The sequence below is a fragment of the Streptomyces sp. B93 genome (assembly GCF_018070565.1).
In the GTDB taxonomy this organism is placed as follows: domain Bacteria; phylum Actinomycetota; class Actinomycetes; order Streptomycetales; family Streptomycetaceae; genus Streptomyces.
In genome coordinates this window covers 1-227,049 of record NZ_JAGPXL010000002.1, presented here as the reverse complement: position 1 = coordinate 227,049, position 227,049 = coordinate 1, and the positions used below count along the sequence as shown (strand labels likewise).

Here is a 227,049-nt window from a genome sequence, read left to right as displayed (position 1 = left end):
CATGTGCTGGTGCTGCCCGACCGTGATGCCGCGGAGGAGGTGGCGGAGGCGCTCGGGGAGCGGTTCGGGGTGCGGGAGGAGCCGCGGCTGGTGCGGGACGCGCTGGCCGGTGAGGACGACGCGGAGGACGCGCAGTGGCTGGTGCTGCTGCGGGATGCGGAGGGGCGGCTGGACCCGGGGGAGCTGGACGCGTTCGCGGGGGAGTGGGAGGGGTGGCGGGAGGAGCCGTAGTCCGCCCGGTGACCGGGGACTGGCGGGGCGCTGTCAGTGGGGCGTGGGATGCTGGGCGCGATGGCCAGGAAGAGTGTGAATGACGAGCCTCTCGCCGCGGTGACCCTTGCCGTGGGGCAGGAGGAGCTGCTGCTGGACCGCGCCGTGCAGGAGGTGGTGGCCGCGGCGAAGGCCGCCGACGCGGACACGGATGTGCGGGACCTGGGGCCGGAGCAGTTGCAGCCGGGGACACTCGCCGAGCTGACCAGTCCGTCGCTCTTCGCGGAGCGCAAGGTCGTGGTGGTGCGCAACGCGCAGGACCTGTCGGCGGACACGGTGAAGGACGTGAAGGCGTATCTCACGGCGCCCGCCGAGGAGATCACGCTGGTGCTGCTGCACGCGGGCGGGGCCAAGGGCAAGGGGCTGCTGGACGCGGCGCGCAAGGCGGGGGCGCGGGAGGTGGCCTGCCCGAAGATGACCAAGCCCGCGGACCGGCTGGCGTTCGTGCGGCAGGAGTTCCGGACGCTCGGCCGGTCGGCGACGCCGGAGGCCTGCCAGGCGCTCGTCGACGCCATCGGCAGCGATCTGCGGGAGCTGGCGTCGGCGGTGTCGCAGCTGGTCGCCGATGTCGAGGGCACGATCGACGAGGCGGTCGTCGGGCGGTACTACACCGGACGGGCCGAGGCGTCGAGCTTCACCGTCGCCGACCGGGCGGTGGAGGGGCGGACGGCCGAGGCGCTGGAGGCGCTGCGGTGGTCGCTGGCGACGGGAGTGGCCCCCGTGCTGATCACCAGCGCGCTCGCCCAGGGCGTCCGGGCGATCGGCAAGCTGTCCTCCGCGCGCGGCGGACGCCCCGCCGATCTGGCCCGTGAGCTGGGCATGCCGCCCTGGAAGATCGACCGGGTCCGGCAGCAGATGCGTGGCTGGACCCCGGACGGCGTCGCCGCGGCCCTGCGAGCCGTCGCCGAGGCGGACGCCGGGGTGAAGGGCGGCGGTGACGACCCCGAGTACGCGCTGGAGAAGGCGGTCGTCGCCATCGCCCGCGCGGCGCGTTCCCGGGGCCGGGCGTAGGCGCACGGGGCGCGTTCCCGGGCCCGTAGGTAGAAACGGGGTGCCCTCGGCCGGGCGCGCTGGCATTGGCGCCCGCCTTCTGCTGCACGCCCCCGGCCTGCCCGGGCGCCTCGCCCTGCCGGATGCGTCGTGCTGGCCCCCGGCCGTTTTGGACGCCCTCGCCCTACCGTGTGTGCCGCCCCCTCGACGGATGCGTCGCCCTTCCGCCACCCGGTGGGGCGCCCCTTCCCCGCGCGCACCCGCCGGGCACCCCACCCTCGCCGCCCACCCCTCCCCTCCACCAGCTCGCTCCCCCTTCCCCCCAGCGGCGCCATCCCCCCAACCGGAGGACAATCGGACGCATCAGCCGTAATCGCCGAGATGACGGAGAGGTGGCGGTTCAGATGGCTGAGCACGCGCACGCGCAACTTGTTCGCAAGGGGTACGAGGCGTTTGTCCGTGGGGACATGGACACCCTGCGTGGGCTGATCGCGGCGGACTGTACGCACCATGTGCCCGGCAGTCACCCGCTGTCCGGGGACTTCAAGGGGCAGGACGCGATCATCGACATGTACGGCAGGCTCGCCCAGGAGACCGGCGGGACGATGCGTGTCGAGCTGATGAACGTCATGGTCGACGGACGCGGGCACGCGGTCGCCGTGCATCACTTCCAGGCCGAGCGGGGCGGCAAGAAGTACGACGACACCGGGTGCCTGATCTTCCGGATCGTCGGGGACAAGGTCACCGACCTCGACGAATGCGTCGGTGACATCGACAAGGCCGACGAGTTCTGGGCCTGACGGCCGGTGACGGTCACGCCGGAGGCCCCGGCGCCTGCCCTGGGGAAGGGCGTGGCACCGGGGCCTCCGGTTGAAGCGGGATGAGCCGCCCCCGCGTGGCGAACGCAGGCCGCGGGCGGCTCGTAGGTGCCGGTGGGGAGCGGATGAGAGAGGGCCCGCTCTACGTCCCGCCGACGGTCAGATCAGAAGAAGGTGTCAGCCCTTGAGGGACGCGACCTTCGAAGCCAGCGCCGACTTCTTGTTGGCGGCCTGGTTCTTGTGGATGACGCCCTTGGAGACGGCCTTGTCGAGCTGACGCGCGGCAGCGCGCTGGTACTCGGTGGCCTTCTCGACGTCACCCGCGGCAGCGGCCTCACGGGCCTTGCGGATCGCGGTCTTCAGAGAGGACTTGACGGCCTTGTTGCGCAGCCGGGCCTTCTCGTTGGTCTTGTTCCGCTTGATCTGGGACTTGATGTTCGCCACGAATGAGCCTTTTCAGGTTCAGGAACGGACCCGCCGGAGAGACCCCGCGCGACCCGTGCCGGATGATTTGCCAGGTGATTTCTTGAGACGTGCCTCGCGCTGAGAGGGCATGAGACACAGCCCCCCACACTACCAGCGGCCCATTGAGTGGCCCAAACCCGCTCCCGGTCGCCGCCCGTGGGACCATGGAAGCTACGTATCGATCCGACCCGAGGCATAAGGCGCCTCAAGAGACAGGACCCTGCGTGCCCGCGACCCCTAACAATGTGCCCGAGCCGAGCCGTACCGACCCGGCTCTGATCCGCAACTTCTGCATCATCGCGCACATCGACCACGGCAAGTCCACGCTCGCCGACCGGATGCTCCAGCTGACCGGGGTGGTCGAGCAGCGGCAGATGCGCGCTCAGTACCTCGACCGCATGGACATCGAGCGCGAGCGCGGCATCACGATCAAGTCCCAGGCGGTGCGGTTGCCGTGGGCTCCCACCCACGACCAGGGCAACACGCACATCCTCAACATGATCGACACCCCGGGGCACGTCGACTTCACCTACGAGGTCTCGCGGTCGCTCGCCGCCTGCGAGGGGACCATCCTCCTCGTCGACGCCGCCCAGGGCATCGAGGCCCAGACCCTCGCCAACCTCTACCTGGCGATGGAGAACGACCTCACGATCATCCCCGTACTCAACAAGATCGACCTTCCGGCCGCGCAGCCGGAGAAGTTCGCCGAGGAGCTGGCGAACCTGGTCGGGTGCGAGCCGAGCGACGTGCTCAAGGTCTCCGCCAAGACCGGGCTCGGTGTCGAGGCCTTGCTCGACAAGGTCGTCCAGGAGATCCCCGCGCCGGTCGGCGTCAAGGACGCCCCCGCGCGGGCCATGATCTTCGACTCGGTCTACGACTCCTACCGCGGTGTCGTGACGTACGTCCGTGTCATCGACGGCCAGCTCAACAAGCGCGAGCGCATCCGGATGATGTCGACGAACGCCACCCACGAGCTGCTGGAGATCGGCACCAACTCGCCGGAGATGCTCCCGGCCGACGGTCTCGGCGTCGGTGAGGTGGGCTATCTGATCACCGGTGTGAAGGACGTCCGCCAGTCGAAGGTCGGTGACACCGTCACCAGCCAGCACAAGGGCGCCACCGAGGCGCTCGGCGGTTACAAGGACCCGAAGCCGATGGTCTTCTCCGGTCTGTATCCGCTGGACGGCTCCGACTACCCCGAGCTGCGCGAGGCCCTCGACAAGCTCCAGCTCAACGACGCCGCCCTTGTCTACGAGCCGGAGACCTCCGCGGCCCTCGGCTTCGGCTTCCGCGTCGGCTTCCTGGGCCTGCTGCACCTCGACGTGATCCGCGAGCGGCTGGAGCGCGAGTTCGGCCTCGACCTGATCGCCACCGCGCCGAACGTGGTGTACCAGGTGACCATGGAGGACGGCGAGGAGCACACGGTCACCAACCCGAGCGAGTTCCCCGAGGGGAAGATCGCGGAGGTGCACGAGCCGGTGGTCCGGGCGACGATCCTGGCGCCCACCGAGTTCATCGGCGCGATCATGGAGCTGTGCCAGACCCGGCGCGGCACCCTGCTCGGCATGGACTACCTCTCCGAGGACCGTGTGGAGATCCGCTACACGCTCCCGCTCGCGGAGATCGTCTTCGACTTCTTCGACCAGCTGAAGTCCAAGACCCGCGGCTACGCCTCCCTCGACTACGAGCCCACCGGCGAGCAGTCCAGCTCGCTGGTCAAGGTCGACATCCTGCTGCACGGCGACAAGGTGGACGCCTTCTCGGCGATCACCCACAAGGACCAGGCGTACGCGTACGGCGTACGGCTGGTCGCCAAGCTGAAGGAGCTGATCCCGCGGCAGAACTTCGAGGTGCCGGTGCAGGCCGCCATCGGCTCCCGGGTGATCGCCCGCGAGACCATCCGCGCCATCCGCAAGGACGTCCTCGCCAAGTGCTACGGCGGTGACATCTCCCGTAAGCGGAAGCTGCTGGAGAAGCAGAAGGAAGGCAAGAAGCGGATGAAGATGGTGGGTTCCGTGGAGGTTCCGCAGGAGGCCTTCATCGCGGTGCTGTCCAGCGATGACAGCGCGGGGTCGGGCAAGGCCAAGAAGTAACCGGACCGCGGTCCGTCAAATCGGGCACAACGGGGCCCGTCGTACGAAAGTGCGGCGGGCCCCTCGTCGTGCGTACGGTCGCTGTCTGTAGGAAGTTACAGGGCGCGAGCCCTTACGTAGTGGCCGGTCGGGCTCTACCCTGATCTCCACTCGAATAGTTACTCGCGAGTTAAACAAGTGCTCGCGAGTGAAACGAGCCCACTGAGCGAGCCGCATCGTCGCGGGCCCCGGAGGATGTCGTGAGCGACACACAGACCTTGATCGAGAACCGTCCGCCGTCCGTAGCGGGGCTTTTCCTGGAGCGGGTTTCGGCCACACCGGATGCCGAGGCCTACCGTTACCCGGTGCCCGCGGCGTCCGGTGAGGGCCCCGACGACTGGAAGTCACTGAGCTGGGGGCAGGCCGCCGAGCGGGTCTTCCGGATCGCCGCCGGGCTGATCGAGCTGGGTGTCGAGCCGGAGCAGCGGGTGGCGCTGGCCTCCTCGACGCGGCTGGAGTGGATCCTCGCCGACCTCGGCATCATGTGCGCGGGCGCCGCCACGACGACCGTGTACCCGCAGACCAACGCTGAGGAATCGGCGTACATCCTCTCCGACTCCGGGAGCCGGGTGCTGATCGCGGAGGACGCCGAGCAGCTGGCGAAGGCCGTCGAGAAGCGGGCCGAGCTGCCGGAGCTGACCCATGTCGTCGTCATCGACGGGGACGGCGTGGAGAGCGGTGACTGGATCCTGACCCTCGCCGAGCTGGAGAGCCGGGGCGCGGCCCGGCTGGAGAAGGACGCCGAGCTGATCAAGGAGCGGGTCGGCGCGATCACCAAGGACCAGCTGGCCACCCTCATCTACACCTCCGGCACCACCGGCCGCCCCAAGGGTGTCCGGCTGCCGCACGACAACTGGTCGTACATGGCCAAGGCGATCGCCGCGACCGGGCTGGTCGGGCGGGACGACGTGCAGTACCTGTGGCTGCCGCTCGCGCACGTGTTCGGCAAGGTGCTCACCTCCGGCCAGATCGAGGTCGGGCACGTCACCGCCGTCGACGGCCGCGTCGACAAGATCATCGAGAACCTTCCGGTGGTGCAGCCGACGTACATGGCGGCCGTGCCGCGCATCTTCGAGAAGGTCTACAACGGCGTCGCCGCGAAGGCGCGGGCCGGTGGCGGCGCCAAGTACAAGATCTTCCAGTGGGCCGCCGAGGTCGCCCGCGAGTATGCCAAGGTCACCCAGGACAACTTCCGGCGCACCGGCACCGCGAGCGCGCCGTTCGCCCTGCGGACCAAGCACGGGGTCGCCGACAAGCTCGTCTACGCCAAGATCCGCGAGGCGTTCGGCGGCAACCTGCGCGCCTGCATCTCCGGCTCCGCCGCCCTCGCCCCCGACATCGGCTACTTCTTCTCCGGTGCTGGCATCCACATCCTGGAGGGCTACGGGCTCACCGAGTCCTCCGCCGCGTCCTTCGTCAACCCGGGCGAGGCGTACCGCACGGGGACGGTGGGCAAGCCGCTGCCCGGCACGGAGGTCCGGATCGCCGACGACGGCGAGATCCTGCTGCGCGGCCCCGGCATCATGGAGGGCTACCACAAGCTGCCCGAGAAGACCGCCGAGGTGCTGGAGCCGGACGGCTGGTTCCACACCGGCGACATCGGCGAGCTGTCGCCCGACGGCTACCTGCGCATCACCGACCGCAAGAAGGACCTCATCAAGACCTCCGGCGGCAAGTACATCGCGCCCGCCGAGGTCGAGGGACAGTTCAAGGCGGTGTGCCCCTACGTCTCCAACATCCTCGTGCACGGCGCCGACCGGAACTTCTGCACCGCCCTGATCGCGCTCGACGAACCGTCGATCCTCCAGTGGGCGGGCGAGAACGGTCTGGAGGGCAAGTCGTACGAGGAGGTCGTCGCCGCGCCCGCCACGGTCGAGCTGATCGACGGGTACGTGCGGCAGCTCAACGCCGGGTTGCAGCGCTGGCAGACCATCAAGAAGTTCCGGCTGCTGCCACGGGACCTGGACGTGGAGCACGGGGAACTGACGCCCAGCCTGAAGCTCAAGCGGCCGGTGGTCGAGCGGGAGTACAAGCACCTGATCGAGGAGATGTACGAGGGGGCGCGGGAGGCGTAGGCACGGGGGTGGCGGGGGACTGACGGCGGCTGCGGGTGGTCTGTGGCTGGTCGCTCGGTTCCCCGCGCCCCTGAGGTCCGTTCGCACCCCGCCCCCTGCCGTCAGAGGTCGGCCAACGCCCCCTTCCCGGTCGGAATCGGCCATCTTCTGGCACGCGTGCAACAGCTCTCCCCCTCCCGACAGCCCACTTCGGTAACTCGGTGCGTATGGCCGCGGTCTTTCTGTCACCCTGTCGGCATTGACCGAGGCCTGTACGTCCGAGCTGTCCGGGAGTCGTCCATGGGCGCCATTCCGACGCAACGGGAGACCGCTCCCCTTGCCTCCGACGGGCCTGCGCACGCCACCGCCGCACACCTGCACACCACCCTCTCCGGAAGCCCCCTCGCCCCCGGAACCGCCCGAGGGCTGGTCCGCGCGGCGTTACAGGAGTGGGCCGACCGGGGCCTGCCCGGCACCGCGCGGATCACCGGCCGCCTCACCCAGGACGCGATGGTCGCCGTCAGCGAACTCGTCACCAACGCCGTCGTGCACGCCGGGACCGAGGTCGCCCTGGCCTGCCGCCTCGAACCCGACACCGGCGCCCTGGTCGTCGAGGTCACCGACCGGCACCCCTCCCGCCCCCTCCGCGAAGGGTCCGCGGAACCGTCGTACGAGGCACCGGAGCAGGGCCGCGGACTGCGCCTGGTCGCCGCCCTCGCGGACGCCTGGGGCGTCAGCTACCGGCGCGGCACCAAGACCGTATGGGCGCGGCTGCCCGCCGAGGAGGCCGACGACCCCGCCGACCCCCCGGATCTCGGCCTCCATGTCGCCGAACTGCTCGCCCCCGAGCCCCGGCCGCACGGCGCCGACCGGGACTGGCTGGGCCGCGGCGCCCTGTCCTTCCTCGCCGAGGCCTCCGACCTGCTCGCCGGACAGCTCGACGAGAACCTGGTCGCCGCCCTCACCGGCCAGCTGATCGTGCCCCGGCTGGCCGACTGGTGCGCGGTCTGGCTGGAGGACGAGGCAATAGGGCGCGGCGGCGGCTGGGGTGGCGACGGCGGCGGACTGCCCGGCGCCCGGCTCGCCCGCGTCTGGCACCGCGGCGAGGACCACCTGGAGGAACTCCACCGCGTCCTGGAGAAGGACCCGCCCCGCCCGCCCGCCGACGCGGTGCGCTCCGGCCCCGTCCCCTACCCCTGGCCCGGCGCCGCGCTCGGCCCGCGCGGCACGCACGGAGCCGCCCTCGCCTACCGCCTCGTAGCGGGCGGCCGCCCCCTGGGCACCCTCGTCATCGGCCGGGCCGGGCTGCCCCGCTTCCCCGACGAGATCACCGGCCTCGTCGAGGACCTCGGCCGCCGGGTGGCGCTCGCCATCGGCGCCGCCCGCCAGTACGCCCGCCAGGCCACCATCAGCGCCGTGCTCCAGCGCGGTCTGCTGCCCGGCGCGGTCGCCGAGATCCCCGGTGTGCGCAGCGCCCTCGTCCACGAACCCTGCGACCAGGGCGGACCCAGCGGCGACTTCTACGACCTGTTCCCCGCCGGCGACGGCCGCTGGTGCTTCGCCGTCGGTGACGTCCAGGGCAAGGGGCCCGAGGCCGCCGTCGTCATCGGGCTCGCCCGGCCCTGGCTGCGGCTGCTGGCCCGCGAGGGCTACCGCGTCGCCGACGTCCTCGACCGGCTCAACCAGCTCCTCCTCGACGACGCCACCGAGGCAGCCGACGCCGCCGCCCGCGCCCTGGCCGGCCCCGTCCTGCCCGGCGACGGCCCGCAGACCCGCTTCCTCTCCCTCCTCTACGGCGACCTGGTGCCCCTGGACGGCGGCGGCGTCCGCGTCACCCTCGCCTCCGCGGGCCACCCGCTGCCGCTGGTACTGCGCCCCGACGGCAGCGTGCGCACCGCGGCCCGGCCGCAGACGCTCCTCGGGGTCGTCGAGGACGAGACGTACACCAGCGAGACCATCGAGCTGGCCCCCGGCGACAGCCTGCTGTGCGTGACCGACGGGGTCACCGAGCGGCGCAGCGGCTCCCGCCAGTTCGACGACGAGGACGGGCTCGCCGCCGCGCTGTCCGGCTGCGCCGGGCTCGGCGCCGATCTGATCGCGGAACGCATCCGGCGTCTGGTGCACGACTTCGGCGGGCATCCGCCGGAGGACGACCTCGCGCTGCTGGTACTGCAGGCCGAGTGAGCGCCCCCGATGCCGGACAAGTGAGCGCCCCCGATGCCGGACAATGGAGTACATGCCTTCCGCACTCCCCGACGGCGAGCCCGTCCCCGCCGACGGCGCGCTGCCCGCGTCCGCGCTCGCCGGGGCGGCGACCCGCCCCCTCGGGTTCTACCTGCACGTCCCGTACTGCGCGACCCGCTGCGGCTACTGCGACTTCAACACCTACACCGCCACCGAGCTGCGAGGCACCGGCGGCGTCCTCGCCTCCCGCGACAACTACGCCGACACCCTGACCGACGAGGTCCGCCTCGCCCGCAAGGTCCTCGGCGACGACCCGCGAGAGGTCCGCACGGTCTTCGTCGGCGGCGGTACGCCCACCCTGCTGGCCGCCGACGACCTCGTACGGATGCTGGGGGCGATCCGCGACGAGTTCGGGCTCGCGGCGGACGCGGAGGTCACGACGGAGGCGAACCCGGAGTCGGTGGACCCCGCCTACCTGGCCACCCTGCGCGAGGGCGGCTTCAACCGGATCTCCTTCGGCATGCAGAGCGCCCGCCAGCACGTCCTGAAGGTCCTGGACCGCACCCACACCCCCGGCCGCCCCGAGGCGTGCGTCGCCGAGGCCCGCGCGGCGGGCTTCGACCACGTCAACCTGGACCTGATCTACGGCACACCGGGCGAGTCCGACGACGACTGGCGGGCGTCCCTGGACGCGGCGCTGGGCGCGGGCCCCGACCACGTCTCGGCCTACGCCCTCATCGTCGAGGAGGGCACCCAGCTGGCCCGCCGCATCCGCCGCGGCGAGGTCCCGATGACCGACGACGACGTGCACGCGGACCGGTACCTGATCGCGGACGAGGTGCTCTGCGGGGCGGGCTTCGACTGGTACGAGGTCTCGAACTGGGCGACCTCCGAGGCCGCCCGCTGCCTCCACAACGAGCTGTACTGGCGCGGCGCCGACTGGTGGGGCGCGGGCCCCGGCGCCCACTCCCACGTCGGCGGCGTGCGCTGGTGGAACGTCAAGCACCCGGGCGCGTACGCGGCGGCCCTGGCCGCGGGACGCTCACCGGGCGCGGGACGCGAACTGCTGTCGGACGAGGACCGCCGCGTGGAGCGCGTCCTGCTGGAGCTGCGGCTCCGGGAAGGGGTGCCGCTGTCGCTGCTGCGGCAGGACGGCCTTGCGGCCGCGCGTCGGGCGCTGGCGGACGGGCTCCTCCAGGAGGGCCCCTACGCCGAGGGGCGGGCCGCGCTGACACTGCGCGGTCGGCTCCTGGCGGACGCGGTGGTGCGGGACCTGGTGGACTGAGGGGTCATCCCCGCTTCGGCGGGGAGCAGGAACCGCTCGGCCGTGTGGACGAGCTGATCGACGGACCACCTCCGCAGCGGCGGAGAGCAGCCCACCAGGCCCGGTCTGTCAACAGCCGGACGGCGTTCAGGACACGGTCACGTGGTCGATGAGTCGTTCCACACTGCCCAGTAGCTCCGGCTCCAGGTCCTTGTAGGACCGGACCCGGGCCAGGATCCCCCGCCAGGCCTCGCCGGTGTTTTCCGGCCATCCCAGGGCCCGGCACACCCCCGTCTTCCAGTCCTGGCCGCGCGGCACCCTCGGCCAGCCCGCGATGCCCAGGGAGGACGGCTTCACCGCCTCCCAGACGTCGATGTACGGATGGCCCACGACCAGGGCGTGTGCGCTGGTCACCGACTCCGCGATCCGCCACTCCTTCGAGCCCGGTACGAGGTGGTCGACCAGGACGCCCAGCCGGGCGTCCGGGCCGGGGGCGAAGTCCTCGACGATCCCCGGGAGGTCGTCGACGCCCTCCAGGTACTCCACGACCACTCCCTCCACGCGCAGGTCGTCGCCCCAGACCTTCTCGACGAGTTCGGCGTCGTGGCGGCCCTCGACATAGATCCGTCCGGCGCGGGCGACGCGGGCGCGGGCGCCGGGGACGGCCACGGAACCGGAGGCGGTACGGGTGGGTCGTACCGGACCGGTGGCCGGTTTCACCAGGGTCACCGGCCTGCCCTCCAGGAGGAATCCGCGCGGCTCCAGCGGGAACACGCGGTGCTTGCCGAAGCGGTCCTCCAGGGTGACCGTGCCCGCCTCGCAGCGGATCACCGCGCCGCAGAAACCGGTGTGCGGCTCCTCCACCACCAGGCCCGGGTCCGCCGGGACCTCCGGGACGGGCCGGGGCTTCTTCCAGGGCGGGGTCAGGTCGGCGGAGTACTGGCGCATTCGGATGACGATATGGACACGCCCGGGCCGCTTCAGCCCGACACGCCGAAGCGCGCCGCCAGCGCGTCGCGCTGCGCCCGCACGAACGCCGCGTCCACCACCGCTCCGTGACCGGGGACGTACAGCGCGTCCTCGCCGCCCAGGGACAGCAGCCGGTCCAGGGCGTCCGGCCAGTGCGACGGTACGGCGTCGGGGCCCGCCTGCGGTTCGCCGGACTCCTCGACCAGGTCGCCGCAGAACACCACCTCCGGGTCGCCCGGGACCAGCACGGCGAGGTCATGGGCCGTGTGGCCGGGGCCCACGTTGGCCAGCAGCACCTGGCAGCCGCTGCCCAGGTCCAGCGTCCACTCGCCGGAGACGTGGTGGCGGGGCGGCACCAGGGTCTCGGCGGCCTCCGTGGCCGAGGGCTCGGGCAGCCCGTGCCGGACGGCGTCCGCGCGGATCTCCTCCCGCCCGTGCCGGGACCCGAGCAGCGCGTCCACGCCGACCGCGCCGTACACCTCCGTGCCCGCGAACGCCGCGGCGCCGAGGACATGGTCGAAGTGCGGATGGGTGAGCGCGAGATGGGTCACACGGTCACCGGTGAGCGCCTGCGCCCGCGTACGCAGCCGGGCGCCCTCCGCGAGGCTGGATCCCGAGTCGACCACCAGCGCCGCGCCCGCCCCGACGACCAGTCCCACCGTGCAGTCCCACACCGGCAGACGGCACCGTCCGACCCCCGGCGCCAGCCGCTCCCACCCCAGCTCTTCCCAAGTCACCGTCATACCCGCGACGCTAGCCGTAACGCCCGCGCGTGCGTGACGTCGCAGGACCGGCCTTGCCGGGGGCGTACCCGACCGCCGTACACTGGGCCGGGTAAGGCTGGCACTCGCGGGCGCCGAGTGCCAGGGGGAGCGCCAAGGGGACGACCGCTGGAGGTGTGCGCGATGCTCAGTGAACGAAGGCTCCAGGTGCTGCGCGCCATCGTCCAGGACTACGTCGGCACCGAGGAACCCGTCGGTTCCAAGGCGCTCACCGAACGGCACGGCCTCGGTGTCTCACCGGCCACCGTGCGCAACGACATGGCCGCCCTGGAGGACGAGGGGTACATCGCCCAGCCGCACACCAGCGCCGGGCGCATCCCCACCGACAAGGGCTACCGGCTCTTCGTCGACAAGCTCGCCGAGGTGAAGCCGCTGACCGCGCCCGAGCGGCGCGCGATCCAGAACTTCCTCGACGGCGCCGTCGACCTCGACGACGTCGTGGCGCGCACGGTACGGCTGCTGGCGCAGCTCACCCGGCAGGTCGCCGTCGTGCAGTACCCGTCGCTGACCCGGTCCACGGTGCGGCACGTGGAGCTGCTGGCGCTGGCCCCGGCCCGGCTGATGCTGGTGCTGATCACCGACACCGGGCGGGTCGAGCAGCGGATGGTCGACTGCCCGGCGCCGTTCGGCGAGACCTCGCTGGCGGACCTGCGGGCGCGGCTGAACAGCCGGGTCGCGGGCCGCCGCTTCACCGACGTGCCCACCCTCGTCGAGGACCTGCCCGAGGCCTTCGACGTCGAGGACCGGGGCACGGTCTCGACGGTGCTCTCCACCCTGCTGGAGACCCTCGTCGAGGAGAACGAGGAGCGGCTGATGATCGGCGGCACCGCCAATCTCACCCGCTTCGGACATGACTTCCCCCTCGTGATCCGGCCCGTCCTGGAAGCCCTTGAGGAGCAGGTGGTGCTCCTCAAGCTCCTGGGCGAGGCGAAGGATCCGGGCATGACCGTGCGTATCGGTCACGAGAACGCCCATGAGGGACTCAACTCCACGTCGGTGGTGTCGGTCGGCTACGGTTCGGGCGGCAGGGCAGTAGCCAAGCTCGGCGTGGTCGGACCGACCCGCATGGATTACCCGGGAACGATGGGAGCGGTACGAGCGGTGGCACGGTACGTCGGACAGATCCTGGCGGAGTCGTAGGTGGCCACGGACTATTACGCCGTTCTCGGCGTGCGTCGCGACGCGTCGCAGGAAGAGATCAAGAAGGCCTTCCGGCGGCTCGCGCGCGAGCTGCACCCGGACGTCAATCCGGATCCGAAGACCCAGGAGCGGTTCAAGGAGATCAACGCCGCCTACGAGGTGCTGTCGGACCCGCAGAAGAAGCAGGTCTACGACCTCGGCGGCGACCCGCTGTCCCAGGCGGGCGGCGGTGGCGCGGGCGGCTTCGGCGCCGGTGGCTTCGGCAACTTCTCGGACATCATGGACGCGTTCTTCGGCACGGCGTCGCAGCGCGGGCCGCGCTCGCGCACCCGCCGCGGCCAGGACGCGATGATCCGGATCGAGGTCGAGCTGGACGAGGCGGCCTTCGGCACGACCAAGGACATCCAGGTCGACACGGCCATCGTCTGCTCCACCTGCAACGGTGAGGGCGCCGCGCCGGGCACCACCGCGCAGACGTGTGACATGTGCCGGGGCCGCGGTGAGGTCTCCCAGGTCACCCGGTCCTTCCTGGGCCAGGTCATGACTTCGCGGCCGTGCCCGCAGTGCCAGGGCTTCGGCACCGTCGTCCCCACGCCGTGCCCGGAGTGTGCCGGGGACGGCCGGGTGCGCTCGCGGCGGACGCTGACCGTGAAGATCCCCGCCGGTGTCGACAACGGCACCCGCATCCAGCTCGCCGGTGAGGGCGAGGTCGGGCCCGGTGGCGGTCCGGCCGGTGATCTGTACGTCGAGATCCACGAGCTGCCGCACCCGACCTTCCAGCGGCGCGGCGACGACCTGCACTGCACGGTGACCATCCCCATGACGGCGGCGGCCCTCGGCACGAAGGTGCCGCTGGAGACGCTCGACGGCATGGAGGAGGTCGACATCAGGCCGGGCACCCAGTCCGGGCAGTCGATCCCGCTGCACGGGCGCGGTGTGACGCATCTGCGCGGCGGCGGGCGCGGTGACCTCATCGTGCACGTCGAGGTGCAGACGCCGTCCAAGCTCGACCCCGAACAGGAGCGGCTCCTGCGTGAGCTGGCCAAACTGCGCGGCGAGGAGCGCCCGCAAGGGCAGTTCCAGCCCGGCCAGCAGGGGCTGTTCTCCCGGCTGAAGGACGCCTTCAACGGCCGCTGAGGGGCCCCTTCGACGGCCGCTGACATGCGGAGCATTCCGTAGGCATATACCTACGGAAGCCCCGATTCGGACTGCCGCGGAGGACGTGACAACATGCCGTCATGTCCTCCGCACTGACCGATCTCCTCCAGCTCCCGATCGTGCAGGCCCCCATGGCGGGCGGCGTCTCCGTGCCGCGGCTCGCCGCGGCCGTGTCCGACGCGGGCGGGCTGGGTTTCCTCGCCGCCGGGTACAAGACCGCCGACGGGATGTACCAGGAGATCAAGCAGCTGAGGAGCCTCACCCAGCGCCCCTTCGGCGTCAACCTCTTCCTGCCGCAACCCGAATATCCCGGTGCGAGCACCGGCTCCACTGGAGCGGCTGGCGCCGCGCCCTCCAATGCCGCCGCCGTCGACGTCTACGCCCACCAGCTGGCCGGCGAGGCCTCCTGGTACGAGACCGAGCTGGGCGACCCGGACAGCGGCCGTGACGACGGCTACGAGGCCAAGCTCGCCGTGCTGCTGGACAACCCCGTCCCGGCGGTGTCGTTCCACTTCGGCGTGCCCGGACCGGAGGTACTGGACTCGCTGCGCCGCGCCGGGACCTTCACCCTGGTCACCGCCACCACCGTCGACGAGGCCGTCGCCGTCGAGCAGGCCGGGGCGGACGCGGTGATCGTGCAGGGCGTCGAGGCGGGCGGCCACCAGGGCACCCATCGCGATCTGGCCGAGCGGGACTGTGCCGGACTCGGGCTGCTGGCGCTCCTCGCCCAGGTGCGCGAGGCGGTGAACGTCCCGCTCGTCGCCGCCGGGGGCGTGATGCGCGGCAGCCAGATCGCCGCCGTGCTCGCGGCGGGGGCCAGCGCCGCCCAGCTCGGCACCGCCTTCCTCGCCACCCCGGAGTCCGGTGCCGCCGACGTCCACAAGCAGGCGCTGACCAACCCGCTGTTCGTGCGGACGGAGCTGACTCGGGCGTTCACCGGGCGCCCCGCGCGGGGGCTCGTCAACCGGTTCATGCGGGAGCACGGGCCGTACGCGCCCGCCGCCTACCCGGAGGTCCACCATCTGACCTCGCCGCTGCGGAAGGCGGCCGCGAAGGCCGGGGACGCCCAGGGCATGGCACTGTGGGCGGGGCAGGGCCACCGGATGGCCCGGGAGCTGCCCGCCGGGCAGCTGGTGCAGGTGCTGATGGGTGAACTCGACGCGGCCTGGACAGCGTTGTCGACGGGAGGGCGGGAGCGATGACCGCGCCGGTGTTCGTGGTCGACCGGCTCGACCCGGTCGGGGCCGAGTTCGTGCTGGAGGGTGCCGAGGGGCGGCACGCGGTGTCCGTGAAGCGGCTGCGGCCCGGCGAGGACGTCGTCCTCACCGACGGGCGCGGACGCTGGACCGAGGGTGTCGTCAAGGCCGCCGAGGGCAGGGACCGGCTGGTGGTGGGCGAGTTGGCGGCGGTGCGGGAGGAGCCCGAGGAGGGACCCCGGATCACCGTCGTACAGGCGCTGCCCAAGGGCGACCGGGGTGAACTCGCCGTCGAGACCATGACGGAGGTCGGCGTCGACGCGATCGTGCCGTGGGCGGCGGCCCGCTGCATCACCCAGTGGAAGGGCGAGCGCGGTCTGAAGGCGCTCGGCAAGTGGCGGGCCACCGCCCGGGAGGCGGGCAAGCAGTCCCGGCGGGTGCGCTTCCCGGAGGTCGCGGACGCGGCGACGAGCAGACAGGTTGCCTCACTTCTGGCCGACGCCGACTTCGCCGCCGTGCTCCACGAGAGCGGCGACGCGCCGCTGGCCACCGCCGAACTGCCCACCGACGGCCACATCGTGCTGGTGGTCGGCCCCGAAGGGGGCGTCTCACCGGAGGAGTTGGCGCTGTTCACGCAGGCCGGGGCGCGGCCCTACCGGCTGGGGCGGAGCGTGCTGCGCACCTCCACGGCCGGTACTGCGGCCACCGCGCTGCTGCTGGGCCGCACCGGGCGCTGGGACTGACGCCGGGCGGGTCCGGGCGCTTGGGCTGACGCCCGGCGGGCCCGGGCGCTTGGGCTGACCTGACGCCGGGCGGGTCCGGGCGTCTGGGCTGACGCCCCGGCGGGCTGATGTCCTCAGGCCAGTGCCGCCCGGCCCCTCACCACCGCCCGGAACAGCTCCCAGCCGTCCACCTCCACGGTCCCCGCGCCCGGCTCCGCCAGCAGCCCGCGCCGGTCCGCCTCGTCCACGAACGCGCGGACCACGCCCGGCTCGTGCAGGTTGAGCAGGTTGCCGTGGCCGTCGGTGACGGAGCCCGAGTACCAGTAGCCCTCGGCGACATAGCGGCCCTCGCCGGAGCGGAAGACGATCCGGGTGGCAGTGTGCCGGTCCCGGTACAGCGTCAGCGTCTCCCGGCAGGCGCCGTCCTCCCCGTGCGAGTGCCGTAACGTCCAGTCGTAGGCGGTGCGCTCGTCGACGACGAGCCTGCGCAGTCCGCGGTCGTTCCCCATGACCGTCACGCTATGGCGTCGAACGTCCGTTCCGCGCGGGATTTTCCGGTGGCCGTATGCGCTCTACCGCGACCGGCGCGGCGGTGGCAGGCTGCCTTTCATGGGGGTGTCGCGACGGATGGCAGGCGTGGTGGGGCTGATGGCCGTCACCGTGGGCGGGCTCGTGGCCTGTGAGCCGGGCGGGCTCAGCTCGGCGACGGTGGCGTACACCACCGACGAACTGGTGACCCGGGAGATGGAGCGGCGGGACGCCGAGGTGCAGTGGCTGACCTGCACCGCCAACTTCGGCTCCCAGGGCGGCTCCACGCCGACCGCCGGCGAGGACACCGTCGCCGACGTCGACTGCCAGGGCCGCACCGGCACCGGCAAGGAGATCACCGTCGACGGGAAGGTGACCCGCGCGGTCAACGGCGCCTGCGTACGCGGCCGGCTCACCGTCGAGATCGACGGCAAGGAGTGGTTCCGCGTCAACGGGCTCGGCGACTGCGACGCCGCGCCCAGCACCCCGCCCGCCGGTCAGCCGGGCGGACAGCAGCCCGGGCCGACGGTCACCGTGACCGTCACCAAGACCGTGTACTGCCAGCGGGCCCCGCAGTGCTGGCCGGACGGCAAGTGACACAAGCGCAAGTGACGGACAGTAAGTGATCCAAACCGCTGTTCGCGGGCACCTCACCTGCATAGGGTTGCTCAGGTGACTCAGTCCGCAACGTCCGCCGCATCGGCGTATCTCCGCTTCCCGCATCCGCACGGCGAGTTGATCGCGTTCACCGCCGAGGACGACGTCTGGCTGGCCCCCCTCGACGGCGGCCGGGCCTGGCGCGTGAGCGCCGACAACGTGCCGGTGAACCATCCGCGCGTCTCGCCCGACGGCACCACCGTCGCCTGGACCTCCACCCGCGACGGCGCGCCCGAGGTGCACATCGCGCCCGTCGACGGGGGCCCCGCCCGCCGCCTCACCCACTGGGGCAGCTGGAAGACCCAGGTGCGCGGCTGGACCCCGGACGGCGAGGTCCTCGCCCTGACCACCCACGGCCAGGCCAGCCTGCGCCGCTCCTGGGCGCACGCCGTCCCCCTCGACGGCGGACCGGCGACCCGGCTGCCGTACGGGCCGGTCGGCGAGGTGGCGTACGGCCCGTCCACCGTGCTGCTGTCGGCGCCGATGGGCCGCGAGGCCGCCTGGTGGAAGCGGTACCGGGGCGGCACGGCGGGCAAGCTGTGGATCGACGGCGCCGGCGACGGCGAGTTCGTACGGCTGCACGAGGACCTCGACGGGAACCTCGAGTACCCGCTCTGGGTCGGCGACCGGATCGCCTTCCTCTCCGACCACGAGGGCACCGGCGCCCTCTACTCCTCCCTCGCCGACGGCTCCGACCTGCGGCGGCACACCCCCCTCGGGGGCTTCTACGCCCGCCACGCGGCGACCGACGGCACCCGGGTGACGTACTCCAGCGCCGGTGAGCTGTGGATCCTGGACGACCTCGACGGTGCCGAGCCGCGCAGGCTCGACGTCCGGCTCGGCGGGCAGCGCGTCGACCAGCAGCCCTACCCGGTGAGCACCGCCCGCTGGTTCGGCTCCGCCTCCCCCGACCACACCGCGCGGGGCAGCGCGGTCGCCGTCCGCGGTGGCGTGCACTGGGTCACCCACCGCTCGGGTCCGGCCCGCGCGCTCGCCGCCGAACCGGGGGTGCGGGCCCGGCTGCCGCGCACGTTCCGCGCGGACGGCGAGGAGTGGGTGGTGTGGGTGACGGACGCCGAGGGCGACGACGCCCTGGAGTTCGCGCCCGCCACCGGCGTCGCACCCGGCGCCACCCCGCGCCGTCTGGCCGCCGGGCAGCTCGGCCGGGTCCTGGACCTGACGATGGCACCGGACGGCAGCCGCGCCGCCGTCGCCTCCCACGACGGGCGGGTGCTGTTCGTCGAGCGGCAGACCGGCGAGGTCCGCGAGATCGACCGCAGCGAGGACGGCGACGTCTCCGGCCTCGTCTTCTCCCCGGACTCCGCCTGGCTCGCCTGGTCGCACCCCGGCCCGCGCCCTCTGTGCCAGCTCAAGCTCGCCAACACCACCGACCTGTCGGTCACCGAGGCGACCCCGCTGCGCTTCCAGGACTACAGCCCCGCGTTCACCCCCGACGGCAAGCACCTCGCCTTCCTCTCCAACCGCTCCTTCGACCCGGTCTACGACGAGCACGTGTTCGACCTGGCGTTCGTCGTCGGCGACCGGCCGCACCTGATCACCCTCGCCGCGACCACGCCGTCCCCGTTCGGTCCGCAGCGCCACGGCCGCCCCTTCGAGACCTCCGACAAGGACGAGACCCCCGAGGGCGAGGGCACCCCCGCCACCCGCATCGACCTCGAAGGGCTCGCCGACCGGATCGTGCCGTTCCCGGTGGAGGCGGGCCGCTACTCCAACCTGCGCACCGCCAAGGACGGCGTGCTGTGGCTGCGCCACCCGGTGCGCGGCGTCCTCGGCGTCTCCCGGGCCACCCCGGACGACCCCGACCCCAAGAGCGAACTGGAGCGCTACGACCTCGCCCAGCACCGCCTCGAACACCTCGCCGCCGACGCCGACCACTTCGAGGTCAGCGGTGACGGCAAACGCGTCCTGCTGTGGAGCGACGGCCGCCTCAAGGTCGTCCCCAGCGACCGGCGCGCCGCCCACGACGACGACGGCGACACCAACATCACCGTCGACCTCGCCCGGGTACGGCAGTTCGTCGACCCGGCCGCCGAGTGGCGGCAGATGTTCGAGGAGACCGGCCGCATCATGCGGGACCACTTCTGGCGGCCCGACATGAACGGCGTCGACTGGGACGGCGTACTCGACCGCTACCGCCCCGTCCTCGACCGCCTCGCCACCCACGACGACCTCGTCGACCTGCTGTGGGAGGTGCAGGGCGAGCTGGGCACCTCGCACGCCTACGTCATGCCGCGCGGCGCCTTCGGCGACGGCCCCCGGCAGGGCCTCCTCGGCGCCGACCTCTCCCGCGACCCGGACGGCACCTGGCGCATCGACCGCGTCCTGCCCTCCGAGACCTCCGACCCCGACGGCCGTTCCCCGCTCGCCGCGCCAGGCGTCGCGGTGCGCCCCGGGGACGCGGTCGTCGCGGTCGCCGGACGCCCCGTCGACCCGGTGACCGGCCCAGGACCGCTGCTCGTCGGCACGGCGGGCAAGCCCGTCGAGCTGACCATCTCGCCGTCCGGCGGCGGCGAGGTGCGGCACGCCGTCGTCGTCCCGCTCGCCGACGAGGAGCCGCTGCGCTACCACGCCTGGGTCGCCGACCGGCGCGCCTACGTCCACGAGAAGTCCGGCGGCCGCCTCGGCTACCTCCACGTCCCCGACATGCAGGCCCCCGGCTGGGCGCAGATCCACCGCGACCTGCGCGTGGAGGTCGCCCGCGAGGGCCTGGTCGTCGACGTCCGCGAGAACCGCGGCGGACACACCTCCCAGCTCGTCGTGGAGAAGCTGGCCCGGCGGATCGTCGGCTGGGCGGTGCCGCGCGGCATGCGGCCGTACAGCTACCCGGAGGACGCGCCGCGCGGGCCGGTCGTCGCCGTCGCCAACGAGTTCTCCGGCTCGGACGGCGACATCGTCAACGCCGCGGTCAAGGCGCTCGGCCTCGGCCCCGTCGTCGGCACCCGCACCTGGGGCGGCGTCATCGGCATCGACAGCCGCTACCGCCTGGTCGACGGCACCCTGATCACCCAGCCCAAGTACGCGTTCTGGCTGGAGAACTACGCGTGGGGCGTGGAGAACCACGGGGTCGACCCGGACGTCGAGGTCGTCCAGCGCCCGCAGGACCACGCGGCGGACCGCGACACCCAGCTCGACGAGGCGATCCGGATCGCGCTGGCCGCCCTGGAGGGCAACCCGGCGAAGACCCCGCCCGCCCTGCCCGACCTGGACCTCGGATAGCGCACGGCACCGCTCGCTACGATGCCCGGGTCAACGGACCACCGGCGTGAGGAGGCACACGCATGACAGGCGAAGCCCAGGAAGACTGCTTGTTCTGCAAGATCGTCGCGGGGCACATCCCGGCGACGATCGTCCGCGAGACCGACACGACCGTCGCGTTCCGCGACATCAACCCGCAGGCGCCCACCCACGTCCTGGTGATCCCCAAGGCGCACTACGCCGACGCCGCGTCGCTCGCCACCGGTGCCCCGGACCTCGCCGCCGACGTGCTGCGCGAGACGAAGGCCGTCGCCGACGAGGACAAGCTCGACAGCTACCGCGTCGTCTTCAACACCGGCGGCGGCGCCGGTCAGACCGTCTTCCACGCCCACGCCCACGTCCTGGGCGGCCGGGGCCTGGAATGGCCCCCCGGGTGAGCCGACGTGTCCGTACGTGAACTCGTCGTCCTCGGCACCGCCAGCCAGGTCCCGACCCGGCACCGCAACCACAACGGCTACCTGCTGCGCTGGGACGGCGAGGGCATCCTGTTCGACCCCGGCGAGGGCACCCAGCGGCAGATGCTGCGCGCCGGGGTCGCCGCCCACGACATCGACCGCATCTGCGTCACCCACTTCCACGGCGACCACTCCCTCGGCCTCGCCGGGGTCATCCAGCGCATCAACCTCGACAGGGTGCCGCACCCCGTCACCGCCCACTACCCGCGCTCCGGCCAGCGCTTCTTCGACCGGCTGCGGTACGCCACCGCCTACCGCGAGACCGTCGAACTGACCGAGGCCCCCGTCGACACCGACGGCGAACTGGCCGCCACGCGCGCGTACCGCCTCGACGCCCGCAAGCTGTCCCACCCGGTCGAGTCCTACGGCTACCGGCTGACCGAACCCGACGGCCGCCGTATGCTGCCCGACCGGCTTGCCGCGCACGGCGTCAAGGGGCCCGACATCGGCCGTATCCAGCGCGAGGGCGAGCTGAACGGCGTACGCCTGGAGGACGTCAGCGAGGTGCGGCGCGGGCAGCGGTTCGCGTTCGTCATGGACACCCGCCTCTGCGACGGCGTGTACACCCTCGCCGAGGGCTGCGACATGCTCGTCATCGAGTCCACGTTCCTCGACGAGGACGAGGCCCTGGCCGTCGAGTACGGCCACCTCACCGCCGGACAGGCCGCACGCGTGGCCCGGGACGCGGGCGTACGGCACCTGGTGCTCACCCACTTCAGCCAGCGCTACTCGGCGCCGGACGACTTCGAACGCCAGGCGAGGGCGGCCGGATACGACGGCGAGCTGACCGTCGCCCACGACCTGCTGACGGTGCCGGTTCCGAAGCGCAGGTGAAACGGTCGTACCATTCCCTGATGCCCCTGCCCAAAGCTGAGCTGCACCTGCACATCGAAGGCACCCTGGAGCCCGAGCTGGCCTTCGAGCTGGCCGCCCGCAACGGCGTCACCCTGCCGTACGCGGACACCGGGGCCCTGCGCGAGGCCTACCGCTTCGACGGCCTCCAGTCCTTCCTCGACCTCTACTACGGGCTGATGGCGGTGCTGCGCACCGAACGGGACTTCGCCGACCTCGCCGACGCCTATCTCGCCCGCGCCGCCGCCCAGGGCGTCCGGCACGCGGAGATCTTCTTCGACCCACAGGCCCACCTGGCGCGCGGCGTCTCCATGGAGACGGTCGTCGAGGGGCTGTGGCGCGCCCTCGGCGACAGCGAGACCCGGCACGGCGTCTCCACCCGGCTGATCATGTGCTTCCTGCGGGACGAGTCCGCCGAGTCGGCCATGGACACCCTGATGGCCGCCAAGCCCCACCTCGACCGGATCACCGGCGTCGGCCTGGACTCCGCCGAGGTCGGGCACCCGCCGGTGAAGTTCCGCGAGGTGTACGAGGTCGCCGCCGCCCTCGGTCTGCGGCGGGTGGCGCACGCGGGCGAGGAGGGGCCGCCGGAGTACATCACCGAGGCCCTCGACCTCCTCGGCGTGGAGCGCGTCGACCACGGCCTGCGCTGCATGGAGGACCCCGAGCTGGTCGCCCGCCTGGTCCGCGACCGCATCCCCCTCACCCTGTGCCCCCTGTCCAACGTCCGCCTGCGCGCCGTCGACACCCTGGCCGACCACCCGCTCCCGGCCATGCTCGAGGCGGGCCTGCGCTGCACGGTCAACTCCGACGACCCGGCGTACTTCGGCGGCTACATAGGCGACAACTTCGACGCCCTGCCCCTCACCCCCGAGCAGCAGCGCGAACTGGCCCGCAACTCGTTCCTGGCGGCGTTCCTGGAGGACGACGAGGAGCGGCGGGCCGCATATCTGGCCGAACTGGACGCCTACGAGTCCTGAGAGGCCGCGGGGCAGCGCACCTCAGGGGCGCGGGGCTGCCTCGATATGCGGCTCCGCCGCGTGGGCGCGACCAGCCACGACGCACCCGCACCCGCGATTCACGCAGCCGTGGCGGCTTCGTAGGCGCGCTGCTCCGCCACCACCTCCACCGAGACAACCGGCACCCGCGCCCGCCCCGCCCTCAGCGCGACCACGGTCATCGGAACGGCGGCCACGAGCAGGCCGCCCGCGAGCACGACCCCCATGCCGGCGAAGCCGACCTGCGCCGCCAGCACGCTGCCGACCACGGGCCCCGCCGCGGTCCCCAGCGAAGAGGCGGAGCCCACCAGCACCGCCCACCGCCCCCGCCCGTCAAGCGAGGCCGCGAGCCCGATGACGTACGACAGCACGATCGGGTAGAGGGCGTTCCACGCGATCTCACCGGCCGCGAAACTGGTCAGATCGGTCGCGGCGGCACTGACCGCGATGCACACCGCGATCACCGCCGTACCCCCGCCGATCGGCAGCGCGACCCCGAGCCGCGGCCCCAGCGCGCTCGCCAGCACGACCCCGACGAGCCCCGCGCCGAGCGCCACGGCGAACACCGCGCCGACCGTGACCTCGCTCAGGTGTGCCTGGGTGAGGCCGATGCGCCCGCTGACGCCCCACAGGGAGTTCTGGGCGAGCGACCAGCACAGCAGGGTGGCGGCGAGGACGACCCCGGCGCGGCGGTGGGGCAGACGGGCGGCGGCCGTGTCGGTGGTGTGCTCCGCGTCAGGGACGGCGGCGCGCAGCCGACCGGTCAGCGGCCAGACGGCGACCGCGGTGAGGGCGATCGCGGCCAGCGGCACACCGTGGCCGGGACCGAGGTGCGGGACCGTCAGATAGACCGCGCCCGCCAGCGCGGAGACGCTCAGCAGCCCGAGCGTGGTGGTCCGGTGCGGGTCCAGGCGGCCCGCGATCAGCGTGGCGGCGACCGCCGTGGCCGTACCGGAGCCGAAGCCGCCGACGACCGCGCCGCCGACGACCGCCGGGAGCGAGCCGGTCAGCGCGGCCGTCCCGTAGCCGAGTACGGCGAGCGTCAGGCCGAGGCGGGCGAGGACGCGCGGGCCGACGCGGTGGACGCGTGAGGCGGACAGGAACCCCGCCGACGCCGAACTCAGCAGCAGTGCGCTGCCGATGGCGCCGGAGCGGGTGGCGGTGAGGTTGAGCCCCGAGTCGAGTCGGCCGACGACGGTCGGCAGGAGGTACGGGGCGAGGTACCCGGCCGTGAAGAGGGCGACGAGGGGCCAGGGGGTGGTGGTGCGGGCGGACACGGGCGTTCCCAGGGCATGCGGAATGAACGGCACAAAAGGGGGGATTGGGCGACGACCGTCGACAGACAGGAACGCGCGGGCAATTTGTATCAAGCCGGGGGACCGCAACGGGAGCGCTGATTGTGTGATCTGAGTTACATATGTGTTTGACGAATCGGCGGCCGGGTAGCAGTGCGGCGCCATGCTCCATCCGCATACATGGACAACGTCTACGTGGGGAGATGGCCTCGCCGCTCCTCAGAGGAGCCGCCCCGTGAACCTCGCCATCGCCGACGTCCGGCTGACTCCGATCCTGGTCGCCGACCCGCCGCTGCTGAACACCCAGGGCGTGCACCAGCCGTACACCCCCCGGCTGATCGTGGAGGTGGTCACCGCCGACGGGGTGACCGGTGTCGGCGAGACGTACGGCGATACGAAGTACCTGGAGCTGGCGCGCCCCTTCGCACAGCGTCTGACAGGCCGTCAGGTGAACGACCTCAACGGCCTGTTCACCGTCGCGGACGAGGTGTCCGTCGACTCCGCCCACGTCACGGACCAGGTCGACGTCGGCGGGCTGCGCGGCGTCCAGACCGCCGACAAGCTGCGGCTGTCCGTCGTCTCCGGCTTCGAGGTGGCCTGCCTGGACGCCTGGGGCAAGACGCTCGGGCTGCCCGTGCACGCGCTGCTCGGCGGCAAGGTGCGCGACACCGTCGAGTACAGCGCCTACCTGTTCTACAAGTGGGCCGCGCACCCGGCCCGGGTCGCGGCCGAGGACGACGACTGGGGCGCCGCCCTCGACCCGGCCGGGATCGTCGCACAGGCCCGCAGGTTCACCGAGCGGTACGGCTTCACCTCCTTCAAGCTCAAGGGCGGCGTGTTCCCGCCGGAGGAGGAGATCGCCGCCGTACGCGCGCTCGCCGAGGCGTTCCCCGGGCGTCCGCTGCGGCTCGACCCCAACGGGGCGTGGAGCGTGCCGACCTCGCTGCGGGTCGCCGAGGAACTCGGTGACGTCCTCGAGTACCTGGAGGACCCCGCGCTCGGCACCCCGGCCATGGCGGAGGTCGCCGCGCGGACCGGCGTACCGCTCGCCACCAACATGTGCGTGACGACGTTCGCCGAGATCAGGGAGGCGTTCACGCGCGACGCCGTGCAGGTCGTGCTCTCCGACCACCACTACTGGGGCGGCCTGCGCAACACCCAGCAGCTCGCCGCCGTGTGCCGGACCTTCGGCGTCGGCGTGTCCATGCACTCCAACACCCACCTGGGGATCTCCCTGGCCGCCATGACCCATGTCGCCGCCACCGTCCCCGGACTCCACCACGCGTGCGACTCCCACTACCCGTGGCAGTCGGAGGACGTGCTCACCGAACGCCTGGTCTTCGAGGACGGCAGGGTCACCGTCCCGGACGCCCCCGGCCTCGGCGTCGCACTCGACCGCGACCGGCTGGCCCTGCTGCACCGGCGGTGGCTCGAAGACGACGGTGCGCTGCGCGACCGCGACGACGCGGCGGCCATGCGGGTGGCCGACCCCGACTGGGTCACCCCGTCCGTGCCGCGCTGGTGAACCCCCGTGCGGGGCCGGGACCGGTACCGGGACCCGGGGCCGCCGGGGCCCGTGGTGACGCCGTTCCCGGCGCGTTGTCAGTGGGGTGGTGCAGACTGGCCTGATCCGCACCATCTCAGGGAGCGCACCGTGACTGCGACCAACGCCCCCGCCGTCACCGGAAAGGGGCCCGCCTCGTCCGCCCGAGGGCGGGCCGACGTCGACCCGCTGGGCGGCCTGCGCACACCGCAGGACCCGCCCTGGGACGTCTACCTCACCGGCACCGTCTTCCTCGACATCATCTTCACCGGACTCGACTCCGCCCCGGTGCGCGGCACCGAGTCCTGGGCGCGCGGCATGGGATCCAGCCCGGGCGGGGTCGCCAACATGGCGGCAGCCCTGTCCCGCCTCGGCCTGAAGACCTGCCTCGCCGCCGCCTTCGGCGACGACCACTACGGCGACTACTGCTGGGACGCCCTGGAGCAGGGCGAGGGCATCGACCTCACCCCGTCCCGCACGGTCCCCGGCTGGCACTCGCCGGTCACGGTCTCGATGGCGTACGAGGGCGAGCGCACCATGGTCTCGCACGGCCACGAACCCCCGCCCGAGGAACCCGCCCCCGACTGCCCGCCGTACGCGCGAGCGGCCGTCGCCGCGCTGACCCCGGGCAAACCGGCCCCGTGGATCGCGCAGGCCGCCGCCAAGGGCACCCGGATCTTCGCCGACGTCGGCTGGGACGACACCGGCGCCTGGGACCTGGCGGGCCTGGCCGACCTGGAGCACTGCGAGGCGTTCCTGCCCAACGCCGAGGAGGCGATGCGCTACACCGGCACCACCTGCCCGCGCGCCGCGGCGCACGCCCTGACCGCCCGGGTGCCGCTCGCCGTGGTCACCCTCGGCGCGGAGGGCGCGTACGCCGTGGACCGGCGCACCGGGGAGACCGCGGAGGTCCCGGCCATCGAGGTGGAGGCCCTGGACCCGACCGGCGCGGGGGACGTCTTCGTCGCCGGGTTCGTCACCGGCACCCTGGCGGGCTGGCCGCTCGCCGACCGGCTCGCCTTCGCCGGGCTCACCGCGGCCCTTTCCGTGCAGGAGTTCGGCGGCTCGCTGTCGGCGCCCGGCTGGTCCGAGGTCGCCGCCTGGTGGCGCCGGGTGCAGTCGGTCGACGACCAGGACCCGGCCGCGCTGCGCCGGTACGCCTTCCTGGCGGACCTGATCCCGGCCACCACCCGCCCCTGGCCGCTGCGCCGCGCGGTCCCCACCATCGGCTTCCGCCGCTCGGCCTGAGCGCGCCCCCGGCACCGGTGGTGGTCCGCCACGCTCCGCAGCCGTCCGCATACAGGACGATCGTCCGACGAAAAGGCCTACGGCGATGTCAGTCCCCCGGCGTACCCTGGAAATCGCCAGGCCGCCCTTGTGGCGGGCGAGTCGTATCGAGGAGGACGTGCAGGCCTGCTGGCCGGCCCATGACTCAGACACCCACAGCTCACACCCCCGCGCAGGGGCAGGCGAAAGTGCAGCTGACCGTCCCCGCGGCGCACCCCATGGTGACCGTGCTGGGTTCCGGCGACGCCCTCCTGCGCGTGATCGAGAAGGCCTTCCCGGGGGTCGACATCCACGTCCGGGGCAATGAGATCAGCGCGGTCGGCGACTCCGCGGAAGTCGCCCTCGTCTCGCGCGTGTTCGACGAGATGATGCTCGTGCTCCGCACCGGGCAGCCGATGACGGAGGACGCAGTGGAACGCTCGATCGCCATGCTCAGGGCGAGCGAGAACGGGGAGAGCGACGGCCCGGAGACCCCGGCGCAGGTCCTGACGCAGAACATCCTGTCCTCGCGTGGCCGTACGATCCGCCCCAAGACGCTCAACCAGAAGCGGTACGTCGACGCCATCGACAAGCACACCATCGTCTTCGGCATCGGCCCCGCGGGCACCGGCAAGACCTACCTGGCCATGGCCAAGGCGGTCCAGGCCCTCCAGTCCAAGCAGGTCAACCGCATCATCCTGACCCGCCCCGCGGTGGAGGCCGGTGAGCGCCTCGGCTTCCTGCCCGGCACGCTCTACGAGAAGATCGACCCCTACCTGCGCCCGCTGTACGACGCGCTGCACGACATGCTCGACCCCGACTCCATCCCGCGCCTGATGGCCGCCGGGACGATCGAGGTCGCGCCGCTGGCGTACATGCGCGGACGCACGCTCAACGACGCCTTCATCATCCTGGACGAGGCCCAGAACACGAGCCCCGAGCAGATGAAGATGTTCCTGACCCGCCTCGGCTTCGACTCGAAGATCGTGATCACGGGCGATGTCACCCAGGTCGACCTGCCCGACGGCACCAAGTCCGGTCTGCGGCAGGTGCAGGACATCCTGGACGGCGTCGAGGACGTGCACTTCTCACGGCTGTCGTCCCATGACGTCGTACGGCACAAGCTCGTGGGCCGTATCGTCGACGCCTACGAGCAGTACGACACCAAGCACGGCACCCAGAACGGCACCCACAAGGGCGGCCGGGGCAAGTCCGGGCACAAGGGGAAGTAGACAAGCACAGCACCATGTCGATCGACGTCAACAACGAGTCCGGCACCGAGGTCGACGAGCAGGCGATCCTCGACATCGCCCGCTACGCGCTCGCACGGATGCGCATCCACCCGCTCTCCGAACTCTCGGTGATCGTCGTGGACGCCGATGCCATGGAGCAGCTCCACATCCAGTGGATGGACCTGCCCGGGCCCACCGATGTCATGTCCTTCCCGATGGACGAGCTGCGGCCGCCGTCGAAGGACGACGAGGAGCCCCCGCAGGGCCTGCTCGGCGACATCGTGCTGTGCCCGGAGGTCGCCGCCAAGCAGGGGGCCGAGGCGCCCACGCAGCACACCATGGACGAGGAGCTGCAACTGCTCACCGTCCACGGCGTGCTGCACCTGCTGGGCTACGACCACGAGGAGCCGGACGAGAAGGCCGAGATGTTCGGCCTCCAGGCCGCCATCGTGGACGGCTGGCGCACCGAGCGGGGCCTGACCGGCCCGTCGCCCGCGCCGACCGTGTCATGAGTGCGCAACTGGTCCTCGGCGCGGTCGCCCTGGTGATCGTCGCCTGGCTGGCGGCCTGCGCGGAGGCCGGCATCGCCCGTGTCTCCAGCTTCCGGGCCGACGAGGCGGTGCGCTCCGGGCGGCGCGGCAGCGCCAAGCTCGCCCAGGTCGCCGCCGACCCGACCCGCTATCTCAACGTGGCGCTGCTGGTCCGGGTGGCCTTCGAGATGGCCGCCGCCGCGATCGTCACCTACGTCTGTCTGCGCGAGGTCGACGGCACCACGCAGGCGCTGCTGGTCGCGATAGCGGTCATGGTGCTGGTGTCGTACGTCGCCGTCGGGGTCTCCCCGCGCACCATCGGCCGCCAGCACCCGATGAACACGGCGACCGCGGCGGCGTACGTGCTGGTGCCGCTGGCCCGGATCATGGGCCCGATCCCGTCGCTGCTGATCCTCATCGGTAACGCCCTCACCCCCGGCAAGGGCTTCAGGCGCGGCCCGTTCGCCTCCGAGGCGGAGCTGCGGGCGCTGGTCGACCTCGCCGAGCAGGAGTCGCTGATCGAGGACGAGGAGCGCCGGATGGTGCACTCCGTCTTCGAACTCGGCGACACCCTGGTGCGCGAGGTGATGGTGCCGCGCACCGACCTCATCGTGATCGAACGCTTCAAGACCATCCGCCAGGCCCTCACCCTCGCCCTGCGCTCCGGTTTCTCCCGCATCCCGGTCACCGGCGAGTCCGAGGACGACATCGTCGGGATCGTGTACCTGAAGGACCTCGCCCGCAAGACGCACATCAGCCGGGACGCGGAGAGCGAGCTGGTGTCCACGGCGATGCGCCCGGCGTTCTTCGTGCCGGACACCAAGAACGCGGGCGACCTGCTGCGCGAGATGCAGAAGGAACGCAACCACGTCGCCGTCGTCATCGACGAGTACGGCGGCACGGCCGGGATCGTCACCATCGAGGACATCCTGGAGGAGATCGTCGGCGAGATCACCGACGAGTACGACCGGGAACTGCCGCCCGTGGAACCCCTCGGTGAGGACCGCTACCGGGTCACCGCCCGCCTGGACATCGGCGACCTGGGCGATCTGTACGGCCTGGAGGCGTTCGACGACGAGGACGTGGAGACCGTCGGCGGGCTGATGGCCAAGGCGCTGGGCCGGGTGCCGATCGCGGGGGCGTCCTCCGTCGTGGAACTCCCCGACGGCCGGGAACTGCGCCTGACCGCGGAGGCCGCCGCGGGCCGCCGCAACAGGATCGCGACGGTGCTGGTGGAGCCGGTCGGCCCGCAGCGGCCGGACGCCGTGGCGGCGGAGACGGAATGACCCCCCAGCAACTGCGCGCCTTCTGCCTGTCGTTCAACGCGGCGGTGGAGGACTTCCCCTTCAACCCCGACACCTCGGTGTTCAAGGTGTGCGGCAAGATCTTCGCCCTCACCGACCTGGGCGCGCGGCCCCTGACCGTCAACCTCAAGTGCGACCCGGAGGACGCGGTCCGGCTGCGCGCCGACCACGAGAGCCTGGTCGTCCCCGGCTACCACATGAACAAGCGGCACTGGAACACGGTCACCGCCGACGGCGCCCTCCCGGACCGCCTGCTGCGGGAGCTGATCGAGGACTCCTACGACCTGGTGGTCGCCGGTCTGCCCAGAGCGGACCGCCTGCGCCTGGACCGCCCCTGACGCTTACGTATGCTCAGGTCATGACCGACAGCAGCGCGCTTGACCCCGAGGACCGCAAGATCGTCACCCTGGCCCGTTCCGCGCGGGCCCGCAACGGCGTCCCCGAGGGCGCCGCCGTACGCGACGAGACCGGGCGCACGTATGTCGCCGGGACCGTCGCCCTGGACTCGCTGAAGCTCAGCGCCCTCCAGACGGCGGTGGCGATGGCGGTGGCGTCCGGCGCGAAGTCGCTGGAGGCGGCGGCGGTGGTGACGGAGGCCGAGGCGGCCTCGGCGGCCGACCTGGCGGCCGTGCGGGACCTGGGCGGGGCCGGGACACCGGTGCTGGTGGCGGGTCCGGACGGGGCGGTACGGGAGACGGTCGCCGCGGGCTGAGGGCGCGCACGGGACCGGGGCCCCGCGGTAGTCCGGATTTCATCCTTGCCGTCGCCCGTCTCCCGCGCATGAATGGAACCGACGGTTCCGAAGGGGACCGTCGGACCCGGCTCGTACGCAGTGTGACCGCACCCACCTGCCGAGCCATTCCCCCCACAGGTGAAGGGAGCCCGAACCCATGACGGGCAAGCGCTTACGAACAGGTGCGGTACTCACGGCGGCGACCCTCGCGGCCTGCGGACTCGCCCTCGCACCCGCCGCCGCGGTCACCCCCGACACGGCGACGATCACCGCCGACTGCGGCGTCTTCGGCGGTGGCGCGGCCACCCTCACGGCCACCCAGGACGGCACCGCCGCCACCCTGACCCTCACCGCCGACGCGATCACCGCGCCGCTCGCGCTCGGCGAGGACTCCATCACGTCCACGCTCACCCTGGTGGGCGGGACCGGCGGCAGCACCGCCTTCACGGGCACCGAGAACCCGGCCATGGCCGCCGGGGACCCGGTCACCGTCGGCCCGCTCTCCGGCACCGTCGCCCCCGGCGACAGCCTGGAGGCGTACGGCGGCACACTGCGGATGACGGTCTTCGGCATCGCGATCACCTGCACGGCGACCGCACCACAGGCCCCGGGCCCGTTCGTCTTCGACTGACCCGCGCGAGGGTGAGCGCGGTCCGGCCCGCTACAGCGCGTCCGGCCCGCGCTCGCCCGTCCGCACCCGTACGACCGTCTCCACGGGCAGCGCCCACACCTTCCCGTCACCGATCTTGCCGGTGTGCGCGGCCTTCACGACCGCGTCGATCACGGCATCGCACTCCGCGTCCTCGACGACGACCTCGATCCGCACCTTCGGCACCAGGTCGACCTGGTACTCGGCGCCCCGGTACACCTCGGTGTGCCCGCGCTGCCGCCCGTACCCGCTGGCCTCCGTCACCGTCAGCCCCCGTACGCCGATCTCCCGCAGCGCGGTCTTCACCTCGTCGAGGCGGTACGGCTTGACGATCGCGGTGATGAGTTTCATGGCGCGATCGTAGGCCCTCCCGTTACCCGCCGTAAGGTACCGGCCGGGGTACGCGCAGGGGACGGGAATCCGCGGCTCCGCCCGCCGGTGCGGCCGGGCCCCGGCGATCAGGGAGAATGGGCGCCATGAGCGTTCGTACTCCGTCATCCCAGCAGCCCGGCGAGGCCGTCCACCGGGCGGGCTTCGCCTGCTTCGTGGGCCGCCCCAACGCGGGCAAGTCCACCCTCACGAACGCCCTGGTCGGCCAGAAGGTGGCGATCACCGCCAACCAGCCGCAGACCACCCGGCACACGGTGCGCGGCATCGTGCACCGGCCCGAGGCGCAGCTGATCCTGGTGGACACCCCCGGCCTGCACAAGCCGCGCACCCTGCTCGGCGAGCGCCTCAACGACGTCGTGCGCACCACCTGGGCCGAGGTCGACGTGATCGGCTTCTGTCTGCCCGCCAACGAGAAGATCGGCCCCGGCGACCGCTTCATCGCCAAGGAACTCGCGTCGATCCGGAAGACCCCGAAGATCGCGATCGTCACCAAGACCGACCTCGTCGACAGCAAGACCCTCGCCGAACAGCTCATCGCCATCGACCAGCTCGGCAAGGAGCTGGGCTTCGAGTGGGCGGAGATCGTGCCGGTGTCGGCGGTCGGCGACAAGCAGGTCGACCTGCTCGCGGACCTCCTCGTCCCCCTCCTCCCCGAGGGCCCCGCCCTCTACCCCGAGGGCGACCTCACCGACGAACCCGAGCAGATCATGATCGCGGAGCTGATTCGCGAGGCCGCCCTGGAGGGCGTACGCGACGAGCTGCCGCACTCCATCGCCGTCGTCGTCGAGGAGATGCTGCCGCGCGAGGACCGCCCGGCGGACAAGCCCCTCCTCGACATCCACGCCAACGTCTACATCGAACGCCCCAGCCAGAAGGGCATCATCATCGGCCCCAAGGGCAAGCGCCTGAAGGAGGTCGGCATCAAGTCCCGCCGCCAGATCGAGGCCCTCCTCGGCACCCCCGTCTTCCTCGACCTGCACGTCAAGGTCGCCAAGGACTGGCAGCGCGACCCCAAGCAGCTGCGCAAGCTCGGCTTCTGAGCCGGACGGCTCAGCGCTGCTCCCGCAGCAGCTCCCGGAACCAGCGGTAGGACGCCTTCGGGGTGCGCGTCAGTGTCTCGAAGTCGACGTGCACCAGCCCGAACCGCTGGGTGTAGCCCTCCGCCCACTCGAAGTTGTCCAGCAGCGACCACACGAAGTAGCCGTGCACGGCGACGCCCGCCGCCAGCGCCGCGTGCAGCGCCCGGAGGTGGGCGTCGTGGAAGGCGATCCGGGCCTGGTCGTCGACGCCCTGGTAGGAGCAGCCGTTCTCGGTGATCACGATCGGCGGCAGCCGGTCGCCGTAGCGGTCCCGGAAGGCCGTCAGCAGCTCGGTCAGCGCCTCGGGCACCACCGGCCAGCCGAAGTCCGTCGTCGGCACGCCCTCGATCCGGCGCACCGAGAACGGCAGCTCGGCGGGCATCCGCACACCACCGAAGTCGATCTCCGTGCCCTGCGGGGCGCCCACCAGCGTCGGCGCGTAGTAGTTGATCCCGTACCAGTCGACCGGCTCCGCGATCACCTTCAGGTCCGCGCCCACGTCGCCCGGCATCAGCTCCCCGAGCCCCGCCGGGTACTCGCCCAGCAGCACGGGCTCCGCGAACAGCCGGTTCAGCAGGACGTCGTAGAAGTCCGCCGCCGTCACGTCCGCGTCCTCGGCCGACGCCGCCCACGCCGGACCGTGCGAGTTGGCGATCCCGACGTCCGTCGCGCCCGTCGCCCGCAGCGCCCGTACCGCGAGACCGTGGGCGAGGAGCTGGTGGTGGGCGACCGGCAGGGCGTCGAAGAGGAGCCGCCGGCCGGGCGCGTGGGTGCCCAGGGCGTGGCCCAGCAGAGTGTGCTCGGCGGGCTCGTTCAGGGTGATCCACTTCGCCACCCGGTCACCGAGCCGCTCCGCCACCCGCTCCACGTACTCGGCGAACCGGTGCGCGGTGTCCCGTTCCAGCCAGTCGAACCCTTCGGGCAGGTCCCAGTGGAAGAGGGTGGGCACGGGACGGACGCCCGCCGCGCAGAGTTCGTCCACCAGCGCGTCGTAGAAGTCCAGACCGCCGCGCAGCACCCGCGGCCAGGACACCGAGAAGCGGTACGCGTCCACCCCGAGGCCGGCCAGCAGTGCCACGTCCTCGCCGCGCCGGTGATAGTGGTCGCAGGCCACCGCCGCCGTGGAGCCGTCCCTCACCCGGCCGGGCTCGGCCGTGAAGGTGTCCCACACGGAGGGCTCGCGCAGGTCCGCCGCGCCCTCGATCTGGTGGGCCGAGGTGGACACGCCCCACAGGAAGTCCGGGGGAAAGCGGGGCATCGGGGGGTGCGGTGAGGCGACCATGACCCCGGATCATCCGGCCGCCCGGTCAGCTCCGCAACCCCCGAAGGCGGTTACGCCCCTTCCTTCAGCACCCGGCTGATCAGCTGCCGCTGCTCGTCCGTCAGCCGCGGGTCCGCGCAGTACACCGTCCGGCCGTCCACCGTGATCTGGTAGCTGAACCCGTCCGGCACCCCGACGGGTGGTGTCCCCCGGCCGGAGGCCACCGCCCGCTCGGCCAGGGCCTGCCACTCCGCCGCGTCGGGCCGTCCCGAGGTGTTCACCTCGGCATGGCGCTCGATGCCCGCGAACCCTCCCGTACGCCGTACCTGAATACGCATGGCACCGTGTCTAGTACGGATTCACCGCGTTGGCACCCCGACCTGCTCCCACGCCTTGGTGACCGCGTCCAGCTCGTCCCCGGCGCCGTACCGGTCCCGGGCCGCCCGGACGGTCAGCGCGGCGAACTCCGCGAAGTCGGCGTCCTCCTTCAGTTCCCCGCCGGTCAGCACGTCGTACCAGAGCTGCCCCGCCCGCTCCCAGGCGTTCCCGCCGAGGGACGTGGCCGTGAGGTAGAAGGCGTGGTTGGGGATGCCGGAGTTGATGTGGACGCCGCCGTTGTCGCGGCCGGTGCGCACATAGTCGTCCATCGTCGCGGGCTGCGGGTCCTTGCCGAGGACGTCGTCGTCGTACGCCGTGCCCGGGGCCTTCATCGAGCGCAGCGCCTCCCCGGTGACGCGCGGGGCGAGCAGCCCGGCGCCGATCAGCCAGTCGGCGTCGGCCGCGCTCTGGCCGAGCGTGTACTGCTTGATCAGCGCGCCGAAGACATCCGACATCGACTCGTTGAGCGCGCCCGGCTGCCCGAAGTAGGTGAGGTTGGCCGTGTACTGGGTGAGGCCGTGTGCCAGTTCGTGGCCGATGACGTCGATGGCGATGGTGAAGTCGAGGAAGATCTCCCCGTCCCCGTCGCCGAACACCATCTGCTCGCCGTTCCAGAAGGCGTTGTTGTAGTCCTCGTCGTAGTGCACGGTCGCGTCCAGCGGCAGGCCCGCGCCGTCGATCGAGTCGCGTCCGTACGCCGTCAGCAGCAGCTCGAAGGTGGCGCCGAGGCCCGCGAAGGCGCGGTTGACGGTGGCGTCCTTGCCGGGGGTGTCGCCCTCGCCGCGGACCTTCCTGCCGGGCAGGGCGGTCCGGTGCTGGGCGTCGTAGACCGTGCGCTTCGGCCGTCCGGGTTCCGCCTCCGGGGCGGCGGTGACCGCGCGGGCGCCCAGCACGGTGGTCAGGCGGCGCTGGGTGCGCTCGAAGGCGTCGCGTTGCAGCGTGCGGCGGGCGGGTCCGGCGAGCGCGGGGTCCTCGGCCTGGGCGAGCCTGTCGAGGACGTGGGGCGGGACGATGGTGCAGAAGACGGGCCTGCGGCCCCCGTTTGTCGTCATGTGCGGCACGATGGCACTGCGTGTACGCGCTGTCACTAGGGGTCACCATGATTGGTGAAATATGGGGGTGTGTGCGGCCGGGGTGGTTGCTCTGTGTTATCGCGTGCGGGTTGAGTGTGGTTGATCGCGCGGTTCCCCGCGCCCCTATGAGCCCGTCGTGGTCCCGCATACTGGAACGTGACCCCGTGATTCGGACCGGCTCGGCTAACATGCTACGCATCATGCGTTTCGGGCTGCTTCTCCTTAGCTGCCGCGGCGAGGGCCTGTAGTCGAGGCCGACCCCCTCCCCGCGGAGCTTGGCGTTGCGTCGTCGGCCGTCCATCCGGACATCCTGAGGAGCCCCGCAGAAATGGCCAATCGCCAGCAGCCCAGTTCCATGCCGATCCACAAGTACGGCCGCTACGAGCAGGTCGACATTCCCGACCGCACCTGGCCGCAGGCGCGCGTCACCACCGCCCCCCGCTGGCTCTCCACCGACCTGCGCGACGGCAACCAGGCCCTGATCGACCCGATGTCCCCGGTACGCAAGCGGGCCATGTTCGATCTGCTGGTCAAGATGGGCTACAAGGAGATCGAGGTCGGCTTCCCGGCCTCCGGGCAGACCGACTTCGACTTCGTGCGCTCGATCATCGAGGACCCCGGGGCCATCCCGGAGGATGTGACGATCTCCGTGCTGACGCAGGCCCGTGAGGACCTGATCGAGCGGACCGTGGAGTCCCTGCGCGGCGCCCACCGGGCCACCGTCCATCTGTACAACGCCACCGCGCCGGTGTTCCGCCGGGTCGTCTTCCGCGGCTCGAAGGACGACATCAAGCAGATCGCCGTGGACGGTACGCGGCTGGTGATGGAGTACGCCGAGAAGCTGCTGGGCGACGAGGCTGGTGGTACGACGTTTGGCTACCAGTACAGCCCGGAGATCTTCACCGACACCGAGCTGGACTTCGCGCTGGAGGTCTGCGAGTCGGTGATGGACGTCTGGCAGCCGGGGCCGGACCGGGAGATCATCCTGAACCTGCCCGCCACCGTGGAGCGCTCCACGCCGTCCACGCACGCCGACCGCTTCGAGTGGATGGGCCGCAACCTGTCCCGGCGCGAGTTCGTCTGCCTGTCCGTGCACCCGCACAACGACCGCGGTACGGCGGTGGCCGCGGCCGAGCTGGCGCTGATGGCCGGTGCCGACCGGGTCGAGGGCTGCCTGTTCGGGCAGGGCGAGCGCACCGGCAACGTCGACCTGGTCACGCTGGGCATGAACCTGTTCTCGCAGGGCGTCGACCCGCAGATCGACTTCTCCGACATCGACGAGATCCGTCGTACGTGGGAGTACTGCAACCAGATGGAGGTCCACCCGCGCCACCCGTACGTGGGCGACCTGGTCTACACGTCCTTCTCCGGCTCCCACCAGGACGCCATCAAGAAGGGCTTCGACGCCATGGAGGCCGACGCGAAGGCCAAGGGCGTCACCGTCGACGACATCGAGTGGGCGGTCCCGTACCTGCCGATCGACCCCAAGGACGTGGGCAGGTCCTACGAGGCCGTGATCCGGGTCAACTCGCAGTCCGGCAAGGGCGGCGTGGCGTACGTGCTGAAGAACGAGCACAAGCTGGAGCTGCCGCGCCGGATGCAGATCGAGTTCTCGAAGATCATCCAGGCGAAGACGGACGCCGAGGGCGGCGAGGTCACGCCGAAGGACATCTGGGCGATCTTCCAGGACGAGTACCTGCCCAACCCGCACAACGCCTGGGGCCGCATCCAGCTGAAGAACGGCCAGTCCACCACCGACAAGGATGGCGTGGACACCCTCACCGTCGAGGCCGAGGTCGACGGCGAGGAGGTCACCCTGGTCGGCACCGGCAACGGTCCGATCTCCGCGTTCTTCCACGCGCTCCAGGGCATCGGCGTCGACGCCCGGCTGCTGGACTACCAGGAGCACACGATGAGCGAGGGCGCCTCCGCGCAGGCCGCCTCCTACATCGAATGCGCGATCGACGACAAGGTTCTGTGGGGGATCGGCATCGATGCGAACACGACACGTGCGTCGCTGAAGGCGGTCGTCTCCGCCGTCAACCGATCGGCTCGCTGACCCCTTCTGACCGGGGCGTTCAGGGTCCCGTCCGCCGGTTGACGGCGGGCGGGACACCGTCGTCCGTCGGCCATTCCTCCCTCCAGGTCACGGAGAGGTCTCGTCCGGGGTACTGACTGGGCCTTGCGTATGTGGCTAACATCACGCCAGCGCGGCGATGTTGCCGCGGGGTTACGGAGGTGCTGCGACGTGCTGCCAGAACGGGGACAAAACGGCCATGCCCGTCGTTTCGCGCGCATCCTGGGCACCCGCATCGCCTGGACGCCCGTCGGCGACGGACAGTTCTTCTGCCCCGGCTGCGGGGGCGACCGCAACTACCAGCGGCTGACCGGACACCGCCGCTTCACCCTGCTCGGCGTGCCCGTGCTGCCGCGCGGCGAGGCGGGACCCGTCGTCGAGTGCGCCGCCTGCGCCCGCCACTACGGCACCGACGTCCTCGACCACCCCACCACCAGCCGCTTCTCCGCGATGCTCCGCGACGCCGTGCACACCGTCGCCCTCGCGGTCCTCGCCGCGGGCAGCACCCGCACCCGTACGTCCCTGTCGGCCGCCGCGGGCGCGGTCCGAGCCGCGGGCTTCCAGGACTGCACCGAGGAACAGCTCAACGCCCTCGTCGAGGCGCTCGCCGCCGACACCGGGCGCATCTTCGGGGAACCCTGCGGTCCCGGACTCGCCATAGAGCTGCACGAGGCCCTCGACCCGCTCGCCCCGCACCTCGCCCCCGGCGGACGCGAGGCCATCCTGCTCCAGGGCGCCCGGATCGCCCTCGCCGACGGCCCCTACACCCCCGCCGAACGCGAGGTCCTCGCCACCGTCGGCGCCGCGCTCACCCTGACCGCCGCCGACGTGGAGCGCCTGCTGACGGCGGCCGGTACACCCTCGTAGCAGCGCCCCGGTACTCCCCGGGGAGTACCGCGGCGCTCCTGTCACCCCTCGCCGTACCCGCGAAGTCGCCCCCGCGCCCGACGAATCCGCCCCCGCCCGCCGGGAGTCTGGACACGACCCAGACGCCGAACGGACGGAGCCCATCCCATGGGGGGCAGCAACACGACAAGCACCCGGCGACGACGCGTGGTGCCATGGGCGGTGCTCGGCCTGTGGCTCGCCGCGCTGGTGCTCGCGGGACCGCTCGCCGGGAAGTTCAGCGACGTGCAGCAGAACCGCGCCGTCGACTACCTGCCCGACAGCGCCGACTCCACCCAGGTCGCCCGCGTCCAGGACCGGCTGCCCGGCGGCGAGTCGACCGACCTGGTGCTGGTGTACCACCGCGACGGCGGACTCACCGACGCCGACCGCGACACCGCCGCCGCACAGCTCGCCGAGATCGCCGACACCCACGCACTGACCGGCACACCCCAGGGCATCCCGTCCACCGACGGCACCACCCTCATGTACCCGGTCTCCACCACCGAACCCGGCCAGGACGAAGAGGCCAGGGACGCCTTCGTCGACGACGTCCGCGAGAGAGCCGAGGGCGGCGGCGGACTCGGCGTCGAGGTCGGCGGGCCGGGCGCCCTCCAGACCGACATGGGCAAGGTCTTCGAGACGATCGACGGCACCCTGCTGCTCGCCACCCTCGGCGTCGTCACCGTGCTGCTGATCGTCATCTACCGCAGCCCCTTCCTGTGGCTGGTCCCGCTCGCCGTCGCCGGCGCGGCCGCCTCCCTGTCCATGGCCGCCGCCTACGGCATGCACGAACTCCTCGACGTCACCATCACCGGCCAGAGCGGCGGCATCATGACCGTCCTCGTCCTCGGCGCGGGCACCGACTACGCCCTGCTGCTCATCTCCCGCTACCGCGAGGAACTACGCCGCCACGAACGGCCCTACGACGCCATGCGGGCCGCCCTGCGCGGCTGCGGACCGGCCATCCTCGCCTCCTCCGGCACCGTCGCCGCCGGACTGCTCTGCCTGCTCGCCGCCGACCTCAACAGCAGCAGCGGCATGGGCCCCGTCGGCACGGTCGGCGTCCTCGCGGCACTGGTGGCGATGACGACACTGCTGCCCGCCGTACTCGTACTGCTCGGACGGCGGGTCTTCTGGCCGATGGTCCCCGCCTTCGGCAGCACGCCCAAGGCCCGCCGGTCCCTGTTCGCCGCCATGGGCACCTCCGCCACCCGCCGCCCCGTCGCCGTCCTCACCGGCGGCGCCCTGCTGCTCGGCGCGCTCGCCCTCGGCGTGCTCAACCTGCCCGGCAGCCTCAAGCAGGAGGACTCCTTCACCGACCGGCCCGAGTCCATCAGCGCCGGGAAGACCCTCGCCGAGGCCTACCCCGAACGCGGCAGCCAGCCCATCACCGTGATGGCGCCCACCGGCCGCGCCGACGCCGCCCTGGCCGGGATCCGCTCCACCGACGGGGTCGCCGAAGCGGCCGCCGGACGCAGCGGACAGGGCTGGACGGAGATCACCGTCTACGCCACCGCCGCCCCCGAGACCCCGGCCGAGACCCGCACCATCGACGCCCTGCGCGCCGGACTCGACGACCTCGGCGACACCTACGTCGGCGGGCCCAGCGCCCAGCAGCTCGACCTCGCCGACAGCGAGGCCCGCGACCGCAAGGTCATCGTTCCGCTGGTGCTCGCCGCCGTCTTCGTCATCCTCGTCGGACTGCTGCGCAGCCTCGTCGCCCCGCTGCTGCTGCTCGGCGCCGTCGTCGCCGTGTGGGGCGCCGCCCTCGGCATCGGCGGCCTCGTCTTCGGGCCCCTGTTCGGCTTCGACGGCACCGACCCCGGCCTCGGCCTGCTCTCCTTCGTCTTCCTCGTCGCCCTCGGCGTCGACTACGGCATCTTCCTGATGCACCGCATGCGCGAGGAGTCCCTCGCGGGCACCGAACCCGCCGCCGCCGCGCTCACCGCGCTGCGCACCACCGGCGGCGTCATCGCCTCCGCGGGCGTCGTCCTCGCCGCCACCTTCGCCGTCCTCACCACACTGCCACTGGTGGCGCTCGTCGAACTCGGCTTCGTCATCGCGGTCGGCGTCCTCCTCGACACCTTCCTCGTCCGCACCTACCTGGTGACCACGGCGAGCGTGCTGCTGCGGCGCAAGGTGTGGTGGCCCGGACGACTGTCCAAGGAGACCGAGCCGGTACCACGGCAGCGGCAGCCCGAACCGGTCTGACGTCCCCAGGGTGCCCCTCCCTGCCGGAGGGGCACCCTCCTCCCGGAAGATGAACCCGTGCGGGCAACCACCGGAAGAGACCCCGGCCTTCGGCGGGACGCGGGACTGGCCGTCGTCCTGGCCGCCGTCAGCGCGCTCCTCGCCGCGTTCGTCGGCGACGCCCGCACCCCCGACGCGCTGGGCTGGACACTGCTGCTCGCCTCCACCGTGCCGCTCGTCTGGCGCCGCCGCCGACCGGTCCTGGTGCTGCTGCTGGTCGTGGCCCTCGTGGCGCCGTACCACGCGCTCGACTTCCACCACAGCGCCCCCGTCCCCGCGACCATGGTGGCGCTCTACACCGTCGCCGTGACCGGGACCGTACGCCGCACGGTCCTCGTCGGCGCGCTGGTGCTGGCCGGGACGCTCACCAGCAACGCCCTCACCAACCCGGGCGGATTGACGGAGACCGTGCGGATCTTCGGCTGGGCCGTCGCCGTACTGATCCTCGGCGGGTACGTCCGCGTCCACCGCCAGTACATCGCCTCCATCGTCGAACGCGCCGAACGCGCCGAACGCACCCGCGAGGAGGAGGCCCGCCGCCGCGTCGCCGAGGAGCGCCTGCGCATCGCCCGCGACCTGCACGACCTGCTCGCCCACAGCATCACCCTGATCGGCGTGCAGACCTCCGTCGCCGCACACGTCCTGGCCGCCGACCCCGAACGCCTCGACCGCGCCGCCGTCGCCAAGGCCCTCGACGACATCGCCGGCACCTGCCGCAGTGCCCGCGGCGAACTGCGCACCACCCTGGAGGTGCTGCGCGACCACGACACCCCCGACGTCCGCGGCCCACTGCCCGACCTGCGCGGCCTCGCCGACCTCGCGGACACCGCGCGCGCCGCGGGCGCCGACGTCGACCTCTCCGTGCGCGCCGACGGCGTGCCGCCCGCCGTCGGTGCCGCCGCCTACCGGATCGTGCAGGAGGCGCTCACCAACGCGGTCCGGCACGGCGGCCGCGACGACCTCACCGTCCGGGTGCGGGTCCACCAGGAACAGGACGGCCTGCACGTCTCGGTCACCGACGACGGCGCCGGCCAGGGCAGCGCCACCCCCGGCTTCGGCCTCATCGGCATGCGCGAACGCGTACGCAGCGTCGGCGGGGTGCTGGACGCCGGACCGCGCGCCGCCGAGGGCTTCGAGGTGACCGCCGTACTGCCGCTCCACGGGGAGCGCGAGGGAGAGAGATGATCCGCGTACTGCTCGCCGACGACCAGACCCTGGTCCGGGCGGCGTTCACCATGCTCGTCGAGTCGGCCCGGGACATGCAGGTCGTCGGGCAGGCGGGAACCGGCCGCGAGGCCGTGCGCCTCGCCCGCAGCGAACGCGCCGACCTGGTGGTGATGGACCTGCGCATGCCCGACCTCGACGGCATCGAGGCCACCCGGCGGATCGCCGCCGACGAGGACCTCGCGGGCGTGAAGGTGCTGGTGCTGACGACGTACGACACCGACGACAACATCGTGGAGGCGCTGCGCGCCGGGGCCTCCGGGTTCCTGGTGAAGGACACCCGTCCGGCCGAACTCCTCGACGCCATCCGCACCGTCGCCGCCGGGGAGGCGCTGCTGTCGCCGGGCCCCACGGCACGGCTGATCGAGCGGTTTCTGCGCAGCCCCGAGATACCCGTCACGGGCGGCCCCGGCTGCCTCTCCGAACGGGAGCGCGAGGTGCTCACCCTGGTCGCCCGGGGCCTGAACAACACCGAGATAGCCGAATCCCTGGGCCTCAGCCCGCTCACCGCGAAGACCCACGTCAGCCGGATCATGGGCAAGCTGGGGGCGCGCGACCGGGCACAGCTGGTGATCGTGGCGTACGAGTCGGGGCTGGTCACTCCGGGGAGCATGTGATCAACACCGTCCGACGACCCGTCAGGGACAGGGATGACACTGCTGAGCCGCACCCTCCTCACCACCGCCGTACTCCTCACCCCGCTCACCGCCCACACCCCCGCCGTCGCCGCCCCCGGCTGCGCCTCCTCGGTGCCCTACACCTCCGGGCAGGGCGGCTACGACACCTACCGCATCCCCGCCGCGGTCACGACCCGGCAGGGCACCGTCCTCGCCTTCGCCGAGGGCCGCCGGGACGGGGCCGGGGACACCGGGGACATCGACGTCGTCGTACGCCGCTCCACCGACGGCGGCTGCACCTGGGACCCGCTGACCGTGGTCGCCGCCGGGAACGGCGACACCCGGGGCAACCCGGCACCCGTCGTCGACCCGCGCACCGGCGCGGTCGTGCTGGTCAGCTCCTACAACAGCGGCCGGGTCACCGAGGCGCAGATCATGCGCGGCGAGACCACGCCCGCCGAGAGCCGCCGCGTGTTCGTGCAGCGCTCCACCGACGACGGCCGTGCCTTCACCCCGCCCAAGGAGATCACCGCCACCGTCAAACCCGCCCGCTGGCGCTGGTACGCCACCGGACCCGGCCACGCCCTCGCCCTCACCCACGGCCCGCACGCGGGCCGCCTCGTCGTCCCCGCCAACCACTCCGCCGCCCCGCCCGCCGGATCCCCCGACACCGGCCAGGAGTTCAAGTACTACGGCGCCCACGCCCTCTACAGCGACGACAGCGGCCACACCTGGCGGCTCGGCTTCGTCGACGACTCCTACGACGGCCTGCACAACGCCAACGAGTCCACCGCCGCCGAACTCCCCGACGGCACCCTCTACTTCTCCGCCCGCGACCAGCACGGCACCGAACCCGGCAACCGCCTCGACACCCACTCCAGCGACGGCGCCCGGACCCTCGACCGGCCCTACGCCATGCAGCCCACCCTCGACGCGGTGCCAGTCGTCCAGGCCAGCGCCCTCCAGCTGAGCATGCCGGGCGCGCCCCTGCTCTTCTCCGCGCCGTCGGTGCCCACCGCACGCCGGTCCATGGCGGTGTGGCGCAGCACCGACGGCGGCACCACCTTCGAACGGGCGCTGGTCCTGTCCGACCTGCGGGCCGCCTACTCCGACCTGGTGGAGGTCGATCCGGTGACGGTGGGGGTGCTGTACGAGACGGGCGAGTCGGGGTCGTACGAGACGATCGAGTTCCGCAGGCTGCCGATCGGCGACCTGGCCGGGGTGACGGCCCGTCGGGAGAAGGCGGGCTAGAGCAGCCCCGCCGCCGCCAGGAACTTTCCCACCCCTTCCGTCTCCTCCGGCGACAGCGGCACCTGTGGTTCCGCCGTCGCCGGGCAGGCGATGACGCCGCGCAGGTGCAGCGCCGCCTTGAAGGCGCCGAGCGCGGACGAACTGCCGCCCATCCGGGCCGGGTCACCGACGCCGACCATGCCGAGCAGGGCGCACAGCCGCTCCTGCTCGGCGCGGGCCAGGTCCAGGTCGCCCGCCCGGTGCAGCCGGTACAGGCGGACGTAGCCGTGCGGGTCGACGTTGGCGAGGCCGGGCACCGCCCCGTCGGCGCCCATCGCCAGCGCGGCGTCCACGAGGGCCTCCGAGCCGGTCAGCACGGAGAACCTGGCGAGGGCGGGGTGGGTGCGCGCGCCGGTCACCACCCGGCGGAAGCCCGCCAGGTCGCCGCTGGAGTCCTTCAGACCGGCCAGCACCCCCTCGGCGGCCAGCTCCAGCACCAGTTCCGACGGCAGCTTGGAGTGCACGGCGGCCGGGATGTCGTAGGCGATCACGGGTACCGGGCTGGAGCGGGCGACCAGCCGGAAGTGGCGGGCGATCTCCGTGGGGTGGGTGCGGGTGTAGAACGGCGCGGTGACGACGACCGCGTCCGCGCCCGCCGCCGTGACCCGGGCGACCTGGTCCAGGACGCGCGGCGTGGTCAGGTCGATCGCCCCGGCCAGCACGGGCAGCCGCCCGCCCGCCCGCCGCACGGTCTGGGTCACCACCAGCTCACGCTGCCGGTCCGTCAGATAAGCGGTCTCCGACGTCGAGCCGAGCACGAACAGCCCGTGCACCCCGCCCGCCACCAGATGGTCGACGAGCGCGAGCAGCGACGCCACATCCACCTCACGGTCCGGGGTCAGGGGCGTGCAGACGGGCGGGACGACACCGGTGAGGGGGGCGGGGAAGGTCATACGGGCTCCGTCGGGGGTGTGGCGTGGGCGACCAGGGCGTGGACCGGCCGGTCCGGTGGCGCCGGGCGTGCGCACGGGCGGTCGTCGCGGCGGCACCCTACCGGTCGGGTCACGCCGGTTCCGTGGGCGGCGCGGCCTGCGCGACCAGCTCACGGGTCGGCTGGTCCTCCGGAACCGGATGGTGGCAGCGGTAGCGGTGCCCGAGCGTCGACGCGTCGGTGAACGGCGGCATCGACTCGGCGCACACCTCCGTCGCCCGCCAGCACCGGGTACGGAACGGGCACCCGCTCGGCGGGCGCACCGCCGACGGCACGGGACCGGTCAACGGGATCGGGTCGACCGGGTCGAGCAGCCCCGGTGTCGCGGAGAACAGCGCCCGCGTGTACGGATGACAGGCCCGGTCGCCGACCCGGTCGGCCGGGGCCTCCTCGACGATCCGGCCCAGGTACATCGTGATCACCCGGTCGCTCATCCGGCGCACGGTCTGGATGTCGTGCGAGACGAACACCAGCGCGAGACCCAGCCGCTCCTTCAGATCGAGCAGCAGATTGAGGATCTGCGCCCGCACCGACACGTCCAGCGCACTGGTCGGCTCGTCCGCCACCACCAGATCCGGGTCGAGGGCGAGCGCACGGGCGATGGCGACGCGCTGCCGCTGCCCGCCCGAGAGCTGCCCCGGCAGCCCGTCCGCCAGCGCCCTCGGCAGCCCCACCAGCGCCATCAGCTCCCGCACCCGCTCCTCACGCTGCGCCCCGCTGCCCCGCCGGTGCACATCCAGCGGATCGCGCAGGATCTGCCGTACCGTCAGCCGCCGGTTCAGCGCGGTCGACGGATCCTGGAAGACCATCCCCGTGCCCGCCCCGACCGCCCGGCGCCGCTCGGCGGGCGGCATCGCCCACAGCTCACGTCCCCGGTACGACACCGTCCCCCACGTCGGCCGCTCCACCCCCACCAGCACCTTCGCCAGCGTCGACTTGCCACACCCCGACTCGCCCACCACCCCCACCGTCTCACCGGGTACGACGGTCAGATCGGCGCCCGTCAGCGCGTACACCCGGTCCCGGCCGAACACCCCGCCGCCGCGCGCCCGGTGGACGACATGGGCGTCGGACAGCTCCATCAGCGGGGACATGGAGTTCAGGGTGTGCACCAGATCGGTCATGTCACGACCTCGCTCTCGGCCTCGCCCGCGTCGTCCGGGTCGACGGCGGCCGTCAGATCGACCGCCGGGTGATGGCAGGCGGCCGTGTGGGCGGGCGCGCCCAGCAGCTTGGGTGCCGTGGTCCGGCAGACGCCGGTCGCCCGGGGACAGCGGTCCGCGAAACGGCAGCCGTCGGGGAAGTCGGCCGGGGACGGTACGACGCCCTTGATCTGCGTCATCCGCTCGGCCGCCCCCTCCAGCGACAGCACACTGCCGAGCAGACCGCGCGTGTAGTGGTGCGCCGGGGCCGCCACCAGGTCGGCCGTCACCCCCGTCTCCACGATCTGCCCGCCGTACATCACCACCACCCGGTCGGTGACCTCCGACACCAGCGCCAGATCGTGACTGACCAGGACCAGCGCGAACCCCAACTCCTCGCGCAGCCGCAGCAGCAGCGCCATGATCTGCGCCTGCACGGTCACATCGAGGGCGGTCGTCGGCTCGTCCGCGACGATCAGCCCCGGGTCACGGGAGAGGGCCAGCGCGATCAGGACGCGCTGCCGCTGCCCGCCGGAGAGTTCATGGGGATAGCTGCGCAGGGTGCGGTCCGGGTCGAGGCCGACCAGGGACAGCAGCTCGGCGGGGGAGCGGCGGCCACCGCGCCGTACGACCTGCTTGAGCTGGGCGTGGATCGTCATCGCCGGGTTCAGCGAGGACAGGGCGTCCTGGTAGACCATCGCCATCTCGTGCCCGAGGAGCGCGCGCCGCGCCCGCATCGGCTCGGCCAGCAGATCACGCCCCCGGAACCGGACCCGGCCCCGTACCCGGGCACCCCTGGGCTGGAGCCCCATCACCGTCAGCGCGGTCAGCGACTTGCCGCAGCCGGACTCGCCGACCAGCCCCAGCACCTCACCGGGCCGCACCTCGAAGCCGATGCCGTCGACGATGTCGACGCCGCCGTGCCGGTCGTCGAAGCCGATGGCGAGGTCCTCGACGGCGAGCACCGGCTCCCCGGACGGCAGCGGCCGGGCCCGGGCCCGCAACCGCCGCGCGGTCGCGGCGAGTCCCGGCAGCGCGGTGACGGCCCCGCCGCCGGGCTCCGCCCGCTCCAGCCGGTCCTCCTCCTGGCCCTTGGCGGGCACCTCCCGGGCCGCCGGTGCCGCCCAGGCGTCCGACACCCCCTCGGAGAGGACGTTGAGGGACAGCACGGTGAACAGCATCAGCAGCCCCGGGAAGACGGTCGCCCACCAGCCGCCCGTGAGCACCATGTTCTTCCCGTCGGCGATGACACTGCCCCACGACGGGTCCGGCGGCCGAACCCCCGCCCCGATGAACGACAGCGACGCCTCGAACACCACCGCCTCCGCCACCTGCACCGTGCAGAACACCAGGACCGGCGCCGCGCAGTTGATGGCGACGTGCCGGACCACGATGTGCGGGGTGCGGGCCCCGATGACCCGCTCGGCGGTGACGTAGTCCTCGCCGTACTGGTCGAGGATGTTCGCCCGCACCACCCGCGCCACGGGCGGCGTGAACAGGAACGCGATCGCGCAGATCAGCACCGTGATGCCACCACCGAACACGGCCACCAGCACCGCCGCCAGCGCGATCCCGGGGAACGCCATCACCACGTCCAGACAGCGCATCAGCGTCTCGTCGACCGCCTTCCGCGAGGTCGCCGCCACCGCCCCGATCAGCGCCCCCGCCACCAGCGCCAGCGAGGTCGCCCCCAGCCCGATCGCCAGCGACCACCTGGCCCCGTACATCAGACGGCTGAGGATGTCCCGGCCGAGACTGTCCTGGCCCATCCAGTGCGCGGCCGACGGATGCCCGGTGCCGTCGGCCGGCGGCTGCTGCTCCAGCGGGTCGTACGGCGCGAGCAGCGGCGCGAACACCGCCACCAGCACCACCACGCCCAGGAAGCAGACGGCCACCTTCGACAGCGACGGCAGCCGCCGCCAGCCGCGCAGCCGGACACCGGGCCGGGCGAGCGCCTCCGTGAGCCGCTTGCGGCCGAACGTCACGCCGCCTCCCTCAGTCGGGGGTTGACCAGCAGATACAGGATGTCGATGACGAGGTTGACGACGACGAACCCGACGGCGGTGGTCAGCACCACCCCCTGCACGACGGCCGGGTCCCCGTTCTTCACGGCGTCGATCATCAGCTTCCCCATACCGGGCAACGAGAAGATCGTCTCGATGACGACGGCACCGCCCAGCAGATAGCCGACCCGCAGCCCCAGCACGGTCAGCGGATTGATCAGCGCGTTGCGCAGCACATTGCGCCCGACGACGACGTGCGGCGGCAGCCCGCCGCCGATCGCGGTCCGCACGTAGTCCCTGTCCAGCTCCTCCACCACCGACGTCCGCACGATCCGGGTCAGCTGCGCCGCCACCGGCAGCGACAGCGCCAGCGCGGGCAGCGTCATCGTCCACAGCCAGCCGGTGACGGAGTCGGCGGGGTTGATGTAGCCACCGGTCGGGAACCAGCCCAGGTCGACCGCCAGGTACTGGATCATCAGCAGCGCCAGCCAGAACCCGGGCGCGGCGACCCCGGTCAGCGACACCACCCGGACCAGCTGGTCCGGCAGCCGGTCCCGGTAGATCGCGGCGGTCACCCCGAGCAGCAGTGACAGCACCACCGCGATGCCCAGCCCGAGGAACGTCAGCTGGAGGGTGAGCGGCAGCGCGGTGAGGATCTGGTCGACGACCGGCGCCCGCGTCAGGGCGCTGATCCCGAGGTCGCCGTGGACCAGGTCGCCGACGAAGTGGACGTACCGCACGGGGAACGGATCGAGCAGCCCGTGCTCCTCACGGAAGTCGTGCAGCTGCTGCGGGGTCGGGTTGGCGCCCTGGAAGAACGCGGACGCCGGGTCGGCGTCGGAGAACCGCATCACCACGAAGACGAACAGCACGATGCCGAGCAGCAGCGGCACGAGCAGGGCGATACGGCGCAGCAGGATCCTGGCGACGGCGGCCACGGCGGTGCTTGCTCCCTTCTCCTCAGGCCCAGCGGGCCTGGAGGAGGTTGATCCCCGGATACGGCTGGGCCCGCAGCCCGGTGAGAGCGCCCGCGTCCCAGGCGGTGATCAGCTCGTTGTGGACGACCGGATAGAGCACGGCCTGCTCGGCGACGACGTCGATGTAGTCCTGGATCATCGCCCGCTTCCGCGCGGCGTCCGGCTCGCGCGTGGCCCGCTCCATGTCCCGGAACAGCCGCCGGGCCACGGGGTCGTCGGCCCATCGCGTGTACCCCATCCACAGGTTCTCGGGGCCGTGGTTGTAATGCATGATCAGATCGGCGTCGAGGCCGAACTGGTTGGGGTTGGAGGCGGCGGCGACGACCTGGTAGTCCCGCTTCTGGTCCAGCTTGGTGAAGACGGCCGTGGTCTCCTGCGGGGCGAGCGTGGTGCGCACCCCGATCGCGTCCCAGGAGGACTTGATGGTCGGCAGACAGTCCACGATCCAGCTCACGTTCACCGCGAGGATCTCCACCTCCAGACCGCGCACCCCGGCCGCCTTCAGCAGGGCGCGGGCCCGGTCGGGATCGTGGTCGTACACGGTGCGGGCGCGCCGGTAGGAGGGGTTGGCCTCGTCGAGGAAGGAGGAGGCGGGCTTCCCGTGCCCTTTCAGCGCCACCGCCACCATCTTCTCGGTGTCGACGGCGTACCGCAGCGCCTGCCGCACCCGTACGTCGTCGAACGGCTTGTGCGCGGTGTTGAACATCAGGAACAGGTTGTTCATCCCGGCGCCGCCCGCCACCGTCATCCCGGCCGCCTCCAACTGCCCGATGTTGGCGTACGGGATGTTGTCGGCGACCTGTGCGCCCGCGCTGGAGCCGCCCGAGACGGTGGCGACCCGGGGTGCGGCGTCCACGATGGTCAGCCAGTTCATCTTCCTGAACGCGGGCGGGCGCGGCCCGTTGTAGTCCTCGAACGCCTCGAAGGTGGTGTTGGACTTCGGGTGGTGCGCCGTCATCCGGTACGGCCCCGAGCCCACCGCGAGACCGGTGATCGCCTCGTCCCAGGCACCGGGCCGGGAGAACACGTGCTTGGGCATGACCTTGGCGAGCGTCAGCCGCGCGAGCCCTTCGGGGAACGGGAACTTCAGCATGAGTTCGACGGTCCGGGCGTCGACCTTGCGCACCCCGTCCAGCCAGGGCGCGAAGAAGCTCTTGGCGAGGGTGTGGGTGTCCGGGTCGAGGATCCGGTCGTAGACGAAGACGACGTCGTCGGCGGTGACGGGAGCGCCGTCGTGGAAGGTGGCGCCGTCGCGGATCGTGAACCGCCAGGTGGTGGCGTGGGCGTCGGCCGGGATGCGGGTGGCGAGCGCGGCGTACGGCTCACGGGAGATCGGGTCGGTGTCGAGGAGCCCCTCGTAGATGTGGTTGTTGCCCGCCATGCAGAACGCCGACGCGGTCTGCGTCGGGTCCCAGGTCCCGTCGTTGCCGTAGCCGATGACGGCGGTGAGCGTACGGTCGGCGCCCCCGCGTCCGCCGAAGTCGGTGGTCGACGCGGGACCCACCCGACAGGCCGCCGTCAGCGCCCCGAGGCCGAGCGCCCCGGCGCCCTTGAGGAGCGTGCGGCGGGCGGGGGGCGCGTGGCGCACGGTACCTCCACGGGGCATTCCCGGACAATTCGGGCAGTCAGCGCGACGATAGGAGGACCCGTGGAGGTGGTCAAGGAGGGCGCGCGTGGCACGGGAGGGGCGGTTGGGGGTGTCCCTCCCGTGCGGGTGACTCCCTCCTAGGGGAGATCGGCCGAGTAGGTCGTGTCCCTGTCGGAGTCGTAGACGAGCTTGCCGTCGCCGTCGAAGCCCTTGACGTGCGGCGCCTTGGTGACCTGCTGGTCCAGCTCCCCGGTGGCGACATACCAGCCGTCGTCGAGCACGGCCTCGCTGGTCTCACCGCCGTACTCGACGGTCACACGGGCGACGGAGTCCTCGACGGTGCCGATGCCGGCCCAGCGGAAGGGGAGCTGCCAGTTTCCTTTGTCGAGGAAGGACTGGGAGTAGAGCTTGTGCGCGTTGGCGTCTGGTACGACGGGACCGGCGTCCGGGCCTGCCATGTCAATGCCGGTGAAGCTGCGGCCCGGCCCGTCGTCGCCGTCCTTGACGTTGCAGATCAACCGTTTCATCGGCGTCCCGTCGGCCACCGCGACGACGAAGCGGCCGTCACCGGGGGCGTTGCTGTCGCCGGTGCTGCGCATGGCGAGCAGGACGCGGTAGTCGGCGGGGTCGCCGTAGTCGATGTCCTCCGAGGCGCTGGGCCAGCGGAACCCGACGCAGTACTCGAGGTCCTCGGCCGCCTGCTCGTAGGTGATGCCGTCCAGCAGCACACCCCGCGTGTCTGCCCCCGTGGGCGTCGGGGCGGGAGTCGGCGTCGGCGCGGCGGCCGTGGAGGACGCCGCCGGACTCGCCTTGCCGCCGCCGGAGCCGTCCGCCCCGGTCATCGCGTACGCCCCCACCGGCGCCGCCACCAGCGCCGCCAGGGCCGCCCCCGTCGCCGCGACCCGCCGCCGCCGCCAGGCCACGCCCCGGCGCCGGATGGCCGGGTATGGCGCGGGGGAGGGGCTGATGGTGTAGGCGTCCTCGCTGAGCAGGTCCCGCACCCGCTCCTCGAACCCGTTGTCGGTCATGTCCTGCTTCCCTCTCCACTGCGTGTGCCGCTGTACGCGGGCCCGTCCATGACCCGCGTCAGCCCCGGATACGTACGCAACTTCGCCAGCCCCTTGGACGCCTGGCTCTTCACCGTGCCCGGCGAGCAGCCGAGGGTCTCGGCCACCTCCGCCTCGGACAGGTCCTCCCAGTAGCGCAGGACGACCACGGCCCGCTGTCGCTTCGGCAACTGGGCCAGTGCGGCGAGCAGGGCCCGCCGCTCATCGACCCGGGCCACCGCCTCGTCCCGCCCCGCCCGCTCCGGCGGCGCCGCCGTCAGGGCCTCGGTCACCCGCCTCTTGCGGAAGCGGTCACGGTTGCAGGTGACGAGCATCCGGCGCACATAGGCGTCCGGGTTGTCACTGCGCGAGACCCGCCGCCAGGAGCGGTACGCCTTCGCCAGCGCCGTCTGCGTCAGATCCTCGGCGTGGTGCGCGTCACCGGTCAGCAGATAGGCGGTACGCACCAGATGGGACCATCGGGCTCTGACGAACTCCTGGAACCGGTCCTCTAGTTCGGCTTGCATCAAGCACCCTCCTCGCCCACCAGACCACCTGTTCGGCGGATTCGGTTGCCCGGCCCCCGGCACCTGCTGGAATGCTGGTCGCCGACGCGACCCAGGAGGGGCCGGATGGGCGAGGTGTGGGACGAGCGGGACACGGGCGTACTACGGCTGCCGTCCGGGCGGCTGGTACGGGGCCGGGGCCTGCGGCGCCCCCTGCCCCCCGACGCGCCGGAACCCTCGTACGGCCTCTACCTCCTCGGCGGCCGGCCACCCGCCATGCCCTGGGAGGCGCGCTGGCTGCGCTGGCGGGACTTCTGGCTCCCGGCGGACCGGGAGGCGGCCCGGTCCGCGCTGGCACAGGCGTGGGAGCGGGCGGCGACGGAGCGGGTGGAGGTCGCCTGCGAGGGCGGCAAGGGCCGCACCGGTACGGCACTCGCCTGTCTGGCGGTGCTGGACGGCGTACCGGCGGAGGAGGCGGTGGGGTACGTCCGCGCCCACTACGACCGGCGGGCGGTGGAGACGCCGTGGCAGCGGGGTTATGTCCGGCGGTTCGCTGCCGCGTAGTCGACAGCGGCCACGGCGTCACCAAGATCACGCCCGCGCGGGCGCAGGCGCTGAAGGACGCCGGCTACAAGTACATCGGCCGCTACCTCTTCAACCCATCCGCCACGGACCTGCCGGAGAAGCAGATCCAGCCCGGCGAGCTGGCCACCATCAAGGAGTACGGGCTCAGCTGTTTCCCCATCTTCCAGACCTGGAGCCGGTCGGCCGACTACTTCAGCCCGAGCCAGGGAGCGGCCGACGCGTTCCGTGCGATCGAGTGGGCCAAGTACCACGGCTTCAAGCCCGGCACCATCATCTACTTTGCCGTGGACTACGACGCCATGGACGGTGAGGTCACGGCGTACGTCCTCCCGCACTTCCGCGGAGTCATGCGCACGATCGGGGAGAACTCCAGCTACGGCGTCGGCGTCTACGGTCCCCGCAACGTCTGTCAGCGGGTCGCGGACGCCGGGTACGCCGCGGCGAGTTTCGTGTCCGACATGTCCAGCGGTTTCTCCGGCAACCTCGGCTACCCGCTGCCGACCAACTGGGCGTTCGACCAGATCTCGACCGTCACGGTCGGCTCGGGCGCGGGGCAGATCGAGATCGACAACAACCTCGTCTCCGGCCGGGACTTCGGCCAGAGCGACTTCGACCCCGGCGCCGACCTCGGCGGACTGGACACGCGCCTGGACGAAGCCGCCTACCGCAGCCTGATGCTCCAGGACGTGAAGGCGTACCTGGAGTCGATCGGCGTCCCTGAGACCGGCGGCGACGGCTGGACCGACAAGGACCGGGCCAGCCTCGGGGGCATCTCCAACACGGAGGCGTTCAACGCGGTGGTGGACGCGGACTGGCTCTTCACCTCACTGGCCCGGACGCTGCGGATGCGCAAGGCGCTCATCCAGGCTCCCGTCCTGTGGGAGCTGCGCAAGCTGAACCCGCTCGACTTCGCCTCCGACGCGGCGGTCAAGGCCGGTCAGCTGGACGACTGCAGCACCGGGTGGGGACAGATCTTCGCCGCGACCGCCATCAAGGCCCGCAACTACTGCATCGGCGAAGGGATCATCAACGGCGAGCCGCTGGATTTCGATTCCAAGGCGGACCTGCGGGCCGTCTGGGACAAGCTCCACGACGACGAGGAGCACAACGTCCGCACAGTCGCGTACGTACTGCTCTGGAACTCGGAGCTGCTCGGTATCGACCGGCCGGACCTGAGCGGCAACGTCCATGTCACCGAGGCGGTCCTCGGCCAGTACAACGGCACCGGTCCGGACGCCGAGCAGTATGGACGAGAGCTGATGGGCCTGTATCACGTCCTGGAGCAGTACAACGCGTTGTCGCGCGCCTAGCGACACCAGCAAGCGAAGGAAGGCCGGACCGATGACCAGACGGTGGCAGGTGGCCCTGGGCGCCAATGTGCTCCTCGGTATCCCGGGCGTGATACCGATCTGGGTCCTGTGGTTCCTCGCGGCGAGCTGGGCGAGCGGTCCCGAGCCGACGGACAACGACCCCATGGTGCTGTGGTTGCCCATCGCAGCCATCGTCATCGTCCCTTACGTCCTGCTCTGGATGTCCGTGAACCGTTCCCTCGCCCGCCGCAGCTCGCTTCCGCCCGGCATCTACTGGTGGCTCAGCGCCTTGGCCACGTTCCTGCCGACCACGGCGCTGATCATCTACTCACCCTAGGAAGGGAACCAAGACGTGCACATCGACAGGCGCGGCAGTGGGAACGGGATATCGAGACGCACCCTGGTGACGACCGCCGGCGTGATCACCGCCGCCGCGGCGGTCGGTTCCCTCGCCCCCGGCACCGCGACGGCCGCCCCCGTGAACGCACCGAAGAAGGCGCCCGCCTCGGCCAACGGCTGGACTTTGGAGAAGGAGGCCAACCATGTCTCCACCGTCTGGACGCGCCCTGTCGCGGGCACCGGCCTGGAGGTCGACATCCGGATCGGCGACGTGGAGGCGATCCTGCTCCATGTCGTCCGTCGCTTCCACTACGAGGTCGAGCAGCTGTCCCCCGGTGACCTGGCGGGCTGGCAGCCGATCGACGGCCTGCACAAGGACATGCCGGAGTCCAACCTCGCCTCGGGCACCGGGGTGCGGATCCGGCCGGGCGCGGGCGCGGGCGGAAGCCTCTTCCCGCTCCAGGTGCTGACGGTGCGCGACATCCTCGCCGACTGCGAGGGCGTCGTGCGCTGGGGCGGCGACGACGACCCGGTCGACGAGTCGCTGTTCTACGTCGACCGCGGCCCGGACGACGCGTCCGTCCGGAGGCTCGCCGACCGGCTGCGTCTGGCCGGGGCCATGCCCGGCGAGGGCGCCGGCGTCATGGTGGACGTGCTGGCCCCGCCCCGTCGCGACCGCGCCGAGCGGCTGCTGAAGCAACAGCGGGTGAGTTGAGGCTCGCGGCAGGGGCGTCGGGGGGCGGGCCGGGTCGGTCCGCCCCCCGCGCTATTCCGTTGCCGTGGCCGCTCTCGCGCCGGTAGTCGCGCGTACCGTTTGTCCAAGGGCCGTAACGTCCAGCTGAGACCGTACGGCGGGGGCAAGGAGCGGGACGTCGAGCCCGCCGCCGTGCGGCTCGCCACCCCCGCCGAGCGACTCGGCGCCGTGACCGCGTACGCCAGCGTCCGCAGCCGGGTGAGGTGCCTTGACGCGTTGACGTTAGGGTGCGGGCGCATGGGCTTCTGGAGTTGGAGAGGGACGGGGCGCGGGGCCAAGGTCACCCGGCGCTACCCGGACCGTCTCAGCACGCACCAGCTGTGGATGGTGTCGCTGAGCGCGCCGGTGAGCCGGGACCGTACCGCCTCGCGGACGACGTTGTACCCGTTCACCCGCATCGACGACGACAGCGCGCGGTCCTGGCTGGCCGAGCAGTGGGAGATCAGCACGCGGGACGAGTTGGTCGGTCGCCTGGACGACCTGTCCCGCACGGGTTACCGGGCGCGCGCCTACCAGCTGACCGGCGTCGCACCGCTCGCCTGGGACGCCGCGCTGTACGTCGACATCGCACGGCGCGGCTTCGCGTGCGGGCTGATCGGGGAGGGGGAGGCGTGGACCGCGCTGAAGAACATCGTCCCGGCGGTGGCGGGGGCGTACGGGTCCTGGGGTGAGTACGCCGATCACTACCTGCTGGGGCGGCAGGTGTGGCGGGAGGGGCTGCGGGGGACGGCCGACGCCGGTTTCCCCGCGCCGCAGGCCGCCGCCGACGCGCATCTGCGTGCCCTTCTCGATCCGGGGAACCGCGCCAGCCCGTGGAACCTCGCCCCCTGGAACGTCATACGGCGGCCCGAGCGCGCCCGGTGAAGCCGGGCGGGAGCCCGTTGCCCGGCTGTTACGGAGGCCGTGCCCCCGGGCTCCGGGCGTACGCGAGAATGTCGGCATGAGTCTGTTCCGCGACGACGGCATCGTGCTGCGCACCCAGAAGCTGGGTGAGGCGGACCGGATCATCACGCTGCTCACCCGCGGTCACGGCCGGGTACGCGCCGTGGCGCGCGGCGTGCGGCGCACCAAGTCGAAGTTCGGGGCGCGGCTCGAACCCTTCTCCCACGTCGACGTGCAGTTCTTCGCGCGGGGGAGCGAGCTGGTCGGGCGCGGGCTGCCGCTGTGCACCCAGAGCGAGACCATCGCGCCGTACGGCGGCGGGATCGTCACCGACTACGCGCGGTACACGGCCGGGACGGCCATGCTGGAGACGGCGGAGCGGTTCACCGACCACGAGGGCGAGCCCGCGGTGCAGCAGTACCTGCTGCTGGTCGGGGCGCTGCGCACGCTCGCCCGTGGCGAGCACGCCCCGCATCTCGTCCTCGACGCGTTCCTGCTGCGCTCCCTCGCCGTGAACGGCTACGCGCCGAGCTTCAGCGACTGCGCGAAGTGCGGGATGCCCGGACCGAACCGGTTCTTCTCGGTGGCGTCCGGTGGCACGGTCTGCGTCGACTGCCGGGTACCCGGCAGCGTCGTACCCTCCCCGGGGACCCTGGAACTGCTCGGCGCGCTGCTCACGGGCGACTGGGCGACGGCGGACGCGTGCGAGGCGCGGTACGTGCGGGAGGGGAGCGGGCTGGTGTCCGCGTATCTGCACTGGCACCTGGAGCGCGGGCTGCGCTCGCTGCGCTACGTCGAGAAGTAGAGAAGCACGACACGCTAGAGAGCACGACACGCTAGAGAGAAGGCAAGCACCATGGTCGTACGCGGGTTTCTGGGGCGGCAGCGCCGTGAGTACCGCACGCCCGAGCCGCACCCGTCCGGCGCGCGGCCCCCGAAGCTCCCCGGGGAACTGGTGCCCAACCATGTGGCGATCATCATGGACGGCAACGGGCGGTGGGCGAAGGAGCGGGGGCTGCCGCGCACCGAGGGGCACAAGGTGGGCGCGGAGTGCGTGCTCGACGTGCTCCAGGGGGCGATCGAGATGGATGTGAAGGCCATCTCGCTGTACGCCTTCTCCACCGAGAACTGGAAGCGGTCGCCGGACGAGGTGCGCTTCCTGATGAACTTCAACCGGGACTTCATCCGCAAGACCCGCGACCAGCTGGACGAGCTGGGGGTTCGGGTGCGGTGGGTGGGGCGGATGCCCAAGCTGTGGAAGTCGGTGGCGAAGGAACTCCAGGTCGCCCAGGAGCAGACCAAGGACAACGACCGGCTGACGCTGTACTTCTGCATGAACTACGGCGGGCGCGCGGAGATCGCGGACGCGGCGCAGGCGCTGGCGGAGGACGTCCGGGCGGGGCGGCTGGACCCGGGGAAGGTGAACGAGAAGACGTTCGCGCGGTACCTGTACTACCCGGACATGCCGGACGTCGACCTGTTCCTGCGCCCCAGCGGGGAGCAGCGCGTCTCCAACTACCTGATCTGGCAGAGCGCGTACGCCGAGATGGTGTTCCAGGACGTGCTGTGGCCGGACTTCGACCGCCGGGACCTGTGGCGGGCGTGTCTTGAGTTCGCCTCGCGGGACCGCCGGTTCGGCGGCGCGATCCCGAACGAGGAACTGCTGGCCATGGAGGGCAGGCAGGAGTGAGCCGGGCGGCGCCGGCCGGGCGTCAGTCCTCGGGGTCCGCGACCGCGCAGTCCGCGCAGGTGCCGAAGATCTCCACGGTGTGGGCGACGTTGACGTAGCCGTGCTCGGCGGCGATGGCCTCCGCCCACTTCTCCACCGCGGGGCCCTCGACCTCGACCGCCTTGCCGCAGGTGCGGCAGACGAGGTGGTGGTGGTGTTCGCCGGTGGAGCAGCGGCGGTAGACGGACTCGCCGTCGGAGGTGCGCAGGACGTCGACCTCGCCGGCCTCGGCGAGGGACTGGAGGGTGCGGTAGACGGTGGTGAGTCCGACCGAGTCGCCCTTGTGCTTGAGCATGTCGTGGAGGTCCTGCGCGCTGCGGAACTCCTCGACCTCTTCCAGGGCTGCCGCCACGGCGGCGCGCTGCCTGGTGGCGCGGCCCTTCACGGGCGGTCCAGCGGTGGTCACCTGAGCCTCCTCATGTCTGCGTCTGCCGGGCCATTGTGCCAGCCCGGTCTGTGCGCGGTCAGACGCCGACCTCGTCGGTCGCGCCCCGAGTGGCCGGAATCGCACACTCCGCCGGGTCCTCGGCGGGCCGTGCGGCGGCCAGGGCCCGTGCGCGGCGCCGGGCCAGCGGGGCGGCCAGGAGGGTCAGCAGGATGAACGCGCCGATGGTCAGCAGCACGATCGTCGCGCCGGGCGGCACGTCCTGGTAGTACGACGTCACCGTGCCGCCGATGGTGACGCTCACGCCGATCGCCACCGCGATCGCGAAGGTCGCCGCGAAGCTCCGGGTGAGCTGCTGTGCCGCCGCCACCGGCACCACCATCAGCGCGGACACCAGCAGCAGGCCGACGACGCGCATCGCGACCGTCACCGTCACCGCCGCCGTCACGGCCGTCAGCAGGTTCAGCGCGCGCACCGGCAGCCCGGTGACCCGCGCGAACTCCTCGTCCTGGCTGACCGCGAACAGCTGGCGGCGCAGGCCCAGGGTGACCAGCACCACGAAGGCGGCGAGGATGGTGATGGCGGTGACATCGGATTCGGAGACCGTCGACAGGGAGCCGAAGAGGTACGACGTCAGGTTGGCGTTGGAGCCGGTGGGGGCGAGGTTGATGAACATCACGCCGCCCGCCATGCCGCCGTAGAAGAGCATGGCGAGGGCGATGTCGCCGCGGGTCTTGCCGTACCAGCGGATCAGCTCCATCAGGACCGCGCCGAGGATGGAGACGAGGGTCGCCATCCACACCGGGGACCAGGAGAGCAGGAAGCCGAGGCCGACGCCGGTCATGGCGACGTGGCCGATGCCGTCGCCCATCAGGGCCTGGCGGCGCTGGACGAGGTAGATGCCGACCGCGGGGGCGGTGATGCCGACGAGGACGGCGGCCAGGAGCGCCCGCTGCATGAAGGCGTAGTTCAGGATTTCCATCAGCTGAGCAGTCCCGTGCGGAGGGGTTCGGCGCCCGCGGGGGCGTGCGGGTGGACGTGGTCGTGGCCGGGCAGGGCGTGCTGGCCGACCGCCTTGGGCGGCGGGCCGTCGTGCAGCACACAGCCGTCGCGGAGTACGACCGCGCGGTCGATCAGCGGCTCCAGCGGGCCGAGTTCATGGAGGACCAGGAGGACCGAGACGCCGCGGGTGACCTGTTCGCGCAGGGTCGCGGCCAGGACCTCCTGGCTCGCCAGGTCCACGCCCGCCATCGGCTCGTCCATGATCAGCAGTTCCGGTTCGGCGGCCAGGGCGCGGGCGATCAGCACCCGCTGGTGCTGGCCGCCGGAGAGGGCGCTGACCGAGTCCTTGGCGCGGTCCGCCATGCCGACCAGTTCCAGGGCGTGCCGTACGGCGGTGTGGTCGGCCTTGCGGAGCATCCCGAAGCGGGCCCGGGACAGGCGGCCGGAGGTGACGACCTCGGTCACCGTGGCGGGCACGCCGCCCGCGGCGGTGGTGCGCTGGGGGACGTATCCCACGCGGGCCCAGTCGCGGAAGCGGCGCAGCGGGGTGCCGAACAGCTCGACCTCGCCCGCGCTCACCGGGACCTGTCCGATGACGCCGCGCACGGCGGTGGACTTGCCGGAGCCGTTGGCGCCGAGCAGGGCGACGACCTCACCGCGGCCCACGGTGAGGTCGATGCCGCGCAGGACGGGGCGTGCGCCCAGCTCCGCGCGGACGCCGCGCAGGGATATGACGGGGTCTCCCGTGGCCGGGGTCTCTCCCGTGGCGCCCATGGCGTCCTCCGTAAGAATCACTTGCTGGCTGTCATGCGCTGGATCACTTGCCGCCCAGGGCCGTTTCCAGCGCCTTGAGGTTGGCTTCCATGACCTGGAAGTAGTCCTCGCCCTTGGACTTGTCGGTGATGCCCTCCAGCGGATCGAGGACGTCCGTCTTCAGGCCCGCGTCCTTGGCGAGGGTCTTCGCGGTCTTGTCGGAGACCAGTGTCTCGTAGAAGACGGTGGTGACTCCGTCGGCCTTGGCCTCCTCCTGGAGTTCCTTGATCCGGGCGGGGCTGGGCTCGCTCTCCGGGTCGAGGCCGGAGATGGCCTCCTGGGTGAGGCCGTAGCGCTCGGCGAGGTAGCCGAAGGCGGCGTGGTTGGTGAAGAAGACCTTGGTGTCGGTGTCCTTCAGGCCTTCCTCGAAGGAGGTGTTGAGGGCGCCGAGCTTCTCCACCAGGGCGGCGGTGTTCTTCTTGTAGTCGGCCGCGTGGTCGGGGTCGGCCTTCTCGAAGGCCGCGCCGACGCCCTCGGCGACCTCGGAGTACTTCACCGGGTCGAGCCAGATGTGCGGGTCGAGGGCGTGCTCTTCCTCTTCCGGGGACCCTTCTTCCTCGTCGCCGTGGTCGTGCTCGACGTCGCCGTGGTCCTCGAGGGTGGTGAGCGTGGCGGCGTCGATCTTCGTCTTGACGCCGGACTGGCCGATGGCCTCGTCGACGGCGGGCTGGAGGCTCTTGAGGTAGAGCACCGCGTCGGACTCGCCGAGCTGAGCGGTCTGCCGGGCGCTCAGCTCCAGGTCGTGCGGCTCCTGGCCGGGCTCGGTGAGGGTGGTGACGTTCACGTGCTCGCCGCCGATCTGCTCGGCGAGGAACTGCATGGGGTAGAACGACGCGACGACGTCGAACTTGTCGGTGTTGCCCGCGGCGGCGCTGTCGGAGGAGCACGCGGTGAGGGTGCCGAGGCCGAGCGTGGCGGCCGCCGCGACCGCGATGCCGGATATGTGTCGTCGTACGTTCATGACACTCATTTTCAGCGAATGTGGAAACCGTTGTCAATAAACGTGGTCAGCGCCATATGGCGGCCCACGGCCTCAAGAGCGGACCGATTTGGCTGAGGGGCAGCCCCCGCCGGTAACCTGAAGCATTCGCTGGAAGCATCTCGCTTCGTCGCCCGTCGTCGTAATGAAGAGAGCACCGTGGCCGCCGACAAGATCGACACCATCGTCAGCCTGAGCAAGCGCCGTGGCTTTGTTTTCCCCTGTAGTGAGATCTACGGCGGTCAGCGTGCCGCCTGGGACTACGGGCCCCTCGGTGTCGAGCTGAAGGAGAACCTCAAGCGCCAGTGGTGGCGCTACATGGTGACGTCGCGCGAGGACGTGGTCGGTATCGACTCGTCCGTCATCCTCGCCCCCGAGGTGTGGGTCGCCTCCGGTCACGTCGCCACCTTCACCGACCCCCTCACCGAGTGCACCTCCTGCCACAAGCGGTTCCGCGCGGACCACCTGGAGGAGGCCTACGAGGAGAAGAAGGGCCGCGCGCCCGAGAACGGCCTCGCCGACATCAACTGCCCCAACTGCGGCAACAAGGGCCAGTTCACCGAGCCCAAGCAGTTCTCGGGTCTCCTCTCCACCCATCTCGGCCCGACCCAGGACTCCGGCTCGATCGCCTACCTGCGGCCCGAGACCGCGCAGGGCATCTTCACCAACTTCGCCCAGGTGCAGACCACTTCGCGCCGCAAGCCGCCGTTCGGCATCGCCCAGATGGGCAAGTCCTTCCGCAACGAGATCACGCCGGGCAACTTCATCTTCCGCACCCGCGAGTTCGAGCAGATGGAGATGGAGTTCTTCGTCAAGCCGGGCGAGGACGAGAAGTGGCAGGAGTACTGGATGGAGCAGCGCTGGAACTGGTACACCGGTCTCGGCCTGCGTGAGGAGAACATGCGGTGGTACGAGCACCCGCAGGAGAAGCTCTCCCACTACTCCAAGCGCACCGCCGACATCGAGTACCGCTTCCAGTTCGGCGGCAGCGAGTGGGGCGAGCTTGAAGGCGTCGCCAACCGCACCGACTACGACCTCGGCGCGCACTCCAAGGCCTCCGGCCAGGACCTCTCCTACTACGACCAGGAGGCCCAGGAGCGCTGGACGCCGTACGTCATCGAGCCCGCGGCCGGTGTCGGCCGGGCGATGCTGGCCTTCCTGCTCGACGCGTACGTCGAGGACGAGGCGCCCAACGCCAAGGGCAAGATGGAGAAGCGGGCCGTGCTGCGGCTCGACCACCGCCTCGCGCCGGTGAAGGTGGCCGTGCTTCCGCTGTCCCGCAACCCCGAGCTGTCGCCGAAGGCGAAGGGGCTCGCGCAGGCGCTGCGGCAGAACTGGAACATCGAGTTCGACGACGCGGGCGCGATCGGGCGCCGCTACCGGCGCCAGGACGAGATCGGGACGCCGTACTGCGTGACCGTCGACTTCGACACGCTCGAGGACAACGCGGTGACGGTGCGCGAGCGGGACTCGATGAAGCAGGAGCGGGTGTCCCTCGACCAGATCGAGGGGTACCTTGCCAGCCGTCTGATCGGCAGCTGAACCGGGCGCGGTTCGCCGTTGCCGGGTGCGGGTGCGTCGTGGCTTGTCGCGCGGCTCCCCGCGCCCCTGACGGCGCTGCTCCCTAGGTGGGCAGCCAGCAGCTCTATTGGCCCCCGATACCGGTCCCCGAGTGGACCTGTATCGGGGGCCTTCGTGCTTCCAGGGTGGGGGCATGAGCATTACGTTTCTGCTGACCACGTTGGTCGTCGTCGTCACGCCCGGGACCGGGCTCGTCTACACGCTGGCCGCCGGGCTGGCCCGGGGGCGGGCCGCCTCCGTCTGGGCGGCGGTGGGGTGCACGCTGGCGATCGTGCCGCATGTGCTGGCCACCGTGACCGGGCTGGCCGCGCTGCTGCACGCCAGCGCGACCGCGTTCCAGGTCCTCAAGTACGCCGGTGTGGCCTATCTGCTCTACATGGCCTGGGCGATGGTGCGGGACCGGGAGGCGCTCGGGATCGACGAGGGCGCCGCGCCCGCCTCCGTCCGCCGGGTGGTCGTCCGGGCCGTGCTGATCAATCTCCTCAATCCGAAGGTGACGATCTTCTTCCTCGCCTTCCTGCCACAGTTCGTCAGCCCGGGGGAGCCGCGGGCCGCGGCCCGGATGCTGATGCTGGGCGGTGTCTTCATGCTGGTCACCTTCGTGGTCTTCGCGGTGTTCGGCGTGCTGGCGGCGGCCGTGCGCAGTCATGTGATCTCCCGGCCGCGGGTGCTGACGTGGCTGCGGCGCGGGTTCGCGGCGTCGTTCGTGGTGCTGGGGGCGCGGCTGGCGCTGGAGGGGTGAGACGGCAACCGGGATGACAGCTGACAGATATTGAAATCTGTCAGCTGTCATGCGAGAGTGGAGGCATGACCACAGACACCCGACCCCTCGGCACGACCGGCCCCCACGTCTTCCCGCTCGGCCTCGGCTGCATGGGCATGTCCGGGATGTACGGAGACGCCGACCGGCCCGAGTCCCTCGCCACCATCCACGCCGCCCTGGAAGCGGGCGTCACCCTCCTCGACACCGGCGACTTCTACGGCATGGGCCACAACGAACTGCTCATCCGCGAGGCCCTGCGCACCGCGCCCCCCGCCCGCCGCGAACAGGCGTTGATCAGCGTCAAGTTCGGCGCGCTGCGCGGCCCCGACGGCAGCTGGCTGGGCTACGACGCGCGCCCGGCCGCGGTGAAGAACTTCGCCGCGCACTCCCTCCAGCGCCTGGGCGTCGACCACATCGACGTCCTGCGGCCCTCCCGCCTCGACCCGCAGGTGCCCATCGAGGAGACCGTCGGCGCCATCGCCGAACTGGTCGAGCAGGGCTACGTACGGCACATCGGGCTGAGTGAGGTCGGCGCGGACACCATCCGCCGGGCCGCGGCGACCGCGCCGATCTCCGACCTCCAGATCGAGTACTCCCTGATCAGCCGGGGCATCGAGGAGGAGATCCTGCCGACCGTCCGTGAACTCGGCATCGGGATCACGGCGTACGGCGTGCTCTCGCGCGGGCTGATCTCCGGCCACTTCAGCGCGGACCGGCAGCTCGCCGCCGCCGACTTCCGTGCCTTCTCGCCCCGCTTCCAGGGCGACAACCTCACCCACAACCTCGCCCTCGTCGAGGCGCTGCGGAAGACCGCCGAGCAGAAGGGCGTCTCCGTCGCGCAGATCGCCATCGCCTGGGTGCTCGGCCGTGGCACGGACATCGTGCCGCTGGTCGGCGCCCGCTCCCGGGAGCGGCTGGCCGAGGCGCTGGGCGCGCTGGACGTCACGCTGGACGCGGCGGACCTGCGGGCCGTCGAGGAGGCCGTCCCGGCGGACGCGGCGGCGGGCGACCGCTACCCGGCCCCGCAGATGGCACAGCTCGACAGCGAACGCTGACCATGGCTGCGGGTACGGTCTGACCCATGGCACCGACCGAGACCCTGACCGCCGAGCGCATCCTCGAAGCGACCGAGGAGGTGCTGCGCCGCCACGGCCCGGCCAAGGCCACCGTGGTCGACGTGGCCCGTGCGCTCGGCGTCAGCCACGGCAGCGTCTACCGGCACTTCCGCACCAAGGCGGCGCTGCGCGAGGCGGTGACCAAGCGGTGGCTGGACCGCACCTCCGACGCCCTCACCGGCCTGGTCACCGAGACGGACCGCGATCCCGGTGCCCGGCTGCGGGACTGGCTGCGCACCCTCTTCGAGGCCAAGCGCCGCAAGGCGGGCGACGACCCCGAGCTGTTCGCCACGTACAAGGTGCTCACCGGTGAGAACGGCGCGATGGTCAACGCCCACCTCGACGAGCTGACCGGCCAGCTCACCCGGATCATCGAGGACGGCGTGACGGACGGCACCTTCACCGTCACCGACCCCCCGACCACGGCCCGCGCGATCTTCGACGCCACCCAGCTCTTCCACAACCCCGCCCACGCCCAGCAGTGGACCGAACCGGACATCGAGACGGAGTTCGAGGCACTGGTGGAGCTGCTGATGCGGGGGCTGCGGGCCTGACGTCCCCGGGTGCCGAGCGCTGCCCCCGGCCCGTCCTGCCCCCGGCCCGTCCTACCCCCGCCCCGGGTCCACCGTCGCCTGGTGTTCCGCGGCCAGGTGTTCCTCCGCCTTCAGCCAGGGCAGGAACTGCGCGCCCTGCCGCCAGCCGCAGGTGTCGCACCTGATGGTGCGCTGTATCCCCCGGCGGTGCACCCGCACCACATGCTCACGCCCGTGCTGGTCCCAGCGGCTGACCTTGCTCGTGCTCGTCGTCGGCATGCAGCAGAGTGTGCAGCAATCCCAACATCAACAGGGGCCGCCCGCCGCCGCTCCGGCGGCCCGCGCCCGGCATCCCCTCCCGTACGTGACAATGGAGGAATGTCCACGACCGCCACGCCGCTCCGGATCGGCCCGCACGCCGTCACCCCGCCCGTCGTCCTCGCCCCCATGGCGGGGATCACCAACGCGCCCTTCCGCACCCTGTGCAGGGAGTTCAGTGGCGGCAAGGGGCTGTTCGTCAGCGAGATGATCACGACCCGGGCGCTGGTGGAGCGCAACGAGAAGACCATGCAGCTGGTCCACTTCGACGCCGGCGAGAAGCCCCGCTCCATCCAGCTGTACGGCGTGGACCCGGCGACCGTCGGCAAGGCCGTCCGCATGATCGCGGAGGAGGACCTCGCCGACCACATCGACCTCAACTTCGGCTGCCCGGTCCCGAAGGTGACCCGCAAGGGCGGCGGCTCGGCGCTGCCGTACAAGCGCAACCTGCTGCGGGCCATCCTGCGCGAGGCCGTCAGCGGCGCCGGTGACCTGCCCGTCACCATGAAAATGCGCATCGGCATCGACGACGACCACGTGACGTATCTCGACGCCGGACGGATCGCCGTCGAGGAGGGCGTCACCGCGATCGCCCTGCACGGCCGCACCGCCGCCCAGCACTACGGCGGCACCGCCGACTGGAGCGCCATCGCCCGGCTCAAGGAGCACGTCCCGGAGATCCCGGTGCTCGGCAACGGCGACATCTGGTCCGCCGAGGACGCGGTGCGGATGGTGCGGGAGACCGCGTGCGACGGTGTCGTGGTCGGGCGCGGCTGCCTGGGGCGGCCCTGGCTGTTCGCGGACCTGGTGGCCGCGTTCGAGGGGCGGGAGGCCGACATCGCCCGTCCCACCCTGCGTGAGGTCGCGGACGTCATGGTCCGGCACGCCACCCTGCTCGGGGAGTGGATCGGCGACGAGTCGCGGGGCGTCATCGACTTCCGCAAGCACGTCGCCTGGTACCTGAAGGGCTTCGCGGTCGGCTCCGAGATGCGCAAGCGGCTCGCGATCACCTCCTCGCTGGCGGAGCTGCGCGCCGGGCTCGACGAACTCGACCTCGACCAGCCGTGGCCGGCCGGCGCCGACGGGCCACGCGGCCGTACCTCCGGCAACAACCGCGTCGTCCTGCCCGACGGCTGGCTGAAGGACCCCTACGACTGCGCGGGCGTCGGCGAGGACGCCGAACTGGACACCTCCGGCGGCTGACCGGTCACTTCCCGGACGGGTGCGGCGTGGAGCCGTACGCCGTCAGGAAGCGGTCGCGGAAGGTGTCCATCTTCCACACGGGGGTGTCCGCGACGGGCCTGAGGCCGTCCGCCCAGTTCCAGTCGGCGATCTTCTCCAGCACCTCGGGGTCCTTCGCGACGATCGACACCGGTACGTCACGGCTGGCGTTGTCGCCGCTGACCCGGGGGATGGGCTGGTGGTCGCCGAGGAAGACCAGGACGGTGTCCTCGCCGCCGTAGCGCTCCAGCCACTCGGTGAGACTGGTCACCGAGTACGCGACCGACTTGCCGTACTCCTCCTTGGAGCGGTCGGAGTCCGGGACGACCTCCTTGGGGTCGGCGCCCGCCTTCTCGATGCCCTCGAAGATCCGGCCGTCGCCCAGCTCGTCCCAGCCGACCATGCTCGGGACGGGCGCCCAGGGCTGGTGGCTGGAGGTGAGGATGATCTCCGCCATCAGGGGCTTGTCGTGTTCCTTGCCGTGCTCAAGGCGCTGGAACGCCTCCAGGGCGTACTGGTCCGGCATCGTCGACCAGCTGAACTTCGGGCCCTCGTAGCCGAGGCGGAACGCGTCGTAGACGTGGTCGAGGCCGAAGAACCTCGACTCCGGCCAGCCCTTCTGCACCCCCGGCACGATGCCGACCGTGCGCCAGTCGCCCGTCTTCTGGAAGACCTTGGTGAGGGTGAGGTGGTCGCTCGACGTCACCGTGCGGTACCGCTGCTGGTTGTCGATCCACAGGCCGGACAGGAACGTGGAGTGGCCCAGCCAGCTGCTGCCGCCGTACGTCGCCGACGTCAGCCAGCCGCTCTTCGCGTGGAAGCCCGCCTTCTCCAGGGCCTCGTTCCGCGCGTCCAGCGTGCTGGTCACGCCCGGTGCGATCAGCGGGTCCTCCAGGGCGCTGCGGCCGTAGCTCTCGATGAACGTGAACAGCATGTCCTTGCCGCGCAGATCGGGCACCAGCTGAGCGGGCGGGGTCGCCCCGAAGACGTCCTGGCCGGCCTCCTTCGCGAACGCCGCCTCGTCCCGCAGGGTCGCCTTCACCCGCCGCGTCTGCGCCGTCAGCGTGTCCGCGCCCCGGTCGGCGGCCAGCGGCACTCCGGCGATCTGGAGGCCGAGGGTGGAGCAGGTGATCCAGACCGTGCCCGCGATCAGCGTGCCCTTCGTCGCCACCGTCCGGTGCCGCGCCAGCAGTTCACCGAGCCGCAGCGTCGCCAGCACCAGCGCCGCGAAGAGCAGCAGCAGCGCGACCACGATGCCGACCGTCGCGGCCGTGGTCGCCGCGCCGCCCATCGTGTCCTTCTGGTACGACCGCGCGTCGTCCAGCAACTCCCAGTCCAGGACGATGTTGAAGCCCCGGCCCAGGTATTCCTTGAAGCCGATGTCCAGCAGGTTCAGGGTCGTCAGCGCGCCCAGCGCGACCCCGGTCGGCACCGCCACCGCCGTACGCCACCGGCGGCCGGGCAGCGCCAGCAGCACCGCCGCGCCGACGATCGCCTCCGCCGGGAGGCGCAGGAACTGGGCGGGACGCACGGTGTTGGGCCCGTTCGGCAGCAGCAGGGCGCCCAGCACCAGGACCGCGCACAGGACGGTCAGGGACACCCGCAGGACGCGGACGGCCGTCGGGTGCGCGGCGCGCCAGGCACGGACCCGGCCCGTCAGCCACGCCCGCTTCCCCGCGGGCGACGGGGTGTCCGAGGCGTCCGGGGCGTGCTCGCCGTCCGCCTCCGTCGTCGTGTCGGGCGCGTCCTGAGGGGTGTGACGCGAGCGCGTGAAGACAGGCACCCGAAGGTCCTTCCGTGCGTAGCCGGTCCGCCACCATCCCGTACGGTCCGGCGGGGCCCCGCGTTCACCGCGCCCGCCCCCTCTTCAAGCGCCTCCCACCGCGGTCAGCAGCGCCAGCGGCGCCGCGGCCGACCGGGACTCCCGCACGCACGCGTGCGGATACGGCACCGGCTCCGCGTGCGTGTCCCGGCCGTACCCGGCGAGCACCTCGGGCAGCCGGTGCCCGGTCGCGGTCGCCGCGTCCACCAGGGCGTGCGCGACCGTGCGGGCCTCGTCGTGCAGGCCGTAGCGGGAAAGACCCAGCGTGATCAGCGCGTTGTCGTGCGGCCACACCGAACCTCGGTGGTACGACAGCGGATGGTACGCGGGCTGCCCGGCGGCCAGCGTGCGCACGCCCCAGCCGGAGAAGAAGTCCGGCTCCAGCAGGCGCCGCCCGACCAGTTCCCCGTACTCCTTGTCGAGCAGCCCCGACCACAGCAGGTGCCCGGCGTCCGAGGCGAGCGCGTCGACCTGGCGGCCGTCCCCGTCCAGGGCGAGCGCCGGGAAGGAGCGCTCCGGCATCCAGAAGTCCTGCTGGAAACGGTCCCGGAGGTCACCGGCGGCCTGCTCCAGCAGCGCCCCGTACGTCTCGTCGTCCCACACCGTGCGGGCCAGCCACGCCGTGCGGCGCAGCGCGTCGTACGCGTAGCCCTGGGCCCCCGCCGCCATCACCGGCCCGCTCGGCCTGCTTCCATCGGCCGAGCAGATGGCGCCGGGGGAGTCCTTCCAGTTCTGGTTGGCGAGTCCGCCCTGGTCGGCGCGGTACACGAGATAGCCGCGCGAGGTCAGTCCGCCGTGGTCCAGCATCCAGCCGACGGCCGCGCGGGCGTGCGGCTGGAGCCGGCGGGCGAGGTGGGTGTCGCCGGTCTGCTCGACGTACGCGCCGAGCAGCACGAGGAAGAGGGGCGTCGCGTCGACCGAGCCGTAGTAACGGCCGTACGGCACCTGCCCGAAGTGGGCCAGCTCGCCGTGCCGCACCTCGTGCACGATCTTGCCGGGCTGGGCGACCGAGCCCACCTCGGTGCCGGTCGCCTGGGCCGCGGCGAGCGCGGGCAGGGTGGCGGCGGCCAGACCCGGCCGGTAGGGCAGCGCGAAGAGGGACGTCAGCAGGGCGTCCCGGCCCAGCAGGGTGAGGAACCAGGGCGCTCCGGCGGCCGGGACGCGCAGCTCCTCGCCGTCCGGGCCGGTGGCCGGGACCTGGAGGGCGGCGAGGTCGGCGAGCCCGCGCGCACAGGCCGCCGCCAGCTCCGGCCAGCCGGTCGGGAAGGCGACGCCCTCGACGAACTCGCCCTCCCGGGCGAGCAGTTGTCCGTTGACGGCGGCGGGCGAGCGGGGCACCCGCAGCGCCCGCTTCTCGCCGTGCGGCCGGGCGATCACCCGCAGCACCAGCTCGGCCGTGCCGTGCGGCTCCAGCTCCAGCGTCCACACCAGTCGGCGGGCGCCGGTGCCGGTCTCCTCCACGCCGTCGGGCGCGGGGTCGGACGTCACCGTCGTACGGGACTCCCATTCGCCGCGCCGGTAGGTGAACTCCACGCCGTCGTCGAGGACCTGGCGGCGGCGGACGGCGCCGGTCTTGGCGTAGGTGCGGTGGTCGGAGCGGAGTTCGAACTGGTCGGTGAAGTCGGCGTCGACGGTGAGCGCGAGCCGGACCGTGGTGGGCACCGGCCGGTTGCCGCTGACCCGTACCAACTCCACGAACGAGCCGTCGCCGACGGCCTGTTCCCGGAAGAGCGTGTACGCGGGCGGCTCCTGGCGTCCGCCGCGCGGTACGAGCACACAGCGGGCGGTGTCCCCGTCGGCGACCGGGGTCAGCGCCTCCGGCACCGCGCCGTCGACGGTGAGCTGCCAGCGGCTCAGATGCCGCGCGTCCCGCACGAACAGGCCGTCCGGCAGCCCGTCGGCGGCGCTGGCGCCGCGCACTCCGCTGATGTCCCCGCGGTCGCCCACGGCGGCGAACGTCCCGCCGTACACGAGCAGATGATGCCGGTCCGTCATCCCCGGTCCCCTCCCTTGAACGCCGTGGCTGTGCCCTTGTCCCAGGCGGGCTGGTCGTGCAGCAGATCGAGGGCGAGTGCCGCGGTCCAGCCGAAGTCGGTGGTGCCGCAGGCCTCGCCGGTGTACGGGTCGACGTACTCCGCGAAACCGGAGGCGTCGGCGGTGTGCAGGATCGCCCGGCGCAGGGCGTCCGCGCGGCCCCGCTCGCCGTGCAGCCGCAGCCCGCGCTCCAGCAGCCAGCCGGTGTTGAACCAGGCCGGGCCGCGCCAGTAGCGGTGCGGGTCGAAGGCCTCGCCGCGCAGGTCGTAGCTGGGCACGAGGCGGGTGGTGGAGCCGAGCCCGAAGTGCGGGCCGCACATCGTGCGCACGAGCGTGGTGGCGATGTCGCGCGGGAGCGTCGGCAGCAGCAACGGCACCAGGCCGGAGACGCCGCGCTCGGGGATCAGTTCACCGCCGGCCACGTCCCGGCACAGGAACATCCCGCGCGCCGGGTCCCACAGCCGGTCCACGAGCGCCGCCGTCAGCCGTTCCGCGCGGGCGTGGCGGGCGGTGCCGGTGGCGCCCAGTTCGCGGGCGATGCGGGCGAGGGCGTGCTCGGAGGCGATGAGGAGGGCGTTGAAGGCGGGGTCCTCGACGGCGAAGGCGTTGGGGCCGGTCGGGCCGCTCGGCGCGGGCCGTCCGTCGTCGTACCCCCGGTCCCGGTAGTCCGTCGCCAGTCGTACGTACCGTCCGTAGTCCAGGTCCGTCGGCCGGTCCTCGGGGGCGCCGTGGTCGAGGTCGGCGCGGCGGAAGGAGCGGGCCGGGGCGGGGGTGATCCGGGCGAGCGGGGCGTCCCAGCAGGGGCTGTTGTCCATGCCCTGTTCCCAGGGGTGGACGACGGAGGCCAGGGAGCCGCCGCCCAGGTCGCGCCGGTGCAGCAGATAGCGGTGCCACGCGGCGAGCCGGGGATACACCGTGGACAGGAAGCCGCGCGCCCGGGACAGCCCCGGGTCGGCGAGGTGCACCAGCCAGGCCGCCAGCGCGTGCACGGGTGGCTGCACGATTCCGGAGGTCTGTACGGTGCGCGGGGCGCCCGCAGCGCGCCCCGCGGTCGAGGAGCGCCAGAAGTCGGGGCTCGGGAAGTAGGCGTCGAGGGGGACGGAGGGGTTGAAGACGATGTGCGGGACGCGTCCGTCGCCCCACTGCGCCGCCAGCAGCGTCTCCAGTTCCGTCTGGGCCCGTAACGGCGACAGGTGCCTCAGGCCGATCGCGATGAACGCGGAGTCCCAGGACCACTGGTGGGGGTACAGCCCGCGCGAGGGGACGGTGGACGTTCCGGTCCAGTTGCCCTCCAGCACCCGGGCCGCCCTGAGGTGCAGGGAGTCGGCCTCGGTGCCCGGATCGTATGCAACGGCGCGTTCCATGGGCCGGGCGACGAGTTGTGCTGGACGATCCACTCGGGGCTCCCCGAAGACATGTACGGCCGGTCGGTTCGGCAGCGGCTACCGTAGGGTTACGTCTATTTAACACGCAAAACTCAATATGTAATGCAAGCTTGAGAAACACAAGGGGGTGCGCGGATGTCCGTACGGAGTACTCGTGGCGCTCGAGGTCAGGGCAGTTCAGGCGAGCTGCTCGAACTGGTGCGCAGTGGGCGCGCCACCACGCGCGGCGCGCTCCAGCAGGCCACCGGTCTGTCCCGGGCCACCGTCGGCCAGCGCCTGGACCGTCTCTTCCGCGCGGGCTGGCTGCGCGAGGGCGCGGGCGGCCCGGTCGGCTCACCGCTCGGCGGACGCCCCTCGATCACCCTGGAGTTCGACGACGAGCACGCGGTCGTCCTCGCCGCCGACCTGGACACCCGCCACGCCCGCGCGGCCGTGCTGACCCTGACCGGCGAGATCCTCGCCGAGCACGGCGGCACGCTGGTCATCGAGGACGGCCCGGAAACCGTCCTCGGTGAACTGGGCCGCTGGTTCGCCGAGTTGCTGGAGAAGGCGGGTCATGAGCCGCGGGAGGTCTGCGGCATCGGCCTCGCGGTGCCGGGCCCGGTGGACAGCGACACCGGCCGGGTCGTCCAGCCGCCGATCATGCCCGGCTGGGACGGCTACGACATCCGCGGCCGCCTGGCCCGCGCCTTCACGGAACACACGGGCGCCGCGCCCGTCCCGGTCCTGGTCGACAACGACGCCAACCTGATGGCGTACGGCGAACAGCGCACCGGCCACCCCGACTGCTCGGCGTTCGTGCTGGTGAAGGTCTCCACCGGTATCGGTGCCGGGGTGGTGGTCGACGGCTCGGTCTACCGCGGCATCGACGGCGGCGCCGGGGACATCGGGCACATCCGGGTGCCGCAGGGCGCGGAGGCGCTGTGCCGCTGCGGGTCGTACGGCTGTCTGGCGGCCGTCGCCAGCGGCGGTGCCGTGGCCCGTCGGCTGGCCGCCGCGGGCGTCCCGGCGGCGTCCGGCTCGGACGTGCGGGACCTGCTGGCGTCCGGGCATCCGGAGGCGGTGGGGCTCGCGCGGGAGGCGGGGCGCCGGGTCGGGGACGTGCTGGCGACGGTGGTGACGCTGCTGAACCCGGGGGTGCTGATGATCGCCGGGGATCTGGCCGGAACGGCGTTCGTGACGGGCGTACGGGAGTTGCTGTACCAGCGGGCGCTGTCGCGGTCCACCGCTCGTCTGGAGGTGGTGACCTCGCGGCTGGGGGAGCGGGCGGGGCTGGTGGGCGCGGGGGCGCTGGTCGTGGAGCATCTGTACGCGCCGGAGCGGGTGGAGGAGCGGTTGCGGGCCATGGGTGTGTGACGTCGGTGTTTCCGGCGGGGGAGGCGTCCGCGGGGCCGTCCGCATGGTGAAATCCCGGCGGGTGTGGCAGCGTGATTCTCGCCACCCCTGATAAGGGTTGCGCTCAGATGAGCGATTCATGAGCGGCTGCACTTCTCCAAGGGGTGGCACTGAGTGCCACCCCTTGATCATTCATCGATCGAAATCATACGTGTGGAACAGTGCTCATCTGAGCGAGATTCGGGGTCTACGGGAGTTGACGCGTTCAAGAAGTGAAAACAAGGACTCGCGACGGCTTACCAAGCCTTGACTTTCGATCCGGTGGCGGACGACTGGTTACGGGCGCATGACGCACGAGTGGACGTACCCAGGCGCCTTCGATCTGGGTATGTTCCTCGCCGTCAGGGCAGCCACCGCGTCCTCGAGGAGTCGAGACCCGTGTCGGAAAACAAAGATCTTCAGGGAGTCGATCCCGGTGCCAGCGTTGAGGGCGTGAAGTTCGTCTACGACTTCACCGAGGGCAACAAGGACCTCAAGGACCTGCTCGGCGGCAAGGGCGCCAACCTCGCCGAGATGACCAACCTGGGGCTCCCCGTCCCGCCCGGCTTCACCATCACCACCGAGGCCTGCAAGGTCTACCTGGACAGCGGTGAGGAGCCCGCGGCACTGCGTGACGAGGTGAGTGCGCACCTCGACGCGCTGGAGCAGCGCATGGGCAAGAAGCTGGGCCAGCCCGACAACCCCCTGCTGGTCTCCGTCCGCTCCGGCGCCAAGTTCTCCATGCCCGGCATGATGGACACGGTCCTCAACATCGGCCTCTCCGACAAGTCGGTCCAGGGCCTGGCCAAGCAGGCGGGCGACGACCGGTTCGCGTGGGACTCCTACCGCCGCCTCATCCAGATGTTCGGCAAGACCGTCCTCGGCGTCGACGGTGACCTCTTCGAGGAAGCCCTCGACAAGGCCAAGGAGGCCAAGAAGGTCACGGTCGACACCGAGCTGGAGGCCGCCGACCTGAAGAAACTGGTCACCGCCTTCAAGAAGATCGTGAAGAAGGAAGCCGGGCGGGACTTCCCGCAGGACCCGCGCGAGCAGATGGACCTCGCCATCAAGGCGGTCTTCGACTCCTGGAACGGCGACCGCGCCAAGCTCTACCGCCGCCAGGAGCGCATCCCGCACGACCTCGGCACGGCCGTCAACGTCTGCTCCATGGTCTTCGGCAACCTGGGCCCGGACTCCGGCACGGGTGTGGCCTTCACCCGCGACCCCGCCTCCGGCCACCAGGGCGTCTACGGCGACTACCTCCAGAACGCCCAGGGCGAGGACGTCGTCGCGGGCATCCGCAACACCGTCCCGCTCGCGGAGCTGGAGTCGATCGACAAGAAGTCGTACGACCAGCTGATGCAGATCATGGAGACGCTGGAGAACCACTACAAGGACCTGTGCGACATCGAGTTCACGATCGAGCGCGGTCAGCTGTGGATGCTCCAGACACGTGTCGGCAAGCGCACGGCGGGCGCGGCGTTCCGCATCGCCACGCAGCTCGTCGACCAGGGCCTGATCGACGAGGCGGAGGCGCTCCAGCGGGTGAACGGCGCCCAGCTGGCGCAGCTGATGTTCCCCCGCTTCGACGAGAACGCCAAGGTCGAGCAGGTCGGCCGGGGCATCGCGGCGTCGCCGGGCGCGGCGGTCGGCAAGGCGGTCTTCGACTCGTACACCGCGGTGAAGTGGTCCCGCTCGGGTGAGCAGGTCATCCTGATCCGCCGCGAGACGAACCCCGACGACCTCGACGGCATGATCGCGGCGGAGGGCATCCTGACGTCCCGGGGCGGCAAGACGTCCCACGCGGCCGTGGTGGCGCGGGGCATGGGCAAGACCTGCGTGTGCGGCGCGGAGGAGCTGGAGGTCGACACCAAGCGGCGTCGTATGACGGTCCCCGGCGGCCACGTGGTCGAGGAGGGCGACGTCATCTCGATCGACGGCTCGTCCGGCAAGGTCTACCTGGGCGAGGTGCCGGTGGTCCCGTCCCCGGTGGTCGAGTACTTCGAGGGCCGGATGCACGCGGGCGCGGACGACGCCGACGAGCTGGTGGAGGCGGTCCACCGGATCATGGCCTTCGCCGACCGCAAGCGCCGCCTGCGGGTACGCGCCAACGCGGACAACGCGGAGGACGCGCTGCGGGCGCGGCGCTTCGGCGCCCAGGGCATCGGCCTGTGCCGCACGGAGCACATGTTCCTCGGGGACCGGCGTGAGCTGGTGGAACGCCTGATCCTGGCGGACACGGAACAGGAGCGCGAGGAGTCCCTGAAGGAACTCCTCCCCCTCCAGAAGCGTGACTTCGTGGAGTTGTTCGAGGCGATGGACGGCCTGCCGGTCACGATCCGCCTCCTGGACCCCCCACTCCACGAGTTCCTGCCGGACATCACGGAACTGTCGGTCCGCGTCGCTCTGGCGGAGTCCCGCCAGGAGCCCCACGAGAACGAACTCCGCCTCCTCCAGGCGGTACACCGCCTGCACGAGCAGAACCCGATGCTGGGCCTGCGGGGCGTACGCCTGGGCCTGGTCATCCCCGGCCTGTTCACCATGCAGGTACGGGCGATCGCGGAGGCGGCGGCCGAGCGCAAGGCCGCGAAGGGCGACCCGCGCGCCGAGATCATGATCCCGCTCGTGGGCACGGTCCAGGAGCTGGAGATCGTCCGCGAGGAGGCCGACAAGGTCATCGCGGAGGTCGAATCGGCGACGGGCACGGAACTGAAGCTGTCGATCGGCACGATGATCGAACTCCCGCGCGCCGCCCTGACGGCGGGCCAGATCGCGGAGGCCGCCCAGTTCTTCAGCTTCGGCACGAACGACCTGACGCAGACGGTCTGGGGCTTCAGCCGCGACGACGTCGAGGCCTCCTTCTTCACGGCCTACCTGGAGAAGGGCATCTTCGGCGTCTCCCCGTTCGAGACGATCGACAAGGACGGCGTCGGCTCCCTGGTCGCCGCGGCGGCCAAGGCGGGCCGCGAGACCCGCCCCGACCTGAAGCTCGGCGTCTGCGGCGAGCACGGCGGCGACCCCGAGTCCGTCCACTTCTTCCACGAGGTCGGCCTGGACTACGTCTCCTGCTCCCCGTTCCGCATCCCCGTCGCCCGCCTGGAAGCGGGCCGCGCGGCAAGCCAGTCGGAGGGCAGCGACCACCGCTGACCCGGCCCGAGCCCCCGGGGCCGTCGCTTGTCACCCGACCCTCACCGATCAGCGACGGCTCCGGCCCACGAAAGGGGGGCGGCATCCTGTGCGGGGATGCCGCCCCCGTCGTGTCTCACGACGCGCTGTCAGTCGGCGACTTCGTCGAAGAGGGCGTCCGCCCGCTCGATGGTGACGGCCCGGACGAGGAGGTCGTCGAGGAGATCCAGGTCGGTGCAGGCGGTGACGCGCTCTCGTACGCTGTCGGGAACGCCGAGGCCGCGGGCTTCGAGGACGCGCAAAATGCCCTCGGCCCTGCCCTCGACCCTGCCCTTGGCTTCGCCTTCGAGAAAGGTCTCCTCAATCAGGGTGCCCCTGCCGGGAAAGTAGCTCGCGACCATCTTCTGTGCCGCTCTCCATGTGTCCCTGGCCGGAGTGTTCTCCAGCCCGACTTCCAGCAGTTCCGACCAGTAGCCGGCCGTCTCCTTGTCGAACGACCGCATGCCGCGGGCCAGCAGATGCAGTATGGCCTCAATGCCTCGGCTCTCACTGTGAACGATGGCACTGAACGTCGCCAGAGCGGGCTGCCGCGCCACCGCGGACTCGTCGGTGATCTCGGGAACGGATTCCGGCCCGAGCACGAACGGACGCGTGACCTGGCTCAGCCAGGGACCGACGCGGTTCTCGAAGGGGCCAGCCGCCCACTGTGCGGTGGACCGCTTGCGGCAGATGGCGACCAGCAGCACCGGGAGTTCGAACTTGGCGCTCGGATAGGCCATGTAGAACGGCCAGTTGAGTGCCTTGTCGTCAGCCCGGCTGGTCTGCGCCTCAATGGCGAGCAGAAAGCTGTCCCCGTCCGCCGGGTCGACCTTGAGCACTGGCGCCTCGAAGATGCGTGCGAGAACCTCCGGATGATCCTGGAAGACCCGGTGCGAGGTCTCGTGGGTGGATGTGACCCTGTGCACCACCCTGCTGATCCGAAGGGCGGCAAGTCCGTGAACGGGGAGTCGTTCACCCTTTCGGGCAGCGAAAACGTTCACGCCAACCGAAAGGGCGGCACCCCGTGAGGAGATGCCGCCCTTCTGTGTGCGGGGTTGTTCAGTGGGCGTCGCTGCGGCGCCTCGTGGCCAGGTAGAGGACGCCGCCGCCGGTCAGGAGGACGGCGGCGCCGCCGCCCGCGAGGTAGAGGGTCGTGCTGTCGCTGCCGGTCTCGGCGAGGTCGGTGCCTTCCTGGGCCGCGGCGTTGTCGTCCCCGGCGGGCTGGAAGCCGGACGGGGGCTGGTCGCAGCCGATGCCGTCGCCGTCGCGGTCGAGGTGCTCGCCGTAGTGCTCGTCCGTCTCCTTGATGTTGGCGTACCCGTTGTCGTACGCCTCGGTGCAGTTGCTGAACGGGTGGCTGCCCTCATGGGCGACGGCGGTGACGGGTACGGCGCCCAGCGCGAGGGCGGTCACGCCCACGGCGACGGACTTGCGGAACAGGTTCAGCTTCACAGGGAGCCCCCCAGCTTCGTACGGATGAGGTGACGAAGCTATGGGAGGGGCTGTCGGGGACTGCACCGAAATAAGGGACCCGTGATGCGAACGTGACGTGACCGGACGGTAGCTCTCCGTTCGTGGGTGAGGTCGGATCAGTAGCCGTAGTGGTTGGCCCAGTAGGTGCCCGCGCGAGCGAAGGCGGCCCGGGTGCCGGTCCCGGCTATGCCGTCGATGGCGCCGGTGTAACCCCAGTGCTTCTTCAACTGGCGTTGCAGTGCCTTGATGGTGTTCGGGCCGACGATGCCGTCGATGGCGCCCGTGTAGCCGTAGTAGTCACGCAGTTCACGCTGGATGGCCTTCCAGCTGGCCGTCCCCAGGTAGCCGTCGATGGCCCCGGGGTCGTAGCCGCTCATCCAGGACACCCGCTGGATGCCCTTGGCCTGCCTGACCGTCAGCCCGAGGTTCTCGACCGCCAGGACGGTGGCCGCCGGGCTGACGGCCGACGTGGTGTTCGTCGGGGCCGCGGTGGCGGTGGCGCTGGTTCCGGCGAGGGTGCCGACGGTGACCGCGGTGACGGCGACAGTGGCGGCGGCGCGGCGCACGTTTCTCGATGCGGACATGATCATGTCTCCTCAGCTGGGGCAATGGTGGCCCTCGCTCCGGATGTTCCGGGTGGCGAGGTGGCGCCAGCGTGCCTTCGGTGCGCCGAGGGGATCAACGATCCCGGGCGTCTCTGGGACGACTGGGACGTCTCTGGGACGGGCCCGGCGGCGACCTGCGCGGATGCGGGTCGCCACGGGACGTTTCGCCTAGAGCGGCACCGACACCCCCGTGAACGTCGTCTCCGGGGTCTGGGGGCTGGTGAAGCGGGCGTTGACCAGGTAGAGGCGGTTGGCGTAGCGGGCCGTGGTGGTGGGGACGTCGAAGCGGGGGTCCGTGATCGTGCGGGTGAGGGTCGCTGTCGTGCAGCGGTTGTTCAGGGTCCAGACGCTGATCAGGTTGAGGCGGTTCTGGACGACGTAGAGGGTGTTGGCGATGCGGAGGAGGCCGTCGCCGTTCACGACCGTGTCCGCGCCGCGCAGCTCCAGTTCCCTTGCCCTGCCCGTCCTGACGGACACCCGGTACAGCGTGCCCGGCGTGCTCTTGACCACCAGGAGGTCACGGCCGTCCGGGGTGGTGACGATGCCGTTCGCGTTGTTCACGTCCGGGAGCTGGTCCCAGTCGCCCGTCAAAGGGAGTGCGCGGACGGTGTCCCCGGGAGTGGTCGGGACGCCGTGGAGGACCGCGTTGCGGGAGTCCGTGAACCAGGCCCTGTCGCGGGTCAGGATCACGTCGTTGATGAAGCAGGGGGTCGCGGTCGTCAGGTGGTGGGTCCGGACCAGGTCACCTGTCGCCGCGTCCACCACCTTGGCCGTGCCGCCCGCGCCTCCGGCGACGTACAGCAGGCCGTCGTGGCTCAGTTTGAGGCCGATGGCCGCCGTCCCCGGGGCGCCCTCGTGGAGGGTGGTTCCGCGGCCCGTGCGCAGGTCCGTGCGGTGGATGGCGCCGTTGGCGCGGGAGCCCATGTAGGCGTACGGGCGGGCGCCGATGGTGATGCCCTCCGGGAGGAAGCCGTCGGGGAGGGGGAACTCCGTCGGCCAGCCCGCCGTCGCGCGGGAGTCGTCCGCGGCCTGGGCCGTCGTCGTCGCCGTCCCTGCCGCCATCGCCAGTGCGGCTGCCGCCGTGCCGCCCAGCAGGGTTCGGCGGGAGGGGTGGGGGGTTCGGCTGTTCGGCATGTCACGTGTCTCCGTCTCGGTCTGACAGACGTGCGGGGTCGGATGTGCCGTTCCGTGTCGATGGAACTCGAAACCTCTCCGTGAATCGAGTCGCCTCGGGCGATCGACAGGCATCCGACAGGTAGCCGGCCGTGGGCCGACCCCCGCGGCTCCGACCCCGCCCGTCCCGCGCTACGACCGGAAGGGGCCCGTCACCTCGTACGTGATGCCGCCGGAGGAGGAGCCCGTCGTGCCGCGCTGGCTGGAGAAGTACAGGCGCCTGCCGTCGGGGGAGAACGCCGGGCCCGTGATCTCCGAGGACGACTGGCCGTCGATGCGCAGGAAGGGGGCGATCACGTCGTCCGGCGTGATCACGCAGATCTCCATGTTGCCGCCGTCCTCCGCCACGAACAGGTCGCCCGAGGAGGAGCCGGTGATGTTGTCGACGCCGGTGAGGGGGGCCGTGCCTGAGGTGACCAGGGAGTCGTCGTAGGCCAGTTCGTAGGTGTTGTTGGTCAGGTTCAGCTGCCAGACCCTGTTGTCGCCCTTCGTCGTGAACCACACCTTGTCGTCGGCGTAGTGGCAGCCCTCGCCGCCGTTGAAGGACTTGGAGCCGGAGACCTGGGTGCGGGTGGTCGTCGGGGAGCCGTCGGGGTCGGGGACGTCCGCCCAGGTGAACGAGCCGGACGCGGCGGGGCCCGCGACCATGACCTGGAGCTTGCCGGAGGACAGGTTGCCCCAGGTGGTGGGGACGAAGCGGTAGAAGCGGCCGTTCGACTCGTCCTCGGTCAGGTAGATCACCCGGCGCACCGGGTCGGCGGCGGCCGCCTCGTGCTTGAAGCGGCCCATGGCGTCCCGGCGGACCGCCGCGTTCACGCCCCACGGGTCGGTCTCGTAGACATAGCCCAGGGACACCTCCTCGCAGGAGAGCCAGGTGTTCCAGGGGGTCTTGCCGCCCGCGCAGTTCTGCCGGGTGTTGGACAGGACGCGGTACGCCCCCGTGATCGCGCCCGTGGACGAGAACTTCACGGCGCTCACGCCGCCGCCCGGGTTGATCTCCGAGTTGGAGACGTAGATCCAGCCGCTGCCGTCCGCGTAGCAGGCGCCGCCGTCGGGGGCGTTGTGCCAGGTGTAGGAGGTGCCGGGGACCTGCTGGCCGGACCGGGCGATGACCCGGCTGGTGAAGCCGCTGGGGAGTCTGATGCCGTTGGCGTCGGGGGAGCCGAGCGCCCCGTAGGGGCCTGTGCCGGGCTGGGCGGGTGCGGCGTAGGCGGCACCGCGCCACAGGCTGCCACCGAGGGCTGCCGCCGAGCCGCCGAGGACGGCGGCACGCAGGAGGCTACGACGTTCCACTCTCACTCCAGGAGGGTCCGTGACCGGCCCCACCGCCGGGCGGCGGAGGGGTCGTACGGTCAGGGACCCTAGGGGAGGCGAGTGGACAGGCCATGGTCATGCTCATGGCGGGAGTGTGACGCGTCGGATACGGGTGCGGGCGTCCGCGTGGCCGTGGGCATAGATTGCCCCCACCGGGGGGGGAGCCGAGCTGTGGAACCGGGCAGCACCGGAAGGAGCCTCGATGGCGGGCTGGAGCGCAGCGCAGATTCCCGGGCAGAGCGGCCGTGTCGCCGTCGTCACCGGCGCCAACAGCGGACTGGGCTATGTCATCGCGCGCGAGCTGGCCCGCAAGGGTGCCCATGTGGTGCTCGGCTGCCGCAGCGAGGTGCGCGGCCGGGAGGCCGAGCGGCGGCTCGGTGAGGAAGTCCCGGGCGCGGAAACGGAGTTGCTGCGGCTGGACCTGGCGGATCTGGGTTCCGTACGGGAGTTCGCGGCGGCGTACCGGCACGAGCGGCTCGACCTGCTGGTCAACAACGCCGGTGTGATGGCGCTGCCGTACGGGACGACCGCCGACGGGTTCGAGACCCAGTTCGGCGTCAACCACCTCGGGCACTTCGCGCTCACCGGGCTGCTGCTGCCCGCGCTGCTCGCCACGCCGGACGCCCGGGTCGTCACCGTCTCCAGCATGACGCACCTGTTCGCCAACATCGACCTGCGGGACCTCAACAGCGAGCGCCGCTACCGGCGTTGGGTGGCCTACGCCCGCTCCAAGTCGGCCAACCTGCTCTTCGTCCACGAGCTGACCCGCAGACTGGAGGCGTCCTGCGCGGAGGTGACCGCGGCGGCGGCGCATCCCGGGTACGCCGCGACGAACCTCCAGGCGGCCGGGCCCCGGGCGTCCGGGAGCCGGGTCGGGGAGCGGGTGATGGAGCTGGGCAACCGGGTCCTCGCCCAGTCGGCGGAGGGAGGCGCGCTGCCCGTGCTGTACGCGGCGACCGCGCCCGGCGTCCGTCCCGACTCCTTCACCGGGCCCTCCTTCGCCGCCTGGCGCGGCACGGGCACGCCCGCCCCGTCACCGCGGGCCCCGTGGACCCTCGACGACCGGGCGGGCGAACTGCTGTGGGCGGCCTCGGAGCGGCTCACCGGGGTGGCGTACGCCAGCCCCTAGGCGTTCCGGACCTCGTGCGGTCCTTGGCGGCCCGTACCTCGTGCGGCCCTTGGCGGTCCGTACCTCGTGCGGCCCTTGGCGGTCCGTACCTCGCACGGCCCTAGGCGGTCCGTACCTCGTACGCCGCCACCCGCACGCCGTCCTCGTCCAGGCACTCCCCGGTCCGCAGGTCGAAGCGCTGCTTCAGCAGCGGGGAGGCGACGAACGGGCGTCCCTCGTGGGTGCCGATGAGGCCGCGGGAGAGGACCGCCGCGCCGCCGAACGGGTCGCGGTTGTCGATGGCGTACAGCTCGCCCCTGCGGTCGCGGAACAGCGCCGCCTGGCGGCCGTCCGGCAGCAGGACCGCCACTCCGCGGCCGGGGAGGAGCCGGTTCAGGTCGCAGGCCGTGAACCAGTCGTCGTCCCCCAGCCGGAGCTGGATCTTGAGGTCGGTCGTCTCGGGTGCCAGGGTCATCGCTGGGCGCTTCCTTCCAGGACGTCTGCCGTGGATGCGGTGGGTCGCAGGCCGAGGGAGAGCAGCGGCAGGTCGGGCTTGATCTGATCGCGCTCGGGGACGAAGCCGACGACCGGGTCGGGGGTGTCCGGAGCGTTCACGAAGGACACGAACCGGGCCAGCTTCTCGGGGTCGTTGATGGTCTCCGCCCACTCGTCGCGGTAGTGGGAGACATGGGCCGCCATCAGGGACTCCAGCTCCTCGCAGATGCCGAGGGAGTCCTCCACGACGACGTCCCGCACGTGGTCGAGGCCGCCGGGGATGCGCTCCAGCCAGCTGGAGGTGCGCTCCAGCCGGTCGGCGGTGCGGATGTAGAACATCAGGAACCGGTCGATCAGGCGGATCAGCTCGGCGTCGGACAGGTCCTGCGCGAGCAGGTCGGCGTGGCGCGGGGTGGCACCGCCGTTGCCGCCGACGTACAGGTTCCAGCCGTTGGCGGTGGCGATCACGCCGAAGTCCTTGGACTGGGCCTCCGCGCACTCGCGCTGGCACCCGGAGACCGCCGACTTCAGCTTGTGCGGGGAACGCAGCCCCCGGTAGCGCAGCTCCAGGTCGATCGCCATCCGTACGGAGTCCTGGACGCCGTAGCGGCACCAGGTCTGGCCGACGCAGGACTTCACCGTGCGCAGCGACTTGCCGTAGGCGTGGCCGGACTCGAAGCCCGCGTCGACCAGGCGCGTCCAGATCAGCGGGAGCTGTTCGACGCGCGCGCCGAACATGTCGATGCGCTGACCGCCGGTGATCTTCGTGTAGAGCCCGAAGTCGCGGGCGATCTCACCGATGACGATGAGGCCCTCCGGGGTGATCTCACCGCCCGGGATGCGCGGTACGACGGAGTAGGAGCCGTTCTTCTGGAGATTGGCGAGGAAGTGGTCGTTGCTGTCCTGGAGGGCCGCCTGCTCCCCGTCGAGGACGTAGGGGCTCGCGCCGATCGTCGGGGCGAGGGAGGCGATGATCGAGGCGACGGCGGGCTTGCAGATCTCGCAGCCGTCGCCGCCGCGGGCGCCGTCGCGGCCGTAGCGGTCCAGGAGGTCCTGGTAGGAGTTGATCCGCAGGGCGAGGACGATCTCGTACAGCTCCTCGCGGGTCTGGGAGAAGCAGGCGCACAGGCCCTTGTCGACCTCGACGCCGCTGGCCTCCAGCTCGGCGGTGACGAGCTGCCCGAGCACCTTCACACACGAGCCGCAGCCGGTACCGGCCTTGGTGCACTTCTTCACCTCGGGCACGGTCGTGCACTGGCGGTCGGTGACCGCGGCGCGGATGGTGCCCTTGTCGACGTTGTGGCAGGAGCAGATGATCGCGTCGTCCGGCAGCGCGGACGGCCCGAGCTGGACGGGGGCGCCCGCACCGGCGGGCAGCACCAGCGACTCCGGCGCGACCGGCGGGACGGAGCCGGTGAACGCGCGCAGGGTGCCGTAGTCGTCCGCGTCGCCGACCAGGATGCCGCCGAGCAGGGTGCCGTCGCGGGCGATGACCAGCTTCTTGTACAGGCCCGCGCGGGAGTCGGAGTAGACGACGTCGAGGCAGTCGTCGGCGGTGCCGTGCGCGTCGCCGAAGGACGCCACGTCCACGCCGAGCAGCTTCAGCTTGGTGGACAGGTCGGCGCCCGTGAAGGCGGCCTCGTCCTCGCGGATGGTCGCCGCGGCGGTCTCCGCCTGCTCGTAGCCCGGTGCGACCAGGCCGTACACCCGGCCGTCCGCGGCGAGCGCGCACTCGCCGATCGCGAACACGCTCGGATCGGAGACGCTCCGGCACTGCTCGTCGACCGCGATGCCGCCGCGCTCGCCGACCGTCAGACCGCAGTCGCGGGCCAGCTGGTCGCGGGGGCGGACACCGGCGGAGAAGACCACCATGTCGGTGGCGAGTTCGGAGCCGTCGGACAGCTTCATGCCGGTGACGGCGCCGGAGTCGTCGGTGACGATCTCCTGGGTGCCCACGCCGGTGTGGACGCTCAGGCCCATCTCCTCGATGGTGCGCAGCAGCGCCGCGCCGCCGCCCTCGTCGACCTGCACCGGCATCAGCCGCGGCGCGAACTCCACGATGTGCGAGGTGAGCCCGAGGCCCTTCAGCGCGCCCGCCGCCTCCAGACCGAGCAGACCGCCGCCGACGACGGCGCCGACCTGGGCCGTCTTGGCGTACTCCTCGATGGCGAGCAGGTCCTCGATCGTGCGGTAGACGAAGCAGCCGGTGGCGTCCTTGTTGGGGACCGGCGGCACGAACGGGTAGGAGCCGGTGGCCAGGACGAGGATGTCGTAGCCGAAGGTCAGCCCGGAGCGGGCCGTCACCGTCTTCGCCTCGCGGTCGACCGTCTCGGCCGGGTCACCGATCCGCAGCTCGATGCCGTGCTTCTCGATGAACTCCATGTCCGTCATCGACAGCTCGTCGGGCGTCTTCCCCGAGAAGTACGAGGTCAGCGCGACCCGGTCGTACGCCGGACGTGGCTCCTCGCACAGCACGACCACGCGGTGCGTGGCGGTCAGGCCGCGCTCGGCGAGCGCCTCGAGGAAGCGCTGGCCGACCATGCCGTGGCCGACGAGCACGATCGTGGGGGTGGCCCCCAGGGTGGCGGTCATCAGGAGCCTCCATCGTTGGTGAGCAGGTGGAGCAGGGGCGCGCCGTCCGCGGGGAGCGGCTCCGCTCCCTCCCAGGCGCGCGCCAGCGCGCCCACGGTGCCGAGTTCGCCGACGAGGACGCCGCCGACCACGCGGTCGTCGCGGACGACGACCTTGCGGTAGGTGCCCCGGGTGGCGTCGGTGAGCTGGACGACGTCGTCGCCCGGGAGCGCCTCGGTCTCGCCGAACGCGGCGAGGTCGAAAGCTGTCTGGCCGTTCAGGGTCAGCCGGGTCAGGGAGCGGGTGCCGGTGTAGCGGGCGCCGCCGTCACCGGCGAGCACCTCGGCGAGCACGTCGGCCTGTTCGAGCGCCGGGGCGGCCAGCCCGTACAGGGTGCCGTCGTGCTGCGCGCAGTCGCCGATCGCCCGGATGTGCGGGTCGGAGGTGCGCAGCTCGTCGTCGACCACGACGCCCTTGCGGACCTCCAGGCCCGCCTCCTGGGCGAGGCCGACGCGCGGGTGGACGCCGCAGGCCAGGACCACGAGGTCGGCGTCGAGGGCGTACCCGTCGGCCATCTCCACGGAGCGGACCGCGCCGCCGACGCAGCGCACGTCGCGCACCCGGCACTCGGTGTGCACCTCGACACCGAGGTCCTTCAGGTGCCGCAGCACCAGCTTGGAGGCGCCCGGGTCGAGCTGGCGTTCCATCAGCCGCTCCGACTGCTGGGCCAGGACGACCTGCGCGCCGCGCCGCGCCAGCGCCCGCGCCGCCGACACCCCGAGGAGCCCGCCGCCGATGACGACCGCCCGCACTCCCGGCCGCACCGCCTTGGAAAGACCCAGGCAGTCGTCCATGGTGCGGAAGGCGTGCACGCCCTCGGGCAGCTCGCCGGTGCCGGTGAACAGGCCCCGCAGCGGCGGCAGCACCGGGTTGGAGCCGGTGGCCAGCACCAGCGTGTCGTATGCGATCACCGAGCCGTCGGCGCACCGCACGCTCCGGGCGGCCCGGTCGATGCCGGTGACCCGGGCGCGGGTCAGTTCCGCGGGCGCGGGCAGCGCGATCACCTCGGGGGCGTACCGCCCGGCCAGCACCTCGGCGAGCAGCACCCGGTTGTACGGCCGGTGCTCCTCGTCGCCGACGAGCAGCGCGGGCGTGCCCAGCTCACCGAGCCGCTCGGCGAGCCGGACGCCCGCGAGCCCGGCGCCGATCACCACCACACGCTTATTCGAGGTCATGCCCTTGAGCGTGCGGTGCCGGTGTTACCCGGCCGAATCACCGTTGTTTCCCGCGAGGAACGCTGCCCTCAGCGGGGGCGGGGGGTGGGTGTGAGGCTCCTTCCGGGGTGGGTGTGAGGCCCTTCCGGGGGTGGGTGTGAGGCCCTTTGGCAACCGCTCCGAACCTCAAAAGACCCTCAGTTCGTTGGACGGCACACCTACCCCGTCCATAGGGTCGCCACTCGTGCCCGACATATCGCTGACCATGCTCGCCGTACTGTGCCTCGCCGCGCTCGCGGCCGGGTGGATCGACGCCGTGGTCGGCGGCGGGGGCCTGCTGCTCCTGCCCGCGCTGCTGCTCGGGCTCCCCGCGAACACCCCGGCCGCGTACGCGCTCGGCACCAACAAGGCGGTCGCGATCGTCGGCACCACCGGCGCTGCGGTGACGTACGCCCGCAAGGCGCCCGTCGACGTGCGCACCGCCGTGCGGATCGGCCTCGCGGCGCTCGCCGGGTCGTCGGGCGGGGCGTTCCTCGCGGCGGGGATGAGCACCGAGGTGCTCAAGCCGGTGATCATGGTGGTGCTGCTCGGCGTCGGCGCCTTCGTCATCCTCAGGCCCGCCTTCGGCACCGCCCCCGCGCCGGGCCCGGTCACCCGCCGCCGGATCCTCGCCGCGATCGGCCTGGCGGGCCTCGGCATCGGGTTCTACGACGGTCTCATCGGCCCCGGCACCGGTACGTTCCTGGTGCTCGCCCTGACCGCCGTGCTCCACCTCGACCTGGTGACCGCCTCCGCCACCGCCAAGATCGTCAACTGCTGCACCAACGCGGGCGCGCTGGCCACGTTCGCCTGGCAGGGCACCGTGCTGTGGCAGCTGGCGGCGCTGATGGCGGTGTTCAACCTGGCGGGCGGCACGCTGGGGGCGCACACCGCGCTGAAGAAGGGCAGCGGCTTCGTGCGGGTGGTGCTGCTGACGGTGGTGTTCGCGCTGGTGGCGAACCTGGCGTACGAGCAGTGGCTGGCGTGAGCGGTCTCCCCGCGCTCAGCGGCTGCCGGTGAGGTGCGCGAAGACGACCACGTTGCCCCGGTAGCCGGTCGCCCGTGAGTAGCCGCCGCCGCAGGTGATGACCCGCAGCTCGGGGCGGCGGGCGGCGCCGTACACCTTCTCGTCGGGGAAGTCCTTGGCGTCGTAGACCTCGACCGCGTCCACGGTGAAGCGGGCGACGCCCCCGTCCCGCCGGTCGACCTCGATGGCCGCGCCCCGCTTCAGCGCGCCGAGGCGGTAGAAGACGGCGGGCCCGTCGGCGTTGTCCACGTGCCCGGCGACGATCGCGGTGCCCCGCTCCCCGGGCGTGGTCCCGGCCTCGTACCACCCGGCCAGGCCGGGACGGTCGGCGGGCGGCACGTCGAGGCTGCCGGTGCGGGTCAGACCCAGGCCGGTCAGGGGGGCGTCCACCCGGATCGCGGGGATGCGGATGCGCTCCGGCGGCGAGGGCGGCAGCGCGGCGGCCTCCCGCCCGGCCTCCCCGGCATCCAGACGGGCCTCGGCGGCGGACGGCTGCGGCGGGGCGGGGGTGCCGGTCCCGTGCAGCAGCACCACCCCGCACCCGAGGGCGACCGCGGTGACCGCCGCTATGGCGACGTCACCGGCCCTGCCCGCCCTACGGCCCATGACGACCTCCTGTGCTCGGCAACGCTCGCGCCCCGAGGGACGGCGGAATCACGCGCCCCCCGGACGCCGGGCTGGCGCCCCGAGGGACGGCGGAATCACGCGCCCCACCGACGCGGGGATCGCGTCCCGGGGGACGGTGGAACCACGCCCCCCCCACGGACGCCGGGCTGGCGCCCCGAGGGGCGGTGGAACCGTCGCCCCAGGGGCGCGGGGAACTGCGCGACCAGCCACAACGGCGCGCCAGCCGAGAGGCGGCCGGGCCGCACCCGGCACTGCCCCCGCACGCGGCACCCCCCAGCACCCCGCAGGGCCCCGCCCCCGCACCCCCTCCGGGCCGCGAGGGGCGTCGGACCCGGAGGGGAGGGGACATGCGGTACCGGCGGACGGACAGCGGAGGGTGTCCGTCAGATCCCGTCGCCTCTCGCCCGGCGATGCAGGAGCCAGGTACCGCCCGCGGCGGCGACGGCGAGAGCCGCCACGCCCGCCGCGGTCTGCACGGGGTCGGGGCCAAGCGCGCCGCCGACCCCCGTCTTGACGCTTCCTCGTGGGTACACCTGCTCACGGACCGCGGTCAGCGTGACCACCAGGTCGCCCTTGACCTGCCGTCCGCCGGCCGCCTTCCCGGCGCACCGCGCGACGATCTCGTACGTCCCCGGCTGCGCGCTCGGCGGCACCCGGAACTGTCCGACCGCCTCGCCGTCCCGCGCTCCGGGCGCCATCGTGAACTGTCCCGCGCCCACCGCGCTGGCGTCCCCGGCGGCCGTGCCGTCGTCGCCGCAGTCCCTGGTGGTCACCGTGACCTGCCCGCCGGGGACCACACCGGACGGGGACACCTCCAGTCGGCCGGTGTCCGCGCCGTAGCTGGGCGCGGCGAGCGCGAGCACGCCACCGGTCAGTCCGGACAGCATCAGCAGCCGGGCGGTACGTCGCATGGTGCTTGCTCCTTCGAGCTGATCGGGCCCTGCCTCTACCGAGGTAAGTGGCATCGGCCCGCGCCCGCCCCCTGAGGGGGCGTCAGGAATATGGCGAACGGGTGCGCCCATGCGGCCACCTGGCGGCCGTTCTCGCAGGTCACGGCGCCGCGGCGGGCCCGGCGCAAGAGCACCCGAAGGGCCCACGGCGAAGGTGTGAACGGGTGAGGGGGCCCGACCCACGACCCCGCCGCTTGACCTCAACCAAACTTGAGGTACCAGGGTGTGCCGCATGACCCTCGACATCACGCTCGTCATCGGCAGCAACCGCCACGGCCGCTTCGGCCCCGTCGTCGCCGACTGGCTCCTCGACCACATCCGCCACCGCGACGACCTCGAAGCCCATGTCGTCGACGTGGCCGACACGGACCTGCCGACCTCCCTGACCCGCACCCCCGAGGCGGCCGACGCACTCGCCGGGATCACCCCCCGGCTGTCCGCCGCCGACGGGTTCGTCGTCCTCACCCCGGAGTACAACCACTCCTTCCCCGCGGCCCTGAAGAACCTCATCGACTGGCACTTCACCGAGTGGCAGGCCAAACCCGTCGGGTTCGTCTCCTACGGCGGCATGTCCGGCGGCCTGCGCGCCGTCGAGCAGCTCCGCCAGGTCTTCGCGGAGCTGCACGCCGTCACCGTCCGCGACACCGTCTCCTTCCACAACGCCGGGGCGTCCTTCGACGACCGGGGCCGCCTGAAGGACCCCACGGGCCCGGACGCGGCGGCCAAGACGATGCTGGACCAGCTGGTGTGGTGGGGCACCGCCCTCAAGGAGGCCAAGGAGAAGCGCGCGTACGCCGGTTAGCGCACGCCGCCCGCGGGCGGTCAGCGCATGCTGCCCGCGGGCGTCAGCGCACGCGACCGCCCCCCGGGCCGCCGCCACCGCCGCGCGCTCCGCGCTCCCCGCCCCGTACGGGTCCCGCGCCGCGTTCAGCGTCGCCGTCCGCGCGCCCGCGTACGTGGTCGAGGAGTGAGCATGCCGAGTAACGGCGGAACGGCTCACCGGACTCCTCCGGGAGGGCACGCAGGGAGGGGGACGGGGGCGCTGATCACCGGGGTTCAAGTGGCCCGGACCTGGCATGTCCATAGCGGTCACGGGCGGGGCCTGTGAGGGGTCAGAATCGTTCCTGCAAGCCTTCGGTAGCGCTTCCGTGCAGGTGAGACACGTGTCCCTTCCCTTCTTCGTCTACGGCACCCTCCGCCCCGGCGAACCCAACCACGCCCTCCTCCTCCACGGTCGTACGCACACCGAGGAACCCGGACGCCTCGACGACGCCGTCCTCTACGACGGCCCCGGCTACCCCTACGCCGTGGCGGAACCGGACGGCGGCACCGTCACCGGCGACCTCGTCACCGTCCCGCCGCACGCCTACGCCGAACTCCTCACCGCCCTCGACCAGCTGGAGGAGTACGCCCCCGGCGCCCCGCACAACCTCTACGAACGCGTCGCACGCGAGGTCACCCGCACCGCCGACGGCACCCGGGTGCGCGCCTGGGTCTACCTCGCCGCACCCCGCGTCGCAGCCCGGCTGCGCGCCCGGGGCACCCGCATCGAGGGCGGCGACTGGCTCGCGGGACGGCGCGACCCGCGCGGGAACCACACCCGAACGGCCCAGCAGTGATGGCCGCGACGGGAGGGCGCTCCTAGCGTCGATGCGGTGGCCCGACCACGAGGGACGGCCGCCGAATCGGAAAGGCTCGCCCATGCGAACACGTAGGCGCACACGCGTCGCGCTCACCGCCGCGGTCACCGTGCTCGCGACCGCCGGACCGGCGATCGGCAGCGCACACGCCCAGGCAGGAGACCTCGACTGCCGCGACTTCGCCTTCCAGGAGGACGCCCAGGCGGAACTCGCCCGCGACCCGAGCGACCCGCACCGACTGGACGAGGACCAGGGACCGGACGACGGCGTCGCCTGCGAGGCGCTGCCCCTCCGGGCCACGGCCCGCACGACCGTGCCACCGACGATCAGCTCGACGGCGAGACCGAGGACGACCCCGACGGCCACCGCGACCCCGACGGCCACCGCCCCCGCGACGGTGACCCCCTCGGCGCCCACGACCACCCCCGCGGCCCCCGCACCCGCCACCACCGTCCCCACCCTCGGCGTCGAGGGCGGCCTCGGCGGCGGCGCCGGCCCCTCCCGTCTCGAACTGGCCCTCGGCGCGGGCCTGACGGTGAGCGCGGTGGCCCTGACCGCCGGGTACTTCGCGCTGCGACGGCGGCGTACGGCCGTGGGTGACTGAACGCGTCATTCGTCTGCCCCGCCGTCGTGGCCGGTGGCGCAGTTCCCCGCCCCTAGACGCTGCCCTCCACCGCCTCCACCCGGACCGCGCACGCCTTGAACTCCGGCATGCGGGACGTCGGGTCGAGGGCCGGGTTGGTGAGGGTGTTGGCGCGGCCCTCGCCGGGCCAGTGGAAGGGCATGAAGACGGTGTCCGGGCGGATGCCGGTGGTGATGCGGGCGGGGGCCACCGCCCGGCCGCGGCGGGAGACGACGGCCACCGGGTCGCCCTCGGCCGCCCCGAGCCGGGCCGCGAGGTGTGGGTGCAGCTCGACGAAGGGGCCCGGCGCGGCGGCGTTCAGCTCGTCGACGCGGCGGGTCTGGGCGCCCGACTGGTACTGCGAGACCACCCGCCCCGTCGTCAGGAGGACCGGGTACTCGTCGTCGGGCTCCTCGGCGATCGCGCGGTGGGTGACGGGCGCGAACCGGGCCCGGCCGTCCTCCGTCGCGAACCGGTCGAGGAAGAGACGGGGCGTGCCCGGGTGCACGGTGTCGCCCTCGCGCGCCGGGTCGTCCGGCGTGGTGTCGAGCGAGGCGTCCTCGCCGTCGCCGCCCCCGGCGTCCGTCGCCGGGCACGGCCAGAACACGCCGTTCTCCTCCGCCAGCCTGCGGTAGGTGATCCCGGAGTAGTCGGCGGCACCGCCCGCGCTGGCCCGCCGCAGCTCCTCGAAGACCTCCTCGGGGTCGGTCGGGAAGCCCTTCTCCACGCCCAGCCGGTCGGCCAGCTCCCGCATGACCTCCAGGTCGCTGCGGACGCCGTCCGGCGGGGTGAGGGCGCGGCGGCGCAGCAGCACCCTGCCCTCCAGGTTGGTCATGGTGCCCGTCTCCTCCGCCCACTGGGTGACCGGCAGGACGACGTCCGCGAGCGCCGCCGTCTCCGACAGCACGACATCGCAGACGGCGAGGAAGTCCAGCGCCCTGATCCGCTCCTCCACGTGCGCGGCGCGCGGCGCCGACACCACCGGGTTGGACGCCATCAGCAGCAGCGCGCGGACGTCCGTGCCCAGCGCGTCGAGCAGCTCGTAGGCGCTGCGCCCCGGGCCCGGCAGGCTGTCCGGGTCGACGCCCCACACCTCGGCGACATGCCGCCGCGCCGCCGGGTCGGTCAGCTTGCGGTAGCCGGGCAGCTGGTCGGCCTTCTGGCCGTGCTCACGCCCGCCCTGCCCGTTGCCCTGCCCGGTCAGACAGCCGTACCCGGACAGCGGACGGCCCGCCCGCCCCGTCGCCAGCGTCAGGTTGATCCACGCGCCGACGGTGTCGGTCCCCTTGGACTGCTGCTCGGGCCCCCGCGCGGTCAGCACCATCGCCGTCTCCGGCTCGCAGAACAGCCGCACGGTCTCCCGCAGTTCGGGCACGGACACGCCGGTGATCCGCTCCACGTACTCCGGCCAGTGCGCCATCGCCGCCGCCCGGGCGTCCTCCCAGCCGGCCGTCCGCTCCCGGACGTACTCCTCGTCCACGCGCCCCTCGGCGACGATCAGGTGCAGCAGTCCGAGCGCCAGCGCCAGATCGGTGCCCGGCCGGGGCATCAGATGCAGGTCGGCCTGCTCGGCGGTCCTCGTCCGGCGCGGGTCGATGACGACCAGCGTGCCGCCGTTCTCCTTCAGCTCGGTGAGGTAGCGCAGCGCGGGCGGCATCGTCTCGGCCAGATTGGAGCCGACGAGGATCACACACCCCGTCCTCGGGATGTCCTCCAGCGGGAACGGCAGCCCCCGGTCCACCCCGAACGCCTTCATCCCGGCCGCGGCGGCCGACGACATGCAGAACCGGCCGTTGTAGTCGATCTGCGAGGTGCCCAGCACGACCCGCGCGAACTTCCCCAGCGAGTACGCCTTCTCGTTGGTCAGCCCGCCCCCGCCGAACACCCCGAGCGCGTCCGCCCCGTGCGCGTCCCGCACGGACCGCAGCCCCTCGGCGATCCGGTCCAGCGCCTCGTCCCAGGTCGCGGGCGCGAGGTCACCGCCGCGCCGGACCAGCGGCGACGTCAGCCGCACCCGCGACGACAGCACCGCGGGCGCCGTACGCCCCTTGCCGCACAGCGCGCCCCGGTTCACCGGGAAGTCCGCCCGCTCGGTCACCTCGACCGTCCCGTCGGGGGCGGGCGTCAGATTCATCCCGCACTGCAAGGCGCAGTACGGGCAGTGCGTGGGCGTCGCGGAGATCTGCTGCATACCGCCCAGCGTGCGTCGGCCTTGTTACGTGCCGCGTCGGCTCCCTGTTACACGGCCGGGACGGCGACCTCCCCGCCCGCCCGGGTCGGCCGTGAGAAAGAGGTCACCCGTCGGCAAGCGCCCGGTCCACCCCCGTCTCCCTGGGCCCCAGGAACCGCGGATCGGGCCGGAACACCGCGTCCAGCGCCGCCTTCCCCGCCGCGAGGACCTCCCGAGCGCCCCCGTAGTACCAGGTCGCGTCGTGCGGCTCGTCGACCCCGACGCCGTACGACGTCACGCCCGCCGCCCGGCACAGCGCCACCGCACGCCGGATGTGGAAGCCCTGGCTGATCAGCACCGCTTTCTCCACCCCGAAGATCTTCCTGGCCCGCACACAGGAGTCCCAGGTGTCGAACCCGGCGTAGTCGCTGACGATCCGCCCGTCGGGCACCCCGTGCCGGACCAGATAGCCGCGCATGGCGTCCGGCTCGTCGTACTCCTCGCGGCTGTTGTCACCGGTGACGAGGACCACCTCCACCCGCCCCGCCCGGTACAGCTCCGCCGCCGCGTCCAGCCGGTGCGCGAGGTACGGCGACGGCTCGCCGTTCCACAGGCCCGCGCCGAAGACGACCGCGACGTCCGTGCGCGGCACCTCGGCCGTGGTCCGCAGCCGGTCGTCGGTGGTCACGAAGAGCCAGGTGGACGGCAGCAGCGCGAGGACGCACACGGCGACCACCGCCCGCACGAGTCGGCGCTGCCCGGTACGGGTACGCGGCAGCCGGGGTCGAAGCGCATCCATGACCGGTGGGACGCCCGAAGAGCCACCAGAGGTTGCGCGACGCAGGTCAGCGCTCCTCACACACCCCCGACCCCACACGGTGAACCGGCCGAAAAGACCCGTGACCCCCGCGCAACGGCCCGGCAACGTCCCCCCGACACCATCGATCCATGACGGCGCACCTCATGAACACCCACCCGCACCGGACCGGCGCACCGCCCCTGGTCCTGGTCGCCCACGGCAGCCGCGACCCGCGCGCCCTCGCCACGGTCACCGCCCTCGCCGACCGCGTCCGCGCCCTGCGCCCCGGCCTGCCCGTCCACCTCGGCCACATCGAGCTGAACGAGCCCCTGCTGCCGGACACCCTCGCCGCCCTCGGCGACCGCGAGGCGGTCCTGGTCCCCCTCCTCCTCAGCCGCGGCTACCACATCAAGCAGGACATCCCCGAGATGGCCGCCGCGTCCCCCGCCCGCACCCGCCTCGCCGCTCCCCTCGGCCCGCACCCCCTCCTCGCCGAGGCCCTGGCCACCCGCCTCACCGAGGCGGGCTGGACCCGCGGGGACGCCGTGGTCCTGGCGGCGGCGGGCTCCCGCGACCCGGAGGCCGCCGTGGACACCGGCCACATGGCCCGCCTCCTCTCCACCCGCCTCGGCGGCGTCCCGGTCGTCCCGGCGTACGCCTCGGCCGCGAAGCCGACGGTCCCGGAGGCAGTCCGCGCCCTCAGGTCGAGGGGCCACGGCCGGGTGACCGTCGCCTCCTACTTCACGGCCCCGGGCCGCTTCGCCACGGAGTCCGCCCAGGCGGCACCGAACATGGCGGCGGCCCCCATGGGCACCCACCCGGCGATGGCCCGCCTCATCCTCCACCGCTACGAACAGGCCGTGAAAACCCCGACGGCCCCTCTGAAGCGGACGCTGGCCGCACTCACCTAGGGGCGCGGGGAACTGCGCGAGAACCCCCCACGACCCGCGCCCGGAAGACGACAACAACCCGGCAGACGCCCCCACCGCATACTGTCAACACATGGAAGGCAACACATACCCGGCATCAGCAACGGCCCGCTGGGCCCCAGAGCCCGACAAACGCCCAGGCCGCACCGCCTTCCAGAGAGACCGCGCCCGCATCCTCCATTCCGCCGCCCTGCGCCGCCTCGCGGGCAAGACCCAGGTCGTCACCCCCGGCACCTCGAGCCAGGCCTGGGACCCCAGCCCCCGCACCCGTCTCACCCACTCCCTGGAGTGCGCCCAGGTCGGCCGCGAACTCGGCGCCGCCCTCGGCTGCGACCCCGACCTCGTGGAGGCCGCCTGCCTCTCCCACGACCTGGGCCACCCGCCCTTCGGCCACAACGGCGAACAGGCCCTCAACGAGTTCGCCGAGGACTGCGGCGGCTTCGAGGGCAACGCCCAGTCGCTGCGCCTGCTCACCCGCATCGAGCCGAAACGCTTCACCCCGCAGGGCTCCGTCGGCCTCAACCTCACCCGCGCCACCCTGGACGCCGCCACCAAGTACCCCTGGCCGCGCGGCGCCCACCCCACCGACCCGGGGTCGCCCAAGTTCGGCGTCTACGAGGACGACCGCCCGGTGTTCGACTGGGTCCGCGAGGACGCCCCCGGCACCCGCACCTGTTTCGAGGCGCAGGTCATGGACTGGTCCGACGACGTGGCGTACTCGGTGCACGACGTCGAGGACGGCCTGCACGCCGGGCACATCGACCCCAACCTGCTGCACGCCGACCCGGAACGCCGGGCCGTCTTCGAGGTCGCCGTCGGCCGGTACGTCCCCTCCGGCACCGACCCCGCCGAACTCGACGCCGCCCTGGACCGGCTCCAGGACCAGGAGTGGTGGCCGCACGGCTACGACGGCTCCGCGGTGGCGCAGGCCCGCCTGAAGGACGCCACCAGCCAGCTCATCGGCCGTTTCTGCCTGGCCGCGGAGGGCGCCACCCGGGCGGCGTACGGCAGCGGCGGCCTCACCCGCTACGGCGCCGAACTCGTCGTACCCCGCGAGACCCGCATGGAGTGCGCGGTGCTCAAGGCGGTCGCCGACCGGTACGTCATGCAGCGCGCCGAACAGGCCCGGCTCCGCGCCGACCAGCGGATCGTCGTACTGGAACTGGCCGAGAAGCTCACCGCGCGCGCCCCGGACGGACTCGACCCGCAGTTCCGGGCGCTGTTCGACGCGGCGCCCGACGACCGGGCCCGCAAGCGGGTGATCGTGGACCAGATCGCGTCCCTGACCGACGTGTCCGCGCGGTCGCTTCACACGAGGCTGACGGGGCACCTGGGAAACTGACGGGGCATATGCGTGGCGGAAGGTGAGCCCGCGCGGCCCGGGCCGGGCGCGGCCGGTGGCCCGGTCGGGACACACCCTCTTCCCCCATCACGCTGCGTGCGGGACGCTCGCATGTGGCGGCACCCTTACGAGGAGGCATCAAGTGGTCGACGCGGACCAGACATTCGTCATCGTCGGAGGCGGCCTGGCGGGCGCGAAGGCGGCCGAGACGCTGCGGGCGGAGGGCTTCACCGGCCGCGTGATACTGATCTGCGACGAACGGGACCACCCCTACGAGCGCCCGCCCCTGTCCAAGGGCTACCTCCTCGGCAAGGAGGAACGCGACAGCGTCTTCGTCCACGAACCCACCTGGTACGCCAACCACGACGTCGAACTCCACCTCGGCCAGACCGTCGACGCCATCGACCGCGCCGCGAAGACGGTCCGCTTCGGCGAGGACGGCACCGTCGTCCGCTACGACAAGCTGCTCCTCGCCACCGGCGCCGAGCCCCGCCGCCTGGACATCCCCGGCACCGACCTGGCCGGCGTCCACCACCTGCGCCGCCTCGCCCACGCCGAACGCCTCAAGGGCGTCCTCGCCGCCCTCGGCCGCGACAACGGCCACCTCGTGATCGCGGGCGCGGGCTGGATCGGCCTGGAGGTCGCGGCGGCCGCCCGGGAGTACGGCGCGGAGGTCACCGTCGTCGAACCGGGAGCGACCCCGCTGCACGGCGTCCTCGGACCCGAGCTGGGCCAGCTCTTCGCCGAGCTGCACAGGGAGCACGGCGTCCGCTTCCGCTTCGGCGCCCGGCTCACCGAGATCGTCGGCCAGGACGGCATGGTGCTGGCCGCCCGTACCGACGACGGCGAGGAGCAGCCCGCGCACGACGTCCTCGCCGCGATCGGCGCCGCCCCCCGCACCGCCCTCGCGGAGGCGGCGGGCCTGGAGCTGGCCGACCGGGCGTACGGCGGCGGCATCGTCGTCGACGAACGCCTGCGCACCTCCGACCCCGACATCTACGCCGCCGGAGACGTCGCCGCCTTCCCGCACGCCCTGTTCGGCACCCGCATGCGGGTCGAGCACTGGGCGAACGCCCTCAACGGCGGCCCGGCCGCGGCCCGCGCGATGCTGGGCCAGGAGATCGTCTACGACCGCGTGCCCTACTTCTTCTCCGACCAGTACGACCTGGGGATGGAGTACTCCGGCTGGGCGCCGCCGGGCTCGTACGACGAGGTGGTGATCCGCGGGGACGCCGGGAAGCGCGAGTTCATCGCGTTCTGGGTGAAGGACCACCGGGTGCTGGCCGGGATGAACGTCAATGTGTGGGACGTCACGGAGACCGTCCAGCGGCTCATCCGCTCCCAGGCCCAGGTGGACACGGAGGCCCTGGCGAACCCGCACGTCCCGCTCGAGGGCCTCGTCCCCTGAGTGCCGGTCTCGTCCCGAGGGTGTCAGTCGTGCCCCGTAGAATCACCTCGTGGCAGGACGGATCAACGACGAGGACGTGAAGGCGGTCAGGGACGCGGTCCCGATCGACGCCGTCGTCTCGGAGTACCTCCAGCTGCGGGGCGCGGGCGGCGGCAACCTCAAGGGGCTGTGCCCGTTCCACGACGAGAAGTCGCCGTCCTTCCAGGTCAGCCCGAGCAAGGGACTCTTCCACTGCTTCGGCTGCCAGGAGGGCGGCGACACCATCACGTTCGTGATGAAGATCGACCACCTCACCTTCTCGGAGGCGGTCGAGCGGCTCGCCGGTCAGGCGGGCATCACCCTGCGCTACGAGGAGGGCGGCTACAACCCCGCCCACCAGCGCGGCGAACGCATCCGCCTGGTCGAGGCCCACAAGATCGCCGCCGACTGGTACGCGGAACAGCTCGCGACCAGCCCCGAGGCGGACACCGGCCGGATCTTCCTCGCCGAACGCGGCTTCGACCAGGCCGCCGCCGTCCACTTCGGCGTCGGCTACAGCCCGCAGGGCTGGGACCACCTCACCCGCTACCTGCGCGGCAAGGGCTTCACCGACAAGGAACTCATCCTCTCCGGCCTCTCCCAGGAGGGCCGCCGCGGCCCCATCGACCGCTTCCGCGGACGGCTGATGTGGCCCATCCGCGACATCGGCGGCGACGTCGTCGGCTTCGGCGCCCGCAAGCTGTACGAGGCGGACAACGGCCCCAAGTACCTCAACACCCCCGACACGGCGATCTACCGGAAGTCCCAGGTCCTCTACGGCATCGACCTGGCGAAGAAGGAGATCGCGAAGACCTCCCGCGCGGTCGTCGTCGAGGGCTACACGGACGTCATGGCCTGCCACCTCGCCGGGGTCACCACCGCCATCGCGACCTGCGGCACGGCCTTCGGCGGCGACCACATCAAGATCCTCCGCCGTCTGCTGATGGACAACGGCTCCGCCCGCGTGATCTTCACCTTCGACGGTGACGCGGCGGGCCAGAAGGCCGCCCTGCGCGCCTTCGAGGACGACCAGAAGTTCGCCGCCGAGACGTACATCGCCATCGCCCCCGACGGCATGGACCCCTGCGACCTGCGCCTCGCCAAGGGCGACGAGGCGGTGAGCGACCTCGTGGAACCCCGCACCCCGCTCTTCGAGTTCGCCCTCCGCCAGATCGTCTCCCGCTACGACCTCGACACCCCCGCCGGTCGCGCCGCCGCCCTCGACGAGGCCGCGCCCGTCGTCGCCCGCATCAAGAACAGCGGCGCCCAGCACGAGGTCGCCGTGCAGCTCGCGGGCATGCTCGGCATCCTCGACACCCAGTTCGTCGTCAAGCGGGTCGCCCAGCTCGCCCGCTGGGCCCGCGACCGCGGCGGCAAGGGCCCCGCCCCGACCCGCGGCCCCCAGCACACCCCGTACGAGGCGGCCCCCCGCCCCGCGTCCTCCGGCCCGGCGCTCACCCTCCGCAACCCGGTCTACGCCACCGAACGCGAACTCCTGAAGCTCGCCCTGCAACGCCCCGAACTGGTCTCCCCGGCCTTCGACGCCTACGGGGTCGACGAGTTCACCGCCGCGCCCTACGCCGCCGTACGGCAGGCCATCCTCGACGCGGGCGGCGCGGAGTACGGCACACAGGACCCGCAGGAGTACCTGGTCCGCGTCCGCGACGCGGCCCCCGACGACGCGGTCCGCGCCATGGTGACGGAACTCGCCGTCGAGGCGATCATGCGCCGCACGGTCGACGAGACCTACGCGGGCGAACAGCTCGTCGCCGTCCGCCGCCGCGCCGTCGCCCGCCGCCTCACCGACCTCCAGAGCGCCCTGACCCGCCTCGGCCACACCGACCCGGCCCAGTCAGCCGCCCTCCAGAACGAGATGATGGTCCTCACCCGCTACGACCGCGCCCTCCAGGATCAGGGCCCGTCCGCGCTCTGACGCCCCTCGAACGTCGGCGCCACCGCCAATCGAACACGGGCCGCTGGTCCACGTCGTCGCCGGGGATCCACTGGAGGGTCTTCGGAATGTCACGAGCGGCGTTCACGCCCCCACCTCCGCCATTTCCTCGAGCCACCCGTCATCCACGGACAGGTCGCTGTCGTGGAGCACGAACTCCCGCTCCACATCCACCACCTGACAGCCACTCACCTCGGTCAGCAGCCGCTCCAGAGCCCGCCCGGCGCCCTCCGCGTCCACCCCCCGGCACCGCTGCGTCACGAACCGCTCGTGCCGTCCGTCGTCCCGCACCCGGCGGGCGTTCCACGACAGATGGGCGCCGTGCGGCAGGACGCGGGCGGCCAGGGCGTCGAGGTCGGCGTCGGCGGCCAGCAGCAGCTTCACGTGGTGCTCGAAGTACCGCCCGTCGACGCACGGCCCGCCCGGCACCTCCGGCGCCCACGGCGCCGACTCGATCTTCACGCGGACCGGAGCGAACCCGTCGGCCCGCAGCCGCGCCGCGACCTCCCGAGCCCGCGCCGACTCCTCGGCGTACGACTGCGACCCGCGCAGCGTCAGCATCGGCTGCTCCCGCATCCGGCCCCGGGCCAGCACGATGTGCGTCAGCTTCAGCCCGGCCGCCACCGCCCACCGGCGCAGCCGCTCCGCCTCGGCGGCACTGTCACAGCGGACGGTCACATGGGTCTCGTACAGCGATGCGGACACCAAACGATCGTGCCAGACGGGATCCCTGGCGAGCACCGGTGTTTTCCGCGGCCCGCCACGCCGGTAACCAGCGGGTCACGTTCCGCACGCAAAAAGTCACCGCACGCCCCTCGTGGCGGGGATGTGTCTTACCCCACACTGGGTTCCGGTGCCTGAGTCCTCGGAGCGCGGCCGATCCGTCCCCCACGGGTCCCTCACCCCCGCGGTTCCGCTCATCGCGTACGGGACGGACAGCGGCAAGGCCGCCGACTCCGCCCCCCAAGCAGCGCTGCCGTACGTCTCAGCAGCGATCACCCTGGAGGTCGCCCCCGTGCAGACCCAGACCCTCATCCAGACCGACGTCACCACCGACGGCCCGGAGCCGGACGCGGAGTCCGATGTGCTCGTGGCCGTCCCGGCGCAGAGCCGTGCCGCCGGACACCCGGAGACGGAGACGGAGCCGGAGCCGAAGCCCGAGGCGGCCGAGCCGGACGGCGCCCCCGAGCCCGTCGAAGCGGTGGTGTCCGTGCCCACCCGCCTCGACACCGGCGGACCCTCCTCGGACCTGTTCCGCCAGTACCTGCGCGAGATCGGCCGCATCCCGCTGCTCAGCGCGGCCGAGGAGGTCGAACTCGCCCGCCGCGTCGAAGCCGGACTCTTCGCGGAGGAGAAGCTGGGCAACACGCCCGACCTGGACACCCAGCTCGCCCTCGACCTCGACAAGCTCGTCGTCATGGGCCGGATGGCCAAGCGCCGTCTGATCGAGGCGAACCTGCGGCTGGTGGTCTCCGTCGCCAAACGGTACGTCGGCCGCGGCCTGACCATGCTGGACCTGGTCCAGGAGGGCAACCTCGGCCTCATCCGGGCCGTGGAGAAGTTCGACTACGCCCGCGGCTACAAGTTCTCCACGTACGCCACCTGGTGGATCCGCCAGGCCATGTCCCGCGCCCTCGCCGACCAGGCCCGCACCATCCGTGTCCCGGTCCATGTCGTCGAACTCATCAACCGCGTCGTCCGGGTCCAGCGCCGCATGCTCCAGGAACGCGGCTACGAACCGACCCCGGACGAGGTCGCCGCCCACCTCGACCTGCCCCCGGAGCGCGTCAGCGAGGTCCTGCGGCTCGCCCAGGAACCGGTCTCCCTGCACGCCCCCGTGGGCGAGGAGGACGACGTGGCCCTCGGCGACCTCATAGAGGACGGCGACGCCGCGAGCCCCGTCGAGTCAGCCGCGTTCCTCCTCCTCAAGGAGCACCTGGAGGCGGTCCTCTCCACCCTCGGCGAACGCGAACGCAAGGTCGTCCAACTCCGCTACGGCCTCGCCGACGGCCGCCCCCGCACCCTGGAGGAGATAGGCCGCATCTTCGGCGTCACCCGCGAACGCATCCGCCAGATCGAGTCCAAGACCCTCAACAAACTGAGGGACCACGCCTTCGCGGACCAACTGAGGGGCTACTTGGACTGAGTGACGGCACCCCGACGCCGGGCAACGGCTCAGTCCACCTCAGCCACAGCCGACGCGAACTGAGCCTTGTAAAGGCGCGCATACGCGCCCCCGGCAGCAAGCAGCACATCATGCGCCCCCTGCTCCACGATCGCCCCGTTCTCCATCACCAGGATCGTGTCCGCGTCCCGGATCGTCGACAGCCGGTGCGCGATCACGAACGACGTCCGCCCGTGCGCCAGCTTCGCCATCGCCTTCTGGATCAGCACCTCCGTCCGCGTGTCCACGGACGACGTCGCCTCGTCCAGCACCAGGATCACCGGATCGGAGAGGAACGCCCGGGCGATGGTGATCAGCTGCTTCTCACCCGCGCTGACCCCGCTCCCCTCGTCGTCGATCACCGTGTCGTACCCGTCGGGCAGCGTCCGGACGAACCGGTCCGCGTGCGCCGCCCGCGCGGCCTCCTCGATCTCCCCCCGGGTGACCTCGCGCGACGCCCCGTAGGCGATGTTCTCCGCGATGGTGCCGCCGAACAGCCAGGTGTCCTGGAGCACCATGCCGATCGTGGCGCGCAGTTCGTCGCGGGACATGTCCGCGATGTCGACGCCGTCGAGGGTGATCCGCCCGCCGGACACCTCGTAGAACCGCATGAGCAGGTTGACCAGCGTGGTCTTGCCCGCGCCGGTCGGCCCGACGACGGCGACGGTCTGCCCGGGTTCCACGGTCAGCGTCAGGTCCTCGATGAGCGGCTTCTCGGGGTCGTACCGGAAGGACACCCCCTCCAGCGCGACCCGCCCCCGCAGCTCCCGCGGCCGTACGCCCGCCACCGGGTCCGCGGACTGCTCCTCCGCGTCGAGGAGTTCGAAGACCCGTTCGGCGGAGGCGACGCCGGACTGCACCAGGTTGGCCATGGACGCGACCTGCGTCAGCGGCATGGAGAACTGCCGGGAGTACTGGATGAACGCCTGCACGTCACCGATGGACAGCGACCCGGAGGCGACCCGCAGCCCACCGACCACCGCCACCAGCACGTAGTTGATGTTCGACACGAACATCATCAGCGGCTGCATCATCCCGCTGTTGAACTGCGCCCTGAACCCGGCCTCGTACAGCTCGTCGTTGTGCTCGGCGAACTGCTTCGCCGACTCCTCCTGCCGCCCGAACACCTTCACCAGGGTGTGCCCGGTGTACATCTCCTCGATGTGCGCGTTGAGCTTGCCGGTGGTCCGCCACTGCGCCACGAAGTGCGGCTGGGACCGCTTGCCGACCCGGGTCGCGACGACGAACGACAGCGGCACGGTCACCAGCGCCACCAGGGCGAGGATCCAGGAGACGTAGAACATCATCGCCAGCACCCCGATGATGGTCAGCACGCTGTTGATGAGCTGGCCCATCGACTGCTGGAGGGTCTGCCCGATGTTGTCGATGTCGTTGGTGGCGCGGGACAGCACCTCACCGCGCTGCCGTTTGTCGAAGTACGACAGCGGCAGCCGGGACAGCTTCGTCTGCACGTCCTCCCGCAGCCGGTACATGGTCCGGTTGACGGCCCGGTTCACCAGCCGTGTCGCCACCGCCATCAGCAGTCCGGCGCCGACGAACACGGCGAGCGCGAGCAGCAGCACATCGCCGACCGCGCCGAAGTCGATGCCCTGGCCGGGGGTGAAGTCGGTGGAGCGGAGCATGTCGGCGATCCGCCCGTCACCGCGCTCCCGCATCGCCTCCAGCGCCTCGGCCTTGGACTGGCCGGCGGGCAGTTCCCGCCCGACGATCCCCGCGAAGACGAGGTCGGTGGCCCGGCCCAGGATCTTCGGTCCTACGACGGACAGGCCGACGCTGACCAGCACGCACAGCACCAGCACGCCGAGGGTGAGCCGTTCGGGCCGGAACCGGGCGACGAGCCGTTTGCCCGACCCCTTGAAGTCCAGCGAGCGGTGGTCCGGCCCGGTCCCCGCCATCATGCGCCCCGCGGGCCCGGCCATCAGGCAGCCTCCGCTTCCGTCAGCTGGGAGAGCACGATCTCCCGGTAGGTCTCGTTGTCGGCCATCAGTTCACGGTGGGTCCCCGTCCCCACGACCCGTCCTTCGTCCAGTACGACGATCCGGTCGGCGTCCCTGATGGTGGCCACCCGCTGGGCGACGATGACGACGGTCGCCTCCGCCGTCTCCCGGGACAGCGCCTCGCGCAGCGCGGCGTCGGTGGCGTAGTCGAGGGCGGAGAAGGAGTCGTCGAAGAGGTAGATCTCGGGACGCTGCACGAGCGTGCGGGCGATGGCGAGCCGCTGCCGCTGACCGCCGGAGACGTTCGTGCCGCCCTGCGCGATGGGGGAGTCCAGGCCGTTCTCCAGCCGCTCCACGAAGTCCTTGGCCTGCGCCACCTCCAGCGCGTGCCACAGCTCCTCGTCGGTGGCGTCCGGATTGCCGTAGCGCAGATTGGTGGCGACGGTCCCGGCGAACAGGTACGGCTTCTGCGGCACGAGCCCGACCGTCCGGGCCAGCACCTCCTGGCCGAGGGTGCGTACGTCCACCCCGTCCACGAGGACCTCGCCCTCGGTGGCGTCGAACAGCCGTGGCACCAGGCCGAGCAGGGTCGACTTGCCGCTGCCGGTGGAGCCGATGACGGCGGTCGTCTCCCCGGGCCGGGCGACCAGCTCGACGGCCTTCAGCACCGGCTCCTCGGCCCCCGGGTAGCGGAAGCCCGCGCCGCGGATCTCCAGGTGCCCGTGGCGCCGCAGCTCGGTGACGGGAGCGAGCGGCGGGACGACGCTGGACTCGGTGTCCAGCACCTCCTGGATGCGCTCGGCGCACACCTCCGCGCGCGGCACCATCATGAACATGAAGGTGGCCATCATCACGGACATCACGATCTGCATCAGATAGGCGAGGTACGCGGTCAGGTCGCCGATCTGCATGCCGCCGCTGTCGATGCGGTGGGCGCCGAACCACACCACCGCCACCGACGACAGGTTCACCACCGTCATCACGATCGGGAACATCAGCGCAAGCAGGTTCCCGGAGCGCAGCGCCACGTCGGTCAGGTCGGTGTTGGCCTTCCGGAAGCGGTGCTGCTCGTACTCGTCGCGGACGAAGGCCCGGATCACACGGTTGCCGGTGATCTGCTCGCGCAGCACCCGGTTCACGGTGTCCAGCCGCTTCTGCATGGAGCGGAACAGCGGTCGCAGCGCCCGTACGATCAGCGTCACGCAGATGCCCAGCACCGGTACCACCGCGACCAGCACCCCCGACAACGGCACGTCCAGGCCGAGGGCCAGGATGATGCCGCCCACGCACATGATGGGCGCCGACACCATCAGCGTGAACGTCATCAGCGCCAGCATCTGCACCTGCTGGACGTCGTTCGTCGTACGGGTGATCAGCGACGGCGCGCCGAAGTGGCCGACCTCACGCGCGGAGAACGACTGCACCCGGTCGAAGACATCGCCCCGTACGTCCCGGCCGAGCGCCGCCGCGGTGCGGGCGCCGTAGTACACGGCCCCGATGTTGGTGACGACCTGTGCCAGCGAGATGCCGACCATCAGGGCGCCGTAGGACAGGATGTAGCCGGTGTCGCCCAGGACGACACCGTTGTCGATGATGTCGGCGTTGAGCGTCGGCAGGTACAAGGTGGCGCAGGTCTGGAGGAACTGGAGCACGACCAGCAGGGCGATGGGTTTTCGGTAGGGCCTGAGATAGGTCCGCAGAAGTCGTATGAGCACGCTGCTTCTCTCGGAGTCGACGAGGGGGCGGTTGGTTGCCCCTGGCCCCTATCGTCGAACACTCCACCCGCGTTACCTCAACTGATTAACCCAACGGCGTCACGGATACGGCCTTACGGGCGGAACGGCTCCGGCTCACGGGCGGAACGCGCCCGGATGGGTCTGCTCCCGCACCGACACGTACTGCTGCCGCACCGCCTGGCCCACGGCCAGCTCCTCCCCGGGGTCCAGCACCTGCCCCGCGGGCCCCTGCCACATCGGCGGGGTGCGCGGGTCCAGCGTCCCCTGGGACACCCCGAGCGCCCACGCGCCCTGCCGCGCCGCCCCGATCGCCGCGTAGTCGGCGGGCTGCGGGACGACGACCTGCGCCCCGAACAGCGCGGGCGCCGCGGCCTGTACGGCGGGCAGCTCGGCGGCGGCCCCGAGCAGGAAGACCCGCCTGACCTCGACGCCCCGGCCGCGCAGCACGTCCAGCGCGTCCGCGAGCCCGCACAGCATGCCCTCGAACGCGGCCCGCGCCAGGTGCTCCGGCCGCATCGACTCCCGCCGCAGCCCGGCCAGCGTCCCCGCGGTGTGCGGCAGGTTCGGCGTCCGCTCGCCCTCCAGATAGGGCAGCAGCACCAGCCCGTGGGCGCCCGGCGTCGACTTCATCGCCAGGTCGGACAGGCTCTCCAGATCGGGCAGCCCGAGCAGTTCGGCGGTGCCGCGCAGGGCGCGTACGGCGTTCAGGGTGGTGACGACCGGCAGGTGCATCCCGGTGGCGTCGGCGAGGGAGGTGATCATCCCGCTCTGGTCGTGCAGCACCTCGGGGTGCACGGCCATCACCGACCCCGACGCCCCCAGCGACACCACGGCGTCCCCGAGCCCGATGCCCAGCCCGAACGCGGCGGCCATGGTCTCGCCGGTCCCCGCCGAGATCAGCAGCCCCTCCGGTGTCGTACCGGCGGCGTCGGCGGGCCCGATGACCTCCGGCAGCATCACCTGGTGCCCGAGCGCCAGCTCGACGAGGTCCGACCGGTAGGCACCCGTCGCCGCCGACCAGTACCCGGTCCCGGACGCCCCGCCCCGATCGGTGGTCCTGCGCACCGGCCGCCCCAGCAACTGCCACACCAGCCAGTCGTGCGCCTGCATCAGTACGGCGACCCGCGCGGCGTTCTCCGGTTCGCTGCGGGCCAGCCAGCGCAGCTTGGTCACCGGCTGCGCGGCCCCCGGCACACAGCCCACCGCCTGCGCCCACGCCGCCCGCCCGCCGAGCGCGTCCACGAGATCGGCGGCGGCGACCTGCGCCCGCTTGTCCCCGCCGACCAGCGCGGGCCGTACGGTGCCGCCCTGCGCGTCCAGCGGGACCAGGGCGTTCTGCTGCGCGGACACCCCGATGGCCTGCACGCCCTCCAGCAGCCCACCGCCCGCGGCGTCACCGAGGGACAGCAGCCAGGCCTGCGGATCGACGTCGGAGGGCCGCCCGCCGCCCTCGCCGTCCTCCAGCGGGTGCGGGGCATATCCCTGCCTGAGCACGGCCCCTGTGTCCGAGTCACAGACGACGATACGAGTGAAATCGGGCGAACTGTCCAGCCCGGCTACTATCCCCATGGCCAAAATTCTGCCGCACGGAGACCGATGACCGCGCAGCCGGTCGGCGCCCGGCCACCTCAGGTGTTGCTGGTCCCCCAGTCGTCCGCCCCGCTGCCGTCCGCGTTCCGCTCCCGCAGCGACCGCACCCGCTGCGCCACCGAGTCCGGCATCCGGTCCCCGACCCGGTCGCTGACCACGTGATACGCCTTGCCCGCGAACTGCCGCCCCTGCTGCGCGGCCGTCTCGGCGGTGTTGCGCACGGCGGGGTTCTGGCTGACCTGCCGAGCGGACTTCTTCAACTGCTCGTAGCGCTCGCGCCCGGCCCTCGTGCCCAATACGTAACCCAGAGCGAGTCCGACGACGAACGTGAGCCGGTAGCGCATGACGGCCACCCTTCCTGGCTTGCTAGCCGAGTACCTGCGAGGAACCGATTGGCGGAGCACCCCCCTGCTTGCGCTAATGTATGTGTCGCAGCGAGCCCGCGCCCCCTGGCGAATACCCAGGTAGGCACGTTCGATGCAGCGAGGCATTCCTCCGTAGCTCAATTGGCAGAGCAGCCGGCTGTTAACCGGCAGGTTACTGGTTCGAGTCCAGTCGGGGGAGCTTCGGTCCTCCGTAGCTCAATTGGCAGAGCAGCCGGCTGTTAACCGGCAGGTTACTGGTTCGAGTCCAGTCGGGGGAGCAGCCTGAACGAGGACCCCGCCGGGGTCCTTTTTCATGCCCGGTCCCCTGCCCGGGAACCGCACCGGCCGCGACGGAGTCTCAAGGTCACGAAGGTGCCGTGGGAAGCCGACCATCCGGAGCAGGAGATCGTATGAGCGGCTATGCTGCGGCAGACGGCGCGCACACATGTACGCGACACGCCGCTATGGGGCGGTAGCTCAGCCGGTTAGAGCAGCGGACTCATAATCCGTCGGCCGTGGGTTCGAGTCCCACCCGCCCCACCATCGCGCATCGCAGCAGGAACGTTTTCATCTGCTGGCCGCCGTAAGTCCCCGGCGGGGAAGGGCTCACTCCTCCGGTGCCGGAGCGGGCCGGGTCAGTTTCGCCGAGACGACGTGGGACACCACCACCGCGACGATCACCAGCGGCATGACCGTGAGGCCCTCCCTCCCGAGCAGCAGGGTGGCGAGCAGCACCGAGGTCAGCGGCAGCCGCAGCATGGCGACGGCCATCGCTCCCACGCCCATGGCGAAGCCCGCGGCGAGCGTCAGGCCCGGCAGATGGGACAGCGCGATGCCGCCCGCGGCGCCCGTGAACATCGCCGGGAAGATCGGGCCGCCCCGGAAGCCGCTGAGCGAGAGGCAGTAGGCGAGGCCCTTGCAGAGCACCAGCAGCAGCAAGGCGCCCACCGTGTAGGCGGAGCTGTGGGTGAGGAGGGGGTTCAGCGCGTCCTGGCCCGAGTACAGCACGTCGGTGGCCGGGTGGTCGGTGGCCTGCGCGTAGCCGACGGCCAGCCCCGCGACGGCGAGGCCCACCAGGACCGTGGCCGTCACCCGGCGGCCTTCCAGGCGCGTCTTCAGGCGGGTGGAGAGCCACCGGATCGCGGCGCCCGCGAGGGCGGCCGAGACTCCGACGACCAGCGCCCAGCCGAACTCGGCGGCGGTGGGGTCGTGTGCCCCGGGCACGTCGTGCAGGGCGAGCGAGTAGGTGCCGAGGCCCGTCCATGAGCCCAGGCCCGTGAAGATCAGCGCCCCGATGCCCGCGGCGAGCAGGCCCGGCACCAGGACGAGGCCCAGCATGGCCCCTCCCAGGCCGGAGGCCTCCATCAGGAGGAACGCCCCCAGCAGGGGCGATCCCAGGAGTGCGCTGATGGCCGCGAAACTGCCGGCCGCGCCGACCATCGCGCTGGTCTGCTGCGGCGCGTCCCGTTTGACCAGACGCAGGAAGCCCACGGCCAGCCCGCCGCCGAGGGCGATGAGCGGTGCCTCCGGACCGAGGACCGCGCCGAAGACCAGGGTCGCCAGCGCGGCGAGCGCCACGCCGGGAAGCTCGGCCAGCCCGGGCGGGGAACCGGCCTTGAACCCGGCGGTCGGCTCATGACCGCCCGTGCCCGGCAGGTACCGGATGCTCAGCGCCGTCAGCAGTCCGCCGACGGCGAGCAGCGGGAGGGGCCACCACGCCGGGGTGCCGTCGAGACCGAGTGCCTCGGGCAGGTCCGTGTAGAGCAGGGGTTGCAGTTCGCCGACGAGTGCGAGGAAGCCGAAGGCCGCCGCGGACACCGGCGCCCCGAGGAGCGCGCTCAGCACCAGGAGCGCCGCGTACCGTCGGCTCCGCAGGACGGCGAGCGGGTCCGGGGGCGACGGGGACGCGTCCGCCGGTCCCTCCCGGTGACCGGCGTTCGGGTCGGGAGGGCTCATTCCTCCACCCAACACCGGGCGTACCGCCGTCGCCCCCGGGGCGGCCCCTACGCTCCGTCAGGAACACCCGGATGGTTCAGCCGGGCCACGCCCCCGTCAGACGGCGGGTCGCGGTGGCGCCGCCGCGGTCCACCACCGCCTTGACGCCCGCGAAGATCGCGCCCTGGAGGACGGCGGCGAGGACCACCTCGCGCCAGGTGCGCTCCTCGTCGGTGGCGTCGGGGGCGTCCTCGTCGTGCCCGAGCAGCTTCCAGGACTGTTTGAACAGGGCTCCCGCGGCCATCCCGCTGACGGCGCCCAGGGCCAGACCGACCGGCTTGTAGGCGAGCTTCGAGGCCTTCACGGTCACTTCACCTCCGGCCGCCACACCAGCCAGACCAGCAGGGCGGCGACGGCCACGGCCCCGGCCGCCGTCGCGGCGACGGCGGTGCGGTGGTCCCCGGCCTGCTGCCTGACCTCCGCCGCCTTCTCCCGGGTGCGTGCCTTGACGTCGGCCTTGTGCGCCAGGGCCTGGACGGTGTGGCCCAGTTCCTCGCGGGTGTGTTCGATCTCGGCGCGCAGTTCCTCGGTGGTCGGGTGTTTGGTCATCGGTGCGTGCTCCCCTTGATCTCGGCGACATCGGCCTTCACATTGGCGATGGCCTGCTGGGGCGACGGGGGCGAGGCCTTCTTGAACTGCTGCTTCCCGGTCATTGCCAGCACCGCGGCGATCAGCCCCAGCACCCCGGTGACGATCAGCGCGGCCGCCCACACCGGCAGCGGCACGGCCAGCCCGGCGATCGCGGCGGCGACGCCCGCCTGGAGCATCAGGAAGCCGAACAGCCCGGCGCCGCCGAACATCCCGCCGCCCTTGCCGTACCGCCTGCCCTTCTGGGTCATCTCCGCGCGCGCCAACTGCATCTCGGCGCGCACCAGTTCGCTCAGCTGGCGGGAAGCCTGCTGCACCAGTTCGCCCACCGGCTGCTCGCGGGTGCGGTGGCCGTTCTCGGAGACCTCGGTGAAGCGTGTCTGCTGGGTCGTCATGAGGGTGGTCCTCCTGTCTCACGGTGTCCGGTCCGACCGCCTGTGGTTTCGCCCAGGCGGCGCCGGTCCTCCTCGTCCCACTTGGCGGTGTCCCGCGGCTGGGTGTAGGGCTCGGCCTCCGGTGGGTGACCGCCCGCCACGGCCCGCTGCCGTGCCGTCTCCGCGTCGAACTCCAGGCCCAGCAGGATCGCCAGGTTGGTGATCCACAGCCACACCAGGAAGATGATCACTCCGGCCATGGTGCCGTAGGTCTTGTTGTACGAGGCGAAGTTGGCGACGTAGACCGCGAACCCGGCGGAGGCGACCAGCCAGATCACCAGGGCGAGGAAGCTGCCCGGGGTGATCCAGCGCCAGCCCTTGGTCTTGGCGTTCGGGCTCGCCCAGTACAGGATCGCGATCATGAGGGTGACCAGCAGCACGAGGACGGGCCACTTGGCGAACGACCACACGGTCAGCGCGGTGTCCCCGACGCCGAGCGCCTCCCCGACCCGGTCGGCCAGGGTGCCGGTGAGCACCACGATCAGCGCGGTGAGGACGGCGAGGACCAGCAGTGCCAGCGTCAGCGCGAAGCGGACCGGCAGGACCTTCCAGACCGGACGGCCCTCCGGCATGTCGTAGACGGCGTTGGAGGCACGGATGAACGCCGCCACATAGCCGGACGCCGACCACACCGCCAGCACCAGACCCACGACGGCCATGATCGAGCCGATGCCCGCGTTGCCCTGGAGCTGCTGCACCGCGTTGGTGAGGATGTCACGGACGGCGCCGGGCGCGAACTGGTTGATGTTCTCCAGCACCTTGTCCGTGGTGGACTTCCCGGCCAGTCCGATCAGTGAGACCAGGACCAGCAGGGCGGGGAACAGCGCCAGGACGGCGTAGTACGTCAGAGCCGCGGCGCGATCCGTCAGTTCGTCGTCCTTGAACTCCCGCAGGGTGCCCTTGAACACCGCGCGCCAGGAGCCCTTGGAGAGCTTGGTGGGGGCGTCGGGGGCGGCGCGTTCCACGTCCGGCCCCGGTCCCGGTCCCGAATCGGGCTTCGCATCTGCCATGGGGGTCGGGTATCCCACAATGCGGCTTTTCATGTAAATCCACCGAGCCCCGTCGCCTCGCCCGCGGTGTCCGTCGTTCGGCATTCGAAAGGGCCGCAACACTGCCGGAAGTCGGCAATGCGTGGCGGGCGGGACATGGGTCAGGATGGGTCCGCGGGAACGCGGGGGTCGTCACCGATGCCGGAGACCGGCAGTGAGGGATCGCCGTACCGTCCCCTGCGGGTTTCCCGGCGCGTGCGCGCGTCGCCCCATCACCGACCTCAAGGACTTCCTCATGGATGCCATGACTCTGGGCATCGGCGTGCTCGTCGTCGCCCTGCTCGCCACCGTGCTGGTACTGGTGCTGGTCTCCCGGCTGTTCCGCAAGGTGGAACAGGGCAAGGCGCTGATCGTCTCCAAGATGCGCAAGGTCGACGTGACCTTCACCGGGCAGGTCGTGCTGCCCGTGCTGCACAAGGCCGAGGTGATGGACATCTCGGTGAAGACCATCGAGATCACCCGCGCCGGACGCGAGGGCCTGATCTGCCGGGACAACATCCGCGCCGACATCCGCATCTCGTTCTTCGTCCGCGTCAACAAGACCGTCGAGGACGTCATCAAGGTCGCCCAGGCCGTCGGCACCGCCCGCGCCAGCGACCGGGAGACCTTGCAGGAACTGTTCCACGCCAAGTTCTCGGAGGCGCTGAAGACCGTCGGCAAGCAGCTGGACTTCACCGACCTCTACACCAAGCGCGAGGAACTGCGGTACCGGATCATCGAGGTCATCGGCGTCGACCTCAACGGCTACCACCTCGAGGACGCGGCGATCGACTACCTCGAGCAGACACCGCTGACCCAGCTCGACCCCGCCAACGTCCTCGACGCCCAGGGCATCCGCAAGATCACCGAGCTGACCGCCGTCGAGCACGTGCGCACCAACGAGTTCCAGCGCCACGAGGAGAAGGAGATCACCCGGCAGAACGTCGACGCCCGCGAGGCCATCCTGGAGCTGGAGCGGCGGCAGGCGGACGCGGAGATCAAGCAGCGCCGGGAGATCGAGACCGTACGCGCCAGGGAAGAGGCCGAGACGGCGCGGGTCGTGGAGGAGGAGCGGCTGCGCGCGCAGAGCGCCTTCCTGCGCACCGAGGAGCAGCTCGGCGTGCAGCGCGAGAACCAGGCCCGTGAGGTCGCCGTCGCCGCGAAGAACCGTGAGCGGGTCATCGCCATCGAGAACGAGCGCATCGAGAAGGACCGCGCCCTGGAGGTCATCGCCCGGGAACGGGAGACCGAGCTGACCCGGATCGCCGCCTCCAAGGAGGTCGAGGCGGAGAAGCGGGAGATCGCCGAGGTCATCCGGGAGCGGGTCGCCGTGGACCGCACCGTCGCCGAGCAGGAGGAGTCCATCAAGCGGCTGCGGGCCGTGGAGGAGGCGGAGCGCGAGCGGCAGGCCGTCATCATCGCCGCCGAGGCCGAGGCGCAGGAGAAGCTGGTCAAGGACATCAAGGCCGCCGAGGCCGCCGAGCAGGCCGCCACCCACCGCGCGGCCGAGGAGCTGACGCTGGCCGAGGCCCGGCTGAAGTCCGCCGACCTCGACGCCCGCGCCAAGCTGCGGCTCGCCGAGGGCATCCAGGCGGAGACCGCCGCCGAGGGGCTGGCCGCGGTGCAGGTACGGGACAAGGAGGCCGAGGTCATCGAGAAGGCGGGCCGCGCCGAGGCCGAGGCCGCCGAGGCACGGCTGCGCGCGGAGGCGGAGGGCGCCCGGCTCAAGGCCCTCGCCGAGGCCGAGGCGATCAGCGGGAAGCTGAAGGCGGAGGCCGCCGGGCTCACCGAGAAGGCCGCCGCGATGGCCGCCCTGGACGAGGCGTCCCGGGAGCACGAGGAGTACCGGCTGCGCCTGGAGGCCGAGAAGGACGTCCGGCTGGCCGGGCTCGACGTCCAGCGGCAGGTCGCCGAGGCACAGGCGACGGTACTGGCGACCGGTCTGGAGAGCGCCGACATTAACATCGTCGGCGGCGAGTCCGTCTTCTTCGACCGGCTGATGTCGTCGATCGCGCTCGGCAAGGGCGTCGACGGGTTCGTCCAGCACTCCGAGACCGCGCAGGCGCTCGCCGGGCCCTGGCTGGACGGCAGCTCCCGCTTCACCGACGACCTGAGCCGCGTCCTCGGCTCCGTCTCCCCGGCCGATGTGCAGAACCTGACCGTCTCCGCGCTGCTGCTGAAGCTGATGAAGGGCGCCGGGGACCAGTCCGGGCAGGTCCGGGAACTGCTCGACAAGGCCGGTCAGCTCGGCCTCGCCGACCTGCCGCTGGCCGGACTGAACGGCGTGCACCGGACCTGAGGGACCGGACGCACGCGCCACGACGGGCCGGGGCCGCCGCACGGGGGTCGGCGACCCCGGCCGTCCGCACGCCGGCACGCAAGTTCACGCGGCGCACATTGCCGGAAGGACGCAGTGCGCCGACCGGGAACCGAGTGCGAGCATGTGTTCGTCCATCGGGGTGACCAACGGGGGAGCGGGAAAGGCGGTGGGGGCGGAATGACCTGGTTCCTGGGTCTCGGCATCGTGGGGGTCGTCCTCCTCGTCCTGTCCCTGGTCTTCGACGGGATCCTCGAAGGGCTCTTCGACGGCCTCGGCCTCGACGGCTTCCTCGACGGACTGCTGTCCCTCCCCGTCATCGCCGGGTTCCTGTCCATGCTCGGCTTCACCGGCGCCATCGTCATGGGCACCAGCGGTCTGGGCGCCGTGGCGGCCACCGCCATCGGAGTGCCCGCCGGAGCCGTCACCGGCTGGCTCGCCTACAAGCTGAGCCGCGCCCTGATGAACGACCGCTCCGGTACGGCGCCCAGCGGCGGCGACCTGATCGGCGTGGCCGGGTCCGTCGTCACCGCCATCCCGGCCGACGGGTACGGCGAGGTGCTGGTCCACCTGGCGGGCCAGCCGGTGAAGCTCTCGGCGAAGAGCCCCGTGCCGCTCGCCCGCGGCGCCGAGGTGTGGATCGCGGAGACGCTGTCCCATACCGCGGTCTCGGTGCGCCAGGTCGAACGCTGACCCCGGCCGGCCCAGGCCCTTGATCACTACACCCTTGTCGATCGCCGTCCCCAGGGAGGGCTGAGGGGAACCACCATGAGTTCAGTCACCATCGCCGTCATCGGAGTCGTCGTACTCCTCGTCCTGCTCGCCCTGGTCGTCGTCACCCGCTACAAGGTCGCCGGGCCGAGCGAGGCGTTCATCGTCACCGGCCGGCGCGGCAAGAGGTCCACCGACCCGGAGACCGGCCGGGTCTTCACCGACAACAGCGGACAGAAGGTCGTCGTCGGCGGCGGCGTCTTCGTCGTCCCGTTCGTGCAGCAGAAGTTCACCCTCGCCCTGTCCTCCCGGCACATCCCCGTCGCGGTGCGCGGCGCGGTCACCCTGCGCGGTATCAAGGCCAACCTCGAAGGCGTCGCCATCGTGAAGGTCGGCGGCACCGAGGACGCCATCCGCGCCGCCGCCCAGCGGTTCCTGGTGCAGCAGGACGGCATCGTCGGCTTCACCCAGGAAGTGCTCTCCGGCGCGCTGCGCGCCATCGTCGGCCGGATGTCCGTGGAGGACATCATCCGCGACCGGGCCGCCTTCGCCGGGCAGGTCGCTGAGGAGGCCGAGGCCAGCCTCTCCGGGCAGGGCCTGGTGCTGGACGCCTTCCAGATCCAGGACATCACCACCGAGGGCTCCTACCTGGAGGACCTCGGCCGCCCCGAGGCCGCCCGCGCCAAGCAGGAGGCCGACATCGCCGAGGCCGTCGCCCGCCGCGCCGCCGAGCAGGCCCGGCTGAAGGCGGCCGAGGAGATCGCCGTCGCCGAGCGGACGTTCGCGCTGCGGCAGGCCGAGATCAAGGCCGAGACCGACGAGGCCGCCGCCCGCGCCGACGCCGCCGGACCGCTCGCCGAGGCCGCCCGCCGTCAGGAGGTCCTCGCCGAGCAGGAGAAGGTCGCCGAGCGGCAGGCCGCCCTCACCGACCGTGAGCTGGACACCAAGGTCCGCAAGCCCGCCGACGCCGCCCGCTACCAGGCCGAGCAGGAGGCCGAGGCCCGCCGGATCGCCCTGGTCAAGGAGGCCGAGGCCGCCGCCGACCGGGCCCGCCTGACCGGTGAGGGCGAGAAGGCGCAGCGTGCCGCGCTCGCCGAGGCCGTCCGTATCGAGGGTGAGGCCGAGGCCGCCGCGATCGGCGCCAAGGGCTCCGCCGAGGCCGAGGCCATGCGCAAGAAGGCCGACGCGTTCGCGCAGTACGGCGACGCGGCCGTGCTCCAGATGCTCGTAGAGGTGCTGCCGCAGGTCGTGTCCAAGGCGTCCGAGCCGCTGAGCGCCGTGGACAAGATGACCGTCATCTCCACCGACGGCGCCAGCCAGCTCTCGCGCACCGTCGCCGACAACGTCGCCCAGGGCGTGGAACTCCTGGGCGCCACCACCGGCGTCGACCTCGCCCAGCTCCTCAAGGGCCTCACCCAGCGCGCGGAGGGCACCGAGACCGCGCCGCCCACCGAGGCCAACGGGAAGATCGAGATCACCGGCTGAACGACCACGGCACGCGACGGCCCCGGGGAGGCATCCGCCCCCCGGGGCCGTACTCAGTTCAGGCAGCGCTCCAGCGCCGTGCGCAGCGCCTCCCGCAGCTCGGTCGGCGGCGGAGGACCGTCCGGGCGCTCCGTGCTCGCGGTGACCGTGGCGGCGACCGTGCGCAGCTTGGTGTTGGACAGCTGGGAGGCCTCCCGCAGGATGTGCCAGGCCTGCTCCGAGGTGCAGGCGTGCATCGCCATCAGGATGCCGCGGGCCTGGTCGATCACCGGCCGGGAGCTGATGGCGAACCGCAGCTGCTCGATCTCCTCCCGCAGGCTGTGCAGCTGCTCGGCGCGCTCCAGCGCCACCGCCGAGGGCATCGGCACCGGGGCGGTCGGCTCCTGCGGCGCCCGCCGGGCCGGGGCGCGCAGCGGGTCGGTGGTGTCCAGTCCGGCGAGTTCCAGGATGCGGCGGGGCTGGCCGTTCCAGTGCCGGGCCGTGACCGGGACCCGCAGCCGGTCGCCGTGGTCCCGCAGCGCCTTCAGGAAGTCCAGCCCCGCGGTGTCCATGAAGACCACCCCGGACATGTCGGCGTCGATCCGGGACACCGCGTCCGGGAGGTCCGCCAGCGCCCTGGCGAGGACGTCCGTGCAGCCGTGCACGAGTTCGCCGCGTGTGGTGAGCACGGCGCGGCTCCCGTCCACATGGCCGTCGACGGCGAGGGAGCGCCCCCGCCCGAGTACCGCCGGAGGTATGGGTACCGCTGAGGTCATGTCACCGCCTTCATCTTCGTCACCTTCGCCACGACCACGTCGTGTCTGGCCCGCTGCCGTGCGCCTGCCCGCTGCCCGCCGCGGTACACCCGGGCCACCGGCGGGGGACGACGGCTGATTGACGGGAACCGGCGCGGGTACAAGCATCGTTCGGGAAGCAGCCAGGAGAGGTGTGAGGCAATGCCGAGGTCCGGCCCAACGGTCCCCGGCCCGTCGGCGAACGAGGTGTCGATGTCATGAGTGCGGTGACCGAACCGGAGGAGTCCTTCGCGCCGCCCGCCACGTTCGGCCACCCGGCCCTGTTCTACGGCGGCGCGGGGGAGTACCTCGCGGGCACGGTGCCGTTCGTGCGGGAAGGGCTCGCCGCCGGGGAGCCGGTCGCCGTCGCGGTGCCGGGCGAGAACCTGGCGCTGCTGCGGGAGGCCCTGGAGGACGCCGCCGACGCCGTACTGCTGCTGGACATGCACCAGGCGGGACGCAACCCCGGCCGGATCATCCCCGGGGTGCTCCGCGCGTTCGCCGACGCCCAGCCGCCCGGCCGCCGGGTACGGATCATCGGCGAACCGATCTGGGCGGGCCGCACCGCCACCGAGTACCCCGCGTGCGTCCAGCACGAGGCACTGATCAACGCAGCGTTCGAGGGCCGCGCTGCCACCGTCCTGTGCCCCTACGACATCCGCGGACTGGACGACCGCGCCCTCACCGACGCCCTCGCCACCCACCCCACCGTCATCCGCTCCGGCACCGAGGAACCCAGCGACGCCTACGACCCCGAAGGCGTCGTCGCCCGCTACAACCGGCCCCTGCCGCCCGTCCCCGACGCCCTGGACATCGCCTTCGACGCCGACTCGCTGCCCCACGCCCGGCACACCGCCACCGCGGAGGCCGCCCGGCTCGGCCTCGGCGGCAGCCGCCTGGACGACCTGGCCCTCGTCACCGCCGAACTCACCACCAACAGCGTCGTCCACGGCGGCGGTTCCGGCCGCCTACGGCTGTGGGCGCGGGACGGGCACGTGATCTGCGAGGTGCGCGACCGGGGACACCTGACCGACCCCCTCGCCGGACGCCGGCCCGCCCCCCGCGACCAGCGCGGCGGTCGCGGACTGCTCATGGTCAACCTGGTCACCGACCTCGTACGGCTGCACACCGACGAGCAGGGCACGACCGTACGCTGCTGGTTCGCCCTCAGCTGACCGGCGCGGGCGCTCAGTCGCCGCTCAGCGGGTCCAGCTCCAACGGCTGCACCCGGCCCTCCAGCATGTAACCCAGCCCCTGTACGGCACACACGTCCGGCCGTTCCGCGATGTGCACCGGCATCCCGGTCGCCTGCCGCAGCATCTGGTCGAAACCGGGCAGCAGCGCACTGCCGCCGACCATCATGATCCCCCGGTCGGCGAGATCGGCCACCAGATCCGGCGGACAGTCCCGCAGCACCTTGCCGATACCGTCAAGGACCGCCGTCAGCGGCGTCTGGATCGCGTCCCGCACGGCCGCCGTCTCCACCTGCACACTGCGCGCCAGCCCCGTCGCCACGTCCCTGCCGTGGATCTCCGTGGACTCCGGGCCGTGCGGCGTGAGCCCGTTGCCGGACAGGGCCAGCGTCAACGGCCGTACCGACTGGCTGGGCAGCATCAGCTCGTGCTCCACCCGCAGATGCTGCACGATCGCATGATCCACGGCCTCCCCGCCCACCGGGATCCGCTCCGCGGTCACCACGGCCCCCAGGGACAACACGGCCACCTGCGTCGTCGCCGCCCCGCACACCAGCACCATCGTGGCCTCCGGCTGCTCCACCGGCAGCCCGCACCCCACCGCCGCCGCGATCAGCGTGTCCACCAGCTCCACCCGGCGGGCCCCGAGCCCCACCAGCGTCTCGATCGCCGCCCGCTGCGCCAGCGGATCCGCGTCGTGCGGGGTGCAACAGGCCGCCCGCAGCCGGGGCTTGCGCCGCAGGTTGCGGCGGACCTTGTCACCCAGCAGATGACGCAGCATCCGCTGCGCCATCTCGATGTCGACGACCGTGCCACCGGACACCGGCCGCACCACCCGGATGTAGTGGGGCGTACGGCCCGTCATCTTCTCCGCGAACTCCCCGACCGCGATCAGCGCGCCGGTACGGGTGTTCACGGCCGCGGCGGACGGCTGGTCCACGACCAGCCCGGCGCCCTTCACATAGACACGGGTACGGGCGGCGCCCAGGTCGACGGCGAAGTGGCAGCGGCGCAGCTGCTCCAGACTGGCGGTCATCGCAGTTCCTCCCGAGAGCGCAGACCGTGGGCTGCTTGGTGGCGGGCCTTACACGCATGGTGTGCGGGGCGCCGCGGGAGGTGCCTTCTGGAGGGGGCCGGGTGGGGCGCGGCTGTACGGGTGGTCTTCTGGGTGACGCCGTCACAGATGCCGCCGGGCGACCTCCGCCAGATCCCCGAGCGACGGCACCGCGAGCAGCGCACCGGCCGCCACGAGACCGGCCCGGGTGCGCTCACTGGCCGCATGACCGATGAACGGCACACCGAGGTCGCGGGCGGCGGCCAGTTCGACGTGCGTGGAGCCGATGAGGACGGCGCGCTGTGGGGGGGTGCCCGAGGCGTCCAGGGCGCGGCGGATGACGGCGGGGTCGGGCAGGAGGCGGTATTCGGGGTCACGCCCGTACAGCGTGGTGCCGCGGTGCAGCGAACGGCTCCTCAGAAAGGCCAGCAGGACACCCGGGTCCACGTCCGACACGACGGAGATCGGGCGGCCCGACCGGTTCAGGACGCTGACGAGCCGTTGGCCGCCGTCGACGGGGCGGGCGGTGCGCAGGGCACGGGACTCGATGGCGGCCAGACGCTTGGCGAGGGGACGGGCGAGGCGGGGCTGCGGGGCGAACGCGCGCAGGAGGTCCAGGGGATGGACGGAATCGTCCTGCGTCAGCATGCCCACCGGAGGGGAGAAGCCCTGCGACACTTCCAGCTCGTGAACCGCGGCCGCGACGGCCCGCGCGGTCGGGTAGAGATCCACCAGCGTCCCGTCGAAGCCGAGGAGGAAGCACTCGGCGGTGGCGAACGTCTCGACGAGGTCCGACCTCACCGTGCTGCGGCGGGGTACCGCGGATGGTGAGATCGTCCAGCGTACGGCGTACCCGGGCAGCTTCCAGCGGGTGAGACGGCGTTCGAGCTTCTCGGTGTCCAGCGGGCGGGGCAGCCGGGCGCTCTCCTCGGCCAGCCGTTCGGCGAGCTGCTCCCGGAGGTCCTCGTCCGCGTGGCGCACCGCCTCGACCGGGTCGACGACGCGTACGGCCGCCCAGGTGCGTGGGCTGGGGCCGACGAAGACGCTGCGCTCGACGAGGTCGACCTCGTAGTGCCGCCAGTCGGATGCCGGGCCGTCCGGTGCGTCCAGGGTCGGGACGGCGTCCGGGCCGACGTGGACGAGGACCTTCTGCGGGTTCCCCTGCTCACCGGGCAGGGGCAGGGGGCCGCGTACCGGGTGCTCCTGGCCGAAGGTGTCCCGGGAAGCCCGCAGGAGCGTGTACCAGTACGTGGGCGTCGGCCTGCTGGGCCGCAGGCCCAGCTCCGCGGTGCTGGAGAGTCCGGCGTACAGCGGGTGGGAGACACCGAGCACGATGTCCGCGCCGAAGCTGTCCAGGAGACCCCGCAACCTGCGCGGAACGTCCTGACGGTCACTGCCGGCGGGCCAGGCCGTCACCAGCAGTCGGGGCAGACCGGGCACCAGCTCCCACACCGTGTCGGCCAACTGCCCGACCACGGCGGTCAGGAGCCGCCGCACGGCGGACTCCGACCCCACCAGGATCTGGTAACCGTCCGGGTGGGACCGCAGCTCGGCCTCCTCCTCACCCACCCCGCTCACCTCGATCAGCCGGGCGACGGCGCGGCCCAGCGCCTGGTGGGTCTCCTCCTGTTCGGTGTCGACCAGCTCGACGAGCACCGAGGTGTGGGCGGGGGAAACCGCGTCGCGCAGGGTGCGGCGCAGCGCGTTCAGGCGGGCGCGGTCCGCTTCGGCGGCGGGGCCGGGGATGCCGTCCAGGGGCTCGCCGCGCCACAGCCGCAGGGCGCTCTCCGCCATGCGACGGGTGAACCGCGAACCGCCGCCGGTGATCTCCTCGACGTGGTGCACGTCGACCTCACCGCCGCCCAGCCGCAACCGGTAGCCGTCGGCCTCGGTGACGAGCATGCCGGAGCCCAGCGCGTTGCGGATCCGGGAGGCGTACGTGCCCAGGAGCCGGTGGGCGTCGTTCGGCTGCCGGGTCCCCCACAGCCCCGAGGCGAGTTCGACACGCCGCACATGTCGGCCCGGGGTTCGCAGCAGCATCCACAGCATGGCCTGTTCCTGTGGAGAGCCGGTGGCGACGGGGCGCCCCGCACGGGTGATCCGCAGCGGGCCGAGGAAGGAGAAGCGGAGGTCGGCGCTGGTCGGGCCGAGGTGGGTCAGCCGGTCCAGGCCGCGCTGCTGGAGTGTGTGGCTGCCGGAGAGCAGGTCGTTGACCGCCGACCGGAGTTCGGTGCGGAGGTGCTCGGGCAGGTCGGCGGGACCTTCCACGAGCGCCGGGGACGACTCGGGGGCGGAGCCCAGCCACAGCTCCCGTACCAGCCGCCCCAGCGCCTGGAGATCCGACTTGCGGCTGTCCAGGGTGTGCGCCCGCAGCGCGAAGCCGCACAGCACGGGGCCGCGTACGGCGAACCGCACGTACGACGGGGACAGCGCCCCGTGCGACACGCCCCCGGCGTGCACGGCGGCGACCGTGGTGGCCAGCTGGGGCGCCAGGTCCAGCAGGATGTCGGCGGGGAGTCGGCCGCCGTGCGCCGTGAGGAGGTCCCGCAGGCTGCCGCCCTCCACGTACTCGGTGACCAGGTGGGCCTCCCCGGTCTCCTCGTCGACGCCGTAGTCCTCGACGTTGACCACCAGCTCGTGCCGGTGCCGGAGGCCGTCCAGCGCCCGGGCCGCCGCGAGGAAGTCGGCGGCCTGCCGCATTCCCCGGGTGCGCAGCCGCCGTACCACGACAGTGAGGCCCTTCTCCCGCACGTCCGAGGCCAGCCACAGCGCGCCGCTCCGCCCGAGCGGTTCCCGCAGCAGGTAGCGCCCCGCGACCAGTTCCGCCTCCGGCTCCGGTCCGGACAACTGCCGCACGCTGCTCTCGCGCACCGTCGCGATCGGTTCGCCCTCCGCCCGGACCCCGCCCCCTCCCGCCCCCCGGGGCGCAACGGCACGGAACTCCCCGGCCGTCACCCCCGCCCGCGCGTCGATCAACGCGCCGGCGCGGGCGAGGAGTTCGGTGGTGCGGCCGAGGGCGGTGCGCGGCAGGGTCCGCAGCAGCAGCTCCCGTACGCCGGGGCGGAAGGCGTACCGGCCGGGTGCGGTGCTGGTGAGCATGCCGCTGAGGATGACCTCGGCCAGGTGCTGCGGGCGCGGGTGCGGTTCGACGGCGGCCTGCACCAGGCGCATGACCGGCAGGTGCGGCTCGCCCACGGCCAGGTGCCCGGCCAGCCGGAACGCCTCCGGGGAGGCGGTGGAGCGGAACCGCAGGACCAGCTCCGCGGCGGACAGCCGCGTCACGTCGCCGCGCGCCCGGTCGTCACCCGGGGCCGTGGCCGCCGGGCGGCGTGGCAGCAGGGCCGCCGCGCCGGGCAGCCGGGCCGCCCCCGGGTCGGCGACCAGCGCGGACCAGTGCGCCAGCCAGGGCGCCGCCGGTTCCATGACGGGCAGCGCGAGGAACTCCGCGTCGGCCGCGCAGGAGTACGGCGTGAAGGAGAGCGCCGCCGTGGGCGCCGCCGGGGCCGGGGCGGAGAACAGCCCCGCCGTCGTCGGCAGCGCGGTGTCCCGCCAGAGCCGCTCGGGCAGCGGTTGTACGACGGCCAGCGGCATGTGCTGCGCCCAGTGCCGCAGCGTGCCGTACCAGCGGGCGCCCGCCTCGCCCTCCCACCACTGCGGCCCCATGCAGTCGCTGACCAGCAGGGCGGCGGTGCGGCCGTCGGCGGCCGGGTGCACGCCGGGCCGCACCCCGCCGTCGGCGTCCGCGCGGTGCAGCTCCACGGTGCGGAACACCCCCGACTGGGCCAGCGCCGTGTGCAGCTCCCGGACCAGGGGCCGCCACACCGGCATCGTCGGTCCGGCGTCGTACACCAGCCGGAGCCTGAGCCAGCGCTCGGTGGTGGGCCGCAGCACCGGCAGCCACCACTCGGGGCGGGCGCCCAGCCGGGCGATGCGGTGGGCGGTGGCCTCCTCGTCCAGCTCCTGCCCGTGGGGGGAGGGGACCGGGCGCTTGAGCGGGCGCAGCGCCCGTTGCAGGGCGAGGGGGCGGGCCAGCATCGGGGGAGCGGGGGCGAGGAGACGAGTGTGGGGAGTGGTGGCCGAGGGGGTCTCCGGGGCGGCCCCGGGAGGTGTACGGCCGGGCAGCCGCAGGGGGACGCGGGGTTCCCGCGGCGACGGCGACGGCGTGGGTGGGGGCGTGAGTGGGGACTCGGGTGGCGATTCCGCCAGCGCGTCCGGTGGGCCGGACGGTGGCGCGGGAGCCGTCGGCTCCGGGGCGGCGGCGCCGGGTGTCACGTGCTGGGCCAGCCACAGCACCTCCGCCAGCTCCACGGGCGTGGGCGGCACCCCGGCCCGCGCCCGCGCGAGCACGCCGGAGAACCGGTCGAGACCGGTCCCGCCGCCCGCCCGTTCCCCCTCAGAAGGCATCGGCGTCCGGTGTCCGGCTCAGATACGGCATCAGCTGCTCGGCCAGCTCGTCCCGGGACTCGGTGTTCAGCCCGGCCGCGCCCGCCAGGTAGATGGCGTTGAGCAGCTGGTCGGTGGCCAGCTCACCGTCGGCGCCCCGGGCGAGGAAGCGGTCGATCAGCGTCCGGGCGTAGGCGTCGGGCTCGCCCAGGTGGGCGCGGACGATCTCCGCGAGGTGGTCGGCGCGGGGCTGCCGCAGCTGGAGCCGTACACAGCGGCGCAGGAAGGCGGGCGGGAACTCCCGCTCGCCGTTGCTGGTGAGGACGGTGAACGGGAAGGCCCGGCAGCGCACCCGGCCGCGCCGGACGGTGACCCGGTCGTCGGTGCCGTCGACCATGACCCTCGCCTCCGGGGTGTGGCGGGCGGCGCGGACCAGCTCGGGGATCTCGTACTGGCCCTCCTCCAGGATGTTCAGCAGGTCGTTAGGGAGGTCGAGGTCGCTCTTGTCGATCTCGTCGATGAGCAGCACCCGGGGGCGCCGGTGCGGCAGCAGCGCCGTGCCCAGCGGCCCGAGCCGCAGATGGTCCTGGAGTCCGTCGCCGGGCGGCGGCGCGGACGAGGCGGCGGCACGCCCGGCGGCGTACAGGCGGGACAGGGGGTCGTACTGGTAGAGGCCGTCGTGGAGGGTGGTGCGACTGGTGATGTTCCAGCGCAGCACCGGGCCGAGCCGCAGCTCGCGGGCGACGGCGTACGCCAGCGACGACTTGCCGCTGCCGGGCGGCCCGGTCACCAGCAGTGGGCGGCGCAGGTACAGGGCCGCGTTGACGAGCTGGACGCTCTCCGGGGTGGCCCGGTAGGTGCGGGCGCGGTGCAGCCGGTCGGGGGAGGTGGCGGCGCTGTCGGCGCCGTCCGCCGGGGTGTCCAGCTCCGGCCCGCCGTCGAAGTCGCGCCACGGCGGCGGCGGGGGCAGCTCGGCGATCCCGTCGTGCGGTTCGCCCGTGCCGGTGTAGACGGGCCACAGGGACATGCGTTCTCCTCGCTGCTCGGGGTTCCTGGAGTCACGGCCGCCGCTCAGCCGACGGGGGAGCGGGCGTGGCCCGGGATCTCCGGGAAGCACCGGGGGTCCTCCCACAGCAGGGTGACGTCCTTCGCCCAGTGCTGGTCGGGGTCCGGCGACAGGTACACGGTCTCGCGCAACGTACGGATGTGGGAGGGCAGTTCGGACGGCGGGAGGTCGCTGACGTACTCCGCCAGGGCGTCCAGGAACTCGGTGCCGGAACATGTCTCGTCGTCGTCGTGGCCCGCGTCGCAGCCGGTGCGCGGCCACAGCACGACGGGGACCGAGCCGTTGAGCACGGCGCTGAACGTCCGCTTCATACGGGCGGTCCTCGGCGGCGCGGTGAGCCCCACCATGTCCCCGTTCCCCGACAGCCGGACGGTCAGCTTGCCCTGGTCCTCGCTGCTGCCGCACTCGACGCGGTACAGCTCGGCACGGTCACGGCCGTCGAGCCTGACCCACTTGCCCATCAGCCCGTGCCGCTGCGAGCCGCTGCGCCGCCGCTCCCGGTCCACCACGACCACCGGGTACAGACAGCCGAGCGGACTGGGGTCGTCCTTGCCGCGCTGCCAGTGGGCCACCGGCTCGTTCAGCCACTCCCGGGGCAGCATGAACACGATCAACACCTTTGCGCCGGGCCGCAGTTCGTGGAACGCCTCGTCGACCCGCTCCAGCACATAGGGGCGCACCTTGCCGCGGGGCAGACCACGCGACCCGACCACCCACCGCCGGCCGTCCCGGTAGGCCGACACCTCGACCAGCACCTGGTGGCGGCCCGCGCCGCTGCGCTCGATGTCCACGACGATCGGCGACCAGGCGGCCGAGTCCGGCGCCGCCGCGGTGGCGGGTTCCTCCGTCCCGGTGTACCGCCTGCTCCAGCGCCGCAGCGCGTGCCGGGTCTCCGGGTCGTCCAGGAAGCCGGCGAGACGACCGGCGAACCGTGCCACGCAGCGCGGGTCCCCCACCTCCCAGCACAGGTACCAGACCGCCGCCCACAGCGAGGGGAAGCCACCGGGTGGCACCGGCGGCCCGGTGACCGGGTCCACCGAGTCCCGGAACAGCTGGTCGGGACCGCACGCCACCCCGGACCGCTCGGCCGCCTCGACGAGCCTGCGCAGTTCCCGCTTCTCCGCCCGGCCCAGACCGCCGGTCGGGACCAGCTCGCCCAGCCCGGCCCAGTAGCGGGCCATGACCGGGGCGGGCAGCATCCGCCCGTTGCGGACGCCGGGGTTCCCGGCCGCCGCCGACACCATGCCGACGACACGGCCGCTGTCGGCGAGGACCACCGCCGCCCCGCTGAACCCGGGGGCGAGCGGCTGGCCGTGCCCGCTCCACGCCTCCAACTGGACCCACTCGCCCGCGATGCGCTGCTCGGCGGTGGCCCGGTACTCGGCGAACGTGCCCTCGTCGTAGTGGACCGGGAAGCCGTACACCAGGAGCCTGCGCGGCGGTTCGCCGAACGCGTCGCCGGGCGCCGCGAACTCGGCCGGGGCGAGGGTCACCGCGCGCTCCAGCTCCAGCACCGCCAGGTCACCGGGGTCGGTGTCGCCGCCGCCCCAGCCGCCGTCCGCTATGACGTCGGCGGTCAGCTCGCCGAGTCCGTGGGCGCCCGGGAAGGCGACGGTGACGGCGGCCGTGTGCCGGTCCCGGACCACGTGCGCGCAGGTGAGGACCTGGCGCGGGGAGATCAGGAAGCCCGCGCCGACCTCCCGCCCGCAGCTGATCCGGGCGTGCCAGGAAGCGCTGCTCATGAGGCGGGAGCGGCCCCCTCCGGTGCGGAGCCGGACGGGGACCAGCTGAGCCGCACCAGCAGATGCCCCTCCGCCGCCCCCTTGGCGATGACCGCGCTGGTCTCCGCGACCAGCTTCACCCCGAACTCCAGCTCCACCGAGTCGGGCCGCAGCGAGCCGTCCCGGAAGACCCGCAGCGCGGACTCGGCCGCCGCCCGCACCCCGTCCAGCGAGGCCTCGAAGGTGCGCGCCGCCTGGGCGGGCCGCCCGCCCCGCGACACGAGCCGCGACCCGGACGCGTCGGTGACGCCCTCCACGACGACCAGCGCGCCGTCCTCGGTCTTGAACTCCATCAGTCCGTCCATGGCGCCGGCCGCTCCCCCGTGGTGTGTGACCTCGATGAACTCCATTGTTGCGGAAGCCAGTTAACGATGTCTCGGATTCCGCGACGGCACGCCTCCGCCCCCTGACCGGCGCGACGACCGCTATGGGCGTGCTACGGGCGCCGGCCGCCCCCGTCCGCCCCGTCCGTCCGCACGAGACCCAGCCGGGCGAGATCCTGCGGCCGGATGAGGAGCTGGTCGGCGGTCAACCGCACCTCCCCACCCGCCCGCTTGAGGATGGCGGCGGCCAGCTCGGGCGCGATGACGGAGAAGTAACTGTCCGGGGTGGCCCAGGTGTTGCCGGGCGCGGCGAGCGCGAGGGCACCCCCGGAGCCGCCTTCCCCGATCACCAGGGTCGTGAGGGGCGTACGGGCGGACGCCACCGCCCCGAACACCTCCGCGATCGCCGCGCCCACCCCCTCCCGCTCCGCCTCCGCGTCGTTCGCCGCGCCCGGCGTGTCGACGAGGGTCAGTACCGGGATGCCCAGCCGGTCCGCGAGCCGGATCAGCCGGGCGGCGGTGCGGTAGCCGGCGGGCCGGGTAGCGGTGCCGGTCTGCGCGGCGAAGGCGACGGTCCGCCCGTCGTGCCGACTCTCCCCGAAGCCGCACAGCATGCCGTCGGCATCGACGCCCCCGCACCGGTCACCGGAGACGGCGACCCGGTGGGCGAAGTAGGCGTCCAGATAGCGGTGGGCGCGTGGCCGCCGCGGGTCACGGGCCCGCAGTACGGCGTCCCAGCCGGTGGCGGGCGGCTCGGTGAGCCCGAGCGGGGCGGGCGGCGGCACCGCTTCCGCCGATGGCGCGCCGAGCAGCCGCAGCCACCGCCCTACCGTCTCCCGCAGCGCGTCGGCGCTCACTACGGCATCGGCGGCACCCGCCGCGACCTGTGCCTCCGCCGTGTACGCCGCCGGGTCCGCGTCCGCCGGACGCACCCGCGAGCCCGCGAAGCCGACCTGGGCGCCGGGCAGCGCGAGGATCACATCGGCGCCCGCACCGAGGGTGGCCCAGCCGCCGCCGGTGGTCGGATCGCGCAGTACGGCGAGCTGCGGCAGCCCGGCGGCCCGGGTCAGCGCGGACTGCCGCGCCACGCGCTGCAACTGGGTGAGGGCGACCATGCCCTCCTGCATCCGACTGCCCCCGGTGGCGACCAGCGCGACGACCGGCAGCCGGTGGGCACGGGCATGGATGTACGCCGACTCCAGCCGGTCGCCGCTGCGTTGGCCGAGGGAGCCGCCGAGGAAGCCGAACTCGAAGGCGATCACGACGGCGGGAGCCCCGCCGACCCGGACGACCCCACACACGACGGACTCGTCCTCCCCGGTGCGCTCGGCGGCACGGGCCCGCAAGGCGTCGTACCCGGGCCAGGACAGGGGCCCATCGGGGACGTCCTCCCTGTCTCCTCCTTCCGGAAGCTCGTCGAACTCCTCCCCCAGCAGACCGATGACCGCACGGGCGGAGAGCCGACGGGCCCGCTCAGACATGATCACCCAGCGTCCGCTTCATGATCTTCCCCATGTCGTTCCGGGGCAGGGCGTCCAGCAGGCGCAGCACGCGGGGCCGCTTGTGCGGGGCGAGACGCCGGGCGACATGCTCGGCCAGCTCCTCGAGCCTGGGCGGTGCCTGCGGGTCACTGGCCACCACCCAGGCGACGATCCGCTCCCCGAGATCGGCATCCGGCTCCCCGGTGACGGCGGCCTCCCGCACCCCCGGATGCTCGAGCAGCGCGTTCTCGATCTCCCCGGCCCCGATCTTGTACCCCCCGCTCTTGATGAGATCGGTGGCCTTGCGCCCGACGATCCGGACGTACCCGTCCCCCTCCCGCACGGCCATGTCCCCGGTACGGAACCAGCCGTCGTCGGTGAAGGCGGCGGCGGTGGCGTCGGGCCGGTTGAGGTACTCGGTGAACAGGTTGTCCCCGCGCACCTGAACCTCCCCGACGGTCTCCCCGTCGTGCGAGGTGACGGGCGTCGCCCCGTCCTCCTCCACGAGCCGCAGTTCGACCCCGGGCAACGGCACGCCGACCGTCCCCGCCCGTGCCTCCCCGTCGGCCCGCACGCTGGTGTTCATCAGCGTCTCCGTCATGCCGTACCGCTCGATGACCCGGCGTCCGGTCGCGGCGGCGATGCGCTCGTGGTCGTGCACGGGAAGTGCGGCGGAACCGGAGACGAGCAGCCGGGCGGCGGTCAGCCCTTTGACGAGCGCCGGCTCGTCCCGAAGGGCCTCGGCGATGCGGTGGTACATGGTGGGCACCCCGAACAGCATGGTCGCGCCGTCGTTCAGCTCCCGCGCCACGCCCCCGGTGGTGAACCGTCCCACATGCCGTACGGCACCGCCGCGCCGCAGCGGGCCGAGAATCCCCAGCACCAGCCCGTGCACATGGAACAGCGGCAACCCGTGCACGAGCACGTCGTCGCCGGTCCACTGCCAGGCGTCGGCGAGCGCGTCGAGCGTGGCGGCGAGGGCCCGACGCGGAATGACCGCGCCCTTGGGCGGGCCGGTGGTGCCGGAGGTGTAGACGACGAGGGCGGGGGCGAGGGCGTCGTGACGATCGTCGGAGGCACGGCCCCCGCCGGGAGCGGGACGCACATCGACGTCGTACCGCTCGATGGCGGCAAGGGCCCCGGGCAGCTCGTCCCCCGGCCCGGCGAGGACGATCTCCGGTCGGCTGTCACGGAGGATGTGCCCCAGCTCCTTCTCCCCGGACCTCGGATTCAGCGGCACGGCGGCGGCCCCGGCGAGCAGCACGCCCACCACCCCGACGGCGGTCTCCAGCGTGGGGGTCGCCCATACGGCGACGCGCTGGACGGCGCGTACCCGGTCGGCGACCGTGGCGCTCACGGCGGCGAGGTCCGCGTAGCTGAGTGAACGCTCACCGAAGCGCAGGGCGGGCCGGTCGGGGGAGGGATCGCCGGTGAGGGCGGGGAAGAGGGTGGACACGCGGCGTACTCCTAGGGGCGAACGGCGGTCGGGGCCAGCAAGACCGTTCCTACCCCGGGAGACGCCGGTCCCCTCCACCGGAGGCCTGTCGTCCGTGGCCGAGGCAACAGCGAACGAAGTCCTGTACGACGGGATTGGCGTCGTCGGCCGGCACCCACGCGACGGCGACCTGACTGGGGCTGACTCCGCTGACGGGGCGGTAGACGACGCCGGGACGGGCGTAGAAGCGGGCGGCGGACGCGGGGGCGAGGGCGATGCCGTAGCCGTTGGTGATGGCGCTGAGCCAGTCGTCCGGCTGGTCGGTGACGGCGCCGACGCGGACGGGGTGGCCGTCGCGCTCGTCGGTGGCCAGCCAGTGGTCGCGCCAGGGGCCCGACTCGGGCGGGGCGGCGACGAACGGCTCGTCCCACAGCTCACGGAAGGCGATCAGGCTACGCTCCGCCAACGGATGCCCTGCGGGCAGGGCGACCACACGGGGTTCGGTGAACAGCACGGAGACGCGCAGCGCACGCTGACCGGGGAAGGGCAGCCGCAGCAGGGCGACGTCGACGTCGCCGTCGGCGAGTCCGGCGCTCGGGTTGGACCAGTTGGCCTGCCGCATCTCCGCCCGCCAGCCGGGTCGGCGCCGGGCGAACTCGGCGACGATGCGCGGGGTCGCCTCATTGGCGGCACTGGCCAGGAACCCGACCCTCAGTACACGCGCGGCCCGCCGGGCGGCGCCGCGGGTCTCACGCAGTACCTCACCCCAGTCGGCCAGCAGGCCGGGCGCGCGCTCCGCCAGCACCCGCCCCGGCTCGGTGAGGGCCATACCGGCGCGGGACCGGCTGAACAGCCGCACTCCGAGCTGGTTCTCCAACTGCTTGATCTGCTTGGTGAGCGCGGGCTGCGACACGAACAGCCGCTCGGCGGCACGGGTGAGGGTCCCCTCCTCCGCCACGGCGACGAAGTAGCGCAGCAGTCGGGTGTCGACGTCCATGCCCACAGGTTATAGACGCAGGTATTAGCGGCTGCCGAGGCCGCTCGGGGAGCCTGAGCACAAGGAAACGACCGGAAGGGGCCCCATGATGTTCACCGCCTACGTGATCGTCACCGCGATCACCATCACAGCGAACGCCGGTATCGCCGCCGCGGACTTCGCCCGGGCCGGGTTCGTCCTCGCCAACTCGGCCGAGGTCGGCGTCCCCCGCTCCTGGCTCCCCTGGCTGGGCACCCTCAAGGCCGCCGGAGCAGCCGGCCTCCTCCTCGGCGTCCTGGGCGCCCGCCCCCTCGGCCTCGCCGCCGCGACCGGCCTCACCGCATTCTTCCTCGGCGCCCTCGCCGCCCACATCCGCGCCGGCGTCTACCACAACATCGCGTTCCCCGGCGCCTACCTGACCCTGTCCGCCGCATCGCTATCCCTCACAGCCACGCACTAGACACCGCCCCGACGCCGATTGGCCCCTTCGCCCCACACCTCACGCCGCCCGCGAAGGCAAACGCAACCGTCAGAGCCACATTGGCACCCCACCCTCCTGAGCCAAAGGCACCAATCCCCCACAACCGGGCCGCATGGCCAACCCGACCCGGCCCCACGGTCACTCACTTTCCCGCTTGTTACGCTCCCCGGCGTTCGTACGTTGTACGTCGCCCGCCATCATCGCCCGCTCTCGATCGTCTGTTCCGAACACCTGCGAGGAAGGAACCCCACAGTGCCCCGCATAGCGCTCGTCACCTGTCGGCCCCAGCCGGATGTCAGTGTGGACCGGGATTTGCCCGTGCTGGCGGGGGCGCTGGAGGGGGCGGGGGCTGAGGTTCGGGTTGTCGCGTGGGATCAGGGCGGGGTGGAGTGGGAGGGGTTCGATCTCGCGTTGATTCGGTCGACCTGGGATTACAGCTGGCGGGCCGAGGAGTTCCTGGCGTGGGCCGAGGACTGCGGCAAGGCCACGCGGTTGGTGAATCCGGCGGACGTGGTGCGGTGGAACGTCGACAAGCGGTACCTGGGGGAGCTGGCGGCGGCCGGTGTGCCGACGGTGCCGACGCGGTACGTGGCGCCGGGGGAGGCGTTCGACCCTCCCGGCGACTGCGAGTTCGTCGTCAAGCCGACCTCCGGGGCGGGGGCGCGGTTCGCCGCCCGGTACACGGCCGACGAGCACGACACCGCCGTACGGCAGGTGCGGCGGATGCATGCCGAGGGGTTCACCGCGATGGTGCAGCCGTACATGCGGGGCATCGACGTGCGCGGGGAGCGGGCGTTGCAGTTCTTCGGGGGGCGGCTGCTGCACGCCAGCCGGAAGGGGGCCGTGCTGGCGCCCGGGACGCCGTACGACGAGCGCAAGGTCGCCCATCCCGGGCTGGAGGTCTGGGAACCCACCGCCGCCGAACTCGCGCTCGCCGAGCGGGCCCTGGGTGCCGTACCGGGTGGGGCGGAGAGGCTGACGTACGCGCGGGTTGATCTCGTCGACGGGGAGGACGGGGAGCCTCGGCTCATGGAGCTGGAACTGGTCGAGCCGAACCTCTTCCTGTCGCTGCACACCGGCTCCGTCGCGACAGTGGTGGAGGCGGTGGCGGCTGTGCTGGGAGGGACGCCGGGTTCGTGACCAGGCGGTGGCCGATGACACTGGGCGCCAATGTGCTCCTCGGCATCCCGGGCGTCATACCCGTCTGGATTCTCTGATTCCTCGCGGCGAACTGGGTCAGCGGTCCCGAGCCCACCGACAACGACCCCATGGTGCTCTGGCTCCCGATCGCGGCCATCGTCGTCGTCCCCTACGCCCTGCTCTGGACGTGCGTGAACCGGGCCCTCGCGCGCCGGAGTTCGCTCACCCCGCGCGGCTACCGGTGGATCAGCGCCCTGGCCACCTTCCTGCCGGCCACGGCGCTGATCGTCTACTCGCCCTGAGGAAGGGAGACAGCGGACGTGGGCGGCTCCGCAGGCAGCCGCACCGTGAAACACGCCCCGCCCTCCGGGGCCCGTCCCTCCGCCGCGATCGTGCCCCCCAGCCGCGTCGTCAGGCGGTGGGCGATCGCCAGCCCCAACCCGCTGCCGACCGGGCGGACGCCCCGGTAGCGGGTCGTGAGGGCGCCGCGTTCGAAGGCGACGGCGGCGTCCTCCTCGGTGAGGCCGGGCCCGCCGTCCCGGACCTGGAGGACGGCACCGCCACCAGCGCGCGAGCGGACCGCCACCACCAGGGGGCCGCCCGCCGGGGTGACCCGCAGGGCGTTCTCGATCAGGCCGTCGAGGAGCTGACGCACCCGGAAGCCGTCCGTGCGGAGCATGAGGGGTCCCTCGGAACGCGCCGTACGGAACTCGACACCATGGCGGGCGCACAGCGGCGTCCAGACGTCCGACAGGCGCGTCAGCAGGGCCCCCAGGTCCACACCCGTCACCTCCAGGCGGAAGTCGTCCGCCTCCAGCCGGGCCAGGGAGAGGAGGTCGCCCACGAACGTCTCCAGGCGTTGCACCTCGCCCGTCAGCACGCGGCCCACCGTCGGCACCTCGTCCCCCGTGACCACCTCGTCCGCCAGGGCCTCCGCGTAGCCGCGGACCGTCGTCAGGGGGGTGCGGATCTCGTGGGAGACGGAGAGGAGGAAGTCGCGCTGGCGGTTCTCGCTGCGGGCCAGGGCCGCGTCGAGGGAGTTCAGCGCGCCCGCCAGTTCGGCGACCTCCGTCGGGCCGTCCGTGCCGACCAGCAGACCGCGTTCGCCGTCGGCCAGACGGTGGGCCACCGCCGCCGCCGACGTGAGGGGGCGGGCCAGCCTGCGGGCCAGCAGGGCGCCCGCCAGCGCCGAGCCCACCAGGCCCAGGGAGAGGGGGAGGAGGAGGCGGGTGCGCATCCTCGCGCTCGCCTCGTCCACCGTGCTCATCGGCTGCGCCAGCACCAGACCGCCGCCCGCCGGTGTCGGTACGCCCTCCACCAGCATGTGGCGGCCGTTCAGCGTCGCCGTCGCCGAGACCTCCTCCCCCGACAGCAGCGCCGCGCGCCGCGACGCCGTCACGACCTCCGCCGCCGGGCCCTCCACCTCGCCCGACGCCCGCACCCGGGCCAGCATCGTGCCCGTGGGGCCCGCGATGCGCTCCTGGCGGCCCAGCATCGCCGCCGCCAGCGGTGGCGTACGGGACAGCACCTCCGCCTGTGCCGCCAACTGGTCCCGCTCCTGCGCCTCCGACGTCGAGCGGATCACCCACCAGGCGAACGCCCCTGTCAGGAGGACCGCCACCGTCGCCACCGCGGTGGTGAGGAGGGCGACGTGGACCGTCAGCGACCCGCGCCTCATCGGGTGCCGTCGGTCACCGCGTACCCGACGCCCCGCACCGTGCGGATCGGGCTCGCCTCGCCCAGTTTGGCGCGCAGCTGGGAGACGTAGACGTCGATGACGCGGGTGTCGCGGTAGTCGGCGTACCCCCAGACCTGGGCCAGCAGCTGGTCGCGGGAGAAGACCTGCCCGGGGTTGCGCATCAGGAACGCCAGCAGGTTGAACTCCGTCGTCGTCAGCTCCAGGGGAGCGTCGTCGACGTGCAGGGTGCGGCGGCCGGTGTCCAGGACCAGGCGGCCCACCCGGCGTACGGGGTCCTGGCCGGGGCCCGCCGTGCGGCGCAGCACGCTCTTCACCCGGGCGACCAGTTCATGGGGGGAGAAGGGCTTCGTCAGATAGTCGTCGGCGCCCAGCTCCAGGCCCAGGATGCGGTCGGCGACCTCGTCCCGTGCCGTCACGAACACCACCGGCGTCCAGTCGCCGTCCTCGCGCAGCCTGCGGCACACCGTCACGCCGTCCATGCCGGGCAGCGCGATGTCCAGCACGATCGCGACGGGACGCAGCCGCCGGGCGGCGGACAGCGCGGCGGTGCCGTCGGCCTCGACGTGGACGCCGAAGCCCTCACGGCTCAGGTAGCGCCGCTGGAGGTCGGCGATGTGCCGCTCGTCCTCCGCGATCAGGACGAGTCCCTTGTGCTCCGGCATGGACCCGATGCTAACCACGCCCGGCGCCGGACAACCCCGCACCGGGTCCCCGGCGCCGATCCTTACACTCCCCGAACATTCGTCGAACGTTCCGCTCGCAGCTCTCCGCCAACCTGGCCCCGTGATCGACACCTCCACCACCCCCGCCCCACACGCACCCGCCCCGCCCGGCCGCCCCGGCCGTCTGCACCGCGCCGGACGCTGGTGTGCCCGCCGCCCCTGGTGGGTGCTCGGCGTCTGGCTGCTGGTCGCCCTCGCGGCCGTCGCCGCCGACCGCGCCTTCGGCGGCGCGTACGAGGACGACTTCGCCCTCCCCGGCACCTCCGCGCAGACCGGCGCCGACCTGCTGAAGGAGCACGGGTCCGACGGTGTGCGCGGCACCGCCTCCCAGATCATGCTGCACACCGCCAACGGGCCGCTCAGCGGGCACCGCGAGGCCATCGACGGGGCCGTCGGCGAACTGGCGGAACTGCCCGAGGTGATCTCGGTGGCCGATCCGCTCACCACCCCCGGCGCGCTCTCCGCCGACGGCTCGACCGCCCTCGTCACCGTCCGGTTCGACGAGAACCCGACCAGCTTCGAGAAGTCGTACGTCGACCAGGTCGACGGCGCCGTGGCCGGGCTGCGCGCCGACGGCGTCCAGGTCGAGTACGGCGGCCCCCTCGGGCAGCTCGCCCGGCCCGAGTCGGGCGCGCACCTGTCGGAGGTCATCGGGCTCGTCACCGCCGTACTCGTCCTCCTGGTCGGGTTCGGCAGTGTCGCCGCCGCCGGGTTCCCGCTGCTGACCGCGCTCGCCGGACTCCTCGCCGGGATCTCCGTACTCGGGCTGCTGGCGGCCCTGTTCAGCTTCGGCGCCGCCGCCCCGACGCTCGCGACGATGATGGGCCTCGGCGTCGGCATCGACTACGCGCTGTTCCTGATCACGCGTCACCGGCGGCTGCTGCGGGACCTGGGCGACCCGGCCGAGGCGGCCGGGCGGGCCGTGGCCACCAGCGGGCGTGCGGTGATCGTCGCCGCCGTGACCGTGGCGCTCGCGCTGGGCGGCCTGTACGCCTCCGGGGTCACCTTCATCGGCACCCTCGGCGCCGCCGCCGGGCTGACCGTCGTCGTGGCCGCCGTCGCCGCCCTCACCCTCGCCCCCGCCCTGCTGGGCCTCGCGGGCCACCGCATCGACCGTTGGCGGGTCCGCCCACCCGTCGACGAGCCCGACGAACCGGACCACGGAGTCGGCGACACCTGGCACCGCTGGGCCGCGACCGTCGGCCGCCGCCCCTGGTTGTTCCTCACCGTCGGCATGCTCGTCCTCGGTGTGCTCGCCGTACCGGCGGCCGGGATGCGCCTCGGGCACGTCGACGCGGGCGCCGGTCCCACCGACCACACCGACCGGCGCGCCTACGACCTCGTCTCGGACGGATTCGGGCCCGGCACCAACGGCCAGTTCACCGTCGTCGTCGAGCTTGGCCCCGACGAGGGTGCCGTCGACCCCGACGCCCTCCACCACGCCCTCGCCACCACCCCCGGCACCGCCCGCGTCACCACCCCCACCCCCACCGCCGACCACACCCTGCTGACCGCCACCGTCACCCCCGCCACCGGGCCCCAGGACCGGGCCACCTCCGACCTGCTGGACCGGCTGCGCGACCACACCCTCCCCGACGCCCTCGCCGGTACCGGCGCCGAGGCCCATGTCACCGGCACCACCGCCGCCCAGCTCACCTTCCGGGACGTGGTGCGGGACCGGTTGCCGGTGATCGTCGCGGTGGTCGTGGCGGCGGCGTTCCTGCTGCTGCTCACCGTCTTCCGCAGCCTGCTCGTCGCCCTCAAGGCCGCGCTGCTGAACCTGCTGTCCATCGCCGCCGCGTACGGCGTCGTCGTCGCCGTCTTCCAGTGGGGGTGGGGCGGCGGACTGCTCGGCGTGCCCGAACCGGTGCCCGTCGAGTCGTACGTGCCGATGATGATGTTCGCGATCGTCTTCGGGCTGTCGATGGACTACGAGGTGTTCCTGCTCTCCCGGATCCGCGAGGCCTGGCTGCACACCGGCGACAACCGGCGCAGCGTCGCCGTGGGCCTGGCGGGCACCGCCCGGGTCATCACCTGTGCCGCGCTCATCATGACCAGCGTCTTCTTCGCCTTCCTGCTCTCCACCAACGTGGTGATCAAGATGCTGGCGCTGGGGCTGGGCGTCAGCGTCGTCATCGACGCCACCGTGGTCCGGCTGGTCCTGGTCCCCGCGAGCATGTACCTGCTGGGGCGGGCCAACTGGTGGCTGCCGCGACGGCTCGACCGGGTGCTGCCGCGCCTCGACGCCGAGGGGCCCGCGTGAGGCGCCCACCCCGCCGCGTCACGTCCGTCGGCGTCCTCCTCCTCACCGGGCTCCTGCTCACCGCGACCGTCGCCGAACTCGCCGCCCGTGCGCTGATCGGCGGGCGGATCGAGGACGCCGTCGGCCGCAGGCTCGGCGAGGACACCGACGTCGACATCGACGGTGGCCCGGCGCTGCTGGCCCTGTTCGACCGGCACGTCGACGCGGTGACCGTCACCAGCGACGACGCCGCCCTCGGCCGTATCGAAGGCGCCCGGGTGCGGGCGGAGCTGTACGACCTGCGGCTGAGCGGCGGCTCCGGCACCGTGGGGCGGACCCGGGCGGTGGTGGAGCTTCCGCCCGCCGCCCTCAAGGACATGGCGGGCGGCGGTGAGGCGGGGCGGCTGGAGGTCACGGGCGTGCGGGCCGACCCGGCGACCGACACCGTCGTGCTGCTGCTCAGCGGCGGTCTGGGCGAGGTCACCCTGCGTCCCCGCGTCGAGGAGGGGCGGGTCGCGCTGCACGTCGACGCGGTGCGGGTCTTCGGGCGGGACGCGCCGCCCGCGCTCGTCGACAGGTTCGAGCGCAACCTGGCCGGGCGGGACGGCCCCGACTACCCCCTGGGCCTGAAGGCCACCGCCCTCGACGTCACCGACACCGGCCTGCGCGTGACCCTCACCGGCGACCGGGCACGCCTCCCGCCGGCCCGCTGACCGGCGTGCTTCCCGGTCAGCTGACCGGCCTGCCTCCTGGCCCGCTGACCGGTGCGTCCCCCGGTCCGCTGACCGGCCTGCGTCCCGGCCCGCCGACCGGCGCGCCCCGGGCCCGTCGACCGGTGCGTCCCCCGGTCAGCCGACCGGCCCGCCTCCCGGTCCGCCGACCGGCCCGCCCCCCGGTCAGCCGACCGGCCCGCCTCCCGGCGCGCCCCCTGGCCCGTCGACCGGCGCGCCCCCCGGCCCACCGACCGCTGTCCGCTGGAGCAGCCCCCACGTGAACTCGGCCGCCACCCGTCGCCGTACCCCCTGCCCGTCCGGTGCCGTGAACGCCAGGCCCCAGCGGGTCGGTGCCGTGCCCTCCAGGGGGCGGGCGGGGGCGAAGGCGCGGGCGGCCTCGTCGACCGTGCAGGACCAGGGGGTGAGGTCGTCCAGGGTCCGCAGGACGGGTGGGGACGCGCCGGGTGCGCGGACCAGCCACTCGTTCCACAGCGCCCCGTTCGGGGCGAGCAGCGCCTCGAAGCGGAGGTCGGACCAGAGGGGGACCGGCCACTGCCAGGCCTCGCAGTCCAGGTCGCCGATACGGCGGGCGGTCGTGGTCTCCGGGGGGCCGAGCACGGAGCGGTAGCGGGTGGCGGCGGCGCGGGCGTGCGGCGAGCGGAGCATCGCCTGCCAGCGCTTGTTGGCCTCCCGCATGTCGGTGATCGACGCGCCGAGCCGCCGGCGGGCCGCCGCCACCAGGTCGGGGTTGTGGTCGGCCATCCGGCGCAGCAGGACCAGCTGGAAGTCCAGCGGGGTGAACGGGCTACGGGGGCGGTTCGGATTCGGCCGGGGCGGTGGCATGGGGTCCATCGTCGCGCATCCGGGCGCCGCGCGGGCGGTGGCCGTCCGGGAGGAAGAGGACGGAGTTGACGTACCGGGGCCCGCCCAGCGGCAGTACGCGGCGGAGCAGACCGTGCCCGGCCACGTGGGAGGTGAGCGCCTGGTGGGCCTCCAGCGGGAAGGAGACGAGCGGCACCCAGTCGCGGGTGGGCAGCACCCAGCCGTCGTAGCCCAGCAGCCGCAGGTACGTCAGCACCGGCGCGATCGGCTGGATACGTGACTCCAGTTCCACGAAGAGCGCGGGCCGGTCGCGGGAGAGCAGGGCCGTCGCGCCGCGCAGCACCGCCAGTTCGCTGCCGTCCACGTCGATCTTGATGAAGCCGACCTCCTTCAGACCGAGGTCGTCCAGGGCGACCACGGGCACCTCCACCGCATGGGCGTGGATGTCCCGGCGGACCAGGGAGGACACGCCCCGCCGACCGGTGTCGTCGGGCGGCAGCCACAGCCGTGCGGTGCCGGGCCGGTCCGCGGCGGCGGCCTGGACGACATGCACGTGGGGCGGGGTGGTGGCGGTGAGGAGACGCGCCAGGTGGGGGACGGGTTCGACGGTCACCACCCGCCGGGACCTGCCCGCCAGCCGTCGCGTCCACGGGCCGTACCAGCCGCCCACGTCCACCGCCGTGCCGCAGCCGGGCGGGCACAGGTCGGCGATCCGGGCCAGCTCCGGTTCGAAGCGGGGGTAGACCGCGCGGGCGGCGGCGGCCACCAGACGCGGCGGGACCAGCGGGGCGAGCCGGGCCGCGAGCGTCGTCATGGGGCCGTCCGCTGGAGGAGTTCCATGATCTGCTCGTGTTCCTCGTCCGCGACCTGCTCCCCCGAGGACGGCAGCAGCTGTGGGACGCCGTCGACGATCGGGTAGCGGCGGCGCAGCCGGGGGTTGTAGAGGGCGTCCGCCGACGGCAGGAGGTGCAGCGGGCCCTTGTCGAGCGGGCAGGCGAGGATCCTCAGCAGCGGATCGTCGGGTTTCAGGGGCGGGCCGGACGGGTGGGTCATGGGGTCAGCTCCTTGGGTTGCGCGACCGTTCGCGGGGCGGGCGCGGTGTCGTGTCTGGGCATACCGAGCAGTACGGCGACGGCGAGCGCCGTGCCCGCCACCCGCAGCGCCAGCCGCAGCGGGTCGCCGGGCAGCGCCTCGCCGAACGAGAGCGTGCCGAGTACGGCGGTGTAGAGGCAGGTCACCGTCGTGCACACCGGCACGATCAGTGAGGCCCGGCAGCGTTGCAGCGCCGCCTGCGACATGACCAGGCCGAACGCGCCGGTGAAGAGCAGCAGATAGGGGTACGGGGAGCGGGCCACGCCGAGCAGGGCACCGCCCGGGTCGGCGGCCGTCCAGTACCCCGAGACGCCCTTGATGGCGAGGGAGCTGACCCCGTAGAGCAGGCCCACCGCCACCCCGTACTCGATGCCGGTCGTGGGCAGCCGGTGGCGGCGCGCGGCACGGCGTTCGGCGGCGTGGTACAGCCACACGCCGCCCGCGAGGGACGGCACGCACAGCAGCAGGATCAGCTGGTAGGGCGCGGCCTGGCTGACGGTGTCGGCGGACTCGTCCAGCGACAGCACCACCATCAGCAGCGCGGCGAGGATCGCGGCCAGCGCGTACCGTTCACGGCCGCTGGTGCGCTCGCCGAGCAGCCGGGCGGACAGCAGCACCAGCAGCACCAGGCCGGAGACGAAGATGCCCTGGGCGGCGGCGATCGGCAGGGTGCGGTAGACGACGAGCTGGGCGGCGAACCCGGACGCCAGGGCGAGCGAACCGGCCAGCCACAGCGGGCTGCCGACCACCAGCCGCAGCAGCCTGACCGGCTCGCGGACCGTCACCTCGGGCAGCGCGGCGAGCGCCCGCTTCTCCAGGACGAATCCGCTGCTGTACAGGACGTTCGCCATCAGGGCCGCGGCCACTCCCCACCACATGGTTCACGTCCGGCGGGCGTGCAGGAGCAGGATCGACGCGAGCGGGGCCCGGGCGCAGACCAGCCGGTCCAGGGGGCGCAGCGGGCGCGGTACGCCGTGGAAGGGGGCCCCGGTCAGTCGTACGACCTCGAAGCCCGCCGCCGACACGAACTCCCTGAGCGCACGGGCGGTGTAGAGGCGCAGGTGGCCGACGACCTCGCGGCCCGGACGGCCGTGGATCGCGCGCAGGCTGACCTCCGAGAAGACGGGCTGCACCCCGGCCAGCAGCAGGGCGCGGTTGTACCAGGCGGCCAGGTTCGGGGTGGAGAGCATGAGGTGGCCGCCCGGACGCAGGACGCGGCGGATCTCGTCGAGGGCGGCGTCCGGGTCGGTCAGGTGCTCGATGACCTCACTGAACAGCACCGCGTCCACCGACTCCGGGGCGAACGGCAGCCCGCCGCCGCCCAGTTCACCGCGCACCGCGTACGGCAGCCGGGTGTGCGCGCGGGTCAGCGCGTCCTGCGACCAGTCCACGCCGACCAGCCGGTGCCCGGCGAGCAGCGGGGCGGCGGTGGCCGCGGCGGTGCCGTCGCCGCAGCCGAGGTCGAGGACGGTGCGGGGGCCGTCGGCGGTGGCCGGTCCGAGCGCGGCGGCGAGCTGCCGGGCCTGGCGCAGACTGCGGGGGGTGCCGGAGGCGACGGGCACGGCGGGGTTCTCGTAGAAGTCGCGCAGACCGTTCCGGGGTGGTGCGGTGGTGGTCATCACGGTGCCTCCCTGGTGTCCGCCTCCGTCGCGTGGAGGTGGTGTTCGAAGAGGTCCCGGAGGTGGGCGCCGTCGCCGTGGCCGAGCAGGCTCCGGGACCAGCGCAGCGCGAGGTGGAGGCGGCCCGCCGTGGACGCGGTGGTGACGGTGAGACCGCGTGGCATCCGGGCGGGCGCCGAGAACCACACGGCGTGCGCGCGGCCCGCGTCCCCGCCGAAGTCCAGCGGGTACGGGATGCGGCCGATGTTGCTGAGCAGTGTCGTCGACGTCCAGGGTGCCGCCGCCCGGCGCAGCCCCCGGGTGAGGGCCGCCCGCCAGGCCACGGGCACCACGGGCGCGGTCAGCAGGGCGGCGCCGTGGCCGAGTTGGGGGCGGGGGCGCGCCTTGAGGGCGCGGGTGCGGGCCGCGGTGAGCCGCAGCAGCTCGGGCGTCGGCAGCTCCAACTCGGCTGTCTGGTAGGTGACTTCGACGAGCCGGGTGCCGTTGCCGATCGGCATGCTGGTGTCCCGGGGGCGGTCGTCGACCGGCATGGTGATGCGCGGGGGTCGGGGGCGGGCGCCGTGTTCCCGGTTCCAGTGGGCGACGGTGCGGGCGGTGGCGACCATCAGCTGGTCGTTCACGGTGTAGGGGGAGCCCTTGGGGCGGTGCGGGAGGGGGAGTTCGGCGACCAGCATGCCGTTGCCGGGTGACCGTTCCGGGGCTCCGGGGGCCACGCGGGCGGGCGGCAGCCAGTGGGAGGGGGCCTCGGCGGGCGGCACGGGCCGGTCCGCGTCCGCCGGCGGGCGTACGGGGGCGGTGGCGGGGGCGTTGTCGTGGCCGCCGTACAGTTCGGCGGCCGTCGCCAGCACCCGCAGGCAGGCCGGGCCGTCCAGCGCGGTGTGGTTGAGGGTGAGGACCAGCACGCTCCCCGCCCCCGGGACCACCTCCAGCCGTACCGGCGGGGACTGCGTCAGCGGGGGCGCCTGGGTCAGTGCCCGGGTGCGCGCGTCCCGCAGGGCGGTGGGGCCCGGCTCCACGAAACGCACCACCGGCACATCCGGGCCGTCCGTCAGCTCCCACTCGTAGCGGCGGCCGTACCAGGGCCGGGGCGCCTCCCGCACCAGGATCCGGGGATGACGGCGCAGCGCCTCGGTGAACGCCGCGCGCAGCCGGCCGGGTTCGAGCGGTCCGGGCAGATGGACCTCGATGTGCACGGTCTCCGGCTCCGCCTCCTGGAGACAGTGCCGGGACACCTCGTCCACGACCGGGAACGGAATCCGGGCCGGCCCGCCCGCACCGTCCCGCGCCGGGCGCTGCACCGCCGTCATGCGTCCTTGCCCCTTTCCCCGATGTCCTCGCCCTTTTCCCCGGCGTCCTCGCCCGGCCCACGGCCCCGGAACGGCGGCCGGGTCCGCACGGTGGGCGGGTCCGGGTCGGGCCCACGGGCCGTGGACGTGGACGCGGGCACGGGCGGCAGCGGCCGGGTGGGCCCCTCGGGTGCACTCGCCTTGGGTGCACTCGCCTTGGGTGCACCCGCCTCGGACGCGCCCGGCGCGGACGCGCCCGCCGCAGCCGCGCCCGGTCCGGAACCGCCCACCGGCAACACCGCCGTACGCCCGGACCCACCGCCGTCGTCCCGCTCCCGTACGCTCACCAGCCCCGCGAACAGCCCCACCAGCGCCAGCAGCTGGGCCGCCCGCCCGAACGCCCCGCCCCCGGCCGCCACCGGCTCCCCGGCACCGGTGGCCGCCGCGATGCCCGCCGCCGCGAGGGCGAGGAAGGCGAGGGGCACCAGCAGCGCGTGCCGCCTGTGGGCGACCACCGCCAGCACCGGCACCAGCAGCGCGAACCAGCCCGCGACGACCACCGCGACCAGCGTCAGCGCCACGGTGCCCAGCCAGATCCCGGGCGGCGGCGGCACCGGCTGCGGCGGGTCGGGGTTGGGGGCGCGGCGACGCCACACCACCAGGGCGAGCAGCACCGCGATCCCGGCGCCGCTGCCGATCAGCCCGGCCTCGTAGGTCGTCGCGGGCTCATAGGTGAGCCGGACCGTGCCGCCCTCCCCGGCGGGGACCAGCCAGCCCTGCTGCCAGCCGTCGAGGCGGACCGGTGTCAGCTCGCGGCCGTCGAGGGTGGCCCGCCAGCCGTCGTTGTGGTTCTCGTACGTCGTCAGGTACGACGCCGCTCCCGCGCCGACCGTCAGCTCGCGGCGGTCGCCCAGCCAGTCCCGTACCGTCAGTTCACGGCCGTCGGCCGGCGGTTCGGTGACCGTGCCACGGGTCAGGGTGACGTCCGTGACCGTGAGCGGGCCCGCGTCGCCCGCCTCGACCCGGTGCGAGCCGGAGTCCAGGGACAGCTCCCGGTCCACGCGGCCCCCCTGGCACAGCCGTACCTCCACCGGCCGCCGCTCCACCAGGTCCCGTACCTTGCCCCGCACCCCCGTCTCGTACAGCTCGTCGTCGACGGCGAGCACCGGCCCCCGCCCGCACGGCAGGGTGAAGTCGCGGGAGCCGCGCGGCGGTGGGGTGCGGTACTCGTCGGGCAGTGACGGGAGGTGGATCTCCGTGAGGCCGACGGGCAGTTGGAGTTCCTCGTCGACGACCGGGTTGTGCAGGGTCAGCGGGGCCGTCTCGGTGACGGTGATGTCGAGGCGGTCGGTGGTGATGGGCTCGAAGCGGGCCCAGCCGTTCTCGTCGACGGCGGCGGTCGCCGCGCCGTCCGGCGAACTGATCCGCACCTGCGCGGGACGCGCCGAGAGCCCGCCCGCGCCCGCCAGCACCAGCTCGTCCACCGGCTGCCGGTCCGGCCAGCGCAGATGGATCGTGGGCCGGTCGCCCGCGATCCACGCGGTAGTCAGATCACCGTCGGTGAGGTTGCGGGCCGCGAGTCCGGTGCCGAGCGGGGCCGTGGAGTCGGCGGTGGCCGTGATCCGGCCCCGCTGCTCGGGCGCGACCTCGTACAGCAGCCGGTCCAGCGCCTCGCCGGGCACCGGCACGGCGCTCGCCGCCAGCCGGTAGTCGCCGTCGCCGTCCGTGCCGAAGCGGCGGTGCAGGCCCGCCTCCGTGCCGGTCGGGGACATGCCGGTGGGGTCGGCGGGCCGGTGCAGCGAGACGATCTCGCTCGCCGCGTCCTCGCCCCGCGCGTCGGTCGGCAGCCGCAGCATCCGCGTCACCCGCACGTCCGGCAGCGCGATCTCGGTGAAGCCCGCGCCCAGCAGCCCGGACCGGCGCTCCACGGAGTCGACGATCGTCAGCCTCATCCAGCCGGTGGCCCCGGCGGGTGCCGTCACCCGCTGGGTCGTGCCGTCCGGCTGGAGGAAGCTGGTGGCGCTGCCGTTCTCCGTCTCCACCCGCACCCGGGTGGGCGCCGCCCGCACACCGTCCTGCGGCAGCGGCGTCACCCGGAACGACGACGGCATGGCGTAGTCGCCGTCGAAGGCGATCCGCAGCCACTGCCCGTCCGCCGCGCCCGGCGAGCCCTCCGTCCACACGGTGTCCGGATCGCCGTCGAAGGCGTTCACCGGGTCGTACTGCGGCAGGTGGAACAGCCAGTGCCCGTACGACGACGCGGTCACCGCGCGCGCCCCGCGCAGCTCGGCCACCGTCTGGTGCTCCAGGCCCGTCACCGGGAGGATCTGGTGCGGCCCGTCCCCCGCGTCCTGGTAGGCGCCGGGCGCGTTGCGTTCGTCGCGGGTGTACGGGTACGAGGTGCCCGCGTTGATCAGCCCGAACCGGGTGTCCGCGCGGCGCAGCCCGTCGCCCAGCACCCGCACCTCGGGCGTCCCGAGCCCGGGGTGGTGGTCGCCGGTCAGCACGGTCGGCCGCCCCCGCAGCCCGTCGGCGAGCGGCAGCAGCGCCTCGGGACCGCCCGACACGACCGCCGTCGCGGCGACCTGGGCGAGGCCCGCCTGACCGGGCCGGGGCACCTCCGCGTCGGCCGGACGGTAGATCTCCACCGCCCGCTGCCTCGGGTACAGGCCCTCGACCTGGAGCGGGGTGCCGTCGGCGATCCGCCCGCCGGTCATCAGCGGGCCGAGACCGGTCACCCGCTCGTACCCGGACTGCTCCAGCGTCCGCTTCACGGTCGCCGTCGGCACGTACCCGATCTGGTCGGGGTCGAGGTCGTTGCGGACGACGACGTAGAAGACCCCCGCCCGGCTCAGGTAGTCGGCCAGCCCCGGCACCCGGCCCCCGGTCAGCAGCGCCTGCTCCACCGCGTCCATCGCCCGCCGGTTCCCCGCCGTGCCGAACGGCACGTAGTCGCGCTGCGCCCAGCGGGACTCGCCGGTGACGTCCAGGGGCTGGTCGATGGGAGAGCCCCAGGTGTAGATGCCGTGCGCGGTCGCGGGCACCACCAGGGCACGGGAGTCGGGGGAGTACCGGTCCAGCCAGTCGGCCGTGGCGTGCCAGTACCGGGGGATGTCCTGGAAGGACCCCGGGTTGAGGATCGACCCGTTGAGGTACGGCCACACCAGCCCCGGCAGCACCAGCACCGCCGCCGCCAGCGGCGCGAACCGCCGCCCCGGCACCCTGCGCGCCCCCCGCTCCCGCACCGCCACGCCCACCACGTGGGCCAGGCCCAGCACCAGCGCCAGCGCGAGACCCGTCTGGAACTTGTAGATGTTCCGGAACGGCGCCAGCCACCCGTCCAGCCAGTCCCGCACGGTCCCGTGGAACGGCGCCCCGAACCCGCCCCCGTACCCGGCGAGCAGCACCACCACCGCCACCAGCACCGTCAGCACCAGCCAGCGCCGCTCCGGCAGGTCCCGCCGCGCCAGCCCGGCGAGCCCGAGGCCCGCCGCCAGCGCCGAGCAGACGATCACCACCGCCGACGAGGCCACCGTCCACCCCGCGGGCAGCCAGGCCTCCCCGAAGTGCAGGTACGCCACCCAGTTCCCGGCGCCGCGCAGCGCCTCCGTCGCCGACATGCTCGCCGTGGTCGTCGTGGAACTCTCGATGTACGGCAGGAAGTTCTCCCCGTACGCGCCGAGCAGCAGCAGCGGTATCCACCACCACGCCGTCGCCACCAGCACCGCCGGCACCCACCAGGCGATCAGTCTGCGCTGCCGGGGTCCCGGCGGCCGGGTCAGCAGATACAGTCCGACGGGCAGCAGCGACGCCAGCGTGGAGGCCGCGTTGACGCCGCCCATGAACGGCACCAGCAGCGCCGACCGCAGCGCGGCCACCCGCGCGCCGTACCGTTCGTCGGCCAGCGGCAGCAGCACCCACGGCAGCACCGCGCCGGGCAGCGCGGCGGCCGAGGTGGAGCCGATGACGGTGGTGAACACCGGCCACAGCGCGTACGCGACGGCGGCGAGCAGCCGGGAGGCACCGCTGCCGACGCGCAGCCGCTCGGCGAGCCGCAGCGCACCCCAGAACGCGGTGGTGACGACCAGTGACATCCACAGCCGCTCCGCCAGCCACACCGGCACGTCCACGGTCCGGCACACCCAGTGGAACGGCAGCATCGGCCACAGATAGCCGACGTACTGGTCCTGGATGCCGCCGAAGCCGCTCCGGTCGTGCCACAGCTGGCCCAGGTCGGCGAAGAACCGGTCCGGGTCGACGGTGACACCGAGCTTGGTGTCGAAGGTCTGCCGCCCCGGGCTCACCGCCAGGAACAGGGTGAACACCACGGCCCAGAACCCCAGCAGCCAGCCCCGCGACCGCGGTTTCGAGGGCGGGCCGGGCGCGGGCGCGGGGGTGGGGACGGCCGCGGGAGGAGGGGCCTGGACCGTGGTGGTCATCGGGGACACCGCCGGAGGACGAGGAGGAGGTTCCAGGTGGCCAGCTCACGGACGCCGGGAATCCGCACGATCGTCCCGGCGAGGAAGGGCCAGTAGCGGGAGCGCGCGGCGACCACCGTCACGTCGTCGCGGGCGCGCACCTGCCGCAGGGTGGGGCCGATGTGCACGGCGAACAGGTTCTCGCCGAGGGTGTGCTTGGGCGCCCGCCCGGTACGGCGCCGGTAGCGGGCGCGGGCCCGTTCGGCGCCCAGGTAGTGCCAGGGCGCCCACTCGTGGCCGCCCCACGGGGACAGCCAGTTGGTGAACGACACGAAGACCAGCCCACCGGGCCGGGTCACCCGCGCCAGCTCACTGAGGAACGTCTGCGGGTCGGCCACGTGCTCCAACACATTGGAGGAGAACGTGACATCGGCGACCCCGTCGCCGAGCGGCAGCAGATACCCGTCCGCGACGACGGTCCCGTTCGGGGGTTTCCCCCCGATCTCCCGCACATCGGGCTCGAACAGATAGGCGTGGGCCCCCCGCCGCCGGAACTCCTCGGTGAAGTACCCACTCCCCCCACCGACATCGACGACGGTAAGCCCGGCGACGGGCCCCCCGTACTCCTCGACTTGGTCGACGGAATGCCGGGCGAGCAGCGAGTAACAGGCATCCGGCTCGTCCTGCTCCCGCAAGAACGCCCGGAACAGATCGAGAGACCCGCGCACGGACGCCGCCAAGGGGCGCGGGGCTGTGACATTTGCGGCTCCGCCACGTGGGCGCGACCAGCTACACCCCACCCGCACCCGGCTCATGCCCCCCAACCCCGCACCGCCTCCGCCGCCACAAAGCGAAACGCCCGCACCGTCCGCGACCAGCGGTACCGCGCGGCAAGCTCACCCGCCGCCTTCCCCATCAACTCCCTGCGCCGCCCGTCGAGGGCCACCGCACACCACGCCGCCGCGTACGACGACTCACCGGACGCCAGCACCCCCGTCTCCCCGTCCACGACGGAGTCCCGCAGCCCGGGCACGTCGAACGCGACCGTCGGTGTCCCCCGCGCCGCCGCCTCCGTGACGACCAGCCCCCACCCCTCCACCGCCGACGGGTGCACCAGCAGCCACGCCGCGCACAGCAGCCGGTGCTTCTCCGCCTCGGAGACATGGCCGGTGAACTCCACACCGGGCCCCGCGAGCCGCTCCAGGCGCTCCCGCTCGGGCCCGTCGCCGACGATCAGCAGCCGTCCGCCGGTGACCGGCCGCACCCGTTCCCACAGCCGCAGCAGCAGGTCGACGCGCTTGTACTCGACGAGTCTGCCGACCGCGACGAACAGCGGCTCGGGGGAGCGGTCGGCGCGCGGGCCGGGGTCCGCGACACCGTTGGGGACGATCCGGATGCGGTCCCGCTCCACCCCGATCGCGCGCAGCGCGTGCGCCGTCGACGGGGAGACGGCGACCAGCAGGCTCCGCTGCTGCGCGCCCGTCAGCGCCCAGTGCTCGAGTCTTCGGCCGATCCGGGCGGCCGGGGCGAGCGGCCCGCCGAAGCGCATCTTCCACAGGTCGGTGTGCACGTGGTTGACCAGGCACAGGGTGGGGCCGCGGTGCCACAGCGGCGACAGGTACGGCATGCCGTTGCAGACCTCCACCAGCAGGTCGCAGTCGCCGACCTGACGGGCGAAGGCGGAACGGGCGCGCAGGTAGTGGCCGTAGGCGCCGCCCGCCGACACCACGCGGTAGTCGCGGAAGGACGCGGGCCCGCCGCACAGCAGGGTGACCTGGTGGCCGAGGCGGGTCAGGCCGTCGGCGAGGCGGTCGACGAGCAGCTCGGAACCACCGGCGGCGGGGTTGCCCAGGTCCCGGTGGGCGAGGAAGACGATCCGGCGCGGAGGTGGGGGGAGCGCCGGTGGGAGCTGCGGCCGGGAGAGCGCGGCGTGCGGCGAGGGGGGTACGTGCTGGGGCATGTGCGCTCCAACTCGTCTCAGGGTGCGGTGACTCGGGGTGACCATGTGGGTGGGGGACGGGGGTAGCTGTGGACTGGCTGTGGACGGTCTGTGACCGGGGGTGGGTTCGACAGTTTTGGCCCAGGCGTTCGTCACGGCTACTCACCGGGGTGACAATTTCGGGGCTTGTTGTAACTGACGTCACGTCACATCGTGGGCGTGGGGCACCCGGTCGGCGCCCTTGACTGCTTCGCGGCCCGCCTTGACACTGGGCCGACAGGCAGGGGCGGGGCACCCGGGGTGGGACATTCTCCGGAGCAGAGAGGCTGACCCTGCGATGTCCAGACTGATCGCCGCCGTCACCACCGTCGTGGTCGCGGCCACCCTCGCCGTGGGCGCCGCGCTCGGCGTCGTCGCCCTGCTCGAAGCCACCCCCGAGCAGCCGAACACCCCACTCATCACCTATGAGCAAGCGGGCGAGGGGGGCTGAGCCGTGCCGGCCCGCACCGTGATCACCCGGTCCGCCTGGCACGAGGTGCCGCCGCCGAAGGTGCACCGGTTCGCGGCGATCGCCATGGCCGAGGCGCCCGCGCTCGCCGAGGAGATCCTGCACGAGATCCGCACCGAGTACCCCCACCTGCCGGTCGTCCTCGACGAGAACGGCGAGCCGATGGCCCTGGTCGGCATCCGCCGCGCCATCGAGGTCTTCGTCCAGCACCTCGCCGACAGCGACCACACGGGCCGCGGCCCGACCGTGCCGCCGGGCGTCTTCCAGGACTTCGGCCGCGGCGAGGGCTACAACGGGCGCAGCCTCGACTCCCTCCAGGCGATCTACCGGATGGGGGTACGGCTGGCCTGGCGCCGGTTCGCCGACATCGGCCAGCGCGTCGACATCCCGCCGCCCGCGATGTACGAACTCGTCGACGCGGGCTACGAGTACCTCGACGGCCTCGTCGACCAGTCCGTGCGCGGCTACGCCGAGGCCGCCGCCCGGCAGGCCGGGGAACGGCTGCGCCTCCAGCGCCGCCTGCTGGAACTCCTGCTCGCCGACCGGCACCACGGTGACCCCGCCGAGGCCCTCGTCGAACGGGCCGCGCGGATCGGCTGGCCGCTGCCCGACAAGGTCGCCGTCGGGGTGCTGCTGCGCCCCGCGCGGGAGGCGCTCGCGCCCGCCGTCGGGCAGGGGGTGCTGCTCGACCTGGAGTACGAGCAGCCCCGCATGGTGGTGCCCGAGCCGGACGCGGCCGGGCGGCAGGAACTCCTCCAGCGCGCGCTGAGCGGCTGGGCGGGCGCCATCGGCCCGCCCGTCGCGCTCGCCGACGCCGCGAAGTCGCTGCGCTGGGCGGAGGCGGCCGTACGGCTGATGGAACGGGGGCTGCTGCCCGCCGGTGAGGTGGTGTTCTGCACGGAGCACACCGAGGCCCTCGTCCTCCTCCAGCCCGAGGAACTCCTCGACGACCTCGCCGCCCGCTGCCTCGCCCCGCTCGCGCACTGCGGGCCCACCCACGGGCGGCGGCTCGCGGAGACGCTGCTGGCGTGGCTGGAGACCAGGGGCGGGGCGCCGGAGGTGGCGGCCCGCCTCGGCGTCCACCCGCAGACCGTGCGCTACCGGCTCCGCCAGATCCGCGAGCTGTGGGGCGCCGAGATCGACGACCCCGACCGCCGCTTCGAACTCGAACTGGTCCTGCGCGCCCGCCGCCTCCGCGGCGACCTGGGCACGACCACGGCGCAGCCCTGGCGGGCGGGAGGCCGGGGCAGGGCCCGCCGGGAGTGACGGCGCGCGGCACGCGGCGCTCGCCCCGGCGTACGGCGGTGTCACCGGGCGGGCCCGTCGGCACCTCGTGACGGCGCTGAGCGCTCGCCCGGCGTTCGGGCGGCGGCAACGGCACTCCGCCACGGCGTGCGGCCCTCGCGGGGGCGGTGGCAACGGCACTCTGTCACGGCGTGCGGCCCTGGCCGGGGTGGGTGTGGCGCCGGGCTGCGCCGTGCCTGCGCCCGGTGCGGTCCGCGCCCTGCCCCGTGCGGTTCGCGCTCTGCCCGGTGCGGTCCGCGCTCTGCCCGGTGCCGTCCGCGCCCCGCCACGGCGTTCACCCCGTGCCGGTGCGGGCGCCGATCGGCAGCCGTAGGAGGTCCGTGCCGACCACCACCCGGCCCGAGTAGCCGCGGGACGCCTTGGCCCGCCAGGTGTCGTCCGAGACGATGTTGGTGGCGCCGGGCACCAGGTGGCTCAGGACCAGGGTGGGGCAGTCGGCGCGCTCGGCGATCCGGCCGACGCGGACGGCGTCGGTGTGGCTGATCTCCATGTGCCGCAGCTGCGCGGGCCGCAGCCCCGCCATCGCGAGCGTCGGCAGGTCCATCACCTCGTGCACCAGCACGTCCGCGCCGCGCGCCAGCCGCTCCACGTTGCGGCACGGCGCGGTGTCCCCGCTGAACACCACCGCGCCGTCGGCGGTGTCGAAGCGGAACGCGAACGACGGGAACACCGGCGGATGCTCCACCAGCGTCGCCGTCACCCGCACCCGCTCGTCCCGCATCACCTCGAACGGCTTCGTCGGCGGCGCCACCGGCCCCTCCGCGCTCGCCCGTCCCCGTCCCGGCAGCCGGATGTCGTGCGGCAGCACCAGCTCGCGGATGTCGGGCCAGCCCTCGCTGCGCATCCGTACGTTGATGTCGTAGGCGGTGGCGGCGAGGTGCCCGGCGACCAGGTCGGACAGTCCGGGCGCGGGCTCCTCGGGACAGACCGTCGGCACCGGACGGCCCGCGGGCCAGATGTCCGGCAGGGCGCCCGCCGAGCCGGGCCCGTACAGGTGGACCGGGCCCGTCAGTGACTGGAAACCGCCGAAGCGCAGCCACAGCAGCGGCCACAGGTCGGAGAGGTGGTCGGAGTGCAGGTGGGTGAGGAACACGGCCTCCAGCTGGTCCGGCGTCAGCCACGCCTCAGCGAACCGGCCGAACGAGCCGGGCCCGCAGTCGACGAGATAGGCGCGGCCGTCCACGACGAGGGCGGAGGCGATGCCGGCCCGCCCGTGCATGGGCACGGGCCCGCCGCTGGTGCCGAGCAGGACCAGTTCGGTGCCGGAACCGGAGGTGGCGGCCGGGGTGGTCGCCGCCGCGGGCGCCGGACGTGGCAGCACCGTCGCCGCGGCGGTGAGACCGGAGGCGGCGGCGGTGGTGCGCAGCAGGGTGCGGCGGCTGACCGCGGGGGCGGGGGGCACGGATGCGGGCATGGCGATTCCAGGGAGGGGAGAGGTGTACGGGGCTGCGGGTGCCGGGCGTCGGGGGGCGCCCTCCTCAGCAGTCAACGTCTCCGGGCCGACCCGGGCTTTGGGCCGACCGCCCAAATCCCCGCCACTTCTTGGCGCGGGGAGCCCGTTTCCGGGGGAGGGGGTTTCGGCCATGTCGAACCCCCTTCACCTCAGGTGGCCCCCAGCAGCCGCGCGATCTCCAACGCCAGCCGGACCTCCAGACAGTCCGGGCCGAGGGGGCTTCCCAGGAGGTCGATGGCCCGGCGGACGCGGTAGGTGACCGTGTTGCGGGCGATGAACAGGTGTTCGGCGGCGTTCTGGGGGCTGCGGCCCTCGGCGAGGTAGACGCGCAGGGTCTCCCGCAGTTCCCGGGTACGCGGGTCGTCCGCGGCGAGAGGGCCGAGGACCCGCGCGGCGAACCAGCGGGCGTGTTCGGGGTCGGCGGTGAGGAGGGCGGCCGTGCTCACCTCGGCGTAGTCGCACAGCCAGCCGGTGCGGCCGAGGCGGGCGACGCGTTCCGCCTCCCGGGCGCCGCGGTGGCTGCGCCGGAAGCCCTCGGCGCCGTAGCCGACGGGGCCGAGCGCGGCGCGCAGCGGGCGGCGCTCGCGGACCCGGCGCGGCAGCTGGGCGAGGGCGTGCCGGGGCGGGGCGGCGGGCCAGCAGGCCCAGGCCCACAGTTCGCCGCTGCCCGCGGTGACGGTGAGGAGGTTCTCCGCGCCCGCCGCGCGGGACAGGTCGGCGGCCAGCTGCCGCAGCGCGTCACCGGAGTCGTCGGACGGGTCGGGTGAGGGGGAGGTGATGACGAACGCCGCGTGGTGGCGGGCCAGGTCGTAGCCGAGGGTACGGGCGGCGACCGACCCGCCGACCGCCCGCCCGGCGAGCAGGTCGGTGACGACGCGGCGCCGGGCGGCCTCGGTGCCGCGCCGCCACCGTTCGCGTTCGGCGACGTACTCCTCGGCGAGCCTGCTGGCCTGGACGTCGGCGTAGACGAACAGCAGCTCGCTGACCCGGTGGGTCTCCAGCGCGCGGACGTCCTCCGGTTCCTCGCCGAGTGCCTCCAGCAGACGGCCGTGCAGCCAGGCGTGCCCGAGCCGTACCCCGCGCAGCACCCGGTCCAGGGGCACGTTCTGCCGGGCCAGCTGGGAGTTGCTGGCGACGGCCTCCGGCGCGACCAGCGCGGCGGCGGGTTCCGGCTCGGTGAGCAGCCCGCGCAGCGCGATCAGCACGGTTGCCTCCACGGCCCGCTGGAACGGCACGTACGCGCCGGGACCGCCGTGTTCGGGGACCTGCCGCACGATGTGCGCGGCCATCTCCCGTGCCACCTCCACCGCCCAGCCGACCGGCCCGGCCCCCAGCCGCTCCTGTGCCGCGGCCACCGTCTCCGGGGCGCACGCCGGTTCGGGCGGCGGCCCGGACGGGCGCAGCCGCAGCAGCCACGACGGTGCGGAGGAGGCCGTCATGCTCATCCCGTCAGTACAGCAGAGACCGGGTGGAGATCAGCAGGGGAGCGTCCCGGGCGCGGACGGGGGAGGCCGCTCCCGGGACGCTCGTTCGGGGGTGTGGGCGGTGGTGTCAGGGGCGGGCCCCCGCGAGGCCCCGGGTGCGCAGCACCCGCCGCTCCAGCGGGGCGAACAGCAGCAGGTCGACGGCGATGCCGACGGTGAGGATCTCCGCGATGGTGGCGAGCACCAGCGCCATGTCCTGGTAGGAGCGGGCGTTCTCCAGCAACTGGCCGAGTCCGAGGCCCAGTTCGGGTGAGCTGGCGATGAGTTCGGCGGCCATCAGGGACCGCCAGGCGAACGCCCAGCCCTGTTTCAGCCCGGCGAGATAGCCGGGCAGCGCGGCGGGCAGCAGCACGTGCCGCACCCGGGCCGGCCCCCTCGCGCCGAGCACCCGCCCGGCGCGCAGGTACAGCGGCGGCACCTGGTCGACGCCGGACAGCAGCCCGTTGGCGATGGACGGCACGGCGCCCAGCAGGATGACCGCGTAGATGGTGGCGTCGGTGAGCCCGAACCACACCACCGCCGCGGGCACCCACGCCACCGACGGCAGCGACTGGAGCCCGGACAGCACCGGCCCGACCGCGAACCGGAGCGGTCGCACCGCGCCGAGCAGCAGCCCCAGCGCGGTGCCCAGCACCACGGCGACGGCGAAACCGAGCGCACCGCGCTCCATGCTGGTCCACACCGTGGACAACAGCGTCCCCTCGTACCACTGGTCGCTCAGCGCCCCCCACACATCGGCGGGCGACGGCAGCAGGTAGTCGGGCTTCACCTCCGCCTCGTACACCGCCTGCCACAGCAGGAGTACGACGACGGCGGCGGCCAGCGGGGGCAGCACCCGTTCCCGCAGCAGCCGCCCGAGGGGCACCCGGCCGCTCCCGGCGGGGGCGCTGTCGAGGGCGTCGAGGCCCGCCTCGACGGCCGCCGTCTCCCGGTCCCCGGTGCGCGGCGCCACCGTCTCACCGGCGCCCATGGCGTCGTATCTCCTCCCTCAGTGCGTCGGTGACCACGCCGGTCAGGGCGGCCTCCGGGGCGTCGGCCGCGCTCCACTCGCGGGCCACCCGGCCGGGCCGCGAGGACAGCAGCAGCACCCGCTGCCCGAGCCGCACGGCCTCGCGGACGTTGTGGGTGACGAAGACGACGGACAGGTCCTTCTCGGACCAGATCCGGGTCAGCTCCTCGTGCAGCACGTCCCGGGTGATCGCGTCCAGCGCCGCGAACGGTTCGTCCATCAGCAGCACGTCACCGTCCTGGGCGAGCGCGCGGGCCAGCGCGACCCGCTGCCGCATGCCCCCGGACAGCTCGTGGACGCGTTTGCCGTGGGCGTCCTTGAGGCGGACCAGCTCCAGCAGGTGCCGGGCCCGCTCGGGGCGCTCCCGGCGCGGGACGCCGCGCAGCCGCAGGGCGAGTTCGACGTTCCGTCCGGCGGTCAGCCAGGGGAACAGGGCGTGGTCCTGGAACATCAGCGCGGGCCGCCGCCCGCCGGGCACCTCGATGGCGCCCGTGGACGGCGCGTCGAGGCCCGCGACCAGGTTGAGGAGGGTGGACTTGCCGCAGCCGGAGGCGCCGAGCACACACACGAACTCGCCGCGCCGCACGGTCAGTCCGATGTCGTCCAGGACCGTCTGCCGCCTGCCGCCGTTCTCGAACCACTTGGAGACATGGGTGAGGCGTACGGCGGGCAGGTCCGCGTCGGCCGGGGCGAGGGGGCGGACCGGCGCACCGGACCGCACCACCGTTTCTGACATGAGATCGATTCCCTTGCTGAGTGAGGCTGAGTGAGTAGTACGGGTCGTCAGTCGCCGTCCACCGCGACGCCGAGCCCGGCGTCGGACACGGGTGGCTCGCCCAGGCCCGCGCGCACCCGGTTCAGCGCGCGCAGGTCGAAGACGCCGCGCAGATCCTCGGCCGAGGGGCCCTTGGAACGGCCCTCGGGGCCCAGCAGGTCCAGGTCCTGTGCCCGGTCCGCCTGCTCGGCCAGCGTGGCGGCGAGGGGGTCGTCGCCCAGCCGGACCCGCGCCCAGGCCGCGGCCAGGACGTCCTCGTCGATCGGTCTGCCGGTCAGCGCGTCGATGGCGCGGTTCACGCTCGCCCGGCCCTCCCGGGGGTGCTCGGCCAGCCAGGTGTTGGTGCGCGCCGAGCCGCGCAGTACGGCCTCCACGACGTCGGGGTGGTCGGCGAGGAAGGACGGCGAGACCACGACGAGCGCCGTGACGTACGCGCCGCCCTCCCACAGGTCCGCCTCGTCGACGACCACCCGGCCCCCTTCGGCGACCAGCAGCGCCGCCACCGGCTCCGGCACCCAGGCCCCGTCGATCGCGCCGCGCCGGAAACTGGTCGGGATCTCCTTCACGGACTGCCGTACGACCGTCACGTCACCGCGCCCGGTGCGCGGGTCCACCTCCCAGCCCTGCTGCCTGATCCAGTGCAGCAGGGCCACGTCCTGCGTGTTGCCCGCCTCCGGTGTGGCGATCCGCAGGCCCCGCACGTCGGTGTCCCCGGCCCCCGCGTCCGGGTCGACGACCAGGGCGACCCCGCCGGAGGCGGCGCCCGAGACGATCCGCAGGGCCCGGCCACCGGACCGCAGATAGCCGTTGACGGCCGGGGAAGGCCCCATCCAGGCGATGTCGACGGCCCCGGCGTTCAGCGCCTCCAGGGCCGCCGGGCCCCCGTTGAACACCTGGGTGCGCAGCCGGGTCCCGCCCAGTTCCTCGGTGAAGAAGCCCTCCCGCACCCCGGCCAGCGCGGTGGCGTGCGTGACGTTGGCGAAGTAGCCGATGCTGACCGACTCGGCCGACAGCGGCGGCCCGCTGCCGGCGTACTCCGGTACGGCCGCCACGTCCGGCGCCCGCGACCCGTACCCGCACCCGGCGACCGCCAGCCACATCGCGAGCAGCAGCACGAGCGGGGCACGGACGGGCCACCGGGCGCCGTCAGCCGTTCGCATCGGGTAACTCCGGGGCCGTCTCACCGGTCATCCCGGCGGCGAGGGTGGCGCCGTCGCCGGGGTCGATGAGGACGAAGGAGCCGGTGCGGCGGCTGGCGGCGTAGGCGTCGAACGCCACCGGCTCGGCGGTGCGCAGCTGGACCTGGCCGATCTCGTTGAGGGCGAGGCGGCCGGTGCCCGCGATCCGGCGGACCACCGCGCGCACGGTGCGCGTGGTGTGCTTCAGCAGTACGTGGTCGCCGGGCCGCAGCGGCCGTTCGTGGAGGTGGCAGACGGCGGCGTCGATGTCCCGGGACACCGTGGGCAGCGCCCGCGCCGGCACCACCAGGTCGCCCCGGGAGACGTCGAGGTCGTCGGCGAGCCGCAGCGCCGCCGACTGCGGGGCGCGGGCCGCCCCGGTCTCCGTGCCGAGGACGTCGATGCCGGTGACGGTGGTGGAGCGGCCCGAGGGCAGCACGGTGACCCGGTCGCCGACGCGCAGCGCCCCGGACGCCAGCTGACCGGCGTAGCGGCGCACCTCCCCGGTACGGATGACGTACTGGACGGGGAAGCGGGCGGGCGCCTCCGTGTCCCCCTCGCCTCCCTCCTCCGCGACCGGCACGTTCTCCAGGTGCTCCAGCACGGTCGGGCCGCGGTACCAGTCCATCCGCGTCGACGGTTCGACGACGTTGTCCCCGGCGAGCGCGGAGATCGGGATCGCGGTGACGTCGGGGACGCCGAGCCCGGTCGCGAAGCGGGTGAACTCCGCGGCGATCGAGGCGAAGACGGCCTCCTCGTACCCGGCGAGGTCCATCTTGTTGACGGCGAGGACGACGTGCGGCACCCGCAGCAGCGCCGCCACCGCCGCGTGCCGCCGGGTCTGTTCCACCACGCCCTTGCGGGCGTCCACGAGGATCACCGTGAGGGTGGCGGTGGAGGCGCCGGTGACCATGTTGCGGGTGTACTGCACATGGCCGGGCGTGTCGGCGAGGATGAACCGCCTGCGCGGGGTGGCGAAGTAGCGGTAGGCCACGTCGATGGTGATGCCCTGCTCGCGTTCGGCGCGCAGTCCGTCGGTGAGCAGCGCGAGGTCGGGCCCCTCGCCGGACGACGCCCGCGACACCGCCTCCAGCTGGTCGGCGAGGACCGACTTGGAGTCGTGCAGCAGCCGTCCCACGAGGGTGGACTTGCCGTCGTCGACGGAGCCAGCGGTGGCCCAGCGGAGCAGGTCGGGTTCGGTCGCCGCGGCGGGCGCTCCGGGCGCCCCGGGTTCCTCGGTGAGCTGGGGCATGGCGTTCGGGTGTCCCTCCGGTACGACGGTGGCCGCGGCCCCGGCGGTGAGCCGGGCCCTGGCCTCCTGGAAGATGCCGCGCATCATCAGCGCGGCGGTGACGTGCGGGGGATGGCCGTAGGGATGGCCGTAGGCCGAGACGTCCGCGGTCATCTCAGAAGTAGCCCTCCCGCTTGCGGTCCTCCATCGCCGCCTCCGACAGCCGGTCGTCGGCGCGGGTGGCGCCGCGCTCGGTGAGCCGGGAGGCGGTGATCTCGGCGATGACCTCCTCGACGCCGGCCGCCTCGGAGAGGACCGCGCCGGTGCAGGACATGTCGCCGACGGTGCGGTAGCGCACCCGGCGCCGCTCCACCGGTTCGCCGTCGCGGGGGCCGCCCCAGCCGCCGGGCGCCAGCCACATCCCGGAGCGCAGGAACACCTCCCGTTCGTGGGCGAAGTAGATCTCCGGCAGCTCGATGCGTTCGCGGGCGATGTACTGCCACACGTCCAGCTCGGTCCAGTTGGACAGCGGGAACACCCGGACGTGCTCGCCGGGCAGGTGCCGCCCGTTGTACAGCTGCCACAGCTCGGGACGCTGCCGGCGCGGGTCCCAGGTGCCGAACTCGTCGCGCAGCGAGAACACCCGCTCCTTGGCGCGGGCCTTCTCCTCGTCGCGCCGCCCGCCGCCGAAGACGGCGTCGAAGCCGCCGCCGGTGATGGCCTCCAGCAGCGGCAGCGTCTGGAGGGGGTTGCGGGTGCCGTCGGGCCGTTCGCGCAAGACCCCGCGGTCGATGTAGTCCTGCACCGAGGCCACGTGCAGGGTGAGCTGGTGCTCGGCGACCACCCGGTCCCGGTAGGCGAGCACCTCGGGGAAGTTGTGCCCGGTGTCCACGTGCAGCAGCGCGAACGGCAGCGGCGCGGGCGCGAACGCCTTCAGCGCCAGGTGCAGCATCACCACCGAGTCCTTGCCGCCGGAGAACAGCAGCACCGGCTTCTCGAACTCGCCCGCCACCTCACGGAAGATGTACGCCGACTCGGACTCCAGCACCTCGGTGTGCCCGAGGCGCCCGGTCACCGGCCGGGTGTCGACGACGGTCACAGCAGCCCCCTCTGGGCCATCAGCGTGTGCAGGGCCGCCACCGACTCCGGCACCGAGTGCAGCTGGGTCTCGATCCGGGCGTCCGGGGCGCGCGGCGGCTCGTACGGGTCGTCGACGCCGGTCAGCCCGGACAGCCGCCCGGCGCGGGCCTGCGCGTACAGGCCCTTCACATCGCGGACCGCGCACACCTGGAGCGGCGTGGCGACATGGATCTCCAGATAGGGGGTGCCGCTGGCCTCGTGCCGTTTGCGGACCGCCTCCCGGCTGTCCTCGTACGGCGCGATGACCGGCACCAGCACCAGGATGCCGTTGCGGGCCAGCACCTCGGCGACCAGGCCGATGCGCTGCACGTTGGTGTCGCGGTCCTCCCGGGTGAAGCCGAGCCCGGCGCTGAGGAAGGTGCGGATCTCGTCGCCGTCGAGGACCTCGACGCGGTGGCCCTCCCGGGTGAGACGGCTGGCCAGGGCCTGGGCGAGGGTCGTCTTGCCGGAGCTGGGCAGCCCGGTCAGCCAGACCGTGCCGCCCCGGGTCGTCGGGGTGCGCGCGCTCATGTGCCGCTCCTCGCCGCCGTGCCCGCCATCGGGACCACGCCGTGCGCGGCGAGCGTGCCGAAGCCGGGCGCGCACGCCCGCTCCAGCTCCTCCCGCTCGGGGTCGGGCAGGTCGCGCCAGGACGACGAGGGCTGCCCGACCCGGGCCGCGGCCCGCTTCTCCCACTCCGCGTCGACGAAGTCCGCGCCGAGGAACTCGCCGATGCGGTGCAGGGTCTCCTCGGGGGCGGCGAGCAGGTCCTCGTACCACACGTGCAGCACGTTCTCGGGCGGCAGCAGCGACAGCGCCTGGGTGCCGCGCTGCATCTCGTCCGCCCAGTAGGTGCCGAACAGCGACACCGGGACGCGGTAGTCACGCACCGCCGCCGCGTCGAACCGGTCCGGCAGGAAGGGCAGCAACTCCTCCGGTACGAAGCCCAGTTCGCTCTCCTTCGCCGGCTCTCCGGACGGCTGCTCGGCGTACGGGTCGCGGCCCAGGGTGAGGTGCAGCGCCATGACGACGGCGGCCATCCGGAAGCCGGTGTGGCGGCTCATGGACAGCGCGCAGTCCCGTCCGTCGCGCACGATGTGCAGGTAGCGGGCGTCGGGGAAGTGCTCCCGGAACTGACCGGCGAGGATCAGCGAGCCGCCGCTGCGCTCGGCCCACAGCGTCTTGCCGAAGCGGGCGCACAGCCAGGAGAACAGCAGCGCGTAGTGGTCGGCGACGGGCGCGTCCGGGAAGGAGGCGACGGCTGCCTCGATCTCGTCGTAGAGCGCGTCGGGGGTGTCGGTGAGGTGGGGGAGCGTGGTCAGCAGCAGGGCGGGGATGCCGTCCTCGGCGCTGAACCTGGCGCCGGGCGCGGTGGGCCGGTAGAGGATCTCCTTCGGCGCGATGCCGTGCGCGGTCAGCAGCCGGTTGACGGCGTTGCGGGACGACAGGATGCCCCAGAACTCCCGGGCGGTGACGGTCCCTTCGGGGAAGACCCGCGCGGATATCCGGTACATGTCGGTGAGGTGGTTGAACAGTTCCGACAGGCTGAGCACCTGTGGGTGGTCCCGCAGCAGTTCGGAGACGAGGGTGGAGCCGCAGCGGCCGGTGCCGGTGACGAAGACCTGGCCGGGGGGCGCTTCGATGGGGTTGGGCATGGTGGAGCCGTTCCTTCCGTGCGTCCGTGGAATCGGGCTGCGCTGATCCGTGGGGAGGGTCAGGAGGAACGCCGCAGCAGGGCCGCGTAGAGGGTGAGGCCGGGTCCGAAGGCCATCGCGACGACCGGGCCGTCGTTGTCGGGCAGCTTCTGGAGGACCATCAGCACGGTCGGCGAGGAGCAGTTGCCGCACTCGTCGAGGACTTCGTAGGAGGCGTCCAGGGCGCCGTCGGGCAGCGCCAGGCGCTCACCGACGACCTCCAGGATGCGCTTGCCGCCGGGGTGCACCGCCCAGCCGGTGACCTCCTCGGGGGTGAGCCCGTGCGGGGCGAGGAGCTGGTCGCGGACCACCTCACCGACGTGCTGCGCGAGCACGTCCGGGACCTTCGGCGACAGGCCCATCTTGAAGCCGAGGTCGGTGATCTGCCAGCTCATCAGGTCGGCGGTGCTGTGGTCGGTGACGGCGACCACGTCGAGGACCTCGTAGCCGCTGCCCGCGTCCGGCTCCAGGACGACGGCGGCGGCCGCGTCGGCGAACAGCGCGTGCGCCACGATCTGCTCCATGTCCCGGGTGGGCGGCTGGACGTGCAGCGAGGTCAGCTCCAGGCAGAGCAGCACGGCGGGCCGCCCGCGCGAGGCGACGAAGTCGGAGACCGCGCCGAGCGAGGGCACCGCGGCGTAGCAGCCCATGTGACCGATGAACAGCCGCTGGACCCTGCTGCTCATGCCCAGCTCGTCGGCGAGCCGTAAGTCCAGGCCCGGGGTGGTGTAGCCGGTGCAGGAGGCGACCGCGAGCAGGCCCACGTCCTGCGGGGCGAGCCCGGCCGAGTCCAGGGCGTCGGTGACGGTGCGCAGGCCGAGCGGGACGGCCTCCTCTATGTAGCGCTCCATGCGCTGCCCGGTGCTCCAGTCGGACACGGCGCGTTCGTTGCGCGGGTCCACGGCCGTGGAGCGGGCGCTGATGCCGGAATTCTCAAATATCCGGCGGGCCAGCGGATAACCGTCGTAGTGCTCCAGGAAAAAGTCCTGCCAGAGTTCTTCCTGGCTGGAGCGGGTGCCGGGAAAGGAATGCGAGGAACCGGTGATGACGGGGCGCGCTGCGGCGCGCAGGCCATGCCGGACGGGAGCGAGCTTTTCTTCGAGTTGCATGCTGATTCCTTCGCTTAGGGCAGCGTGAAACGGCCCGTTGAGGGTGGAATGGGGAATCGTGCATGGGGAGGAAAGCCCGAGCGTCTTTGCGCAGGCAGAACGGGCGCGGCAAGTGACTGCCGTATGTGCTCCGTGTCGTCAGTCAAACACAGCCCGCCAGCCGGAATCAAATATTCCACGGTTAATTTCCCCGCCGGTAACATTAGCGACGAAAAAAAGTCGGCTCATCCTCCGGGTAACCCCGGAAGATGAGCCGGTCGGGTCTTTGTGGGTGTCTGGAATTAGCGCTTGGTCAACTTGGTGAATTCAGCCACGGGTGGGTCGACTTTTTGCCGTGGTGTTTCCAGACGGGCACCCTCGACATCGAGGTCGGGCAGCGCCCGCTCCAGGGTCCGCGGCAGCCACCACGCGCCGCGCCCCACCATGGCCAGCACCGCGGGCACCAGCGTCATCCGGACCACGAAGGCGTCCACCAGCACCCCGAACGCCAGCGAGAACGCGATGGGTTTGACGATCGCGTCCTCCGACGTCACGAAGCTGGCGAAGACGAAGAACATGATCAGCGCCGCCGCCGTCACCACCCGCGAGGCGTGTCCGGCCCCCTCGACCACCGCCTCCCGTGCCTTGCCGCCGTGCACCCACTCCTCACGCATCCCGGACACCAGGAACACCTCGTAGTCCATCGCCAGCCCGAAGAGCACCGCCATCAGCACGATCGGCAGGAAACTGACCACCGGCCCGGTCCTGGCCACCCCCAGCGCGTCGGCCAGCCAGCCCCACTGGAACACCGCCACCACCGCGCCGAACGACGCCCCCACCGACAGCAGGAAGCCCACCGTCGCCTTCACCGGCACCACCAGCGAACGGAACACCAGCAGCAACAGCACCAGACAGAGCCCGACGACCACGGCGGCGAACGGCACCAGCGACTCCCGCAGCCGGTCGGACACGTCGATCCCGATCGCCGTGGTGCCGGTGACCGAGACCGTGGCCCCGGTCTCCCGCTGGATCGCCGCCGCGTCCCCCCGGATCGCGTCGACCAGGTCCCGCGTCGCCTCGTCCTGCGGACCGCCGTCCGGCACCACCTGGATCACCGCCCGGCCCGACTGCGCCGCGTACTGCGGCGGCGACACCCGCACCACGTCCGGCAACTGCCGCAACCGCTGCGCCACCGCCCCCGCCTGCCGCTGCCCGGCCTCCCCGTTCGTGTCCGCCTCCGCCAGCACCAGCAGCGGCCCGTTGAAGCCGGGCCCGAACGCCGTCTCGACGGTGTCGTACGTCTCCCGCTGTGAAGTGCCGTGCGCCGCCGAGCCGTTGTCGGGCAGCGCGAGGCGCAGATCGGCGGCCGGAACCGCCAGCGTCACCAGGGCGGCGACGGTGCCCAGGAGGACGAGCAGGGGACGCCGGGTGACGAACCGGGCCCAGCGCTTGCCCATCACGGGAGCGGACCCACTGCCCTCCTCGCCCTCCGTGTCGTCCTCCCGCGCCGCGCGCCGCGCCGCCCGTGATCCGGGGCGCGGGATGAGCCGGTCGCCCGCGAAGCCGAACAGCGCGGGCAGCAGCGTGATCGCGACGAGTACGGCGATCAGCACGGTCACCGCCGCGCTCAGCCCCATCACCGTGAGGAACGGGATGCCGACCACGGTCAGCCCCACCAGCGCGATCACGACCGTCGTCCCGGCGAACACGACCGCGCCGCCCGCCGTGCCCACCGCACGCCCCGTCGACTCCTCGGGCGACATTCCCCGGGCGAGCTGGTTGCGGTGCCGGGAGAGCACGAACAGGGCGTAGTCGATGCCGACCGCCAGCCCCAGCATCAAGGCCAGGCTCAGCGCGGTCGACGACACCGTCACCCCCGAGGACACCGCCAGCAGCCCGGTGAGGGCCGTACCGATCCCGACGAAGGCGGTCAGCAGCGGCATCCCGGCCGCCAGCAGCGAGCCGAAGGTGATCACCAGCACGCCCAACGCGACGGCCACGCCGAGCAGTTCGAGTACGGTCGGGGTCAGCACCCCGTTGCCGTACGCCTGACCGCCGACGGAGACCTCCAGACCCGCCTCCTCGGCCGCCGCGGTGGTGTCCTCCAGGGCGTCCAGGGTGCCGTCGTCCAGGGCGGCCCGGTCGACGTCGTAGTTGACCTGCGCGAGCGCGGTGCGGCCGTCCTCGGTGACGGTGCCCGCCTTGTCGGGCGGGATCACCGCGGCCACCTCGGGGGCGTCCTGCGCGGCGGCGAGGGTGCGCTGGATGGCGGCGGCGGACCGCTGGTCGGTGACGGTCCGTCCCTCGGGCGCGGTGAACACGATCTGCGCGCTGGTCCCGGCGGCGGCCGGGAAGTCCCCGGTCATGGTGTCCTGCGCCTGCTGGGACTCCGACCCCGGGATGGTGAACTCGTTGTCGAGCTTGCCGCCCAGCACGGCGAGGCACGCGACGGCCGCCGCCAGCACGGCCAGCCAGGCCGCCAGGACGAGCCGCCGTCGGCGGTGGGCGCCGATGCCGAGCCGGTAGAGCCATGTCGCCACGGGAGTGCTCCTTGGTGCGGTGGTGCAGGAAGAGGTCAGTCGGGGTCAGGCTTTACGGGCGTCCGGTCAGGCTCTTACGGTCGTCCGGCCGCCCGTCAGGTCCAGGCGCAGGCCGGTCGAGGTGACGGTGAGCCGGTCCGGTTCCAGGCCGAGCGGGAGCCCGGAGAGGTCGACCTCCTGCGGGGCGGCGTCCTGGAGCAGCTGGTCGGCGAGGGCGGGCGGGACGACGCGGTCGCCGATGCGGACCTGCGTGCGCTCGAACCGGATCGACTCCTCGTCCTGCCGGAGGACCGGCCGGAACCCGATCGTGATCCGTCCCGCCGGACCGGCGACCACCACCAGCTCCCCGGTGGCCGGGTCGGTGGTGACGGCCGCCGCCCCGCCCATCGCGCCGTCCGTCACCGTGCCGAGCGCGGCCGTCAGGGCGTCGTGGGGGAGTTCGGCGGTCACCCGCGAGTCGCGCACCGACAGCCCGTCGCCCGTGCGGACCACGTCGTCCAGTTCCGCCTCCACATCGACCCCGGTGAACCGCCGGAACGTCGCGTCCTGACCGGAAACCTCCACCCGGGGGAAGCTGCCGCGGGCCAACTGGAGCATCACCGGCGTGGGTCCGAAGCCGATGTCGACGCCGGTGTGCAGGCGGCGTTCCATCCGGTCGGCGAACCGGTCGGCCGCGCTGTGCCGTGCCACGGCCTCCGCGACGCCCCCGGTGACCAGCACCGCGCCGATCACCCCGAGGGCCACCAGGCGCCCTCGGCGGGACACACGCCTCATCCGCAAAAGTGTCATGACTGACAGCATAATCAAAGTGTCATGACTGACAGATTCTTTCCCGTCGCTTTTCGGCCTGCGATACTCCTCGCATGGCAACCGTCGAGTCGCAGGGAGCGCGCCAGTCGCGGGGGCGGCGCGAGGCGCACAAGGCGGCGACCCGCAAGGCGCTCCAGGAAGCCGCCCACCGCATGTTCGAGGAGCGCGGCTACACCCACACCACCGTGCGCGACATCGCGGCCGCCGCCGGGGTCACCGAGCGGACCTTCTTCCGCTACTTCCCCTCCAAGGAGGACCTCGTCCTCGACGAGGTGCTGGACCTGATCCCCGTCATGCGGTCCCTGGTCGTCGCCCGCCCCGCCGGGGAGGGCCCCTACGACGCCGTACTGGGCGCCGCCCTCGACCTCATCGCCGACCGCGGTCTCGGTCTGATGTTCAGCGGGCCCCCGCAGCGGTTCCCCGGTCAGCCGGTGCGGCAGTTCCTGCCGGTGCTCACCCAGTTCGAGGAGGGCCTCGCCGGGGCGCTGGAGGAACGGCTGGCGGCGCACGGGGAGCCGGGCGCCGTGGCGCTGCGGGCGGCGGTGCTGGCGCGGGCGGCGGTCGGCGCCATGCGCTCCGCGCTGTTCGCCTACGCGGCGCTGCCGGAGGAGGAGCGGACACCGCCCTCGGCGCCGGAGCTGCTGCGGGCGGCCTTCCGGTATCTGCGGCAGGAGTGAGCGCAGGGCCATTGCCCCGGCAAAGACTCCATGAGTAGCCTGTGTTCGCGATTCCGACCGCCTGTTGAAATATCGAACGAATCGACGTGTCGAACATTCGACGGTGCGGTCACACGTTCTCTCCGACAGAAGGGGGGCCGGTCGTGGGACGCCTCGTACCCGCCGTGACCCGGGCTCTCGACATCCTTGAGCTGTTCCTCGACGGGGACGGCACGCTCTCCGCCCCCGACATAGTGCGCAAGCTACAGCTGCCGCGCACCACCGTGCACGAGCTGGTCACCACGCTCGCCGCACGCTCGTACATCGTCCCGGTCCCCGGCCAGCCCGGACGCTACCGGCTCGGCGTACGCCCCTACCAGCTCGGCAGCCGCTACGCCGAACAGCTCGACCTCGCCGCCGAGGGCCAGCAGGTCGCCCGCACCGTCGCCGAGACCTGCGACGAGACGGTGCACGTGGCGATCCTGGAGGGCACCGACGTCATCTACATCGCCAAGGTGGACTCCACCCACGCGGTCCGCATGGTCTCCGCCGCGGGCCGCAGGCTCCCCGCGCACTGCACCTCCGTCGGCAAGATGCTGCTGGCCTCGCTCCCCGAGCCGGAACTCACCTCCCGCATCCCGGACAGCGCCCAGCTCGCCGCGATGACCCCGAACAGCATCACCGACCCCGCCGCCCTGCGCGAGGCCCTGACCGAGATCAGGGAGCGGGGCATCGCCGTGGAGAGCCGGGAGTCCAACCCGGACGTCTCCTGCGTCGCCGCGCCCGTCCGTGACCGCACCGGCCGGGTCGTCGCCGCGCTCTCCATCTCCGTCCCTATGATCCGCTGGAGCGACGAGCGCCGCGCCGAGCTGGAACAGCTCGCCGTGAAGGGCGCCGAGGACCTGTCGGAACGACTCGGACACCGGAGTGCGGCATGACCTACGACGTGGCGGTACCGGCACAGGCACAGCTGGGCGAGGGCCCGACCTGGGACGCGGCGGCGGGCCGCCTGCTCTGGATCGACATCCTCTCCTCCCGCGTGTACGGCTACGACCCGTCGACCGGCGCCCGCACGGTACGCCGCACCGAACAGCACGTCGGCGCGGTCAAGCCGCGCGCGGGCGGCGGACTCGTCCTCAACCTGCGGGACGGCGTGGGCCTGCTGGACCCCGACGACGGCTTCCGCTGGCTGCACCACGAGCCCGTCCCCGGCCGCCGCGCCAACGACGCCGCCGTGGCACCGGACGGTTCGCTGTGGGCGGGCACCATGCGCTACGACGAGGCACCGGGCGGCGGCACCCTGAGCCGCTTCACGGGGGACGGCTCGGTGACGCCGGTCCTCGACGACGTGACGGTGAGCAACGGCACCGGCTGGAGCCCCGACGGCCGCCTGATGTACTACATCGACACCCCGACCCGCCGCATCGACGTCTTCGACCACGAGGACGGCCGGGTGACCGGCCGCCGCCCGCTCGCCGAGATCGAGGAGGGCGCGGGCTTCCCCGACGGCCTGACGGTCGACGCGGACGGCTGCGTCTGGGTCGCCCTGTGGGACGGCGCCGCGGTCCGCCGCTACACCCCCTCCGGCACCCTGGACCGCGTCCTGCCCCTGCCCGTCCCCCGCGTCACCGCCTGCGCCTTCGGCGGCCCCGGCCTGACGGACCTCTACATCACCACGGCCCGCGTGGGCCTGCCGTCCCCGCCCCCGCCGGCGGGCTCGCTGCTGGTGGTGCCGGGGGCGGGCAAGGGGCTGCCGCAGCCCGCGTTCGCGGGCTGACCGGTCGGGTCAGGTGCGGTCCAGCGCCGCCAGGACCTTCCGCTCACCCGGCGTCAACGGCGCCCCCGCGGGCGGCGGCAACGGTGACCCCGCGAGGGCGGCGAGCAGCGCGCCGGGGCTGAACAGCCGCTTGGGACCGGTGCGCATGCTGGTGACGTCCCAGACGGCGGACGCCGCTGCGTAGGACCCGGTCGCCGCCTTCATCATGCGGCGCGTGTACGCGGTGACGAGGCGGTCCCCGGCCCCCGGGCGCCCGCCCCGTACCCCGGGGTACAGCACGTCCTGACTGACCGCCATGGACCAGGCCGCGTCCACCGACCGCCCCACCCCGCGCTGCACCCGCCGCGCGAGCCCGGCCGCGGTGACGCCGTCGCGCCGCACCTCGGCGGCGAGCACCCGCGCGCCCATCGCGGCGACGGACATGCCCTGCCCGTAGGCCGGGTTGAAGGTGGCCAGCGCGTCCCCGAGCACCACCAGACCCTCCGGCCAGCGCGGCGCCTTCTCCAGATAGCGGCGGACGTTGCTGGTGGAGCGGCTGATGTGGATGCCGGTGAGCGGTTCCGCCCCGGAGATCAGCCGCCCGACTATCGGGTCGGGCAGGTCGAGCGTGTACCGGAGGAACCCCTCGGGGTCGGCGGGCGGTTCGCCGCCGCGGGTTCCGGCGAGACTGACCATCCAGCGGTCGCCCTCGATGGGCAGCACCATGCCGCTGCGGCCGGGCCGCGACACATACGGGTTCGCGTGGACGATCGTCAGCGGGAAGCGGGCCGCGCCGTCCGGGACCCGGTACACACGGGTGGCGTTGACCAGGCCGGAGTCGACGGTGCGCTCCCGGATGCCGGTCACTCCGAGCCCGGCCAGCCAGGTCGTGACGCGTGAGCCGCGCCCGCCGGCGTCGACGACGAGATCGGCGGCCAGCTCCGTGTCCCCGTCGAGGCGTACGCCGCGCACCCGCCCCGCGTCGCCCACCAGTTCGGTCACGGCGGCCCTGCGGACCTCGGCGCGGGTGCTGCCGGTGACCGCGTCCCGCACCACCCAGTCCAGCAGTGCCCGGCTGCACGTGATCATGCTGGGTCCCTCGCGGCGCCAGCGGTGCAGCCAGCCCTCCGGGGTGAGGGCGACCATGCCGGAGCTGAGGGAGATCTCGTGCGCCCCGGCGTCGAGGAGCCGCTCCCGCACGCTGACGCCCGGCACCAGCTCCTCGATGGCGGCGAGCCCCCCGGCCATGAGGAGGTGCGCATGGCGGCCCTGGGGCAGCCCCTTGCGGTGCTCCGGCCCCTCCGGCAGGTCGTCGCGGTCCAGCACGACCACTTCGTCCACGGCGGTGGACAGGGCCGCCGCGGCCAGCAGGCCCGCCAGGCCCGCACCGATGACGACAGCTCTACGCGACATGGGGCTCCTCGGATTCCGGCGCGGCGTTCACCGTATTTTCACGTATGGCGGTGGGTGAGCGGTGCAGGGCCCGGGCCAGCTCCACCAGTCCGCTCGTGCCGGAGACCTGGGTGGCGTGGAGACGGTACGTGCTGGGCTTGTCGAGGGGCGTCTGACGGGCGGCGGCCCGGCGCGCGGCGTCGGTGAGCATGGCCGCCTCGGCGGCGACCCGCGCCTCGTGGGGGGAGTGGCCCGAGCGCAGGGCGGCGTCCTCGGCCCGGACCCGGACCTGGTCGTCGAAGTAGGGGGCCAGGGCGAGCAGCGCGTCGTGGATGGACACCTCCCGCCAGTGCAGCCGGGTCTGCGGCAGGTCCCACCAGGACGTCGGCGGCTTGGGGGAGGTGGAGACATGCCGGACCAGGGACCACAGCGGGGCCAGCCGGCGGTGGTCGCTGAGCCCGCGCCAGTGCGCGGCGAGGGACGGCAGCAGCCGGGGCAGCACGAACCCGGCCGAGCAGAGCAGCGCGGCGAGCGAGGCCATCGGCGGGGCGACGGTGGTGGACAGGCCGTCGAGGTCATGGCCGGTCCACCGGGCGACGACCGCCGTGTACTTGGTCAGCTGGAAGCCGGTCACGTCGACCATCGCGCCGCCGACGATCAGCCACAGCCCGAGCCGCAGCAGCCCGCCGACCTCACGCGCCCACTTGACGCACACCGCGGCCATGGTGAGGGTCGCCGCGCTGTGCCCGAGCAGGTAGAGCAGGATCATCTCCCGCACGAACGGCGTGTTGGCGTAGTAGGTGTCGAGGTCGCGGAGCCGTTCGGTGTCCGCGTCGCCGAGGGCGAACAGCAGCACGATGGCGATCACCAGCAGCCCGTAGGCGGCCATGCTGCGCAGCACCATCAGCCGTACCCGTTCGCGCGGCCCGCCCCGCCAGTTGATCAGCAGGATGAGCAGCGCACAGCTGTACGCGGTGAGCATGCCGTACGTCAGCGGCGCGCCGAAGTTCGGGATGCCCGTGAGGTCGTTGACGGCGGCCAGGGTCAGGGGGGCGGAGCAGATGAAGACGAGCGCGCCGAGGGCGATGGCCACGCAGGTGGACAGGGTCAGGGGGTTGCGGGGGCGGCGGAACAGCAGGATGCCCGCCAGGGCGAGCACGGCGGCCGCGAGGTAGACGACGTAACTCATGGTCTGGTTCATGTGCTGCCCGTCGTGGTGGTGCCGGTCGGGACGGGCGCGGACGCGATGAGGGCGGCGTCGGCCAGGGCGTCGGCGATGCGGGTCAGGTCGGCCGGTCCGGGCAGCGGCTCCGGCAGCCGCTCGGTCCGGTCGAGCGGCGGCAGGGCGGTCGGGTCCCGGCGGGCGTCCTCCCGGGCGGCGGCGACGATGACCGCGGCCCAGGCGGTGGCGCGGGCGCGCTCCGGGGAGCCGGTGGCGTCCAGCGCGGCGCCCAGGGTGCGGTCGTACAGGGACCGGTCGAAGTAGACGTCGAGGTGGCTGAGCGCGTTGTGGATGCTGGTCTGACGCCACATCAGCAGGGTGCCGGGGGCCGCGAACCGGGGCCGGGGCAGGCGCAGCGAGCGGCGGGTGAGGAGGTCGTCCAGAGCGCGTTCCAGGGGCGCCAGACGCGCGTACGTGCGCCGGGCGCGTCGGCATTCGGCGATGCGGGGCGCGGTGAGCGGGAGCATGACACCGGTGACGGTGACCAGGGCGCCGAGCCCCGCCGCCGCGGGTGCGACGGTGGTGCCGAGCGCCGACCAGTCGTAGCCGCACCAGCGGGCGACCACGGCGACGAGCTTGCTCACGCTGTAGCCGGAGTTGCACAGCGAACCGACGCCGAGGACGATCAGCCCGGCCCGCAGCCAGCCGGTCACATGGCGGGCCCAGCGCAGCGCCGAGACCGTGGTGACGCTGACCGCGGTGAGGTGGGCGACCAGGTAGAGCACGATCATCTCGGCGATGAACGGGGTGGTCGCGTAGTAGGTGTCCAGGTCGGTGCGGCGTTCCACGGGCGCGTCGCCGAGCGCGAACGTGATCGCGACACCGGCGACGACACCGGCGTAGGCGAGGATCCAGCGGCGGGCGGTGCGGTGCACCCGGGGGCCGCCGCGCCAGTAGACGATGAGTACCTGGGAGGCGGCGCAGTACGCGGTGATGGCCGCGTAGGTGAGCGGCGCGGCCAGGTTGGGGATGCCGCCGAGGGCGTTGACGGCGCCGACCGTGGGGGGCGCCCCGAGGAAGAAGCACATCCCGGCCAGGCCCAGCACGGCGCAGATCGTCCGCAGGTACGGGTCGCCGCGGTGCCGGACCAGGTCGGGCGCCTTGAGCAGCAGGGCGAGCCAGAGCACGGTGCAGCTGGCGTAGTTGATCAGGCCGCTCATCTCCGGGTCCCGCGGTAGTTGAGGGCGGCCCCGATGCGTCCGGCGAGGTCCTGGTTGTCGTCGTCGTCCGTGCAGTCGGAGGAGGCGTCCAGCCAGCTCCGCAGCCGACGCCCCATCAGCATGCCGAAGCGGTCCGCCTCCTGCTCCTCGGCCAGGCTGAAGTCGGTCCGGGCAGCCACCAGTTGGCGCCGGGCCGGGTCGGCGGGTGCGTCGGCGAGCCGTCGGTGCATGTGCCACACCTCGTGGCAGAAGATGACGATCTGGTGCCACACCGCGGCCCGCTCGTCGATGATGACGTCGTCGTGGGCCTCGCGCTCCAGCCACAGCCCGCTCGCGGTGTGCGGCGGGAAGGCCCGCCGGTGAACGGTCACCGAGCGCCCCCGCCAGGCGCTGACGGAGGCGACGAGCGCCTCGAACAGCACCTCGGGGTCGGCCGGCACCGGCACCCGTATGGGGTCGATGAGGGCGTCAGCGAGGCGACGCATCTCCTTCCTCGTACGCACCCTTCACTCCCTGCTCCGCGGGTCCTCGCGCGGTCACTTGTGCACTATGCCAAGACGGGTGAGGCCTCAGCCACCTTCGCGGTCACTCCATGACGCTCACGCTGCCCTCCGGAAGGGCGGCGCGGGCGCGCACCGCCCGGATGTCGTCGGGCCGTCGCAGTGCCCGGGAGACGGTGACGATCTCCTGGAGCAGGTCCGTGGTGTCGGGGACGGCGGTGTCGTCGGGGGCGCGCGGTCCGGCGTCGACCGCCTCGAGGACCGCGACGGCGGCGGCGAGGGCCTTGGCGCGGTCCGGCGGGAAGCCGAGGCCGCGGGCGGCGTCGTAGGACCGTGCGCGCAGGTCGCCGTCGAGGCGCTGGGCGAGCGGCAGCAGCGCGTCGCGGATGAACGTCTCCCGGCGGATCAGGCGCAGTTCGGGGCTGGCGCGCAGCACGAGGGGGACGCGCTCGCCGGTGGCGGTGCGCATCAGCAGGTAGAGGGGCCGCAACTGGTGGTGGGCGAGCCGGATGCGCCAGCGGCCGTGCAGGTACTGCCCGGCGTGCGGCAGGATGAAGCCGACCGCGATCAGTACGGCGGACAGACAGGCCACCGGCGGGGCGACGTTCATGTTGAGCCAGTCCAGGTCCCGGCCGGTCCAGCGGGCCACCACCGCCGTCAGCTTCACCGCGTCGAAGACCAGGTTGAGGGCGTACCCGAGGCCGAGGAACTTCAGCCCCCAGCGCAGCCAGGCGTCGAGTCCGTCGGCGCGGATCCAGTTGCGGATCAGCTTCGAGGTGACTAGCGCGGCCGTGGTGTGCGCGAGCAGGTAGAGCAGGATCTCCTCGCGCATGAACGGGGTGTTGGCGTAGTAGGTGTCCAGGTCGCGCAGACGTTCCTCGGGGACGTCGGCCAGGAGGAACAGCACCCACAGCGCGACGATCACGCCCGAGTAGGCGGTGACGACCCAGCGCCGGGTGCGCCGGGTGGTGGCCGACTGGTCGGACAGTCCGTTGCGCCAGGCGGTGATCAGCCAGAGGCAGGCCCCGGAGTAGGCGGTGAGCAGCGAGTACACCCACGGCGCCGAGATGTTCGGGACCCCGGTGATCCGGTTGACCCAGGCGATGGTCGAGGGCGCGACGAACACGAACACCGCGCAGGCGAGCAGCAGCAGACCGCCGACGGCACGCAGCAGCGGATCGTCCCAGAGCCGGATGATGGTCGGCAGTTTGAGCGCCAGGGCCACGGCCAGGACACCGGCCGGTACCCACCAGAACGAGGTGTAGAACCCGCTGACGAACTCGGCGGGTCCCAGTGCCGCCGTCAGCGCGCTCGCGACGTCCATCTGCCCCCCTTCTGGCCGCCACGTGGCGGTCGTTCGAGCGTACGCGGCGGAATCGGTCCGCGTCATGCCATCCGGTGACCGTGGCCTGTCGAACGGTGATCGTGGCCTGTCGGAGGCGACCGGGGTTTCACAAAGTTCTGTCCGATCCATTGACGGCCGCGTCCCACGACCTTACGGTCCCGTTCGAAGTTACGAGCGGTATCCGATATCTCGAACGTAAGCGCTTTCTGTGTGGGTGTACATCTCTGGTCAAACATGAACAGTAAGGGCAGGCAATGGGACGACCTGGCCTCAATCGCAGGCAACTACTCGCGGCAGCAGGCGGTTTGACCGTCGCCGGAAGCTTCGGCTTCGCGGCGCTCGGCACCGGGGCCGACGCGCTCGCCTCCGGGGCGGACGCCCGGGTGCGCTACTGGAACCTCTTCAGCGGCGGCGACGGCTACAACATGATCGCGATGCTGGACGCCTTCCGCCAGGCGAACCCCGGCATCGACGTCAAGGACTCCACCCTCCAGTGGGGCAACCCCTTCTACACCAAGCTCGCCATGGCGGCGGCCGGCAACCGCGCCCCCGACCTCGGCGTCATGCACCTCGGCCGGGTCACCGGCTTCTCACCCGGCCGCCTCCTCGACCCCTGGGACGTCGAACTGCTCGCCAAGTACGGCGTCCGGGAAGCCGACTTCAACCCCGACCTGTGGAAACGCGCCGTCATCGACGGCAAGCTCTACGCCCTCCCCCTCGACATCCACGTACAGCTCTGCTTCTACCGCAAGGACGTCCTCACCCAGGCGGGCCTCCTCGACACCGACGGCACGATGGCCGCCGTCACCTCGGCCGACGACTGGTTCGACGTCCTCAAGCAGGCGAAACAAGCCACCAAGGACGGCCTCCAGACCATCGGCTTCTGGCACAACGACCAGAACTTCCAGTGGTGGTTCTTCGTCGCCTTCTACACCCAGCTCGGCGGCACCTGGTTCAACGACGCCAACACCGACGTCACCTTCGACACCGACAAGGCCACCCAGGTCCTCGAGTTCCTGCGCCGGCACGTCGCCGACGGCTACGCCAACCCCAACTTCGGCGGCGGGGCGGGCGCCGAACAGTTCATCAACGGCTCCCCCTTCGTCTGGGAGGGCAACTGGTCCGTACCCGTCTTCGACGGCGCCGAGGTCGAGTACGGCGCCACCCCCCTGCCGCCCGTCTTCGGCCGGCAGGCCACCCACGCAGAGTCGCACGCCTTCGTCCTGCCCCACCAGTCCGGCCGCGGCGGCGCCACCAACGAGGCCGCCCACCAACTCGCCGCCTACATCGTCCAGAACGCCCGGGTCTGGGCCGCCGGCGGCCACATCCCCGCCCACACGCCCACCCTCTCCACCCCCGGGTACCAACAGCTCAACCCACAGAGCGAGTACGTCACGGCCATGGACCACCAGGCCACCGAACCCAAGGTCTGGTTCGCGGGGTCCACCGGCATCCTCGCCCAGCGCGTCGGCCCCATCGTCGTCTCCGCCACCACCGGTTCCGCGAAACCCGAAGCCGTCGCCCGCCGCATGAAGGGCGCCCTCACCCAACTGCTCGCCATGCCCAACCCCATGGACGGCCGGACCGCCGCGCAGGGAGGTGCGGTCGCATGACCACGACCAGCGCAGAGACCGTCATCGCGCCCGCCCGCACCAGGACCGCCGCGCCCAGCGCCACCACCCGCCGCAGACAGGGCTTCCAGCACGGCGGCTGGTTCGTCGCCCCGTTCCTCGCCCTCTTCGCCCTCTTCGTGATCTGGCCCCTGCTGCGCGGCCTCTACCTCAGCTTCACCGACGCCAACATCTCCGGCGACGGCGCCGGCTTCGTCGGCCTCGACAACTACCGCGAGGCCCTCAAGGACGACCTGATGTGGGAAGCGCTCGGCCACAGCGCGTACTTCACCCTCCTCGTCGTGCCCTGCATCACCGTCCTCGCCTTCCTCCTCGCGATGCTCGCCCACCACATCGAGCGCGGCAAATGGCTCTGGCGGCTCTGCTTCTTCGCCCCCTTCCTGCTGCCCTCCACCGTCGCCGCCAACCTGTGGCAGTGGCTGTTCAACCCCGGCACCGGCATGGTGAACCACGTCCTCGGCATCGAGACGGCCTGGCTCACCGACAAGTCGTACGCCATGCTCGCCGTCGTCATCTGCACCCTGTGGTGGACCGTCGGCTTCAGCTTCCTGCTCTACCTCGCCGCCCTCCAGGGCATCCCCGACCACCTCTACGAGGCCGCCAAACTCGACGGCGCGGGCGCCTGGCACCGCATCGTCCACATCACCCTGCCGATGCTGCGCCACATCACCGGCCTCGTCGTCGCCCTCCAGATCCTCGCCTCGCTCCAGGTCTTCGACCAGGCCGTGGTGATGATGGACTTCGGCCCCGGCCCGGAGAACAGCACCCGCACCTTCGTGCAGTACACCCTCGAAGAGGGCTTCACCAGCTACCGCGTGGGCTACGCCTCCGCCATCTCCATCATCTTCTTCGTGATCATCGCGGCCGTCGCCCTCGCCCGGATGTGGCTGCTGCGCAACCGTGAGGAGGGCGGCCGATGACCACCGCCACACAGCCCCGTGTGACACCCCGCAGGGCCTGGACCCCCAGCCAGATCGTCCTCACCCTCCTCGGCACGGCCGTCTCCGTCGTCTTCCTCTCCCCGCTCGCCTGGGCCCTGTTCACCTCCCTCAAGTCCGAGACAGAGGCCGTCGAGGTGCCCCCGCACTGGCTGCCGAGGGAATGGACCGGCCAGGCATGGACGGCGATCTTCGAGACCGGCAACATCACCAACTGGTTCGTCAACTCGCTGGTGGTCTCCGTCTGCGTCACCACCGTCGTGCTCGTCGTCGCCGCCCTCGCCGGATACGGCTTCGCCCGCACCGAGTTCCGCGGCAAGAACGTCCTGCTCGGCCTCGTCATGGCGGGTCTGATGGTCTCCCCGGCCGTCCTCGGCGTCCCCCTGTTCACCACCGTCCAGCAACTGGGCATGGTCGACACCTACTGGGGCATGATCCTGCCGCAGTGCGCGCCCGCCGCGATGGTCTACATCCTCTACAAGTTCTTCCAGGGCATCCCGCGCGAACTGGAGGAAGCGGCCTTCATCGACGGCGCGGGCCGCTGGCGCGTCTTCTTCACCATCGTCGTCCCGCTGGCCCGCCCGTCCCTCGCGGCGGTCGGCATCTTCACCTTCATCGCCTCCTGGAACAACTTCCTGTGGCCCTACATGGTGACCAACAACCCCGACCTCATGACCATGCCCAACGGCATCGCGACCGTCATGAACTCCTACGGCATCCAGTGGGCCCAGCTCATGGCCGGCGGCCTGATGGCGGGCCTGCCCCTCATCGTCGTCTTCGTCTTCTTCCAACGGCAGATCGTGGCGGGCGTCGCCCACACGGGATTGGCGGGCCAGTGACCCCGCGCAGCACCCTCGCCGCCGCCACCGCAGCGGCCCTGCTGATCCTCACCCCCACCCCGGCACGGGCGGCACCGGCCTACCCCGACCCCCAGCCGATCACCGGCCAGCAGATCATCCACGACCCCACGGTCATACGCCTCAAGACGGGCGGATACGTGGCCTACTCGACGGGCGGCGTGATCGGCGCCCGCCTCTCCCGGGACCGCGTCCACTGGAAGGACTCCGGCAACGCCTTCGCCGAACCCCCCGCCTGGTGGTACGAGTACAACGACACCGGCGACCCCTGGGCCCCCGACCTCTCCCATCGCGACGGCCGCTACTGGCTCTACTACGCCGTCTCCTCCTGGGGCACCAACCACTCCGCGATCGGCGTCGCCACCTCCCCCTCCGGCCTCCCCGGCACCTGGACCGACCACGGCAAGGTCCTCACCTCCGAGACCACCGACCACTGGAACGCCATCGACCCCTCGGTCATCCGCGCCGACGGCAGGCTCTGGATGACCTTCGGCTCCTACTGGACCGGCATCCGGATGGTGGAGCTGGACGCCAGGACCGGCAAGGCGGTGGAGGACGCCACGGTCCACCACCTGGCGACCCGCCCCGACCTCCCGTACGCCGTCGAAGGCCCGTACATCGTCCGGCACGGCCGCTACCACTACCTCTTCGCGTCCTACGACGCCTGCTGCTCCGGCGTGGACTCCACCTACCGGATCAAGGTGGGCCGCTCGACCTCCGTCAAGGGCCCCTACGTCGACAGCACCGGCACCCCGATGCTGGAGGGCGGCGGCGACCTGCTCCTGGAGGGCCACGGCCGCTTCGTCGGCACCGGCGGCCAGTCGGTCTTCAAGGACCGGGGAGAGGACTGGCTGGCGTACCACTACTACGACGCCGAGGACGACGGCACACCGAAGCTGGGGCTGAACAGGCTCAGCTGGACAAGAGACGGCTGGCCCAAGGTCCTCTAGGGGCGCGGGAAACCGCGCTACCAGCCACGGACAACCCGCAGACGAAAGGAAGCCATGCGCACCGCCCGCTTCACCCTCGACCCCGCCTTCACCGTCGGCGAGGTCAACCCCCGCATCTTCGGCAGCTTCGTGGAACACCTCGGCCGCTGCGTCTACACCGGCATCTTCGAACCGGACCACCCCACCGCCGACGACTCCGGCCTCCGCCAGGACGTCCTCGACCTGGTCCGTGAACTCGGCGTCACCGCCATCCGCTACCCCGGCGGCAACTTCGTCTCCGGCTACAAGTGGGAGGACTCGGTCGGCCCCGTCGAGGACCGCCCCCGCCGCCTCGACCTCGCCTGGCGCACCACGGAGTCCAACCGCTTCGGACTCTCCGAGTACATCGGCTTCCTGAAGAAGATCGGCCCGCAGGCGGAACCCATGATGGCCGTCAACCTCGGCACCCGGGGCGTCGCCGAGGCCATCGAACTCCAGGAGTACGCCAACCACCCGTCCGGCACCGCGCTCTCCGACCTCCGCCAGGCCCACGGCGACAAGGACCCCTTCGGCATCAGGCTCTGGTGCCTCGGCAACGAGATGGACGGCCCCTGGCAGACCGGCCACAAGACGGCCGAGGAATACGGCCGCATCGCCGCCGAGACCGCCCGCGCGATGCGCCAGGTCGACCCGTCCGTCGAACTCGTCGCCTGCGGCAGCTCCGGCCAGTCCATGGAGACCTTCGCCGAATGGGAGGCGACCGTCCTCAAGGAGACGTACGACCTGGTCGACTACATCTCCCTGCACGCCTACTACGAGCCCCACGACGGCGACCTCGACTCCTTCCTCGCCTCCGCCGTCGACATGGAGTCGTTCATCGAGAACGTGGTGGCGACCTGCGACCACGTCGGCGCCCGCCTGAAGTCCAAGAAGAAGATCAACCTCTCCTTCGACGAGTGGAACGTCTGGTACATGTCGGGCACCGAAGCCAAGGTCGGCGACCTCGACTGGCCCGAGGCCCCCCGCCTGCTGGAGGACAACTACAGCGTCACCGACGCCGTCGTCTTCGGCTCCCTCCTCATCGCACTGCTCCGGCACGCCGACCGGGTCACGGTCGCCTGCCTCGCGCAGCTCGTGAACGTCATCGCCCCGATCATGACCGAGCCGGGCGGCCCGGCCTGGCGGCAGACCACGTTCTTCCCCTTCGCACAGGCCTCCCGGTACGGCCGCGGCGAGGTCCTCGACGTCCGTGTCGACTCACCGACGTACGAGACGAAGAAGTACGGCGAGACGGACCTGCTGCACGCCACCGCCGTACGCGCCGAGGACGGCTCGGTCACCGTCTTCGCCGTCAACCGCGACCGCACCGAGCCGCTGCCACTGCACGTCGCCCTGAACGGCCTGGACCTCACGCGGGTGGTGGAGCACAGCGCCCTCTCGGACGCCGACCCCGACGCCCGCAACACGCTCGACGCGCCGGAGCGGGTGGCCCCGCGCGCGGTGGACGGCACCACGCTCCAGGACGGCACCCTGACCGCCGTACTGGAGCCGCTGTCCTGGAACGTGATCCGAATGAGCTGATACTGCGCCCCCTCCGGTGCGCCGTCGCCCACCGGCGCACCGGACAATGGGGCCATGAGGATCTCGGCACGGGCGGACTACGCGGTCCGGGCGGTACTGGAGCTGGCCGCACGGCAGGGACAGGGCGGTGACCCGGTGAAGGCGGAGACCATCGCCGCCGCACAGGACATCCCGCACAAGTTCCTGGAGGGCATCCTGGGCGACCTGCGGCGCGGCGGGATCGTCGAGAGCAGGCGAGGCGGCAGCGGCGGCTACCGCCTCGCCCGCGACCCTGCGGCGATCACCGTCGCGGACGTCATCCGCACGGTGGACGGACCCATCGTCTCGGTCCGCGGCGAACGCCCCAACAGCCTCACCTACACCGGCACCGCCGAACCCCTCCTGCCCCTCTGGATCGCCCTGCGCGCCAACGTCCGCGCCATCCTCGAGGGCGTGACCATCGCCGACATCACCGCGAACGCCCTCCCCGAGCCGGTACTCCGCCTGGCAGCGGAACCGGCGTCCTGGGAGAACCCGACGTGACGGCCCTGCCCGGCCTCAGCCCGCTCCCTCAGCCGAACATGCCGACCTCGTAGCTGCCCGCGGGCTGGCGGACGAGGACGTTGAGGCGGTTGTAGGTGTTGATGAGGGCGATCAGCGAGACCAGCGCGGCGAGCTGGTCCTCGTCGTAGTGCTTGGCCGCGTTCTCCCACACCTCGTCACTGACCCCACCGGCAGCGTCCGCGATCCGCGTACCCTCCTCGGTCAGCTCCAGCGCGGCCCGCTCGGCGTCGGTGAAGACGGTGGCCTCCCGCCAGGCGGCGATCAGATTGAGCCGCACGGAGGTCTCCCCGGCGTGCGCGGCGTCCTTGCTGTGCATGTCGGTGCAGAACCCGCAGCCGTTGATCTGGCTGGCCCGGATCTTCACCAGTTCCTGCGTCGCGGCCGGCAGGGTCGAGTCGGAGACGACCCTCCCCGCGTTGTTGATGCCCTTCATGAACTTCAGGGCGACGGGGTTGGCGAACGCGTTCAGACGGGCTTCCATGACGACTCCTCTGCTGCAAAGCCACTGCCTTGTTGCTGGCTACACAGCTATGACCCGCCGCCCCCAACGAATGTGACAGAGCCGAATGTGACCTACGTCTCCCGCCCGGAACTACGGTACCGCTCCTGACCACAGCCCCCAGGACGCGCTACGACGGCCCCCACGGTCACTTGAGCGCTCCGGGTGCGGTGGGGCCGGTTATGCGTCGTAAGTACGGGGCCGTTCCCGCGAGTCACCGCATCCGGCATCCGGCCCCGGGGTTGGTGTGGCGTGCGCGGAGGATTGACGCGAACGGGGTTCGATTCTACGGTCCGTCCGACAGAGCGACCGATGTTCGAAACCACGAACAAACTGGAGCGTTCAAGTGAGCCGCACCCCCCGCACCCCCACAACCCCCAGCACCCACCCCCGCCGAAAAGCCACCCGCACCGCCCTCCTCGCCCTCCCCGCCGCCATGGTCCTCGCGTTGATCCCCTCCAGCGCGTCGGCGTACCCCAACCCCGGGCGGGTCACCGGGTCCGTCGTGACGCACGATCCGTCGATGATCCGCACGTCCTCCGGGCAGTACCTGCTCTACGCCACCGGCGGCGGCATCAGCAACAAGACCTCCAGTGACCGCATCGCCTTCACCGCCGGGCGGGACGCGTTCGGCACCCGGCCCAGCTGGTGGTCGCGGTACTCGTCCGTGCCGGAGGCCTGGGCGCCGGACATCTCGTACCACGGCGGCAAGTACCTGATGTACTACTCGGTCTCGTCCTTCGGCTCGAACACCTCCGCGATCGGGCTCGCGGGCTCCACCACCGGCCAGCCGGGCACCTGGAGCGACTACGGCATCGTCTACACCTCCAGCTCCTCCAGCGACTACAACGCCATCGACCCCAACCTCTTCGTCGACGGCGACGGCAAGTGGTGGCTGTCGTTCGGCAGTTGGTGGACCGGCATCAAGATGATCCAGATCGATCCGGCGACCGGGAAGCAGCTCGGCTCCAACACCACCCGGTACTCCCTCGCCTCCCGTCCCACCGGCACCAAGGCGGTCGAGGCCCCGTTCATCGTCAGGCGGGGGAGCTACTACTACCTCTTCGCCTCGTACGACACCTGCTGCGCGGGCACCAGCTCCACGTACAAGGTCAAGGTGGGGCGGGCCACGAGCGTCACCGGGCCGTACTACGACCGCAACGGCGTCTCGATGATGAACAACGGGGGCACTCCCGTCCTGGAGTCGCACGGGAACGTCATCGGCCCCGGCGGCCAGTCGGTCATGCCGGACGTGGACGGCGACCTGATCGTCTACCACTACTACGACGGCGCCGACAACGGCACCCCCAAGCTCGGCATCAACCTCCTGAACTGGAGCAGCGGATGGCCCGTCGCCTACTGACCCTGGTGGCGGCCCTCCTGCTCGCGCTGAGCCTCGGACAGCCGTCCGCGAGCGCCGCCTCGTTCAGCAACCCCGTGAAGTCCGTGAAGGGCGCCGACCCCTGGATCACGTACCACGACGGCAACTACTACCTGGTCTCCACCAGTTGGACGGACGTCATCACCATCCGCAGGGCCCCCACCCTCGGCGGCCTCGCGACCGCCCCCAGCGTCCAGGTGTGGCAGGGTGACGCGGCGTCCCGCTGCTGCAACATCTGGGCGCCGGAGCTGCACTACCTCAACGGCCGTTGGTATCTGTACTACGTGGCCGGACAGAACGTCTCCGACTACAACCCGACCCAGCGCAGTCACGTCCTGGAGAGCGCGGGCTCCGACCCGCTGGGCCCGTACACCTACCGGGGCCAGCTCAACTCCTCCTGGATGCTCGACCCGACCGTGGCGACCATCAACGGCCAGCTGTACCTGTTCGGCAGCACGCACAGCGGCACGCAGAACATCGTCGCCGCGCGGATGTCGAACCCGTACACGGTCAGCTCCTCCTTCACGACCGTCTCCAGCCCCACCTACGACTGGGAACGGTCGGGCGGCACGGTCAACGAGGGGCCCGAGATCCTCCAGCGCGGCGGCCGGACCTTCCTCGTCTACTCCGCCAGCGGCTGCTGGACCCCGGACTACAAGCTCGGGCAGCTCGAACTCACCGGGTCCAACCCCACCTCCGCCTCCTCCTGGGTGAAGAAGCCGACCCCCGTGTTCCAGCGCAGTGACGCCAACGGCGTCTACGGCCCCGGACACAACGGCTTCTTCACCTCCCCGGACGGCAGCGAGAGCTGGATCGTCTACCACGCCAACGACAACGCCGGCGAGGGGTGCGACAACGGGCGTACCACCCGTGCGCAGAGGTTCGGCTGGAACGCGGACGGGACGCCCGACTTCGGCACCCCGGTCCGCCTGGGCGCCGCCCTCCCCGGCCCCTCCGGTGAACCGTCGGCCACTTCCACCACGTACACGGTCGTCAACCGCAACAGCGGGAAGTGCCTGGACGTGGCGGGGAGTTCGGGAGCCGACGGCGCCAACGTGCAGCAGTACACCTGCAACGGTGGTGCCCATCAGCGCTGGCGGCTCGAGGACCTCGGCGACGACACCCACCGGCTGGTGAACGTGGCGAGCGGCAAGGTGCTCGACACCGCCAACTGCGATCCGGCGGACGGCACCACCCTGCGGCAGTGGTCCTGGTTGAACAACACCTGCCAGCGCTTCCGCTTCCTCGCCACCGGCAGCGGCCACGTCCGCATCGTCAACCAGGCCACCGGCAAGGTCGCCGACGTCGCCAACTGCTCGACGGCCGACGCCACCGACGTACGCCAGTGGACCTGGCTCAACAACGCCTGCCAGCAGTGGCGGCTGACGCCTGTGCGGTGATCAGGCGGTGCCCCTGACCGTGGCGACGTGGTCGGTCAGCTTGACGTCGTCGTACACGGCGATCGTCACGGTCCTTCCCTCGGGAATGTCCAGGTTCACCTTCTTGACGTCCCAGGCGTCGGACGTGCCGGGGGGCGTGTACACCCCGTACCGTCCGCCGTCACCCTCGTAGGACACCTTGTAGTAGAGGCCGTCACCGTCGTTCGTGACGTCGTACATCCACAGGATCTCGTCGTACGGGTGGAACTCGACCTTCGCCAGCGCGTAGGGGTACGTGTAGCCGAACACGGCCTTGACGCCGACCCCACCGTCGTCCTTCTCGAAGTAGGTGCCGTCGATGGGGTCGTTGAAGCGGCAGGGGCAGTAGACCGTCGTCTGGGAGTCATGCTGGATGATCTTCGGGTCCGGATCGTAGGCGCTCGCCGGAGTGGCGGTCATGGCAGCGACGGTGATGGCGGCAGACACCACTCCGACCAGGGACGCGATCGCCCGGTTACGCATCTTCATCCTCCGTTTTCGTCACCGGTTCACAGGGGCGCACCTCGCATCGGCGAGGGGCGCCTCCGTGACTATGCGCCACCCTCGCCGTCTCATCACCGCTATGGGATGTCTCGGTACGCGAGCCCCCCTGACCTGCTCAAACACATGGAGGACGGGGACGCGGTGGGACGCCTGGGACGGTGTCCGGGACGGGGACGTCCGGTGGGGCGGGTCAGCCCGCCTGGCCCATTCCCGCCGCGTTGGGCCAGCCGCCAGGCCCCGGCCAGCCGGTAGCCGGGGCCGCCGTCAGGTCGGCGGGGGCCGTGGCGCCGCGGACCTGGGCCGCGGTGAGGCCGCCGCGGGCCGGGACGCCGGGTGGGGTGGGGCCGGTCATCGCCGCGGCCGGGGCCATCGCCGGAGTTATTGCCGGGGCCATCGCCGGTGTCATCGCGGGAGTCATCGCCGGTGCCGTCGCGGGAGACATCGCCGGGGTCATCGCCGCCGCCGGCGCCGGTACCGGAGTGGGGGCCGGTACCGGCTGCTGGGCGGCGGCGGGCCGCGGTGCCGCAGGTTGGGGGGCGGGCTGGGGGACCCCCTGCGGTACCGCTTGCGGGTAGGTCTGGGGCATCGGCTGCGGGTAGGCCGCCGCCGGGGCCGGCTGGGGTACCGCCTGGGGGAGTTCGACGGGAGCGGGCGCCGCCTGCGCCATCCGCATCCCGGCCCCGTTCGTCGCGCCGACCAGGCGGTCGACCGCCGCCGTGCCCGAGCTGTAGCTGGTCCCGGTGCCCAGCTCGGGCACGGCGGCTCCCCTCCTGGTCCCGTAGAGCACCTGTTCCAGGCCGGACACCAGGCGACGCACGTCCACCTGGGGGCGCACCACGAGACGCAGGAAGCGGCTGGACGAACCGATCTTGTTGCCGCACTCGCGGACCAGGATCCGGTGCTCGGTGAGCATCCGGTCCCGGACCACCGTGCCCTCCGAGCCCACCGGGAGGCGGACGAAGAGGAAGTTGCCCTGGGAGGGGTAGACCGTCAGGCCGGGGAGGGCGGCCAGTTGGTTCGCCATGTCGAGGCGGTCGCGACGGACCTGCTGGAGGCTCTGGGTGTACTCCGTGCCGTGTTCCTTGAGCATGAAGACGACGTGTTCGGCGAAGGCGTTGAGGTTCCACTTGGGGAGCATCGAGCGGACCTTGCCCGCGAGCGCCGGGTTGGCGACCAGGTAGCCGAAGCGGATGCCGTGCAGGCCGAAGTTCTTGCCGAGGCTGCGCAGGACGATGACGTTCGGCCGCAGCATCGCCTCCTGGACGACGGACGGTTCCGCCTCCGCGTCGGCGAACTCCAGGAACGACTCGTCGACCACGACCAGGTCCAGGTCGGCCATGGCGTCCATGAACTGCACGATGGCGTGCTTGTGGAGGAAGCCGCCGTCGGGGTTGTTGGGGTTGCAGATCACGGCGACGCGGGTGCCGCGCGCCCGGATGAACTCGGCGTACTGCGCGAGGTCGAGGGCGAAGCCGCTGGACTCCTGGAGCGGGAACATGTCGACCCGTTTGCCGGTCTCCATGGGCTGGTCGGTCCAGCGGCCGAAGGTGGGGACGGGGATGGCGAGGGACTCACGGACCAGCAGGTGGTCGATCCAGGTGATCAGCTCGGTGGAGCCGTTGCCCATCGCCACGCACTGCGGCGGCAGCTGGAGCAGGCTGCACAGTTCGGCCGTGATGGTGTCGGCGCTGCTCGGGTAGTACGTGATGATGTCACGGAGCTTGCCCGCCATGTCGTCGAACATGGCGGGGGTGGGGAAGTACGGGTTGCAGGGGATGCAGAAGTCCACCGGACCGGCGCCGTCCCCGCCGCTCTCCCGCGTCAGCGCAGCCATCGAAGGGCTGTGCGCCGCCGTGGAGCGGAACAACGAGGTGACGTTGTCAGCCAAGGCAACCTCCGTCTGTGGGTGGCCCGTGCGGGGGAGCACGGGCCGCCCTTACGTACGGAGGCGGGGGTGACACCGTTCAACGGACGTGAAGGAAATGTGTCCTCACGCCCGGGGCCGCCGGGTCACGCGCTGAACGAGTGCACCGTCGTCGTCCGGTACGTCTGCCCCGGTCGCAGCACCGTCGACGGGAAGCCGGGCTTGTTCGGGGAGTCCGGGAAGTGCTGGGTCTCCAGGCACAGCCCGTCGCCCTGCCGGTAGACGGTGCCGCCGGTGCCGACGAGGGTGCCGTCGAGGAAGTTGCCGGAGTAGAACTGGAGGCCGGGTTCTGTGGTGGCGATGCGCATCGTGCGGCCGGAGGACGGGTCCCGCAGCGTCGCCGCGTGGCCGGGGCGGGTGGTGATGCCCTTGTCCAGGACCCAGTTGTGGTCCAGGCCCTGCCCGTACAGCAGTTGCTGGTGGGCGACGCGGATGTCGCGGCTGACCGTCTTGGCGCGGCGGAAGTCGAAGGGGGTGCCCGCGACCCTGGCCAGTTCGCCGGTGGGGATCAGGCCCGCGTCGACGGGTGTGTAGCGGGAGGCGTCGATCGACAGCTCGTGGTCGTAGATCGTGCCGCTGGACTCGCCCGCGAGGTTGAAGTAGACGTGGCTGGTGAGGTTCACGACGGTGGGTTTGTCGGTGGTGGCCTCGTAGTCGATGCGCCAGTCTCCGTGCCGGGTGAGGGTGTACGTCACCTGGGTGCGCAGCGTGCCGGGGTAGCCCATCTCGCCGTCGGCGCTGGTGTAGTGCAGGCGCAGGCCGACGTCGGTGCCGTGGGTGAAGGGCTCGATGTCCCAGATCCGCTTGTCGAAGCCCTGGGCGCCGCCGTGCAGGCTGTTCTCGCCGTCGTTGACGGAGAGCTGGTACGTGGTGCCGTCGAGGGTGAAGCGGCCCTTGTCGATGCGGTTGCCGTAGCGGCCGATGAGGGCGCCGAAGTAGGGGCTGGAGGCGACGTACTCCTCGATGGTGTCGAAGCCGAGGGAGACGTTCGCGTACCGGCCGCGCCGGTCGGGGATCTCCAGGGACTGCACGATGCCGCCGTAGGAGAGGACCTTCATCCGTGTGCCGCCGTTCGCCAGCGACCAGCGGTAGACCTTGGTGCCGTCGGCGAGCCTGCCGAAGAGTGACTTCGTGGGTCCGCCGCCCTTCGCGTGTGCCGTGCCCCCTGTCGTCGCCGCCGCGGTGATCCCGGCGGCTGCCGCTCCTGCGATGACCGTGCGTCTGCTCAGTTCCATGTGCGGCTCTCCCAAAAGGTGGGGCCCCGCCGTCCGGCGGGGCCCGAGCGACTTACGAACCGACCTTGCGCTTGTTCCACACGTCGAAGCCGACCGCGGCCAGCAGGGCCATGCCCTTGATGACCTGTTGCCAGTCGGTGCCGACGCCGAGCAGGTTCATGCCGTTGTTCAGCACGCCGAGGACGAGGCCGCCGATGATCGCGCCGAGGACGGTGCCGACACCGCCGCTCATGGACGCGCCACCGATGAACGCCGAGGCGATGGCCTCGAGTTCGTAGTTCAGGCCCGCCTTCGGAGACGCCGCGTTCAGGCGGGCGGCGACCACCAGACCCGCCAGGGCCGCGAGCATGCCCATGTTCAGGAAGACATAGAAGGTGACCTTCTTGGACTTGACGCCGGACAGCTTGGCCGCCGGCAGGTTGCCGCCGATGGCGTAGATGTGGCGGCCGAAGATGGAGTTGCGCATCACGTAGCTGTAGCCGACCACCAGCACGCCCAGGACCAGCAGGACGATGGGGGTGCCCTTGTAGCTGGCGAGGAGGAGCGTGACGGTCAGGATCGCGGCTGTGATGGCGACCAGCTTCAGCAGGAAGAGGTTGCGCGGCAGGACGTCGAGGGAGAACTCCTGCTGGCGCTTGCGGTCCCGGATCTCCTGGAGGACCACGGCGACGATCAGGACGATGCCCAGCAGCAGGGTGAGGTTGTGGTAGTTGGTCTCCGGGCCGACCTCCGGCAGGAAGCCGTTGCCTATCTTCTGCTCGCCCTTGGGGAACGGGCCGAGGGTCTGGCCCTCCAGGAAGATCTCGGTGAGGCCGCGGAAGACCAGCATGCCCGCGAGGGTCACGATGAAGGACGGTATGCCGCCGTAGGCGATGAAGAAGCCTTGTACGGCTCCGGCGACGGCGCCGATGGCCAGGCAGAGCACCACGGCGATCGGCCAGGGCATGTCGTTCTTGACCATGAGCACGGCGGCCACGGCGCCGATGAACGCCGTCAGTGAGCCGACGGACAGGTCGATGTGGCCCGCGATGATGACGAGCATCATGCCGATCGCGAGGATCAGGATGTAGCTGTTCTGGAGGACCAGGTTGGAGACGTTGCGCGGCAGCAGCAGGTCGCCGTCGGTCCACACCGCGAACAGCGCCACGATCAGGCCGAGGGCGATCAGCATGCCGTACTGCCGCATGTTGCGGCGCATGCCCTCCAGGACCAGGCCCAGCAGTCCGCCGCCCGTGGCCCCGCCGCCCTTGCCGGGCGGCGCGGGGGCCGGTGTCTTGGCCGTCACATCGGTGCTCATCGCGTTACCTCTTTGTCCTTAGTCATCTGACGCATCAGTGATTCCTGCGAGGCCTCGGCCCGCGAGAACTCACCGGTCAGCCGCCCCGCGGCCATGGTGTAGATGCGGTCGCACATACCGAGCAGCTCCGGCAGCTCGGAGGAGATGAAGACGACCGCCTTGCCCTGGGCGGCCAGTTGGTCGATGACCGTGTAGATCTCGTACTTGGCGCCGACGTCGATGCCGCGCGTCGGCTCGTCCAGGATCAGCACGTCCGGCCCCGCGAAGATCCACTTGCTGAGGACGACCTTCTGCTGGTTGCCGCCGGACAGCTTGCCCACCGGTTCGAAGACGGTGGGTGCCTTGATGTTCATGGACTTGCGGAAGCCCTCGGCGACCTGCCGTTCCTCGTGCTCGTCGACCACGCCCCGCCTGGCGACCTTGCTCAGCGCGCTGAGCGAGATGTTGCGGTTGATGGTGTCGATGAGGTTGAGGCCGAAGTGCTTGCGGTCCTCGGTGACGTAGGCGATGCCGTGGCCGACCGCCTCGGCGACGGTCTTGGTGCGGATCTCCTGGCCGTCCTTGAGGACGGTGCCGCCCGCGTACCGGCCGTAGGTGCGGCCGAAGACGCTCATCGCCAGTTCGGTGCGTCCGGCGCCCATGAGGCCCGCGATGCCGACGATCTCCCCGCGCCGTACGTGCAGCGTGACGTCGTCGACGACCTTGCGGTGCTGGTCGATGGGGTGGTGCACGGTCCAGTCGCGGATCTCCAGGGCCGGGGCGGCGCCCTCCTCCGGCTGGTGGGGGGTGCGCTCGGGGAAGCGGTGTTCCAGGTCGCGGCCGACCATGCCGCTGATGATCCGGTCCTCGGTGGTCTCCGCGGCCTTCACGTCGAGCGTCTCGATGGTCTGCCCGTCGCGCAGGATCGTCACCGAGTCGGCGACCTTGCGGATCTCGTTGAGCTTGTGGCTGATGATGATCGAGGTGATGCCCTGCTTCTTCAGCTCCAGGATCAGGTCCAGCAGCTTCCCGCTGTCCTCGTCGTTCAGGGCCGCGGTCGGCTCGTCGAGGATGAGCAGCTTCACCTTCTTCGACAGGGCCTTGGCGATCTCCACCAGTTGCTGCTTGCCCACGCCGATGTCGGCGACGCGGGTCTCGGGGTGGTCGTCGAGCCCGACCCTGCGCAGCAGCTCGGTGGCGTGCCTGAGGGTCTCGTTCCAGTTGATGAACCCGCGGGAGGCGTGTTCGTTGCCGAGGAAGATGTTCTCGGCGATGGAGAGGTACGGCACCAGCGCCAGCTCCTGGTGGATGATGACGATGCCGTGCTGCTCGCTCGCCCGGATGTCCTTGAAGCGGCAGGTCTCTCCCTCGAAGAGGATGTCCCCCTCGTAGCTGCCGTGCGGGTGGACGCCGGAGAGGACCTTCATCAGGGTCGACTTGCCGGCGCCGTTCTCGCCGCAGATGGCGTGGACCTCGCCCTGCCGGACGGTCAGGGTGACGTCCGACAGCGCCTTGACGCCGGGAAAGGTCTTGACGATCGAGCGCATTTCCAGGACGGGTCCCGCCATGGTCGTGCCTTCCAATCAGTAGGGGACGGCGGTTACTTGAGGTCGCTCTCCTTGATGTAGCCGGAGTCGACCACGACCTCCTGGTAGTTCTCCTTGTTCACGGCGACCGGCTCCAGCAGGTAGGCCGGGACGACCTTCGAGCCGTTGTCGTAGGTCTCGGTGTCGTTGGTCTCGGGCTCCTTGTCGTTGAGGAGCGCGTCGACCATGTTGGAGGCGACCTTGGCCAGTTCGCGGGTGTCCTTGTAGACCGTCATGGACTGCTCGTCCGCGATGATCGACTTCACCGAGGCGACCTCGGCGTCCTGGCCGGTGACCACCGGCAGCGGCTTGCTCTTGGTGCCGTAGCCGTCGGACTTCAGCGCGGACAGGATGCCGATGGAGATGCCGTCGTACGGGGAGAGGACCGCGTCGACCGGGTCGCTCTTGTAGGACTTGGTGAGGATGTCGTCCATGCGGCGCTGCGCGGTGGCGCCGTCCCAGCGCAGGGTGGTGACCTGGGTGAGGTCGGTCTGGCCGGACTTGACGACGAGCTGCTTCTTGTCGATGTAGGGCTGGAGGACGTTCATGGCGCCCTGGAAGAAGTAGCGGGTGTTGTTGTCGTCGTTGGAGCCCGCGAACAGCTCGATGTTGAAGGGGCCCTTCTCGCTGCCGTCGGCGAGGCCGAGCTGCTCGACGATGTAGGTGCCCTGGAGTTCGCCGACCTTCTCGTTGTCGAAGGAGGCGTAGTAGTCGACGTTCTCGGTGCCGAGGATGAGCCGGTCGTAGGAGATCACGGGGATGTCGGCGTCGGCAGCCTGCTGGAGCACGTTGTTGAGCGACTTGTTGTCGATCGCGGCGACGATCAGGGCGTCAACGCCCTGCGTGATCATGTTCTCGATCTGGGAGACCTGCTGGTCGGGCTCGTCCTCGCCGAAGACCAGCTTCGTCTTGTAGCCCTTGGACTCCAGGTTCTTCACGACGTTGTCGCCGTCGGCGATCCAGCGCTCGGAGGACTTGGTCGGCATCGCGATGCCGATGGTGGCGCCCTCGGAGCCGCCGCTCTTGTTCTCCTCGCTGCCGCCCTCGCTGTCCTGTCCGCAGGCGGTGAGGGTCAGGGCGAGGGAGGCGGCGGTGGCTATGGCGGCGAGTGAGGCTCGGCGGTTGCGCATGGTCATCATCCTTGATGTGTGTGCGGCTGGGAGGGCGGTCGGCCGTGCGGGTTGGAGCGGGGCGACCAAGAAGGTGTGTTGGATTGTGCGCAGCTGTGTCGCGTTTTGAGGAGGGAAGTTTCCGGAAAGTTATGCCGGGATGTCGAACCTGATCAGTTCGCCCGGCAGCCGCGACCCCAGCGGCGCCATCTCCCCGTCCGCGCCGTGCCGGGCGAGCAGATCCAGCGCGAGCCGTCCGCGCCGCACCCGCTCCCGGGCGGTGTCCAGGGTCAGGTCACGCATATGGGTGCCGTACGGGTAGATCCCGGGGGCCTTGGACAGGCCGAACTTCAGGTAGAGCGGGGCGCCGCGCCGGATCAGCTCGGCGACCTCGTACATCCGCACATAGCCGCCGAGGTCGTCGGGCGCCTCGATGTACATGTCCATCGGCGCGGCGGACACCCGGCGTATCTCGGTGAGGTGGTCCAGGGTCAGGTCGCTGGGCACATTGATCGAGTCGGCGCCCAGCAGCTCGTACACCTGGTACGACGCCGGGTTGACCGGCCCGATCAGCGCCGACACCTTCAGCGTGGTGTCGGCCGGGATGATCCCGGCGGCCCGCGCCCGGTGCAGCGTCCACAGCACGCCCTCGTCGGCCACGAGCAGGCACTTCACGCCCAGCTCGGTGGCGCGCACGGCGTCCTCGACGCACCCGGCGACCGCGTCGTGGCCCCGGGCGCGGGTGCCCGCGCCCCGTGAGTCGGTGCGCGTGGAGCCGCCGATGTCCCAGGTGCCGCGCGGCCCCGTGAACAGGCACAGCTCGATGTCACGCTCGGCGGTCGCCTCGACCATCTCGGTGATCTCGGCGTCGGTGAGCATCCACACGCCGCTGCCCTGGCTGATCCGGTGGATCGGCACATCGAGCCGCGAGGACTCCTTCAGGACCACCGCCAGCGCCTCGGGACCCTCGCACGAGGGGATCTCGGTGCGCCAGCGGCCGCCGCCGGGGAAGGAGTGCGGCGAGGCGTCGGCGGGGTCGAGGGCCGGGGCGCCCAGACCGAGGGTGGTGAGTGCCTGCTCACCGGGCCTGCGGGCTGCCGTGGCGGAAGCGTCGGTCACAAGTTGTCCTTTGTGTTCGATATTTCGGACGAAGTTCGCGGCTTACGGTGCGCGAAGGTTCGCGAAGGCTGCGAAGGCGCGTGCGGGGCCTGGTGTACGCCGGTGCGGGGACCGTCAGGTCGCCCCCGCACCGGCGTACGGCTAAGGGCGGAGGAGCACCTTGCCCACCTTCGGGTCACCGGAGCCCACCAGCTCGATGGCGGCCGAGAACTCGGTGAGCGGCAGCTCGTGCGTCACCAGCGGCACCGGATCCAGCAGCCCCGCGCCGAAGACCCGCACGGCGTGCGCCCACGCCTCCGGCGGCGCCCCGAAGACGGTGTGCACCTCCAGCTGCCGTACGACGAGATCGGTCGGGTCGAGACCCTCCGCGCCCGGCGCGGGAATCCCGGTCAGCACCAGCCGTCCCCCGCGCCGCAGCAGGGCGGCGGCGGTGCGGGCGGCGTCGGCGGACCCGGCGGTCTCGATCACGACGTCGACATCACCGGGCAGTTCCCCGTCCTTGGTGCGGAAGTCGGTCGCCCCGAACCGCCGGGACAGCTCCTCCCGGTCCGGCCGCGTGCCGACCACCAGCAGCTCCGCCGGGGAGGCCGCCCGCAGGAACTGCACCGCGAACATGCCGAGCGTCCCGGTGCCGACCACGGCCACCCGCTCACCCGGCACGGCACGCGCCTTCAGCGCCGCCGCCGCGATACAGGCGGCGGGCTCCAGCAGGGCCGCGGCCGTCAGGTCGGCGTCGTCCGGCAGCACGTGCAGCAGCCGCGCGGGCAGCGTCAGGGTGGTGGCCATCGCACCCGGCTGGGTGAACCCGGTCTCCTCGTACCCGTCGGTGCACAGCGTCGTCTCACCGGCGTGGCAGCGGTCGCACACCTGGCAGTTGCGGAACCCCTCACCGACGACCTTGCGGCCGACGATGCTGGACGGCACCCCGGCGCCGACGGCCTCCACGGTGCCGGACCACTCATGACCCGGGGTGAGCGGGTAACGGACGTACCCCTCGGGCCGGTTGCCCTGGTAGACCTCGCGGTCGCTGCCGCAGATGCCCACGGCGTGCACCCGCACCAGCGCCTCCCCGGCCCCGGGCGGCCGTGGGCTGTGCTCGACGACCCGGTGGGCGCCGGGCGACTCGACGACGACGGCGGCCCCGCTCACGCGCCGCTCCCCTTCGGCTTGCGCTGCTCCCAGCCCTCGGCCCACAGGTCGAAGCGGGCCTGCTGCTGCGGGAACTCGGCGGCGGCGTCGGTGTCCAGCTCGACACCGAGACCGGGCGCGTCGGAGAGGTGGAAGCAGCCGTCCTCCGGGTTCACCTGCGGCGCGCCCTTGACGACCTTCTTGATCTCCGCGTCCGCGAAGTCGTTGAAGTGTTCGAGGATCTTGAAGTTGGGGGAGGTGAACCCCACCTGGAGGGAGGCGGCCGTGAGCACCGGCCCGCCCACGTTGTGCGGGGCGACGAGCATGTAGTGGGTCTCGGCGGTGGCGGCGAGCTTCCGCGTCTCCCAGATGCCGCCGATGTGGCCGACGTCCGGCTGGATGATGTCCACGGCCTGGCTCTCGAACAGCTCCCGGAACTCGATCCGGTCGTGGATGCGCTCACCCGTGGCGAGGGGCATGTCCACCTTCGCCGCGACCTTCTCCAGCGCCTTGAGGTTCTCCGGCGGCACCGGCTCCTCCAGCCACGCGGGCTTGAACGGCGCCAGCTCGTGGGCGAGGCGCACGGCCGTGGCGGGGGAGAAGCGGCCGTGCATCTCCAGCATCAGCTCGGCCTCGGGCCCGATCGCGTCCCGCACCGCCTCGATCAGCGAGACGGCGTACAGGGTCTGCTCGTGGTCCAGCTCGAAGTGCCCCGTGCCGAAGGGGTCGATCTTCAGCGCCCGGTACCCGCGCTCCATCACGCCCTGCGCGGCCTTGTGGTACGCCTCGGGGGTGCGCTCGGTGGTGTACCAGCCGTTGGCGTACGCCTTGACCTTGTCGGTCACCTTGCCGCCGAGCAGCTGCCACACCGGTACGCCGAGGGCCTTGCCCTTGATGTCCCAGCAGGCCATCTCGACGACCGCGATCCCGGACATCACGATCTCACCGGCGCGGCCGTAGTCGCCGTACTTCATCCGCCGTACGAGGTCTTCCACCGCGAACGGGTCCGAGCCGAGAATGTGGTTGGCCTCGGCCTCCTTCAGGTAGCCCAGGAGGGCGTCGGTGTGGCCCAGCATCCGGGTCTCGCCGACTCCGGTGATGCCCTCGTCGGTGTGCACCTGTACGTACGTCAGGTTGCGCCACGGCGTCCCGACGACGTGTGTGCTGATTCCGGTGATGCGCACGGTTGGCTGCCCCTCGTGAACGTCGGCTCTGTTCTGCTCTGTTCGGTATTTCGTCACACGTTCGAAATGCTGGCGTGACAGTAAGGATCGGGCGGCGGGGGTGTCAATGGGTCGAACGCGTAACGGTTTCGACACTTTCGAAAGCTGTGTCGGAATCCCGTTCGGTATCCCGTTGGGAATCCGGTATCGGCGCGAAGGCGCGGGATGCCCCGGGCGCTCCCAACCGCCGCGCCGGAGGCGGGAGTTCCGCACAGAACATTCACAGGCGCGACTAGGAAAGTTACTGATCCGGAACTTAATCTTCCCCCGTCATGGATTACTGCCACCCGTGCCGTCGGCACCTGAATGGCGCCCTCGCCTGCCCGGGGTGCGGAACCCCGGCCGAACAGCTCCCGCCCGACGCGGCGGGGCCCGAAGGCGCAGCGGACGCCCCCGCCAGCGAGACCGGCGCCGACGAGACGGCCGGGACGGCCGGGACCGGGGGAGGGGCGGACCCTCCCGACGGCCACCCCGGCCGCGAGAGCCGCCGGGACCGCAAGGCCGCGGCCCACCGCCGACGGCGCCGCCGCACCGTCCTCATAGCCACCGGCTTCCTGCTGGCCGCGGGCGGCCTGAGCCTCGCCGAGCTGGGCATCGACGCCCCCGGCTCCGGCCCCCGCCCCGCCGCGGCCGGGGACACCTCGCCGGACGGCGGCGCCGTGGAACGCGCGACCCCGGAGGGGACCGCCCCCGCGGCCACCGGCACCCGGGACCCGGGCACCGCCCCGGCCAGCGGCTCCGCCTCCGCCTCCCCGGACGCGTCGCCCTCCACGTCCGCCGAGGAGGACGAGGGCGAGGACGAGGGCGACGAGGAGACGGAGGAGTCCCCGACGCGGGACCCGCAGTCCTCCGAAGCCGGTCCGCCGCCCGCGGACCCCGACCCGGACCCCACCACCGACCCCGGTCCGGACCCGGACCCGACCCCCACGTCCGACCCGCCGACGGAGGACCCGGCGCCGGAACCGACGAAGACCTGCGAACGGTTCCTGTGGTGGTGCACCTGACCGGGGGAGACCGGAAATGGCGGAGGCCGCACCCCACGTCCAAGGGTGCGGCCTCCGCCGTGTGCAACGCCTCTCTCGGGCAACCGTCACGGTGATGTCGCCATGGGTGCCGGAACGAGGGAGATGAGGAAGAGGGGTCAGAGCTTGACGATCATCTTCCCGGTGTTGTCGCCCCGCAGGACCCCGAGGAACGCCTCCAGGTTGTTCTCGATGCCCTCCACCACGGTCTCCCGGTACTTCAGCGCCCCGGACGCCACCCAGGGGCCCACCTCGGAGACGAACTGCGGCTGGAGGTCGTAGTGGTCGCCGACCAGGAAGCCCTCGATGCGGCCCCGGGTCTGGATCAGCCGGGCGAGGTTGCGGGGGCCGGGGGCGGGCTCGGTGTTGTTGTAGACGGAGATCATTCCGCAGACCGCGATCCGGCCGCCCCGGTTGAGCGAGCCGATGGCCGCCTCCAGGTGGTCCCCGCCCACGTTGTCGAAGTAGACGTCGATCCCGTCCGGCGCCGCCGCGCGCAGCTGCTGGCTCACCGGGCCGTCCTTGTAGTTGAAGGCGGCGTCGAAGCCGTACTCCTCCACCAGCAGCCGCACCTTCTCGGCGGAGCCCGCCGAGCCGATCACCCGGGAGGCGCCCTTCAGCTTGGCGAGCTGCCCGACCTGGCTGCCGACCGCGCCCGCCGCACCGGAGACGAACACCGCGTCGCCCTCCTTGAAGGCGGCGGTGCGCAGCAGCCCGGCGTAGGCGGTCAGGCCGGTCATGCCGAGCACGCCGAGGTACGTCGACAGCGGCGCGGTCTCCGGGTCGACCTTGACGGCGTGCTTGGCCTCGACGGTGGCGTACTCGCGCCAGCCGCCGAAGTGCAGGACGTGGTCGCCGGGCGCGATGCCGTCGGCGTTCGAGGCGACGACCTCGCCCACGGCACCGCCCTGCATCGCCTTGCCCAGCTCGTACGGGGCGACGTAGGACTTGGCGGCGCTCATCCGGCCGCGCATGTACGGGTCGACGGAGAGGTAGGCGTTGCGGACCAGGACCTCGCCCGCCGCAGGCTGCCGGATCTCCGCCTCGACGAGCGCGAAGTCACCGGGCTCGGGCCAGCCGACGGGGCGGCTGAGCAGCTGCCACTCGCGGCTGACGGCGGGGAGCGTGGGGGTGTCGGTCATGGGGGGCGCCTCTCAGAAGCCGGGAATTACCTCAGCAATTACTTCAGTACCTGAAACAACCATGCCTTTGAATATTTCAGAGTGTCAAGTAAGCGGGTACCCTGGAGAGCATGGCCACACCCCCCACAGCCCGTCGCCCCGACGCACTCACCCTGGAGGTCGTCGACCTCATCGGCTCCGTCGTGGCCCGCTACCACGACGAGTACGAGGAGGCCGCCGCCGAGCACGCCCTCACCGGCGCCCAGGCCAAGCTCCTCGGCCTGCTCAGCCTCGACCCGCTGCCGATGCGCAAGCTCGCCCACAAGCTCAAGTGCGAGCCGTCCAACGTCACCGGCATAGTCGACCGCCTGGAATCCCGTGGCCTGGTCGAACGCCGCTCCGACCCGAACGACCGCCGCGTCAAGCTGGCCGCGGCGACGGCGGAGGGCCGCCGGGTGGCCAGGGACCTGCGCGAGTCGCTGAGCTTCGCCCGCGAACCCCTCGCCGGGCTCTCCGAGGGCGAACGGCTCGCCCTGCGCGACCTGCTCCAGCGGATGCTGGAGTCGTAACCCACCGCCCCGACCCCACCGCCCCGGGCCCCCGCCGGCCCTCGCTACAGTCGGGTCATGCGTGATCTCGGGGCGGGTTTCGGCTATCTCCTCAAAGGCCAGCGCTGGGTGGCCCGGCACGGCCGCAGTTACGGCTTCGGCCTGCTGCCCGGACTGGTCACCCTGCTGCTGTACGCGGCGGCACTCGTCGCCCTGGCCCTGTGGGGCGACGACCTCGTCGCCTGGGCGACCCCGTTCGCCGACGACTGGTCGAGCCCCTGGGGCGGCCTCTTCCGCGGCCTTCTCACCGCCGTGCTCTTCGCCCTCGCCCTGCTGCTCGCCGTCCTCACCTTCACCGCCGTCACCCTGCTCGTCGGCCAGCCCTTCTACGAGAGCCTCTCGGAACGGGTCGACCGCGACGTCTCCCCGGACGGCACCGCGCCCGAGTCCGACCTCCCCCTCCACCGGGAACTGTGGATCTCCGCCCGGGACAGCCTGCGCATCCTCGCGCGGGCCGCGCTCTGGGGCGTGCTGCTCTTCGCCCTCGGCTTCCTCCCGGTCGTCGGCCAGACCGTCGTCCCCGTCGTCGGCTTCTTCGTCACCGGCTTCTTCCTCGCCGAGGAGCTGACCGCCGTGGCCCTCCAGCGACGCGGCGTCGACCTCCGCGAACGCCTCACCCTGCTGCGCGCCCGCAAGCTCCTCGCCTGGGGCTTCGGCACCCCCCTCGGCCTGGCCTTCCTGGTCCCGTTCGTCGCCGTGTTCCTGATGCCCGGCGCGGTCGCGGGCGCCACCCTCATGGCCCGCGACCTGATGGACGAGGAGACCACGGAGGGCGACGCCACACCGCTGACCAAGGAAAGCGTCGGTTCTTAGACGTCATCTCATTTGGATCGGTAGCCTATCGGTCGTGGTTTCGATCGTTGAGCGGCTGGTGCCGGATGAGTTGTGGGAGCTGTTCCAGCGGGTGGTCCCGGAGGCTCCCTCGCGGCCTCAGGGCGGCGGTCGGCGTCGGCATGGCGACCGGGAGGTGTTGGCTGCAATCGTGTTCGTGGCCACGTCGGGCTGCACGTGGCAGCAGCTGCCGTCCGCGTCGTTCGGGCCATCGGGAGCGACGGCTCACCGGCGCTTTTCCGAGTGGTCGAAGGCCCGGGTGTGGGCAAAACTCCACCGCCTGGTCCTCGATGAGCTTGGTGCCCGCGGCGAGCTGGACTGGTCCCGCTGTGCGATCGACTCGGTGAACATGCGGGCCCTGAAAAGGGGGAGCTGACAGGTCCGAATCCTGTCGACCGGGGCAAGTACGGCTCGAAGATCCACCTGATCACCGAGCGGACCGGTCTGCCCCTGTCCGTCGGGATCTCGGGGGCGAACCTGCACGACAGTCAGGCGCTGATCCCGCTGGTGAAGGGGATACCGCCGATCCGCTCCCGGCGCGGACGACGGCGGCGCAAACCGGGAAAGCTCCACGCCGACAAGGGATACGACTACGACCACCTGCGGCGATGGTTACGCAGGCGAGGCATCAGGCACCGCATCGCCCGCAAGGGCATCGAGTCCTCGACTCGCCTGGGCCCGCCACCGCTGGACGATAGAACGCACGATGTCCTGGCTCGCAGGATGCCGCCGACTGCACCGACGCTACGAGCGCAAAGCCGAGCACTTCCTGGCCTTCACCAGCATCGCCTGCACCCTCATCTGCTATCGCCGACTCACCAAATGAGATGGCGTCTTAGGGCTGCTGTGCGGCCACCGTCAGGATCGACCGCACCTGCGCGATGATGTCCAGCCGGTTCCGCACGAACTGCTCGTCGGTGACCTCGGTGGTGTTCCCGGCGCCGAACTGGAGCACCGGGGTGTGCACATGGCCGCCCGGCAGCGCCTCGCGCAGGCCGAGACGGTCCCGCAGCAGCGTCGCCCGGTAGGCGATCTCGTTGGACAGGTAGTCCCCGCCGCCCCCGGCCCGCGCCGTGGACCCGGGCGTCGGCCCGTCAGGCCGTACGACGGCCTCCGTGCCGCCCGCCGGTATCTCCGTCACCGACGTGTTGTCGTACACCGGGAACCGGCCGGTGTCCGCCGCCACGATCGCCGCGTACGGCAGCGTCGTCGACGTCCACTGCGGCTGGGACGCCGGATCGGCCACCGGGACGGTCTCCGTCAGCCCGATGTTCTCGTTGTCGGGGAACCCGCCCCGCCAGGCCCCGTTGGTCCGCTCGATGTCGAACCGGCCCACCCGCCCCTGACTGACCGTCGTGAACAGGTCGACGCGCGGCAGATGCGGCCGCAGCGTCCGCTCCACCGTCCCCGCCGTGAAGTCCCGCCAGCGCACCGGGAACACGGCGGTCTCCACCCGCGCCGGGCCGTCCGCCGTCTCGATCACCGTGCCGTCCAGGGCGAGCGCGGTCGCCCCCGACGGGTTGGAGATGCGGATGTCCCGGTCCAGGGTGAACGGGTCGAACCCGGTCAGCAGGATGCGCCGCTGCCCCTTGCCGCCATAGCGGATGTCCGTCTGCCCGCGCGAGGTGCTCTCCAGCACGTCGAGCAGCGCCGACCGCCGCTCCTGCGACAGCCCGAACGACGGCTCCCAGGTGCGCACCTCCCGCGTCATGCCCAGCCGCGCCCAGTACAGCGGCCGGTCGTCGTCCCGGCTGAGGTCCCCGCCGGCGGGCCCGTGTCCCTGCGCCCGCTGCACGGCCCGCCGCCACAGCGCCGACCCCTCCCGCTGGACGATCCGCCGGGCCTGCGCATAGCCGTGCGCGGAGTCCAGCGCCCGCGCCAACTCCGGTGCCGAGGAGGCGAATCCGGAGCGGCGCAGGATCTCCTGGGGGACGGGGCCGTCGAGGCGCTGCTCCTCGACCGTGGGGGCGGGTGCCGGATCGGCCGCCGTCGCCGCCGGGGCGGACAGGCCGGTCAGCAGCAGGGTCAGTCCGAGGGCGCCGAGCACCCTCGTCGTCGTACGAACACGCGTGAGAGTCAAGGCAGTTCAGGCCTTCCGTCGCCGTGGGGAGCGTGCGTGGTGCCGGACGGCGGAAGTATCGCATCCGAAGCTCAGGTGGCCGTTTGTGAAGGGTTGGTACGAGATTCATCCAGAGGCGCCCGACGGCCGACCACCGGATCACCGGGGCGGTTACCGTCGAGACGGCCCTGGTCCGGTGACCTGACCGCCGGACCAGGGGCCAGGCCACCGTCAGTCGCGCACCCCGAACCCGTACACCGTCTCCGACCGGTACACCTCACCCGGCCGCAGCACCGTGCTCGGGAAGTCGGGTCGGTTGGGGGAGTCGGGGAAGTGCTGGGTCTCCAGCGCGATGCCGGAGCCGGGAGCGAACGGACCGGTCAGCGCGTCGGCCGTGTAGAGCTGGAGGCCAGGTTCGGTGGTCGCCACCGTCAGCACCCGGCCCGACGCCGGGTCGTACACCTCGGCGACCTCGACCGCCTCCTCGGTGACCCCCTTGTCGAGGACGTAGTTGTGGTCGTAGCCCGACCCGGTCTTGCGGCCCTCCCGGAAGTCGAAGCGGGTGCCCGCCACCTCCGCCACCCCGGTCGGGATCAGATCGGCGTCGACCGGTGTGTAACGGGAGGCGTCGATGCGCAGCTCATGCCCGGCGGTGCTCTCCGCACCGGCGTCGACACCGCCGAGGTTCCAGTACGAGTGGTTGGTCAGGGCCACCACCGTCGGCGCGTCCGTGACCGCCTCGTAGGCGATCCGCAGCGCCCCCGACTCCTCCAGCGCGTACGTCGCCGACACCTCAAGGCGCCCGGGGAAGCCCTCCTCGCCGTCCGGGCTGACCCGCGACAGCCGCAGCGCGTGCTCCCCGACGGGCGTCACCTCCCACATCCGCTTGTCGAAGCCGCGCGCACCGCCGTGCAGACAACTCGGCCCCTCGTTGCGGACGACGTCGTACGTCCGCCCGCCGAGCGGGAAGCGGCCGCCCGCGATCCGGTTGGCGTACCGCCCGATCAGCGCGCCGAAGTAGGGCCCCGTGTGCTCCTCGTAGCCACCCGGCTCCGCGAACCCCAGCACCACGTTCCCGGCGCGCCCGGCCCGGTCCGGCACCTCCACGGACCGCACGATCCCGCCGTACGACAGGACCCGCACCCGGGTCCCCGCGCGCTCCAGAGTCCAACAGCGCACCTCGGTGCCGTCGGAAAGTGTGCCGAAACGTGTGCCGGAAAGTTGACTCATGAGCGAAACCCTAGGTCACGGCCGCTACGACGGCGACTGTCGGGCCGTCACCGTCCGATAGGCGATCTCCGCGAGCCGCGCCTGGCCGTTCTTGCTCGGGTGGAACCAGTCCCACTGGCTCAACTGGGCGGGCCCGAAGCGGTAGTCGTACACCGCGCCACCGTCGAACCGGCAGCGGCGGTCCTCGGCGCACACCTCCGCCAGCACCTCGTTGTACTCCTCCACCCGCTCCCGCACCGACTCCCGCCGCGAGGTCGCCGCCGCGTCCAGCGCGTCCGCGTCGGCCAGCATCGACGGACAGATGCCCAGCTTCCACACCTGCTTGCCCAGCGGGTTCGTCCGGCCCTGAGACCACAGCCGCAGCAGGTTCGGCACGCTCGCCACGTACACCTGCGCCCGGGGCGCGGACCGGCGCAGCGTGTGCAGGGCGTCCTCGAAGTCGGCCCGGAAGTCCGCCACCGGCGTCATCTGCGACGGCGTCGCCCGGCACGCGTCGTTGGCGCCCGTCATCACCGCCACCAGCTCCGGCCTCCGCGCCGCCGCCCGCGCCATCTGACCCGGCAGGTCCGCCATCCGCGCCCCGGTCACCGCGTAGTTCCAGCTGCGCTCCGCCGCCCCCGCACGCCCCAGCAGCCGCACCGCCAGGCTGTTCACCTCAGCGCTGGCGCCCGTCGCCCAGGACACCGCCGGACAGTCCGTCAGCACCCCGCACGCGTCGAAGCCCCGGGTGATGGAGTCACCGACCGCCGCGACCGAGTCCGGACTGCGGTCCCAGAGCGGCGTCGGCGAAGGCGACGGCCGCCCGCTGCCCGACCCCTCGCTCGTCGGGACGGCCGAGTCACCGCCGACCGCGTCACAGCCCGCCAGCGCCAGCACGGCCGCCGTCAGCGCCGCGAGGGCGCCCCGCGCACGGTGGCTTCCACTCCGCATGCCCCGCCGATCCCCTCACTCGTCCCGTACCCGTCGCACTCGCCCCCGTCCATAACAACGTGCGGGGGTTCCCGGCCGCGCGGCGAGACCCGTCGCATGCGAGCCCATACGCCCGTACAGGCGTCCTGCCGGGTGAAAGGGCGGCGTTGTCGGCCCCGGGACCGACGGTACGTCACACTCCTCGCGCCGCCGCACGGTAGCCTCGCCATCAGCGTGGCCATGCCGCCACCGCCGCCCGCCCGACCGCACAAGTCCCGCTCAGCCCGGAGGTCCCGGTGACGACACGTGGAGTTCTGTACGTGCACTCCGCTCCGCGCGCGCTGTGCCCGCACGTCGAGTGGGCCGTCGCCGGGGTGCTGGGCACCCGCGTCAACCTCGACTGGATCCGGCAGCCCGCCGCGCCCGGTACCTGGCGCTCGGAGTTCTCCTGGCAGGGCGAGGCGGGCACCGCCTCCAAACTCGCCTCCGCGCTGCGCGGCTGGCACCTGCTGCGCTTCGAGGTCACCGCCGAGCCCTGCCCCACCGCCGAGGGCGAGCGCTACAGCTGCACCCCCGACCTCGGCATCTTCCACGCCGTCACCGGCATCCACGGCGACATCCTCATCCCCGAGGACCGCCTCCGCGCCGCCCTGGTCCGCGCCCAACGCGACGAGACGGACCTGGAAGCCGAAATCGCCAAGCTCCTCGGCAAGCCCTGGGACGACGAACTCGAACCCTTCCGCTACGCGGGCGAGGGCGCCCCGGTGAGATGGCTCCACCAGGTGGTGTAGAGGCGGCTTCTTGTAGGCGCAGGGGACGTGCACGTCCCCAGGGGCGCGGGGAACTGCGCGACCAGCCACAACGGACCCGCACCCGGCACACAACAAACACCCCCAACGGCGATGGCCCGGACCCCCAAAGGGACCCGGGCCGTTTTCAGCTCAAGCGACGCAGTCACACCGTCCGGAACGCCAGCACCACGTTGTGCCCACCGAACCCGAACGAGTCGTTGAGCGCCGCGATCCGCCCGTCCACGGGCAGCTTCCGCGCCTCGCCCCGCACGACGTCCGCGTTCGCCTCCGCCTCAGGATCGAGGTTCTCGACGTTGATGGTCGGCGGCGCCACCCGGTGGTACAGCGCCAGCACCGTCGCGACGGTCTCGACACCACCCGCGCCGCCCAGCAGATGCCCCGTCATCGACTTGGTCGCGGACACCGCCATGTGGTCGGCGTCGTCGCCGAACACCTTCCGCAGCGCCTTCAGCTCCGCGATGTCACCGGCGGGCGTCGACGTCGCGTGCGCGTTGACGTGCACGATCTCCGCCGGGTCCAGGTCGGTGCGGTCCAGCAGGTTGTGCAGGGCGTGGGCGATGCCCCGACCCTCCGGCTCCGGCTGCACGATGTCGTGGCTGTCGGCGGAGATGCCCTGGCCGACCGCCTCCGCGTAGACGCGGGCGCCGCGCTTGGCGGCGTGCTCGGCGGACTCCAGGACGACGACACCCGCGCCCTCGCCGAGGACGAAACCGTCCCGGGCGACGTCGTAGGGACGCGACGCGCCCTGCGGGTCGTCGTTGTTCTTGGACATCGCCATCATGTTGCCGAACGCGGCGATGGGCAGCGGGTGGATCGCCGCCTCCGTACCACCGGCGACGACGACGTCGGCACGGCCGGTGCGGATCATCTCGATGGCGTAGCCGATGGCCTCGGCGCCGGAGGCGCAGGCGGAGACCGGGGTGTGCACGCCCGCGCGGGCGCCCACGGCCAGGCCCACGTTCGCGGACGGGCTGTTCGGCATCAGCATGGGCACGGTGTGCGGGGAGACGCGGCGGACGCCCTTCTCCTTGAGCACGTCGTACTGGTCGAGGAGGGTGGTCACGCCGCCGATGCCGGAGGCGATGACGGCGCCGAGCCGGTCGGGGTCGACCTCGGACCCCTCACCGGCCTTGGCGGTGAAACCGGCGTCGGCCCACGCCTCCTGGGCCGCGATCAGCGCGAACTGCGCCGAGCGGTCGAGTCGGCGGGCCTGCGGCCGGGGAATGACCTCGGTGGGTTCCACGGCGATCTGGGCGGCGATCCGGACGGCCTGTTCGGCGGCCCAGTCCTGCTCCAGGGGCTTGACGCCGGAACGTCCGGCGATCAGCCCCTCCCAGGTCGAGGCTGCGTCGCCACCCAGCGGTGTGGTTGCGCCGATACCGGTGACGACCACGGTGCGATTGGTCGGGCTCACGGGAATTCTTTCTCCAGCTGATAGGAGGAGGACAACCCCCGCCGAGGCGGGGATGACGGCGCCACCGCCGGGTGGCGGGGCAGTCAGCCCAGGGATGTGATCGGTTGATCAGCCCTGGTGCTTGAGGATGTATTCGGTCGCGTCGCCGACGGTCTTGAGGTTCTTGACGTCGTCGTCCGGGATCTTGACGTCGAAGCGCTCTTCGGCGGCGACGACGACCTCGACCATGGACAGCGAGTCGACGTCCAGGTCGTCGGTGAAGGACTTGTCCAGCTGGACGTCCTCAACCGGGATGCCGGCGATCTCGTTCACGATCTCCGCGAGACCGGCGACGATCTCTTCCTGAGTGGCGGCCATGTTGGCGCTCCTTCGTTGATATTCCAGAGGGTGTGGCGTCCACCGCGTGAGCGGTGGGTGTTGCGGTTCGCTCCCGCACCGGACAGATCATCCGGCACGGAGTGCCTAGGGGAGGGTAACGACCGACGCGGCGTACACGAGACCCGCCCCGAATCCGATGACGAGCGCGGTGTCGCCGCTCTTCGCCTCGCCGGTCGCCAGGAGCCGCTCCATCGCGAGCGGGATCGAGGCGGCCGAGGTGTTGCCGGTGGTGCGTACGTCACGGGCCACCGTGACGGTCTCCGGCAGCTTCAGTGTCTTCACCATCGAGTCGATGATCCGCTCGTTGGCCTGGTGGGGGATGAAGACGTCCAGTTCGTCCGCGCTGATCCCGGCCGCGTCCAGCGCCTGCTGGGCGACCTTCGCCATCTCGAACACGGCCCAGCGGAAGACCGCCTGGCCCTCCTGGGTGATCGCCGGGAACTTCTCGACCTGGCCGTCGCGGTAGTCCGTCCACGGCACGGTCTGCTTGATGGTCTCCGACTTGTCGCCCTCGGAACCCCACACCGTGGGGCCGATCGCGGGCTCCTTCGACGGGCCGACGACCACGGCACCGGCGCCGTCGCCGAACAGGAAGGCCGTCGCCCGGTCCTCCAGGTCGGTCAGGTCGCTCAGCCGCTCCACGCCGATGACCAGGACGTACTCGGCGGAACCCTCGACGATCATGCCCTTGGCGAGGGTGAGGCCGTAGCCGAAGCCCGCGCAGCCCGCGGAGATGTCGAAGGCGGCGGCCTTGGCGGTGCCGAGCTTGTCGGCGATCTCCGTGGCGACGGCCGGGGTCTGCTTGAAGTGGCTGACCGTGGAGACGATCACCGCGCCGATCTGCTCGGCGGCGATCCCGGCGTCGGCGATCGCCTTGCCGGAGGCCTCCACCGACATCGCGGCGACGGTCTCCTCGGCGTTCGCCCAGTGCCGGGTCTCGATGCCGGAGCGCGAGCGGATCCACTCGTCGGAGGAGTCGATCGTCTCCAGGATCACCTCGTTGGGCACCACCCGGGTGGGCCGGTAGCCGCCCACGCCGAGGATGCGGGCGTACGGGGCGCCCTTGCTGGGCTTGATCTTCGCCATGTTCCGGTCGGCTCCTTCGGGCGTCTTAGACGTGCTCGGCGACGAGCTGGCGGGCCGCGTCGAGGTCGGCGGGGGTCTTCAGGGCGAGCGTCCGCACGCCGGGCAGCGCGCGCTTGGCGAGCCCGGTCAGGGTGCCACCCGGGCAGACCTCGATCAGCGCGGTGACGCCCAGCTCCTTGAACGTCTCCATGCACAGGTCCCAGCGGACCGGGTTGGCGACCTGCCCGACCAGCCGCTCGACGACCTCGGAGCCGCCGGCGACCGCCGCGCCGTCCTTGTTGGACACGTAGGTGACCTTCGGATCGGCGGGCGTCAGCTCCTTGGCGGCCTCGGCCAGCTTCTCCACGGCGGGGCCCATGTGGTGGGTGTGGAAGGCGCCCGCGACCTTCAGCGGGATGACCTTGCGCACCCCCTCCGGCTTGTCCTCGGCCAGCGCGGCGAGCTGCTCCAGGGTGCCCGCGGCGACGATCTGACCGGCGCCGTTCATGTTCGCCGGGGTCAGGCCCAGCTTCTCCAGGTGCGCCACGCTGGTGTCGGGGTCGCCGCCGAGCAGCGCCGACATCCCGGTCTCGGTGACCGCGGCGGCCTCGGCCATCGCCAGGCCGCGCTTGCGTACGAGGCTCAGGGCGGCGGTGTCGTCGAGGACCCCGGCGAGGACGGCGGCGGTGATCTCACCGACGCTGTGCCCGGCGACGGCGTCCGGCGCCGTGTCACCGAGTGCCATGCCGGACAGCAGACCGGCGGCGACGAGCAGTGGCTGCGCCACGGCCGTGTCACGGATCGCGTCGGCGTCGGCCTGGGTGCCGTAGTGGGCGAGGTCCAGGCCGATGGCGTCGGACCAGGCGGCCACGCGGTCGGCGGCGCCGGGCAGTTCGAGCCAGGGGGTCAGGAAGCCGGGCGTCTGGGCGCCCTGGCCGGGAGCGACGAGTACGAGCACTCTCACACTCTCTCTTGTGGACGGCCACGGCCGCCCGTGGGGACAAGGACGAAGAACAGCAGGGGGTTTTGTGGGCCCCCGACAAAACACTAGGACTGGGGGTCTCCGTCGACGAGACGTCCCAGGATCAGCGCGATGCGCAGGGTGAACGCGGAGCGTACATCGGAGGGTGACCACCCGGTGACGTCAGTCACACGTCGGAGCCGGTAGCGCACGGTGTTGGGGTGCACGAACAGCATCCGCGCGGCGCCCTCCAGACTGCTCGCCTGCTCCAGGTACACGCTCAACGTCTCCAGCAGCGCGGAGCCCGCGACCTCCAGCGGTCTGTAGATCTCCTCCACCAACTGCTCGCGCGCGCTGGGGTCCCCGGCTATGGCACGCTCCGGAAGCAGATCGTCCGCCAGTACCGGACGGGGGGCGTCCTGCCAGGCGGTGCACGCCTTCAGCCCGGCCGCCGCGGCCTGCGCGGACCGGGTCGCGGCCAGCAGGTCCGGTACCACCGGACCGGCCACCACCGGACCCGCCGCATACGGCCCGATCAGCGACTTCGCCACGGCCAGCGGATTGTCGCTGCCCCCCGCGATCACCACCAGCCGGTCCCCGAGCACCCCGGTGAGCACCTGCAACTTGGCGTGCCGGGCGGCCCGCCGGATGGCCTCCACGGTCAGCTCGCTGTCCCCGTCGGGCGCGGTCCCGAGCACCACGCACACGTGTTCCGGCGAGTTCCACCCCAGCGCGGCGGCCCGGCTGACGGCCCCCTCGTCGGCCTCCCCGCTGAGCACGGCGTTCACGACGAGCGACTCCAGCCGCGCGTCCCAGGCACCGCGTGCCTCGGCGGCCTGCGCGTACACCTGGGCCGTGGCGAAGGCGATCTCGCGGGCGTAGACCAGCAGCGCCTCCCGCAGCACGCTCTCGTCGCCGGGCGCCGCGACCTCATCGATGGCGGACTCCATGACCTCGATGGTGGTCCGCACCATCTCCACGGTCTGCCGCAGCGTGATCGCCCGGGTCAGCTCGCGCGGCGCGGTCCCGAAGACATCGGTGGAGATGGCCTGCGGGGCGTCCGGGTGCCGGAACCACTCCGTGAACGCGGCGATACCGGCCTGGGCGACCAGCCCGATCCAGGAACGGTTCTCCGGAGGCATCGCCCGGTACCAGGGCAGCGTCTCGTCCATCCGCGCGATGGCCTGCGCGGCGAGCGAGCCGGAGGACTTCTCCAGCCGCTTCAGGGTCGCGGCGTGCGGGTGGGCGGGCGCGGGGGCGTCAGCGGCGGTGGTTTCGGGTTCGGGCACGGGACAAGACTGCCTTATCCGGCGCCGGGCGTGCGCCGCCGGGTCGGCAGTGCGCTCCTGGGAGGGACGGCGGCGGGGCTACGGTGGGACACGTGATGGACGTACGGCGCGCGGACGAGCGCTACCAGGGCGGCGACCCGCAGGCGGGCATCGACACCCGGCACGCCTTCTCCTTCGGCCCGCACTACGACCCCCACAACCTCCGCTTCGGCCCCCTCATCGCCTGCAACGAGGAACACCTCGCCCCGGGCGCGGGCTTCGCCGAACACCCCCACAGCCACACGGAGATCGTGACCTGGGTGGTCGCGGGCGAGCTGACCCACCGCGACTCGACGGGCCGGGAGACGGTGGTCCGCCCCGGCGACGTCCAACGCCTGAGCGCGGCGTCCGGCGTCCGCCACGTCGAACGCAACGACGGCGACGCGCCCCTCACCTTCCTCCAGATGTGGCTGGCCCCCCTGAACCCCGGCGGCGACCCCTTCTACGAGATCGTCCGCGGCATCGCCGACTCCACGCCGTACGCCCTCCCCGAGGCGGGCGCCATGCTGCACGTGCGGCGCCTCGGGGAGGGGGAGCGGACGGCGGTCCCGGACGGGCGGTACGTGTACGTCCATGTCGTACGCGGCGAGGTGCGGGTGGGCGCCGAACGACTCGGCCCCGGCGACGCGGCGAGGCTCACGGACGAGAAGGACACGGAGGCGGTCGGCTTGGTGGCGGGTACGGAGCTGCTGATCTGGGAGATGGCGGAGGACTAACGCAGCCCGTCGACGAACACCTGCCAGGCGGCTCCGCCGACGGTGAGGATGGGTCCGGAGGGGTTCTTGCTGTCCCGGACGGGGACGGTGCCGGTGGGGCAGTCGGCGGCGACTTCGACGCAGTCGCCGCCGGTGTTGCCGCTGTGCGAGGACGTGCGCCACGCGGCGCCGTCGGTGACGGTGCACTCGACGCACTCGCCGCCGGTGCTACCGCTGTAACTGGACTTACGCCACTGTGCGTTCCTCAGGGTGGGACCGGTCTCCATAGCGTTCCTCCATCACGCGGGCGATGAGCGCCGCCGAGTCCTCCACGGAGAGGGCCGCGGCCTGCAATCGAGCGTAACGGAGCGCGGCCTCCCTGATCGTCTCGGGGTTGGCCGTCATATGGCCCGAGATCAGATCCTCCGTGTAGATGATGTCGGGGTTGTCGTCGAAGCGCATCGTGGTGAACGACCCATCCAGACTGGCGTGTGCACCAGCCGAGTTCGGCAGCACCTGGACGTGCATCCAGCGGCGGTCGGTGAACTCCAACAGACGCTTGAGTTGGCCTCGCATGACCTCCCGGCCGCCGACGGGTCGAAGCAGCACCGCCTCATCCAGCACCACCCACGCCAGGGGCGGTTGCTCCCGCTCCAGGATGCGCTGACGCTCCATGCGAGCCGCCACCAGCCCGTCGAGGTCGTCCGGCATACCGGTGGCCAGGACCGCCCGCGCGTAACTCTCCGTCTGCAACAGGCCGTAGACCACCTGCGCCTGGTACGTCGAAATGTACGTCGCCCGCGCCTCCATGTCGGCGTACGGCTGGAACCACGTCGGCAGTTGGCTGCGCAGCACCAGGCCGACCAGCCGCGAGAACACCCCGTCCGTGCCCAGCGCCGCGTCCACGCGCTCGGAGAAGTCACGCGTCGGGACCTTCTTCGCCGTCTCGATCTGGCCGACCAGGGAGCCCGTGCAGAAGATGATGTCCCCGAGCTGGCCCTGTCTCAGGTCGGCGGCCTCGCGCAGGCGGCGCAGTTCCCCGCCGTAGTAGTGGAGCGGCGACGCGGTGGGGTCGAGCGTCTGGATGTGGGCCACGTGTGCACCTCCGGCCTGCAACGCCTCACGGCGTTCGTTTCGTTGCGTGGTCGAGCGTATGCGGTGCGTAGCAACCTGGTGATGTGAATCACGTAACTGGTCCGCAGGCAACGGACTTTCAGTCGAGGTACCGCGCCGAGTTCGCGCTGGGGGAGCACTCGGCGCGGCACCTGCGCCGCGTTCTGCGGCTGTACCTGACGGGCGCGGGCCTGCTCGACGTGGCCGACGCGGCCGAGCTGGCGCTGACGGAGCTGATGGCGAACGTCGTACGCCATGTGCCGGGCCGCCGCTGCCGTATCTGCTTCCTGCTGCTGCCCGCCGCGGTGCGGGTGGAGGTGTCGGACGGCTGTCCGCGGCTGCCGGTCATGGGCGGTGGGGACACGCTCGCCGACAGCGGGCGTGGTCTGCTGCTGGTCGACGCGGTGACCGACCGGTGGGGCGTGACGGTGCGCCCCGCCGGGGACGGCAAGACGGTGTGGTTCGAGTGCCGGGCGAAGTAGGCCGCGCCCGTCACGCCTCCTGCTCGGCGAGGATCACGCCGCTTCCGCGAGCACCGCGTCCGTGAAGCCCGGCCACGCCTCGATCGCCCAGTCCCCGAACGCCCGGTCGGTCAGGGCGACGCACGCCACGCCCGCGTCGGGGTCGATCCACAGGAACGTACCGGACTGTCCGAAGTGTCCGAAGGTGCGCGGGGAGGACGAGGCGCCGGTCCAGTGCGGGGACTTGCCGTCGCGGATCTCGAAGCCGAGCCCCCAGTCGTTGGGGTTCTGGTGGCCGTACCCGGGAAGCACCCCCTTCGTCCCCGGGTACTGCACACTCATCGCCTCGGCGACCGTCCGCGGGTCCAGCAGCCGGGGCTGCTGCACCTCCGCCGCGAACCGCAGCAGGTCCTCCACCGTGGAGACGGCGTCCTTCGCCGGGGAGCCGGAGAGCGTCGTCGACGTCATGCCCAGCGGCTCCAGCACCGCCTGCCGCAGGTACTCCGGGAAGGGGATCTCCGTCGCCTTGGCGACATGGTCGCCGAGCTGCTCGAACCCGGTGTTGGAGTAGAGCCGCCGCTCACCCGGCCCGAACATCACCCGCTCGTCGTCGAAGGCGAGGCCGGAGGTGTGGGCGAGGAGGTGCCGGACCGTCGCCCCCGCGGGACCCGCCGGTTCGTCCAGTTCGATCGCGCCCTCCTCGTACGCCACCAGCACGGCGTACGCCGCCAGCGGCTTGGTGACCGAGGCCAGCGGGAAGCGCTGCCCGACCGGGCCGCTGAGGCCCAGTACCGTGCCGTCGGCCCGTACGACGCCCGCCGCGGCGGTGGGGACCGGCCAGTTCTCGATCAACGCGAGGCTCTTCAGCGACATGCGGCCGAGCCTATGCCACCGATGATTTTCTGCCGCCGTTGCTTGCTTGGAGCGCACTCCAAGGTCATAGCGTGGGAGCCATGACGGTGATGGAGACCACGGCCGCGGCCACCGCCACGGCCACCAGGACCGACAGCTGCGCCGGACCGCCCCGGCGGGACCGGCGGCCGGACGGCCAGGACAGGTACACGATCAGCGAGGTCGCCGCCCTCACCGGCCTCTCGGCCCACACCCTGCGCTGGTACGAGCGCATCGGGCTGATGCCGCACATCGACCGGTCGCACACGGGCCAGCGGCGCTACCGCAACCGCGACCTCGACTGGCTCGACCTCGTCGGCAAGCTCCGGCTGACCGGAATGCCGGTCGCCGACATGGTGCGGTACGCCGAACTCGTGCGCGAGGGCGACCAGACCTACACCGAACGCTTCGAACTCCTCAAGCAGACCCGGCAGGACGTGCTGGCCCGGATCGCCGAACTCCAGGGCACGCTGGCCGTACTGGACCGGAAGATCGATTTCTACGCGGACGCCGGACGCGCTCTGGCATCGGAGAGGTCCTCATGACGATGACGACGGTGAAGCTGGGCACGGACGGCCCCGAGGTGGGCGTCCAGGGCCTCGGCTGCATGGGCATGAGCTTCGCCTACGGCCCCGTGGACGCGGACGCCTCCCGGGCCACCCTGGACCGCGCCCTCGAACTGGGCGTCACCCTCTACGACACCGCGGACGCCTACGGCGCCGGCGAGAACGAACGCTTCCTGTCGCCGTTCTTCAAGGCGCACCGCGACGAGGTCGTCATCGCGACCAAGTTCGCCCTGTCGATCCCGCCGGACGACCCGACCAAGCGGGTCATCCGCAACGACCCGCCCTACATCCGCCAGGCCGTCGAGGCGAGCCTGAAGCGCCTCGACGTCGACGTCATCGACCTCTACTACATGCACCGGCGCGATGTGAACGTGCCGGTCGAGGAGACCGTCGGCACCATGGCGGACCTGGTCCGCGAGGGCAAGGTGAAGCACCTGGGGCTGAGCGAGGTCACCGCCGACGAGCTGCGCGCCGCGCACGCCGTCCATCCGATCGCCGCGGTGCAGTCGGAGTGGTCGCTGTTCAGCCGCGACATCGAGGCGAGGGTCGTCCCGGCCGCCCGGGAACTGGGCGTCGCGCTGGTCCCGTACTCCCCGCTCGGCCGGGGCTTCCTCACCGGGTCCTTCACCAACGCCGACACGGATCTCACGGCCGACGACTTCCGCCGCCAGCAGCCCCGCTTCACCGGCGACAACGCGGCCGCCAACGCCGCCCTGCTGGCCCCGATCCGTGCGATCGCCGAGTCCCGTGACGCCACCCTCGGCCAGATCGCCCTGGCCTGGGTCCAGCAGCAGGCCACGGTCCACGGCCTCCCGGTCGTCCCGATCCCCGGCACCCGCAAGCCGAGCAGGGTGGAGGAGAACGTGACGGCGGCCACCATCACCCTGACGGAAGGGGAACTGGACCAACTAGCCCCGATCGCGGCAAAGGTGGCGGGCAATCGCTACGCGGACATGCGGTTCGTGTCAGCGGGCAGGGAGTAGATCGGCTTAGGGGCGCGGGGAACTGCGCGACCAGCCCCCCACAACCCGCACCCAAGAACGCACCGTACCCGGCAGACGCTAAAGCTCCGCCAACAACTCCGCCTTCTTGGAGGAGAACTCCTCATCCGTCACCAGCCCCGCCTGATACAGCTCCCCCAGGTGACGAATCCGCTCAGCGATGTCCGCGGGGTCCCGGCGCGGCACAGCCGCCGCCGGGACCGCCGTCGCCCGCTCCCGCACCGCGGCCAGCACCGCCGCCGCGAACGGCAGTGACTCGTGCACCGGCCCGTACCCGAGCCCGAACACCACGGCCGCCGGATCCTGGTCGGCCTGCACGGCCGCGGCGCCCCCGTCCCGGGGCAGCAGCCGCAGATGACCGTCGAGGGCGTCCGGCGACCGCCACTCCACCCCGCTCAGCTCGGTGACGGCGAAGCTCTGGTCCCCGGCCTTCCACTTGGCGGTGGAGGCGCCGGTCCAGAACCACCGGAAGTGCACGGTCGTACCGTCGAAGGACGCCTTGCCGTCGTAGGCCTTGAACTGGAGCGGTGCCTCGGGCGGCGCCACGAGGTGGCGCTCGGCGGGGCCGGGGTCGTCGTCCAGGCGGGCCCGCAGCTCGTCGGCGTACCGCTCGGCGAGTGTCTCCCGTTCGGCGGGCAGGACGAGCCGGTAGGGGTCGTAGGACTCCTTCAGCTGGCCCGCCGCCGCCTCGATCAGCGGATCGGCGCCGGGCCGCGGCTCCGCCCGCAGTACGACGGTGCCGCGTCGGCCGGGCGAGAGCGTCACGCCCGCGAGCGCGGCCAGGGGTATGCGGCGCTCCCCGAGCGCGTGGAACAGCCTGGGTGTTCGAATCCCCCGTTCGTAGCGGATGAGCACGGAGTCGGACCCGAACTCCCAGGCGGCATGAAATCCGGCCAGTACGTCACCCATGCGGCTCATCGTATGCGGCATGCGCTCGTTCGTCCCCTCCCCGCACGGACCGCAGTTCTTGCGCCTCTACGCGCGTCCGGCCGGGGCGGTTGCGGACAAACCCGCCCGGCAGTCGTCGGCATCGTCGGCGCAGTGCACCGACGAGTATGCGCCGACCCCGATCTCGGCGAAGTTCCACAGGCTCTCCGTACCGGGCTCGAAGTAGCCCGCGTGGCCGTGCGCGCCGTCCGCCGACAGCACGCGCGCGCCGAACGCGGCGGACACCGGGTCGGCGCCGTGCCCGAGGCCGCCCAGCTCCAGATAGGGCACGTCCTCGATCCAGTCGTCGGCGTCCCGCATCGCCCACACCTCGGCGGAGGTGCGCAGGTGCGACGCCTTGGCGGCCCGCATGCCGGGACTGCCCGCGACCGCTATGTCGGCCACCCGGTCCGGCAGCCGGTGCGCGGCCACCCCGCACACCACCGAGCCGTAGCTGTGGCAGAACAGGGAGACCGGCGCGTCGCCGGGCAGCGCGCGCACCAGCGCGTCCAGCCGTACGGCGCCGTCCTCGGCGCGCATCGCGGTGGCCGCGTCCATGCCGATGCCGCTGGGCGCGGTGTAGTCGGCCCAGGCGATCACGGCCGTACGGGTGCCGGGGCTCGCCGCGCGTTCGGTGCGGTACAGGGCCTCCGCCATGCCGGCGGGGGCGCTGTAGCGGCGCTGGGTGCGCTGGAAGGTGAGCAGGTCGGTGTCGACGCCGGGGACGACGACCGAGACCCGTTCGGCGGTGCGCAGGTCGCCGAAGACCTCGGCGACCCGGCCGGAGCCGTCCGGGCTGAAGGCGAGGATGTTGCGGCCCCGGGTGAGCAGCGATTCCAGGCGGTGCATACGGCGGCCCGCCTCGTGCTGTCCGGCGGGGGTGAGCCGGGGGTCGCGCATGCGTTCCCGCTCGGTCTCGCGGGCCTCGGCGAGCGCGAGCCGGTTGGCCCTGTAGCGCAGGTCGACCGGGGCGCCGTTCATGTTGCCGACGACCAGGGGGTAGCGGTGGGCGAGCCGGGTCCGGTCCGCCTCGGTGAGGGAGGCGAAGAACCGGGCCAGGGCGCCGGGCTCGGACTGGGGGTCGGGCAGTCGGTGGCCGTGCAGCTTGCCGTGCTCCCAGGCCACGAGGGTGGCCTGGAAGGGGGTCGACTCCCGCTGGCCCCGCAGGGCGGTCCAGCCGGAGGTCGCCAGCATCACGAACACCACGGCCAGCGCGAGCAGTGCGCGCCAGACGCCGAGTTGCGGGGAGGTGTCGAAGGAAGTCACTGGGAGGACACACTAGGAGAACGGGACGGTCTCGCGTGAACCAAGTGATGGGGATCACGTTTGAGGTCAGGGGCGGGTCCGTGGCGTCCGGCGGTGCGCATAACCGGCGTTGGGGACACCGGGGTGCCGGCGCGCCGGTCGGCTTCCGGCGTGTTCGGCGGAGTCAGGGATGGGTGCGCCAGTCGCCCGCCAGCGCCGGTCCCACGTGGTCGAGGTACTCCGAGGTCAGCGTGCGGATCGCCGCCACGCTGTGGTCCGCGCCGGTGCTCCACTGCCGTTCGGCGACCCGGATCACCCCGCTGAAGACGGCCACCGCCACCCGGGGCCGCGGGTCGGTGTCCGCGTCGAGGCCCTCCCGCGCGGCGATCACCCGCGCGATCTCCTCCTCGGTCTCCATGGAGCGGCGCAGCCGCGCGGCGAGCAGCACGGGCGTCGACTCGATGACCCGCCACATCCGCAGGTGCAGGGCCACGGGGACGACGGCCTCGATGGCGTCGCTGATGGTGTCCCAGCCCTCCAGGACGGCCCGGCGCAGCGCCTCCATCGGCGGCTCGTGCGGCGGCCGGGCGCGCACGGCGGCGGCGAAGTGGGCCTCCGCCAGTTCCTGGAGGGCGAGGGCGGCGTCCTCCTTGCCCGCGAAGTAGCGGAAGAAGGTGCGCTGTGAGACGTCGACGGCCTCGGCGATCTCGTCGACGGTGGTCTGCTCGTACCCCCGTTCGGTGAAGAGTTCCAGCGCGGCGCGGACCAGCGCGTCCCGGGTGCGCTGTTTCTTGCGCTCGCGCAGTCCGGGCGGGGTGGTTCCGGTTCCGGTGTTCAAGGAACGGCTTCTCCTCGTTCGGGGGCGTTCGGCGTTCGACGTTCGGGGGTGGGGCAAGTGTCGTGACAGTTACCGACTTGTGAATCCGTTTGTCAATTGTCAGTGGCTGTCATTAGCCTCGAACGCATGACTAGTCAGACCACCATCGACACGGCGGGGTCGGGGGACAAGGCACCGGTGACCCCGTCGGACGCGACACCCGGCAAGGGGCTGCGCGGCCACCCTTGGTTCACCCTCATAACCGTCGCCGTAGGGGTCATGATGGTGGCCCTCGACGGCACCATCGTGGCCATCGCCAACCCGGCCATCCAGAAGGACCTGAACGCCAGCTTCGCCGACGTCCAGTGGATCACCAACGGCTACTTCCTCGCCCTGGCGGTCTGTCTGATCACCGCAGGCAAGCTCGGTGACCGCTTCGGGCACCGCCAGACCTTCCTCATCGGCGTCGTCGGCTTCGCCGCCGCCTCCGGTGCCATCGGCCTGTCCGGCAGCATCGCGCTGGTCATCACCTTCCGGGTGCTCCAGGGCCTCTTCGGCGCGCTGCTGATGCCCGCCGCGCTGGGCCTGCTGCGGGCCACCTTCCCGGCCGAGAAGCTGAACATGGCCATCGGCATCTGGGGCATGGTCATCGGCGCCTCCACCGCGGGCGGCCCGATCCTCGGCGGTGTCCTCGTCGAGCACGTCAACTGGCAGTCCGTCTTCTTCATCAACGTCCCGGTCGGCGTCCTCGCCGTCGCGCTCGGCGCCTGGATCCTGCTGGACCACCGCGCCGAGAAGGCTCCCCGCTCCTTCGACATCCCCGGCATCGTGCTGCTGTCCGTGGCGATGTTCTGTCTGGTCTGGGCGCTCATCAAGGCCCCCGAGTGGGGCTGGGGCGACGGGAAGACCTGGACGTTCCTCTTCGCCTCCGCCGCGCTGTTCCTGGGCTTCGGGCTCTGGGAGAAGCGGGTGAAGGAACCGCTCATCCCGCTCACGCTGTTCCGCTCGGTGTCGCTGTCGGCCGGTGTGGTGCTGATGGTGCTGATGGCCATCGCCTTCATGGGCGGCCTGTTCTTCGTCACCTTCTACCTCCAGAACGTCCACGGGCTGAGCCCCGTCGACGCCGGTCTGCACCTGCTGCCGCTCACCGGCATGATGATCGTCGGCTCGCCGCTCGCCGGGGCCGCGATCACCAAGGTGGGCCCGCGCATCCCGCTGGTCGCGGGCATGGCCTTCACCGCGCTCGCCATGTACGGCATCTCCACCCTCCGGACCGACACCGGCAGCGCTCTGATGTCCCTCTGGTTCGCCCTGCTGGGCCTCGGCCTCGCGCCCGTCATGGTCGGCGCCACCGAGGTCATCGTCGGCAACGCGCCGATGGAGCTGTCCGGTGTCGCCGGTGGTCTCCAGCAGTCCGCCATGCAGATCGGCGGCAGCCTCGGTACGGCGGTGCTGGGCGCCGTGATGGCCTCCAAGGTCGACAACGACCTGCCCGGCAACTGGGCGGACGCGGGGCTTCCGCCGCTCACCCCGGAGCAGGCGGACCAGGCCTCGGAGGCGGTCCAGGTCGGTGTGGCACCGGTGACGCCGGAGACGCCGGAGCAGGTCGCCGCCCAGATCACCGATGTCGCCCACGACACCTTCATCTCCGGTATGAGCCTGGCCTCCCTCACGGCCGCCGGGGTCGCGGTGGTGGCGGTGCTGGTGGCGTTCCTGGCCAAGCGCGGGGAGAACGCGGAGGCGGGATCGGGAGCGGTGCACATCTGACATCTGCTCAGCGAAGGCGTCGCGGACCCGAATTTCCCCTATCAGGGTGACAACGCTAAAGATTCCTCCCGCCCCGAACGGGACACACGTCACAGTGGGTCAAGCCCTCCGGTACGGCACGTTCCTGAGGCAAGTTCACCGGGACGGCGCGTACGGGGGCGGAGGGCGACCGGTGCTGCGGCGCGCTGCCGGAGGGGGGTGGCGCGCCGACAGACCGGCCGGGTCGGGGGATTGACGTCCCGAGTCGGGGTACTCGCGTGGCGAAGGCCGAACACACCCACCAACTCCGGGAGTTGATGATGGCGGGCTTCGGACAGAGCACGCGCAGGCACCCCCGCTCACGTGGCCGGACGTGGTCACGGACCGGGCCGGATCGCGCGACGCTCGGAATCATCGGCGCCATCTGCGCGATCGCCGGTTTCTTCGTGCTGGGGCTCATCCTCGGCCCGGTGGCGATCGCCTGCGGCTGGCTGGCCATGGGCCGCACCTGGACAGGCTCCCGCCATGTCCCGGCCCTGATAGCAGTAACCCTGGGCGCCTTGGACACCCTCCTGGCCCTGATCTGGCTGGCCAGCTAGCCAGCCCAGCTGCGGCCAGCCTCCGCGTAGCTGCGGGCAATCGTGCCGCTGGGGCGATGGGGGTCCCCCCTGCTCGAGCGAAGCCGAGAGCTTGGGGGAGGGTGGGCGCAGCGGCACCCGGCAAGCGCCGGGCCGCGCGTCCCACCCCCGCCCAGCCCAACGCCGGGCAACACCTCAGCGGGGGTCCAGCTCAGCCGACCTCTCCTGCACCGAGCCGGAGGCCAGCGCAGCTACCTCCGCCCGCAACGCCCGCACCTCCTCCGTCAACGCGAAGATCGCCTCCGTCTGCCGCCGCTCCTCCTCGTCGTCCATCTCGAACCGGGCGATGAACCACGCCGCGATGTTCGCCGTCACCACACCCAACAACGCGATCCCCGACAGCATCAGCCCGATCGCCAGCACCCGCCCCAGCCCCGTGGTCGGCGCCATGTCCCCGTACCCCACGGTGGTCATCGTCGTGAACGCCCACCAGACCGCGTCCCCCAGCGTGTGGATGGACGCCCCGGGCTTCCCCCGCTCCACCTCCAGCACCGCCAGCGCCCCGAAGACCAGCAGCCCCAGACACGACCCCGCCACATACGTCGTCACCCGCACCTGCGACGCCAGCCGCGCCCGCTGCCCCGCGAGCAGCAGCAGCGACACCAGCTTCAGCAGCCGCAGCGGCTGGAGCAGCGGCAGTACGACCGCCAGCAGGGCCAGCGGATTGCCCCGTACGAACCGCATCCGGTCCTCGGTGAGCCACAGCCGGACGATGTAGTCCAGAGCGAAGGCGGCCCACACCGTCCAGTTGGCGATGTGACAGGCGGTGAGCAGCCCCTGGGAGGCGTCCGGCTGCACGATCGGGTAGGCGTAGGCGACGGCGAAGACGACGGCCAGGGCGAGCAGCGGACCCTGCGTGCGTCGTTCCCAGCGGTCCCGGGCGGTGGCTTCGGATGCGGACATGCGAGCCATCGTAGGAAAGCCGGGGCGGCGGCAGGGTGGGCAATCCCACACCCGCCGCCGCCCCGGCCGGCCGCGGTACCGCCTAGGGCCTGTCCGGCGGATCAGGTCGCAGGAAACCTGCGGCCACTCGTCAGCACAGGTGAGTGGGGTCTGGCGCGTCCAGCTGCAAGGCGGAGGAGGGCGTCGACGCGATGGGGGTGCCCCCGCGCGAGCGCAGCCGAGCGTGGGGAGTCGGCAACCGACGACGACGCCGCGGATGGGCGTGCCAGACCCCACGTCTGCGACATGATCCGCCGGACAGGCCCTAAGGCCTACGCGTCCCCGCCCGCCGTCCCCGGGTCCGCCGCCGCGACATCGAGCAGCTGGTAGCGGTCGATCGCCTGCTTCAGCGCCGACCGGTCCACCTTGCCCTCCCGCGCCAGCTCCGCCAGCACGCCCACCACGATCGACTCGGCGTCGATGTGGAAGAAGCGCCGCGCCGCGCCCCGGGTGTCGGCGAAGCCGAAGCCGTCCGCGCCCAGCGACTGGTACGTCCCCGGCACCCAGCGCGCGATCTGGTCGGGCACCGAGCGCATCCAGTCGGACACCGCGAGGAACGGCCCCTCGCTCGCGCCGAGCTTCCGGGTGACGTACGGCACCCGCTGCTCCTCCTCGGGGTGCAGCAGGTTGTGCCGCTCGCACTCCACGGCCTCGCGCCGCAGCTCGTTCCAGGAGGTCGCGGACCAGACCCCGGCCTGGACGTTCCACTGCTCGGCGAGGATTCGCTGCGCCTCCAGGGCCCACGGCACCGCGACACCGGAGGCGATGATCTGGGCGGGGATGGTCCCGGACGTGCCCTCGCTGACGCGGTGGACGCCCTTGAGGATGCCCTCGACGTCGACGTTCTCCGGCTCGGCGGGGTGCTGGATCGGCTCGTTGTAGACGGTGAGGTAGTAGAAGACGTCCTCGCCGTGCGGGTGCTCCTCGCCGCCGCCGTACATCCGGCGCAGCCCGTCCTGGACGATGTGCGCGATCTCGTACCCGTAGGCCGGGTCGTAGGCGACGCACGCCGGGTTGGTGGAGGCCAGCAGCTGGGAGTGGCCGTCCGCGTGCTGCAAGCCCTCACCGGTCAGGGTCGTGCGGCCCGCGGTCGCGCCCAGGACGAATCCGCGCGCCAGCTGGTCGGACATCTGCCAGAACTGGTCGCCGGTGCGCTGGAAACCGAACATCGAGTAGAAGACGTACACCGGGATCAGCGGTTCGCCGTGCGTGGCGTACGCCGAGCCCGCCGCGATCAGCGACGCCGTGCAGCCCGCCTCGGAGATGCCGTCGTGCAGCATCTGACCGGTCGGGGACTCCTTGTAGGCGAGCAGCAGCTCCCGGTCGACCGACTCGTACTGCTGACCCAGCGGGTTGTAGATCTTCGCGCTCGGGAAGAAGGAGTCCATGCCGAACGTGCGGTACTCGTCCGGCGCGATCAGCACGAACCGCCTGCCGAGCTCCTTGTCCCGCATGAGGTCCTTCAGCAGCCGTACGAACGCCATGGTGGTGGCGATCTGCTGCTGGCCCGTGCCCTTCTTGACGGTCGCGTACGTCTTGTCCCCGGGCAGCGGCAGCGGCTTGGACCGCACCACCCGCGTGGGCACGTAACCGCCGAGACCCTTGCGGCGGTCGTGCATGTACTGGATCTCCTCCGAGTCCCGGCCCGGGTGGTAGTACGGCGGCGCGCCGGACTCCAGGTCCTTGTCGGAGATCGGCAGGTGCAGGCGGTCCCGGAAGCGCTTGAGGTCGTCGACCGTGAGCTTCTTCATCTGGTGCGTGGCGTTGCGGCCCTCGAAGTTCGGGCCAAGGGTCCAGCCCTTGATCGTCTTGGCCAGGATCACCGTCGGCTGGCCCTGGTGCTCCACGGCCGCCTTGAACGCCGCGTACACCTTGCGGTGGTCGTGACCGCCGCGCCCCAGGTGCAGGATCTGCTCGTCGGTCATGTTCTCGACCATCGCGCGCAGCCGGTGGTCGTCGCCGAAGAAGTGCTCGCGGATGTAGGCGCCGGACTCGGTGGCGTACGTCTGGAACTGGCCGTCCGGCGTCGTGTTCATCCTGTTGACCAGGGTGCCGTCGCGGTCCTGGGCGAGCAGCGGGTCCCAGGTGCGGTCCCAGATCAGCTTGATGACGTTCCAGCCCGCGCCCCGGAAGACCGACTCCAGCTCCTGGATGACCTTGCCGTTGCCGCGCACCGGCCCGTCCAGGCGCTGGAGGTTGCAGTTGACGACGAAGGTGAGGTTGTCCAGGCCCTCCCGCGCGGCGATGGTCAGCTGGCCCAGCGACTCCGGCTCGTCCATCTCGCCGTCGCCGAGGAACGCCCACACGTGCGACCGGGAGGTGTCGGCGATCCCGCGCGCGTGCATGTAGCGGTTCATCCGCGCCTGGTAGATCGCGCCGATCGGGCCGAGGCCCATCGACACCGTCGGGAACTCCCAGAAGTCCGGCATCAGCCGCGGGTGCGGGTACGAGGAGAGGCCGTACGGCGCCTTCGACTTCTCCTGGCGGAACCCGTCCAGGTGCTGTTCGCTCAGCCGGTCCAGCAGGTACGCGCGCGCGTAGATGCCCGGTGAGGCGTGCCCCTGGAAGAAGACCTGGTCGCCGCCGTCGCCCTCGTCCTTGCCCCGGAAGAAGTGGTTGAAGCCCACGTCGTAGAGGGAGGCGGAGGACGCGAACGTGGCGATGTGGCCGCCGACGCCGATGCCGGGCCGCTGGGCGCGCGAGACCATCACGGCGGCGTTCCAGCGGGTGGCGTTGAGGATCCGGCGCTCGATCTCCTCGTTGCCGGGGAAGAACGGCTCGTCCTTGGTGGCGATGGTGTTGACGTAGTCCGTGCTGCGCATCTCGGGCACGGCGACGCGCTTCTCGCGGGCCCGCTCGATCAGCCGCAGCATCAGGTAGCGGGCACGCTCGCGGCCCCGCTCGTCGATGGCGGCGTCGAGGGAGTCGAGCCACTCCTGGGTTTCCTCGGGATCGAAGTCAGGAACCTGACTCGGCAGACCGCCAATGATGATCGGGTTGCGATCGGATCCGGAAGCCACGCTGGTCCTTACCTGTCAGAGGGTTGTCCATATGTCTGCGCCGTCCCCCATCGTCCACCTCGGCGCGCCAAACGTCATCTTTACCCCCAGGTAACGGGGGCCGCCGTCAGCTCTCGGCGCAAAGGCATTCGAAACTCGTACCCAAAGATGGTTCCCAAATGCGCAAACAGGGCACAACGGTGTGGTGTGCGTCACCGATGGCCGGGATAGCGTGGCTGGAGTTGCGGCGACACGGCCGGGATCGTCACCGTTTCGGCGGTCCCAACCGCCGGGTACTTGCGCGATCCGTCCCGCCCGTGTGGACTACGGCCAATGCTTCGCGCACGCGCGTGGCTGAGACCTACCCAAAAACATGATCAGGAGGCAACCCGTGAGCGCGACCGCGGACCACGCGGAGGAGCGGACGAACCCTGCCGCCAGGCTGGGGTTCCAGCCCGGGCAGGTGGTCCAGGAGATCGGCTACGACGACGACGTCGACCAGGAGCTTCGCGAGGCCGTCGAGGAAGCCATCGGCAGCGACCTGGTGGACGAGGAGTACGACGACGTGGCCGACGCCGTTGTGCTGTGGTTCCGCGACGACGACGGCGACCTGACGGATGCGCTGGTGGATGCCACCACGTACATCGAGGAGGGCGGCGCCATCCTGCTCCTGACGCCGAAGACCGGCCGTTCGGGATACGTGGAGCCGAGCGACATCTCGGAGGCCGCCACGACGGCGGGCCTGACGGCGTCCAAGAGCGTCAGCGTGGGCAAGGACTGGAGCGGCAGCCGCCTGGCCACGCCCAAGGCGGCCAAGTCCAAGCGGTGACCGTCCGCTGACCGCACGGCGGACCGGCCCACGGACAGTCCGTAGGCGCCGGTCCGCCGCCCGGGCCCGTCCGCCGGGCCCCGGTGAGCGCTGCGTAGGGTGGGACCCCGACCCATCCGAACGGCTCACCGAAGGGAACCCGCATGGCCCTCCAGGTCGGCGAGAAGGCCCCCGACTTCGAACTGAAGGACAACCACGGCCGCACCGTCCGGCTCTCCGACTTCCGTGGCGCGAAGAACGTGGTGGTGCTCTTCTACCCCTTCGCCTTCACCGGAGTGTGCACCGGAGAGCTGTGCGAGGTGCGCGACAACCTGCCGAGGTTCACCGACCGCGACACCCAGGTGCTCGCCGTCTCCAACGACTCCATCCACACCCTGCGCGTCTTCGCCGAGCAGGAGGGCCTGGAGTACCCCCTGCTGAGCGACTTCTGGCCGCACGGGGAGACCTCGCGCGCGTACGGCGTCTTCGACGAGGCCAAGGGCTGCGCGGTGCGCGGCACCTTCGTGATCGACAAGGAGGGCGTGGTGCGCTGGACCGTCGTCAACGCCCTGCCGGACGCCCGTGACCTGAACGAGTACGTCACGGCGCTCGACACCCTGTGATTGTTCGGTCGCAAGGCCTGCGTGCGGCGGGAACCCGTCACTAGGATCGAGTCGTTTGATCCGATAGCAACGCACGACGGGGCTTCCCGCCCCTGGACCTAAGTGGAGGACTCGTGGGAGTCAGCCTGAGCAAGGGCGGCAACGTATCGCTGACCAAGGAGGCCCCGGGCCTGACCGCGGTCATCGTCGGTCTCGGGTGGGACGTGCGCACCACGACCGGCACCGACTTCGACCTCGACGCCAGCGCGCTGCTGCTCAACAGCGCCGGCAAGGTCGCGAGCGACCAGCACTTCATCTTCTTCAACAACCTCAAGAGCCCGGACGGCTCGGTCGAGCACACCGGTGACAACATCACCGGCGAGGGCGAGGGCGACGACGAGCAGATCAAGATCAACCTCGCCACCGTCCCGGCCGACGTGGAGAAGATCGTCTTCCCGGTCTCGATCTACGACGCCGAGAACCGCCAGCAGTCCTTCGGCCAGGTGCGCAACGCGTTCATCCGCGTCGTGAACCAGGCCGGTGAGGCGGAGATCGCGCGTTACGACCTCAGTGAGGACGCGTCCACCGAGACCGCGATGGTCTTCGGTGAGCTGTACCGGCACGGCGCGGAGTGGAAGTTCCGCGCCATCGGCCAGGGTTACGCCTCCGGCCTGCGCGGCATCGCGCAGGACTTCGGCGTCAACGTCTGAGTCGCGCACCAGTCCCACCGCTTCACCGTCCGGCGCCGCACCGAGAGCGTGCGGCGCCGGACGCGCAGGACAACCAAAGAGGCACGACCAGGGGAGGACCAGCATCATGGGCGTCACGCTCGCCAAGGGAGGCAACGTCTCCCTGTCCAAGGCCGCGCCGAACCTCACTCAGGTGATGATCGGACTCGGCTGGGACGCGCGCTCCACCACCGGAGCCCCCTTCGACCTCGACGCCAGCGCGCTGGTACTCAACAGCGGGCGGGTGCTCGGCGACGAGTGGTTCATCTTCTACAACCAGCTCAAGAGCCCGGACGGATCGGTGGAGCACACCGGGGACAACCTCACCGGTGAGGGCGAGGGGGACGACGAGTCGATCCTGATCGACCTGTCCAAGGTGCCCGCCCACTGCGACAAGATCGTTTTTCCCGTCTCGATCCATATGGCCGATGAGCGCGGCCAGACGTTCGGGCAGGTCAGCAACGCGTTCATCCGCGTCGTCAACCAGGCCGACGGTCAGGAACTGGCTCGCTACGACCTGAGCGAGGACGCCTCCACCGAAACCGCGATGATCTTCGGCGAGGTCTATCGCTACCAGGGCGAATGGAAGTTCCGGGCGGTGGGACAGGGGTACGCGTCCGGACTGCGCGGTATCGCTCTAGACTTCGGGGTCAATGTTTCGTAAAGCCGGGTGCGGCGCGGGGGAGACCCGTACACCCCGAACACAAGGGATTGGGTAGCCAGTGGTTCTGAAAACCTTCGGCTGGTCGTTCGCGGTCACCGCGCTCGGTCTGGTCGCAGCACTCCTCTTCGGGGGGTGGACCGCCTTCGGCATCGTGGCGATCCTCTCGATCCTCGAGATCTCGCTGTCCTTCGACAACGCGGTGGTCAACGCCGGAATCCTGAAGAAGATGAACGCCTTCTGGCAGAAGATCTTCCTCACGATCGGCATCCTCATCGCCGTCTTCGGCATGCGGCTGGTCTTCCCCGTCGTCATCGTCGCGGTGAGCGCGTCGATGGGGCCGATCGAGGCGGTCGACCTCGCCCTGACGGACAAGGACCGCTACCAGGAACTGGTCACGGACGCGCACCCGTCGATCGCCGCGTTCGGTGGCATGTTCCTGTTGATGATCTTCCTGGACTTCATCTTCGAGGACCGGGACATCAAGTGGCTGCACTGGATCGAGCGGCCACTGGCCAAGCTCGGCAAGGTCGACATGCTGTCGGTCTGCATCGCGCTGGTCGTCCTGCTGATCTCCTCGCTGACCTTCGCCGCCAACGCCCACCAGCACGGCGGTACGCATGTGGACAAGGCGGAGACGGTGCTGCTGTCCGGCATCGCCGGTCTGATCACCTACATGATCGTGGGCGGGCTCTCCGGCTACTTCGAGGACAAGCTGGAGGAAGAGGAGGAGCGCGAGCACGAGGAGGAGGAGCAGGCGAAGCGTGCGGGCAAGCAGAAGCCCGCGATACTGCTCGCCGGCAAGGCCGCGTTCTTCATGTTCCTGTATCTGGAGGTCCTGGACGCGTCGTTCTCGTTCGACGGGGTCATCGGGGCGTTCGCCATCACCAACGACATCGTGCTGATGGCGCTGGGTCTTGGTATCGGGGCGATGTACGTGCGGTCGCTGACCGTGTACCTCGTGCGGCAGGGGACGCTGGACGACTACGTGTACCTGGAGCACGGCGCGCACTACGCGATCGGTGCGCTGGCGATGATCCTGCTGGTGACGATCCAGTACGAGATCCACGAGGTCATCACCGGTCTGGTGGGTGTCGTGCTGATCGCGGCGTCCTTCTGGTCCTCCGTGCGGCGCAACCGTGCGCTGGCGGCGGCGGAGGGGCCGGCCGGGTCGTCCGACGAGAAGGCCGAGGTCTCTTCCGGGGTGTGACGTTCCTGCGGGTGTGGGAACGCTTCTGGGCGGGGCGGCGTTGAGGACGGGTCCTCTTGGCCGCCCCGTTGTTTTGTCGGGTCTGTCTTTTCGGTGTGGGGTGGGGCGGGCGATGGGGCTGTTGGACGGGTTGCTGTGGCGGGGGCGGGCGGCGCAGTTCGACTCGGGGAGTGCGTCGAGCAACGCGATCGAACTGACGAAGCGGCACGGGCAGGTGTCGCTGACCAAGCAGGACGCGGCGACGGGGCATCTGCGGGTCAATCTGAACTGGCGGATGCGGACGTCGGACTTCGGGGGGCCGCAGCGGGAGAGTCTGCTGCGGCATCCGTTCAGGGCGCTGAAGCCGCCGGAGGTGGTGGCGCACAGCCAGTCGATGGTGAACGTGGACCTGGACCTGGGGTGTCTGTACGAGCTTCAGGACGGGTCGAAGGGGGTTGTGCAGCCGCTGGGGGGCTACCTCGGGGACGTGAACGCGCCGCCGTACGTGAAGCTGAGCGGGGACGATCGGTTCGGGTCGGCGTCCGGGGAGACGATCTACGTCAATCTGGACCATCGGGATGCGATCAAGCGGTTGCTGGTGTTCGCGTACATCTACGACCAGACGCCGGCGTTCGATCGTACGCAGGCGGTGGTGACGCTGTATCCGAGCAACGGGCCGCGGATCGAGATCCATCTGGACGAGCGGCAGCCGCAGGCGCGGTCGTGTGCGGTGGTGATGATCGAGAACGTGAAGGGGGAGATCCTGGTCCGGCGCGAGGTGAGGTTCGTGTACGGGTTCCAGGGGGAGCTGGATCGGTTGTACGGGTGGGGGTTGCAGTGGGGGCGGGGGTACAAGACGAAGGCGCAGCGGTGAGGTGGCGGCGGATGCCTGCGGCGGCCTGTTTCTGTCCGGTGGGTGGCGGGCGTAGCGCTGTCCGCCGGGGGGTGGGTCGGGGCCGCGCCGGGGGGTGTCCGTCCTCGGAACCGCGCGATCTGCCAACTGGATAGGCGCCGGGGCTTTCCGCGCGAACCACTGCGGGCGGACACCCCCCGACACGTCCCCTTCCGTGGTACGGCGACTGCGGGCCGCCAGTGGCTGAGCCAGCGAGCAGCCCGCGCCACTGCTGACGGGCCCCAGCCTGCAGTGGACCTGCCCCCACCTGGCTGCGGCTACGGGGCCGCATCTGCCCCAGCTGCGAGCAGCCGTGCCGCTGGGGCGGCGCCCGCATAGCCGCGGGCAGTCGTGCCGCAGGGCGGCACGGGTGGGCGCGGCGGCACCCCCGTAGCGCCGGGTTGCGCGACCCGGCTGTGGTCAGCACCGACGCCGGGCGCCCTGTTGAGATGGTGGTCGTGGCCAACCCTCAGTGGCGGCAAAGGGTCAGCGGCCGATGAACTGCGGTCCCTGTGGGGGGAGTCGGAAG

General features: G+C 72.1%; 203 protein-coding genes, 3 tRNA genes and 1 pseudogene (1 of these 207 only partly in view). 97 read left to right on the top strand and 110 right to left on the bottom strand.

The window, feature by feature from the left end; translation table 11 throughout:
- The 3 genes from KBY47_RS03360 to KBY47_RS03350 form a co-directional block, all read left to right on the top strand.
- Window positions 1–231, top strand: the 3' portion of a protein-coding gene (locus tag KBY47_RS03360) for a hypothetical protein (protein WP_210919341.1). It extends 15 nt beyond the left edge of the window; 231 of the gene's 246 nt are visible here — the last part of the coding sequence; its start codon lies off the left edge, out of view; it ends in the stop codon at window positions 229–231.
- A 60-nt stretch (window positions 232–291) separates the two neighbouring features.
- Window positions 292–1,281 (top strand): DNA polymerase III subunit delta, encoded by a 990-nt coding sequence (gene holA / locus KBY47_RS03355; protein WP_210919340.1) that lies wholly within the window; start codon window positions 292–294, stop codon window positions 1,279–1,281.
- A gap of 383 nt (window positions 1,282–1,664) precedes the next feature.
- The gene (locus KBY47_RS03350) at window positions 1,665–2,060 is read left to right on the top strand and encodes a nuclear transport factor 2 family protein (RefSeq protein WP_210919339.1); all 396 of its coding nucleotides are present in this window, start codon (window positions 1,665–1,667) and stop codon (window positions 2,058–2,060) included.
- A gap of 195 nt (window positions 2,061–2,255) precedes the next feature.
- On the opposite strand, the gene rpsT is transcribed toward KBY47_RS03350, so the two are convergent.
- Window positions 2,256–2,522 (bottom strand): 30S ribosomal protein S20, encoded by a 267-nt coding sequence (gene rpsT / locus KBY47_RS03345; protein ID WP_033525839.1) that lies wholly within the window; start codon window positions 2,520–2,522, stop codon window positions 2,256–2,258.
- Window positions 2,523–2,767: 245 nt separating this feature from the next.
- Here rpsT and lepA point away from each other — a divergent pair, with 245 nt between their 5' ends.
- From lepA to hemW, 4 genes are all read left to right on the top strand, one after another.
- Window positions 2,768–4,636, top strand: coding sequence for a translation elongation factor 4 (lepA, locus tag KBY47_RS03340; RefSeq protein WP_210919338.1), 1,869 nt, complete (start codon window positions 2,768–2,770; stop codon window positions 4,634–4,636).
- 239 nt (window positions 4,637–4,875) lie between these two features.
- Window positions 4,876–6,750, top strand: a complete 1,875-nt coding sequence (locus KBY47_RS03335) for a long-chain fatty acid--CoA ligase (RefSeq protein ID WP_210919337.1) — start codon at window positions 4,876–4,878, stop codon at window positions 6,748–6,750.
- A 279-nt stretch (window positions 6,751–7,029) separates the two neighbouring features.
- Window positions 7,030–8,913, top strand: coding sequence for an ATP-binding SpoIIE family protein phosphatase (locus tag KBY47_RS03330; protein ID WP_210919336.1), 1,884 nt, complete (start codon window positions 7,030–7,032; stop codon window positions 8,911–8,913).
- 52 nt (window positions 8,914–8,965) lie between these two features.
- Window positions 8,966–10,198, top strand: coding sequence for a radical SAM family heme chaperone HemW (hemW, locus tag KBY47_RS03325; protein WP_210919335.1), 1,233 nt, complete (start codon window positions 8,966–8,968; stop codon window positions 10,196–10,198).
- 126 nt (window positions 10,199–10,324) lie between these two features.
- On the opposite strand, the gene KBY47_RS03320 is transcribed toward hemW, so the two are convergent.
- Entirely contained in the window at window positions 10,325–11,125 is an 801-nt protein-coding gene (locus KBY47_RS03320; RefSeq protein WP_210919334.1) for a DUF3097 domain-containing protein, read from the bottom strand.
- A 32-nt stretch (window positions 11,126–11,157) separates the two neighbouring features.
- Complete coding sequence (locus tag KBY47_RS03315; protein WP_210919333.1) at window positions 11,158–11,889, bottom strand: MBL fold metallo-hydrolase; 732 nt, start codon at window positions 11,887–11,889, stop codon at window positions 11,158–11,160.
- Window positions 11,890–12,051: 162 nt separating this feature from the next.
- Here KBY47_RS03315 and hrcA point away from each other — a divergent pair, with 162 nt between their 5' ends.
- From hrcA to KBY47_RS03295, 4 genes are all read left to right on the top strand, one after another.
- Complete coding sequence (gene hrcA / locus KBY47_RS03310) at window positions 12,052–13,068, top strand: heat-inducible transcriptional repressor HrcA (RefSeq protein WP_210919332.1); 1,017 nt, start codon at window positions 12,052–12,054, stop codon at window positions 13,066–13,068.
- A complete protein-coding gene (dnaJ, locus tag KBY47_RS03305) occupies window positions 13,069–14,205 on the top strand; it encodes a molecular chaperone DnaJ (protein WP_210919331.1) in 1,137 nt (378 codons plus the stop codon). It abuts the gene before it with no gap.
- Between the two features lie 101 nt (window positions 14,206–14,306).
- Window positions 14,307–15,428 (top strand): nitronate monooxygenase, encoded by a 1,122-nt coding sequence (locus KBY47_RS03300; protein WP_210919330.1) that lies wholly within the window; start codon window positions 14,307–14,309, stop codon window positions 15,426–15,428.
- Window positions 15,425–16,165, top strand: coding sequence for a 16S rRNA (uracil(1498)-N(3))-methyltransferase (locus tag KBY47_RS03295; RefSeq protein WP_210919329.1), 741 nt, complete (start codon window positions 15,425–15,427; stop codon window positions 16,163–16,165). The genes KBY47_RS03300 and KBY47_RS03295 overlap by 4 nt, the downstream gene beginning before the upstream one ends.
- A 113-nt stretch (window positions 16,166–16,278) precedes the next feature.
- Here KBY47_RS03295 and KBY47_RS03290 read toward each other — a convergent pair whose 3' ends face one another.
- Window positions 16,279–16,653 carry a hypothetical protein gene (locus tag KBY47_RS03290; RefSeq protein ID WP_210919328.1) on the bottom strand — a complete coding sequence of 125 codons (375 nt, stop codon included), beginning with the start codon at window positions 16,651–16,653 and terminating at the stop codon, window positions 16,279–16,281.
- A gap of 100 nt (window positions 16,654–16,753) precedes the next feature.
- Here KBY47_RS03290 and KBY47_RS03285 point away from each other — a divergent pair, with 100 nt between their 5' ends.
- From KBY47_RS03285 to KBY47_RS03265, 5 genes are all read left to right on the top strand, one after another.
- Window positions 16,754–17,269, top strand: coding sequence for a hypothetical protein (locus KBY47_RS03285; RefSeq protein WP_247694137.1), 516 nt, complete (start codon window positions 16,754–16,756; stop codon window positions 17,267–17,269).
- Between the two features lie 75 nt (window positions 17,270–17,344).
- Complete coding sequence (locus KBY47_RS03280) at window positions 17,345–20,566, top strand: S41 family peptidase (RefSeq protein WP_210919327.1); 3,222 nt, start codon at window positions 17,345–17,347, stop codon at window positions 20,564–20,566.
- 62 nt (window positions 20,567–20,628) lie between these two features.
- Window positions 20,629–20,982 carry a histidine triad nucleotide-binding protein gene (locus KBY47_RS03275; protein ID WP_210919326.1) on the top strand — a complete coding sequence of 118 codons (354 nt, stop codon included), beginning with the start codon at window positions 20,629–20,631 and terminating at the stop codon, window positions 20,980–20,982.
- A 6-nt stretch (window positions 20,983–20,988) separates the two neighbouring features.
- Window positions 20,989–21,894 carry a ribonuclease Z gene (locus KBY47_RS03270; protein ID WP_210919325.1) on the top strand — a complete coding sequence of 302 codons (906 nt, stop codon included), beginning with the start codon at window positions 20,989–20,991 and terminating at the stop codon, window positions 21,892–21,894.
- A 20-nt stretch (window positions 21,895–21,914) separates the two neighbouring features.
- On the top strand, window positions 21,915–22,892 hold the full coding sequence (locus tag KBY47_RS03265) for an adenosine deaminase (RefSeq protein WP_210919324.1): 978 nt from the start codon (window positions 21,915–21,917) through the stop codon (window positions 22,890–22,892).
- A gap of 98 nt (window positions 22,893–22,990) precedes the next feature.
- Here KBY47_RS03265 and KBY47_RS03260 read toward each other — a convergent pair whose 3' ends face one another.
- The gene (locus KBY47_RS03260) at window positions 22,991–24,187 is read right to left on the bottom strand and encodes an MFS transporter (RefSeq protein WP_210919323.1); all 1,197 of its coding nucleotides are present in this window, start codon (window positions 24,185–24,187) and stop codon (window positions 22,991–22,993) included.
- Window positions 24,188–24,440: 253 nt separating this feature from the next.
- On the opposite strand from KBY47_RS03260, the gene KBY47_RS03255 reads away from it, so the two are divergent.
- The 8 genes from KBY47_RS03255 (at window position 24,441) to KBY47_RS03220 (ending at window position 31,444) form a co-directional block, all read left to right on the top strand.
- The gene (locus KBY47_RS03255) at window positions 24,441–25,730 is read left to right on the top strand and encodes a glucarate dehydratase family protein (protein ID WP_308405020.1); all 1,290 of its coding nucleotides are present in this window, start codon (window positions 24,441–24,443) and stop codon (window positions 25,728–25,730) included.
- Window positions 25,731–25,859: 129 nt separating this feature from the next.
- Window positions 25,860–26,996 carry a PfkB family carbohydrate kinase gene (locus KBY47_RS03250; protein ID WP_210919321.1) on the top strand — a complete coding sequence of 379 codons (1,137 nt, stop codon included), beginning with the start codon at window positions 25,860–25,862 and terminating at the stop codon, window positions 26,994–26,996.
- A gap of 179 nt (window positions 26,997–27,175) precedes the next feature.
- The gene (locus tag KBY47_RS03245) at window positions 27,176–28,246 is read left to right on the top strand and encodes a PhoH family protein (RefSeq protein WP_210919320.1); all 1,071 of its coding nucleotides are present in this window, start codon (window positions 27,176–27,178) and stop codon (window positions 28,244–28,246) included.
- 14 nt (window positions 28,247–28,260) lie between these two features.
- Window positions 28,261–28,758, top strand: a complete 498-nt coding sequence (ybeY, locus tag KBY47_RS03240; RefSeq protein ID WP_210919319.1) for an rRNA maturation RNase YbeY — start codon at window positions 28,261–28,263, stop codon at window positions 28,756–28,758.
- Window positions 28,755–30,062 (top strand): hemolysin family protein, encoded by a 1,308-nt coding sequence (locus tag KBY47_RS03235; RefSeq protein ID WP_210919318.1) that lies wholly within the window; start codon window positions 28,755–28,757, stop codon window positions 30,060–30,062. The genes ybeY and KBY47_RS03235 overlap by 4 nt, the downstream gene beginning before the upstream one ends.
- Entirely contained in the window at window positions 30,059–30,418 is a 360-nt protein-coding gene (locus KBY47_RS03230) for an MmcQ/YjbR family DNA-binding protein (RefSeq protein WP_210919317.1), read from the top strand. The genes KBY47_RS03235 and KBY47_RS03230 overlap by 4 nt, the downstream gene beginning before the upstream one ends.
- Window positions 30,419–30,438: 20 nt before the next feature.
- Window positions 30,439–30,792, top strand: coding sequence for a cytidine deaminase (locus tag KBY47_RS03225; protein ID WP_210919316.1), 354 nt, complete (start codon window positions 30,439–30,441; stop codon window positions 30,790–30,792).
- A 178-nt stretch (window positions 30,793–30,970) separates the two neighbouring features.
- Window positions 30,971–31,444 carry a hypothetical protein gene (locus KBY47_RS03220; RefSeq protein ID WP_210919315.1) on the top strand — a complete coding sequence of 158 codons (474 nt, stop codon included), beginning with the start codon at window positions 30,971–30,973 and terminating at the stop codon, window positions 31,442–31,444.
- A gap of 30 nt (window positions 31,445–31,474) precedes the next feature.
- On the opposite strand, the gene KBY47_RS03215 is transcribed toward KBY47_RS03220, so the two are convergent.
- Window positions 31,475–31,813, bottom strand: coding sequence for a P-II family nitrogen regulator (locus tag KBY47_RS03215; protein WP_210919314.1), 339 nt, complete (start codon window positions 31,811–31,813; stop codon window positions 31,475–31,477).
- Between the two features lie 125 nt (window positions 31,814–31,938).
- Between KBY47_RS03215 and era the strand changes: the two genes are divergently transcribed.
- Complete coding sequence (gene era, locus KBY47_RS03210) at window positions 31,939–32,892, top strand: GTPase Era (RefSeq protein WP_210919313.1); 954 nt, start codon at window positions 31,939–31,941, stop codon at window positions 32,890–32,892.
- A 10-nt stretch (window positions 32,893–32,902) separates the two neighbouring features.
- Here era and KBY47_RS03205 read toward each other — a convergent pair whose 3' ends face one another.
- The 3 genes from KBY47_RS03205 to KBY47_RS03195 are packed head-to-tail and all read right to left on the bottom strand — an operon-like array spanning window position 32,903 to window position 35,622.
- Window positions 32,903–34,213, bottom strand: a complete 1,311-nt coding sequence (locus tag KBY47_RS03205; protein ID WP_210919312.1) for a GH1 family beta-glucosidase — start codon at window positions 34,211–34,213, stop codon at window positions 32,903–32,905.
- Between the two features lie 50 nt (window positions 34,214–34,263).
- Window positions 34,264–34,530: a protealysin inhibitor emfourin gene (locus tag KBY47_RS03200; RefSeq protein WP_210919311.1), complete on the bottom strand. Its 267-nt coding sequence runs from the start codon at window positions 34,528–34,530 to the stop codon at window positions 34,264–34,266.
- Window positions 34,531–34,551: 21 nt separating this feature from the next.
- Window positions 34,552–35,622 (bottom strand): M4 family metallopeptidase, encoded by a 1,071-nt coding sequence (locus KBY47_RS03195; protein ID WP_210919310.1) that lies wholly within the window; start codon window positions 35,620–35,622, stop codon window positions 34,552–34,554.
- Between the two features lie 349 nt (window positions 35,623–35,971).
- On the opposite strand from KBY47_RS03195, the gene leuA reads away from it, so the two are divergent.
- The 6 genes from leuA to KBY47_RS03165 all read left to right on the top strand — a co-directional run bounded on the left by leuA (window position 35,972) and on the right by KBY47_RS03165 (window position 43,950).
- Window positions 35,972–37,702, top strand: coding sequence for a 2-isopropylmalate synthase (gene leuA / locus KBY47_RS03190; RefSeq protein WP_210919309.1), 1,731 nt, complete (start codon window positions 35,972–35,974; stop codon window positions 37,700–37,702).
- Between the two features lie 189 nt (window positions 37,703–37,891).
- Window positions 37,892–38,587 carry a TerB family tellurite resistance protein gene (locus tag KBY47_RS03185; RefSeq protein ID WP_210919308.1) on the top strand — a complete coding sequence of 232 codons (696 nt, stop codon included), beginning with the start codon at window positions 37,892–37,894 and terminating at the stop codon, window positions 38,585–38,587.
- 147 nt (window positions 38,588–38,734) lie between these two features.
- Window positions 38,735–40,819, top strand: a complete 2,085-nt coding sequence (locus tag KBY47_RS03180; RefSeq protein WP_210919307.1) for an MMPL family transporter — start codon at window positions 38,735–38,737, stop codon at window positions 40,817–40,819.
- A 57-nt stretch (window positions 40,820–40,876) separates the two neighbouring features.
- Window positions 40,877–42,043 carry a histidine kinase gene (locus tag KBY47_RS03175; protein WP_210919306.1) on the top strand — a complete coding sequence of 389 codons (1,167 nt, stop codon included), beginning with the start codon at window positions 40,877–40,879 and terminating at the stop codon, window positions 42,041–42,043.
- Entirely contained in the window at window positions 42,040–42,699 is a 660-nt protein-coding gene (locus KBY47_RS03170; RefSeq protein ID WP_210919305.1) for a response regulator transcription factor, read from the top strand. Before KBY47_RS03175 ends, KBY47_RS03170 begins: the two co-directional genes overlap by 4 nt.
- A 33-nt stretch (window positions 42,700–42,732) precedes the next feature.
- Window positions 42,733–43,950 (top strand): exo-alpha-sialidase, encoded by a 1,218-nt coding sequence (locus KBY47_RS03165; RefSeq protein ID WP_210919304.1) that lies wholly within the window; start codon window positions 42,733–42,735, stop codon window positions 43,948–43,950.
- Here KBY47_RS03165 and KBY47_RS03160 read toward each other — a convergent pair.
- The 7 genes from KBY47_RS03160 to KBY47_RS03130 all read right to left on the bottom strand — a co-directional run bounded on the left by KBY47_RS03160 (window position 43,947) and on the right by KBY47_RS03130 (window position 52,203).
- Entirely contained in the window at window positions 43,947–44,882 is a 936-nt protein-coding gene (locus KBY47_RS03160) for a dihydrodipicolinate synthase family protein (protein ID WP_210919303.1), read from the bottom strand. The two genes, KBY47_RS03165 and KBY47_RS03160, sit on opposite strands and share 4 nt — an antisense overlap.
- A 109-nt stretch (window positions 44,883–44,991) precedes the next feature.
- On the bottom strand, window positions 44,992–46,014 hold the full coding sequence (locus tag KBY47_RS03155; protein WP_210919422.1) for an oligopeptide/dipeptide ABC transporter ATP-binding protein: 1,023 nt from the start codon (window positions 46,012–46,014) through the stop codon (window positions 44,992–44,994).
- A 26-nt stretch (window positions 46,015–46,040) separates the two neighbouring features.
- A complete protein-coding gene (locus KBY47_RS03150; protein WP_210919302.1) occupies window positions 46,041–48,047 on the bottom strand; it encodes a dipeptide/oligopeptide/nickel ABC transporter permease/ATP-binding protein in 2,007 nt (668 codons plus the stop codon).
- Window positions 48,044–49,003, bottom strand: coding sequence for an ABC transporter permease (locus tag KBY47_RS03145; protein WP_210919301.1), 960 nt, complete (start codon window positions 49,001–49,003; stop codon window positions 48,044–48,046). Before KBY47_RS03145 ends, KBY47_RS03150 begins: the two co-directional genes overlap by 4 nt.
- Before the next feature lie 22 nt (window positions 49,004–49,025).
- Window positions 49,026–50,630 carry an ABC transporter substrate-binding protein gene (locus KBY47_RS03140; protein WP_308405019.1) on the bottom strand — a complete coding sequence of 535 codons (1,605 nt, stop codon included), beginning with the start codon at window positions 50,628–50,630 and terminating at the stop codon, window positions 49,026–49,028.
- Between the two features lie 137 nt (window positions 50,631–50,767).
- Window positions 50,768–51,658 (bottom strand): hypothetical protein, encoded by an 891-nt coding sequence (locus tag KBY47_RS03135; RefSeq protein WP_210919299.1) that lies wholly within the window; start codon window positions 51,656–51,658, stop codon window positions 50,768–50,770.
- Window positions 51,655–52,203, bottom strand: a complete 549-nt coding sequence (locus KBY47_RS03130; RefSeq protein ID WP_210919298.1) for a SigE family RNA polymerase sigma factor — start codon at window positions 52,201–52,203, stop codon at window positions 51,655–51,657. The genes KBY47_RS03135 and KBY47_RS03130 overlap by 4 nt, the downstream gene beginning before the upstream one ends.
- A gap of 105 nt (window positions 52,204–52,308) precedes the next feature.
- On the opposite strand from KBY47_RS03130, the gene KBY47_RS03125 reads away from it, so the two are divergent.
- The 7 genes from KBY47_RS03125 to KBY47_RS03095 all read left to right on the top strand — a co-directional run bounded on the left by KBY47_RS03125 (window position 52,309) and on the right by KBY47_RS03095 (window position 57,742).
- Complete coding sequence (locus KBY47_RS03125; RefSeq protein ID WP_210919297.1) at window positions 52,309–52,746, top strand: protein phosphatase; 438 nt, start codon at window positions 52,309–52,311, stop codon at window positions 52,744–52,746.
- Window positions 52,707–54,077 (top strand): glycoside hydrolase domain-containing protein, encoded by a 1,371-nt coding sequence (locus tag KBY47_RS03120; RefSeq protein WP_210919426.1) that lies wholly within the window; start codon window positions 52,707–52,709, stop codon window positions 54,075–54,077. Before KBY47_RS03125 ends, KBY47_RS03120 begins: the two co-directional genes overlap by 40 nt.
- A gap of 31 nt (window positions 54,078–54,108) precedes the next feature.
- A complete protein-coding gene (locus tag KBY47_RS03115; RefSeq protein ID WP_210919296.1) occupies window positions 54,109–54,414 on the top strand; it encodes a hypothetical protein in 306 nt (101 codons plus the stop codon).
- A 15-nt stretch (window positions 54,415–54,429) separates the two neighbouring features.
- Window positions 54,430–55,131 carry a hypothetical protein gene (locus KBY47_RS03110; RefSeq protein WP_308405018.1) on the top strand — a complete coding sequence of 234 codons (702 nt, stop codon included), beginning with the start codon at window positions 54,430–54,432 and terminating at the stop codon, window positions 55,129–55,131.
- Window positions 55,132–55,407: 276 nt separating this feature from the next.
- On the top strand, window positions 55,408–56,034 hold the full coding sequence (locus KBY47_RS03105; protein WP_210919420.1) for a DUF1266 domain-containing protein: 627 nt from the start codon (window positions 55,408–55,410) through the stop codon (window positions 56,032–56,034).
- Window positions 56,035–56,110: 76 nt separating this feature from the next.
- Complete coding sequence (gene recO, locus KBY47_RS03100; protein ID WP_210919295.1) at window positions 56,111–56,857, top strand: DNA repair protein RecO; 747 nt, start codon at window positions 56,111–56,113, stop codon at window positions 56,855–56,857.
- A 51-nt stretch (window positions 56,858–56,908) separates the two neighbouring features.
- Window positions 56,909–57,742, top strand: a complete 834-nt coding sequence (locus KBY47_RS03095) for an isoprenyl transferase (protein ID WP_210919294.1) — start codon at window positions 56,909–56,911, stop codon at window positions 57,740–57,742.
- Between the two features lie 22 nt (window positions 57,743–57,764).
- Here the strand turns inward: KBY47_RS03095 and KBY47_RS03090 are convergent, their stop codons facing one another.
- The 4 genes from KBY47_RS03090 to KBY47_RS03075 are packed head-to-tail and all read right to left on the bottom strand — an operon-like array spanning window position 57,765 to window position 60,942.
- Window positions 57,765–58,187: a Fur family transcriptional regulator gene (locus KBY47_RS03090; protein WP_210919293.1), complete on the bottom strand. Its 423-nt coding sequence runs from the start codon at window positions 58,185–58,187 to the stop codon at window positions 57,765–57,767.
- Between the two features lie 58 nt (window positions 58,188–58,245).
- Entirely contained in the window at window positions 58,246–59,148 is a 903-nt protein-coding gene (locus tag KBY47_RS03085; RefSeq protein ID WP_210919292.1) for a metal ABC transporter permease, read from the bottom strand.
- Window positions 59,148–59,942 (bottom strand): metal ABC transporter ATP-binding protein, encoded by a 795-nt coding sequence (locus tag KBY47_RS03080; protein ID WP_210919291.1) that lies wholly within the window; start codon window positions 59,940–59,942, stop codon window positions 59,148–59,150. The genes KBY47_RS03085 and KBY47_RS03080 overlap by 1 nt, the downstream gene beginning before the upstream one ends.
- 43 nt (window positions 59,943–59,985) lie before the next feature.
- Complete coding sequence (locus KBY47_RS03075; RefSeq protein WP_210919290.1) at window positions 59,986–60,942, bottom strand: zinc ABC transporter substrate-binding protein; 957 nt, start codon at window positions 60,940–60,942, stop codon at window positions 59,986–59,988.
- Between the two features lie 177 nt (window positions 60,943–61,119).
- On the opposite strand from KBY47_RS03075, the gene KBY47_RS03070 reads away from it, so the two are divergent.
- The 4 genes from KBY47_RS03070 to KBY47_RS03055 all read left to right on the top strand — a co-directional run bounded on the left by KBY47_RS03070 (window position 61,120) and on the right by KBY47_RS03055 (window position 64,973).
- Window positions 61,120–62,502 (top strand): glycine--tRNA ligase, encoded by a 1,383-nt coding sequence (locus KBY47_RS03070; protein ID WP_210919289.1) that lies wholly within the window; start codon window positions 61,120–61,122, stop codon window positions 62,500–62,502.
- Window positions 62,503–62,674: 172 nt separating this feature from the next.
- Complete coding sequence (locus KBY47_RS03065; RefSeq protein WP_210919288.1) at window positions 62,675–63,283, top strand: LysE family translocator; 609 nt, start codon at window positions 62,675–62,677, stop codon at window positions 63,281–63,283.
- A 65-nt stretch (window positions 63,284–63,348) separates the two neighbouring features.
- Window positions 63,349–64,359: an aldo/keto reductase gene (locus KBY47_RS03060; RefSeq protein WP_210919287.1), complete on the top strand. Its 1,011-nt coding sequence runs from the start codon at window positions 63,349–63,351 to the stop codon at window positions 64,357–64,359.
- A gap of 26 nt (window positions 64,360–64,385) precedes the next feature.
- Window positions 64,386–64,973 (top strand): TetR family transcriptional regulator, encoded by a 588-nt coding sequence (locus KBY47_RS03055; RefSeq protein ID WP_210919286.1) that lies wholly within the window; start codon window positions 64,386–64,388, stop codon window positions 64,971–64,973.
- Window positions 64,974–65,024: 51 nt separating this feature from the next.
- On the opposite strand, the gene KBY47_RS03050 is transcribed toward KBY47_RS03055, so the two are convergent.
- The gene (locus KBY47_RS03050) at window positions 65,025–65,231 is read right to left on the bottom strand and encodes a hypothetical protein (RefSeq protein WP_210919285.1); all 207 of its coding nucleotides are present in this window, start codon (window positions 65,229–65,231) and stop codon (window positions 65,025–65,027) included.
- 99 nt (window positions 65,232–65,330) lie between these two features.
- Between KBY47_RS03050 and dusB the strand changes: the two genes are divergently transcribed.
- Window positions 65,331–66,473: a tRNA dihydrouridine synthase DusB gene (dusB, locus tag KBY47_RS03045; protein ID WP_210919284.1), complete on the top strand. Its 1,143-nt coding sequence runs from the start codon at window positions 65,331–65,333 to the stop codon at window positions 66,471–66,473.
- A 4-nt stretch (window positions 66,474–66,477) separates the two neighbouring features.
- Here dusB and KBY47_RS03040 read toward each other — a convergent pair whose 3' ends face one another.
- The 3 genes from KBY47_RS03040 to KBY47_RS03030 form a co-directional block, all read right to left on the bottom strand.
- Complete coding sequence (locus tag KBY47_RS03040; protein ID WP_374103052.1) at window positions 66,478–68,274, bottom strand: CDP-alcohol phosphatidyltransferase; 1,797 nt, start codon at window positions 68,272–68,274, stop codon at window positions 66,478–66,480.
- An 84-nt stretch (window positions 68,275–68,358) separates the two neighbouring features.
- On the bottom strand, window positions 68,359–70,308 hold the full coding sequence (locus tag KBY47_RS03035) for a glycogen debranching N-terminal domain-containing protein (protein WP_210919283.1): 1,950 nt from the start codon (window positions 70,306–70,308) through the stop codon (window positions 68,359–68,361).
- Entirely contained in the window at window positions 70,305–71,744 is a 1,440-nt protein-coding gene (locus KBY47_RS03030) for a hypothetical protein (RefSeq protein ID WP_210919282.1), read from the bottom strand. The genes KBY47_RS03035 and KBY47_RS03030 overlap by 4 nt, the downstream gene beginning before the upstream one ends.
- Before the next feature lie 123 nt (window positions 71,745–71,867).
- On the opposite strand from KBY47_RS03030, the gene KBY47_RS03025 reads away from it, so the two are divergent.
- Both KBY47_RS03025 and ppdK read left to right on the top strand, forming a co-directional pair.
- Window positions 71,868–73,088 (top strand): ROK family transcriptional regulator, encoded by a 1,221-nt coding sequence (locus KBY47_RS03025; protein WP_210919281.1) that lies wholly within the window; start codon window positions 71,868–71,870, stop codon window positions 73,086–73,088.
- A gap of 417 nt (window positions 73,089–73,505) precedes the next feature.
- Complete coding sequence (gene ppdK, locus KBY47_RS03020) at window positions 73,506–76,253, top strand: pyruvate, phosphate dikinase (protein ID WP_374103051.1); 2,748 nt, start codon at window positions 73,506–73,508, stop codon at window positions 76,251–76,253.
- A gap of 128 nt (window positions 76,254–76,381) precedes the next feature.
- Here the strand turns inward: ppdK and KBY47_RS03015 are convergent, their stop codons facing one another.
- The 5 genes from KBY47_RS03015 to KBY47_RS02995 form a co-directional block, all read right to left on the bottom strand.
- Window positions 76,382–77,200 (bottom strand): hypothetical protein, encoded by an 819-nt coding sequence (locus KBY47_RS03015; protein ID WP_247694136.1) that lies wholly within the window; start codon window positions 77,198–77,200, stop codon window positions 76,382–76,384.
- A gap of 130 nt (window positions 77,201–77,330) precedes the next feature.
- Window positions 77,331–77,717 carry an excalibur calcium-binding domain-containing protein gene (locus KBY47_RS03010; RefSeq protein WP_210919417.1) on the bottom strand — a complete coding sequence of 129 codons (387 nt, stop codon included), beginning with the start codon at window positions 77,715–77,717 and terminating at the stop codon, window positions 77,331–77,333.
- Window positions 77,718–77,860: 143 nt separating this feature from the next.
- On the bottom strand, window positions 77,861–78,328 hold the full coding sequence (locus tag KBY47_RS03005; protein WP_210919279.1) for a peptidoglycan-binding domain-containing protein: 468 nt from the start codon (window positions 78,326–78,328) through the stop codon (window positions 77,861–77,863).
- A gap of 189 nt (window positions 78,329–78,517) precedes the next feature.
- Window positions 78,518–79,483 carry an SMP-30/gluconolactonase/LRE family protein gene (locus KBY47_RS03000; RefSeq protein ID WP_210919278.1) on the bottom strand — a complete coding sequence of 322 codons (966 nt, stop codon included), beginning with the start codon at window positions 79,481–79,483 and terminating at the stop codon, window positions 78,518–78,520.
- Between the two features lie 171 nt (window positions 79,484–79,654).
- A complete protein-coding gene (locus KBY47_RS02995) occupies window positions 79,655–80,815 on the bottom strand; it encodes an alkaline phosphatase PhoX (protein ID WP_210919277.1) in 1,161 nt (386 codons plus the stop codon).
- Between the two features lie 223 nt (window positions 80,816–81,038).
- Between KBY47_RS02995 and KBY47_RS02990 the strand changes: the two genes are divergently transcribed.
- Window positions 81,039–81,965, top strand: a complete 927-nt coding sequence (locus KBY47_RS02990) for an oxidoreductase (protein ID WP_210919276.1) — start codon at window positions 81,039–81,041, stop codon at window positions 81,963–81,965.
- Window positions 81,966–82,065: 100 nt separating this feature from the next.
- Here KBY47_RS02990 and nirD read toward each other — a convergent pair whose 3' ends face one another.
- The 3 genes from nirD to KBY47_RS02975 are packed head-to-tail and all read right to left on the bottom strand — an operon-like array spanning window position 82,066 to window position 86,245.
- Entirely contained in the window at window positions 82,066–82,419 is a 354-nt protein-coding gene (nirD, locus tag KBY47_RS02985) for a nitrite reductase small subunit NirD (protein ID WP_210919275.1), read from the bottom strand.
- Window positions 82,416–85,031, bottom strand: a complete 2,616-nt coding sequence (gene nirB / locus KBY47_RS02980; protein WP_210919274.1) for a nitrite reductase large subunit NirB — start codon at window positions 85,029–85,031, stop codon at window positions 82,416–82,418. Before nirB ends, nirD begins: the two co-directional genes overlap by 4 nt.
- Window positions 85,031–86,245: an NAD(P)/FAD-dependent oxidoreductase gene (locus tag KBY47_RS02975; protein ID WP_210919273.1), complete on the bottom strand. Its 1,215-nt coding sequence runs from the start codon at window positions 86,243–86,245 to the stop codon at window positions 85,031–85,033. The genes nirB and KBY47_RS02975 overlap by 1 nt, the downstream gene beginning before the upstream one ends.
- 223 nt (window positions 86,246–86,468) lie before the next feature.
- Between KBY47_RS02975 and KBY47_RS02970 the strand changes: the two genes are divergently transcribed.
- A complete protein-coding gene (locus KBY47_RS02970) occupies window positions 86,469–87,251 on the top strand; it encodes a TSUP family transporter (protein ID WP_210919272.1) in 783 nt (260 codons plus the stop codon).
- 15 nt (window positions 87,252–87,266) lie between these two features.
- Here KBY47_RS02970 and KBY47_RS02965 read toward each other — a convergent pair whose 3' ends face one another.
- Together KBY47_RS02965 and KBY47_RS02960 are read right to left on the bottom strand one after the other, a co-directional pair.
- Window positions 87,267–87,896 (bottom strand): class F sortase, encoded by a 630-nt coding sequence (locus KBY47_RS02965; protein ID WP_210919271.1) that lies wholly within the window; start codon window positions 87,894–87,896, stop codon window positions 87,267–87,269.
- Between the two features lie 404 nt (window positions 87,897–88,300).
- Window positions 88,301–88,828 (bottom strand): hypothetical protein, encoded by a 528-nt coding sequence (locus tag KBY47_RS02960; protein ID WP_210919270.1) that lies wholly within the window; start codon window positions 88,826–88,828, stop codon window positions 88,301–88,303.
- Between the two features lie 271 nt (window positions 88,829–89,099).
- Between KBY47_RS02960 and KBY47_RS02955 the strand changes: the two genes are divergently transcribed.
- The 3 genes from KBY47_RS02955 to KBY47_RS02945 all read left to right on the top strand — a co-directional run bounded on the left by KBY47_RS02955 (window position 89,100) and on the right by KBY47_RS02945 (window position 91,111).
- On the top strand, window positions 89,100–89,669 hold the full coding sequence (locus KBY47_RS02955; protein WP_210919269.1) for an NADPH-dependent FMN reductase: 570 nt from the start codon (window positions 89,100–89,102) through the stop codon (window positions 89,667–89,669).
- 361 nt (window positions 89,670–90,030) lie between these two features.
- Window positions 90,031–90,486: a gamma-glutamylcyclotransferase family protein gene (locus KBY47_RS02950; RefSeq protein WP_308405017.1), complete on the top strand. Its 456-nt coding sequence runs from the start codon at window positions 90,031–90,033 to the stop codon at window positions 90,484–90,486.
- Between the two features lie 82 nt (window positions 90,487–90,568).
- Entirely contained in the window at window positions 90,569–91,111 is a 543-nt protein-coding gene (locus tag KBY47_RS02945; protein ID WP_210919267.1) for a hypothetical protein, read from the top strand.
- A gap of 52 nt (window positions 91,112–91,163) precedes the next feature.
- On the opposite strand, the gene KBY47_RS02940 is transcribed toward KBY47_RS02945, so the two are convergent.
- On the bottom strand, window positions 91,164–93,320 hold the full coding sequence (locus KBY47_RS02940; RefSeq protein WP_210919266.1) for a molybdopterin oxidoreductase family protein: 2,157 nt from the start codon (window positions 93,318–93,320) through the stop codon (window positions 91,164–91,166).
- Window positions 93,321–93,423: 103 nt separating this feature from the next.
- Window positions 93,424–94,098, bottom strand: coding sequence for a vancomycin high temperature exclusion protein (locus KBY47_RS02935; protein WP_210919265.1), 675 nt, complete (start codon window positions 94,096–94,098; stop codon window positions 93,424–93,426).
- Window positions 94,099–94,247: 149 nt separating this feature from the next.
- On the opposite strand from KBY47_RS02935, the gene KBY47_RS02930 reads away from it, so the two are divergent.
- The 4 genes from KBY47_RS02930 to dnaG all read left to right on the top strand — a co-directional run bounded on the left by KBY47_RS02930 (window position 94,248) and on the right by dnaG (window position 99,728).
- Window positions 94,248–95,009 carry a sirohydrochlorin chelatase gene (locus tag KBY47_RS02930; protein ID WP_210919264.1) on the top strand — a complete coding sequence of 254 codons (762 nt, stop codon included), beginning with the start codon at window positions 94,248–94,250 and terminating at the stop codon, window positions 95,007–95,009.
- Between the two features lie 91 nt (window positions 95,010–95,100).
- On the top strand, window positions 95,101–96,369 hold the full coding sequence (locus KBY47_RS02925; protein WP_210919263.1) for a deoxyguanosinetriphosphate triphosphohydrolase: 1,269 nt from the start codon (window positions 95,101–95,103) through the stop codon (window positions 96,367–96,369).
- A gap of 142 nt (window positions 96,370–96,511) precedes the next feature.
- Window positions 96,512–97,777, top strand: coding sequence for an FAD-dependent oxidoreductase (locus tag KBY47_RS02920; RefSeq protein ID WP_210919262.1), 1,266 nt, complete (start codon window positions 96,512–96,514; stop codon window positions 97,775–97,777).
- A 49-nt stretch (window positions 97,778–97,826) separates the two neighbouring features.
- Window positions 97,827–99,728, top strand: a complete 1,902-nt coding sequence (gene dnaG / locus KBY47_RS02915; protein WP_210919261.1) for a DNA primase — start codon at window positions 97,827–97,829, stop codon at window positions 99,726–99,728.
- 102 nt (window positions 99,729–99,830) lie between these two features.
- Here dnaG and KBY47_RS02910 read toward each other — a convergent pair whose 3' ends face one another.
- Window positions 99,831–100,451: a hypothetical protein gene (locus KBY47_RS02910; protein ID WP_210919260.1), complete on the bottom strand. Its 621-nt coding sequence runs from the start codon at window positions 100,449–100,451 to the stop codon at window positions 99,831–99,833.
- 148 nt (window positions 100,452–100,599) lie between these two features.
- Between KBY47_RS02910 and KBY47_RS02905 the strand changes: the two genes are divergently transcribed.
- The gene (locus KBY47_RS02905) at window positions 100,600–101,892 is read left to right on the top strand and encodes an RNA polymerase sigma factor (RefSeq protein WP_210919259.1); all 1,293 of its coding nucleotides are present in this window, start codon (window positions 100,600–100,602) and stop codon (window positions 101,890–101,892) included.
- 29 nt (window positions 101,893–101,921) lie between these two features.
- Here KBY47_RS02905 and KBY47_RS02900 read toward each other — a convergent pair whose 3' ends face one another.
- The 4 genes from KBY47_RS02900 to KBY47_RS02885 all read right to left on the bottom strand — a co-directional run bounded on the left by KBY47_RS02900 (window position 101,922) and on the right by KBY47_RS02885 (window position 107,538).
- Complete coding sequence (locus tag KBY47_RS02900; RefSeq protein ID WP_210919258.1) at window positions 101,922–103,850, bottom strand: ABC transporter ATP-binding protein; 1,929 nt, start codon at window positions 103,848–103,850, stop codon at window positions 101,922–101,924.
- On the bottom strand, window positions 103,850–105,583 hold the full coding sequence (locus KBY47_RS02895; RefSeq protein WP_210919257.1) for an ABC transporter ATP-binding protein: 1,734 nt from the start codon (window positions 105,581–105,583) through the stop codon (window positions 103,850–103,852). Before KBY47_RS02895 ends, KBY47_RS02900 begins: the two co-directional genes overlap by 1 nt.
- A gap of 135 nt (window positions 105,584–105,718) precedes the next feature.
- Complete coding sequence (locus KBY47_RS02890; RefSeq protein ID WP_210919256.1) at window positions 105,719–107,173, bottom strand: FGGY family carbohydrate kinase; 1,455 nt, start codon at window positions 107,171–107,173, stop codon at window positions 105,719–105,721.
- A 59-nt stretch (window positions 107,174–107,232) separates the two neighbouring features.
- Entirely contained in the window at window positions 107,233–107,538 is a 306-nt protein-coding gene (locus KBY47_RS02885; RefSeq protein WP_210919255.1) for a YtxH domain-containing protein, read from the bottom strand.
- A 147-nt stretch (window positions 107,539–107,685) separates the two neighbouring features.
- On the opposite strand from KBY47_RS02885, the gene KBY47_RS02880 reads away from it, so the two are divergent.
- From KBY47_RS02880 to KBY47_RS02870, 3 genes are all read left to right on the top strand, one after another.
- A tRNA-Asn gene (locus tag KBY47_RS02880) sits at window positions 107,686–107,758 on the top strand.
- 6 nt (window positions 107,759–107,764) lie between these two features.
- Window positions 107,765–107,837: transfer RNA gene (locus tag KBY47_RS02875), tRNA-Asn, on the top strand.
- Between the two features lie 188 nt (window positions 107,838–108,025).
- Window positions 108,026–108,102 (top strand) — tRNA-Ile (locus KBY47_RS02870).
- Window positions 108,103–108,165: 63 nt separating this feature from the next.
- Here KBY47_RS02870 and KBY47_RS02865 read toward each other — a convergent pair.
- The 5 genes from KBY47_RS02865 to KBY47_RS02845 all read right to left on the bottom strand — a co-directional run bounded on the left by KBY47_RS02865 (window position 108,166) and on the right by KBY47_RS02845 (window position 111,586).
- Window positions 108,166–109,515, bottom strand: coding sequence for a chloride channel protein (locus KBY47_RS02865; RefSeq protein WP_210919254.1), 1,350 nt, complete (start codon window positions 109,513–109,515; stop codon window positions 108,166–108,168).
- 76 nt (window positions 109,516–109,591) lie between these two features.
- The gene (locus tag KBY47_RS02860) at window positions 109,592–109,858 is read right to left on the bottom strand and encodes a DUF4235 domain-containing protein (protein ID WP_210919253.1); all 267 of its coding nucleotides are present in this window, start codon (window positions 109,856–109,858) and stop codon (window positions 109,592–109,594) included.
- A 2-nt stretch (window positions 109,859–109,860) separates the two neighbouring features.
- Entirely contained in the window at window positions 109,861–110,103 is a 243-nt protein-coding gene (locus KBY47_RS02855; protein ID WP_210919252.1) for a DUF3618 domain-containing protein, read from the bottom strand.
- Window positions 110,100–110,537, bottom strand: a complete 438-nt coding sequence (locus tag KBY47_RS02850) for a phage holin family protein (protein WP_210919251.1) — start codon at window positions 110,535–110,537, stop codon at window positions 110,100–110,102. Before KBY47_RS02850 ends, KBY47_RS02855 begins: the two co-directional genes overlap by 4 nt.
- The gene (locus tag KBY47_RS02845) at window positions 110,534–111,586 is read right to left on the bottom strand and encodes a YihY/virulence factor BrkB family protein (protein WP_247694133.1); all 1,053 of its coding nucleotides are present in this window, start codon (window positions 111,584–111,586) and stop codon (window positions 110,534–110,536) included. Before KBY47_RS02845 ends, KBY47_RS02850 begins: the two co-directional genes overlap by 4 nt.
- 274 nt (window positions 111,587–111,860) lie before the next feature.
- Here KBY47_RS02845 and KBY47_RS02840 point away from each other — a divergent pair, with 274 nt between their 5' ends.
- The 3 genes from KBY47_RS02840 to KBY47_RS02830 all read left to right on the top strand — a co-directional run bounded on the left by KBY47_RS02840 (window position 111,861) and on the right by KBY47_RS02830 (window position 116,117).
- On the top strand, window positions 111,861–113,903 hold the full coding sequence (locus tag KBY47_RS02840; protein ID WP_210919249.1) for a flotillin family protein: 2,043 nt from the start codon (window positions 111,861–111,863) through the stop codon (window positions 113,901–113,903).
- A gap of 198 nt (window positions 113,904–114,101) precedes the next feature.
- Complete coding sequence (locus KBY47_RS02835; RefSeq protein WP_210919248.1) at window positions 114,102–114,614, top strand: hypothetical protein; 513 nt, start codon at window positions 114,102–114,104, stop codon at window positions 114,612–114,614.
- Between the two features lie 75 nt (window positions 114,615–114,689).
- Window positions 114,690–116,117, top strand: a complete 1,428-nt coding sequence (locus KBY47_RS02830; RefSeq protein WP_210919247.1) for a flotillin family protein — start codon at window positions 114,690–114,692, stop codon at window positions 116,115–116,117.
- Between the two features lie 53 nt (window positions 116,118–116,170).
- Here the strand turns inward: KBY47_RS02830 and KBY47_RS02825 are convergent, their stop codons facing one another.
- Window positions 116,171–116,872 (bottom strand): ANTAR domain-containing response regulator, encoded by a 702-nt coding sequence (locus KBY47_RS02825; protein ID WP_210919246.1) that lies wholly within the window; start codon window positions 116,870–116,872, stop codon window positions 116,171–116,173.
- 236 nt (window positions 116,873–117,108) lie between these two features.
- Here KBY47_RS02825 and KBY47_RS02820 point away from each other — a divergent pair, with 236 nt between their 5' ends.
- Window positions 117,109–118,065: a sensor histidine kinase gene (locus tag KBY47_RS02820; protein WP_210919245.1), complete on the top strand. Its 957-nt coding sequence runs from the start codon at window positions 117,109–117,111 to the stop codon at window positions 118,063–118,065.
- Window positions 118,066–118,078: 13 nt separating this feature from the next.
- Here the strand turns inward: KBY47_RS02820 and KBY47_RS02815 are convergent, their stop codons facing one another.
- The 8 genes from KBY47_RS02815 to KBY47_RS02780 all read right to left on the bottom strand — a co-directional run bounded on the left by KBY47_RS02815 (window position 118,079) and on the right by KBY47_RS02780 (window position 130,603).
- Window positions 118,079–119,119, bottom strand: coding sequence for a rod shape-determining protein (locus tag KBY47_RS02815; protein WP_210919244.1), 1,041 nt, complete (start codon window positions 119,117–119,119; stop codon window positions 118,079–118,081).
- 141 nt (window positions 119,120–119,260) lie between these two features.
- A complete protein-coding gene (locus KBY47_RS02810) occupies window positions 119,261–123,541 on the bottom strand; it encodes an SAV_2336 N-terminal domain-related protein (protein ID WP_210919243.1) in 4,281 nt (1,426 codons plus the stop codon).
- Window positions 123,531–124,547 carry a MoxR family ATPase gene (locus KBY47_RS02805; protein ID WP_210919242.1) on the bottom strand — a complete coding sequence of 339 codons (1,017 nt, stop codon included), beginning with the start codon at window positions 124,545–124,547 and terminating at the stop codon, window positions 123,531–123,533. The genes KBY47_RS02810 and KBY47_RS02805 overlap by 11 nt, the downstream gene beginning before the upstream one ends.
- Before the next feature lie 44 nt (window positions 124,548–124,591).
- Window positions 124,592–126,328 carry a trypsin-like peptidase domain-containing protein gene (locus tag KBY47_RS02800; RefSeq protein ID WP_210919241.1) on the bottom strand — a complete coding sequence of 579 codons (1,737 nt, stop codon included), beginning with the start codon at window positions 126,326–126,328 and terminating at the stop codon, window positions 124,592–124,594.
- Entirely contained in the window at window positions 126,325–126,672 is a 348-nt protein-coding gene (locus KBY47_RS02795; RefSeq protein WP_210919240.1) for a CU044_2847 family protein, read from the bottom strand. Before KBY47_RS02795 ends, KBY47_RS02800 begins: the two co-directional genes overlap by 4 nt.
- A 131-nt stretch (window positions 126,673–126,803) precedes the next feature.
- The gene (locus KBY47_RS02790; RefSeq protein ID WP_210919239.1) at window positions 126,804–128,171 is read right to left on the bottom strand and encodes a carboxyl transferase domain-containing protein; all 1,368 of its coding nucleotides are present in this window, start codon (window positions 128,169–128,171) and stop codon (window positions 126,804–126,806) included.
- A complete protein-coding gene (locus KBY47_RS02785) occupies window positions 128,164–129,627 on the bottom strand; it encodes an acyl-CoA synthetase (RefSeq protein ID WP_210919238.1) in 1,464 nt (487 codons plus the stop codon). The genes KBY47_RS02790 and KBY47_RS02785 overlap by 8 nt, the downstream gene beginning before the upstream one ends.
- A gap of 49 nt (window positions 129,628–129,676) precedes the next feature.
- Entirely contained in the window at window positions 129,677–130,603 is a 927-nt protein-coding gene (locus KBY47_RS02780; protein WP_210919237.1) for a LysR family transcriptional regulator, read from the bottom strand.
- An 88-nt stretch (window positions 130,604–130,691) separates the two neighbouring features.
- On the opposite strand from KBY47_RS02780, the gene KBY47_RS02775 reads away from it, so the two are divergent.
- From KBY47_RS02775 to KBY47_RS36265, 3 genes are all read left to right on the top strand, one after another.
- Window positions 130,692–131,042 (top strand): DoxX family protein, encoded by a 351-nt coding sequence (locus tag KBY47_RS02775; protein ID WP_210919416.1) that lies wholly within the window; start codon window positions 130,692–130,694, stop codon window positions 131,040–131,042.
- A 273-nt stretch (window positions 131,043–131,315) separates the two neighbouring features.
- Window positions 131,316–132,203 carry a RimK family alpha-L-glutamate ligase gene (locus tag KBY47_RS02770; protein WP_210919236.1) on the top strand — a complete coding sequence of 296 codons (888 nt, stop codon included), beginning with the start codon at window positions 131,316–131,318 and terminating at the stop codon, window positions 132,201–132,203.
- 128 nt (window positions 132,204–132,331) lie between these two features.
- Window positions 132,332–132,505: a hypothetical protein gene (locus tag KBY47_RS36265; RefSeq protein WP_247694132.1), complete on the top strand. Its 174-nt coding sequence runs from the start codon at window positions 132,332–132,334 to the stop codon at window positions 132,503–132,505.
- On the opposite strand, the gene KBY47_RS02760 is transcribed toward KBY47_RS36265, so the two are convergent.
- Entirely contained in the window at window positions 132,493–133,881 is a 1,389-nt protein-coding gene (locus KBY47_RS02760; RefSeq protein WP_210919235.1) for a cell wall metabolism sensor histidine kinase WalK, read from the bottom strand. The genes KBY47_RS36265 and KBY47_RS02760 overlap by 13 nt on opposite strands.
- A complete protein-coding gene (locus KBY47_RS02755; RefSeq protein ID WP_210919234.1) occupies window positions 133,878–134,564 on the bottom strand; it encodes a response regulator transcription factor in 687 nt (228 codons plus the stop codon). The genes KBY47_RS02760 and KBY47_RS02755 overlap by 4 nt, the downstream gene beginning before the upstream one ends.
- Window positions 134,565–134,685: 121 nt before the next feature.
- Between KBY47_RS02755 and KBY47_RS02750 the strand changes: the two genes are divergently transcribed.
- Both KBY47_RS02750 and KBY47_RS02745 read left to right on the top strand, forming a co-directional pair.
- Window positions 134,686–136,887 (top strand): MMPL family transporter, encoded by a 2,202-nt coding sequence (locus KBY47_RS02750; protein WP_308405016.1) that lies wholly within the window; start codon window positions 134,686–134,688, stop codon window positions 136,885–136,887.
- Complete coding sequence (locus tag KBY47_RS02745; protein WP_210919233.1) at window positions 136,884–137,579, top strand: DUF2993 domain-containing protein; 696 nt, start codon at window positions 136,884–136,886, stop codon at window positions 137,577–137,579. Before KBY47_RS02750 ends, KBY47_RS02745 begins: the two co-directional genes overlap by 4 nt.
- Before the next feature lie 183 nt (window positions 137,580–137,762).
- On the opposite strand, the gene KBY47_RS02740 is transcribed toward KBY47_RS02745, so the two are convergent.
- Genes KBY47_RS02740 through KBY47_RS02700 form a run of 9 tightly spaced genes read right to left on the bottom strand, consistent with a single transcriptional unit; the run spans window position 137,763 to window position 148,776 of the window.
- On the bottom strand, window positions 137,763–138,422 hold the full coding sequence (locus tag KBY47_RS02740; protein ID WP_210919232.1) for a hypothetical protein: 660 nt from the start codon (window positions 138,420–138,422) through the stop codon (window positions 137,763–137,765).
- Window positions 138,385–139,215, bottom strand: a complete 831-nt coding sequence (locus KBY47_RS02735; protein ID WP_210919231.1) for an FkbM family methyltransferase — start codon at window positions 139,213–139,215, stop codon at window positions 138,385–138,387. The genes KBY47_RS02740 and KBY47_RS02735 overlap by 38 nt, the downstream gene beginning before the upstream one ends.
- Window positions 139,212–139,430: a Trm112 family protein gene (locus tag KBY47_RS02730; protein ID WP_210919413.1), complete on the bottom strand. Its 219-nt coding sequence runs from the start codon at window positions 139,428–139,430 to the stop codon at window positions 139,212–139,214. The genes KBY47_RS02735 and KBY47_RS02730 overlap by 4 nt, the downstream gene beginning before the upstream one ends.
- 20 nt (window positions 139,431–139,450) lie before the next feature.
- Window positions 139,451–140,359, bottom strand: a complete 909-nt coding sequence (locus tag KBY47_RS02725) for a hypothetical protein (protein WP_210919414.1) — start codon at window positions 140,357–140,359, stop codon at window positions 139,451–139,453.
- 15 nt (window positions 140,360–140,374) lie between these two features.
- Window positions 140,375–141,112, bottom strand: a complete 738-nt coding sequence (locus KBY47_RS02720) for a class I SAM-dependent methyltransferase (protein ID WP_210919230.1) — start codon at window positions 141,110–141,112, stop codon at window positions 140,375–140,377.
- The gene (locus KBY47_RS02715) at window positions 141,112–142,419 is read right to left on the bottom strand and encodes a condensation protein (RefSeq protein ID WP_210919229.1); all 1,308 of its coding nucleotides are present in this window, start codon (window positions 142,417–142,419) and stop codon (window positions 141,112–141,114) included. Before KBY47_RS02715 ends, KBY47_RS02720 begins: the two co-directional genes overlap by 1 nt.
- On the bottom strand, window positions 142,416–146,837 hold the full coding sequence (locus KBY47_RS02710) for an alpha-(1->3)-arabinofuranosyltransferase family protein (RefSeq protein ID WP_210919228.1): 4,422 nt from the start codon (window positions 146,835–146,837) through the stop codon (window positions 142,416–142,418). Before KBY47_RS02710 ends, KBY47_RS02715 begins: the two co-directional genes overlap by 4 nt.
- Window positions 146,834–147,631, bottom strand: a complete 798-nt coding sequence (locus tag KBY47_RS02705) for a class I SAM-dependent methyltransferase (RefSeq protein ID WP_210919227.1) — start codon at window positions 147,629–147,631, stop codon at window positions 146,834–146,836. The genes KBY47_RS02710 and KBY47_RS02705 overlap by 4 nt, the downstream gene beginning before the upstream one ends.
- The gene (locus tag KBY47_RS02700; protein WP_210919226.1) at window positions 147,628–148,776 is read right to left on the bottom strand and encodes a glycosyltransferase family 4 protein; all 1,149 of its coding nucleotides are present in this window, start codon (window positions 148,774–148,776) and stop codon (window positions 147,628–147,630) included. Before KBY47_RS02700 ends, KBY47_RS02705 begins: the two co-directional genes overlap by 4 nt.
- A gap of 316 nt (window positions 148,777–149,092) precedes the next feature.
- Here KBY47_RS02700 and KBY47_RS02695 point away from each other — a divergent pair, with 316 nt between their 5' ends.
- Both KBY47_RS02695 and KBY47_RS02690 read left to right on the top strand, forming a co-directional pair.
- Complete coding sequence (locus tag KBY47_RS02695; protein ID WP_210919225.1) at window positions 149,093–149,245, top strand: hypothetical protein; 153 nt, start codon at window positions 149,093–149,095, stop codon at window positions 149,243–149,245.
- A gap of 3 nt (window positions 149,246–149,248) precedes the next feature.
- Window positions 149,249–150,529, top strand: a complete 1,281-nt coding sequence (locus KBY47_RS02690) for a helix-turn-helix domain-containing protein (RefSeq protein ID WP_308405014.1) — start codon at window positions 149,249–149,251, stop codon at window positions 150,527–150,529.
- A gap of 313 nt (window positions 150,530–150,842) precedes the next feature.
- Here KBY47_RS02690 and KBY47_RS02685 read toward each other — a convergent pair whose 3' ends face one another.
- The 12 genes from KBY47_RS02685 to KBY47_RS02630 all read right to left on the bottom strand — a co-directional run bounded on the left by KBY47_RS02685 (window position 150,843) and on the right by KBY47_RS02630 (window position 164,913).
- Window positions 150,843–151,982 carry an MBL fold metallo-hydrolase gene (locus KBY47_RS02685; RefSeq protein WP_210919224.1) on the bottom strand — a complete coding sequence of 380 codons (1,140 nt, stop codon included), beginning with the start codon at window positions 151,980–151,982 and terminating at the stop codon, window positions 150,843–150,845.
- Window positions 151,983–152,170: 188 nt separating this feature from the next.
- Window positions 152,171–153,466 (bottom strand): CdaR family transcriptional regulator, encoded by a 1,296-nt coding sequence (locus KBY47_RS02680; RefSeq protein ID WP_210919223.1) that lies wholly within the window; start codon window positions 153,464–153,466, stop codon window positions 152,171–152,173.
- A gap of 106 nt (window positions 153,467–153,572) precedes the next feature.
- Window positions 153,573–154,475, bottom strand: coding sequence for an ABC transporter permease (locus KBY47_RS02675; RefSeq protein WP_210919222.1), 903 nt, complete (start codon window positions 154,473–154,475; stop codon window positions 153,573–153,575).
- Window positions 154,462–155,250 (bottom strand): ABC transporter ATP-binding protein, encoded by a 789-nt coding sequence (locus KBY47_RS02670; protein ID WP_210919221.1) that lies wholly within the window; start codon window positions 155,248–155,250, stop codon window positions 154,462–154,464. The genes KBY47_RS02675 and KBY47_RS02670 overlap by 14 nt, the downstream gene beginning before the upstream one ends.
- A 47-nt stretch (window positions 155,251–155,297) precedes the next feature.
- Window positions 155,298–156,449, bottom strand: coding sequence for an ABC transporter substrate-binding protein (locus tag KBY47_RS02665; protein WP_210919220.1), 1,152 nt, complete (start codon window positions 156,447–156,449; stop codon window positions 155,298–155,300).
- Window positions 156,436–157,872, bottom strand: coding sequence for a sulfate adenylyltransferase subunit 1 (locus KBY47_RS02660; RefSeq protein ID WP_374103050.1), 1,437 nt, complete (start codon window positions 157,870–157,872; stop codon window positions 156,436–156,438). The genes KBY47_RS02665 and KBY47_RS02660 overlap by 14 nt, the downstream gene beginning before the upstream one ends.
- A 1-nt stretch (window position 157,873) precedes the next feature.
- On the bottom strand, window positions 157,874–158,797 hold the full coding sequence (cysD, locus tag KBY47_RS02655; protein WP_308405013.1) for a sulfate adenylyltransferase subunit CysD: 924 nt from the start codon (window positions 158,795–158,797) through the stop codon (window positions 157,874–157,876).
- Complete coding sequence (cysC, locus tag KBY47_RS02650) at window positions 158,794–159,348, bottom strand: adenylyl-sulfate kinase (RefSeq protein ID WP_210919219.1); 555 nt, start codon at window positions 159,346–159,348, stop codon at window positions 158,794–158,796. The genes cysD and cysC overlap by 4 nt, the downstream gene beginning before the upstream one ends.
- Window positions 159,345–160,472 carry a sulfotransferase gene (locus tag KBY47_RS02645; protein ID WP_210919218.1) on the bottom strand — a complete coding sequence of 376 codons (1,128 nt, stop codon included), beginning with the start codon at window positions 160,470–160,472 and terminating at the stop codon, window positions 159,345–159,347. The genes cysC and KBY47_RS02645 overlap by 4 nt, the downstream gene beginning before the upstream one ends.
- A 59-nt stretch (window positions 160,473–160,531) precedes the next feature.
- The gene (locus tag KBY47_RS02640) at window positions 160,532–161,620 is read right to left on the bottom strand and encodes a type III polyketide synthase (protein WP_210919217.1); all 1,089 of its coding nucleotides are present in this window, start codon (window positions 161,618–161,620) and stop codon (window positions 160,532–160,534) included.
- A gap of 281 nt (window positions 161,621–161,901) precedes the next feature.
- Entirely contained in the window at window positions 161,902–164,139 is a 2,238-nt protein-coding gene (locus KBY47_RS02635) for an MMPL family transporter (protein WP_210919216.1), read from the bottom strand.
- Between the two features lie 66 nt (window positions 164,140–164,205).
- Complete coding sequence (locus tag KBY47_RS02630; RefSeq protein WP_210919215.1) at window positions 164,206–164,913, bottom strand: DUF2993 domain-containing protein; 708 nt, start codon at window positions 164,911–164,913, stop codon at window positions 164,206–164,208.
- 89 nt (window positions 164,914–165,002) lie between these two features.
- On the opposite strand from KBY47_RS02630, the gene KBY47_RS02625 reads away from it, so the two are divergent.
- The 3 genes from KBY47_RS02625 to KBY47_RS02615 all read left to right on the top strand — a co-directional run bounded on the left by KBY47_RS02625 (window position 165,003) and on the right by KBY47_RS02615 (window position 167,382).
- On the top strand, window positions 165,003–165,626 hold the full coding sequence (locus KBY47_RS02625; protein ID WP_210919214.1) for a TetR family transcriptional regulator: 624 nt from the start codon (window positions 165,003–165,005) through the stop codon (window positions 165,624–165,626).
- 143 nt (window positions 165,627–165,769) lie between these two features.
- Window positions 165,770–166,543 (top strand): IclR family transcriptional regulator, encoded by a 774-nt coding sequence (locus KBY47_RS02620; RefSeq protein ID WP_210919213.1) that lies wholly within the window; start codon window positions 165,770–165,772, stop codon window positions 166,541–166,543.
- Window positions 166,540–167,382 (top strand): SMP-30/gluconolactonase/LRE family protein, encoded by an 843-nt coding sequence (locus KBY47_RS02615; protein WP_210919212.1) that lies wholly within the window; start codon window positions 166,540–166,542, stop codon window positions 167,380–167,382. Before KBY47_RS02620 ends, KBY47_RS02615 begins: the two co-directional genes overlap by 4 nt.
- 9 nt (window positions 167,383–167,391) lie before the next feature.
- On the opposite strand, the gene KBY47_RS02610 is transcribed toward KBY47_RS02615, so the two are convergent.
- From KBY47_RS02610 to KBY47_RS02590, 5 genes are all read right to left on the bottom strand, one after another.
- Complete coding sequence (locus tag KBY47_RS02610; protein WP_210919211.1) at window positions 167,392–168,774, bottom strand: NAD(P)/FAD-dependent oxidoreductase; 1,383 nt, start codon at window positions 168,772–168,774, stop codon at window positions 167,392–167,394.
- Window positions 168,764–169,942, bottom strand: a complete 1,179-nt coding sequence (locus KBY47_RS02605; protein WP_210919409.1) for an MAB_1171c family putative transporter — start codon at window positions 169,940–169,942, stop codon at window positions 168,764–168,766. Before KBY47_RS02605 ends, KBY47_RS02610 begins: the two co-directional genes overlap by 11 nt.
- An 8-nt stretch (window positions 169,943–169,950) precedes the next feature.
- Window positions 169,951–171,135: an MAB_1171c family putative transporter gene (locus tag KBY47_RS02600; RefSeq protein WP_210919210.1), complete on the bottom strand. Its 1,185-nt coding sequence runs from the start codon at window positions 171,133–171,135 to the stop codon at window positions 169,951–169,953.
- On the bottom strand, window positions 171,132–171,620 hold the full coding sequence (locus tag KBY47_RS02595) for a toxin (RefSeq protein WP_210919209.1): 489 nt from the start codon (window positions 171,618–171,620) through the stop codon (window positions 171,132–171,134). The genes KBY47_RS02600 and KBY47_RS02595 overlap by 4 nt, the downstream gene beginning before the upstream one ends.
- 100 nt (window positions 171,621–171,720) lie before the next feature.
- Entirely contained in the window at window positions 171,721–172,959 is a 1,239-nt protein-coding gene (locus KBY47_RS02590) for an MAB_1171c family putative transporter (RefSeq protein ID WP_210919208.1), read from the bottom strand.
- A gap of 275 nt (window positions 172,960–173,234) precedes the next feature.
- Between KBY47_RS02590 and KBY47_RS02585 the strand changes: the two genes are divergently transcribed.
- From KBY47_RS02585 to KBY47_RS02560, 6 genes are read left to right on the top strand one after another with little or no spacing between them, the layout of a single operon-like run.
- Window positions 173,235–174,593, top strand: coding sequence for an extracellular solute-binding protein (locus KBY47_RS02585; RefSeq protein ID WP_210919207.1), 1,359 nt, complete (start codon window positions 173,235–173,237; stop codon window positions 174,591–174,593).
- Window positions 174,590–175,531: a carbohydrate ABC transporter permease gene (locus KBY47_RS02580; RefSeq protein WP_210919206.1), complete on the top strand. Its 942-nt coding sequence runs from the start codon at window positions 174,590–174,592 to the stop codon at window positions 175,529–175,531. The genes KBY47_RS02585 and KBY47_RS02580 overlap by 4 nt, the downstream gene beginning before the upstream one ends.
- Window positions 175,528–176,388, top strand: a complete 861-nt coding sequence (locus tag KBY47_RS02575) for a carbohydrate ABC transporter permease (protein WP_210919205.1) — start codon at window positions 175,528–175,530, stop codon at window positions 176,386–176,388. The genes KBY47_RS02580 and KBY47_RS02575 overlap by 4 nt, the downstream gene beginning before the upstream one ends.
- Entirely contained in the window at window positions 176,385–177,356 is a 972-nt protein-coding gene (locus KBY47_RS02570) for an arabinan endo-1,5-alpha-L-arabinosidase (RefSeq protein WP_210919204.1), read from the top strand. The genes KBY47_RS02575 and KBY47_RS02570 overlap by 4 nt, the downstream gene beginning before the upstream one ends.
- A gap of 54 nt (window positions 177,357–177,410) precedes the next feature.
- Complete coding sequence (locus KBY47_RS02565) at window positions 177,411–178,916, top strand: alpha-N-arabinofuranosidase (protein WP_210919203.1); 1,506 nt, start codon at window positions 177,411–177,413, stop codon at window positions 178,914–178,916.
- Window positions 178,917–178,970: 54 nt separating this feature from the next.
- On the top strand, window positions 178,971–179,438 hold the full coding sequence (locus KBY47_RS02560) for an Rrf2 family transcriptional regulator (protein WP_210919202.1): 468 nt from the start codon (window positions 178,971–178,973) through the stop codon (window positions 179,436–179,438).
- 28 nt (window positions 179,439–179,466) lie between these two features.
- On the opposite strand, the gene KBY47_RS02555 is transcribed toward KBY47_RS02560, so the two are convergent.
- Window positions 179,467–179,940, bottom strand: coding sequence for a carboxymuconolactone decarboxylase family protein (locus KBY47_RS02555; RefSeq protein WP_210919201.1), 474 nt, complete (start codon window positions 179,938–179,940; stop codon window positions 179,467–179,469).
- Window positions 179,941–180,394: 454 nt separating this feature from the next.
- Between KBY47_RS02555 and KBY47_RS02550 the strand changes: the two genes are divergently transcribed.
- Both KBY47_RS02550 and KBY47_RS02545 read left to right on the top strand, forming a co-directional pair.
- Window positions 180,395–181,321 (top strand): arabinan endo-1,5-alpha-L-arabinosidase, encoded by a 927-nt coding sequence (locus KBY47_RS02550; protein WP_210919408.1) that lies wholly within the window; start codon window positions 180,395–180,397, stop codon window positions 181,319–181,321.
- The gene (locus KBY47_RS02545; RefSeq protein WP_210919200.1) at window positions 181,303–182,739 is read left to right on the top strand and encodes a family 43 glycosylhydrolase; all 1,437 of its coding nucleotides are present in this window, start codon (window positions 181,303–181,305) and stop codon (window positions 182,737–182,739) included. Before KBY47_RS02550 ends, KBY47_RS02545 begins: the two co-directional genes overlap by 19 nt.
- On the opposite strand, the gene KBY47_RS02540 is transcribed toward KBY47_RS02545, so the two are convergent.
- The 9 genes from KBY47_RS02540 to KBY47_RS02500 form a co-directional block, all read right to left on the bottom strand.
- A complete protein-coding gene (locus KBY47_RS02540) occupies window positions 182,740–183,177 on the bottom strand; it encodes a hypothetical protein (protein WP_247694130.1) in 438 nt (145 codons plus the stop codon). It lies immediately after the preceding gene.
- 274 nt (window positions 183,178–183,451) lie between these two features.
- A complete protein-coding gene (locus tag KBY47_RS02535) occupies window positions 183,452–185,149 on the bottom strand; it encodes a histidinol-phosphate transaminase (RefSeq protein ID WP_210919198.1) in 1,698 nt (565 codons plus the stop codon).
- Window positions 185,150–185,271: 122 nt separating this feature from the next.
- A complete protein-coding gene (locus KBY47_RS02530; RefSeq protein WP_210919197.1) occupies window positions 185,272–186,420 on the bottom strand; it encodes an aldose epimerase family protein in 1,149 nt (382 codons plus the stop codon).
- Between the two features lie 52 nt (window positions 186,421–186,472).
- Window positions 186,473–187,717 (bottom strand): multiple monosaccharide ABC transporter permease, encoded by a 1,245-nt coding sequence (gene mmsB / locus KBY47_RS02525; RefSeq protein ID WP_210919196.1) that lies wholly within the window; start codon window positions 187,715–187,717, stop codon window positions 186,473–186,475.
- Entirely contained in the window at window positions 187,714–189,264 is a 1,551-nt protein-coding gene (mmsA, locus tag KBY47_RS02520) for a multiple monosaccharide ABC transporter ATP-binding protein (protein ID WP_210919195.1), read from the bottom strand. The genes mmsB and mmsA overlap by 4 nt, the downstream gene beginning before the upstream one ends.
- A 32-nt stretch (window positions 189,265–189,296) precedes the next feature.
- Window positions 189,297–190,412, bottom strand: coding sequence for a multiple monosaccharide ABC transporter substrate-binding protein (gene chvE / locus KBY47_RS02515; RefSeq protein WP_210919194.1), 1,116 nt, complete (start codon window positions 190,410–190,412; stop codon window positions 189,297–189,299).
- A 129-nt stretch (window positions 190,413–190,541) separates the two neighbouring features.
- Window positions 190,542–191,510: a hypothetical protein gene (locus KBY47_RS02510; RefSeq protein WP_210919193.1), complete on the bottom strand. Its 969-nt coding sequence runs from the start codon at window positions 191,508–191,510 to the stop codon at window positions 190,542–190,544.
- Window positions 191,511–191,651: 141 nt separating this feature from the next.
- On the bottom strand, window positions 191,652–192,659 hold the full coding sequence (locus KBY47_RS02505) for an alcohol dehydrogenase catalytic domain-containing protein (RefSeq protein ID WP_210919192.1): 1,008 nt from the start codon (window positions 192,657–192,659) through the stop codon (window positions 191,652–191,654).
- Window positions 192,656–193,822, bottom strand: coding sequence for a mandelate racemase/muconate lactonizing enzyme family protein (locus KBY47_RS02500; RefSeq protein WP_210919191.1), 1,167 nt, complete (start codon window positions 193,820–193,822; stop codon window positions 192,656–192,658). The genes KBY47_RS02505 and KBY47_RS02500 overlap by 4 nt, the downstream gene beginning before the upstream one ends.
- Before the next feature lie 311 nt (window positions 193,823–194,133).
- Here KBY47_RS02500 and KBY47_RS02495 point away from each other — a divergent pair, with 311 nt between their 5' ends.
- Complete coding sequence (locus KBY47_RS02495; protein WP_210919190.1) at window positions 194,134–194,865, top strand: hypothetical protein; 732 nt, start codon at window positions 194,134–194,136, stop codon at window positions 194,863–194,865.
- 137 nt (window positions 194,866–195,002) lie between these two features.
- Here the strand turns inward: KBY47_RS02495 and KBY47_RS02490 are convergent, their stop codons facing one another.
- Entirely contained in the window at window positions 195,003–196,025 is a 1,023-nt protein-coding gene (locus tag KBY47_RS02490; protein WP_210919189.1) for an NADP-dependent oxidoreductase, read from the bottom strand.
- Window positions 196,026–196,135: 110 nt separating this feature from the next.
- On the opposite strand from KBY47_RS02490, the gene KBY47_RS02485 reads away from it, so the two are divergent.
- The 3 genes and pseudogenes from KBY47_RS02485 to KBY47_RS02475 all read left to right on the top strand — a co-directional run bounded on the left by KBY47_RS02485 (window position 196,136) and on the right by KBY47_RS02475 (window position 198,269).
- On the top strand, window positions 196,136–196,573 hold the full coding sequence (locus KBY47_RS02485; protein WP_210919188.1) for a MarR family winged helix-turn-helix transcriptional regulator: 438 nt from the start codon (window positions 196,136–196,138) through the stop codon (window positions 196,571–196,573).
- A gap of 57 nt (window positions 196,574–196,630) precedes the next feature.
- A complete protein-coding gene (locus KBY47_RS02480) occupies window positions 196,631–197,425 on the top strand; it encodes an EI24 domain-containing protein (RefSeq protein ID WP_210919187.1) in 795 nt (264 codons plus the stop codon).
- 43 nt (window positions 197,426–197,468) lie between these two features.
- Window positions 197,469–198,269 (top strand): annotated as a pseudogene (locus tag KBY47_RS02475) (IS5 family transposase).
- Window positions 198,270–198,278: 9 nt separating this feature from the next.
- Here the strand turns inward: KBY47_RS02475 and KBY47_RS02470 are convergent.
- The 3 genes from KBY47_RS02470 to KBY47_RS02460 all read right to left on the bottom strand — a co-directional run bounded on the left by KBY47_RS02470 (window position 198,279) and on the right by KBY47_RS02460 (window position 201,662).
- Complete coding sequence (locus KBY47_RS02470) at window positions 198,279–199,523, bottom strand: pyroglutamyl peptidase (protein WP_247694129.1); 1,245 nt, start codon at window positions 199,521–199,523, stop codon at window positions 198,279–198,281.
- 210 nt (window positions 199,524–199,733) lie between these two features.
- Window positions 199,734–200,732 (bottom strand): aldose epimerase family protein, encoded by a 999-nt coding sequence (locus KBY47_RS02465; RefSeq protein WP_210919186.1) that lies wholly within the window; start codon window positions 200,730–200,732, stop codon window positions 199,734–199,736.
- Window positions 200,733–200,756: 24 nt separating this feature from the next.
- A complete protein-coding gene (locus KBY47_RS02460) occupies window positions 200,757–201,662 on the bottom strand; it encodes an SGNH/GDSL hydrolase family protein (RefSeq protein WP_210919185.1) in 906 nt (301 codons plus the stop codon).
- A 275-nt stretch (window positions 201,663–201,937) separates the two neighbouring features.
- Here KBY47_RS02460 and KBY47_RS02455 point away from each other — a divergent pair, with 275 nt between their 5' ends.
- The gene (locus KBY47_RS02455) at window positions 201,938–202,432 is read left to right on the top strand and encodes a DUF3145 domain-containing protein (protein WP_210919184.1); all 495 of its coding nucleotides are present in this window, start codon (window positions 201,938–201,940) and stop codon (window positions 202,430–202,432) included.
- A 163-nt stretch (window positions 202,433–202,595) separates the two neighbouring features.
- On the opposite strand, the gene fabF is transcribed toward KBY47_RS02455, so the two are convergent.
- The 5 genes from fabF to fasR all read right to left on the bottom strand — a co-directional run bounded on the left by fabF (window position 202,596) and on the right by fasR (window position 207,560).
- Window positions 202,596–203,867, bottom strand: coding sequence for a beta-ketoacyl-ACP synthase II (gene fabF / locus KBY47_RS02450; protein ID WP_210919183.1), 1,272 nt, complete (start codon window positions 203,865–203,867; stop codon window positions 202,596–202,598).
- A gap of 108 nt (window positions 203,868–203,975) precedes the next feature.
- Window positions 203,976–204,224, bottom strand: coding sequence for an acyl carrier protein (locus KBY47_RS02445; RefSeq protein ID WP_190188172.1), 249 nt, complete (start codon window positions 204,222–204,224; stop codon window positions 203,976–203,978).
- Window positions 204,225–204,329: 105 nt separating this feature from the next.
- Window positions 204,330–205,331, bottom strand: coding sequence for a ketoacyl-ACP synthase III (locus tag KBY47_RS02440; RefSeq protein WP_210919182.1), 1,002 nt, complete (start codon window positions 205,329–205,331; stop codon window positions 204,330–204,332).
- A gap of 25 nt (window positions 205,332–205,356) precedes the next feature.
- Window positions 205,357–206,268, bottom strand: coding sequence for an ACP S-malonyltransferase (locus KBY47_RS02435; RefSeq protein ID WP_210919181.1), 912 nt, complete (start codon window positions 206,266–206,268; stop codon window positions 205,357–205,359).
- 89 nt (window positions 206,269–206,357) lie between these two features.
- Window positions 206,358–207,560 carry a fatty acid biosynthesis transcriptional regulator FasR gene (fasR, locus tag KBY47_RS02430; RefSeq protein WP_210919180.1) on the bottom strand — a complete coding sequence of 401 codons (1,203 nt, stop codon included), beginning with the start codon at window positions 207,558–207,560 and terminating at the stop codon, window positions 206,358–206,360.
- Between the two features lie 95 nt (window positions 207,561–207,655).
- Here fasR and KBY47_RS02425 point away from each other — a divergent pair, with 95 nt between their 5' ends.
- Complete coding sequence (locus tag KBY47_RS02425) at window positions 207,656–208,315, top strand: pirin family protein (RefSeq protein ID WP_210919406.1); 660 nt, start codon at window positions 207,656–207,658, stop codon at window positions 208,313–208,315.
- Here KBY47_RS02425 and KBY47_RS02420 read toward each other — a convergent pair.
- Together KBY47_RS02420 and KBY47_RS02415 are read right to left on the bottom strand one after the other, a co-directional pair.
- Entirely contained in the window at window positions 208,312–208,581 is a 270-nt protein-coding gene (locus KBY47_RS02420; protein WP_210919179.1) for a DUF397 domain-containing protein, read from the bottom strand. The two genes, KBY47_RS02425 and KBY47_RS02420, sit on opposite strands and share 4 nt — an antisense overlap.
- Window positions 208,541–209,389 carry a helix-turn-helix transcriptional regulator gene (locus KBY47_RS02415; protein ID WP_210919178.1) on the bottom strand — a complete coding sequence of 283 codons (849 nt, stop codon included), beginning with the start codon at window positions 209,387–209,389 and terminating at the stop codon, window positions 208,541–208,543. The genes KBY47_RS02420 and KBY47_RS02415 overlap by 41 nt, the downstream gene beginning before the upstream one ends.
- Before the next feature lie 83 nt (window positions 209,390–209,472).
- Here KBY47_RS02415 and KBY47_RS02410 point away from each other — a divergent pair, with 83 nt between their 5' ends.
- On the top strand, window positions 209,473–209,889 hold the full coding sequence (locus KBY47_RS02410) for an ATP-binding protein (RefSeq protein WP_308405012.1): 417 nt from the start codon (window positions 209,473–209,475) through the stop codon (window positions 209,887–209,889).
- A 33-nt stretch (window positions 209,890–209,922) separates the two neighbouring features.
- Here KBY47_RS02410 and KBY47_RS02405 read toward each other — a convergent pair whose 3' ends face one another.
- Complete coding sequence (locus KBY47_RS02405; RefSeq protein ID WP_210919177.1) at window positions 209,923–210,741, bottom strand: serine hydrolase; 819 nt, start codon at window positions 210,739–210,741, stop codon at window positions 209,923–209,925.
- A gap of 80 nt (window positions 210,742–210,821) precedes the next feature.
- Here KBY47_RS02405 and KBY47_RS02400 point away from each other — a divergent pair, with 80 nt between their 5' ends.
- Window positions 210,822–211,304: a MerR family transcriptional regulator gene (locus KBY47_RS02400; RefSeq protein WP_210919176.1), complete on the top strand. Its 483-nt coding sequence runs from the start codon at window positions 210,822–210,824 to the stop codon at window positions 211,302–211,304.
- Window positions 211,301–212,308, top strand: coding sequence for an aldo/keto reductase (locus KBY47_RS02395; protein ID WP_210919175.1), 1,008 nt, complete (start codon window positions 211,301–211,303; stop codon window positions 212,306–212,308). Before KBY47_RS02400 ends, KBY47_RS02395 begins: the two co-directional genes overlap by 4 nt.
- A gap of 78 nt (window positions 212,309–212,386) precedes the next feature.
- Here KBY47_RS02395 and KBY47_RS02390 read toward each other — a convergent pair whose 3' ends face one another.
- The 3 genes from KBY47_RS02390 to KBY47_RS02380 form a co-directional block, all read right to left on the bottom strand.
- Complete coding sequence (locus KBY47_RS02390; protein WP_247694148.1) at window positions 212,387–213,244, bottom strand: DUF4429 domain-containing protein; 858 nt, start codon at window positions 213,242–213,244, stop codon at window positions 212,387–212,389.
- A gap of 57 nt (window positions 213,245–213,301) precedes the next feature.
- Window positions 213,302–214,519: an alpha/beta hydrolase gene (locus KBY47_RS02385; protein WP_210919173.1), complete on the bottom strand. Its 1,218-nt coding sequence runs from the start codon at window positions 214,517–214,519 to the stop codon at window positions 213,302–213,304.
- 163 nt (window positions 214,520–214,682) lie between these two features.
- Window positions 214,683–215,336: a TetR family transcriptional regulator gene (locus KBY47_RS02380; protein WP_210919172.1), complete on the bottom strand. Its 654-nt coding sequence runs from the start codon at window positions 215,334–215,336 to the stop codon at window positions 214,683–214,685.
- 126 nt (window positions 215,337–215,462) lie between these two features.
- Between KBY47_RS02380 and KBY47_RS02375 the strand changes: the two genes are divergently transcribed.
- Complete coding sequence (locus tag KBY47_RS02375; protein WP_210919171.1) at window positions 215,463–217,082, top strand: MFS transporter; 1,620 nt, start codon at window positions 215,463–215,465, stop codon at window positions 217,080–217,082.
- A 296-nt stretch (window positions 217,083–217,378) separates the two neighbouring features.
- Window positions 217,379–217,660 carry a small hydrophobic protein gene (locus KBY47_RS02370; RefSeq protein ID WP_210919404.1) on the top strand — a complete coding sequence of 94 codons (282 nt, stop codon included), beginning with the start codon at window positions 217,379–217,381 and terminating at the stop codon, window positions 217,658–217,660.
- Between the two features lie 174 nt (window positions 217,661–217,834).
- Here KBY47_RS02370 and KBY47_RS02365 read toward each other — a convergent pair whose 3' ends face one another.
- Together KBY47_RS02365 and aceE are read right to left on the bottom strand one after the other, a co-directional pair.
- Window positions 217,835–218,611, bottom strand: coding sequence for a potassium channel family protein (locus KBY47_RS02365; protein WP_210919170.1), 777 nt, complete (start codon window positions 218,609–218,611; stop codon window positions 217,835–217,837).
- 302 nt (window positions 218,612–218,913) lie between these two features.
- Window positions 218,914–221,661, bottom strand: a complete 2,748-nt coding sequence (gene aceE / locus KBY47_RS02360; protein ID WP_210919169.1) for a pyruvate dehydrogenase (acetyl-transferring), homodimeric type — start codon at window positions 221,659–221,661, stop codon at window positions 218,914–218,916.
- Between the two features lie 370 nt (window positions 221,662–222,031).
- Here aceE and KBY47_RS02355 point away from each other — a divergent pair, with 370 nt between their 5' ends.
- The 6 genes from KBY47_RS02355 to KBY47_RS02330 all read left to right on the top strand — a co-directional run bounded on the left by KBY47_RS02355 (window position 222,032) and on the right by KBY47_RS02330 (window position 226,502).
- Window positions 222,032–222,469 carry a DUF3052 domain-containing protein gene (locus KBY47_RS02355; protein ID WP_210919168.1) on the top strand — a complete coding sequence of 146 codons (438 nt, stop codon included), beginning with the start codon at window positions 222,032–222,034 and terminating at the stop codon, window positions 222,467–222,469.
- Window positions 222,470–222,612: 143 nt separating this feature from the next.
- On the top strand, window positions 222,613–223,071 hold the full coding sequence (locus KBY47_RS02350) for a peroxiredoxin (protein WP_210919167.1): 459 nt from the start codon (window positions 222,613–222,615) through the stop codon (window positions 223,069–223,071).
- A 113-nt stretch (window positions 223,072–223,184) separates the two neighbouring features.
- Window positions 223,185–223,760 (top strand): calcium homeostasis/redox stress adaptation protein, encoded by a 576-nt coding sequence (locus KBY47_RS02345; RefSeq protein ID WP_210919166.1) that lies wholly within the window; start codon window positions 223,185–223,187, stop codon window positions 223,758–223,760.
- A gap of 106 nt (window positions 223,761–223,866) precedes the next feature.
- Complete coding sequence (locus KBY47_RS02340) at window positions 223,867–224,442, top strand: TerD family protein (RefSeq protein ID WP_210919165.1); 576 nt, start codon at window positions 223,867–223,869, stop codon at window positions 224,440–224,442.
- A 58-nt stretch (window positions 224,443–224,500) separates the two neighbouring features.
- Window positions 224,501–225,649 (top strand): DUF475 domain-containing protein, encoded by a 1,149-nt coding sequence (locus KBY47_RS02335; protein ID WP_210919164.1) that lies wholly within the window; start codon window positions 224,501–224,503, stop codon window positions 225,647–225,649.
- 112 nt (window positions 225,650–225,761) lie between these two features.
- Window positions 225,762–226,502: a Tellurium resistance gene (locus KBY47_RS02330; protein WP_210919163.1), complete on the top strand. Its 741-nt coding sequence runs from the start codon at window positions 225,762–225,764 to the stop codon at window positions 226,500–226,502.
- Window positions 226,503–227,049: the final 547 nt, after the last annotated feature.

What these genes read in the sequence shown, in the direction of transcription:
- KBY47_RS02945 (WP_210919267.1), top strand. Translation starts at nt 90,569, where the DNA reads ATGCGAACACGTAGGCGCACACGCGTCGCGCTCACCGCCGCGGTCACC.
- KBY47_RS03055 (WP_210919286.1), top strand. Translation starts at nt 64,386, where the DNA reads ATGGCACCGACCGAGACCCTGACCGCCGAGCGCATCCTCGAAGCGACC.
- KBY47_RS03130 (WP_210919298.1), bottom strand. Translation starts at nt 52,203, where the DNA reads ATGCAAGCCGAACTAGAGGACCGGTTCCAGGAGTTCGTCAGAGCCCGA.
- KBY47_RS02810 (WP_210919243.1), bottom strand. Translation starts at nt 123,541, where the DNA reads ATGCCTTCTGAGGGGGAACGGGCGGGCGGCGGGACCGGTCTCGACCGG.
- KBY47_RS03265 (WP_210919324.1), top strand. Translation starts at nt 21,915, where the DNA reads ATGCCCCTGCCCAAAGCTGAGCTGCACCTGCACATCGAAGGCACCCTG.
- KBY47_RS03220 (WP_210919315.1), top strand. Translation starts at nt 30,971, where the DNA reads ATGACGGGCAAGCGCTTACGAACAGGTGCGGTACTCACGGCGGCGACC.
- KBY47_RS03225 (WP_210919316.1), top strand. Translation starts at nt 30,439, where the DNA reads ATGACCGACAGCAGCGCGCTTGACCCCGAGGACCGCAAGATCGTCACC.
- KBY47_RS03160 (WP_210919303.1), bottom strand. Translation starts at nt 44,882, where the DNA reads ATGACCTTCCCCGCCCCCCTCACCGGTGTCGTCCCGCCCGTCTGCACG.
- KBY47_RS02480 (WP_210919187.1), top strand. Translation starts at nt 196,631, where the DNA reads ATGCGTGATCTCGGGGCGGGTTTCGGCTATCTCCTCAAAGGCCAGCGC.
- KBY47_RS02375 (WP_210919171.1), top strand. Translation starts at nt 215,463, where the DNA reads ATGACTAGTCAGACCACCATCGACACGGCGGGGTCGGGGGACAAGGCA.
- KBY47_RS02490 (WP_210919189.1), bottom strand. Translation starts at nt 196,025, where the DNA reads ATGACCGACACCCCCACGCTCCCCGCCGTCAGCCGCGAGTGGCAGCTG.
- mmsA (WP_210919195.1), bottom strand. Translation starts at nt 189,264, where the DNA reads ATGGCGGGACCCGTCCTGGAAATGCGCTCGATCGTCAAGACCTTTCCC.
- hemW (WP_210919335.1), top strand. Translation starts at nt 8,966, where the DNA reads ATGCCTTCCGCACTCCCCGACGGCGAGCCCGTCCCCGCCGACGGCGCG.
- chvE (WP_210919194.1), bottom strand. Translation starts at nt 190,412, where the DNA reads ATGCGCAACCGCCGAGCCTCACTCGCCGCCATAGCCACCGCCGCCTCC.
- KBY47_RS02590 (WP_210919208.1), bottom strand. Translation starts at nt 172,959, where the DNA reads ATGGACGTCGCGAGCGCGCTGACGGCGGCACTGGGACCCGCCGAGTTC.
- KBY47_RS02715 (WP_210919229.1), bottom strand. Translation starts at nt 142,419, where the DNA reads ATGACGGCGGTGCAGCGCCCGGCGCGGGACGGTGCGGGCGGGCCGGCC.
- KBY47_RS02975 (WP_210919273.1), bottom strand. Translation starts at nt 86,245, where the DNA reads ATGACCTCGAATAAGCGTGTGGTGGTGATCGGCGCCGGGCTCGCGGGC.
- KBY47_RS02865 (WP_210919254.1), bottom strand. Translation starts at nt 109,515, where the DNA reads ATGAGCCCTCCCGACCCGAACGCCGGTCACCGGGAGGGACCGGCGGAC.
- KBY47_RS02405 (WP_210919177.1), bottom strand. Translation starts at nt 210,741, where the DNA reads ATGTCGCTGAAGAGCCTCGCGTTGATCGAGAACTGGCCGGTCCCCACC.
- KBY47_RS02445 (WP_190188172.1), bottom strand. Translation starts at nt 204,224, where the DNA reads ATGGCCGCCACTCAGGAAGAGATCGTCGCCGGTCTCGCGGAGATCGTG.
- KBY47_RS02565 (WP_210919203.1), top strand. Translation starts at nt 177,411, where the DNA reads ATGCGCACCGCCCGCTTCACCCTCGACCCCGCCTTCACCGTCGGCGAG.
- KBY47_RS02465 (WP_210919186.1), bottom strand. Translation starts at nt 200,732, where the DNA reads ATGAGTCAACTTTCCGGCACACGTTTCGGCACACTTTCCGACGGCACC.
- KBY47_RS03170 (WP_210919305.1), top strand. Translation starts at nt 42,040, where the DNA reads ATGATCCGCGTACTGCTCGCCGACGACCAGACCCTGGTCCGGGCGGCG.
- KBY47_RS02495 (WP_210919190.1), top strand. Translation starts at nt 194,134, where the DNA reads ATGGATTACTGCCACCCGTGCCGTCGGCACCTGAATGGCGCCCTCGCC.
- KBY47_RS03290 (WP_210919328.1), bottom strand. Translation starts at nt 16,653, where the DNA reads ATGGGGAACGACCGCGGACTGCGCAGGCTCGTCGTCGACGAGCGCACC.
- KBY47_RS02610 (WP_210919211.1), bottom strand. Translation starts at nt 168,774, where the DNA reads ATGTCGCGTAGAGCTGTCGTCATCGGTGCGGGCCTGGCGGGCCTGCTG.
- KBY47_RS02965 (WP_210919271.1), bottom strand. Translation starts at nt 87,896, where the DNA reads ATGGGCCGTAGGGCGGGCAGGGCCGGTGACGTCGCCATAGCGGCGGTC.
- KBY47_RS02790 (WP_210919239.1), bottom strand. Translation starts at nt 128,171, where the DNA reads ATGTCTGAGCGGGCCCGTCGGCTCTCCGCCCGTGCGGTCATCGGTCTG.
- KBY47_RS02605 (WP_210919409.1), bottom strand. Translation starts at nt 169,942, where the DNA reads ATGAGTTACGTCGTCTACCTCGCGGCCGCCGTGCTCGCCCTGGCGGGC.
- KBY47_RS02420 (WP_210919179.1), bottom strand. Translation starts at nt 208,581, where the DNA reads ATGGAGACCGGTCCCACCCTGAGGAACGCACAGTGGCGTAAGTCCAGT.
- ybeY (WP_210919319.1), top strand. Translation starts at nt 28,261, where the DNA reads ATGTCGATCGACGTCAACAACGAGTCCGGCACCGAGGTCGACGAGCAG.
- KBY47_RS03235 (WP_210919318.1), top strand. Translation starts at nt 28,755, where the DNA reads ATGAGTGCGCAACTGGTCCTCGGCGCGGTCGCCCTGGTGATCGTCGCC.
- KBY47_RS02350 (WP_210919167.1), top strand. Translation starts at nt 222,613, where the DNA reads ATGGCCCTCCAGGTCGGCGAGAAGGCCCCCGACTTCGAACTGAAGGAC.
- KBY47_RS02855 (WP_210919252.1), bottom strand. Translation starts at nt 110,103, where the DNA reads ATGACCAAACACCCGACCACCGAGGAACTGCGCGCCGAGATCGAACAC.
- KBY47_RS02555 (WP_210919201.1), bottom strand. Translation starts at nt 179,940, where the DNA reads ATGGAAGCCCGTCTGAACGCGTTCGCCAACCCCGTCGCCCTGAAGTTC.
- KBY47_RS03300 (WP_210919330.1), top strand. Translation starts at nt 14,307, where the DNA reads ATGTCCTCCGCACTGACCGATCTCCTCCAGCTCCCGATCGTGCAGGCC.
- KBY47_RS02805 (WP_210919242.1), bottom strand. Translation starts at nt 124,547, where the DNA reads ATGTCCCTGTGGCCCGTCTACACCGGCACGGGCGAACCGCACGACGGG.
- KBY47_RS02735 (WP_210919231.1), bottom strand. Translation starts at nt 139,215, where the DNA reads ATGACGACGCTCGCGGCCCGGCTCGCCCCGCTGGTCCCGCCGCGTCTG.
- KBY47_RS02645 (WP_210919218.1), bottom strand. Translation starts at nt 160,472, where the DNA reads ATGCCCAACCCCATCGAAGCGCCCCCCGGCCAGGTCTTCGTCACCGGC.
- KBY47_RS03005 (WP_210919279.1), bottom strand. Translation starts at nt 78,328, where the DNA reads ATGTCCGCATCGAGAAACGTGCGCCGCGCCGCCGCCACTGTCGCCGTC.
- KBY47_RS02710 (WP_210919228.1), bottom strand. Translation starts at nt 146,837, where the DNA reads ATGACCACCACGGTCCAGGCCCCTCCTCCCGCGGCCGTCCCCACCCCC.
- KBY47_RS03115 (WP_210919296.1), top strand. Translation starts at nt 54,109, where the DNA reads ATGACCAGACGGTGGCAGGTGGCCCTGGGCGCCAATGTGCTCCTCGGT.
- KBY47_RS02835 (WP_210919248.1), top strand. Translation starts at nt 114,102, where the DNA reads ATGACCTGGTTCCTGGGTCTCGGCATCGTGGGGGTCGTCCTCCTCGTC.
- KBY47_RS03215 (WP_210919314.1), bottom strand. Translation starts at nt 31,813, where the DNA reads ATGAAACTCATCACCGCGATCGTCAAGCCGTACCGCCTCGACGAGGTG.
- KBY47_RS02425 (WP_210919406.1), top strand. Translation starts at nt 207,656, where the DNA reads ATGGACGTACGGCGCGCGGACGAGCGCTACCAGGGCGGCGACCCGCAG.
- KBY47_RS03200 (WP_210919311.1), bottom strand. Translation starts at nt 34,530, where the DNA reads ATGCGTATTCAGGTACGGCGTACGGGAGGGTTCGCGGGCATCGAGCGC.
- KBY47_RS02885 (WP_210919255.1), bottom strand. Translation starts at nt 107,538, where the DNA reads ATGCGCTACCGGCTCACGTTCGTCGTCGGACTCGCTCTGGGTTACGTA.
- KBY47_RS02815 (WP_210919244.1), bottom strand. Translation starts at nt 119,119, where the DNA reads ATGACCGCCAGTCTGGAGCAGCTGCGCCGCTGCCACTTCGCCGTCGAC.
- KBY47_RS02640 (WP_210919217.1), bottom strand. Translation starts at nt 161,620, where the DNA reads ATGCAACTCGAAGAAAAGCTCGCTCCCGTCCGGCATGGCCTGCGCGCC.
- KBY47_RS02940 (WP_210919266.1), bottom strand. Translation starts at nt 93,320, where the DNA reads ATGCAGCAGATCTCCGCGACGCCCACGCACTGCCCGTACTGCGCCTTG.
- KBY47_RS02540 (WP_247694130.1), bottom strand. Translation starts at nt 183,177, where the DNA reads ATGACCGCCACTCCGGCGAGCGCCTACGATCCGGACCCGAAGATCATC.
- KBY47_RS02845 (WP_247694133.1), bottom strand. Translation starts at nt 111,586, where the DNA reads ATGGCAGATGCGAAGCCCGATTCGGGACCGGGACCGGGGCCGGACGTG.
- KBY47_RS02390 (WP_247694148.1), bottom strand. Translation starts at nt 213,244, where the DNA reads ATGAGCCGCATGGGTGACGTACTGGCCGGATTTCATGCCGCCTGGGAG.
- KBY47_RS02760 (WP_210919235.1), bottom strand. Translation starts at nt 133,881, where the DNA reads ATGAGGCGCGGGTCGCTGACGGTCCACGTCGCCCTCCTCACCACCGCG.
- KBY47_RS02615 (WP_210919212.1), top strand. Translation starts at nt 166,540, where the DNA reads ATGACCTACGACGTGGCGGTACCGGCACAGGCACAGCTGGGCGAGGGC.
- KBY47_RS02545 (WP_210919200.1), top strand. Translation starts at nt 181,303, where the DNA reads ATGGCCCGTCGCCTACTGACCCTGGTGGCGGCCCTCCTGCTCGCGCTG.
- KBY47_RS03285 (WP_247694137.1), top strand. Translation starts at nt 16,754, where the DNA reads ATGGGGGTGTCGCGACGGATGGCAGGCGTGGTGGGGCTGATGGCCGTC.
- nirB (WP_210919274.1), bottom strand. Translation starts at nt 85,031, where the DNA reads ATGACCGCCACCCTGGGGGCCACCCCCACGATCGTGCTCGTCGGCCAC.
- KBY47_RS02460 (WP_210919185.1), bottom strand. Translation starts at nt 201,662, where the DNA reads ATGCGGAGTGGAAGCCACCGTGCGCGGGGCGCCCTCGCGGCGCTGACG.
- KBY47_RS03320 (WP_210919334.1), bottom strand. Translation starts at nt 11,125, where the DNA reads ATGCGCCAGTACTCCGCCGACCTGACCCCGCCCTGGAAGAAGCCCCGG.
- KBY47_RS02930 (WP_210919264.1), top strand. Translation starts at nt 94,248, where the DNA reads ATGACGGCGCACCTCATGAACACCCACCCGCACCGGACCGGCGCACCG.
- KBY47_RS03295 (WP_210919329.1), top strand. Translation starts at nt 15,425, where the DNA reads ATGACCGCGCCGGTGTTCGTGGTCGACCGGCTCGACCCGGTCGGGGCC.
- KBY47_RS02705 (WP_210919227.1), bottom strand. Translation starts at nt 147,631, where the DNA reads ATGAGCCGGGTGCGGGTGGGGTGTAGCTGGTCGCGCCCACGTGGCGGA.
- nirD (WP_210919275.1), bottom strand. Translation starts at nt 82,419, where the DNA reads ATGACCCTGGCACCCGAGACGACCGACCTCAAGATCCAGCTCCGGCTG.
- KBY47_RS02800 (WP_210919241.1), bottom strand. Translation starts at nt 126,328, where the DNA reads ATGAGCAGCGCTTCCTGGCACGCCCGGATCAGCTGCGGGCGGGAGGTC.
- KBY47_RS02595 (WP_210919209.1), bottom strand. Translation starts at nt 171,620, where the DNA reads ATGCGTCGCCTCGCTGACGCCCTCATCGACCCCATACGGGTGCCGGTG.
- KBY47_RS02625 (WP_210919214.1), top strand. Translation starts at nt 165,003, where the DNA reads ATGGCAACCGTCGAGTCGCAGGGAGCGCGCCAGTCGCGGGGGCGGCGC.
- KBY47_RS03060 (WP_210919287.1), top strand. Translation starts at nt 63,349, where the DNA reads ATGACCACAGACACCCGACCCCTCGGCACGACCGGCCCCCACGTCTTC.
- KBY47_RS03065 (WP_210919288.1), top strand. Translation starts at nt 62,675, where the DNA reads ATGAGCATTACGTTTCTGCTGACCACGTTGGTCGTCGTCGTCACGCCC.
- holA (WP_210919340.1), top strand. Translation starts at nt 292, where the DNA reads ATGGCCAGGAAGAGTGTGAATGACGAGCCTCTCGCCGCGGTGACCCTT.
- KBY47_RS02840 (WP_210919249.1), top strand. Translation starts at nt 111,861, where the DNA reads ATGGATGCCATGACTCTGGGCATCGGCGTGCTCGTCGTCGCCCTGCTC.
- KBY47_RS02665 (WP_210919220.1), bottom strand. Translation starts at nt 156,449, where the DNA reads ATGCGAACGGCTGACGGCGCCCGGTGGCCCGTCCGTGCCCCGCTCGTG.
- KBY47_RS02330 (WP_210919163.1), top strand. Translation starts at nt 225,762, where the DNA reads ATGGGGCTGTTGGACGGGTTGCTGTGGCGGGGGCGGGCGGCGCAGTTC.
- KBY47_RS02365 (WP_210919170.1), bottom strand. Translation starts at nt 218,611, where the DNA reads ATGGCTCGCATGTCCGCATCCGAAGCCACCGCCCGGGACCGCTGGGAA.
- KBY47_RS02935 (WP_210919265.1), bottom strand. Translation starts at nt 94,098, where the DNA reads ATGGATGCGCTTCGACCCCGGCTGCCGCGTACCCGTACCGGGCAGCGC.
- KBY47_RS02600 (WP_210919210.1), bottom strand. Translation starts at nt 171,135, where the DNA reads ATGAGCGGCCTGATCAACTACGCCAGCTGCACCGTGCTCTGGCTCGCC.
- dusB (WP_210919284.1), top strand. Translation starts at nt 65,331, where the DNA reads ATGTCCACGACCGCCACGCCGCTCCGGATCGGCCCGCACGCCGTCACC.
- KBY47_RS03195 (WP_210919310.1), bottom strand. Translation starts at nt 35,622, where the DNA reads ATGACGACAAACGGGGGCCGCAGGCCCGTCTTCTGCACCATCGTCCCG.
- KBY47_RS03075 (WP_210919290.1), bottom strand. Translation starts at nt 60,942, where the DNA reads ATGAACGTACGACGACACATATCCGGCATCGCGGTCGCGGCGGCCGCC.
- KBY47_RS03180 (WP_210919307.1), top strand. Translation starts at nt 38,735, where the DNA reads ATGGGGGGCAGCAACACGACAAGCACCCGGCGACGACGCGTGGTGCCA.
- KBY47_RS02720 (WP_210919230.1), bottom strand. Translation starts at nt 141,112, where the DNA reads ATGACCACCACCGCACCACCCCGGAACGGTCTGCGCGACTTCTACGAG.
- KBY47_RS03205 (WP_210919312.1), bottom strand. Translation starts at nt 34,213, where the DNA reads ATGGTCGCCTCACCGCACCCCCCGATGCCCCGCTTTCCCCCGGACTTC.
- KBY47_RS02825 (WP_210919246.1), bottom strand. Translation starts at nt 116,872, where the DNA reads ATGACCTCAGCGGTACCCATACCTCCGGCGGTACTCGGGCGGGGGCGC.
- leuA (WP_210919309.1), top strand. Translation starts at nt 35,972, where the DNA reads ATGGCCAATCGCCAGCAGCCCAGTTCCATGCCGATCCACAAGTACGGC.
- hrcA (WP_210919332.1), top strand. Translation starts at nt 12,052, where the DNA reads ATGCTCAGTGAACGAAGGCTCCAGGTGCTGCGCGCCATCGTCCAGGAC.
- KBY47_RS03035 (WP_210919283.1), bottom strand. Translation starts at nt 70,308, where the DNA reads ATGACGGACCGGCATCATCTGCTCGTGTACGGCGGGACGTTCGCCGCC.
- KBY47_RS02900 (WP_210919258.1), bottom strand. Translation starts at nt 103,850, where the DNA reads ATGGCCGGGCCCGCGGGGCGCATGATGGCGGGGACCGGGCCGGACCAC.
- KBY47_RS02990 (WP_210919276.1), top strand. Translation starts at nt 81,039, where the DNA reads ATGGCGGGCTGGAGCGCAGCGCAGATTCCCGGGCAGAGCGGCCGTGTC.
- KBY47_RS02960 (WP_210919270.1), bottom strand. Translation starts at nt 88,828, where the DNA reads ATGCGACGTACCGCCCGGCTGCTGATGCTGTCCGGACTGACCGGTGGC.
- KBY47_RS03025 (WP_210919281.1), top strand. Translation starts at nt 71,868, where the DNA reads ATGTCCGTACGGAGTACTCGTGGCGCTCGAGGTCAGGGCAGTTCAGGC.
- KBY47_RS02740 (WP_210919232.1), bottom strand. Translation starts at nt 138,422, where the DNA reads ATGCCACCGCCCCGGCCGAATCCGAACCGCCCCCGTAGCCCGTTCACC.
- KBY47_RS02680 (WP_210919223.1), bottom strand. Translation starts at nt 153,466, where the DNA reads ATGAGCATGACGGCCTCCTCCGCACCGTCGTGGCTGCTGCGGCTGCGC.
- KBY47_RS03315 (WP_210919333.1), bottom strand. Translation starts at nt 11,889, where the DNA reads ATGACGGTGACTTGGGAAGAGCTGGGGTGGGAGCGGCTGGCGCCGGGG.
- KBY47_RS03105 (WP_210919420.1), top strand. Translation starts at nt 55,408, where the DNA reads ATGGGCTTCTGGAGTTGGAGAGGGACGGGGCGCGGGGCCAAGGTCACC.
- KBY47_RS02660 (WP_374103050.1), bottom strand. Translation starts at nt 157,872, where the DNA reads ATGACCGCGGACGTCTCGGCCTACGGCCATCCCTACGGCCATCCCCCG.
- KBY47_RS03165 (WP_210919304.1), top strand. Translation starts at nt 42,733, where the DNA reads ATGACACTGCTGAGCCGCACCCTCCTCACCACCGCCGTACTCCTCACC.
- KBY47_RS03085 (WP_210919292.1), bottom strand. Translation starts at nt 59,148, where the DNA reads ATGGAAATCCTGAACTACGCCTTCATGCAGCGGGCGCTCCTGGCCGCC.
- KBY47_RS03230 (WP_210919317.1), top strand. Translation starts at nt 30,059, where the DNA reads ATGACCCCCCAGCAACTGCGCGCCTTCTGCCTGTCGTTCAACGCGGCG.
- KBY47_RS02575 (WP_210919205.1), top strand. Translation starts at nt 175,528, where the DNA reads ATGACCACCGCCACACAGCCCCGTGTGACACCCCGCAGGGCCTGGACC.
- KBY47_RS03275 (WP_210919326.1), top strand. Translation starts at nt 20,629, where the DNA reads ATGACAGGCGAAGCCCAGGAAGACTGCTTGTTCTGCAAGATCGTCGCG.
- KBY47_RS02795 (WP_210919240.1), bottom strand. Translation starts at nt 126,672, where the DNA reads ATGGACGGACTGATGGAGTTCAAGACCGAGGACGGCGCGCTGGTCGTC.
- KBY47_RS02820 (WP_210919245.1), top strand. Translation starts at nt 117,109, where the DNA reads ATGAGTGCGGTGACCGAACCGGAGGAGTCCTTCGCGCCGCCCGCCACG.
- KBY47_RS03350 (WP_210919339.1), top strand. Translation starts at nt 1,665, where the DNA reads ATGGCTGAGCACGCGCACGCGCAACTTGTTCGCAAGGGGTACGAGGCG.
- cysC (WP_210919219.1), bottom strand. Translation starts at nt 159,348, where the DNA reads ATGAGCGCGCGCACCCCGACGACCCGGGGCGGCACGGTCTGGCTGACC.
- KBY47_RS03125 (WP_210919297.1), top strand. Translation starts at nt 52,309, where the DNA reads ATGGGCGAGGTGTGGGACGAGCGGGACACGGGCGTACTACGGCTGCCG.
- KBY47_RS02560 (WP_210919202.1), top strand. Translation starts at nt 178,971, where the DNA reads ATGAGGATCTCGGCACGGGCGGACTACGCGGTCCGGGCGGTACTGGAG.
- KBY47_RS02580 (WP_210919206.1), top strand. Translation starts at nt 174,590, where the DNA reads ATGACCACGACCAGCGCAGAGACCGTCATCGCGCCCGCCCGCACCAGG.
- KBY47_RS02670 (WP_210919221.1), bottom strand. Translation starts at nt 155,250, where the DNA reads ATGTCAGAAACGGTGGTGCGGTCCGGTGCGCCGGTCCGCCCCCTCGCC.
- KBY47_RS36265 (WP_247694132.1), top strand. Translation starts at nt 132,332, where the DNA reads ATGGTGCTCTGGCTCCCGATCGCGGCCATCGTCGTCGTCCCCTACGCC.
- KBY47_RS03080 (WP_210919291.1), bottom strand. Translation starts at nt 59,942, where the DNA reads ATGGGCGCCACGGGAGAGACCCCGGCCACGGGAGACCCCGTCATATCC.
- KBY47_RS02585 (WP_210919207.1), top strand. Translation starts at nt 173,235, where the DNA reads ATGGGACGACCTGGCCTCAATCGCAGGCAACTACTCGCGGCAGCAGGC.
- KBY47_RS03330 (WP_210919336.1), top strand. Translation starts at nt 7,030, where the DNA reads ATGGGCGCCATTCCGACGCAACGGGAGACCGCTCCCCTTGCCTCCGAC.
- KBY47_RS02485 (WP_210919188.1), top strand. Translation starts at nt 196,136, where the DNA reads ATGGCCACACCCCCCACAGCCCGTCGCCCCGACGCACTCACCCTGGAG.
- recO (WP_210919295.1), top strand. Translation starts at nt 56,111, where the DNA reads ATGAGTCTGTTCCGCGACGACGGCATCGTGCTGCGCACCCAGAAGCTG.
- mmsB (WP_210919196.1), bottom strand. Translation starts at nt 187,717, where the DNA reads ATGAGCACCGATGTGACGGCCAAGACACCGGCCCCCGCGCCGCCCGGC.
- KBY47_RS02955 (WP_210919269.1), top strand. Translation starts at nt 89,100, where the DNA reads ATGACCCTCGACATCACGCTCGTCATCGGCAGCAACCGCCACGGCCGC.
- KBY47_RS03000 (WP_210919278.1), bottom strand. Translation starts at nt 79,483, where the DNA reads ATGCCGAACAGCCGAACCCCCCACCCCTCCCGCCGAACCCTGCTGGGC.
- KBY47_RS02755 (WP_210919234.1), bottom strand. Translation starts at nt 134,564, where the DNA reads ATGCCGGAGCACAAGGGACTCGTCCTGATCGCGGAGGACGAGCGGCAC.
- KBY47_RS03135 (WP_210919299.1), bottom strand. Translation starts at nt 51,658, where the DNA reads ATGACCGACAACGGGTTCGAGGAGCGGGTGCGGGACCTGCTCAGCGAG.
- KBY47_RS02890 (WP_210919256.1), bottom strand. Translation starts at nt 107,173, where the DNA reads ATGGGGATAGTAGCCGGGCTGGACAGTTCGCCCGATTTCACTCGTATC.
- era (WP_210919313.1), top strand. Translation starts at nt 31,939, where the DNA reads ATGAGCGTTCGTACTCCGTCATCCCAGCAGCCCGGCGAGGCCGTCCAC.
- KBY47_RS03245 (WP_210919320.1), top strand. Translation starts at nt 27,176, where the DNA reads ATGACTCAGACACCCACAGCTCACACCCCCGCGCAGGGGCAGGCGAAA.
- KBY47_RS03095 (WP_210919294.1), top strand. Translation starts at nt 56,909, where the DNA reads ATGGTCGTACGCGGGTTTCTGGGGCGGCAGCGCCGTGAGTACCGCACG.
- KBY47_RS02685 (WP_210919224.1), bottom strand. Translation starts at nt 151,982, where the DNA reads ATGCCCGCATCCGTGCCCCCCGCCCCCGCGGTCAGCCGCCGCACCCTG.
- KBY47_RS02850 (WP_210919251.1), bottom strand. Translation starts at nt 110,537, where the DNA reads ATGACGACCCAGCAGACACGCTTCACCGAGGTCTCCGAGAACGGCCAC.
- KBY47_RS03050 (WP_210919285.1), bottom strand. Translation starts at nt 65,231, where the DNA reads ATGCCGACGACGAGCACGAGCAAGGTCAGCCGCTGGGACCAGCACGGG.
- KBY47_RS02695 (WP_210919225.1), top strand. Translation starts at nt 149,093, where the DNA reads ATGTCCAGACTGATCGCCGCCGTCACCACCGTCGTGGTCGCGGCCACC.
- KBY47_RS02925 (WP_210919263.1), top strand. Translation starts at nt 95,101, where the DNA reads ATGGAAGGCAACACATACCCGGCATCAGCAACGGCCCGCTGGGCCCCA.
- KBY47_RS02530 (WP_210919197.1), bottom strand. Translation starts at nt 186,420, where the DNA reads ATGGAACTGAGCAGACGCACGGTCATCGCAGGAGCGGCAGCCGCCGGG.
- KBY47_RS02780 (WP_210919237.1), bottom strand. Translation starts at nt 130,603, where the DNA reads ATGGACGTCGACACCCGACTGCTGCGCTACTTCGTCGCCGTGGCGGAG.
- KBY47_RS02700 (WP_210919226.1), bottom strand. Translation starts at nt 148,776, where the DNA reads ATGCCCCAGCACGTACCCCCCTCGCCGCACGCCGCGCTCTCCCGGCCG.
- KBY47_RS02370 (WP_210919404.1), top strand. Translation starts at nt 217,379, where the DNA reads ATGATGGCGGGCTTCGGACAGAGCACGCGCAGGCACCCCCGCTCACGT.
- KBY47_RS02340 (WP_210919165.1), top strand. Translation starts at nt 223,867, where the DNA reads ATGGGCGTCACGCTCGCCAAGGGAGGCAACGTCTCCCTGTCCAAGGCC.
- KBY47_RS02775 (WP_210919416.1), top strand. Translation starts at nt 130,692, where the DNA reads ATGTTCACCGCCTACGTGATCGTCACCGCGATCACCATCACAGCGAAC.
- KBY47_RS02550 (WP_210919408.1), top strand. Translation starts at nt 180,395, where the DNA reads ATGGTCCTCGCGTTGATCCCCTCCAGCGCGTCGGCGTACCCCAACCCC.
- KBY47_RS02675 (WP_210919222.1), bottom strand. Translation starts at nt 154,475, where the DNA reads ATGGGCGCCGGTGAGACGGTGGCGCCGCGCACCGGGGACCGGGAGACG.
- KBY47_RS02400 (WP_210919176.1), top strand. Translation starts at nt 210,822, where the DNA reads ATGACGGTGATGGAGACCACGGCCGCGGCCACCGCCACGGCCACCAGG.
- KBY47_RS02630 (WP_210919215.1), bottom strand. Translation starts at nt 164,913, where the DNA reads ATGAGGCGTGTGTCCCGCCGAGGGCGCCTGGTGGCCCTCGGGGTGATC.
- KBY47_RS02440 (WP_210919182.1), bottom strand. Translation starts at nt 205,331, where the DNA reads ATGGCGAAGATCAAGCCCAGCAAGGGCGCCCCGTACGCCCGCATCCTC.
- KBY47_RS02830 (WP_210919247.1), top strand. Translation starts at nt 114,690, where the DNA reads ATGAGTTCAGTCACCATCGCCGTCATCGGAGTCGTCGTACTCCTCGTC.
- KBY47_RS02395 (WP_210919175.1), top strand. Translation starts at nt 211,301, where the DNA reads ATGACGATGACGACGGTGAAGCTGGGCACGGACGGCCCCGAGGTGGGC.
- KBY47_RS03155 (WP_210919422.1), bottom strand. Translation starts at nt 46,014, where the DNA reads ATGTCCCCGCTGATGGAGCTGTCCGACGCCCATGTCGTCCACCGGGCG.